This is a genomic window from Marivita sp., assembly GCF_020055635.1.
GTDB lineage: Bacteria > Pseudomonadota > Alphaproteobacteria > Rhodobacterales > Rhodobacteraceae > Marivita.
Window position 1 is genome coordinate 1 of the sequence record NZ_JAIPUT010000003.1, and the last position, 175,887, is coordinate 175,887.

Below are 175,887 nucleotides of genomic sequence, written 5' to 3' on the forward strand. Positions count from 1 at the left end.
ATTCAAACAAACCATGGGGTCCAAAGGCTTCTGGCGATCCCGGCAGGATTCGAACCTGCAACCTGCCCCTTAGGAGGGGGCTGCTCTATCCAGTTGAGCCACGGGACCGCGCAGATCAGGCATACTTTTTCCCCGGCGCTTTGTCATTACCCGGTTCGATTTTTTACAAAGAGCGCAATCGCTTGCCGGTCTGCAAGAGATTGGGATATCGTTCGTAACAGGACAGTTAGGATGATGCTCTTGGCCAGTGACGATACCCGCCCCCTGACGCTGCGCGATGTTTCCGAGGCATCCGGCGTTTCGGAAATGACGGTCAGCCGCGTTCTGCGCAATCGCGGAGACGTTTCGGCTGCGACGCGCGAACGCGTGCTTTCGGCCGCGAAATCATTGGGATACGTGCCCAACAAGATCGCCGGAGCGCTGGCGAGCCAGCGGGTGAACCTGGTGGCGGTGATCATCCCGAGTCTGCGCAACATGGTGTTTCCCGAAGTCATGTCGGGCATCAGCGCCGTTCTGGAAGAAACAGAACTGCAACCCGTGGTGGGCGTCACCGACTACCTGCCCGAGAAAGAAGAGCGCGTGCTTTACGAGATGCTGTCGTGGCGCCCCTCCGGCGTGATCATCGCCGGGCTGGAGCACACCGACGCCTCGCGCGCCATGCTGAGCGCAAGCGGAATCCCCGTGGTCGAGATCATGGATGTCGACGGCACCCCGATCGATTCCATGGTGGGCATTTCCCATCGCAGGGCAGGTCGCAAGATGGCGCAGGCCATCCTGAAGGCAGGGTACCAGCGCATCGGATTTCTGGGCACCAAGATGCCGCTGGATCACCGGGCGCGGAAAAGGTTCGAAGGCTTTACCGGGGCCTTGGCGAAAAGCGGGGTCGAGGTTGCGGATCAGGAATTCTATTCCGGTGGGTCGGCCCTTGCCAAAGGCCGGGAGATGACCGAAACGCTGTTGAACCGCGATCCGGAGCTGGATTTCCTCTATTATTCCAACGACATGATCGCAGCCGGCGGACTCTTGACGCTTCTGGACAAAGGGATCGACATCCCCGATCAAATCGGTCTGGCCGGGTTCAACGGGGTCGAGCTTTTGGATGGATTGCCCCGGAAACTGGCGACGATGGACGCGTGCCGCACCGAAATCGGACGCAAGGCCGCCGAGATCATTTCCGAGCGGGTCAACACACCGGACGGCGCGCCAAGCGTGATCGAACTGACCCCCAAGATCAGCTATGGGGACACCCTGCGCCGATAGAAAGAAGGGCCTGGACCGGCCCTTCCGATGTCATGTGAACCGCTTTCGGCTCAGTTCAGGGCGTCAGATACCGCGTGTGTCCAGGCGCCATCCCCCGGATCGGCGGTGATCACCGGATCGGATCCTCCGGCGAGAAGAGTCTGCACCGTCCGTTCGAAATCGGCCGGATCCAACGCGCCGTTCGACCCTGCTGTCAGCTTGGCCACTTCGCCCATCATGCGCTTCTGGTGTGTCTCGGTCTGCGCACCGGTCTCGTCGTAATCGAGCACGATCATCGCCGCCTCTTCGGGGTTTTGCTCGGCCCATTTCCAACCCTGCATCGACGCATCTACAAAACGCTGCATCTTTTCGACAAAGGCCGGGTCCTCCAGGTTTTCTTCCAGAACATAAAGCCCGTCCTCTAGCGTCGCGACACCCTGGTCCTCGTATTTGAAGGTGACAAGCTCGTCCGGGCTGACGCCGGCATCAATGACCTGCCAGTATTCGTTATACGTCATGGTCGAGATGCAGTCTGCCTGACGTTGCAACAGGGGATCGACATTGAAGCCCTGTTTGAGAACCTCGACACCGGTCTCGCTCTTGCCATCTGTCGAGATGCCCATCGAACTCATCCAGGACATGAAGGGAAATTCGTTGCCGAAAAACCAGACCCCCAAGGTGCGGTTCTTCAGGTCATCGGGGCTTTCGATCCCTGCATCCTTCCAGCACGTCAGCATCATCCCGGAGCTTTTGAAAGGCTGCGCGATATTGACCAAGGGAAGCCCCTTTTCACGCGCTGCCAGGGCGGCTGGCATCCATTCCACGATCACGTCGGCACCGCCCCCGGCGATCACCTGCGTCGGCGCGATGTCGGGACCGCCCGGCTTGATCGTGACATCCAGATCCGCCTCTTCGTAGTAGCCATTCTCAAGCGCCACGTAATAGCCCGCGAACTGGGCTTGCGTGACCCATTTCAACTGTAGCGTAACGTCATCCGCCGCCCATGCGGGCGCGGCCAGTCCGATGGCTGCCAGTGTTCCAAGTATCTTCGAGTTCATCGTTCACCTCCAGGTTGTCGTTTTTCGTTTTAGTTTCGACGATGTGACGGGTGCCAGAACGTCACGCGCCGTTCCATCCAGGCCACAAGCCCGTAGAACGCTGTACCAGCCATTGCTGCGACGGCGATTTCCGCCCACACGAGGTCAATCGACAGGCTTCCCACGCCTGTCGAAATCCGAAATCCCATGCCACGTGTGGGTGACCCGAAGTATTCAGCAACAATTGCCCCGATCAATGCAAGCGTCGTCGCGATCTTCAGCCCGTTGAAAATGAACGGAAGCGCCGCGGGAAGCCGCAGCTTTATCAATGTGTCGAGGTATCCGGCTGCATATGTGCGCATCAGATCGCGCTGCATGGCGTCGGTTTCGCGCAGGCCCTGCACCGTGTTCACCAGAATCGGAAAGAACACCATGACCACCACGACGGCAGCCTTGGACTGCCAGTCGAATCCGAACCAGTTGACCAGAATCGGTGCGATCCCGATGATCGGCAAGGCCGCCACAAAGTTCCCGATCGGAAGAAGACCCCGCGTCAGGAACGCCGAGCGGTCGATCAGGATGGCGGTCGCGAACGCCGCCAGCGCCCCGATCACGAAGCCCGACAACGCACCTTTCAGCACCGTCTGGCGAAAGTCCTCCCACAGGATGTCGGTCGAGGCGGCAAAGGTCCCTGCCACGGTCGACGGCGCGGGCAGGATCACAGGCGACACACCCAGCCCCCGAACGAAGCCTTCCCAGAGCACGATCAAGGTCACCCCGAACAGCACCGGGATGAGCACCCGAACACCGATGGTCCCGCGCCAGCGCGAATTGGCCAGAGAGGCATTGAGGGCCCAGGCGCCGATCCAGAAGACAAGGGCAAAGACAAGCCAGCTCATGCCTGCATCCCCATCCGCCGCAGGATGATCCGCTGCGTCAGGTCCAGCAGCGTCACCAGGATCCCCGCCAGGATCGCCGCTGCGAACAGTGCCGCCCAGATCGCCAGGGGCGTGCCGAACTGATCTCCGATCAGGATGCGCGCGCCCAGGCCGGAAATCGCGCCGGTCGGCAATTCGCCCACGATGGTTCCCACCAGCGCCGCCGCGATGCCGATCTTGAGCGACGTGAACAGATACGGCATCGACGCGGGCAATCGCAGCTTCAGAAAGGCTTGCACGCCCGAGGCGGAATAGGTCCGGAGCAGATCAAGCTGCGCCGCGCCCGGCGACCGCAACCCTTTGACCATGCCGACCAGAACCGGAAAGTAACACAGGTAAGCCGAGATGATCGCCTTGGGCACGCCCCGCCCTTCGATGCCGACCTGGCTGGACAGCACGATGATCATCGGCGCCAGCGCCACGATGGGCACCGTCTGGCTGATGATGGCCCACGGCATCAGGCTCATGTCCACCACCCGGCTGTAGACGATGGCGATTGCCCCGGCCATGCCCAGAACGGTGCCCAAGGCAAAGCCCCAGAGCGTCGATTGCAGCGTGATCCAACCGTGGTAGATCAGCGACCGTTTCGACATCGCCCTCCCGCGCAGCGCCATCTCGCCGGTGGTGTTCCAAAGCTCGTCGGCCACCTGCACCGGGGTCGGCAGGCGGGGCCGGTCAAGGCTGTAGCCCAAGGCGATATGATCGGGATTGGCCATCATCAGACGCCAGGCCGATTGCTCGAACCGGTCACGCGGTTCCGCGGGGATGACCTCGGCTCCCCCGCGATCTGCCACATCCAGCGCGCCACGAATGTTCATCGGGGCCACCGCCGCGTACCAGAGCACGGCAAGGGCCGCGAGCACGGCAAGAATGGGCAGGATGTTCCTCATGACGCCTCAATCGTCATAGGCATGTCCCGCCCGTAGCCCATCCCGCACCCGGTGCGCGATCTCGAGGAATTCCGGCGTATCGCGAATGTCGAGCGGACGTTCTTTCGGCAAAGGGCTGTCGATCACATCCGTGATCCGACCGGGGCGCGGGCTCATCACCACGATCTTGGTCGACAGGTAAACCGCCTCGGGAATCGAATGCGTCACGAACCCGATGGTCTTTTCCGTCCTGGCCCACAGCTCGAGCAGTTGTTCGTTCAGGTGGTCGCGCACGATCTCGTCAAGCGCGCCGAACGGCTCGTCCATCAGCAGGATGTCCGCGTCAAAGGCCAGCGCCCGCGCGATGGATGCCCGCTGCTGCATCCCGCCCGACAATTGCCAGGGGTATTTCTTGCCGAACCCCGACAATTCCACGAGGTCCAGAACCCGGTTGATGCGCTCGGCCTGTTCGGCCCTGGAATACCCCATGATCTCGAGCGGCAGGGCGATGTTCTTCTCGATGCTGCGCCACGGGTAAAGCCCCGCCGCCTGGAAGACATAGCCATAAGCCCGCGCGCGGCGCGCTTCATCCGGCGTCATCCCGTTCACGGTGAGCATGCCGCCCGTTGGGGCCTCAAGCGCCGCGATGCATCGCAGGAACGTGGTCTTGCCACAGCCCGAAGGGCCGATGAAGCTGACGAACTCGCCCTTCCCGATCTCCAGATCAATGCCGGACAGCGCATGCACCGGGCCGTCATTTGTCTGGAAGGTGAGGTCCAGTGACGTGGCCGAGATCACCGGTGACGTCACGCTCCGGTCCTGTACCGCTGGGTCTTGCATCAAACGCCCGTCGCGGGAATCCCTGACCGCTCCACCGGGCGCGGGGCCGTCAGGTCTTTCCATTTCGACAGCGCGCGGTTCACCGTGCCATTGCCCGGCCGCTTGACGAACGTGCCATGGCCTTCCTGCGTGCGCATCTCGCCATCATGCACCGCCACATGGCCGCGCGTCAGGGTAAAACGCGGCAGGCCCTTGACATGCTGGCCCTCGAATACGTTGTAGTCGATCGCCGATTGCTGCGTGCTGGCCTGAATTGTCTTTTCCTTCTCCGGATCCCAAACCACCAGATCGGCATCCGCACCGACCAGAACGGCCCCCTTCTTCGGGTAGCAGTTCAGGATCTTGGCGATATTGGTCGAGGTCACAGCGACGAATTCGTTCGGCGTCAACCGTCCGGTTGTCACCCCGTGGGTCCAGAGCATCGGCATCCGATCCTCAAGCCCCCCTGTACCATTGGGAATCTTCGAGAAATCACCCAGCCCGAACCGCTTCTGTTCCGTGGTGAAGGCGCAATGATCCGTGGCGACAACCGACAGCGACCCCGATTGCAGACCCGCCCACAGGCTGTCCTGATGCTGCTTGTTGCGGAAGGGCGGCGACATCACCCGACGCGCGGCGTGATCCCAGTCCTGGTTGAAATATTCGCTTTCATCCAGCGTCAGATGCTGGATCAACGGCTCTCCCCAGACGCGCTTGCCCTGCATCTTGGCGCGCCGGATCGCTTCGTGCGATTCCTCGCAGGAGGTATGCACCACGTAGAGCGGCACACCAGCCATGTCCGCGATCATGATGGCGCGATTGGTTGCCTCTCCTTCGACCTGCGTGGGCCGCGAATAGGCATGGCCTTCCGGCCCGGTATTGCCCTCGGCCAATAGTTTGGCGGTCAGTTCCGCCACCACGTCGCCATTCTCGGCATGAACCATGGCGATCCCGCCAAGCTCGGACAGGCGGCTGAACGACGCGTAAAGCTCATCGTCATTGACCATGAGCGCGCCCTTGTAGGCCATGAAATGCTTGAACGTGTTGATGCCGCGATCCTTGATCACGCTCTCCATCTCGTTGAACACCTGCTCCCCCCACCAGGTGACCGCCATGTGAAACGAGTAGTCGCAATTCGCCCGGGTCGACTTGTTGTCCCACATCTGCAACGCGTCGAACAAACCTTGCCCCGGACTGGGCAACGCGAAATCCACCACCATCGTGGTGCCGCCCGCCAATGCGGCGCGCGTGCCGCTCTCGAAATCGTCCGAGGAGTAGGTGCCCATGAACGGCATCTCGAGATGCGTGTGCGGGTCGATCCCGCCCGGCATCACGTAACACCCGGTCGCGTCCAGTTCCTCACCGCCCTTCAGGTTCGGACCGATCTCGGTGATGACCCCGTTTTCGATGGCGACATCCGCCTCGTAGGTCAGGTCCGCTGTGACTACCGTTCCGTTCTTGATGATCGTGGTCATGGTCTACTCCGTGGTCCTGATCTTCTCTGGTTCAAAAATATCCCGGGGGAGTCGCGCAAAGCGCGACGGGGGCAGAGCCCCCGGTCTAGCTGACGATTTCTGCGGTCTCTACAACCGCATGGAACAGCACGTCCGTCCCCGCCACCGCCCAGTCCTTGGAAATCTCCTCGGCCTCGTTATGCGACAGCCCGTCGACACAGGGGCACATCACCATCGCCGTGGGTGCCACGTCGTTGATCCAGCAGGCATCATGTCCGGCGCCCGACACGATATCCATGTGGGAATACCCCAGACGCTCCGCCGCATCGCGGATCGCTTTCACGCAGCTTTCGTCGAAAGCGGGCGGGTCGAACTGGCCGACGATGTGGCTGTCGAACGACACGCCGATGTCCTCGCAGAGCTTCGGCGCGCGCTCCATGAATTCGGCGACCATGTCGTTCAGCTTGTCGATCAGGTGCGTGCGCAGGTCCACCGTGAACACTGCCTTGCCCGGAATGATGTTACGGCTGTTGGGATGGATGTCGATATGGCCGATCGCCCCCACCGCGTTGGGCTGGTTCTTCATCGCGATCTCGTGCACCAGCTCGGTGATCAGCGCGAGGCCCCGGCCCGCGTTCCTGCGCATGTGCATCGGCGTCGATCCGGTATGGCTTTCCTTGCCGGTCACGGTGCATTCGATCCAGCGCAGGCCCTGCCCATGCGTGACCACGCCGATATCCTTGCCCTCGGCCTCGAGGATCGGCCCCTGTTCGATATGCAGTTCGAAGAACGCATGCATCTTGCGGTCCCCGACTTTCTCGGTGCCCTTCCATCCGATCCGGTCCAGTTCGTCGCCGAATGTCTTGCCCTTGGCATCGGTCCGGTCGAACGCCCATTGCAGGTCGTGCTTGCCTGCGAACACACCCGACGCCAGCATCGCCGGCGCAAAGCGCGTGCCTTCCTCGTTGGTCCAGTTGGTCACGACGATCGGGTGCCTGGTCCTGATGCCCATATCATTGAGCGAGCGCAGGATCTCCAGCCCCCCCAGCACGCCGAGAACACCGTCGTATTTGCCACCGGTAGGCTGCGTATCGAGATGGGACCCGACATAGACGGGCAGCGCGTCCGGGTCCGTGCCGTCGCGCCGCGCGAACATGTTGCCGATCTCGTCGAGCCCCATGGTACAGCCCGCATCCTCGCACCATTTCTGGAACAGAGCCCGGCCTTCCGCGTCTTCGTCGGTCAGCGTCTGGCGGTTGTTGCCCCCTGCCACTCCGGGTCCGATCTTCGCCATCTCCATGAGGCTATCCCACAGGCGGTCGCCATTGATCCGCAGGTTTTCTCCCGGTGCTGCCATTCCCGTTCCCTCGCCGCTGTCTTTTCCCGCGTGGCCAAAGCGCGTCGGCCCGCAAGTTTTTTACCATTTGGTAAAGTTACGATTGCAACGCACCCTCAGGCTGTCAAGGTGTGTTCTGGAATGAGTTTGCCCGCGTCCACCCGGGATGTCAGACTTGCCCTGTAATCCGGCAGGAAAGAGTTGCCTCGTGACCCGCACCCGCAAACCAAGCCGCATCCAGACGGAAAACCGCCGACGCATTCGCGACGCTGCCTTGGGATTGTTCGCCACGCATGGATTTCGCGGCACGACACTCGACCAGATCGCCGAAGCCTGCGGCATGCACAAACCGAACCTGATCTATTATTACAAAAGCAAGGAAGCGATCCATATCGACCTGCTGAACACGCTTCTGGAAGAATGGCTGAGCCCTTTGGATGCCATGGACCCGGAGGGGGAGCCGCTGGAGGAAATGATCGGTTACATCCGCCGCAAGATGGAAATGAGCCGCCTTTACCCCCGCGAATCCCGGCTGTTTGCAAATGAGATCGTGCAGGGCGCTCCACGGATGCTGCCGCATCTGGAAAGCATCCTGAAGCCGCTCTTCGACAGGCAATGCGCGATCATCACCCGGTGGATGGATGACGGCAAACTGGCGCAGATGCATCCGGCGCACCTGATCTTTTCGATCTGGGCCGTGACGCAGCATTATGCCGACTTCGAAGCCCAGATCGCGGTGCTATTGCCGGGAGACGACAATCGGGCGGGTGGCGCGGAGGTTTTTGTCGAAGACATGTTCCGGAAACTGCTGGCGCCCTGATGAATTTACTTGGCATTAACCGCAGTGCCGCAAATTCCGGGCATGAATGATTGCTCCGTATTCCCCGACTCACCCCGACTGAACGCCCCTTGGCGAGATCAGCTGTTCAATACCCGCGCCGCCAAACAGGGTGGCATTCTGCGACGAAACAAACACAGCATCCAAAGAGAAATCGGCGTCAGCCTTCTCATCGCCGAAGTCCGTGCAAGAGGGTTTCGTCTCTACGAGGTGGGAGACGACTACGTGATCGTGTGTCACCGCCGCCCGATCCGCCAGCTTTGTTGAGGTCACAGAAAATTCGTACGAATTTTCTGCTGCCCGAGATTATTCGTACGAATAATATTATTCCGCAGCCTGTGCCACCGCCGGGTTGTTCGGATGGCTTGTCCAATCCCCGTGCTCTGCCACCACGTTTCGACCGGTCCGTGCGTCGATCGCACCGGAGGAAAGTTCCTCCATCGTGATGCACGCTTCGACCGGACAGACATTCACACAAAGATTGCAGGCCACGCAGTCGTCATCCTTGACGGTGAACACCCGATCGTCGGACATGGCGATCGCCTGGTGCGAGGTGTCTTCGCAGGCCGCGAAACAACGCCCGCAGGAGATGCACAAATCCTGATCGATCCGCGCCTTGGTGACGTAGTTCAGGTTCAGGTTCTGCCAGTCGCTGACATTCGGAACCGCCCGCCCGACCAGATCCTGGGTGCCTTGCATGCCCTTCTCATCCAGATATTGCGACAGGCCCGAGATCATCTCCTGTACGATCTTGAAGCCATAGGTCATGGCTGCCGTGCAGACCTGCACGTTGCCCGCGCCCAGCGCCATGAACTCCGCCGCGTCTTTCCAGGTGGTGACACCCCCGATGCCTGAGATCGGCAACCCTCGCATCTCCGGCGATCGCGCAATCTCGGCCACCATGTTGAGCGCAATCGGCTTGACCGCAGGGCCGCAATAACCGCCATGCGCGCCCTTGCCGTCGATCGTCGGTTCCGGTGCGAAAAGGTCCAGATCGACCGAGGTGATCGAATTGATCGTGTTGATGAGGCTCACCGCATCCGCGCCACCCGCATGGGCGGCCATCGCAGGCTTGCGGATGTCGGTGATGTTCGGCGTCAGTTTCACGATACAGGGCATGCGGGTATTCTGCTTCACCCAGCGCGTGACCATTTCGATATAGTCGGGCACCTGCCCGACGGCACTTCCCATGCCGCGTTCGGACATCCCGTGCGGACAACCGAAATTGAGCTCGACCCCGTCCGCGCCAGTCTCTTCGACCAAGGGCAGGATTGCTTTCCACGCCTGCTCTTCGCAGGGCACCATCAGCGACACGACCATGGCACGGTCCGGGTAATCCCGCTTGACCGCCTTGATCTCGCGCAGGTTCACCTCCAGCGGGCGGTCGGTGATCAACTCGATATTGCTCAGGCCCAGAAGCCGGCGGTCCGCGCCCCAGATCGCGCCATAGCGCGGCCCGTTCACGTTGACGACGGGTGGTCCGGCCTCGCCCAGCGTCTTCCAGACGACACCGCCCCAGCCGGCCTCAAAGGCCCGGCGGACGTTGTATTCCTTGTCCGTTGGGGGCGCCGAGGCGAGCCAGAACGGGTTCGGGCTCTTGATGCCCACGAAATCGGTGGTCAGGTCAGCCATTCTCAATCCTCCCGGATCAGGCGCGCATCAGCGCGGCGTGGATATCTTCGGCAGCATCGCGCCCTTCGGCCACGGCGGTCACGGTGAGGTCATCCCCGCCAGCGGCACAATCGCCCCCGGCCCAGACCCCCGAGACCGAGGTCCGACCAGCCCCAATCACCGCGATCTTGCGGCCATCCAGATCGGGCAGGTCCTCACCGGTCAGCGTCTGGCCGATGGCCTTGAACACCTGGTCGGCCGCAAGCCGGAAGGTCTGGCCCGTCGGGTTGAGATCATCGTCGGTGAATTCGAATTCGATCTCGCGCACCGTCCCGTTGCCATGCACCGCAATAGGCGAGGCGTTGGTGATGATCCGCACACCCTTGGCGGCGGCCAGATCCTGTTCCCACACACTGGCGTTCATCCGATCCCGTCCGCGCCGATAGACGATGGTGACGTTCAAGGCGCCCAGCAGCTTGGATTGCACCGCCGCGTCGACTGCGGTCATGCCGCCCCCGATGACCACCACGTCGCGCCCGACAGGAAGCTGGCCGAGATCCGTCGCCTGGCGCAGATCGGCAATGAAGCCCACCGCATCCAGCACGCCGTCCTTGTCGGCCCCCGGCGCGGTCAGCGCGTTCACACCGCCGAGCCCCATGCCAAGGAACACCGCGTCATAGTCGTCTTGCAGGTCGGCCATGCGGATTTCGCGGCCAAGTGACATGCCATTGCGGATCTCGATCCCGCCGATCTGCAAAAGCCAGTCCACTTCGCGCGCCGCGAAATCCTCGGTGCTCTTGTAGGCGGCAATGCCGTATTCGTTCAGTCCCCCCGCCTTGGGCCGCGCGTCGAACACCACGACGTCATGTCCATGCATGGCGAGCCGATGCGCACAGGCCAACCCTGCCGGACCGGCCCCGACAACGGCGATACGCTTGCCGGTCGGGGCCGCCCGGGAGAAAGGATGAACGCCCTGCGCCATCAAGGTGTCGGTCGCGTAGCGTTGCAGACGACCGATCTGGACCGGCTCGCCTTCGGCAACCTCGCGGACGCAGACTTCCTCGCAGAGCGTTTCCGTTGGGCAGACACGCGCGCACATGCCCCCCATGATGTTCTGCGTCAGGATTGTCTTGGCCGCCGCTTCGGGTGTGCCGGTGGTAATCTGGCGGATGAAAAGCGGGATGTCGATATCCGTGGGGCAGGCGGTGATGCACGGCGCATCGTGGCAGAAATAACACCGATCCGCGGCCACCAAAGCCTCGTGATCGCTAAGCGGCGCGTGCAGATCGGCAAAGCCGGCGCTGAGGGCGTCGGGATCAAGCCGCCCCGAAACAATCCCTTCTTTCAAGGTCCTGGCGTCCATTTCCGTACTCCGAGATCCGTTAGACCGTTTCCCGAACGCTCTCACGGGTCAAAAATTTTATCAACTGGTAAAATTTTGAAAGAGGTGGATTCGACGGATGCTGCACTGCAGCGCCATGCAGTCACCGCGTGGCGGGTATTCCAAAGCGGAGGTACTCGCCGCGTTTTCAAGGGCTTAGGTACGGGTGCAGAAATAATGAGCAAATCATAGGTGACCCATGGCACTCGCACAAACATACCAAGCCGAACGATCCGGCTTTTTCTCAAGCCTGATCAATGGCTTGACACGCGGCTTCACACAAATCGCAGAATCCAACTGGCGTATTCGCGAAGTTGAGCGGCTGCAATCGATGACGGACGAGGCGCTGGCCGCCCGTGGACTGAAGCGCGAAGATATCGCGCGGCACGTCTTCCGGGATATCTACTGGGTCTGAGCCGCAGTTCTCTGAACCGATCTGAACAAGGCTGCGCGGTTCGCGCGGCCTTTTTTGTGTCCGCTTGATCCGAACATAAAAAAGCCGCCCCGATCCGGGACGGCTTTGAAGGGTACGCATCGTACGGTCGACCCGTACGGATCAGTTCTGCGCGTAATATTCGATGACGAGGTTCGGTTCCATCATCACCGGGTAGGGCACATCGCCCAAGCCCGGAGTGCGCACGAAGGTCGCGGTCATCTTGGAGTGATCGGCTTCGACGTAGTCCGGAACGTCACGCTCGGGCAACTGTACGGCTTCGAGAACCGCGGTCATCTGCTTGGACTTTTCGCGCACTTCGATCACGTCGCCTTCCTTGACACGGTAGGACGGGATGTTGACGCGCTGGCCGTTGACCGTCACGTGGCCGTGGTTGACGAACTGGCGGGCCGCAAAGATCGTCGCGACGAACTTGGCGCGGTAGACCACCGCGTCCAGACGGCGCTCGAGCAGGCCGATCAGCTGCTCGCCGGTATCACCGCGCTGACGTTCGGCTTCGGCAAAGATGCGGCGGAACTGCTTTTCGGTCAGGTCGCCGTAATAGCCCTTGAGCTTCTGCTTGGCGCGCAGCTGAAGGCCGAAGTCCGACATCTTGCCCTTGCGACGCTGGCCGTGCTGGCCGGGGCCATATTCGCGACGGTTGACCGGGGATTTCGGACGACCCCAGATGTTTTCACCCATCCGGCGGTCAATCTTGTACTTGGCAGACGTGCGTTTTGTCACGGCTGATCTCCTTCCTGGAACGACGCCCCGCAGGGCGACTATGAAGGGCGTTGTCCTCTTGGGCGCAAACCCATGACAGGCATCCCCTTGCAGGGGCCACCAACACCAATGAAGCCGCGCTTATACGTCTGCCTTGCACAGAGTCAACACGCGAATTTCCGGCGTGCATTAAACCTTGCTTAAGACCCGTCGCGCAGAGTGTCGATGCAATCGAAAAGGGTTCCCATGGCGCAGCGCTCAGTCAGGAAAACGTTCGGGCCGTCGCCGATCGAAATGGCGGTGCGGTCCCGTGACCAGGATATCCTCAGGATCGTCGAAGAGGCCGTGCATCACCGCGAGGTGCGGCTGGCCTTTCAGCCCGTCGTCCATGCGCACAGGCAGGATCGGACCGCTTTTTACGAAGGCTTGATCCGCGTCACCGATCCGACCGGCCGGATCATACCGGCAGGCCAGTTCATCGAGGCGATCGAGGAACGGGAGACCGGGCGCCTGCTTGACTGCCTGTCGCTCGAACACGGGTTGCGTATCCTTGCGCACACGCCCGATATCCGGCTGGCGATCAACCTGTCGGCGCGGTCCATCGGGTACAACAAATGGCGCAAGGTGCTCGAGAGGGGGCTGGCGCGCGACCCGTCGGTGGCAGAGCGGTTGATCCTGGAAATCACCGAAGCGTCGGCGATGCTGGTGCCCGAGCTTGTGATGCAGGCGATGCGCGATCTGCAAAGGCTTGGCATCAGTTTCGCGCTTGATGATTTCGGTGCGGGTTACACGGCGCTGCGGCACCTCAAGGAGTTCCAGTTCGACATTCTCAAGATCGATGGCCAGTTCATCCGCGGCATCGCGCAGGATCCCGACAACCAGGTCCTGACCCGCGCGATCATCGCGATCGCGCAGCAGTTCGACATGTTCACGGTGGCCGAGTTCGTCGAATCGCAGGCCGATGCCATGGCCCTCGGCGATCTCGGGGTCGATTTTCTTCAGGGCTATTATTTCGCCGCGCCAACGATGGAGCCGCCCTGGCGACCCACCGGCCAAGAGGCGCAGATGCATTGACGGGCTTGCGCGACCTGCCATGACGCAAGGTCAACCCGGCCATGCGCAAATGGGCTGAGACACCCTGTCCGGTATGCGAATGTCTACCATTGCGTTAGGAGGGCGCGAGAACGGGTCTGGGGCCGCGGACGCAAATACGCGATAATCCCTGTGGAATCACTTCTGGACCCTGACCTTGGTGGAGGAACACATGACCAACGTCGTTATCGCATCCGCCGCTCGAACAGCCGTTGGCTCGTTCGGTGGCTCTTTCGCAAATACACCCGCACATGATCTGGGATCGGCCGTTCTGAACGCGCTGGTCGAACGCGCCGGAATCGAAAAGGAAGCCGTCTCCGAGACCATTCTCGGTCAGGTTCTGACAGCCGCCCAGGGCCAGAACCCGGCGCGCCAGGCGCATATCAACGCCGGACTGCCGCAGGAAAGCGCGGCCTGGAGCATCAACCAGGTCTGCGGTTCGGGTCTGCGGGCCGTGGCTCTGGGTGCGCAGCACATCATGCTGGGTGATGCCGAAGTGATCTGTGCCGGTGGTCAGGAAAACATGACGCTGTCGCCCCACGCGGCGCATCTGCGCGCCGGTCACAAGATGGGCGATGTCAAATATATCGACACGATGATCCGCGATGGCCTTTGGGATGCATTCAACGGCTACCACATGGGCCAGACCGCCGAAAACGTCGCCGAGAAGTGGCAGATCAGCCGCGACCAGCAGGACGAATTCGCTGTCGCCAGCCAGAACAAGGCCGAAGCCGCCCAGAAGGCAGGCAAGTTCGACGACGAGGTGATCGCCTACACCGTGAAGACCCGCAAGGGCGACATCGTGGTCGACAAGGATGAATACATCCGTCACGGCGCAACGATTGAAAGCATGCAGAAGCTGCGCCCGGCCTTCACCAAGGACGGGTCGGTCACGGCGGCGAACGCCTCGGGCCTCAACGATGGCGCGGCCGGTGTCCTGCTTATGTCGGCGGAAAATGCCGAAAAGCGCGGTATCACACCGATGGCGCGCATCGCATCCTACGCAACCGCCGGACTGGACCCGTCGATCATGGGCGTCGGCCCGATCCACGCGTCCCGCAAGGCGTTGGAAAAGGCCGGCTGGTCGGTCGGTGATCTGGATCTTGTCGAGGCAAACGAAGCCTTCGCGGCGCAGGCCTGCGCGGTGAACAAGGACATGGGCTGGGATCCGGCCATCGTGAACGTCAACGGCGGTGCCATCGCCATCGGTCACCCGATCGGTGCCTCCGGCGCGCGTGTCCTGAACACGCTGCTGTTCGAAATGCAGCGACGCGACGCCAAGAAAGGCCTTGCCACGCTCTGTATCGGGGGCGGCATGGGCGTTGCGCTCTGTGTGGAGCGCGACTGATCCGAGGCGGATCGCACATATGTCAGGGGCGCCATGTGCGCCCCTTTTTTGTAGCTTCTTTTCAAATGCAAAATCCGCAGCGCAATAATGTTGCGCATCCGGATGCCAACGTATAACAACCTTACCTGAATAGACCACCCAAGAGGAGATCCCCATGGCACGTGTAGCACTCGTCACCGGCGGCAGCCGCGGCATCGGCGAAGCCATTTCCAAAGCACTCAAGGCCGACGGCTATGAGGTTGCCGCGACCTATGCAGGCAATGACGAGAAAGCCGCGAAATTCACCGAAGAGACCGGCATCAAGACCTACAAGTGGAACGTCGCCGATTACGACGCCTCCAAGGCGGGCATCGAGCAGGTCGAGGCGGATCTGGGCCCGATCGACGTGGTGGTCGCCAATGCGGGCATCACCCGCGACGCGCCGTTCCACAAGATGACTCCGGACCAGTGGAAAGAGGTGATCGACACCAACCTCACCGGCGTCTTCAACACCGTGCACCCGGTCTGGCCCGGCATGCGCGAGCGCAAGTTCGGTCGGATCATCGTGATCTCGTCGATCAACGGTCAGAAGGGACAGTTCGCGCAAGTGAACTATGCCGCGACCAAGGCGGGCGACCTGGGCATCGTCAAGTCGCTGGCGCAGGAAGGCGCGCGCGCCGGGATCACCGCAAACGCGATCTGTCCGGGCTATATCGCCACCGAGATGGTGATGGCGGTCCCGGAAAAGGTACGCGAATCGATCATCGGCCAGATCCCGGCAGGCCGTCTGGGCGAACCCGACGAGATTGCTCGCTGCGTGGCGTTCCTGGCCTCCGACGATGCGGGTTTCATCAACGGTTCGACCATCTCGGCCAATGGGGCACAGTTCTTCGTGTGATCCCGGTCACAGGTATTCGGAAAGGCCCGCCGTTTGTGCGGGCCTTTTCTTTTGTTGCGCAGCGCTTTAGCGGAACACGCATGTCCCACGTCACCGCCACAGCCATCGGATTCGTCGCCGTCCTTCTTTGGGCGCTGTTGGCGTTGTTCACGGCCGGGTCCGATCCGGTTCCGCCGTTTCTGCTCAATGCCCTGACCTTTGCCATCGGTGGCGCAGTGGGGGTGATCTGGGTGCTTGCGCGTGGACGGCTGTCTGTTTTGCGGGCGGTGCCGTGGACCGTGTATGCCTTTGGAACCGCTGGGCTGTTCGGATATCACGCGCTGTATTATTCCGCATTGCGGTTGGCGCCCCCCGCCGAAGCAGGGCTGATCGCCTATCTTTGGCCGCTGTTCATCGTGCTGTTTTCCGGCCTGCTGCCCGGAGAAAACCTGCGCGCGGGCCATATCATCGGGGCGCTCGTGTCCTTTGCCGGGGCGGCTTTGATCGTGCTGCACAATGGTTTCAACTTTGACGCGGCCGCGACCCCCGGCCTGATCCTGGCGGGGTTTTGCGCCCTGACCTGGAGCAGCTATTCGGTGCTGTCCCGGCGCCTTGGCACCACCCCCACCGAGGCGGTTGCCGTGTTCTGCGTGTTGACCGCAATCCTGTCGGTTCCACCCCACCTGATGTTCGAGACAACACTCTGGCCTCAAAGCGGATTTGGCTGGGTATCCGTCGCGGCATTGGGGCTCGGGCCTGTGGGTTTGGCGTTCTACGTCTGGGACATCGGGGTCAAACGCGGAGATATCCAGCTATTGGGCGTGGCGAGCTATGCCGCGCCGTTGTTGTCGACGCTGGTTCTGATCTTCGCGGGATTTGCGCAGCCGTCGTGGCAACTGGTGGCCGCAGCGGTGCTGATCACCACGGGCGCGGGAATTGCCGCTTTGGCCTCGCGCCGGGCTCACGTGCGAAATTGCACAAAATAGGCGCGCTTACGTGGATTTATGTGCGGAGAAATGCAGCTAGATACGGCACTGAACATCACAACGCTGACTTCAGGAGACTGGACATGATCAACCAGATCAACGGACTGCACCACGTGACCTCGCTGGCCAGCGGGGCGCAATCCAACAACGACTTCTTCACCAGGACGCTGGGCCTGCGCCGCATCAAGAAAACCGTCAATTTCGATGCGCCCGAGGTGTATCACCTGTATTACGGCGACGAGGCAGGCACGCCCGGCACCGTCATGACCTATTTCCCGTTCCCCAACGCGCGTCGGGGTCGGCCCGGCACGGGTGAGGTTGGGATCACCGGGTTTGCCGTGCCCAAGGGCAGCCTGCCCTACTGGCAGGACCGGCTGGCGACGTTCGAGGTGAGAAACATCCAGACCGAGACACGTTTTGGCGAAAACCGTCTGCGTTTTGACGGGCCGGATGGCGACGGCTTTGTGCTGGTGGAAACCGATGACGATGCCCGCGCTCCATGGACCAACAATGGCGTTCCGGCAGATGCTGCCATTCGCGGCTTTCACAGCGCCGACATGCGGCTGCGGGATGCCGGGGCCAGCGCGGAACTGCTGCGTTTCATGGGCTATGAAGAACTGGACCGACAGGACAACGTCACCCGCTTTCATGTCCCCGGCGGCAACGAGGCAAACGTGATCGACATCACCCAGGTCAGCGCCCCCGGCGCGGATCAGGGCGCGGGGTCGGTGCATCACGTCGCGTTTTCCGTCGACAACCGGGAAAAGCAGCTCGAGGTGCGCCGCGCGCTGATGGACACGGGGTATCAGGTCACGCCGGTGATTGACCGCGATTATTTTTATGCGATCTATTTCCGCACTCCGGGTGGCGTGCTGTTCGAAGTGGCAACCAACGAGCCCGGCTTTGACCGTGATGAAGATACGGCCCATCTGGGCGAGGCTCTCAAACTGCCGACGCAGCACGAACATCTGCGCAGCGTTCTGGAAGAAAAATATCTGGAGCCGATCCTTGACTGATTACATCCTGCGCGAAACCAAGGGCGTGCCCGGCGCGCCTTTGGTCTTCACCTTTCACGGCACCGGCGGCGACGAGACCCAGTTTCACGGATTGGCGGAACAGCTCTGGCCCGGCGCGCATGTGGTTTCGCCGCGCGGGGATGTGTCTGAACACGGGATGAACCGATATTTCCGGCGCACCGGCGAGGGTGTCTACGACATGGACGATCTGGCCAGGCGGCGCGACGCGATGGCAGCGTTCATTCGGTCAAAGATCGACGCGACCAAGCCAGAACGCGTGATCGCGCTTGGCTATTCCAACGGCGCAAACATCGCCGCCGCAGTGGCGTTCGAGGAGCCGGGATTGTTCACCGACGTGATTGCCATGCACCCGCTGATTCCGTGGACACCCGATCCGCAACCGGGCTTGGCGAACACCCGATGGCTGATCACTGCTGGCGAACGGGACCCGATCTGCCCGGCGCCTATGACAAGGACCTTGATTGCCTATCTGCGCGACCAGAATACGGATGTAACCGAGCAGTGGCACCCCGGCGGACACGAATTGGTGCAAACCGAGGTGCAGGCGATTCAGGATTTCCGGACATGAAAAAGCCCGGGGGGAGACCCGGGCCAATCATGGTTAAGAGAGACGCTCAATCTCTTCCTTGAGTCGGAGTTTCTGCTTTTTCAGGGACGCAATCGCCAGGTCATCTGTTCCCGGGGAGCGTTGGGCCTGTTCGACCTCTTCAGACAGGTGTTGGTGCTTCCGCTTCAATTCCTGAAGGTGTGAAGTCAAGCTCATGAAGTCCTCCTGTGACTGATTGGATCTTCAGTCCATCACAGTTTTACAAATCTGTCACGCCGCATGCGCATTCTGAGTAAATTCTTGCTAACCGTGCTTGGTTTGGCTGCGGCTTTGAACGGGGAACGGCAGAGACTGCGGCGTCCTCAGGACCCTTGAGATGGTTTCCGAGTACGAATCACCGTCTTTTTCATGCGTATCGCCGCGGTGCAGCACAAGCGGAGGGTGCGACATGAACGCCGCCCTGCGTCCCTTGCGGCCACGCAACAGGAACAGCCGTGCCGTGCGATGGGTTCGCGGGTGAATCGGCCACAGTTCGAGCGCGCCCAAATTGGCGTAAAAGGCGCTCATCAGTTCCGGCAGACGATCCGCGCGCTGGATGAAGGTGGCAACCCCGCCGGGCCGCAGGCGTCTTGAGGCGACTTCGACCCATTTCGCCAAGGGAAGCTCTCCGGACCGCGAAATGGCGCGCTCCTGCGATTGCGGCGCGACGGCGCGGAAATCCTCGAAATAGGGCGGGTTGGCAATGACATGATGATAGCGGCGATCCGTCACGTCTTTCGGAAGCGCGGCCACATCGGCGCAGTGGATACGCCCTTCGACACCATTGTCGTCAAGATTGCGTTGCGCCAGCGCGGCATAGGCGGATTGAATCTCGACGCCGGTGCAGGTCAGGCCGGGCACGCGAACGCCGAGACAGGCCAGTGCCGCACCGCCGCCGCAGCCCAGTTCGAGCACGGTTTCACCAGCCTTGGCTGGGATCGAGGCCGCAAGCAGAACCGGGTCCATCCCGGCGCGGTAGCCGTCCCGGGGTTGCCAGAGCCGCACCGCCCCTCCGAGGAAATTGTCGCGCGTCAGATCCTCGGGGGCAAAGGGATCAACCCTCAAACTTGACTCCGTAGTCGCGCAGAACACGTCGCGCCTCATCAAGTTCATGGCTGCGCACCATCAGGCGTCGTGGCAGGATACCGATGGAGCCTTCGAGGATGCTCATGTTTACGTCCAATTCAAAGCTGGCTATACCCTCGTCCTCAAGCACGGCTCGGGCGAGCGGTATCAGTGTGATGTCATTGGTGCGCAAAAGCTCTTCCATGACCATGATGTAGGAACACCCGGCCCGCTTTGTCGAGCCTTCCTGAAGGAATGGTGATGATGTTGGATAAACCAGGTCAGAAACCGCATGATCGGTTGGCAGAAATCCTGTCGGACGACATGGCAGAAGTGAACACGCTGATCCGGACACGGATGGCGTCGGAACATGCGCCGCGCATCCCCGAGGTGACCGCGCATCTGGTCGAGGCCGGCGGCAAGCGATTGCGGCCGATGCTGACGCTCGCTGCGGCACGCATGTGCGGCTATGAGGGCGACAACCACGTCAAGCTGGCCGCGACGGTGGAATTCATCCACACCGCGACGCTGCTGCATGACGACGTGGTGGACGAGAGCGACAAGCGGCGCGGGCGGCCCACGGCGAACCTTTTGTGGGACAACAAGTCAAGCGTGCTGGTGGGCGATTACCTGTTCGCCCGGTCGTTCCAGTTGATGACCGAGACCGACAATATCCGCGTCTTGCGCATTCTGTCCGATGCTGCGGCGACCATTGCCGAGGGCGAGGTCCTTCAGATGACCGCGGCGCAGGATCTGCGCACGAGTGAAGACATCTACCTGCAAGTGGTGCGCGGCAAGACAGCGGCGCTGTTTTCGGCGGCGACCGAGGTTGGTGGCGTGATTGCCGACATGGACGAGGCGCGGATCAAGGCACTTTTCGACTATGGCGATGCGCTGGGAATCGCGTTCCAGATGGTCGATGACCTGCTGGATTACTGGGGGTCGGATGCGACGGGCAAGAATGTCGGCGATGATTTCCGCGAACGCAAGCTGACCCTGCCGGTGATCAAGGCGGTGGCCCTAGGCGACGCCGAGGAACGGGAGTTCTGGAAACGCACCATCGAAAAGGGCCGCCAGGTGGATGGCGATCTGGATCACGCGATCGCGCTCTTGAACAAGCACGGGTCACTCGAGGCGACACGCGCCGAGGCCAATGACTGGATCGCCAGGGCCCGCGCGGCGCTGGCCACCCTTCCCGCGCATCCGATCCGCGACATGCTGGACGATCTGGCCGGTTACGTGGTGGCGCGGGTCAACTGACCTTGGGCAGGGCTGCGTTGAACTGGTCGGCCAGAACGCAGCCTGCAACCCACCAATCCGGATATGCGTCGTACAGCCCGCGTGCAGCCTCTTTTGCCGCCGCTTCGGTTTCGAACAATCCGAAACAGGTAGCACCCGAGCCTGACATCCGCGCCAGACCGCATCCTTCCTGGGCCGCAAGAACGCCGAGCACATCGGCAATGGCTGGCTGCACCGTCAGGGCGGGCGGCTCAAGATCGTTGCGCATGTCGCCAAGCCAATCGATGAGCGCAGCCGCGTCTGCAAATTCGGGGAGGTTGTCCGGCATCGGCGGATTGGTCTTGGACGTCAGTGCCTTGAAAACGGACGGTGTCGACACGGGAAGCCGTGGATTGACCAGCACCGCATAGAGCGTCGGAAGCGGCACGACATCAAGCTGATCGCCGATCCCTCTGGCGCGCACGGGTTTGCAGGCAACGCACATGGGCACATCGGCCCCGAGGCGCGACAGGACTTCCAAGTGCTGCCCAAGCACATCCCGAGGCGCAGATGCCAAGGCATCTGTGCGGGCGTCGTCAAGACAGACCATCCCACGCCATGCCGCCGCCGCATCTGCCGATCCGCCCCCGATCCCGGATGCAGACGGCAGGTGCTTTTCCAACCGCAGCGCCGCGCCGTCCTGCTGAACCAGTGCCGCGGCGCGCAGGGCGAGGTTGTCCATGTCCGCCGGAACGCCCGCAGCTTCGGGGCCCTCCACCGTCAGCGACAGGGCATTGCCCGGCTTGATCTCCAGCCGATCCCCGACTGACGCGAAGGTGACCAGCGAGTCCAGAAGGTGGTAGCCATCGGCGCGCTGGCCGGTCACATGCAAGGTCAGGTTGATCTTTGCCGGGGCAAAGACGTCAACCGTCGTCATTCGCCACCTGAAGCGGCTCCGATCCCTCTTCGGCCAGCACCTGATCCAGTCCCACGTCGAGCTTGCGGCGGATGCGGTCGGGATCGACATCTTCGGCGCTGGTGCCGTAGGTGGCAAAGGACAGCGCCCTGCGCCACTGGAACCGCGCCTCGGTCTTGCGCCCCACGGCCCAGTACACGTCGCCCAGATGATCGTTCACCACCGGATCGACCGGCATCAGTTCGGCTGCCCGCTCCATGTGTCCGACGGCTTCGTCATAGCGGCCCAGGCGGTACAGGACCCAGCCCAGCGAGTCGATGATGTAGCCGCTGTCAGGCCGTGCCACCGCCGCCCGTTCGATCATCTCGAGCGCCTCGTCGAGGTTGGTCTGCTTTTCAACCAGCGAATAACCAAGGTAATTGAGAACCTGCGGCTGATCGGGGTTCAGCTCGAGTGCATCGCGGAAATCGGCCTCGGCCTCGTCCCAGCGGTCGAGACGTTCATAGCTGATGGCACGCGCATAATGCAGGAACCACTGCGCGCGGGTTTCCTCTTCGAAAAGATCAAGCGCCCGCGTATAGGCGTCGATCGCCTCTTCATAGCGTTCAAGCTGGCGCATCGTATCGCCCAGGGTCGACAGGACGATCGGCTGATCGCCATGCGATTTGGCCAGTTGCTGCAACACCTCGACGGCCGCATCGGTCTTGTCGCTGTTGCGCAACGCGGCGGCCCGTCCAAGCTCGGCCGCGTGGTACGCCGGATGATCCGCGGGCACCTTGGCATAGGCCTTGACCGCCAGTTCGGGCTGGCCCATCTCGTCCAGCAGGCTGGCGGTCAGCAGGATCGCGTCGATATGATCGGGGCGCAGGTGTTCCGACACCCGTGTATAGAGCAGGGTGAATTCGTCATTCGCCTCGTTCGCCAAGGCGGCGGCCAGCGTGTAGAACACCTCGGACAGACCGTCGCGCGCGCCTTGGATATGGGTGAAGGGCAGCGCATCGCCCGCATCCAGCGCGTCGCGCATCTCGCGCAGGCCGGGGTCAAGCTCGGTGCCGAAGGACGCGTCGATCAGGTCAAGCCCGTCCTGGTTGCGGTCAAGCTGGCTCAGCACCTCGACCTGCGCCATGACCCCGCGCCGGGTCAGCTGCATCCCGCCGGCTCCGGCGTCGTCGAAGATCGCCGCGGCGCTTTCGAAATCGCCGACCGAGGCCAGTGCAAGCGCCTTGTGATAAAGCGCGAAGTTGCGCAGGCCCTGCTGTTCGGACAATTCGTCGAACTTGACCAGGGCCGCGGACATGTCGCCCAGCCCAAGCTGCGCCCAGGCGGTCAGCAGACCGTCAACCAGCGGCCCGACGCCCCTGTCATCCTCGATCATGCCGATCAGGGCACTGTATTCCTCGGCCTTGGCCCGCTGCGCCACGAGCGCCATATGCGCCACCTGGCTGCGGTGACCGTCGCTGACCAGCTTGGTCGCGAGCGATGCCGCCCGATCCAGATCACCGAGCGAGATTTCCGCGAGTGCGGCCCGTTCGAGGACCACCGGGTTTTCGGGATCGTGCATGACTGCGCGGCCATAATAGGTCGCCGCCGCCTGGATATTTCCGTCAAAGCTGGCCTGCCGCCCGGCGAGGTAATCGCCCGACAGGGAATTGGCGAACACCCCGCCCGGAGCGATCAGACAGAGCGCCACCGCCGCTGTGCCGAGAAGGCGTTTCATGCTCGAGTTACCCATGTATTTCTCCTTGGAAGGCGAATTTTGCAAAGCGTAACGCGCGGCAGGTACACACGCAACAAAAGCAAGGGGCCGGGCTATGGCCCGCCCCCTTTCGTGTCACATATTCGGATAGTTCGGCCCGTCTCCGCCCTGCGGCACGGTCCAGTCGATGTTCTGGCTCGGGTCCTTGATGTCGCAGGTCTTGCAGTGGACGCAGTTCTGGAAGTTGATGACGAACTTGTCCTCGCCCTTGTCGTCCTTCACGAACTCATAGACGCCAGCCGGGCAATACCGCGCGGACGGGCCACCGTATTTCGGCAGGTTCACCGACACCGGGATCGACGGATCCTTGAGCTTGAGATGCGAGGGCTGGCTTTCCTCGTGGTTGGTCGCCGAGAAGGACACGTTGGTCAGCCGGTCGAAAGACAGCTTGCCATCCGGTCTGGGATAGTCGATCGGCTTGTGATCCTTGGCTTCACCCGTCGCCTCGGCATCGGATTTGCCATGGCCGACCGTGCCGAAAAGTGAAAAGCCCAGGGTGTTGGTCCACATGTCGAACCCGCCCAGCGTGAGCGACGCGGTCAGCCCGTATTTCGACCAGATCGGCTTGACGTTGCGCACCTTCATCAGGTCCCGGCCGATCGAGCCGTTGCGCACCTCGGTTTCGTAATCGTTCAATTCGTCCGACGCGCGGCCGTCCTGAATCGCGGCATAGGCCGCCTCGGCGGCCAGCTTGCCCGAGATCATCGCGTTGTGGTTGCCCTTGATGCGGGGCACGTTGACCATGCCGACCGCACAGCCCAAAAGCGCCACACCCGGCGCGACCATCTTGGGCATCGACTGGTAACCGCCTTCGGATATCGCCCGCGCCCCGTAAGCCACGCGCTTGCCGCCCTCGAGCAGTTCCTTGAGATACGGATGATGCTTGAACCGCTGGAATTCCATGTAGGGATAGACATGCGGATTGGCATAGTTCAGGTGGACAACGAAGCCGACATAGACCTGGTTGTTATCCAGATGGTAGATGAACGATCCGCCGCCGGCGTTCTTTCCAAGCGGCCATCCCATCGTGTGCGTCACGCGGCCCGCCTTGTGCTTGGCCGGGTCGATCTCCCAGATCTCCTTCATGCCAAGGCCGTATTTCTGCGGCTCCTTGCCTTTGGCCAGGTCGAACTTGGCGATCACTTCCTTTGACAGGCTGCCGCGTACCCCTTCGCCAAGAAACACGTATTTGCCATGCAGCTCCATGCCCGGCTCATAGCCCGGCCCCGGCGTGCCATCCGCCTGCCTGCCGAATTCGCCGGCGACCACGCCCTTGACCTCACCATTGTCGCCATAGACGATTTCAGAGCAGGACATGCCGGCAAACACCTCGACACCCAACTCCTCGGCCTGCTCGGCCATCCAGCGGCAGACATTGCCCATCGACACGATGTAGTTGCCGTGATTGGTCATCAGAGGCGGCATCGGCCAGTTCGGAATGCGGACCTTGCCCGCCTCGCCCAGCAGGTAGAAATTGTCCTCGGTGACCGGAACGGTGAGCGGTGCGCCCTTGTCCTTCCAGTCGGGGATCAGCGCATCCAGACCGCAGGGGTCCAGCACCGCGCCCGAAAGGATATGCGCGCCCACCTCGGAGCCCTTTTCAAGGACAACCACGTCGAGGTCGGCATCCAGCTGTTTCAGACGGATCGCGGCGGACAGGCCGGCCGGGCCTGCGCCTACGATGACCACATCATATTCCATCGCTTCGCGCGTGTGTTCGCTCATGTCGGGCTCTTTCCTGCAAGTCACGTGTCGAAAACCTGACAGGTGACGTATCCTGCGCACCCCCCACGGTCAATTGCGACACCGCGTTACACCGCTTGTGACGCGGTCTCTGCCCCTTTTTCGTGCGCCGGGACCAGCCGAGTCTCGCCAAGCCCCCTTGCGTTTTCACAGCGTGTCAGGTCACTGTTGCGACAAGAGAAATGACATGATTAGACGGCGCCACCAAGTTTCGGCGCCACAGCCCAAACTCTGCCGACCAAGAGGGAACCGTCCCATGGAAAAGCTACCGATGACCCGCGCGGGCCATGCCGCGCTGGAAACCGAATTGAAAACGCTCAAGTCCGAAGAGCGTCCCGCCGTGATCAAGGCGATTGCCGAGGCGCGCGAACTGGGCGACCTGAAGGAAAACGCCGAATACCACTCGGCGCGCGAAAAGCAGGGCTTCATCGAAGGCCGCATCAAGGAACTCGAAAGCGTTCTCAGCCTTGTCGAAGTGATCGACCCCACCAAGCTTTCGGGCCCGATCAAGTTCGGCGCGACCGTGACGCTGGTGGACGAGGACACCGACGAGGAAAAGACCTGGCAGATCGTCGGCGAACACGAGGCCAACATCGAAAAGGGCCTTCTCAACATCAAATCCCCCATCGCCCGCGCCCTGATCGGCAAGGAAGAGGGTGACAGCGTCGAGGTGCGCACGCCGGGGGGCGACAAGTCCTACGAAGTGCTCAAGATCGAATATATCTGACGGGTCGGGTCTGGAGATGGCACAGCAAAAAGACGCACGTCCCGGACCGGTCTCGATCCCCAGCCGTGCGGTCGACGGCTCGGGTGGGCTCAGCGGAATCGAACTGACCGCTGCCGCGCTCAGCCTGCTCTGGCTGATCATCTCGGGCGCGTTCTTCCTGTTCGCAGGCAATGACGGCGCCGACGGCCTGCGGTTTCTGCTGGTGATGATGGTGATCTTCTTTCCGGTGGGCATGATCTGGGTCGCTGCCGTGGGCGCCCGGTCGGCGCGGATCATGCGCGAGGAAAGCGCCCGGCTGCAAACCGCCATCGACGCGATCCGCCATGCCTATATCACGCAGAACCAGGCCGGCGGCCGCGATCAGCAACCGCACCCGTCGATCGTCAAGAAACTGGAAGAGATCGCGGAGGCGCAGAAGAAGGCGGAAACCACGCTGGCGATGTTCACCTCGACCCGCGCCGCCCAGATCGCGGTGCGGGCCGGCACACCGGACCCGGAAACCGGCGACCAGCCCACGCTGGCCCTGGGCACCCCCGCCGATGCGCTGCAACCGCCGCTGTCGACCGCCGATTTCATCCGCGCGCTGCATTTCCCCGAAACCGCCGACGACCAGGAAGGCTTTGCGGCACTGCGTCGTGCCCTCAAGGACCGCCCCTCGGCACAGCTGGTGCAGGCGGCGCAGGACGTGCTGACCCTGCTGAGCCAGGACGGCATCTACATGGACGACCTGCGCCCCGACATGGCCCGCCCCGAGCTGTGGCGGCGCTTTGCCAAGGGCGAACGCGGGCGGACCATCGCCGCCCTTGGCGGTGTGCGCGACCGCTCATCGCTGGCTCTGACGGCAGGCCGGATGAAGCAGGACCCGATCTTCCGCGATGCGGCGCATCATTTCCTGCGGCTCTTCGACAAGGGGTTCGCCCGGTTCGAGGAAACCGCAACCGATTCCGAGATTTCCGAACTCGCCACCACCCGCACCGCGCGGGCGTTCATGCTGCTGGGCCGCGTCACCGGAACGTTCGACTGACACGAGACAGAAGCGGTCTCGGTCCGGGCATTTCCCGTCGGCGCGCACGTTTCCGTCAACGGAAACTCTGGATGCGTCGACGCATCCAATGCGCTCAGAAAAACGACCCGAACGGAAGATACCGCACCGGATCGCCCAGCTGCACATGCACGGCACCGTCCGGAAGTTCGACCAGCCCTTCGGCCCAGCTCAGCCCACTGATGCGCCCCGAGCCTTCGGATTTGAACACCTCCGCCTGTCCGTCGCGGATGCGGGCGCGCAAGTATTCGCGGCGCCCCGGCTTCTTGCGCTTCTCAAAGGCCGCAGGCACCGTAAACGCCTGAGGCTCGAACCACCCTGCCCCCGACAGCGCCGCCATCGCCGGGCGCGCAAAGATCAGAGTACAGACAAGCGCCGCCACCGGGTTGCCGGGCAGGCCGAACACCGGCACCCCGTGCCACAGGCCCAGCGCCAAGGGTCGTCCGGGTTTCAGCGCGATCCGCCATTCCTGCATCGCTCCGGTTTCCCGCAAGAGCGCCGAGATATGGTCTTCGTCGCCCGCCGACGCGCCGCCCGAGGTCAGGATCACATCCGCCTGTTCCGCCGCGGCATCCAGCGCCGCGCGCACCGCATCGCGATCATCCGCCGCGCGGCCCATGTCGGCCATGTCAAAGCCGAACCCGGCACAGAGACTCAGAAGCATGGGTCGGTTGGCATCGAAGATCTGGCCCTCCGTCGCGGGTGTGCCCGGTTCGACAATCTCGTCCCCTGTGGACAAAACCGCCACCCGCAACCGCGTGTGCACGTCAAGCGCGCCATGCCCGACCGCCGCCGCAAGTGCCAGGTCGGCCGGTGTCAGCACCCGTCCGGCACGCAGAGCCACATCCCCGGCCGTCACGTCCTCCCCTGCCTTGCGCGTGTTGGCGCCCCGTTTCAGCGGACCGTGAAAGGCCACTTGCCCCTCAGCGGTGCGCACATCTTCGTCCAGAACCACCGTGTCCACACCTGCGGGCAAATCCGCTCCGGTCAGCACCCGGATCGCGTGGCCCTCGGGCACCCTGCCCGCAAAAGGCGCACCCGCCGCTGCGCGCCCATCCACCAGCGGCAGGACTTGTGGCCCCGCGCCAATCAGTGCCCCGGCAAAGCCGTAGCCATCGACAGCGGTATTCGGATGCGGCGGGTTTGACCGCCTGGCCACCAGGTCAACCGCCAGCACCCGCCCAACCGATTGCATCAGCGGCACGGACTCGACCCCGACCACGGGCGTCATGCGGTCCCGCAACAGCGCCAGAGCATCGTCCACAGGCGTCCAGTCCACCCCCGCGGGCAGCGCGAAACAATCGTTGCGCAACGGTGGCGGCGTCAGGCGCTGCACCCCGCGCGCGGCTGCGTTCAGGTCGGCCTCGTGACCCGTTCCCAGAATCCACGCTTCTTCACTGGCTTCCGGGCCAGTATCGGCAAGCATCGCCTCCAACCGCTTTGGGGGCACCCCCGCCAAAGCCCGTGCCAGAAGGCGCACCTGCTGCGAATCGCGTATCTCGTCTTTGCCACCCTCCTTCACGGCCGGTTCGATCAGGCCCGGCCAAATCTCGGCCAGCACTGTCTGCTCACCGGAGCACTGCTGAAAAGGCCAGACCGCGACACCCGCACGCTGCCGCAAACGTGCCAGCATGGGCAGACCCATCAGGGCCTGACTTCCCACAGTCGGGTTAAAGAAAAGTTGAAAGCAGGACGACGCGGCCTTCGCCGCCACATCGCAGGCGCGCCGCTCGGCGCAGATGTCATAAGCGATCCCCGCCTTGCGATACGGCACATCCGGCCAACCGTCTTCAGCCGGCTTGCCCCAGAACGGCCCCGGCCCGTCGAACAGGCGGTTGATCTCGGAAGCCACGTCAAAACGGTTGTTCTCGCCCGCCTCGCTGTCGGTGATCCGCGCCTCGAGCCAATCCCAGAACACCAGCGGATCGTCCGAGCCTGTGACGTGCCGGACAAATCTGCGTGGATAGCCAAAGGGGAAATCGAACCCGATCAGGGCGCGACGACCCGCCTCCGCCTCGGCGTCGATGAACGCGGTCAGCCACGCTTCGGCCTCGATCCGCGACCGGATATAGACCGGCTCCTGTTCCTCGCCCTGTCGTACAACCCCGATCCAGATCGCATCTTTCGACGGCCGCGCGGGCGCTCGTTTGCCCGCAGACCAGTCAACAATCGCTATCGTGTCGAATCCGGTCAAATCCCCACCTCGGACAGGATGAAATCGGCAATCGCGGTGGTGTCATTCAGATCGAACACCGGACGGTCCAGCTCGAGTGCCGTGTCACTCGCCACGGCGCGGATCGTCAGGTCTCCGGGCGCAATCAGATCGTTGCCCGTTTCGGCCCGAAATGCCTCGACCTTGGGATGATGGTCGCGCTTGTAGCCTTCGACCAGAACCAGATCGACCGGCATCAGCTTGGACAGCAGCGCCTCCAATGTCGGTTCCTCCTCGTCGCGCAACTCGTGCATCAGCGCAAAGCGGTTGCGCGAGGCCAGAAGCACCTCGGTCGCACCGGCAACGCGGTGGCGGTGGCTGTCCTTGCCGGGATGATCGACGTCGAACGTATGATGCGCATGCTTGACGGTGGACACGGTGATCCCGCGGCCCGTGATCTCGGTCACCAGCCGCTCCATCAGCCCGGTCTTTCCGGCGTTCTTCCAGCCCGTGACGCCGTAAATTTTCATGCAAGTGCCTCTGCTGTTTTCAGGTCGTCGGGGGTGTTCACGTTGAAGAACGGATCGCCCTTTTCAATGTCGAACACCGCCTCGCGCCCGTGGTGTTTTTCCGTCCAGATCACCACTTTCTTGATCCCGTCCTGCACAGCGGCGCGCAGATCATCGCGCAGAGCCACGGGCCAGAGGCCGAACGTGGGATGACGGATCAGGCCAGAGCGGCTCATGGACTTGGTCTTTTCCTCACCACGCGGAGTTGCCGCCAACACCAGCGGGTGGGACATGCCTTGAGCCTTGTCTTGAAGCACCTCCACCAGATCGGCGGGAAAGAACGGCGTGTCGGCGGCGACGGTCACGATGCTCTCGGCCCCCTGCCCTGCCGCCCAGTCAAGACCCGCCAGAACCCCCGCCAAGGGCCCGGGAAATCCCGAAATGCTGTCTGGCAGCACCGGCAAATCGAACGCGCCGAATCGGGTCGCATCGCCATTGGCATTCAGCGCCATCTGCCCCACCTGCGGCTGCAAACGGTCGATCACCCGCTGCAAGAGCGTCTGCCCGCCAACCTGCAACAGCGCCTTGTCACCGCCGCCCATCCGCGTGGCCAGACCACCGGCAAGGATCACACCCAGAGGTTTCGTCATTCCGCGCTCTTCCTGCGGCTTTTCTTGCTTTCCTCGGGCACGTCGTCCGGGTTCATGTCGCGCACCAGCCGGTCCTCTCCAGCCAGACACACAAACCGCTTGCCCCGCATCCGCCCGATGCAGGTCAATCCCACCTGCCGCGCGATCTCGACCCCCCAGGCGGTGAAGCCGGATCGCGAGGCCAGCACGGGAATGCCCATCAGCGCGGTCTTGATCACCATTTCCGAGGTCAGCCGCCCGGTCGTGTAGAGGATCTTGTCCTGAGGCCCGACGCCTTCGCGGAACATCCAGCCCGCGATCTTGTCCACCGCGTTGTGGCGCCCCACGTCCTCCATGTAGACCAGCGGGCGATCCTCATGGCACAAAACCGTGCCGTGAATGGCCCCTGCCTCGAGATACAGCGACGGCGTCGTGTTGATCTTCTGCGCCAGCGCGTAAAGCCAGGAGGTGCGCAGCTCGGTCCGGGGAAGCACAACCTTGTCCAACCCCTCCATCATGTCGCCGAACACGGTCCCCACGGCGCAGCCGCTGGTGCGGGTCTTCTTCTTGACCTTCTCTTCATAGCTGGTCTGACGTTCGGTGCGCACCACGACAACCTCGAGATCGTCGTCATACTCCACCCGCGTCACCACGTCATCGGCCAACAACATGCCCTGATTGCGCAGAAAACCCACCGCCAGGTACTCGGGATAGTCGCCGATCGTCATCGCGGTGACGATTTCCTGCGCGTTCAGATAAATCGTCAACGGGCGTTCCTCGACCACGCTGATTTCGGTCTCCGCCCCGGTGTGATCGGTGCCGACCACCCGCCGCGTCAGCCGGGGCGCGCCGGGATCGGGCGCGATGAGGTAGTCCCGAAGCACGTCATCCGGCATAGATTGCATCTCCCCTCGTCCAAGGCTACGTCCGGCCACACCACAGCAGACGAGGCACAGTGATGGCGGCAGGCACCGCAATGTCAAGCTACTGGCGGGGCGTCCGCGACGGCCTGCCCTTTCTGGCCGTTGTCGGCCCCTTTGCCATGCTTTTCGGCGTTCTGGCAACCGAAGCCGGGCTGGCGGTCCATGAAACCATGGGGTTTTCCATCGTCGTCATCGCCGGGGCCGCGCAGTTCACCGCGCTGCAACTGCTCAACGAAAACGCGCCGACGCTGGTGGTGATCGCCTCGGCGCTGGCCGTCAACCTGCGGATGGCAATGTATTCGGCGTCGATCACCCCGTACCTGGGACCGCTGCCGCTTTGGAAACGCGGGATCGCGGCGTATTTCCTTGTCGACCAGACCTACGCGCAATCGGTCCTCGAGTATGAACGCAACCCGGATCAGACAACTTCCGAGAAATTCGCCTATTTCCTGGGGGTCATGACGCCGATCTGCCCGCCGTGGTACGTCTTCACATTGCTTGGTGCAGTTCTCGGCGAAAGCATCCCGGCCAACCTTGGCCTCGATTTCGCCCTGCCCATTGCCTTTCTGGCGATGATCGGACCCATGCTGCGCACCCCGGCGCACCGGATCGCGGCGCTGGTGTCGGTGGTGTTGGCGCTGGCCTTTGCATGGCTGCCGTTCAACGCGGGGCTGCTTGTCGCCGGGCTGGGCGGCATGATCGCGGGCGCACAGGCGGAAACCCGGCTGGGGATCACGCCATGACCGACACAACCGAACTTTGGACAATCATCCTCGCACTGGGGCTTGGCAGTTTCGGCCTGCGCTTTGCGTTTCTCGGTCTCGTCGGGGACCGGGCGATGCCCGCATGGGTGCTGCGCCATCTGCGCTATACTGCCGTGGCGGTGATCCCGGCGCTCGTGGCGCCGCTGGTGCTCTGGCCCACAGCCACCGGCGGAGAACCGGACGCGACGCGGCTTGCGGCGGCCGCAGCGACCTTCGCCGTGGGCTACCTGACCAAGAACGTCTTCGCCGCGATGGGCGTCGGCGCCACCGTTCTGGTGACGCTCAGCACGCTGTTCTAGGCGCTACTGACCGACCACGGCCTCTTCGAACTGCGCGATGGCGACCGCCTTGTCGTCGTCGTCGTTTTCGAAAATCCTGCTGGTCTGAACGCCGGGCAATGCCCCGAAATCGTTCATCAGGCGCTTCGGGAACCACGTGGATCCAACGCGCTCGAAGCCCGGAAGCTGCCGCAGGATCGCGGCCGTGCTGGCCGCACATTGCGCCGACGCCACCGGGCCGTTCGCCACAGCGAGGCGCAGGGCGCGTTCCGCCACTTCAGGAGACACCTCGACCGTCTGGATCACGACATGATAGGTTTCGCGGGCATGAGCGCGGGCATAGAAATCGGCCACGCCGGGCGTGATCCCGTAGAGGACATCGTCCCGTTCGGGCACCGCGCTCAGCCGCACCGTGCCGGCAGGATCAAAGATCACCCGCTGCGACCCGTTGATCATCAGGCTGGTATGCGCCCCCGCGCCCGAGCGGTTGTTGATCATCGTGTAAAGGGTCAGCGCGGGCGGACCGGGATGCCGGTAGGACGCGCTGCTGATCACTTCGGGTGACGCATCGGGGCGCATGTCCACCCCCGCCCCACATCCGGCAAGAGCCAATACGAGCACCCCGATCAGGGCGCGAAAAACGGAAGTCATATCGGCCTTGCCTCGCGGATCAGGAGTTGAAGATCGCGAGGAAGATCAGGACCCCGATCGAAAAGATCGCAACCCGGGTCGACCAGCGGACAAACCCGTCAAAGGTCTTTTCCTGTTCCTTGGTGTCCATCGTTCCGTGCTTGTGTTCAGCCATTTGAGACATCCCTTGCAAATGTTTTCTCGTCGCTACCCGATTTGCCCGACACTGTCACCCGTGCCAAGCGCGCAGTGTGTCGCGGTTCACTCGGACTGTTCCAGTTCCGCCGCAAGCTCGAACCCGATCCGGCGCGGCGGCACGTCTTCACGCGGAATCGGCAACGCCCGGAGCGCCACGTTGAGCTGCGACACGTGCTGGATCAACTGCATCCGGCCCCCCGACGCGTCCGTGCCGTAAAAGGTCACGATGTCAGGGTCGAAATATCCCAGCCCCTCGATTCGCAGCACGCCGGTCTCGTTGCCGGCAAAGCCCATCGCGACCTCGTGTTCATTGTCGAGCTGCTTCTCGAAGTTCTGAATATAGAGGATCAACCGCTCATAAGCCCATTCAGCCGCGCTTTTCTGCTTCATCGACTTGCGCGTCACGGCATCGGGCAAAGGTTTTGCACCGTTTTCGCCACATCCCTTGGCATGCGCTTCGACCTGACGCGGCAGCGCCTCGGCTTCGACAGCTTCGGCTGTGGTCTGGATATCCTGGCTCATCGCACATTCCTTCAGATCGGCCGGGCCATGTTGTCTTGATCCCTTCATACACAAACCGGTCGCCATATCCGAGGGCAGACCTGCCAGACGTGGCGAAATCGTGATGTCGCCCGGTGTTCCGCATATGGCTCGATTCCGGGGCGCGTCTCCGTTGACGGAGACGGACGATGCGTCGACGCATCGTCGCCCGTTCCGAATGTTAACAAAAGGTTAAAGGGTCCGACGCGGACCCAATGTTTCGCGCGCGAAACATTGGGGTGCGTTTGCTGACCTATTCGCCGGGCGGCTTGGCCAGCCGCACCACCGGGGTCGGATCGACCTTGGCCAGTTCCTCGAAATCGAAATTGTCCAGCCGCCGCGCCCGCCGCCCTGCCTTGTCGGCGCTGATCTTGATATCCGCGATGTCCTTGGCCGCCTGCCCGAAATGCCGGTCGAGGTTTTCCACCCGGCTGCCCAGACGGTCCACATCGGCGTAAAGCAGACTCAGTTCCTTGCGGATGGCGCCCGCCTGTTCCTGCATCCGCGCATCCTTGAGGATCGCGCGCATCGTGTTCAGCGTGGCCATGCAGGTCGTCGGCGACACGATCCAGACCCGCGCCGAGAACCCGTCGCGCACCACTTCGGGAAAGTTCGCGTGCAGTTCGGCATAGACCGCCTCGGAGGGCAGGAACATCAGCGCCCCATCGGCGGTCTCGCCTTCGAGGATGTATTTCTCGGAAATGTCCCGAATGTGTTTTCGCAGCGAAAGCCGCAGCTGCTGCGCGGCACGGTTCAGCTGGTCCTGCGTGTCGGCGCGGCGCAGTTGTTCGTAGGCCTCCAGCGGAAACTTGCTGTCGATGGCGATCGGTCCCGGCGGGTTCGGCAGGTGAATGAGGCAATCCGCGCGCTTGCCGTTCGACAGGGTCGCTTGCAGCGTATAGCTGTCCTTGGGCAGCGCCTTGCCGACGATATCCGTCAACTGGATTTCCCCGAACGCGCCCCGCGTCTGCTTGTTCGACAGGATGTCCTGAAGCGACAGCACGTCGCCCGACAGCTTGGTGATGTTCTCCTGCGCCTTGTCGATGCTCTGCAGGCGTTGCTGCAAGTCACCAAGCGATTGCGCCGTGCGCCGGGCAGACCCGTGCAGGTTCTCGGACATCTGGCTTTGCACCTGCGCCAGCCGCCGTTCCATCAGTTGCAGCATCGCGGTCTGACTTTGCGCCTGTGCTTCGGAGACATGGGTCAGGCCACCGGACAACCGTTCCTGCCCGTCGCTGAGGCTTTGAACACGCTGTCCCACCTGCGCCAGTTGGTAGACCAGCGGTTCGCTGAGTTTCGCAGCGCGACGGGCGGACAGGAGCGACAGGATCAGCAGGACGAACACCAGCCCGCCCAAGGCCAAAGCCAGGAGGATGACCGGATCGCCCAGGTCGAGAACAAGATCGCCGATCCGGATCATGTGCGGCCGAACAGTCTTTCGATGTCGCTGAGTTTCAGTTCGACATAGGTGGGTCGGCCGTGGTTGCACTGGCCGGAATAGGGCGTCGCTTCCATTTCTCTTAACAAAGCGTTCATCTCTTCGGCGCGCATCTGTCGACCGGAGCGGATGGACCCGTGACAGGCAACACGGGAGAGGATCGCCTCGATCCGGTCCTGCACGGCGCGGGCTTCGCCCTGGTCGTCCAATTCGTCGAGGATATCGCGCAGGAGGGCGTCGGAATTGACCTCGCCCAGAATGGCGGGGGTTTCACGCACGACGACCGCGCCATGGCCGAACGGCTCCACGGTCAGGCCCATGCGGGTCAGGTCGTCCGCGATGTCGAGCAGACGCGCACTGTCGCTCTCGCTCATCTCGACCACGTCGGGGATCAGCAGCGCCTGTGCGGGCACGCCATTCTGCGCCATCTGGGTCTTGAGTTTCTCGTAGACCAGCCGTTCATGCGCCGCGTGCTGGTCGACGATGACCAATCCGTCCTCGGTCTGCGCGATTATGTAATTCTCGTGCACCTGCCCACGCGCCGCGCCAAGCGGAAGATGGGGGCGGGGGATCTCATCGGTCTCTTGCGAGCCCTCTTCGACCTCGACCACGCGGCCGGAATAGGAGGTCTGCATATCCGCGAAACCGGGGGACTGCATCGCGTAGGCCGTCTGTTTCGCAGCGAAACTCGGGCGGTCCATCTGGTAGACGCGGGGCGGACCCTGTGGCGCTTCGGGACGCATCGCGCCCAGAGTCGCCCCCGCCACAGTGGTCGATGCCCGATGCCCTGCCTCGGCCAGCGCATGACGTAGGGCCGACACGATCAATCCGCGCACCAGACCGGGTTCGCGGAACCGCACTTCGGATTTTGCGGGGTGCACGTTCACATCCACCTTGTGCGGATCGCAGTCGATGAAGAGCGCCACCGCCGGGTGCCGGTCGCGGCTGAGGAAGTCGGCATAGGCCCCCCGCAGCGCGCCGATCAGCAGCTTGTCACGCACCGGGCGACCGTTGACGAAGAGGAACTGCGCCACTGCGGCCCCGCGCGAATAGGTTGGCAGACCGGCAAGCCCAGTGAGGTGAATGCCTTCGCGTTCGGCATCTATGGTAACCGCGTTGTCTATGAATTCCCGGCCCATCACCTGCCCCAACCGACCGCGCAGCGCGTCGAACAGATCGCCGGTCACCGCATCGGCGCGAAAGGTCACGCGGCCTTCGCCGCCACCCGACACATCGCGCAGGGTAAAGCTGACCGAGGGTTCGGCCATGGCCAGACGCTTGAGCACATCCGAGATCGCCTGCATCTCGGCCCGATCCGAGCGCAGGAACTTGAGCCGTGCGGGTGTGGCGTAGAACAGGTTACGCAGCGTGACGACAGTGCCGCGCGACAGGGCCGCCGGTTTCACCGGGTCGGATTTGCCGCCCGTGACCGAAAGTTCGGCGGCCTCATGCCCCTCGGCCCGGCTGGTCAGGGTCAGGCGACCGACGGCGCCCAGCGACGCCAGCGCTTCGCCGCGAAACCCGAAGCTGTGGATGTTGAGAAGGTCGGACCCGTCGATCTTGGACGTGGCGTGGCGGGCCAGCGCCAAGGGCAGTTCCTCGGGCGGGATGCCGCAGCCGTCGTCGGTGACGCGGATCAGCGTCTTGCCACCGTCCGCGATAGCCACGTCGATGCGGGTCGCCCCGGCGTCGATGGCGTTTTCCACCAGTTCCTTGACGGCGGAGGATGGACGTTCGACGACTTCGCCCGCAGCGATGCGGTTGATCGCGCTTTCCTCAAGTTGTTGAATTGAGGCACGTATGTTGGGGGCGAGGGAATTCATGCCACGAGATGTAGCATGGGAATTGCGATTCTTCTACGGCAAGATCATGGGTTTCGAAGGCTCAGTCTGCCTTGGTCAAGTTTTCACGCGATATCGCGACCTGATCAAAAAAACAATTTCACGAGCGTGGCAGTCCCAGCCATCAAACCAGCCGCAGCAAGGGCGGGCGCCAAAAACGTATTCACATTGATTTGCTTGGTTTCAGCCAAGAGCTTTGCGATTTCGGCGCGCATCTTGTCGTCTGAAAGGGACTGTTCCTGATGAGTCATGGGTTTCCCAGAGCGTCCATACCCTACTGCAGAATATAAGTCTGTGCCGATCTTCGATCAAGTTCGGTAAAGAACGGGTTAAGCATCTACGGAATTGACCCTGCCCGCCTGCATGGTAACACGGCGGACATGCTGGCTATCTTCCTTCAGACCCTGCCTTTTTTCGCCTTGATCGCCGTCGGGTTCGGCGCGGGCAAGACCGGGTTCTTTACCGAGGAAGCGACCGCCTACCTCACCAAGTTCGTGTTCTACTTTGCCCTGTCGGCCATGCTGTTCCGGTTCTCGGCCAATCTTTCGATTGCCGAAATTTTCGATTGGCGGATCGCAGCGGGATACCTGTGGGGCACCGCCTTTGTCTATGGCATCGGCATGGCGGTGGGGTTCCTGCGGGGCATGAATACCGAAACCGCCGCCTTCGAGGGACAGGTCGCGGCCATCGGCAATACCGGATTTCTGGGTGTGCCGATGCTGGCACTGCTAATGGGGCAGGACGCGGTTGGGCCGATCATCCTTATCCTGACCATTGATCTGGTCGTCTTTTCGTCGCTGATCGTCATCCTGGTCGTCGGATCGCGCGAAGGGCGCATGTCGCTGCGAATCTTCAAGACGGTGGGCATAGGGCTGCTCAAGAACCCGATGATCGTGGCCATCGTGGCGGGCTTCATGGTGTCGTCGACGGGGGTGCCGATCCCCGAACCGGTGAACCAGTTCCTGTCGATCCTCGGAGCCGCGGCAACACCGGGAGCCTTGTTCGCCATCGGCGCATCGCTTGCCAGCAAATCGGCAGAGCGGTTGAACATCGCGGGGTGGTTGAGCTTCTGCAAGCTGGTGATTCACCCGGCAGCGGTGGCGCTCGGGGTCTACATCCTGTTTCCGGCGGACCCGTACAAGGCCGGTGTTGTGGTCGCCGCTGCGTCCTTGCCCGTTGCGGGCAACGTGTTCATTCTGGCCCAGCATTACAACGTGGCCCCGCAACGGGTGTCAGCGGCCATCCTGATCTCGACGGCGCTGAGCATTCTGACGGTGTCGTTCGTGATCAGCCAAGTCTTGATCTAGGAAAGGGAGCGCCATGGAAACGGTATCGGAAAACACATGCTTTGGGGGTGTGCAGGGCGTGTATTCCCACGCATCAGAGGCCTGCGGATGTGACATGACCTTCGGTCTGTACCTGCCGCCGCAAGCCAAGGACGGGCCGGTGCCGGTGCTGTGGTACCTGTCGGGGCTGACCTGCACCCATGAGAACGCCATGACCAAGGCGGCCGCGCAGGGGTTTGCCGCCGAGGCAGGCATGGCGGTGGTGTTTCCGGACACGTCGCCGCGCGGCGACGCGGTGGCGGATGACGCGGCCTACGATCTGGGCAAGGGCGCGGGGTTCTACGTGAACGCGACGCAAGACCCCTGGGCCCCGCATTTCCAGATGTGGGATTACGTGGCGACCGAGCTGCCTGCGCTTCTGGGCAAGGAATTCGCCATCGATCTGGACCGGCAGGCGATCACCGGGCACTCGATGGGCGGGCACGGCGCGTTGACGCTTGCGATGGCGCATCCGGGGCGCTTCGCGTCGGTGTCGGCCTTTGCGCCGATTGCCAACCCGAGCCAGAGCGATTGGGGCCGCAAGCAGTTGTCGGCCTATCTGGGCGACGATGAAGGCGCGTGGGCCAGGCATGACGCGACGGTGCAGATGGAAGCGGTGGGCTTTGACGGGCCGGTTCTGGTGGATCAGGGCGGATCGGACCAGTTCCTTGACCTGCTCAAGCCCGAAGCGCTGAGCCACGCGATGGCGGTGCGGCGTCAGGACGGGGTGTTCCGGATGCAGAAGGGCTACGATCATTCGTATTTCTTTGTTGCAACCTTCATCCCCGATCACATCGCGTTCCATGCGGACGCGCTGGGGTTGTGACCCGGCTGTTCGTCGATGCCGACGCCTGCCCGGTGAAGGGAGAGGCCGAACGCGTCGCGACCCGGCACAAGGCGCAGATGTACCTTGTGTCGAATGGCGGGTTGCGGATGTCCGAAAATCCGTATGTCGAGGTGGTTGTCGTGCCCGACGGGCCGGACGTGGCCGATATGTGGATCGCGGACCGTGCCGGGCCTGGCGACGTGGTGATCACCGGGGATATTCCGCTGGCCGCGCGCTGCGTCGAGAACGGCGCGCGGGTGCTCAAGCACAGTGGCGAGGCGCTTGATGCGCGCAATATCGGGCAGGTTCTGGCGACGCGCGACCTGATGACCGACCTGCGGGCGGCCGACCCGTTCCGACAAGGCGGCGGCAAGGCGTTCTCCAAGGCGGACCGGTCGCGGTTTCTGGAGGCGCTGGAGCGCGAGATGCGGGCCGCGGCGCGGGACGTTCCGCGCTAGAACTTCATGGGAGAGACAGCGATGACCACACCCGACATCATTCCCTTTGCAGAAGGCGAGGCCCAGCTTGACTGGATCGGCCTGACCGATGCCATCGCGGCGGGGCATGACCTGCCCAAGGCCGAGATTGCGGACAGTTTCCTGTATCGGGGTGGCGATACGTTGTTGAACCGGGCGGCATGGATCGACGGTCTGGGGCTTGCCGTGAAATCGGCGACGATCTTTCCCGGCAATGCCGCGGCCGGCAAACCGGCGGTGAATGGCGGAGTGTCGCTTTATTCCGATGCGGATGGCACGCTGGCGGCTATTGTCGATTTTCACCTTGTCACCAAGTGGAAGACCGCCGGCGACAGCCTTTTGGCGGCCCGGCGCTTGGCGCGGGCGGACAGCGCGGTGATCCTGATCGTGGGGGCCGGCACGGTGGCGCGGTCATTGATCCACGCCTATGGGGCGGCCTTTCCGGCGGCGCGCGTTCTGGTCTGGAACCGGACCGGAGCCAGGGCCCGAGAGCTGGCCCGCGACTTTGCGCATGTCACGGCGGTGGACGATCTGGCCAGGGCGGTTGGCGAGGCTGACATTGTCAGCTGCGCGACCATGTCGACAGAGCCGGTATTGCGGGGGGACTGGCTGCGACCCGGCACTCATGTAGACCTGATCGGCGCCTACCGGCCTGACATGCGCGAGGCGGATGATGCGGCGCTGACGCGGGCCCGGGTGTTCGTGGACTCGGTCGACACGACGGTGGGGCATATCGGCGAGATCAAGGATCCGATTGCGCGCGGGGTGATCTCGGGGGCGGATATCGTTGCGGAATACTATGACTTGGGCGCGTTCGAGCGGCAGTCGGAAGACGAGATCACGCTGTTCAAGAATGGCGGCGGGGCGCATCTCGACCTGATGGTCAGTCGCTACATCCTGGACCGCTGGCGGCAACGCTGACCGTCCGGGCGGACGATGCGTTGACGCATCGCCTGTTTGCGTTGACGCAAACACGTGCCCGGATTGCCAGCCACGGATTCCAAGACGGTCCTTGGGTCCGCCCATGGCAGCCCGCACTGGGTTTTGGTGCACATCGGCCTCGCGCAGCCCGGCAGAGTCTTTCAGGGCGTCGTCACGCGCGCGTGGCGCAGGACCGGGTCGCCCTGTGCCGCGATCCTTTCGATCGCGTCTTGCAGCGGTTCGTACGTGACGGCCATCGCATGTGCGTTGGCGTGCAGAAGCGTGTCGGAACCCGACACCCATCCGACATGACCTTTCCAGAACATGAGGTCTCCGCGCTGCGGCGGGGTGCCGGGATCCAGCGTTTCGCCAAGCTGCGCCATCTGCTGATCGCTGTCACCGGGACAGGCAATGCCGCAGGCGCGGCAGGCGATCTGTACCAGACCGGAGCAGTCGATGCCGAAGGCGGAATTTCCGCCCCACAGGTAAGGCGTGCCGAGCAGCCGGGCGGCCACGGCCACTGCGTCAGGCTCTTTCCGGTCGATCGGGACCAGGTGAAGGGAGGGCACGAAGCGGCGCCTGGGCTGAAGACCGTCCGTCCATTCGATCCGGGACCAGCCGTCCTGTTCGTCCAGCACGACCAGTTCGGAGCCCATCGAAAGCGGCGTTATGTCGCCCGGGGTTTTCAGGCCGCTGGCGGCCTTGGCGTAGGTTCTTGCATTGGCGACACGGTGGGTCGGAACCGCGTCGAAATGGGGGACGAGCATCGATGCTTCGATCCAGCCGGAATAGCCATCCGCCACGGTTTCACCAAACGCCCATCCGGTTTCGGACAGGGCGTGTACGGTGAATGCCTGCCCCCGAAGCAATTGGCGATCCCGACCGCCACCCGGCGCCGAGCAAAGGTCGGTCACGGGTTGAGTGGTGCGTCTCACCTCTGGTTCCGCCTGGCGCAGACCTTGGTCGCGGCACATCCGCGCGATCTCTTCCTTGCGCGCCTTTGACCAGAATTCCCGCCGGTCGGTCATAGGTCCATCATGTCCGGCAACGCCGAGAAGAACGCCCGTGCGCCCTGAAGCGCGCCGCCTTTTGGACGACCGGGGGCGGCGGTTGGTTGCCAGCCATAGATGTCGAAATGGATGTAGCGGTCCTGATCGGCGACAAAGCGGCGCAGGAAAAGCGCTGCGGTGATCGACCCCGCGAAGCCTCCCTTGGGCGCGTTGTCGAGATCGGCGATACCGGGTTCGATCATCGCCTCGTAGGGGTCGTGGAAGGGCAACCGCCAGACCGGATCGGCCATGCGTCGCGCCGACAGGTCAAGCGACGTCGCCACGCCATCGTCATCCGTGAAATACGGCGCGATGTCGGGGCCAAGCGCAACACGCGCCGCGCCGGTGAGAGTGGCCATCGACACGATCAGGTCGGGATCATCTTCGGAGGCGAGGGTCAGCGCGTCAGCCAGCACAAGGCGGCCTTCGGCATCGGTGTTGTTGATCTCGACCGTGAGACCCTTGCGCGAGGTCAGGATGTCCTGCGGACGAAAGCTGTTGGCGCTGACCGAATTTTCAACGGCCGGGATCAGGACGCGCAGCTGGACCGGCAGCTCCGAGGCCATGATCATATGCGCCAGGCCCAGCACGTTTGCCGCGCCGCCCATGTCCTTTTTCATCAGGCCCATCGAGCTTCCGGGCTTGAGGTTGAGCCCACCGGTGTCGAAACAGACCCCTTTGCCGACCAGCGTGATTTTGGGCCCGCGACTGCCCCACGACATGTCGATCAGCCGCGGCGCGCGATCCGAGGCGCGGCCGACGGTGTGGATCATCGGGAAATTGTCCTTCAGCAGCGCCTCGCCGGTTGTGACGATGATCCTGGCATCGTGCTGTTCCGCGAGGGCGCGCGCCGCGGATTCGAGCTCGTCCGGCCCCATGTCCAAAGCCGGGGTGTTGATCAGGTCGCGGGTCAGGAATTCGGCCTCGGCCATGATCGAGACACGGTCGGCGTCTACGCCATCCGGGGCCACGAGCCTTGGCCGTTCGGTCGCGTTTTCGTGGTAACGGTCGAAACTGTAGCAGGCCAGAAGCCAGCCCAGCGTTTCCTGTTCGAGTTGCGCGTCGTCGATCCCGCTTTCGATCCTGTACGTGCCGGGCGCAAGCTTGGGCAGCGCGGCCGCCAGCGCGAATCGGTCGCGTTTGCGGGTCGCGGCGGTGCCGTAGCCGACAAGCGCAGCCTCGGGGCGGCCAGACCCGTCGGGAATCATCAGGACCGCGCCGATCCCGCCCTTGAACCCGCTGCTGTCGACCCAGGTGCGCACCCGTTCGCTTTGCTGCTCGGTCCAAAGACCGACATCGTCGGTTCCCAGAATGTGGAGCGGCAAGGCTTCGGAGCCCGCAGGCGCGAGTGCAACGGTCATGGTTTTTCCCTTCTTCGACATGGGCGGAAGGTACGCCGATGACCGCGCGCTGCAAGCGGAATCAGATCGACAGATCGACACCGATTTCACCGCAGGCGATCGCCATTTCCCCGCATCGCAGCAACCGGGCAAGCGTGGCGGCGATGGCCACGGGATCTCCTCGATCGATGCAGATCATGACGTCGCGCCCTGTTCGGGCAAGGCCGGGAAGGCCCACCTGGTCGGCAATCGGGATCAGCGCATGCACGGATTTGCGCAGCGCGCGCTGGTTGCCGTCGGCGTAATCGTGGCGGATCTGCGAAAACCGCATAGCCATGTCTTCGAGCGCGCGGCACAGGATGTTTTCCGCCACGCCAGGCCCCAGATCACGGCTGAGCCCGTTCAGGATGTCTTCGTCGAAATACGCGGTTTCGCGCAGATGCAGAACCGAGATTTGCTCCACCATGGTATGTCCTTTCTCACCCCAACCCTGGAGCTTCTATCGCAGCCATGTCTTTCCAACCGGTAATCCCCGCGACTGTTTTTTCTCTCGAATTCCTTTTGAATTCGACGTATCCCGCTGTGAACGACGACCCAGAGGCGGAGGATTGCATGGACGCCGCGAAGCCGCTGCCCGCATATCTCATTCAAAGATACCAAGGCTGGAAGGCCACGACCTATTCGGACAACCGCGCGTGGTACAAGCGCCTGGCCAGCGAGGGACAGCGCCCGCGCGCGATGGTGATCTCGTGTTGCGACAGCCGGGTGCATGTCACCTCGATCTTCGGGGCAGATCAGGGCGAGTTCTTCATCCACCGCAACATCGCGAACCTGGTGCCTCCCTACGAGCCCGACGGCAATCAACACGGCACCTCGGCGGCGGTGGAATACGCCGTGACGGCGCTCAACGTGGCGCACCTGATCGTGCTCGGACACTCAAATTGCGGAGGCGTTCAGGGCTGCCTCGACATGTGTTCCGGCAAGGCGCCGCATCTGGAGGAACAATCGAGCTTTGTCGGGCGGTGGATGGATATCCTGAGACCCGGCTATGACCGGGTGAAAACCGCCAACAAACCCGAAGACCAGGTCCGCGCCCTTGAACGCGAAGCGGTGATCGTGTCGCTCGAGAACCTGATGACGTTTCCCTTCGTGGCCGAGGCGGTCAAGGAAGACCAGTTGACGCTGCACGGTCTATGGACCGATATCGGTGAAGGCGGGCTCGAGTATTTCGAGCCGAAATCGCGGGCGTTTCAGCCGGTGTGAGACGTGTTTCATCGAGGACGGAACAGCAATCCCGCTTATGGGATAAGATACAGCGTCAAAATTGCCGACAAGTATAACGGGTTCGGCAATTGCGATTGGTCAAGCGTGCGCAAGCGGCAGACGCGGACATCAGCGACGCAATGAGTCCGAGCGGAGGAGAATTCGTGTTCCGGGTGATCGATGTGGACGACGATCCGTTTGCGATTGCCTGATCGGCGTTCGGCACAATCGCACGGCCGTTCTTGCCTATCTTTGCAGTTCCGCCTGCGCGCCGGAGCAATCGCTGCGCAGTTTGGGACGGCCGAGTCGGGCGGCCAGACGCGAGAGCGGTGAACCGATCATCGCGCCTGTGCAAACCGGTTTGTCCGTCTCGTCCACCAGCACCAGATGTCCCGCCCGGAACGTGATGCGGTAGCCCCTGGAGGCCAGGCGGTCGCAGAGGTCCCCCCAGCTTGTGGCGTGTTCGAAATGCGGAAGGAGGGCGGTGCGCAGCAGCATTGCGGTTTCGCTGTCCAGCGGGTGGGGCATGCTGGCTGTCGGCGGATCGAACGGGACAGAGTGTACTGCCATCGGAGGCACCTTTAACATTACTTGCACGTTTTCGACCGTGAGAGCGAATTGCGGCAGGAATGGGGCACCGCCAAGACCGGGCCTCGGGTGTGAAGATCACGCAACAGTCCGACGCGTTTCGTGACGCGGCGCAGGCGGTGGATGTCGAAGCGAAGTTGACCGGCACGGCCCGCGCCGTTGCCATGACCGGTTGCGACTTGCATCCCCTGATCCAAGGCGTCACATCTTCAAATCGAGTGACCATTGCCTGCAAGGACCCGACATGAACACGTTCGAGCGGTATCTGTCCGTCTGGGTTGCCCTGGCAATGATCGCGGGAATCGCCATCGGCAGCACGGCTCCGGCCCTCGTCAATGCCATAGCGGCGGCGGAAGTGGCCCGCGTCAACCTCGTGGTGGCGGTTCTTGTCTGGGCCATGGTCTATCCGATGATGGTCGGTGTCGATCCGGGCAGCCTCAAGAACGTCGTGAAACAGCCAAAGGGGCTGGCGATCACGCTCGTGGTGAATTGGCTCATCAAGCCTTTCACCATGGCTGCGCTGGGAGTCCTGTTCTTCGAGGTGGTCTTTGCCGACCTGATCGCTCCGGAGGATGCACAGCAATACATCGCCGGCCTGATCCTGCTCGGGGCCGCGCCCTGCACCGCGATGGTGTTCGTCTGGTCGCAACTGACGCGCGGGGATGAAAGCTATACGCTTTTGCAGGTGTCGGTGAATGACGTCGTGATGGTGTTCGCCTTCGCTCCCATCGTGGCGTTTCTGCTTGGGGTCACGGATATCGTGGTGCCGTGGGAAACGCTGGTCCTGTCGGTGGCCCTGTTCGTCGCCCTGCCGCTGGCAGCCGGCATCTGGACCCGCACTCGCCTGGGCAGCGCAGACCGGATCGAAGCGTTTCGCGACCGGATCAAACCCTGGTCGGTGGTCGGGCTTATCGTCACGGTCATGATCCTTTTCGGACTCCAGGGGCAGGTCATCCTTGACCGGCCGCAGGTGATCGTCCTGATCGCGGTGCCAATCCTGATCCAGTCCTACGGCATCTTCGCGCTGGCCTATGCTGCTGCCTTCGCGCTGCGTGTGCCCCACCGGATCGCCGCGCCTTGCGCGCTGATCGGGACGTCGAACTTCTTTGAACTCGCGGTTGCGGTTGCGATCAGCCTCTTCGGGCTGAATTCAGGGGCGGCCTTGGCCACGGTGGTCGGCGTTCTGGTCGAGGTGCCGGTGATGCTCTCGCTTGTCGCCTTTGCGAACCGCACCAGGGCGCGCTTTGCCTGATTGTCGGGGATCGGTGTGAAACCGGACACCGAAACACCGCCGATGCGCCTGACCTCTTGTCTGAAACGCCGGGATTGCCCCGAGATGACGGCGCGTATCAGCGGTCCAATATCGAAGGTGCCCGACGAAGGGTGCGATCGTTGGGCGACACTCTGAAAAGCGCTGGCCTTCCGCCTTGTTGCGCGCCTGCGCTTGTCCGGTGCATGTCGCTTGCGCCTGGGAGAAACAGAAAAGGCGCCGCATGTCTGCGACGCCTGTTGCCTGTTTCGGACGTGATATCAGCCCTTTTTGAGAACTTCCCGGCCCAGCACTTCGGCGATCTGCACCGCGTTGAGCGCCGCGCCCTTGCGCAGGTTGTCCGAGACGCACCAGAGGTTGATGCCGTTGTCGATGGTCGAATCCTGGCGGATGCGGCTGATGAAGGTGGCGAAATCGCCGACGCATTCCTTGGGTGTGACGTAGCCACCATCCTCGCGCTTGTCGATCACCATGATACCCGGCGATTCCCGCAGGATGTCGCGGGCTTCGTCTTCGTCGAGATGATCCTCGAATTCGATGTTGATCGCCTCGGAATGGCCCACGAACACCGGCACGCGCACACAGGTGGCGGTGACCTTGATGGACGGGTCAATGATCTTTTTCGTCTCGGCGACCATCTTCCACTCTTCCTTGGTCGACCCGTCCTCGAGGAACACGTCGATATGCGGGATGACGTTGAAGGCGATGTCCTTGGGATAGACCTTGCGTTCGTAGTTGTCGGTCGGGTTGTAGACCGCCTTGGTCTGGTCCCACAATTCGTCGATCGCCTCCTTGCCCGATCCGGACACCGACTGGTAGGTGCTGACCACAACCCGCTTGATGCGCGCGCGGTCATGCAGAGGCTTGAGCGCCACAACCATCTGCGCGGTCGAGCAGTTGGGGTTGGCGATGATGTTCTTCTTGGAATAGCCGTGGATCGCGTCGGCATTGCATTCCGGCACGATCAGCGGCACGTCGGGATCGTAGCGATAGAGCGACGAATTGTCGATCACCACGCAGCCCGCCTTGGCCGAGATCGGCGCGTATTTCTTGGTGGCGTCCGACCCGATGGCAAAGAGCGCGAAATCCCAGCCGGTGAAATCGAACGTGTCGAGATCCTGCGTCTTCAGCGTCTTGTCGCCAAAGCTGACCTCCGTGCCCAGTGACCGGCGCGATGCAAGCACCGCGATCTCGTCCACGGGGAACTGGCGCTCGGCCAGGATGTTCAGCATTTCGCGGCCCACGTTTCCGGTGGCGCCTGCAACGACGACTCTGTAGCCCATGTGGCTCTCCTTTCGCTTGTCTGCCCCGATGTCGTGTCAGGGGCAGGACTGGCGCGGCTCATACCGCATGCGCTGCGCGGGCGAAAGGGCTTCCCGCGCGTGACGGCGCTGTGGCCTTGGCGAAACCGGCCTCAGCGGCCCGGAATGTCGGTCCGGGGCGGGGCCGGATCCCAGTTGTCGATGATATGGGCCGCTTCCTGCGCGGTTTCGACAAAGCGGAATAGATCGAGGTCCTGCGGGCTGATCGTGCCGGCCTCTTCGAGGGCGTCCCAGTTGATGATGCTGTCCCAGAAGGATTTGCCGAACAGCAGGAACGGCACGCGGTCCATGCGCCCGGTCTGGATCAGGGTCAGCGATTCGAACATTTCGTCCAGCGTGCCGAAGCCGCCGGGAAAGACGCAGATGGCGCGGGCGCGCATCAGGAAATGCATCTTGCGGATGGCGAAATAGTGGAAGTTGAAACACAGCTCGGGCGTGACGAATTCGTTCGGCGCCTGTTCGTGCGGCAAGACGATGTTGAGGCCGATGGATTTGCCCCCCTCGTCCGACGCACCGCGGTTGCCCGCCTCCATGACACCCGGACCGCCGCCGGTGGCCACGACGAATTCGCGGGAGCCCGACTGGATCGACTTTCGCGTCATCAGGCGCGCAAATTCGCGGGCCTCGTCGTAGAAATGCGCCAGCTTGCGCAATGTCTCGGTCCGTGCCTTGTCGGCGTCGGCCGGGCGCGGAATGCGCGCGCCGCCGAACAGGACGATGGTGCTTTCGATCTGGTGCTCGTCCAGCATCAACTGCGGCTTGAGCAGTTCGAGCTGAAGGCGCACCGGCCGCAATTCCTCGCGGAACATGAACTCGTCGTCGGCAAAGGCCAGGCGGTAGGAGGACGACCGCGTCTGCGGCGTGTCCGGCACATGGCTGGCCGTGCTCCGGTCCAGACTGGCATCGCGGAACGGGCTGTTGCGGTGATCGTTCATGCGGATCGGTTCCTTTTTCACGTCACTCCAGACCTACAGCGTTGCGCCCTGAGTGACCAGAGAGACGGGTGGTCACCGGGCTGGAGAACCCTCCGCAATCGGCCGCCGAGCCTCGTGCGCCGGTTCAAGTCGCCGTTCCCCGGCCCAGTTCCCGGCCACGTTCCCCGGCCATGCCCACGCGTCACTTTTTGGCCGCAGCCGCCGCGCGCGCGGATTGCGCCCCTGCGCAGGGCAGCTTATAGCCATGTCGGATTTCCGGGATCACGACGCAAGGAGCGCCCCATGTCGAATGCACAGCTTGAAGCCGCCATCGAAGCCGCGTGGGATGCACGTGATACGATCACACCGTCGACGGGCGGTGAAACCCGCGAGGCAATCGAGGATACGCTGAACGCGCTCGACAGCGGCAAGCTGCGTGTGGCCGAGCGTCAGGAAAACGGTGACTGGCGTGTGAACCAGTGGGCCAAGAAGGCGGTGCTTCTGGGCTTTCGCATCAAGGACATGGAGCAGCACGACAACGGCCCACAGGGCGGCGGCTGGTGGGACAAGGTCGACAGCAAGTTCAAGGGCTGGGGCGACAACCAGTGGCGCGCGGCGGGCTTTCGCGCGGTGCCGAACTGCGTCGTGCGGAAATCGGCCTTCATCGCTCCGGGCGTGGTGCTGATGCCGTCTTTCGTGAACCTTGGCGCCTATGTCGATGAAGGTTCGATGGTCGATACCTGGGCGACCGTGGGGTCCTGCGCGCAGATTGGCAAGAACGTGCACCTGTCGGGCGGCGTCGGCATCGGCGGCGTGCTGGAACCGATGCAGGCAGGGCCGACCATCATCGAGGACAATTGCTTCATCGGGGCCCGCTCGGAAGTGGTCGAGGGCTGCATCGTGCGCGAAGGCTCGGTTCTGGGCATGGGCGTGTTCATCGGCCAGTCGACCAAGATCGTAGACCGCGAGACCGGCGAAGTGATGTACGGCGAAGTGCCGCCCTATTCGGTTGTGGTGGCCGGGTCGATGCCGTCGAAGAACGGTATCAACCTGTATTGCGCGGTGATCGTGAAGCGGGTCGACGAGCGGACCCGCTCCAAGACCGGCATCAACGAATTGCTGCGCGACTGATCCAGGCGGTGCGTGCGAGCACGCACCCTACGCCTTTTTCGCGGGCTTCTCACCAATTGGGCCGCCCGCGTTTTTCCAGCCTCCGAACCCGTCGGTGATGTGGCTGACATTCTCCAGCCCCATGTCTTGCGCCACCTGCGCCGACAGCGCCGACCGCCAGCCCGACGCGCAGTAGAACACGAAGCGGTTGCCGGACTGGAACTGGGGCTTGGCATAGGGGCTTTGCGGGTCGATCCAGAATTCCAGCATGCCGCGCGGGCAGTGGAACGCGCCCGGGATCATGCCCTCGCGCTCCAGTTCCCTCGGATCGCGCAGATCGACGAATGTCACCCCGTCCTGCCCGTGCAACGCCATCACCTCGGATGCCGGGGCGTGGTCGACCGCCGCGTTGGCCGCAGCCACCATGTCCTTGACGGATTTCATATCGTTCTTCCCGGTTCTGTGCTGTGCTGTGCGCAGTATGCGCAGCAGGGCGGAGGCAACAACCCTCGACGCGCGGCGGGTTTCGTGGCAGATGCAGCCCGCAACAGCACGGACAGGCAACCCCATGAGCGACAGCCCCAAAAAGCCCCGGAAACCACATTCGGTCTATACGCTTGTGGTCGAGGTGGGCCGGAAGACCGGCGATGGCCTGCCCAAGGGCGCCACCGGGGCCGGGCTCATGTGTTATGCGTCCGGCGTGGACGAGGCCGAAGCGGTGCGCGAAACCGTGGCGATCCTGAAACAGGCGGACATGGCGCCGTTGGACGTGACCGGCTATGGCACGCTGGAAGAGCGCAGGGACCAGGGCCACGAGATCGAACCCGACGAGATCGAACTGATGCAGAAGGCACTGGACGAAAACGCGGTGATCGTCGCGCAGGTCACGCCCTATTTCGGGGATGCCGACAAAGGCTAGGCCGCGCGGGCCTCGGCCAGCGTGATCGCCTCGAAGGACCGCAGCACCTGGTAGCCGGCACGGTGATGTTCGGGCAGCATCGCGCGCGGCATGTCGTTGAGCACCGATGCCGCGAGCAGCGTCCTGTCGCGCCGCATGCGGCCGATATAGAAACTTTCCAGCGCCGCGTCGGGGATACGCACCGCGTCGTGATGCGGCAACAACAGCTGATGGTAGGTGACAAAGCGCGGCGCCGGTTCGAAATGCCCGGCATAGCCATTGACCAGCGTGGAGGCCGGGATCAGAACGTCCTCGCGTCCGAACAGGTATTCGACCTCGGCACCGCTGACCAGAAGGCGCTGGTGGCGCGACACGATCACGTCCTGCGTCAGCCCGAAATAGGGCGCGCGCAGACGGACGGGACGGAATGACCCGAGACTGGGCACCTCGCGCTTTATGGCATGGAGGACCGGAACAAGCCGCCCGTTGGCAGAGCGCACGACGTCGCCCTGCTTCAGCGTCGTGGCAAGGCGCAGCCCCTGCGCGGTCTCGACCGGCACCGAGGGCGACAGCGTGGGCATCGGTCCCACCGGCTCGATTTCCGTCGATAGAGCGACGAAGATCACGTCGGGGTCGATCTCGGTCAGGCCCTGCGGCCGCGCCAGCGCCACCAGATCACCGAGAAGCGGCGTATGGGTCATGGTGAAATGGCGGATCAGCACGTGTTCTGTTTCCGGCCGCGCGACCACCAGACGGCCGATGCGTTTGCCGACATCCCAGCTGATCGTGACCTGAAGCGTGTCGGTGCGCGCCTCGCGGCCGCGCTCGATCACTTCGTGGACCACGTTGTCACCCTGCGCGAGGACCAGCACCACGCTGCCATGCGGTGTCGACATCAGCGAAAAGCTGGCCCCGGTTTCGCCGCTGCGCTTGTACGCGATCAGGGTCTGCGGCCGAGCATCCGGCGACAGCTGGGTCTCCAGGACGATCGACCCGCGCGGCACGCAGGCGCGGGGCCGGTGTTGCAGGATGTCCTCGACATCGTCGCGCAGCCAGGGTGTCCGCGTCTGACGATCCAGCAGCGCGAACCAGCTCATGCAGCCGCCCCGAGCAACATGCGGGCTTCGTGCTTTTTCAGGATCTGCCGCGCCGCGCTGCCATAGCCTTCGCCGGTCTGCAGGTCGAGATCGGGGAACAATCCGGCGATTTCCTCGACGATCTCGTCTTCGAAGGCGTCGACGGTCTGCGGGCCCGGCAGGAAGCTTTCGGTCGCCAGCCCGTTCGCCATGACGATTTCGTGCTGATCGAACAGCAGGTGCACATAGGTCACGCTGCCGCCTTCGACGGTCTGGACGCTGCGTCCGTTGACCAGATGCTTGGCGGCGATGAGAACCTCGGGCGTGCCGAACACCAGGTCGGCAAGCGGATCGCAGACTAGGATGCGGTGCTGCGGCGACAGCATCAGGTTGGCATGATCGCCAAAGGTTCCGGCCGCGACGCGCACCGGCGCGAAGGCTCCGATGGCGGCGACGGTCCGCTGGCCGATCCAGCGCAAGGGCTGAAGGCCGTGGTCCAGCGTCCAGACCAGATCGCCGGAGCGCAGGTCTTCGACGCGAGACTGCCCGGTGTCGGTCCGGATCATGGTGCCCGCGACAAAGCAGGGCACCGTGGCGACGGTGACGAACCCGGTGTCGATCTCGCCACTGGCGCTTTCGACGTCATAGGTGAAGTTGACCGTCTCGAAGTCCGAATCCGACGTGACGGACAAGGTGCCATCGGCGTTGAGCGTCACCACCTGTCCGGTATTCAGGGTCACGCTGTCGCCGACGCCGACGGCGATGCCGTTGATATGGGTGATGGTCAGCGCGGTGCCGGTGTTGTTGATGTCGTTGTCCAGAACATCGATCGTCTTGGTCCGGTCGGTATACATGCTGACCGTATCGGTCATGGCCACCAGATCGGTCTGGATCGAATCCCCGGCGATGAGCAGGTTGGAATCGTAGCTGTTGTCGACGACGTCCGCGATCCCGATGCGGATCGAATTCACCTCTCCGGGGACAACCTGCATGGTCAGGGTCAGGGTGACCGTCAGACCGTCCATCTCGGTGTTGTAATTGTCGCCCGCGTTGTCGAGAAACAGGTTCGAATTGTCCTCGTCGTTCAGGTTGGCGGGATCGACGTCGCCGTTGCCCGGGACGATATCGACCTGAACCCCGTTTACCCAGACGCCGACGAAATCCTGGTACACGGAGTTGGTGAACTCGGGGTACTCCTCGGATGAGAACACGAAGCGCATCGTCATCGTGTCGGCATCCGGGATGAAATCGACATCGAGAAAGGACGCGTCGAATGTGCTGGTTCCGGCTGCGGCGTTGAAATCCGAGACGTTGTTCGGACCGCTTGAATTGGTGCTGGTGGATTGGCTGGTGTTGGGGTCGTCGCCGCCCGACCACCACGGCCCCGGGGAACGCGTGAAATCGGTGGCGCGCCCGGTCGACAGGATGACGCCGGTATCCCCCGGTGTCGCGCCCGGCGCCAGCGCATCCCCGTTGCTGTAGATCGCCGAAGACCTGTTGTCGCCGGTATAGCTTGCGCTGACGACGGTCACGCCGTTGCCAAAGATCGCGTTGGCCATTGCCGTGGCATTGGCCCCTGTGTTGTATGTCAGCTCCGCTGCGCTCGCCATGTCCTGCCTCGATCGGCGCAAGGCACATACCGGAAGCGAGAAACGCGCGACCGATGTGTTCACCGTATCGCGCCGCCGACCGGTCGCTGCTCTGCCTCAAGCCATTTATTTTTGTTAATAAGAGGTTAACATGGCTGGAAGTCCACTGTCATCCTTGGCGTGGCAGCGGCTGCGCATGGCCCTCACCCAATTGCGTCCTTTTCGCCACATTTGCCTCTGGCTTCACTTGGCGGTAGCCAAGGCGAAACGCCGATAAAGAGACCCTGCCCATGCCAAAGACCGATCCTGTCGATCTCACCGCCGCGCTGGTGCGCTGCCCCTCTGTCACGCCCGAGGAAGGTGGCGCGCTGGCGCTGCTGCAAGACCTGCTGGAAACCGCGGGGTTTACCTGCACCCGCGTCGATCGGGGCGGCGTGTCGAACCTCTTTGCCCGCTGGGGCGACAAGGACCACGCGCGGACCTTCGGCTTCAACGGACACACCGACGTGGTCCCGCTGGGCAATCCGGACGATTGGTCGATGCCGCCCTTCGGCGCCGAGATCAGCGACGGCATGATGTACGGGCGCGGCTCGACCGACATGAAATCCGGCGTTGCCGCTTTTGCTGCCGCGGCGGTGGATTTCGTGCGCGACACGCCTCCCGAAGGCGCGGTGATCCTGACCATCACCGGCGACGAGGAAGGTGATGCGATCGACGGCACGATGGCGCTTCTGGACTGGATGGAAACCCACGGCGAAAAGATGGATGTCTGTCTGGTCGGCGAACCCACCTGCCCCGACCACATGGGCGAGATGATCAAGATCGGGCGGCGCGGGTCGATGAACGCCTGGTTCACCGTGACCGGCCAGCAGGGCCATTCCGCCTATCCGCACCGGGCGCTGAACCCGATGCCGGCGATGGCGCGGCTGATGGACCGGCTGGCCTCGCACGAGCTGGATCAGGGCACCGACCATTTCGACGCCTCGACGCTGGCGGTGGTGACCATCGACACCGGAAATGCGGCAACCAACGTGATCCCCGCCGAAACGCGCGCCTGCATCAACATCCGGTTCAACGACATCCACACCGGCGAAGGCCTGTCCTACTGGCTGCGCGACGAGGCGGCCAAGGTGGATGTCGAATTCGGCACCCGGACGGACGTGAAGATCAAGATCTCGGGCGAGGCGTTCCTGACCCCGCCGGGGCGGCTGTCGGATCTGGTCGCCAAGGCGGTGGAGGCGGAAACCGGCGTGACACCGGCCCTGTCGACCAGTGGCGGCACGTCGGACGCGCGCTTCGTCAAGAACCATTGCCCGGTGGTGGAATTCGGCCTTGTCGGCCAGACCATGCACGCGGTCGACGAACGGGTTTCGGTCGATCAGATCCACCAGCTCAAGGCGATCTACACCCGCATCCTCAAGGACTATTTCGCGCAATGACGGTCACGATTTCGCGGGTCGCGGACCCGACCGACTGCCTTGCCCTGCGCTATACCGTGTTTGTCGAGGAACAGAACGTGCCTGTTGAGCTCGAACGCGACGCCCTTGACGCCGATGCGATCCACCTGCTTGCCACGGTGGCGGGGACACCCGTCGGCGCGGCGCGGATCGTCCCGATGGGCGAGACCGGCAAGATCGGTCGGGTCTGCGTCTTGAAACAGGCGCGCGGCACCGGTCTCGGGGCGGCGCTGATCCGCGAGGCACTGACCATCCTGCGGGACATGCCGGGCATCACTCGCGCCGCCCTTGGCGCGCAGATCGACGCGTTGGGGTTCTATGAAAAGCTTGGCTTCACGGCCTATGGCGATGTGTTCGACGATGCCGGGATCGACCACCGGATGATGGAGCGGCACGTCCCCCGGTGATGCGACTTTCGCCATGACGCGCCGCCATGCGCGTGCTACCTGAGTCGCATGAGCAAATTGCCGACCAAGGTGGACATCCTCGACTGGATCGCCGCCAACCCGACCCTCACCGCGAAACGCGACATCGCCAAGGCGTTTGGCATCAAGGGTGCTGCGCGGATCGACCTGAAACGCCTGCTCAAGGAGCTGGAAGCCGAAGGTCATCTTGAAAAGCGCAAGAAGACCTATCGCGACCCGGATCGCCTGCCCCCTGTCAGCGTGTTGCAGGTCAAGGCACCGACGCCCGATGGCGACCTCTTTGCCCGCGCGCTGGAATGGCATGGCGAAGGGGTCGAGCCGATCATCCTCGTGATCCCCCGCGCCTCGGACCCGGCGCTGGGCGAAGGCGACCGGATCCTTGCGCGGCTTCAGGTGGTCCACGAAGAGGATCACAATTACGAGGCCCGCCTGATCCGTCGCATCGGATCGAACCCACGCAAGGTGGTGGGCATCTTTGCCAAGACCTCGGAAGGCGGGCGGATCAAGCCGATCGACAAGGGATCGGACAAGGAATGGACGGTGGCACCCGACGCAACAGGCGGCGCCAGGGATGGTGAACTGGTCGAGGCGGAACAGGCCGGACCGGCAGGCCGCATGGGCCTGCCGCGCGCGCGCATCGTGGAACGGCTGGGCGACCCGAGCGCGCCGCGTGCGGTGTCGCTGATCGCGATTCACCAGCACGGCATTCCCGACAGCTTTCCGGACGACGTGATCGCCGAGGCGGACGCGATGAAACCCGCGGGCCTCACGGGCCGGACCGACATGCGGGACATGCCGCTGATCACCATCGACCCGGTGGATGCGCGTGACCGCGACGATGCCTGCCTTGCATATCCCGACGATGACCCCAGGAACGCGGGCGGACACGTGATCTGGGTCGCCATCGCCGACGTGTCGCATTACGTGACGCCGGGTTCGGCACTTGACCAGGAGGCCCGCAAGCGCGGCAATTCCAGCTATTTTCCCGACCGCGTGGTGCCGATGCTGCCAGACCGGCTGTCGGGCGATCTGTGTTCGCTGCACGAAGGGGTGCCGCGCGCTTGCATGGCCGTGCGCATGGTGGTCGACGCGCATGGCGAAAAGATCAGCCACAGCTTTCAGCGGGGTCTGATGCGATCGGTGGCATCGCTCGATTACCGCACCGTGCAAGACGCGATGGACGGCACTCCGAACGACAAGGCGGCGCCCTTGATGGACGACGTGATACGCCCGCTTTACGCCGCCTACCGGGCCCTGGCCGAAGCGCGCAACCGGCGTCAGCCGCTCAACCTCGACCTGCCTGAGCGCAAGATCGTCCTGGCCGATGACGGCACCGTGCAATCGGTCAACTTTGCCGACCGGCTGGATGCGCACAAGCTGATCGAGGAATTCATGGTGCTGGCCAATGTCTGCGCCGCCGAAACCCTGATCGCCAAGCGCACGCCGCTTCTGTTCCGGGTGCACGAGGAACCGCCGCCCGAAAAGCTCGAATCCCTGCGCGAAACCGCCGAAGCCGCCGGGCTGACGCTGGCCAAGGGGCAGGTTCTCAAGACCGCACAGCTCAACCGCCTGCTGAACGATGCCGCCGGGTCGGACGAGGCGGAACTGATCAATCTCGCCACGCTGCGGTCGATGACCCAGGCGTATTACAACCCCGAGAACTTTGGCCATTTCGGCCTCGCGCTCAAGAATTACGCGCATTTCACCTCGCCGATCCGGCGCTATTCCGACCTGATCGTGCACCGCGCGCTGATCACCGCGCATGGCTGGGGCAAGGACGGATTGTCGCCCGAGGACATCGAGCGTCTGGAGGCGACCGCCCAGCATATCAGCGACACCGAACGCCGGTCGATGATGGCCGAACGCGACACGACCGACCGCTATCTGGCGGCCTTCCTGTCGGACCGCATCGGGGCCGAATTCGGCGGGCGCATCAGCGGCATTGCCCGCTTTGGAGTGTTCGTGAAGCTGGACGAGACCGGAGCGGATGGGCTGATCCCGATCCGGTCGCTGGGCAACGAGTATTTCCACTTCGACGCCGATGCCGCCACGCTGATGGGGTCGGACACCGGCACGCTGATCAGCCTTGGCCAACGGGTCACGGTCAAGCTGGTCGAGGCGGCACCGGTCACTGGCGGGATCGCTCTTGAACTGCTGACGCTGGAAAACGAGGAACTGCCCGGCGGGTCCGGCAAGGGACGCATGGGGCGTGGCAACCGACCCAAGGGCAAGGGTGGGCCGAGACGCAAGGTCGCCAAGGCGAAGAAGAAAGACGCCAAGACCAAGCGCAAGGTCACGCGGCAGCGGCGGAACGGTTGAAGAACCGAAGGCCGGCGGCAAGTCATCGCTTGGTGTCGTTTGACTGCTTCGCAAATGGCGGCATTCGGGGTAGCATTCCGCAAAGTCCGGCAAACGGACACGAGCAGCGGGAACATCGGTATGTATATTCGGATCATCGCTTCGGGATTGGCTCTTGCCGGGACACTGGCCAGCGCCGGTCCCGTGGAACACTCTCTCAGGCCCATGACACGGGGCCAGGATGCCCCGGCGGTCAGCCGCAGCGCGGTGTCTCTGGTCTCGGTCGTCGCGCCACGAAATTCGCTGCGCCCCGAAACCCGACCGGCGGCGGCGGCAGAACCCGTGACATTTGTCTCGGCGGCAACGCAGGCGGGGTTTGAAAGCTGGGTCACGGGGTTCCGCGACCGGGCCTTGCGCGCCGGGATCGCGCCAGAGGTGTTCGACCGGGCCTTTGCCGGGGCGCGATATGATGCCGATGTGATCCGTCGCGACCGCAACCAGTCGGAATTCACCAAGACGATCTGGGATTACCTTGACAGTGCGGCTTCGGATGCGCGGGTCAGCAACGGCAAGGCGGCGCTGCGCCAGCACGCGGCCCTGCTCGACCGGATCGAGGCGCGCTACGGCGTGGACAAGGACGTGGTTGTCGCGATCTGGGGCCTGGAATCGGCCTACGGCACCTTCCGCGGCACCAACCCGGTGATCGGGTCTTTGGCGACGCTGGCCTTTGACGGGCGGCGCGGCGCCTTTTTCGAGGCGCAGTTGGTCGACGCCCTGCGGATCCTGCAAAGCGGCGATGTCGCGCCTGCCGATTTCACCGGAAGCTGGGCCGGCGCGATGGGACACACCCAGTTCATCCCGTCCTCCTACCAATCGCTTGCGGTGGATTTCGACGGCGATGGCAAGCGCGATATCTGGTCGGACAACCCGGCCGATGCGCTGGCCTCGACCGCGAATTACCTGGCGAAGAATGGCTGGATCAAGGGCGCGCCCTGGGGGATCGAAGTGCAGCTGCCCGAGGGGTTCGACTACACGCAGGCAAACCGAAAGATCAGGAAGATGCCGTCGGACTGGGCAGGGATTGGTGTGCTGGGTCTCGATGGCGCGGCGGTGCGTGATCACGGGTCGGCCTCGGTCCTGCTTCCCGCCGGAGCACAGGGAGCCGCGTTCCTGATCTTCAAGAATTTCGACGTGATCGAAACCTACAACACCGCCGACGCCTACGTGATCGGGGTGGGTCATCTCAGCGACCGGATCAGCGGCGGCGCACCGATCCAGTCGGCCTGGCCCCGCGAAGACCGCGCGCTGAGCTTTGACGAACGCAAGGAGATGCAGCGCCTGCTGACGGCCAAGGGGTTCGACACCCAGAAGATCGACGGCAAGGTCGGGCCGCTGACCATCAACGCGGTGCGGTTGTTCCAGACCTCGATCGGGGACATTCCGGACGGGTATGCCTCTTTGAACATCCTGAAGAAACTGCGCTAAGCTGGCAGGGGGCGCGGACCAGAGCCGCCCCTGCAACTGGCGGAGTTCACCATGCCGACAACCCTCATCGTGCTGGCGCATCCCGAGCGGCGGTCCTTCAACGGCGCGTGGTCGGACGCGACCGAAGCCGCAGCCTTGGCGCAGGGCGATACCGTGCTGCGGTCGGACCTGTGCCAGATGGGGTTCGACGCGGCCGAACGCGCCGGGCATTACCCGGACTGGCCCGAAGACACGCCGTTCGACCCTCTCAAGGCACAGGAGCAGGCCGCAGAGGCCGGGACGACCCCGAACGAGGTACAACGCGAGATCGACAAGATACGCCAGGCGGACCGGATCGTGCTGCATTTCCCGATGTGGTGGTTCGCGCCGCCTGCGATCCTGAAAGGCTGGTTCGACCGGGCCTTTCAGCATGGCGCGCTGCATGACACGAGCCACCGGTTCGATTCAGGGTTGTTCCGGGGCAAGACCGTCCTGTGTTGCGTCACCACCGGGTCGGACGCCAACGAAAGCGCCCATGACGGCAAGGAAGGCGATATCAGACTGCTGCTGTGGCCCACCGCCTACACGCTGCGCTACCTCGGGTTCGACGTGCTCGAGCCGGTGATCGCGCATGGCGTGCACGGCTATCACAAGGGCGCCGCGAAAGAGCGCCTGACAGAACGGCTGCGCAAGGTGCTTGACGACCAAGCACGCGTGATGGCGGATTTCGACACCCGCCCCCGGTGGCCGTTCAACGCCGACAGCGATTTCGACGAAACCGGGCGGTTGCGGCCGGACCGGCCAAGTCACGGCCCGTTCATCCGGCACAATCCGGATTTCGACGGTTAGGCCGATTGCACCGGGCACCGGCGCAGCCTACATGCCACGGATCGGCATAGGAGGCCCATCGTGATCCTGAACATCGACGTGCACCTGCAATACCAGCTGTCCGCCCCGACCGATCTTCTCTTGCAGATCGAAGCGGCGGACCTTGCCGATCAGACCCTGCTGGAGGCGAATATCGACTTCTCGGAGGTTTCCCATGTCGCCCGCGTCGCCGCCGACGAAGGGCTGGGCGAACGCATATGGCTGCGGGCGGACGGGCTGTTCCGCTGTGACTATACCGCGCGGGTCGCGCTTGACCGTCCGGTGCCGGACCTGACCGCGCTGGACGCCGTGCCGCCGCATTTGCTGCCGGGCGATACGGTGCGCTATCTGATGCCATCGCGCTATTGCCCCTCGGACGAATTCCAGACCTTTGCGGCGGCCGAGTTCGGGCACCTGGAAGGCGGGGCAAAGGTCGTCGCGATGCGGGACTGGATCAGCAACGCCTTCAGCTATGTGCCGGGCGTGAGCAATGCGCAGACCACCGCGCTCGACAGTTTCGTGCAGCGGCAGGGCATCTGCCGGGATTATGCCCATGTCATGGTGACGCTGGCCCGTGCCGCGACCCTGCCCGCGCGGTTCGCAAGCGTTTACGCCCCCGGCGTGACCCCGCCGGATTTCCACGCCGTTGCAGAGGTGTTTCTTGACGGAACATGGCACCTGGTCGATCCGACAGGGATGGCCCCGACGGACACGATCGCGCGCATCGGTGTCGGCGCAGATGCGGCGGATGTCGCATTTCTGAACGTGTTCGGGCAGGCCGACTTCGTGGCGCAGAACGTGGCGATCCGGGTCGACTGACCCTCACGCGTCAGCTCAGTCTCTGGTGCAGGTCTCGCCACGGATGCAGGCGAGAACGGTTTCTTCAAGCTCCTGCGTCGGGTCGGCATAGGTCATGCCGGGGCACGGGGCGATCTGCATCACCCAGTGCTGATCCTCCTGTTTGAGAAACGCCAGGTGTTCGCCTTTGACGGTGCCCCCGCACCACGGTCCGACGCAGGACACGCGCAGGATCACGTCCCGCTCGAAGGGCTTGGCAAAGCCGTCGCGGGTCAGCGAATGTCCGGCAAGCCACCCGGCAATGTCACGGCTGTCGTGCCGGGAGGTCTGGCTTTGGCCCACCCGATCCGGCAACGCGGTTTCATCCAGAAAGAGGTCGCCCTTGACGATGATGTAGCGGTCATCGGACTGGGCAGCGCTTGCATAGTCACGGGCGATGTCGGGCGCCATGCAGCTGAGCGCCAGGGCCGGTTGCGCCAGCGCGACGGCCACGGCCAGGGCCACCGCAAGCCGCATCACAGATGGTCCCGGAAAGCCGCCAGAACGCGGTCGTAGACATGGCGTTTGAACGGCACGATGTTGTTGATGATCTGGTCCGGCTGCATCCATTTCCAGCGGCTGAATTCCTGATGCTCGGTCGCGATGTTCACCTGGTCGTCGGTGCCCTTGAACCGCATCAGGAACCATTTCTGTTCCTGTCCCCGGTAGCGGCCTTTCCAGAGCTTTCCGACAAGGTCGGGCGGCAGGTCGTAGGGAATCCAGTCCTTGGTTTCCGCCTCGATCCGCACGAGGTTCGACGTGACGCCGGTTTCCTCCCACAATTCGCGCAACGCGGCATCGCGGGGGTTTTCGCCTTTGTCGACGCCCCCCTGGGGCATCTGCCAGGCCGGGCCGGGGTTGTCGATGCGCTGCCCGACAAAGACGTTGTTCTCACGGTTCAGCAGCATGACCCCGACGCAGGGACGGTATGGCAGGCGGGCGATCTCTTCGGGAGTCATTCGGGGGCCTTTGCGAAATCGCGGCGCGGGACAAACCCCGCGCCACGTGGTGGTCCTAGTCTCTCGACGGCTGAAGCGCGGTCAGGCCCTTGAGGATGTCGATGGCATAGGCCAGCTGGTAATCCTCTTCGCGCAGCGCGGCAGCGGCTTCGGCCTTGGCGCGGTCGTCTTCGATCTGCTGGACCTCGTCCTCGCTCAGGCTGTCATTGTTGAGGCTACCGCGCAGGTCGGCTTCGGAGCGATTGAAGACGTTCGATTCCTCTTCCTCATCTTCCGTGGCCTCGGGGCGGCGGGGCTGCGCGACAACGATATCGGGAGACACGCCCAGCGCCTGGATCGACCGTCCCGACGGCGTGTAATACCGCGCGGTGGTCAGACGCATCGCGCCGTCGCCGCGCAGCGGCATGACCGTCTGGACCGACCCCTTGCCGAATGACTTGGTGCCGACGACGATGGCGCGGCGATGATCCTGCAACGCACCGGCGACGATCTCGGAGGCCGAGGCAGAACCGCCATTGATCAGAACGACGATCGGCTTGCCATCGGCAAGGTCGCCCGGCGTGGCATTGTAGCGGTCGCCATCCTCGGGCTGACGGCCACGGGTGCTGACGATCTCTCCCTCTTCGAGGAATGCGTCGCTGACGCGGATCGCCTGGTTGAGCAGACCGCCCGGGTTGTTGCGCAGGTCAAGCACGATGCCTTCGACATTTTCCATGCCGCCTGCCGCCTCGACCTGTTCTGCAAGACCTTCTTCGAGGTTGGCAAAGGTCTGGTCGTTGAACGTGGTCACCCGAAGGACAACCGTGTCGCCCTGAAGCCGGGTGCGCACGGCGGTCAGGGTGATCGTGTCCCGGATGATCGACACGTCGAACGGTTCGGCCTCGCCTTCGCGTACCACGGTGATGATGATCTCGGACCCGACCGGGCCGCGCATCAGGTCGACCGCATCGTCAAGGGTCAGACCCAGAACGGATTCGCCATCGACATGGGTGATGAAGTCGCCAGCCTCGATGCCTGCGGAATCGGCCGGCGTGCCGTCGATCGGCGAGACAACCTTGACGAACCCCTCTTCCTGCGTGACCTCGATCCCCAGGCCGCCGAACTCTCCGCGCGTCTGCACGCGCATGTCGGCGGCATCGTCGGGCGACAGATAGCTGGAATGCGGGTCGAGCGAGGTCAGCATGCCGTCGATGGCCGCCTCGATCAGGTCGCCTTCGTCAACCTCTTCGACATATTGCGCGCGGATGCGTTCGAAGATGTCGCCGAACAGATCGAGCTGTTCGTAGACATTCGTCGTGCGGGCGCTTTCCTGCGCGACCAGCGGGCCGACGAACTGGGTCGTGGCCACGATGCCGGCAAGTGTGCCACCGATGGCCGCCATGACGAGTTTTTTCATTCGGTTGTTCCCTTATCCTCTGTGAACCACCCAAGGGGGTTCTCTGGCATGTCGCCAAATCTGACTTCTATATAGAGCGTTTCGGACAGCGCTTCGCCAGCCCTTTCACCGGAAGGTGATTGAATATCGTCGGGTACACCTTTGGGTCCACCCATCAAACCGACAGGGCTGCCTTCGGGCAGGACCTGGCCGGTTTCTCCGAATACCGTGTCGAGACCCGCAAAGACAAAGAGAATATCCGGTTCGGGTTCAAGGATGCTGACCAGCCCGTAATCCAGAAGCGGCCCCCTGTAGCGGATCGTCGCGGCGGTGGGTGTCGTGACAAGCGCACGCGGGCGCGTGGCGATCAGGACACCGGGCCGGGTGATCCCCGCCGCGTCGGTCTCACCCGCGCGGCGCAGGATTTCACCCGCCACGGGCAGGGGCAGCGCGCCTTTGCGGTTCCGCGCCGAGGGCAGATCGAGATCGGCCTCGTCTTCGGAAATCTGGCTCAGACCGGCGGCAAACCCATCGAGCGTTTCCGTCGCACCGATCAGGATCGCGGTCCGGACCGGGTCTTCGGTGAACTTGAGCGGCAGATCGGTGCGGTCGGCCATCGCCTGGCTCAGGGCAGTACGGGCGGTCTGGATATCGGCCAGCCCGGCCTGCAGCGTGTTGGCGGCGTCCTGCTGCAACTGGCGCAGCGCCGTGGCCTCCTCGACATCGGCGCGCAGCCCTGCCGCCGCGTCGGACAGGGCAGGTGTCACCGAGGCCATCAAGAGACCGGCCCGCGCCGCGCCGATGGGGCCATCGGGATGCACGAAGCTTTGCGGCCCGGCCGTTCCACCCAGCGCCGACAGCGCCGCCAGCAGCCGCGTCACCTCGCCATCGCGGGCATCAAGGGTGCGGCGCAGTTCGGTTTCGCGAATGGACGCCGCCCGCAACCCGTCGCGCATCGCCGCCAGCCCGGTTTCGAACGCCTTGACCGCTTCGGTCAGGGCACGCACCCGGTCGCGCGCCGACTCCGCCGCGTCGAGCTTGACCGTGGCCTCTTCCAGCTGCGCCATCGCAGCGCGCGCCGCCTCGGCAGGCGTCTGGGCCGCCAGCGGAGCGCCGATCGACAAAAGAAGAAACGCCACAAGCCTCATGTGCGGATCAGGCTCTGCCCGGTCATCTCGTCCGGCTGGGGCAGCCCCATCAGAGCGAGCAGCGTCGGCGCGAGATCGGCCAGACGGCCATCGGCAAGCGTGGCGCCCTCGGGTCCACCGAACAGCACCACGGGAACGAGATTGGTCGTGTGCGCCGTGTGCGGCCCGCCGGTGTCGGGATCGACCATGGTTTCGCAATTGCCGTGATCGGCCGTCACGATCATCGCGCCTCCGGCCTTTCCGACGGCGGCCAGAACCTTGCCCAAGCCGGCATCCACCGCCTCGCAGGCCTTGATAGCCGCGTCCAGATCTCCGGTATGTCCGACCATGTCGGGATTGGCGTAATTGGTGACGATCAGGTCATAGCCCGCCTCGACCGCAGCGACGAATTTCCCTGTCACTTCATCCGCCGACATCTCGGGCTGCATGTCGTATGTCGCCACGTTCGGGCTCTTGGGCATGAAGCGGTCCTCGCCCTCTTCGGGGGTTTCCTGCCCGCCATTGAGAAAGAAGGTCACGTGCGGATACTTCTCGGTCTCGGCCAAACGGTACTGGGTGCGCCCATGTCTGGCGACCCATTCCCCGAGCGTGTTGCGGATTTCCTGCTTGGGATAGGCCGTGGTCATGTAGGCACTGTGCGACCTGGAATAGTCCACCATGCCCAGAAGTCCGGACAGCTCCGGCTTGTCCCGGACGAACCCATGAAAATCGGGATCGCCGATCGCCGCAAGGATTTCGCGCGCCCGGTCGGCGCGGAAATTGAGGCAAAAGACCCCGTCGCCCCTGTTCAGACCGCTGTAATCGCCGATGACGCAGGGTTCGATGAATTCGTCGTTCTGGTTTTTGGCATAAGCGTCTTCGACCGCGTGCAGCGCGCTATCGGCTGGGGTGCCCTGCGCGAGCGTCATCGCGTTGTAGGCGCGTTCCACCCGGTCCCAGCGGGTATCGCGGTCCATCGCGAAATAGCGCCCGATGACGGTGCCGATGGTTGCATTATCCGGCAGGCTGTCGCTCAGATCGGCGATGAACCCCTTGGCCGAGGTCGGCGCCACGTCGCGCCCGTCGGTGATCGCGTGCAGCACCACGTCCACGCCCTGGTCGGTGAGCATCTTCACCGCCGCCTTGATGTGGCTGATATGCCCGTGCACCCCACCATCGGAGACAAGGCCCATGAGATGCGCCCGACCTCCGGCGTCCTTGACCGTCCTGGCAAAGTCGTGGATCGCGGTGTTCTCGAAGAAGCTGCCATCCTCGATCGCGAGATCGATCTGGCCCAGGTCCATCGCAACCACGCGCCCCGCGCCGATATTGGTGTGTCCGACCTCGGAATTGCCCATTTGCCCGCGCGGCAGCCCCACATCGGGCCCGTGCGTGATCAGCGTCGCATGGGGACAACTCGCCATCAGGCGATCCATGGTTGGCGTCTGCGCCAGTTTGGGCGCATTCGCGGTCGGATCGTCGCGCAATCCCCAGCCGTCGAGGATGGTCAGAACGACAGGTTTCGGGGTGGTCATGGGGTGTCCTCTGCTCGGCCCGGTCTTGGGTGTCGTGTAGCAGAGGTGGTGCAAGATGTGGAGGGGGCGCGTTTGACCTTTGATCGACCCGCCTGCGCGGTCCGACCCGTTGGGGGGCCAGCCCCCCAAACCCCCCGGCATATTTGGAAAGAGAAGAAGACGGGAAAGCGTCAGCCCAGCATTCGCCAGCCTGCCAGCCACCGCGTCAGGGTCGTGATCCCGCAAAGCGCGGCGAAGGTGAACGCCAGCCATGGAAAGGCTGCGGGGAAAAGGCACATGGCGACGAAAAGCGCGATGGTCTCGGTGCCTTCGGTCAGACCGCCCAGGTAGTAGATGCCCTTGGTCGGGTAGGCGTCAGACAGGATCCCGCGCTTTTCGGCGATGATCGAGAAGGCGAGAAAGCTCGATCCGGTGCCGACGAAGCTGCAGATCAGCACAGCCGCCGGCAGCGCGTTCGTGGCGGGGTCGAGCAGTGCAAAGCCCAGTGGGAACAGGCCGTAGAACATGAAGTCGAGCGCGATATCGAGAAACGCTCCGCGATCCGTGGGCTGCGTCAGGCGGGCCACGGCGCCATCGAGACCATCCGCCAGCCGGTTCAGCGCCAGACAGACCAGCGCGGTCCAGAAAAGGCCCATCCACAGGGCCAGCACGCCCAGCACTCCGATCAAAAATCCCAAGACCGTGATCTGATCGGCGCCGACCCCGCACGCGACCAGACTGCGCGCGGGACGATCCAGGGCGCGTCGGACAAGCGGCAGGAGGGTGGCGTCGATCATCACTCGGCCTTGGTGAGCAGGGTCGGCCTTGGCCATAGCGGGCCAAACCGCGCGGGTACACTGAAATCTTGAACACCTGTTTGTCATTTGACCGGGAGCGGGTAACGCTGCTTTCAACGGAAAAAATCCGAGGCGTCCGGCCTCCAAAATTCGGGACATCGATTCATGCGCAGATTTCTTGCCGCCACGCTTGCCACCTTCACCGCTGTTGCAGCCGCTGCCGAGCCCGACCCCTCGAACTGGGAGGCGGTCACCGAAGAGGCCCGCGGCCAGACGGTTTACTGGAACGCCTGGGGTGGGTCTGACACGATCAACACGTTCATTGGCTGGATCGGAGACCGGGTCGGCGAAGAGTACGGCGTGACGCTTGAGCATGTGAAGCTGTCGGACACCGCCGAGGCGGTCAGCCGTGTTCTGGCGGAAAAGACCGCAGGCAAGGACGCAGGCGGCGCGGTCGACATGATCTGGATCAACGGCGAGAACTTCGCCGCGATGAAGCGGCAGGACCTGCTGTTCGGTCCCTGGGTCGAGGAAATGCCCAGTTGGGCCAATGTGGATGTTGAGGGCAAACCTGCCGTGATCTCTGATTTCACCGTGCCCACGGATGGGCTCGAGGCCCCGTGGGGCATGGCGCAGGTGGTGTTCTACTATGACACCGCGCGACTTGACACGCCGCCGACCACGATGGAGGCGCTGGCGGACTATGCCGCCGCCAACCCGGGGCGGTTCACCTATCCGCAGCCGCCGAATTTCCTTGGCTCGACCTTTCTCAAGCAGGCGCTGATCGAATTCGTGCCGGATGTGTCGGTGCTGCAAGCGCCGGTTGACGAGGCGGATTACGAGGCGGCGACTGCCGAATTCTGGGCCTTCCTTGACGGTCTTTCGCCGACCCTCTGGCGGTCGGGCCGCGCCTATCCGCAGAACGAATCCCGCCAGATCCAGTTGATGGCCGATGGCGAGATCGACCTTGCCATCAGCTTCAACCCGAACGAGGCCAGCAACGCGATCGCCAACGGGCAGTTGCAGAACAGCGTGCGCAGCTTCGTGATGGATGCCGGGTCCATCGGCAATGCCAGCTTTGTCGCCATCCCCTATAATGCCAACGCCAAGGCGGGGGCGATGGTGGTTGCGAACTTCATGATGTCGCCCGAGGCGCAGGCGATGATGCAGGACCCCGAGGTTTGGGGTCTGAGCACCGTTCTGGACCTTGCCAAGCTGTCAGAGGACGACCGCGCGCGGTTCGACGCGCTGGAACTGGGCATCGCCACCCTGCCGCCCGAAGAGCTTGGCGCGACCCTGTCCGAGCCGCATCCAAGCTGGATGGTCAGACTCGAGGAAGACTGGACCGATCGGTACGGCGTCGCGCAATAGGCGCGACAGGTGCCGTCACGCTGCGAGACAACGACGGCGCGGTCCCGGTTCCTGCCCTGGGCGCCGCTTCTCACGCTCGGGATCATGGTGGGTCCTGTGGTGGCCGGTGTCCTGGGCACATTGGTGCCGGCTTTCGGGTATCTGCCGGCCTTGGGCAGCGACTCGTTCGGGTTGAATGCCTTTGTCTTGCTGTTCGACTGGCCCGGGGTCACCCGCGCCAGCGTTCTGAGCGTTACCACGGGAGTCGCGGCCACCGCTCTGTCCCTGCTGCTGGTGACCCTCATCTGCGCGGCGTGGAGCGGATCGCGGGCCTTTCGCATCATCGAACGCATGCTCTCGCCGCTCCTGTCGGTGCCCCATGCTGCCGCGGCCTTTGGTCTGGCCTTCCTGATCGCACCGTCAGGATGGATCGCACGGGCCACATCGCCTTGGCTGACCGGATGGGACAGACCGCCTGACCTGCTGATCCTGCAAGACCCGCTGGGCCTGTCCCTGATCGCGGGACTGGTGGTCAAGGAAGTGCCGTTCCTGCTCTTGATGACGCTTGCGGCACTGACCCAGATCCGCACGACGCAAACCCGCGATACCGCACTGGCCTTGGGATACCCGCCCGTCACAGCGTGGTTCAAAACCGTCTTTCCGCGTGTCTATGCGCAGATCAGGCTGCCGGTCTACGCGGTGCTCGCCTTCTCCATGACGGTCGTGGACGTGTCCCTGATCCTTGGGCCGACAACGCCTTCGACACTATCGGTGCAGATCCTCAAATGGATGAACGACCCGGACCTGAGCCTGCGCTTCCTCGGCTCGGCTGCGGCTGTCTGGCAACTGGCGCTGGTCATCGGCACGTTGATCCTGTGGCGACTGGCCGAGGTCGCGATCGCCCGTCTGGGGCGCCTCTGGGTCACCTCGGGCACCCGCGGCGGCGCGACGCGCAGCATCAAGGCGCTGTCCCTGACCGCCGCGATCCTCAGCGCCAGCGCCATTGTCTTTGGCATCCTTGGCCTGTTGGTCTGGTCCTTTGCCGGGTTCTGGAGCTTTCCCGACCTGCTGCCCGGCGGTTTCACAACACGTACATGGATGCGCCACGCCATGAACCTTTGGCCCGTCATCACCGAAACCCTGATCATCGCGTCGGTCTCGACGCTGATCGCGCTCCTGCTGACACTCGCCTGCCTCGAGGCCGAGGAACGTCACGGCCTGAAGCCCAGTTCGCGGGCGCTCTGGCTGCTTTATGTGCCGCTGATCGTTCCGCAGATCGCCTTTCTGACCGGATTGCAGACGCTGGCCATCTTCACCGGGATCGATGGCAACCGGACGGCCGTGATCGCGGTGCATGTCATCTTCGTGCTGCCTTATGTTTTCCTGTCGCTGGCCGACCCGTTTCGCGCCTGGGATTCGCGCTACGGCCATGTCGCGAGGGCGCTGGGGGCGGGCTGCGACGGGGTTCTCTGGCGGGTGCGGCTGCCGATGCTGCTTCGCCCGATCCTGACCGCCGCCGCGGTGGGTTTTGCGGTTTCGATCGGGCAATTCCTGCCAACGCTCCTGGCCGGGGCGGGGCGGGTGCAGACGCTGACCACCGAAGCGGTTGCGCTGGCCTCGGGGGGTGACCGGCGGGTGATTGCGGTCTATGCGCTCAGCCAGACCGCCGCGGCCTTTCTTCCGTTTGCGGTGGCGGTGTTCGTACCCGACATCGTCTGGCGCAATCGCAGGGGGTTGCGACATGCCTGATCCCGGACTGACCCTTGACGGCGTGGTGATCCGCCGCGACGGGCGCACGCTTGTCGACATCTCGGACCATGTCGCACCGGGCGAAGTCCTGACCGTCATGGGGCCAAGCGGGTCCGGCAAGTCCACGCTGCTGTCCTACATCATCGGCACGCTCGATCCCGGCTTCGAGGTGACCGGTCGCGTCATTCTCAACAGCACGGACATCACCGACCTGGCCCCCGAGGCGCGGCAGGTCGGTATCCTGTTCCAGGATGAATTGCTGTTTCCACACCTGTCGGTGGGCGAAAACCTTGCCTTCGGGCTTCGGGCAAGGGTCAAGGGCCGCGCCGAACGGATGCGCCGGATCGAAGCGGCGCTGGACGAGATCGGGCTGGGCGGTTTTTTTCACCGCGATCCGGAAACCCTGTCGGGGGGTCAGAAGGCACGGGTGGCGCTGATGCGGATGCTCTTGTCCGGGCCGAAGATGCTTTTGCTCGACGAGCCGTTCTCCCGGCTCGATACCGAACGTCGCGACAAGATCCGCGCGCTAGTGTTCGAGCAGGCGCGCGCCAAGGGATTGCCGGTCCTGCTGGTGACACACGACCATGCCGATGCCGATGCCGCCGGAGGCCGTGTGCACCGGCTGGAATGACGATCAGTCGCGTTCCGGAGCGGGGCGTCCGGCCTTGAACCCGGACCTCAGTTGCCAGGCGTGGGCAATTTCTTCGGGCAGGATCCGAAAGCACCGGGCGTAGCGCGGGATCAGTCGCGCGGGTTGCGACAGGGCACGCCAGAGCCATTCCATCGCGATGGCCCGCACCCATTTAGGCGCGCGCGCTTGCGAGCCCGCGAAAAAGTCGAGCCCTGCGCCGATGGAGACAAAGCCAACGGACGGCAGCGTCCGCCGACCATAGGCCGCGAACAGTTCCTGTTTCGGCGCACCCAGCGCAAGAAACGCGATATCGGCCCCCGCCGCGTCAAGCGCGTTCAGCACCTCGTCGGCAGAGTGACCCGAGGGATCGAACCCCATGGGCGGCGCGACGGTGGCGACGATGCGGGTTCCCGGCACCTCGCCTTCCAGAAAAGACTTGGCGGCGGCAAGCGTATCGTCCGTGCTGCCCACCAGCGCGATGGTCTTGCCCTGCGCGGCGGCCATACGGGTGAGGGGCAGGATCGCGTCCGAACCGGGGATCAGTTCGACGTTGCGCCGCGCCAGCTTAGACATCCAGACGATCGGGTTCCCATCCGCCACGATCAGGTCCTGCACCGCGTAGGCGTCTCGGAAGCGGGCATCTTCGCGCAGCTTGACCAGGTGATCGAGATTGATCGTCGCCAGCGAAAACCCTTCGCCCGCGCGCAGCCTCGCCGAGATCTGCCGTTCCAACGCCACCCAGTCCGGCACGTTGACCGTCAGGTCATACGCCTCACCCCAAAAGCGCATCAGCACCTCCTGCTCTGCCTGGTGGGATCTGTCTAGTGGTGTCATTGGGCCAAAACGGGGCGGAAGCGCTGCAAAATCAAGACATCTTACAAAGAATACGCTGCGATGCCGCGAGAAAATCCAGATTTGTCGAATTATGACCACTATTGAATGATTTAACGCGCCAAAACCTGTGCAGGACCAAGAGCAGACCCGTGACGCAGCCACAGCCTCGTTTCTTCCGCGGCCCCTTCTGCGGGCCCTTCTGCGGGCTTGCCTCCTTGGGGGCAGCTTGCTGATGGGGGTCGTGTCGATCATCGGCTGCGGCTTCGTTGCCGACCTTTACATGCGGTCGCTTCAGGCGATGGACGGGATCACTGTCGCAGGGGTGCATGACCACAATCCCGCTCGGCTCAGGCAGTTCTGCGATTTCTGGGAAGTGCCCGCCGTCGACACGCTGGAGCAATTGCTCGACCGGCATCCGCGCGACGGTGTGGTACTGAACCTGACCAATCCGTCGGCACATTTCGAGGTGAATTCGGCCTGTCTCGATGCCGGGTGCCACACCTATTCGGAAAAACCCCTGGCGATGACGCTGCAGGACGCCAAGAGCCTGCACGACAAGGCGAACGCGGCAGGTCTGATGCTGGCCTCCGCCCCATGCAGCGTTCTGGGCGAAGCTGCTCAGACCCTCGGCCATGCCCTGCGCACCGGTATCGCGGGCACGCCGCGCGCGATCTATGCCGAACTCGATGACGGGTTCGTTCCGCAGGCCGCCTACAAGAAATGGATCTCGGAGTCCGGCGCACCCTGGCCATTCGAGGACGAGTTCCGCGTCGGGTGCACCTTGGAGCATGCGGGCTACTATCTTGGCTGGCTGATCTCGTGGTTCGGATCGGTGCGCACCGTGGTCGCGGCATCGGCACAGACCATTCCGGACAAGGAAGGCACGGGGCCATTTGCGCCCGACCTGTCTGTGGCGACGCTGTTTTTCGAGAACGGTCCGATGACCCGCCTGACCTGCTCCATCGTCGCGCCGCATGATCACCAGATCCGCATCATCGGCGATGATGGCGTGCTGGCCTGCAAGGCAGCCTGGGACAATTCGGCCAAGGTGACCTTTGCCAAGCGCTTGACGATCCGCCGCCGGTTGATGGAATCGCCGTTCCCGAAGGCGCTCAAGCTGTCCCAGCCGACCCATCCCAAGGTCAAACGCTGGGGCGCCGCCGCGATGAATTTCATGCTGGGACCGGCCGAGATGCTGGAGGCGATCCGCGCGGGCCGCCCGTCGCGCCTGTCGAACGATTTCGCCTTGCATATGACCGAGGTCACACTGGCGATGCAGAACGCCGGCGAGACATCCGGCGCCCAGACGATGACCACAGGCTGCGACCCGATGGAGCCGATGCCATGGGCGATGTGAGGCGGGTCCTGATCACCGGGGCGTCCGGGTTCATCGGGGACGCCACCGTCAAAGCGGCCCTGGACGCGGGGCTGGAGGTTGTGGCAGCCCAACGCGCGCCCGGCGCGGACCGTACGGGGGTGTCGTACGTTTCGGTCGATCTGACCGTACAGGAGGCGGTGCCGGCGCTGGTTGATGCGCTGGCGGGGTGCGATGCCGTCATCCATCTTGCCGCCGCCATGTCCGGCGATCCTGACGCGCACAAGCGGCTGACCCTCGCCGGTACCGAGCGGGTGATCGCGGCCATGCACCAAGCCGGTGTCGGTCACCTGACGCTGGCCAGTTCCATTGCCGTATACGACACGAGCCAGGTGCCGGTCGGCGGAGTTCTGACCGACGCCTGCCCATTGGAAAGTCCGGGCATGTCGCGCGACGCCTATTCCGACGCGAAGGTTCGGCAGGAACGGCTTGCCCGTCAGGCCCGTCTTGACAGCGTGGCAATCCTGCGACCGGGCATCGTGTACGATTCAAGCCGGCTGTGGAACGCGCATCTCGGGATCGGCCTTGGTCCGGTCCTGTTTCGGATCGGCGACGATGACCCGCTTCCGATGTGTCATGTCGACCGCTGTGCAGCCGCGCTGGTTCAGGCCACGCTGGGTCGGGTCGATGGCGGTTTTGCCGTGCTGGACAAGACCCTGCCAACCCGAGGCGCGGTCATTGCCGCCTTGCGCCGATCCGGCTGGCCGAAAGTCGTTGTGCCTTTCCCGGTGCAGGTCTTGAACGCCCTCGCGCGCATCTGTCGCCCGATATCCTCAAGGCTGCCCGGTCTCTTGCGGGAATCGGTGCTTCGCCAGCGGGCCATGCCGATGCTCTATGACCTTGATCCGGCTCCCGGCTCCGACGATTGGCCGGACCCTGCGCCGCCTTGGGGAGATGCCGCATGAGCCTGCCCAGGATCGCCTATCTGACCGGGGAATACCCGCGCGCGAGCGACACCTTCATTCAACGGGAGGTCGCCAACCTTCGCAGTCTTGGCCACGAGGTCCTGACCTGTTCCATCCGCACCACGGGGGCCGAGCACCTGGTCGGACCCGAGCAGCGCGAGGAACATGCGCGCACCTTCAAGGTGCTGGATGCGATGCGCAACCCGGCGACGGTGCTCAGAGCGCATTGGCGGTGGATGAAGACGCCGGGGCGTTACCTGTCGGCCTTGTCCCTGGCGTGGCAGAGCGCGCCGAAAGGCATCAAGGGCAGGCTCTACAACCTGATCTATTTCATCGAGGCGGGCGTGCTTGCCGCCAAGCTGACAGACGAAAGCGTGACCCATCTGCACAACCACATCGCCAAGGCCTCTTGCACTGTGGCGATGCTGGCGGGCGCGCTTTCTGGGCTTCGTTGGAGCTTTACGATCCACGGGCCGGACATCTTTTTCGAACCGCACCATTGGCGGATCGACGAAAAGGCGGCGCGGGCCGCGTTTGTCGCCTGCATCAGCCATTTCTGCCGCTCGCAGCTCATGTGTTTTGCGGATTCGGACCACTGGCACAAGCTGCACATCGTGCATTGCGGCGTGGACCCGTTACGATACGCGCCCGGACCGGAACATGCGGGCCTGCGGGCCTTGTTTGTCGGGCGCTTGGCCGCCGTGAAGGGTGTGCCGATCCTGATCGAGGCCATGGCGCAGCTGGCACGGACCTACCCTGACCTGACGCTTCGGCTGGTGGGCGACGGTCCCGACCGAAAGACGCTCGAGGCCGAGGTGTCGCGGCGCGGATTGCAGGACCGGGTGGTGTTCCTTGGATACAGGTCGCAGGCCGAAGTGGCCGCGGAACTGGCCCAGACGGATGTGTTTGTCCTGCCCAGCTTTGCCGAGGGTGTCCCTGTCGTCCTTATGGAAGCGATGGCGGCGCAGGTGCCCGTGTTGACCACGCGCATTGCCGGTGTGCCGGAACTTGTCGAGGATGGCGTGACCGGGCGGCTTGTCCCGCCGGGTGATATGGCGGCTTTTGCGCAGGCACTGGACGCGATGTTGTCTGATTCTGCCCTGCGCGCGCGCTATGGTGCAGCAGGGCGTGAAAAAGTCATGGCGGAATATGATGCCGCGCAGGAAGCGCGATGGCTGTCGCACCTGATCCTTGCCCATGCCGGCAACAAGGCGGATCCCGGGCTGCGCCCAGTTGAAGGACCTAAGTGATGAGTGTTGATGTTGTTCTGATCGGTCGTAACGAGGGAGAGCGGCTCGTGAAATCCCTCGGCTCGGTTCTGCCTCAGGCGCGGAGGGTGATCTATGTCGACAGCGGATCGACCGATGACAGCGTCGCCACGGCGCGCAGGATGGGCGCAGAGGTCGTGGATCTCGATATGTCTCTGCCGTTCACGGCGGCCCGGGCGCGCAATGCCGGGTTCGGCGCGGTGATGGCGCATGATGCGTCGCCGGAGGCCGTGCAGTTCCTGGATGGCGATTGCACCATGGCGGCGGACTGGTTGGAGCGAGGCTTTATCCGGTTGCGCGCCGAGGCGGATCTTGGCCTTGTGACCGGGCTGCAATCCGAGTTGCATCGTGACACGACGGTGTTCAACCAGCTTTCCGATTTCGAATGGAAGCGCCCCGAGGGCGAGATCCACGCGTGCGGCGGCAACATGATGGTGCGCGTTTCGGCGTTTCAAGAGGTCGGAGGGTTCGATCCCACCGTCATTGCTGCCGAAGATGACGAGTTCTGCACACGTCTGCGCAAGGCAGGATGGCGCCTGTTCCGGATCGGCGAGCCCATGTCGCAACATGATGGCGGCAGGCTTCGATTCTCGCAATGGTGGCGGCGGGCCGAGCGCACGGGCCACGGGTTTGCGCAGGTCGGACACATCCACCCGGATTATTTCGTGACCGAACGTCAGCGCGTCCTGTTCTACGGATTGCTGCTGCCGCTGCTTGCCGTTTTCGGTGCGCTTGCATCGCCGATCGTGCCGGTACTGATTCTCGGACTCTATGTGCTGTCCTATCTGAAAACGATGCGTGGCCTGCAATCCTCGGGGCTCCCCGGGCACGAAGCGCGCAGTCACGCGGTGTTCCTGACATTGTCGAAGTTTCCCAATGTCATTGGCATGATCCGCTATCACTGGCGGCGCCTGAGACACGCGCAGATGCGCATCATCGAATACAAGTAAGGGGTTGAGACGTATGGCGTCTTCGAAAATTCGCGTTGGCCTGATCGGGGCCGGGTATATCGCCAGCTGGCATGCAGACGCGCTGCGGGCCACCGACGGGGTCGAGATCACCGCCGTATGCGACCCGTCTGGGGCCGCTGCCAAGGCTTTGGCCGACGGGTTGGGCGCGCGGGTCTTTGCGGATGTCGCCGATCTGATCGAGGCGCGCGTCTGCGATGCGGTGCATATCCTGACGCCACCGCATTTGCATCACGGCTTGGCGATCGAGTGTCTGAAGGGCGGCTTGCACGTGCTTGTCGAGAAACCGGTTGCGACCACGGCTGCGGAAACCGCCGAGATCGAAGCGGTGGCGCAAGACCACGGCGTGCGGTTTCACGCGGGCCACAACTTCATGGGCCTGCCCTCGTATGATCGGCTGAAAGCCATGCTGGCCAAGGGCGAACTGGGCCGCGTGTCGGTGGCCGAAGTGCATTGGTGTCTGCCGCTGGCGCCGCTGCGGTCGGGGCCGTTCGGCATCTGGCTGCTGCGCGAACCGAAGAACCTGTTGCTCGAACTCGGGCCGCATCTGATGGGGTTCATCGTCGATCTGTTCGGGCTGCCGGATATCCAGTCGGTGCAACTGTCCAAACCCGTTGACCTTCCGGGCGACGACACCCGCCATCAAGCCTGGCGCATCATGGCGCAGGCTGGCGATGTGGATGTGATGCTGACCATCTCGATGGTCGAGACCATTGACGACCGGTCCCTGACGCTGCGCGGATCGTCCGGGCGGGCGCGGCTGGATTTCGCCGCCGACACGCTGGTGGTCGAACGGGAAAATGCCTCCGATCTGGTGCTGAACCCGCTGCGGCGGCAGTTGGACCTGAGTTGGCAGCACCTTCGCGAAGGGGTCGGCAACACGATCACGCAGGTCGCCTCGCTGAACCGCAAGTCGCCCTATGCGCTCAGCTTTCGAGGCATGGATGCGGCGATTTATGGCGCGCTTCGCAAGGACAGGGACCCGGATGCCCGGTTCTCGGGCGCAAGCGCGGTCAAGGTGATGACGGCGCTGGATCAGGCCTTGGCCATGATTCCCGAAGCGGATCTCAAGCCGGCGGAACCGAAAGCCAGGACACGTGATCCCAAGCCCACGGCGATGGTGATCGGTGGAACCGGTTTCATCGGCCGGTCGCTGACGCGCGCCCTGGTCGCCAAGGGGCAGGATGTCCGCGTCCTGAGCCGGGGCAGACACGGCCCCTTCCCTGACCTGCCCGACGAGGTGGAAACGGTTGGCGCATCACTTTACAACAAGGCCGCACTGGTCGAGGCGATGCAGGGAATCGACGTGGTCTACAACTTGGCCCGGTCACTGGAAGGCACCTGGGACGAGGCGCTGAAGCATGATGTCGGCGTGGCCGTGCGGATTGCCGAAGCCTGTCAGGAAGCCGGGGTCAAACGGCTGGTCTATACCGGGACAATCGCCAGCTATGACATGTCTTCGCCGCTCCAGAGGATCACCGAAGACGTGCCGTTCCCGGATGACATGAGCGACCGCAACATGTACGCGCGGTCCAAGGCGGAATGCGAAAAGCGGCTGATGGAGATGTATCGCCGCGACGGGTTGCCGTTGGTCATTGCACGCCCGGGGATCGTGGTGGGCCATGGCGGGCCTTTGCAGCATTGGGGCATCGGGCGCTGGCACGGCGCGGGCGCGGTGCGGATCTGGGGCAACGGGTTGAACATCCTGCCCTTTGTGCTGATAGACGATGTGGCGGACGGGCTGATCCTGATGGGCGAGCATCCGGACGCGGTGGGTCAAAGCTATAACCTGATCGGCGAACCGATGATGTCGGGCAAGGGCTATTTCGATGCAATCCACAAGGCGCTGGGTGCCAGAGTTCGGGTCAGCACCGGCAACCTGACCCTGTTCTGGGCGGCCGATGCCGTGAAGCATGTGCTCAAGGTCCATGCGCTGCGGCGACGCGGTTTGACGCGTCCGTCGCTGGCTGACTGGAAAAGCCGGGCACACCTGTCGCCCTTCGTGAATACGAAGCCGAAGCGGGAACTGGGCTGGGCCCCGGAGGCGGACAAGGCGAAATTCATCGACGCGGCAATCGGAAAAGCCAATCTGTTCGGGTTCTGATCGCCACGAATTGATCAACAATCCCCGCAAATCGGACGTATTCCTGACAGATTGCCCAGCGATACCGTCAAGGCGCGGTGAAGACCGCGCAAGACAAACACGGAAGGTGACAATGCCGCGCAACGAGGCTGAGACATGACCGAGCAGCCCAAATTCCAGCGTCGCAAGCGACGCGGGGCCCAAGCGTCTTTGGATGCCCAGAAAGCGCAAATCGACGCGGCACCAGACCAGTCCGAAGCAGAGATCGAGGCACTTCTTTCCAAGAAAGAGGCGCTGCTGAAACGCAAGGCACAGCTTGAAGCTGAGCGGGCGCGCGCAGCCGAACTCGAAGCGGAACAGGTGCGCCAGGTAGATCTCGAAGCGGAACGGGCGCGCGATGCGGCAACGGAAGCGCAGCGCTTGCGCCAGACCGAACCACAAACCGCGCCATCAGCAGGCAGTGTCAGAGCCATTCGGGCACCGCTTTCCGAGCGTCCCAAACCGAAATCGCCGCTGGTTCTGGCCAGCGCTCCCAAGGCGCGGCCGGTGCACGACTCCGAAGCGGTTTGGTCAGCGTTGGACCGTTTCCCCATCGACGTCAAAAGGCTGGCAAAACAGAACGTGATCACCGCGCTGCGTCAGGATCCGTCACATACTCGGTTCGACATTTTGCGGACCCGCATGCTGCAGGCGCTGGCTGAAAACGGCTGGAAACGTGTCGCAATCACATCGCCCACCAAGGATTGCGGCAAGACGTTTACATCGGCCAACCTCGCGATCAGCTTGTCGCGCCAGGAAAACTGCCGCACGGTCTTGCTTGATCTGGATATGCGCAACCCGAGTCTGCACAAGATCTTCGGGGTGACGGACACCGGTTCCATCGGAGACATGCTGCGCGGCGGGATTTCCCCTGCGCGGCACCTGCAAGGCTTCGCGGAGAATTCGATTTCCGCCGGGTCGCATGTGGCCATCGGGTTCAACGGGATCGTCGAGCCTTATGCGGCAGAGTTGCTGCAGGACCCGTCGACCGAGCAGGTTTTTCAGGAGATCGAGCGCAAGTTCGATCCGGATGTGATGCTGTTCGATCTGCCCCCCGCCCTGCTGAACGACGACGTGATCGCCATCCGTCCGCATATCGACGCCCTGCTGATTGTCGCTGGCGGCGGTATGACCAAGGCGAGCGACATCAAGGAAACCGAGCATCGGCTGGGCAAGAACATTCCGTTGCTCGGAGTCGTTCTGAACAAGGCCGAAATCCAGGAAAACGGCGATTACGCCTATTGAGCGTTCCGCGGTGTCAGGCTGTAGCCCAGCATCTCGGCGACCGGTTTGGCAATCAGTCCGATCAGCCCGAGAAGCAGCGCAATGACGACCCCCAGCCCGAATTTGGTCCCGTTGCCCTTTTTCTTCAGCTTGACCGGTGACGCCCCCGTTTCGATGACAGGCACCGAGATCACCGGACGCACCCCCAGGATACGTTCCATCTGGGCCGCATTCCGGATCACGGGGTTCCTGATCTCGAGAAGGAAGGCCACGCCGACAGCCAGCATCACGCTTGCAATGCCCCCCATCATGGCGACAGAGCGCTTGCTGCGGGAAATCGGGTAGACCGGCACGATGGCGGGCTCGAGGACCTCGAACCGTGCAAGCTGACGCTGTTCCTCGAGGCTCTGGCTCATCTCCGCATCGGCCTTGCGGCGCGAAATGACCGTGAACTGTTCATTGAGCTGCGTCAGTTCGCGTTCGAGCGACGCCAACTCGCGCTCGACTGTCGGGGCGCGTGTGAGCAATGCGTTGATCTCGGAAATGCGTCCTTCGATGAGGCCGATCTGGTCTTCGAGAACGGACGTCTGGCGCTCGAGCGATTCTGGCCGCACGCGACTTCCGCTGGATTCAAGGCTCAGGATTTGCTGTCTCAGGGTCAGCAGCGACCCGTTCAACGTTGTCAGTTCTCCCTGAAGGACCGAAATGTTCGAAGGCAGCACGTCGGCATTTGCCGACTTGAAATCCGCAACAACGGCTTCGGCTGCAATGATTTCTTCACGGATGCGCGCTTCCTCGACATTGAAGAATTCCAGCTCCACTTGCGCGCGGTCCACGCTGCGCGCGCGGGCTTCTTCCATGACGCGGGCCAGGATATCATTGGCCACGTCAGCCGCCTTCTGCGCCTCGTTCAGATTGACTTCAATCACCATCCCCGAGACCGACTGGCTTGGTTGCCAGGCCTCTCCCGACAGGATCGCGTTGATCATCACCGATCGGCGCATCGCGTCGAGCCGTTCCGTCAGTGTCATGCTGGGGTCTTCGTTGAACAGGTCGTACATGTCCATGATCTCGACCAGAGACCCGCGCGACATCACGCGCTGTTCGATCAGGCGGACGGTCCGGCGGGCATCGAGACTGGAGCGCGGGTCTTCAGCGGCACCGGGGGTCGAGTTCGTGCTGGCGACCTGAGCATCTTCGATCTGAACAACGGCGATCGCGTTGTAGAGCGGCGGGCGGGTGAGTGCGAAAATGACGGATGCGACACATCCGACCAATGTGATCAGGATAATCAGACCCATACGCCTCTTGAGCGCCGAGAAGACCTCTTCGAACGACTGAAAGTACAGCACGCTTCAGCTCCAGTACCAAGGCCCCCGCCTTGTCCAATCGTGGGTGGAAACTGTGACGCACCGCCTTGGACAAGACATAATTTAGTCAAATGAAGGCGAAATTGCGACATCAAAAGAGCGCGAAATGCGGAAACAACCCGTTTCCTTTCGGGTATTTACACGGTCACGCCCGTCTAATCCCGCGGAATTCCCGTGATTGTCAATCCAGAGGAAACATCCCAGACCGTGGCCTGCATCAGCTTTGCCAGTTCCGGCCCCGGAGCGTTCGCCGGTGTCCCGTCCGCGCGGTCAAACTGTCTGGGCAAACCTTCCGGGGACCTTTGGTAAAGGACCGCGTAGTGGGTCAAAGCCACAAGATAGGCCCCCAGATCGTTCAGGTGGATCGTATCAAGCGATCCGTCTTCCAGCCGCACGAAAAAGTCGTCGCGCGATGTCACCCCATCGACACCGGGGCCGTTTTCGATCCTGCGCACCAGTTCGGCCATGACGCGCCCGGCGGGGATCACGTAGACCGGCCCGCCCTCTGGCAGGTTGGCCATCCCTTGCGCGAGAAGTACGCCTTCCCAGTATCGGGCAGGATCAAGATCGAGTCGATTCAACCAGCCTTGAGGATCGTTCAGGTCATGCCAGGATTCATACAGAAAGGTCCGGATGTCCGGGTTGCCTTCGCGCGCCGCCCTCACCCATTTCCCCAGGTAGATTGGAGATTCGAAATGGTCGATGGCAGCTTCGATTTCGACCATCTCGGTAAGTACGAAGGTGTCGAACTCTCCGCTTTCCAGCGCTTCCTTGGCATCACGGTAATGGGCATGCGCGTTCTCGGTCTCAAAGCCCTGAATCGGTTCATCCGGGTCCCAGTGCGCCCTGAGCGGCGTGCCCCAGCCAAGTTGGGACGCGTGGTCGTGGCCTGCCATCTGCGCCAGCATCGCAGGCATGTCACGACCCACCAGCGAATGACCGAGGTGGAACACAGTTAGCGGACCGTCCGGCGCGGGCAGCGGCGACTGGTACATCGCGGCAAGGTCGTCGGCTGACAGAGACCTGGGTTTTTGCAGGTACACCCAGCCTGCTGCGGCGCAAAGAAGCGCGGCCAGACCTGCGACCATCACCCGCGAGACCATGGGGCGGTCAGGCCTGTCGCCGCGCACGCATCGCGCGACGGCGCGCCATGGCATCCGCGCGAGTCTGGGCGCGGTCGCTGGCAATCGGGTGCTGGGGCATCGGTGTGACCGTGGCGGGGTCTTTGGATTGCTGGTTTGCGGCGCCGCCAAGTTTCGCCAGGCGATCCGACAGCCCACCCAAAGTGGGAAACTGGAAGATGTCGGTAATCGACAGCTTCGGGACCGCCAACCGGTCGCGCAGCGCCCGATGTGTCTGAACGGCAAGCAGAGAGTGCCCTCCCAGATCGAAGAAATTGTCGTCAGGCCGGATTGACTGAACACCCAGCACTTCGGTCCAGATCGCGGCGACGCGGTCGCGCAGGACGTCATCGGCTTGTCCCACCCCATGCTGCGGCGAGGTGACTTTCGCCTTGTTTCGCGCCGGTGCCGCAACCGGTGCGGGCAGCGCGCTGCGGTCGATCTTCTGGTTGGGGGTCACCGGCAACGCATCGAGCGTCACGACATGAGCCGGGATCATGTAATCCGGCAGGCGGCGTGCCAGTTTTGCGCGCAGATCCTTGCTGTCGATCTCGGACTTGGCAGTGACATATGCCACCAGACGCAGGTCGCCGGGGGTGTCTTCGCGGGCGACGACCACAACGTTTGTCACCTCTGCGCTCTCCTGAATGGCGCTTTCGATCTCGCCCAGTTCGATCCGGAAACCGCGCAGCTTGACCTGCTGGTCAGAGCGACCGAGATAATTCAGGCGTCCGTCCGGTCGGCGCTGCACCAGATCACCGGTGCGGTAGAGCCGCCCCGGACCAAACGGATTGGTACGGAAGCGGTCTGCGGTCAATTCATCGCGCTGCCAATAGCCCCGCGTGACGCCATCGCCTCCGATCCAGAGTTCTCCCTCTTCGCCGATGCCGACAGGGTTCAGCGCGTCATCCAGCACATAAAGCTGCGTGTTGGCGATGGGGCGACCGATATTGACCGTGGCCTCTTCAACCGTGGCGGGTTCGGTCGACGACCAGATCGTGGTTTCGGTCGGGCCATACATGTTCGTGATGGTGGCGTCGGTTGCTGTCTTCAGATCGGCGACCAACGCGCCCGGCAACGCTTCACCACCAAGGAACAGGTGCTTGAGGCCGCGTAGTTGCGCGCGCGCGTCGTCGTCCATGGCGATCATCCGGGCCATAGACGGGGTGCATTGCATGTGGGTGACATTGTGCCGGGCCAGCATCGCGGCGATCGAGAAATCGGTGTCTTCGTGATCGGCGGACGGTGCCGACTGGCGCAGGACTTCAGCCAACGGCCTCAGGCCATCCAGAACGCGGTCGGTTTCGATGCCATAGTCGATGAGACAGGCAATTTCGCCGACGCCGATGGCTTTGAGTTGATCGACCCGCGCCAAAGCATCGTCGATGGTACCGAAGAGTCCGCTGTCGTTGAAATACCGCTCGAACGCGAAATCGAGGATGCCTTCGAGGTCATCCTCGCTCAGATCACCGAGATCCAGTTCGAACGGGTTCTTCACCCCTTCGGGTTTCTTGAAGGCGGGGAAAGCCCATGCATATTGCTTGATGAGACCAGCGGCAGACCGCAGGTAATCCTTCATCGGCTCACGGGCGATCTCGCGGGCCTGTTCGCGGGTGTCGGCTAGACAGGTGTGCAGCATCAACGTGACGGTGAAATCGTCGGGGTTGTGTCCCGCTTCGCGCAGCGCGTGGCGATACAGCGTGATTTTTTCCGCAACCTCGTCGATCGACTGGCCCAACAGGTGCGTCAGGACGTTGGCCCCGTTGCGCCCGGCTTCGCGCCACGTGTCCGGGTTTCCTGCGGTCGTGACCCAGATCGGCAATTCCTTGGACACGGGACGCGGTTGCGTGACGACCTCGTGCATCTGCCCGTCCTTGCGCGGGAAGGCGACAGGTTCACCACGCCAGAGCTTGCGAACCTGCTCGATGGCCTCGAACATGGCGGGCTTGTTGTCGGGTGGCGTGTTCTCCGGGCGCAGGACAAAATCATCGGGCTGCCAGCCGCTGGCGATGGCCAATCCCGCGCGCCCGCTGGTGAGGTTGTCGATCACCGCCCATTCCTCGGCGATGCGGGCAGGGTGATGGAGCGGCGCGACGCAGCTTCCGGCGCGGACACCGATGTTTTTCGTGATCCCGGCCACCGCCGCGCCTGTCACGGATGGGTTCGGATATGGGCCGCCAAATGCGTGGAAATGCCGTTCCGGGGTCCAGACAGCGCAAAAGCCGTTTTCATCTGCGAATTTCGCACCCTCGAGAAGCAGGCGGTACTTGTCGCGGCCAACGCCGTCATCATTGCCCCAGTAGTAGATCGAGAAATCCATGCCGTCGCTGCCCCGGCGCGCCGCACCACCCGAGATCACGCCACGTTGGCCGGCGCTGGGAAGCACAACCTTGATGCCGCGGGACATGCTGTAGAACAGCTCCAGCACCGAGATGTCGAAACTCAGGCTGGTGACCGCAAGCCAAGCTGCATCGTCGCGGTCGGGAATGACCGCATCCATGCCCGCGTAGAAATTCATCACATTGCGATGCTCGACCATCACGCCCTTGGGCAGGCCCGTGGACCCCGATGTGTAGATCACGTAGGCCAGACTGTCTTGCGTCGCCGTCGGCTCCGGGTTGTCGGTCAGGGCAGAAGCCAGACGTGGATCGCGGTCAATGACCAGCAGATCGGCCTTTGTCGGAGGCAGGTCGGATTGCAGCGTGCTTTGGGTGATCACCACCTGTGCTTCGCTATCCGCGAGGTAATGGGCGAGCCGGTCCTGCGGATAGTCCGGGTCGAGCGGAAGATAGGCCGCACCCGCCTTGAGAATGCCCAGCGCTCCGACGATGAGATCGGGACTGCGGTTGCAATGCACACCGACCATCGTGTCGGGCGTGACGCCGATCCGCCGAAGGGTATGAGCAATCCGGTTGGCTTGTTCGTTGAGCGTGGCGAAGGTGAATTCGGAGTTTTCGAACACCAGCGCGGTGGCGTCCGGGGTGCGCGCGGCCTGTGCCTCGAATGCGGCATGCATCGTGGCGGGGCCGCTGATCGGCAATTGAGTCGCGTTGACCTGGTCCAACACGCTAAGGCGCTCTCCGGGCGGAAGCGTGTCGACCGCCGCGGCAGATTTTCCGTCGGCCAGTTGGTCCGCAATCCAGCGGACCCGGCGGATCAGGATTTGCGCGAAATCCGGGAGGATCCGACCTTCATCGACATGAGCGGAAACCGCCTCTGCGGACAGATCGAACGTGATGGCCGCGCCGGGGATCGGGCCTGCGTCCAGCGAAAGCCCGATGGCAGGTGTCTCGAGCGGCGACAAGGCCGGATCACGAAGCGGAAGGTCGAAGGCGAAACCGGTCTCTATCGCGGGGATGCCCTCGCGCAGCGCGACGGTCGTCAGTGGTACCCATGGACAGACGAACCCGGTCTCTGCGGCCTGCCTCAGGGCCGGGTTGGTCAGGGCCACAACCGGCCTTGGGTGTTGCGACAGCCGCGCCACCAAAATGGCCAGCGCGTCCGGCAGACGATCCGCGTTGATCCCGGTCGCGACCGTGGCGAGCATCGGAGCAGCCGTTTCCGTGAAGGGCAGCGCCAGAGGTGCCGCGCCAGCCAATGCGCGACGCCAGTGGCCATCGCGCCGAGCGACTTTGCGCATCCTTTCGGTAAGGGCGGCACGCGCGTCCTCCGTCAGCTGCGCCAAGGTTTCGCCCAGCGCCACATGGCATGAGGGATCGATCGGTTGTCCGTCGATCCCGCTCAGATCCGAAAGCTTCAAGGCGGCATCCACGAAGGCGATCGTGAGCGACGTGTCATCGACCTCGATCACGGTGCCGGGTGCGGCGCTGCTTTCGACCTTTGCAGCCTTTCCGATCATGACCGCCGAGTCACCCAGCCACAGCTTGGGCAGGCACATCGGGTTCCAGTAGGTGCCGTGATCCAGCGCCCGGATCAGGCGTAGCGCCATTTCCGCCGACTGGTCGAACCGCACAAGGCCGTTGGCTTCTGGCCGGTCGGAAAGCGCATGGTAGCTGCGTTCGCTTCGGTCTTGCATGCGGCGGTTCGGCAGGCCGTTCGCCAATTCGGCAAGCAGGTCTGCAAAGCTGGTCAGACCGGCTTCGTAGCATTTCGTGTTGAGGGTGAGCGCGGTGTCATCAGGTGAGATGTCGAAGACACTCTGGACGAGGATATCGCCGGTATCGACTCCATCGTCGATCAGATGCCAGGTGATGCCATGGGTCGTCTCGCCGTCGATCATCGCCCAGACCGGGGCGTTCAACCCGGCGCGTTTCGGCAAGGGACCATCGTGAAAGTTGACCGCCCCCTTGCGGCCAAGCGAGAGGATTTCGGGCGGCAGGAGTTTCAAATTGGCAATACTGAGCACCCAGTCCACCGACACTCCGTCAAGCCGCGCGGCAAGATCAGCGCCATGCGCTTCTACGCGGATATTCCGGATTTCTGCCCAGTTCCTGAGATCATCACTGTCCGTGACCAGGGCCGCCAGCCGATGCCCCTCTTGCAAAAGGGTTTCCGCGCAATGCCGCGTCAGGCTTTCGTCACCGATGATGATGCTGTCGAATGAGGTCATGGATCAATCCACGCTGGTCTGAAGTTCGGGTTTGGGCAACCGGCCAATCGCGCGGATCGATGCGTCAGGTGTCGGTCGAAAAAGCGCGCGCAGGTCATGGGCGACAAGATCACGGAGGAAGCGCGGTGCATCCGTATTCGGCTTGCCTTCGATCCTCCGCCGAAGCCGCCAGAGCGATGTTCCGAACGCGTTGAGAGCCGTGGCGGCCACGCCATAGGCGCGCCCGAAGTTCTTGCTGTAGTAATACCACCGGCTTTCAAACCAGTAGGCGGGCGTGCGGACCCAGGTGCCCATTCCGGTCGAAACCGATCCGATATGGCAAATCCGGCTCTCGCGGACGAAGTGTACCTCGTATCCGGCGCGATGGACGCGCAGGCACAGGTCGGTCTCTTCGAAATACAGGAAAAAGGTTTCGTCAAAGAGGCCGATGTCGTTCAGGACACTCACGCGCGCCAGCATGGACGCGCCGACGATCCAGCCCACCGGCCCTGAGGCCTCGGGCACATGCAGCGGCAGGACATGGTTCTTCAGAAGCCGCGTCACGGGCCCCATGCGGATCGCGGATTCGAATTCCGAGGCAAGGCTGGGAAAGCGGAAAGCGCTGCAATGGTCAGCACCGTCTTCGCCGGTGATCCAGCTTCCGGCAATCGCCGCGTTCGGGTGGGCCGCAAGGTGGTCGACGAGGGCCGCGATCGCCCCGGGTTCAACCGATGCGTCGGGATTGAGGATATATACGAATTCCGCCGTGGGGCAGATCTCGAGCCCCGCGCGGATGCCGAAATTGTTTCCCGCGCCAAAGCCGCCGTTGCGGCCCGATTGCAGCACCTGAACCTCGAGATGATCCGGCCAGGTCACCGCCTGAACACCGTCCTGCATGCGTTGAAAAGAATCGTCCGGCGAGTCGTTGTCGACGAGCACGATCGCACCGCCAAAGCCTGCCATCGCGGCCGCCGCCGATTGTGCCGCGACGACCGAAAGGTCGGGCGTTTTATAGTTAAGAACAATTACAACGATATCGGTCACACCAGTCACTCCGCAGCCTGCGTCGGCTCAAAACTCAATACTCTGCCTTTACCTTCCGTCGCCGCCTCGGTCGTGGCAATGACATTGCGCAAATAGCTTGCCATGACGCGGACATTGGGTTCCAGAACCATGCTGTCATGGTCTCCCGGCACTTCGAACACCTCGATCTGCGGCGTGTACTGGCCCCAGTCGTTGTCATTGAAAAGATAGGCGCGTTCGTGGTTCACCCAGCGGCCCCCGGACACTTTCCAGGTGCCGACAAGCGGCGGACGGAACAGCGCGATCCGCCCGTCCCACGGTTGCATCCTGTAGGTCGCGACGGCATTCAGAAACGCCTGTTCGATCTCGGCATTGTGGAAGCTGTGGGCCGTTCGGGTCTCGTCGGTCGTCTTGCGCTTTTCGATCTCCCAACGGATGCGATTGCGCAGCCAGACAAAGGGATAGGCTGCGCCCTTACGCCGGGTTTCCTGCCACTGGATCAACAGCCGGTCCTTGCGGGCAAGCGGACGACGCTGCGGCAGCGGCGTGTCGAGCAGCACGACCAACGCAACCTCGTCGCCCATCGCGCAAAGTTGGTGCGCGATGTCATAGGCGGTGATGCCGCCACCCGAGAAACCGCCGATGAAATACGGCCCGTGGGGTTGGACCTGCTTCATCTCGGCGATGTAATCCCGTGCCGCGTCCTTGATGGTGCTGTGCGGGGTTTCGTCGCCGTAGAGGCCCTTGGCCTGAAGACCGTAGAACGGCCTGTCCGACCCCAGAAGCTGGGCCAGGTGACGCAGGTTCAGGACATTGCCGAACATGCCCGCCACGAGGAAGAACGGGGCTTTCCGACCGCCTTCACCGTCATGCATCGGAACGATATGCTTGAACCGTCGGCTTGCTTTTTTGGGCTGCCTGTCGGTTTTCTGGTGCGTGTCCGAAATGCCTGTACGGTCCTGGATCAGGCTGGCGCAGGCGCGGATGGTCGGGGCTTCGAACAGGACCGAGATCGGGAAATCGACATCATACGTCTTGCGGACCTTGGCAAACAGGCGAACGGCGATCAGGGAATGTCCTCCAAGATCGAAAAAACTATCTTCCACTCCCACGTTCTGGACACCCAGCAGGTCTTCCCAGATGCCGACAAGCGTACGTTCGATCTCTGTCTCTGGCGCAACGTAATCTCCGTCCAGCTGAGGACGGTCGAATTTCCGCATTTCTGAACCGGTGTCCGCGCTTGCACCGGCTTGCTCGATCAGCGCATCCATGTCGAGCGAGGACACATAGATCTGCGACGCGTTCTTGCCCAGCGCACGTCGGAAGGCATCGGCACCGTCTTCGGGCCGGATACCCTGTGACAGATTGTGCTGAAGCCGCTCTTCCGCCGCTGACAAGGGCTGGGTCGAACGGCTGAAGTCGGCGGGTTCGAATTCGGACTTGCCGACCTTGAAAGGCGCGGTCAGGGCAGAGATGTCGGCGAGGCGCCTGATGGAGAACCCCTCGATCTCCATGCAGACGGTGCCGTCGGGCGCCGCAAGGGTGATGTCAAAAGCGGCGGTTTCATCTTCGTTGCGGTTGCTCGCAGCCGACCGTACCCAGCTGACGATCCGATCGGGAAACCGATGATAGACCCGGACCGTGTCGTAGGAAACCGGCACCCAGAGCGTATCGGCTCGGTAGCCTTGGATCAGATCCATTGCCCAGCCTGTGGCGATGTCCAGAAGGGCTGGATGGTAATGCCAGCCTGCGTCATCGCGCGCCGCCGGGCTGAGCGACAGGTCGGCGATGCCTTCGCCCTGGCCAAAGGCCATGCTGTCCAGCACTTTCCAGCGCGGGCCGAAGGCAAGCTGCGTTTCCTGCGGTGCCTGGAGTTTGCCGCCGTTGCTTGACCTGCGCGCGGCGCCGCACCGGGCACGGATCGCCTTGATATCAAGCGGTTTGGGCTGCGCCTTTGGGATCAGGGACAAATCGGCCGAGACCGTCGGAGCGAACCCCGCGCGCCCGTTGAGGGCGCAGCTGCCGAGAACCTGCATGTGATAACCTTCGTCCCCCCGGGACAGCCGCACTCGAATGTCGCGCTCGGCGGTTTCGGCCACGTGAAGCGGGCGCAGGAACGTCATGTTGCGGATGGCAAAGCTATCGGTTTCGCCCTGTCCGCGCAGCGCCTGGGCTGCAAGGGTCAGATAACCCGATCCCGGAAAAACCGCGTCTCCCTGTTTGGTCCGGTGTTCGTCGATGAACCAGTCTTGCGGTGTATATCGCGCCTCGAAGAGGCGGTGACCGGACGGATCGAACCCGGTCTTGTGCAGCAATGGCAGATCGATCGTCGTCAGCGCTGTCGGCTCTGCCTCGCCCACCCGCTCGGCCAGTGCGTCGGCTGCCATCCCGACCTCGGACCAGATGCCCCAGTTGATTGCCAGGACCTTGGTCCGGTCCGCCTTTCGCGCCTGCGCATAGGCATTGAGGAATTCATTCGCCGCGACATAGTCGATCTGGCCGGCAGGCGCGGTCTGGGTCGAGGATGACGCGAAGAGCACGATGAAATCGGTCGCGCCATCTGGCAAAAGCTGATCCAGAACCTTCGTCCCATGGATCTTGGCCGAGAAAACCTGTTCGACCGAGGCGGTTGTCTTGGACAGAAGCGGCGCGTCATCCATCACGCCCGCGGCGTGGATCACGCCGTCGATCCTCGTGCTGCCTGCAAGCGTCTCTTCGACCACCTGTGTCATGTCGGTCAGGTTGCAGACATCTGCGGCATGGGTGCGGACGGTCGCACCCAAGGCTTCAAGTTCCTGTACGGCGCGGATACGGCGCGCGTCCTTGTCCTGTGGCGCATGACGCTGGAGGTAGCGATCCCACAGCGCCCGGTCCGGCAGGGCATTGCGGGCGGTCAGAACCAATGTGCAGCCTTGTTCGGCCAGAGATTTCCCGATGCTGAGCCCGATTCCACCGAAACCACCGGTGATCAGGTATGTGCCGCCGGGCCGGATCATCGCATCGGTCGCGGCCTCAAGGGGGGATTTCCGCAGCGTCTGTTCATAGCGTCGCCCGGACCGGAGCGCGGCCACACCCGAGCCGGGTTCGGCGATCATCTCTTCGATGACCTGCTCGGTCAGTGTCTCTTGCGCCGCTCCGTAAGCCGACTGGCGCGCCGCCCGACCCAGAAGCGCCTTCGTCGGTTTGGTCGGCAGACAAAGATCGACCGAACATACGGACAGACCGGGAATCTCTCTCGGGATGACCCGGACGGGACCGGACAGGATGGCCTTTTCCGGGATCGTCAGCCTTTCATCACCCAAGGCAGCAGCCCCTTTGGTAAAGACCGTGATCTGCGTGGGCTTGGGCAGTGTATCGTCGGCAATCGCTTGGGCGATGAACATCAGCGAATAGAATCCGTGTTCCTGCATCCGGTGGAAAAAGCTGGATCCGGGACGATGGCTCTGGTCCTTGGTGACGCCCCAGAAATGCGCGATGCGGCTGGGAACCAGCCCTTGCGAGAGCATGTCGCGGAACAAGAGGTCGTAGCCTTCGCGCCCGCGTTCGGGGGCCAGCACATAGGTGCTTTCGTCAACGCGGGCAAAGCTGTCGCCCGGCCAGACCTCGACAATGGAATGGCCCGCCGCGCGCAGTTTCTTGGCGGCGGCCGATGCCACGCCGGCATCATCCATGAACATCAGCCAGCTTTGCGGTTCGGCCTTGTCGAGTTCATGGCGCACGTCCACAGGCGTGGCTGCGTATTTCGGACGCCATGCCGGCACCCATCCCCAGTTCTCGAGACCGTCGATCCGCGACAGGTATCGCGAAACCGATTGCGTCTGAGGCTTGCCGGGTTCGATGAAGTATCGCGCACGCTGAAAGGCATAGGTCGGCAAGGGCACACGATTTCGGCGCGCCTCGCCCCAGATCTGATCCCAGTCGATCTCTCCGCCCAGCGCCCAGATTCGCCCCAGCACTTCGAGCATGTAGCGGTCGTCCTCGATGTCCTCGTCGGGGTGCCGCAGGCTTGACAGCACCTGGTTTGCGCTGATCCCCTCGCTCTGGCGCGCAAGCGCGGACAACGCCTTGCCGGGCCCGACCTCAAGATAGATACGGTTGGATTTGTCCGACAACGTGTCGAGACATTGCGCAAAATGGACTGTCCCGCGCAGGTGAGACACCCAGTAATCCGGGCTTGTCGCCTGATCGTCCGTCATGAACGCGCCGGTTCGGTTGGACGTGATCGGGATCTGCGGTGGGTTGAGGGGGATCGTGTTCAGATAGGCACGGAAGCGCTCGAGGATCGGATCCAACATCCGCGAATGGGCCGCAATGTCGATCGGAATGCGCTGGCAGTCGATATCGCGACGCTTCAGTTCCTGTTCGAGCGTTGCCAGCGCTGTAATCGGACCGGAAGCCACGCTGAGGCCCGGGCTGTTGATCGCACCCAGGTCAAGCGCATCTCCCAGCAGGGGTTCGAGTTCGTCGGCAGACAACGCTACCGAGATCATGCCGCCTTTTTCGATCGTGTCGAAAAGGGTGCCACGCAGATGCACAAGCCCGATGCAGTCTTCGAAAGACATCACGCCTGCCACACATGCCGCAGTGTTCTCGCCCATCGAATGGCCCGCCAGCGCCGAGGGATGGATGCCCCAGCTCATCCAGAGCCGGGACAGCGCGTATTCCACGATCATGATCAGCGGCAGTTGCAGGGATGGTCTGCGCAGGGCTTCGTTCGCCTGACGCTCTTGACCCTGTTCCGGCAGCCACAACGCACGGATGTCACGGGATTCCAAAGCCTGAAGGTGGTCCAGGCCTCGGTCCATCCACTCGGCAAAGACCGGTTCGGTCTCGTAGAGATCACGGGCCATGCCCGCATATTGCGCGCCACCTCCGGGAAAAAGGAAGACCGTTTCGGGATTGGACAACGCTTCGTGGGTGTGCACGCGTCGGGCATCGGTCTGCTCGAGTTTCCGCGCTGCGTCCTGGTGATCGGATGCGACCACGATGCGCCGCTTCTCAAAGGCGCGACGGCCCGTCCGAAGGGTCCACGCGATATCTGCCAAAGGCTGATCGGGATGCGCGCGCAGATGTGCGGCAAGCTGTGCCGCATTTGCGTCAAGTGCGGCCTTGTTGCGACCCGACACCGCGAGGATCTGGAAGGGCCAGTCGCTGGCCTCTGACGGGCGCGGCGCAGGGGCTTCTTCCAAGACGACGTGGGCATTTGTGCCGCCGACCCCAAGCGAGTTCACACCAGCCCGGCGGGGGTGATCGGTTCGTGGCCAATCGGTCAGGCGGTCATTCACCCGGAATGGCGAGGTTTCAAAATCGATGGTCGGATTTGGTTGCTCGTAGCCAAGACTGGGCGGCATCTGGTGGTGGTGCAGCGCCATCGACGCCTTGATGAGGCTTGCGACCCCGGCAGCCGTGTCGAGATGACCGATATTCGTCTTCACCGAGCCGATCCGGCAATGTCCTACCTTGTCGCTTGTCGCCTGGAAAGCCTGCGTCAGGGCCGCAACCTCGATCGGGTCGCCCAGGTAGGTGCCGGTGCCATGGCATTCGACATAGTCGATGCTGTCTGCGGTGACGCCGGCGATGGCCTGCGCTTCGGCAATGGCGTCGGCCTGTCCGTCGACGGAGGGCGCGAGATATCCCGCCTTGGCCGCGCCATCGTTGTTCACGGCGCTGCCCTTGATGACCGCCCAGATGTGGTCGCCATCGGCCAGCGCGTCGGACAGACGCCGCAAGACGACGACACCCGCGCCGGAGCCGAAAACGGTTCCCTGCGCCCGATGGTCGAACGCGTGGCACTGACCGTCCGGTGACAGGATCTCGTTCTCCTTGTAGAGATAGCCCTGCCCCTGTGGCAGTTCGATCGTCACTCCGCCTGCCAGCGCCATGTCGCATTCACCATTGAGCAATGACTGGCAGGCGTAATGCGTCGCCACCAGAGAGGTGGAACAGGCGGTCTGAACGTTCACCGAGGGACCATCGAGGTCGAAGATGTGGCTGACACGTGTGGTCAGGAAATCCTTGTCGTTGCCGGTGTGGCGCAGCAGGAACATCCCTGTGCCTTCGACAAGATCGGGATTTGAGCACAGGTTGAAATAAAAATAGCTTCCCATCCCACAACCGCCGAAGACACCGATACGGCCCTCGTGCCGCTCGGGCATATGACCCGCGTTTTCCAAGGCTTCCCATGCGCATTCAAGAAACGTGCGATGCTGAGGATCCATGATGGCCGCATCCTTGGGCGACAGGCCAAAGAACTCCGCATCGAAGTGATCGAACCCGTCCAGCGTGGCAGCATATGGAACGTAATCGCGATGCCGAAAAAGGTCCGGCGGCACTCCGGCGACTGTCAGTTCGTCTTCGCTCAATCGCCGTATCGACGTGACACCGTCGCGCAGGTTGCGCCAGTATTCCGCCAGCGTTGCCGCACCCGGCAGATGCGCGGACATGCCGACAATCGCGATATCGCCTTCCGCCGCCGTTTCGGGCGCGGGTGATCGGTTCGTCATATTCGTATCCTGATCGTCTGGATAGGCGGATTACCGCACAAATATGATAAAACTAGGGCATCGGTGGTGATACAGGGACTCGTTTTTCCAGGCCCCCGGCAGGTTCAAAGCGCCGCGAGGTCCGCCAAGGCCCCGGCATTGACCCAGACCGCAAACGCGATGATCCCGACCCCGACAAGCCCGTAGACGATGTCATGTGCGGGATCCCAGGCACCGACATGGCGTGCCATCCAAACGACGAATGGATAGGCCGCAATCCCGGCAACCCCTACTCCGACAAGAGCCCCGAACAGGCCCCCCCAGCCCAGCCCCGCCAACAAGCACGCGACCGTCAGGACAGCGCGCGCCGCGGACAGCACGAAAAAGCGCCGCGAATCTCCGGCGGCCAGTGCAGCTTGTTCGTAGGTCAGCACGACCACCTGCGGGATCTGCATCGCCGCCACGAGAACCACCACGGCACCGGCCATGAAGTAGCGTGGATCGTAAAGCAGGTCGATGAGGAGCACACCCGAAACCGACACCGCACCGGTCAGGCCCAGCATGGCCGCGGTTAGTAGAAAACGCATTTTTTGAAGCTTGCGAAAGTTCTCGGCACTGTCGGCCGGGGGACGCTCTCGGTAGACCGGGATCAAGACCTTGCGGGTCATGAAACCGCCCATGAGGATCGGAAAACTGGCCAGGAAAAAGCCGATATTGTAAATTCCGAACTGGTCCAGCGGCAGGTATTTCCCCAGCAAAAGCTTGTCGCTTTGCATGAACAGGAACCCGCAGATCGTGCTGAGGAAAATCCATTTGCCGAAGCCGATCAGCTCTTGCGCGGCTTCGGGTTCCCATTGAAAGCGGTTGCTCGGTCCTGGCAGGAACAGACTGTAGAGCACCAGCAAGACAACGGCCGAGGCGACCCCGCTGATGACAAGCGCCCAAACCGAATGCAGCACCCAGGCCAGGAACACCGCGACCAGCAAGCCGACGATCTGGGCAAGCAAATCCAGCCCGGTCAGGCGCCCAAGAAGCAGGTGACGGTTGGCGGTATCCATACGGGTCGGGTTGAACCCGGCAATAAATAGGCTGATCCCCGCACAGGGCAGGATCCAGGCCAGAAGCGGTTCGTCGTAGATCTTCGAAACCGGGACCGCGATGGCGCAGGCAAAGGCCCACAGCAAGGCACCGCGGATGACCTGAATGGTCCACGCAGTGTCGAGGAATTTCTGATCGTCCCCACGTTTCGATTGCATGATGGCCGGGCTCACACCGACATCCGAGAACATCGCAAGGCCTTGCATGATGACGGCGACAAGCGCCATCAAACCGAAGGCTTCGGGGAACAACAGGCGCGTCAGGATCAGATTCGAGGCAAGGCGCAAAGCCTGGCTCGTGCCGTAGCCGCCAAGCGTCAGGATCGACGATCGCATGAAGCGCGCGCTTAGCGAACCTCCGCGCAATCTGGCCAACAGGACATCCATCACCGACCTCGGCTCCAGCCCGTGTCAATCGGGCGGGTCAACTTGACCGCCAGGGCAACACCCGCATAGACGGCAAAACCCAGCGGGTCCTTGAAGGCGAGCTGGACTTTCTTCCGCATCGGGAACATTGGCTTGTCGTCATTGGACATGAGTTCAGGATAGAGATGTCTGATCTCATCCACACCCGCATTCTGGCGCCGCCGCACGCGGACCAGATTGGACCAGCCCTCGACCAGGGGCCACGTATAGGCCGCTTTCACACTGACACGCTCCTCGGGTCGGAAACTCAGCCTGACGAACGTGTCGTCGGAAATGATGTCCGGAAACCTGCCCCAGCGCATCCGGCCGGCCGCGTTGACGGCAAAAAGGCCCGCTCCCGGAACCCCGTGTTTCATGAACGGAACCTTGGCATAGATCCGGGCATAGGCGCGCGTCGCCCAGGTTTTCGGCTCGACCAGGTACAGTGTGCCGCTCGCGTAGCGCGGTTCTGCGGTGTTCAATGCGGTGTAAAGATCGGACAACAGATGCTTCGAAATCTCGACATCGGCGTCAAGATAAATCCGGATTGCCCCGCGCGCGGCCTTGTCACCTGCATTCAGAGCCCCGAGCTTGCCACCTTCCTTGCGGTCAAGAACCCCCAGCTCGAGACCTTTCGCAGCAAAGGACCCTACCGCGTCAAGCGCGACAGCCGTTGTCCGGTCGCGACTGCCATTGGATATGACGATGACCTCGAAAGGGGCGGGATATGGCCATTCGCTTTGCAACACCTTTTGCAGGCACGTCCCGATCAGCGCCTCCTCGTTCGAGGCGGGGATCAAGATGCTGAGCGCCGGCAGGGTTTCGGTTGAGGAACCGCTGGTGTTCGGCGGCATAAAGGTCATTCCCATGGCATGACGAGAGGGGCTGAGAGGGTGCCCGGATTGCATAGGATCATGTCAAATTTAAGGATAGCGGGAAAATGCCATGTTATTCCCCCGGCTGACCCGAGTGGTGTTTCTTCAGCGCGCGCCAGCGCGGATTGTCATCGTTCAAATGGCGCAACGCCCCCCAACTGCCCCACTGGCTGGGTGGCGCGACATCGACAAACGCATTGAACGGGCTGTCCGTGAAGCGCGCCCAGGCCGCAAGCGCCTCGTCGTATAGGGTGCCCATCTGCTCCGAGTAGTTGAAAGCGATCAGGAAGGCGACCAGGCGTTCATCCTGATGTAACTCGCCAGTTGCCGCGGCATGGGTGCCGCCTTCATACATGATCAGTTCCAGCCCCGCATCTCGAGCCGCAGCGGCATGGTAGGGCCAAAGCGTTTCCGTCAACTCTCGCAGGGAACCGTCGCGAACCTGCGTTTCGGCAAACTCCAGCACATCGTCGAACCTGTGCTGCTGCACATACTCACGCAAGGCTACACGCGACAGCCCCTCGGCTTCGCCAGCCAATTCCGCGGCGGTTTCTGCCTCGTCGAGCACATCTTGAAGGGTAGCGGGCTCTCCAAGTTCATACCCGAAATACCCGGTGACCGCGTATGCGTCGAACATTTCTGCCGGCGGCCTTCCAAGTGCGGCGGTAGCATTTTCACCGAACAAGGCGGCTTTCTCCAGCTCCGGCCAACCGGTGTGCACAGACACAACACGTTTAAGTCGTGCATTTGCCTCTTCACCAAAGACCTCTGTCCAGATGGACATGATTTCAGCCGAACGCATGCCGTAGAATTGCATCCAGCCGTCGCCGATTTCGCCCCAAAGCTTTTCGGCCTGCTGCGACGCCCATTGCGCCTGGTGAAAAATGAAATTCCAGACCTCGTTGGAGTACTCGACATAGACTGTCTGTTCGGGCGCAAGCGTGTCATGCACTGTTTGCGCAAACCTTCGCACCAGGTCGTCATTTGACAGATGTGGAAGAGCGAACCACGCGTCCGCGCCGATCCGATTTGCCAGTTCGATCATGACCGGCAATGGAACCCCGCGCCATGCGTATGAAAAATCGCTGGTTTTGGGCAAGTCTTCCCATGTCTGAACAGTAGAATTGTTCGTGTCCATCCAATCCATGAAACGAACGGTCTCGGTCCTTTGCAGGTGGGTCAGCCAAAGCGGATTGAACACCTGTTCTTCACCGAGCTGCTGAAGATGGCGCTCATGTACGATACGGATATTCCGGATCGGGTCATCGACGTCGGTCGCGCTGATCGCGATGCCAACAGCACCGGCGCCCGGTGTGTAGGAGAACACCCGCAGCCCCGGCCCTCTCTTGATGACGCGACCGGAACCGGTGACGCCCAGGCTGCCCTGGCCATCAAAGGTCACGTGATAGCGCCCCGCAAGGTGAGAGGCGTCGTCGGGCTGATCCGTCAGAACCAGTGTTTCCAGCTTTGTGATCTCGGTCGGAACACGTCGTGGCCATCCATTCGCGTCGAAGACCCCGTTGCGCAGCATGGTCTCGAACTCCAGCCCGCCCCACCGACCGGGAAGGTGTCCGATCCAGGGGCGCGCGGATTTCATCAGATCGATGAACGGATGCTGCGTCGACCAATCGGAAATGCCGTTCAGCCCGAAAGCCATGCCACGTTCGGCGGTGCCCGCGGCAAAGGCTGGCGAGGAAAGGACCGCCATCCAGATTGAAACCACGGCACAAGCCAAGGTTTTGAACGCATCCTGGTGCACGTCAAAAATCCCGACGAGGAGTGGTTATGGCGAGGTCTCTATTCGGCATATCGTTCCAAAAGCGACTTACGGACAATTTCAGCCTCTTTTAGCTGGCTTTGCGCAACGGCGACAGAGACTTGATCTTTGCGCCCGCGTTCTTCTCCTGACCCGGAGACCGGATCTTGCCCGGGATCCTCCGGCATTCCAAGCGCTTGGATCTCTGCGATCGCATCCGGATCTCCCAAGACGGGCGCGGTTGTGGGTTTGGTGTTTACCAACTGACTTGCCTCGTCAAAAAATCCCTCCTGATCAAGCCGCTCGGCCATCAGGGAAAGGTCCCTATCCGACAGAACCATGTTCAACTCTGCTGTTTTCAGAGCGATCTCGACAAACGGCACGCTGTCGGCATGTGCCACAAGATGCTCTACAAACCGCGAAACGGCATCCGCTTTTTCTTCAAGCGTCAATGGCGCACCCGATTTCAGTTCGGACGCGGCATCGAAATATCGCCTGTGCTCTAGATAAGATGCAAATGCCGCGTGCCAGCTTGCCTTTTCGAAATCCGTGTCGCGCAGTTCCAGCGACACCGCAGCAAGCGCATCCGGATCGGCCTGCATTTCAGTTGTTGCGGCGTCGCGAACCGGCTTTCGATCCTGCAAGGCAAGCTCAGCCTCGCGATGGGCCATCAGGTCGGCAAACATCGCCTGCCCTGCCTCGTCGAGAAGCCATTTCAGCCTCGGGAAAAGCGCGATCTGGAGGCCAGGCGGCAACCTGCCAAAACTTTGCAACATTATTATCTTCAAATCGTTCGGCGTGGCCGTTCCCGACTGCACCGACGCGAACAAGAGATCATGCAGAGGATTGCAATGAGTCAACTGCTGCCTTGCGCCAGTTTCGGAACCGTCGATCAGAGCCACGACATCCAGAAACAGCAAGCTCTGTTGAGGGTTTGGCTCGAGCGCGGCAAAGGCATGCTTCGCCTCCTCGATCATCCCGTTTGCGAGGTACTTGACAACTGATTGACGTATCGACGTTTCCAAGGTTTCGAAACCGATCAGGTCAGGGCCGCGCTCCTTTTCCGGAGCCGTCACATGCTCCCAGATTTCCTGTGTCCATTCACAAGCTGACACATCTGGTGTGTTGTCTTCAGTCGCCATTTCAGGTGCGGGTTCTCGATCCTGTTCACTGGGCCCGATAACCGGCAGATCGACGAAGCCCTTGATATGGGCGCTCTGGCCAATCTGCTCTGCAATCTTTTTCGTCAGAGCATCAACAAACTTGTAGTCGAGGTCGAAAGACCTGTCCGGCTTGCCGGAAACAGTCGCGTCACGCCCCAAGTCGAACCTCCTTTCCGACCAGACCGGGAAAACCGGTAGTGTCACAGTCGGCAGGTTGGTCGGCGCAGGCACATCCATAACGATAAGTTGCGCATTTTCGGTCCGGGCGGTGGGCATGCAGTCACAGTTCAAAGCAAATTCGAGACTGTCGGGAGTGCCCGTTATTCTACCAATGCGCTCTGCGCTTATCCGGTCGAACAACCGGCTCGCATCAAGCGCGGTGATCGTCGGTCGCGTTGTCATCCGAAAAAGTCTTGGGCGCACTTGTTCGAGTTCAACGCTGGATATCGGAAGCTCTGTCGATATCGTTACCCGTGTGAAGTCTTCATGTTCTCCAGCACGGACGGTGCCGAGATTCGCATCCGCAGAATCCGGCTGCAGGGTCAGGCAGACGAAAATGAACAGGAAGACTCGCTCAAGCATAGCTTTTCAACGATCGCAACGCCTCATCCAAGGCGGAGAAGCCGGGCCGAAACTGATGCGGTATGCTCTGCCGTGCGACCTCTAGACACATCTTCGGAGGATGTTGGTGAAGATGCGACACGAATACCTCCTTGATAGCTCGGTAGAAGTTGATGTCGTCATCGGCAGCGGCTTTGACCTTGAGCGCAAAAGGAGAAACCAGGCAATAGGCCAGAAACACGCCGAGGAATGTCCCGACAAGCGCGCCGCCGATCAACTTGCCCAGCACTTCCGGAGGCTGATCGATCGAGCCCATGGTCTTGATGACGCCGAGAACGGCCGCGACGATCCCGAGGGCGGGCAGGCCGTCGGCAATGGATTGCAGCCCGTGTACCGAATGCTCCAGATGATGTTTCGTCTCGTCGATCTTCTTGTCCAAAAGCTCTTCGACCTGCATCGGATCATCATAGTTCATGGACGCGGAGCGCAACGTGTCGCAGATGATGTCAAGCGCGGCGTGGTCTTTCAGCAGTTTCGGAAACAGCAGAAAGATCTCGGAATCCTGCGGGTTGTCGATATGACCTTCAAGCGCCACCGGATTTTTCCGAGCCACCGAAATCAGCTGATAGAGAACCTGAAGCAGGAGGTTGTAATCCTCCGATTTCCATTGGCTGCCCTTGAAGACCTTCAGCGTATCTTTGGCGGTCTGCTTGAACGAGGCAAAGGTATTGCCCACGGCAAAAGCACCAACCGCGGCGCCTCCGATCATCATCATTTCGAACGGAAGCGACTTCAGGATGATGCCAAGCTTTCCACCTGCCAGCAGATAGCCGCCGAAAACCATGACGAAGGTAAAAGCGATGCCTGCCAATGCGATCATGTGGATGCGTCCTTTCAAGTGGCTTTGGTGCCGTCACATCACGACAAATTCTGCATGAAGCGCCCCGGCGGCCTTGATCGTCTTGAGGATGTCGATGAGATCATTCGGAGTGATGCCAAGCGCGTTCAGACCTGTGATCACGTCAGAAAGCGTGGTGCCCCCGGGCACTTCAGCCAACGAAACGGCAGGCGCGTTCTCGATCTGGGCTGCGGTTCTGGGCACCACAACGGTTTCACCTTCCGCGAACGGGTTCGGCTGGACCACGACAGGCTGTTCCTGGACAGTCAAGGTCAGGTTGCCCTTGGACACAGCCACACGCGACACTCGCACGTTTTCACTGATCACGATTGTTCCCGACCGCTGATCCACCACGACCCGGGCAAGCGTGTCCGGCTCGACCCTCAGGTTTTCGATCTGCGCAAGGAAATGCGCCGGAGACCGGAGGGTTGAGGCGTTCAGATTGACCAGCACCGTCCCGGAATCCGACATCTGGGCAACGGCATTTCCGGCGGCCACATTGATCGCGCGCTCGACCCGATACGCGGTCGAGAAATCCGGGCTTTTAAGGGCAATCGTCAGGTTTTCCATATCACTGAAATCAAACGCGACTTCGCGTTCGACTATGGCTCCGGACGGGATGCTTCCGGCTGTCGGCACGCCCTGGACCGTCTTTGCCGCATCGCCCTCTGCCACAATGCCGCCAGCAATGATCGACCCTTGGGCCACGGCATAAATCTGGCCGTCCGCCGCGTTGAGCGGTGTCATGACAAGTGTTCCGCCACGGAGGCTCGACGCATCACCGATCGCGGACACGGTGACGTCCATCCGCCCCCCCGCACGGGCAAACGGTTGAAGCTGACCGGTCACGATCACGGCCGCCACGTTTTTGGCCCGGAACTGTTCACCGGTCACGTTTACGCCCAGTCGTTCAAGGATGTTGGACATCATGTCTTCGGTGAAAGGCGAATTGCGAAGCCCATCCCCGGTTCCATCAAGACCCACAACGAGGCCGTATCCGACGAGGTCATTGCCACGCACACCCTCGAAATTGGCAAGGTCTTTCAATCGGACACCCTGAGCCAGGCTCAGGACCGGCAACAGGCAGAAAAGGGCGGCGAAAAAAAGCGGTTTCATCTCAAATACTCCGCCAAGGACGTGCGACCCTGCCGGGCCGCGACCCGATAAAAGACGTCGAGTTGCTGCTGGGCGGCCTCGAACTCCGACGCTGCTTCGAACTGATCGATACCCACAAGCGCCAAACGGTCGGATGCAAGTCTGGACAATTCCGCCTCGGATGACTGACGGGCTTTTTCTATGGCAGCTTCGGTCAGTCCAAGGCTGCTTCGTTCCTCGATCAATCGACCATTTGCCATGTTCAACTCTGTCCGAGCGTCTTCGAGAAGCAGTTTCTGTTCGGTCACCGAAAGGCCCGACCCCGGATCGGCGGCAAGAGCGGATTTCGCCAAGCCCTTGAGAGCGTCTCGGATGGCGTCATCGTCGGCGCGCAGCCCGAACGTGGCCGATTGGCCGGTACTGAGCGGAAGGGACATGAAACCCGTTTCAGACCCGCCATAGGCGGTTTCAAAGGGTCCGCCAGGATCGTCGAACCACGCGTCGACAACCAGTGCGACATCTTGTGCCGAAGCGGCGCCCGAGGCATCCAACCGCAACATGGCAAGCAGTTCGGATCCCGGTGGGAGGGGTTGCGAATTTGTGGCAGAGCCGGAAAAAAGATACCGACCGGCAACCTGCGCGTTCAGCGCATTGACAGTATCGACAAACACTTCGGCGCCGCTATCCGACAACATCTTGGCTTCGGAACGGGTTTCCAGTTGGGACACCAGCGACAGGCTGCCAACCAGCTGTTCTGATTGCTCCTGAATACGGGCAAGGACAGATTGCGTCGTGCCTCCGAAAATCGCAGCCTCGGCTATGCCACGCTGATGCTGCTCCACCAGAACAGCCTTCCGGTCCAGCAAGGAAACCGCCATCGTGGCACCACCAAGATGTCGGGCCTTGTTTTTTGCCAACCCGGTCGTTGCTTCCTGGGCGGCCGTGTTCGCACCATCGCCAAGCGCGGTTTGAAACCGGCTCGACAGCATGAATGACGCAAGATCTCCGATCGATCGCATATTGTATTCCTTCAAATTCCGAGAAGCTCTGACAGCATGTCATCGACCACTTGCACGACACGTGCATTGGCCGCGTAGGCTTTCTCCAGCGCGATCAGGTGCTGCAACTCCCGGTCGGTATTGACCCCGTCCACAGCAGTCGCCTGACGCGCGTCATCCAACCGAGCCCATGCGGAGCTTTTTGCTTCGTCCGACCGGACACGGTTGGATGCCACCTCGCTTGAGAGTTGCTGCAAATGTCCCACCAGCGTTTGGGCGCCGGTGTCCAATGCTGACGATCCAGGCAGCTGTTGTGCGGACATTTGCGCCTGGAGACCCATGAGGAGATCGGAATTGCCTGCATCTCCCTGCACCGCGGCGTTGATCCCGTCGCGCCATCGCCACAGTTCCGGACTTGTGCTGATCAAAGCCGCATTCAACGACACCCTGCCCGCAAGACCCGCTTCGTCTGCCACCGCGAAAGCGAGACCGGCGTCGGTGAAAATACCTGGATCGCCAGGGGACAGGGACGTATCCGGACCACCGGGACCAAACCGTTCGATGACATCTCGAGCGATGCCATCCAGACGGGCCTGGGACTTGGGCACAATGACGTCGCGAAGTTCGAAATGCGCGGCGAGCCCGCCACCGTTCAACATGCCCGCCCCGGGCACATCGACATCCTGCCCATCGATCTGAAGCCGCGAGACAAGACCATTGCCCACGTTCATGTGAGCAAGCACGATTGGCGTGCGGACGAAAGACAGCTTCACCGCGCTTTCGTCCAGAAGTGTGCGACCCTGAGCGGTGAAGACGGCGATTTTCCCGCTGTCCCGCTCGACCACATGGAGCGGAACGAATTCCGACACCTGATCGAGAACCGCATCCCGTTGGTCCATCAGGCCATTCGTATCCTGACCAAGGTGCTTGGCCGACATGATCCGGGCATTGAGATCTTCCAGCTGTGAGAGGCCCAGATTGATCTGGTCCACGCCAGAAGCAATCTGCTGGTCAGCTCGGCTTCTCAGATCGTCAAGCCCGTCACTGGCCGCGCGCAGCGAGGACACGAAGGTTTCGGCTTCGACAGAAAGGGATTTCAGCCTGGTATAGGAGGAGGGGTCGGATGCAGCGGAGAGCAACGCTGCCTCGAACCTCGTGAGGTTGCCTGCGATGGAGCCGAGTGTGTCGATGCTGCCGATCAGGCGCTCTGCGTCGATGTCAAACGCGGCGCGGGCGGAATGACCCGCATACTCGGCCGAAGCCATTCGTGTCTGGTATGCCAGGATCGGATCGGAATGACGGGTTACCTGTGCGACGCGAACACCCCCTGACGTCTGTTGGATATCGGTGGTCAGGATCAATTCACGTCGGCCGTATTCGGGGTTCAGTGCATTGGCGATATTTGCCGAGATGACCGTTGTGCCGCGCGCATTGGCTGTCAGACCACTTATTGCGTTGGAAAGGGCGCCGGAGAGACTCATGTCGAACTCCTCTCTAATTCCGAAAGGTTAGCGTTTGATATTGGTGGCTTCCTGCAACATCTCGTCGACGGTCTGGATGACTTTTGCATTCGACGAATAGGCCCGCTGGGTCCGGATCAATTCGGTCAGTTCATTGGCGATGTCAGTTGCGGATTCCTCGAGAGCGAATGACAGGATGTCTCCGACGGATCCGTTACCCGCGTCCCACAGGAAGAAACTGCCGCTTTCCGGGGTCGGCATGTAAAGCTGGCTGCCGACCGCGGCCATGCCATTGGGGTTGGGTATGTCCACCAACGGAACCTGATAGAGCGTCCGGGTCGTACCGGTGTCGTAGAAGGCATTGACCCGCCCGGTCTCATCAACCTCGACCGAGGTGACCTTGCCGACTGGTGCGCCATCACGGCTGATGTTGAACGGGGCAAAGATGTCGGAAAGCTGCGACAAGCCCTCGTTCAGACCCGGACGTCCGATATTGATGTTGATCGGGCCGCTTGGCGCTGTCACGGTCAGGACACCTGTTGCCGGGTCATATGGCCCGCCAGAAACGTCCGTAACGCCCAGAAGAGTGCCGCCCAGCGTACGGGCATCGTCGAATTCAAGGTCATACTGCCCGAGGATGGTGGCCGGATCAGCGCTGTCCACGATCTCGAGTGTCCACTGGTTGGACATGCCGGTTGCCGGAACGTTCGGCGTGAATGTCAGTTCAAGGCTCTCGGCCCGACCGAGGTTGTCGTAATATTCGATGGATTGCGTGAGCGGGTCGCCAACCGCTCCGGCCTCGGTTTGCGTGGCGGGCAGGTTGATCCCCAGATCGATCCGTGTTGTCGGTTCGCCGCTGAACTGGTTGACATTGATCCGTACGGGTTCCAGCGCTTCACTGGTGGCGCGCGGGTGGTTGGGAATTGATCCGTCGAGATTGGCTGGCCATCCGAGCAACATCTGTCCAGATGCCGTCCGCAAATACCCGTTGGCGTCGGTGCGGAACGAACCCGTGCTTGTCAGAAACATCTGTGGCGAGGCCGACCCCGCCAACACCTCGGTTGCCTGCGCAACCGGCAGGAAGCCACGCCCACTGACCGCAAGATCGGTCGGGTTCGAGGTTGTCATGATCGCGCTTTCCTGGTCGATATAGCGCTGCGTCGTGGTCCGCACGCCGCCAGCGGTGTAGGTACCGCCACCAGAGGTCACGACCATGGAATGGAAATTCGCATCGACCCGCTTGTAACCCGGTGTCTGGGAGTTCGCGATATTGTCGGAAATCGTTGCCAGGCGCGTCGCATTTGACGCGAGGCCGACAACACCCGCGCTGAGAGAAGAAGAGATCGACATGAATTGCGTTCCTGCTGTGGTGACTCGATATCCCCACAGCAATAGGGAGGCGACTTTAACAGCGGACTAACGGATAAAAGTCGATCTATTTCCGCGCAGCCAGGTCAATACCGAAGATAGATGACCTCGATCCGATTGTTGCGCGCAGCCATCAGGTTTTCAACCACCGGTTTCCGATCACCATAGGCTGTCACCCGACGCAGGCGATCCTTTTCAAGCCCGTATTCCCCAAGGAGTTCGGCAAACAGAAACGCGCGGTCGGAGGACCAATCCCAGACCGGATCCTCGATCCGCACCACCGGCACCTTGGCCACGTGGCCTTCAATCGACATGTCGTTGCCAAGAAGCCTGCTGGCTTCGCGGACGGCATAGGCAATCTCGTGCAGCAATTTGGTCGGCTCTGCGCCTTCGGTAAAAAGCGCCGTGTCTTCCGTGTCGAAGAATTCAAGCACAAGGCCTTCGTCGGTTACCCGCGTCACGACATGGCGCAGCCATCGGTCTTCGAGCAGGCTTTCGCCTCCAAGGCCGAGAAAGACATCTTCGACTTCCTTGAAAGCCTGCGCCTGGGCGGCTTCCTCGGCGCTGTCCTCGCCTCCGTTCGATGCATCGCCAGCGGTGTCGTGAAGCGAGCTTGCCCCGACTCCCATGCGAGGAAGAACATCCGCCGCGAACACGCTTTCTCCCATGAACATGCCGTCAGAACCGCTCGACAAGCGGCTGATCGGCGCTGTCGGGCTGAAATAATCCGCGATGCCTTTTCGCTGTTTCTCGGTTGTCGCGTTCAACAGCCACATCAGCATGAAGAATGCCATCATGGCGGTGACGAAATCGGCATACGCCACCTTCCAGGCACCGCCATGGTGCCCGGCTTCCATGATGATTTTCTTACGCTTGATGATAACCGGCGCGACATTTCTGTCGGTCGCCATACCCTACTCTCCTTACGCCCCGAAGCAGGCTTAGCAAGAGGGTGTGAACCACGCGTTAACACTTAAAAATCTAGGGGCTTCACCGATGCTTCGGTCACCTGCCGAAGCGCTGCGGGTCAAATGGACTCAGGTCCTGGTTTGCTGGCTGGTCCGCAATCAGACCCGCAACAAGCCGGCCGGTTTTCGGCCCGCAAGTCAGACCGACATGCTGGTGCCCGAAGGCGGTATAGACTCCGGACCGGCGCACCTGGCCGATCAACGGCATGCTGTCCGTGGTTGCCGGCCTATGGCCCATCCAGGTTTCCTCGCCCTGGAATTCCAGCGCAGGGAAAGTGTCCCTGATCTGGCGACGCAAGAGCTTAAGCGGCGCGTCGGACGCACCCGCCTCCAGGCCGCCCAGCTCGACTATGCCCGCACAGCGCAATCCGGCTTTCATCGGAGTTGCCACGAATTTGCCCGATGCGATCATCGAGGGCGCTTTGGGTCCTCCCGACGGGTTCTTCAGAACGATGTGATATCCCCGTTCGGTTTCCAGCGGGATGGTCAGTCCAAGCTTGGCCATCAGCGGTTTCGACCACGCCCCCGACGCCAGAACGGCGCGGTCACAGTCAATCGGACCAGAATCGGTGATCACCCGCGGTGCCGTTGCCTCGCCGGTCTCGATATCCGTGACATTCGCCCGCAGCACACGACCTCCCATGTCTTCGAACTCCGTGGCCAAGGCCGCGACATAGCCACCGGGATCGGTGACGAAACCATGATCCTTGACCACCGCAAGGCAGGTGATCTTGTTGCCGAAACTTGGATCGAACTCGTGGACCTGCGGGCCCTCGATCAGGGTTGGCGCAAACCCGTGTTGCCTGCGGATGCCCCAGGAATAGCTGTCCGCGTCGAATTCGGCGCGCGAGCCGTACGCGTAGACGTAGTCACTTTTGTGCAGGAATTCCCGCGCCTTGAGGCCTTCGGTCAGGGCAAGATGCTGCGCAACCGTGTCGGCGGTGAGGGTGTTCATATGGGCCGAGATGCGGCGCGTATCCGTGTCGTTGGCTTTGCCCAGGAACCGCAGCAGCCAAGGAGCGATCCGGGGCAGGTACGGCCAGCGCAGGAAGAGCGGATAGTCCGGATCCAGCAACATCTTCGGCGCATGCCACAAAAGCCCGGGCGTCGTGACCGGCACCATGGCGCAGGCCGCAAGCAACCCGGCATTTCCGAAAGAGGCCCCCTGCCCCGGCGCGTCCCGGTCTACCAGGATCACGTCTTGTCCAAACCGACGCAGCCAGATGGCGGTCGAGACGCCAACAATGCCTGCGCCGATGACAATGACCTTCTTTTTCACCCGGACGCCTCCTTCGCTGCGCTTCTTTTCGCGGGGATTCCCGGCCAAGACAAGGCGCGTCGAGACAAGAGGGATGGCCATGCGCCGGATCAAGGAGACGCACGCCTTAAATCCCGGCCTGTCAGAGCGCTTGAATTCTGATCGCGGCGGGACAGATCAAGTGTGTCCCGGAGGGAAATGTGATGCGAAATGCCTTCGTCAGCGTCGTCGTCTCGAGCTTGGCTGGAACGGTTCCTGCGTTTGCTGACATTTTCCACCGCGAGACCATCCCGAACTTGCGCGCGGTGAGCATTGCCTATGATGCCGAGGTCTGTGGCATCTGGATCGCCAATGAAAGCCGCAAAATCCTCTTGCTCTCGACCTTCGGCAAGGAACTGCGCCGCTTCGACACCGGCATGTCCTCGGTACGAAGCCTGACAGTTGATGAAGGTAGTCTTCTGATCGCCAACGGGTGGGGAGACTTTCGGCGTCTTGATCGGGACGGAAGACCCATCGACGCACCTTTCAGGCTGAGCGCCACGCTTTACGACACCGAAGGCCTGCACCGCGATGCGGATGGCAGTTACCTTGTCGTCGAGGATGATCCGTCCCGTCTGCTTAGGGTCGCGCCGGATGGCACGGTGTTGATGGAGCTCTTCGGCGACAGCTTCGACCCCGCGATGACCGAACCGCAGGGTGTCACGCGGGATCCCTATTCCGGCAACATCCTTGTGGTGGACGACAACGAGGGGCTCAACAGCCTGTTCGAACTGGCACCGGACGGGCGCGTCCTGTCGGTCACCCCTCTCTCCGAGTACGGGTTCGACGCCGAAGGCGTGGCGCTCCAACCAGAAACCGGGACGCTTTACGTGGGTTTCGACGGCGGGCAGGCCCTTGCCATCTTCGATTGGCTGCCGACAGAGATCACAATCGACAATCCTTTGGAGCGCGGCCCGGACTGTGCCTATTCCTGAAGGTCAGGATTGCACTTCGACCATTTCCGATCGGACGAACCGGACGTTCCAGAAAAGCAATCCAACCACCGCGGTTCGGCCACCCGCAGGTCGCTGCCCAGCAGCACACGGTCCAGTCCGGACAGCGAGACCAGCTGTTCACGCATGCGCTTGATCATGTCGGCCAGGCGGTGCTGTTCGGCCGCGTGCCTGAGGACCGTCAACAGTCGGCGTGGCTCGAAGGGTTTTTCCAGAAACGAATAGGCCCCGTTCTGGATCGCGTCCACGGCCATCGGGATGTCCCAATGCGCCGAGATCAGAACAAGCGGCGGCGACGGTCGTTTTGCCTAAATCGGCTGACCAAGCTCATGGGTGATCGACGCGGAAAGCTGACCCAAGGCCGCCAACTGCTCTTTCCGCGCCAATTCGCTCCAGCGTGCTTTCGTCGATCGACAGGACATAGGGCAGATGTTCGAGCCGCGTCAGCGCGTCGTCGATCGATGCGGCGAAAAATTGCGCGCGCTCGGGCGTCTGCGCCGCTTCGGTCCGCAGGAAATACGACGCCAACGCCAGATAGCTGCCCAGGGTCACGAGGCACAGCCCGGTCACGGCCGCCAGCAGCAACTGCCCGCGCCTGTGTGGCGAATCGCTTGAAAAGCGAGAGGAGGGCGACACCGCTTGATTGATCTTCCGACCTATAGCGAAAGATGTCCTACGACGTCACCGACAAACAGCACGGTCGCTTCGCGCCGACCGGGTCAAGACCCAAAGACCCCAAGATCCAGAGTTCAGGTATTGTCGCCCCGAATGGCGTCACAGACCGCGTCCGTGACTTCCTGCGTGGTCGCAGTGCCTCCAACATCCGGCGTGACGATGCCGTCGGCGCACACTTTCTCGACCGCCCGCATAAGGCGGGCAGAGGCATCCGCCTCGCCCAGATGATCCAGCATCTGGCTTGCGGTCCAGAACGTGGCCACGGGATTTGCAATGCCCTTGCCGGTGATGTCGAAGGCCGATCCGTGGATCGGCTCGAACATCGACGGAAAGCGGCGTTCGGGGTCGATATTGGCGGTTGGCGCAACGCCCAGCGATCCGGCCAGCGCACCCGCCAGATCGGACAGGATGTCGGCATGCAGATTGGTCGCCACGATCGTATCGAGCGACTTCGGGTTCTTGACCATGCGAACGGTCATCGCATCGACCAGCATCTTGTCCCATGTCACGTCGGGAAACTCCTGCGCGACCTCTGCCGCGATCTCGTCCCACATGACCATGCCGAAGCGCTGCGCGTTCGACTTCGTGACGACGGTCAGAAACTTGCGCGGCCGCGACTGCGCCAGTTTGAAGGCATAGCGCATGATCCGGGTCACGCCGACACGGGTGAAGATGGACACTTCGGTGCCGACTTCCTCTGGCATGCCCTTGTGGGCGCGGCCACCGTGACCGGAATATTCGCCTTCCGAGTTCTCGCGCACGATCACCCAGTCGAGGTCGCCCACTTCGACACCCCGCAAAGGCGACGTGACGCCGGGAATGATCTTGGTCGGGCGGACATTGGCATATTGGTCAAAACCCTGGCAGATCGGCAGACGAAGCCCCCAGAGCGTGATGTGATCCGGAACATCCGGTGCGCCGACCGCACCGAAGTAAATTGCATCGAACAGTTTCAACTGCTCGAGCCCGTCCTCGGGCATCATGATGCCGTGCTTCTTGTAATAGTCCGACCCCCAGTCAAACGAGGTGACGTCGAAACGCACATCCCCAGCGCGCTGTGCGAGCACGGACAGGACTTCACTGCCCGCGTCGATCACTTCTGGCCCGATACCGTCGGCGGGAATGGCAGCAATCTTGTAGGTCCGCATCATGTTCTCCTGATAAGAGTGTCGGGGATCGGGCCGGGCCAGCCTGACCTGTCGCCGCGACAATCGCAACTTGACCCCACCAAAGCAACGCGCCAGAGATCATATAAAAAAATGAAATAATGGACAAAGCATGGAATTACGGCAGCTCAGATGCCTGATTGCGGTCGCTGACACGCTTCATTTCGGCCGAGCGGCACAAAATCTGAACATTTTACCCGCCTCGCTTGGTCGGCAGATCAAGATGCTTGAAGAAAACCTGGGCACACGACTGCTGGTCCGTACGACGCGGAGCGTGTCGCTGACAGACTCGGGCCGCAGCTTTGTCGAATCGGCCCGTGACATCGTCGAACAGGCGGATCGGCTCGAAGCGACGTTTCGTGAAAACAGGCAGGACCAGACATCCATCCTGCGGATCGGTGCCATCGACAGCGCCGCGGCGGGCCTGATGCCGCAACTGCTGCCGCATTTCCGCGAAACCCATCCCGACATCGATGTCGAGCTTCTGGAACAGAAAACCATCCGACTTCTCCCGAGGCTTCTGTCGGGTCGACTCGATATCGCGATTGTTCGCCCGCCCGAAGTCAGGGATGCGCGACTGATCTATCAACACCTGTTCTACGAGACCGCGGTTGTCGCAGTCCCCGAAAGCCATCCACTTGCGTCACGATCGTCGGTCTCGGTTCATGATATGGCCGATGAACCGCTGATTGTACCCGAGCGGAATTCCCGGCCACACAGCCACGATCTGACGATGAAGCTTTTCCTGGAGGCCGGTCTGACGGCGCGCGTGGCGCAGATCGCAGAGGAAAAGCAGACCATCGTCAGCCTTGTCAGCACCGGGATCGGCGTGGCCATCGTGCCACGCTGGGCCTCGCGGCTGGCAGTGGGCGGGGTTACGTTCGTGCCGCTCGACCTGCCTGAAGGCGCCGCCCGGAACAGGCTTGCCCTGTCGGCGGTCTGGGTCAGCGATGCGCGCCACCCTGCGCGGGATGCGTTTCTGAACGTCTTGAGCAGCCACATCGATACGCTGGCCCGGACGGGCTGAACCCGGCTCCGATTGGATTGTTCAAATTTATTGAATAATCATCACGCCCATGCCTGGAGCGTTTTGCCTTGAATTGGTGAATTCCTTGGCTGTAGCGTTATATCCATGCGTTGCGGGACAGCCCGCTAAGGGAAGCATGTGAAACATTGCTCCTGAACGAACGCGCACAGTGGAGGAAAACAATGAAATTTACTGCTTTGACAGGGGCCGTCGTGGTCGCTGCCGTATCGGCAACCATGTCCGTCGCTCAGGACCGTGAAGGTTGGCCGGACAGCTTTACAGTCGGCACCGGGTCCCAGGGCGGCACCTATTTCGGCTATGGCTCCGGCTGGGCCGGCATCGTCTCGGAAGAGCTGGGCGTGTCCGGTGGTGCCGAAGTGACCGGCGGGCCGATGCAGAACATGGCGCTGGTGCATACCGGTGACCTGCCCTTCGGCATGACGACAATGGGCCCCGCGGCGGAATCCATCGCCGGTTCGAACCCGATCGCCCCCGGTCTTCCGATGACCAACGCCTGTGCAATGTTCCCGATGTACCAGACACCGTTCTCGGTCACGGCCCTGTCGTCGTCCGGCATCACGTCGATTGACGATATCCCCGACGGTGCGCGGATCGGCTTTGGTCCGGCGGGATCGACCTCGGACACCTACTTCCCGCGCATGATGGAAGAACTGGGTGTGAACTTCGAACGGCGCAACGGCGGCTGGTCCGATCTTGGCGGTCAGCTTCAGGACGGTCTGCTTGACGTGATCGCCTTCGCGGCAGGTGTCCCGGTTCCGGCCGTGTCGCAGCTCGAAGTGCAGACCGACATCAACATCATCGAGTTCACCGAAGAAGAGCAGGCGACAATCACCGCGGCCTTCCCGGTCGCGGATTTCGAAATCTCGGCGGATGCCTATTCGACGCTCGAAGAACCGGCCCGCTCGGTGTCCATGTGGAACTTCGCGATCGCGAACTGCGAGCTGCCGGAAAGCTTTGTCTACGAGGTCGTCAATGCTGTCATGTCCGACAACGAGCGGATGGTGAACACCCACCGCGCCGCAACCTCCACCCTGCCCGAGTTCTGGGATCGCAACAGCGTGATGAAGTGGCATCCCGGCGCGGCGCGCTGGTTCACCGAGAATGCAGGCGCGGATATCGCCGCTGACATGATTCACGGCGGTTGAAGACAATCGTTTTTGTGAACGATTATGACCTATCGTTCGCAAATACATAACAATCAGGACCGCGCCCGACTTGCGGGCGCGGTCTTTTTTGAACCAAGGTAGGTCCGGCCTTTCTTTCGGAAAACGCGGCCATCACCTTTGGGGGAGGACATGATGACGGACTCGAACAGCACGAATTCGATCGAAGAGCTGGTGATCGCCGACGGCGTCGACGACGAAGCCGTCGAAAGCAACAGGCGCCTTTTCACCGGTCGCGCCTACCTGCTCATGGCAGGTCTTTCGACGTTCTACGCGGCGTTCCACATGATCGCGCTCAACGGCGTGTCGATCTCGGACTGGACCGGCATCGAGATCCCGTTTCTGCCTCAGTTCCCCCTGGAAACCTGGAATTTCCGCATCGTCCATATCGCGGGTGCGCTGGCTCTCGGCTTCTTGCTGTTTTCGGCCCACACCTTTTCCGATGACGGACCACCGCACAGGGAAACACGGTTCCTGTCGCTTCTTTCGGTGCTGCTGATCGTGCCGTCCCTGGTCGCCGGGGCCACCGCGATCGGGTTCCTCAACCTCATCCAATCCGGCACCCTGCCAGAAATGGGCGGGCTGACCACATGGGCCGCTTTCCCCGGAACAGAGATCTACTCCAGCGAAGTCTGGTGGTTCGGGGTTCCACTTCTGATCGCCACCTTCGGGGCCATCGTGGTCGGATGGTTCGAGCGCCGGGGCCGCGAGACGTTTGCCGCGTCCGACATCGTGCTGGCAGTCTGCGGCATTGTCGTTGCGATCTACCTGATCGGCATCTACGGCACCGCCGCGCGGAACTCCGTCGGGACACCTTTTGTCCCGATCGGCGTCGCCTTTGCGGCCACGGCAGGATCGGCGATGATCCTTGAACTGACCCGCCGTGTTGCGGGCCTCGCCCTTGTCATCATCACGGGCGTCTTCCTGCTATACACCTTCACCGCGCATCTCCTGCCCGGCATTCTCGCGGTCCAGAACGCCTATTCCTGGCAGCGCTTCTTCGGTCACGTCTACTCGGACGCGGGCATTCTCGGGCCGACGACGGCAGTCTCCTCGACCTATATCATCCTGTTCATCATCTTCGCGGCCTTCCTTCAGGCGTCGAAGGTGGGCGATTATTTCGTCAACTTCGCCTTCGCGACAGCGGGCCGTGCCCGTGGCGGACCAGCCAAGGTGGCGATCTTCGCTTCGGGTCTGATGGGCATGATCAACGGCACCTCGGCAGGCAACGTGGTTGCGACCGGCAGCCTCACCATCCCGTTGATGAAGCGGGTCGGCTATCACAAGAAAACCGCGGGCGCGGTCGAAGCCGCCGCGTCGACGGGTGGTCAGATCATGCCGCCGATCATGGGCGCCGGGGCCTTCATCATGGCCGAGATCACCGGCATTCCCTATACCGAGATCGCCATCGCCGCGATCATCCCGGCGATCCTCTATTTCGTCTCGGTCTACTTCATGGTCGATTTCGAAGCGGCCAAGCTGGGCATGCGCGGCATGCGCGAGGACGAGCTTCCCAAGTTCAACAAGCTTGTCCGGCAGGTCTATCTGTTCATCCCCATCGTCATCCTGATCGTGGCACTGTTCATGGGATATTCGGTGATCCGGGCCGGTACGCTCGCCACGATGGCGGCGGCTGTCGTGTCGTGGTTCACACCGCATCGCATGGGCCTTCGGTCCATCCTCAAGGCGTTCGAGCTGGCGGGGGTCATGTCGATCCAGATCATCGCGGTCTGCGCCTGCGCAGGCATCATCGTCGGTGTGATTTCACTCACCGGCGTCGGAGCGCGCTTTTCGTCCGTCCTTCTTGACCTGGCCGGTGTCAGCCAGCTTCTGGCGCTGTTTTTCGCGATGTGTATCGCGATCCTGCTGGGGATGGGCATGCCCACCACCGCCGCCTACGCCGTGGCGGCCTCGGTCGTCGCACCGGGCCTCGTGCAGCTTGGCATCCCGACATTGACCGCGCATTTCTTCGTATTCTACTTCGCCGTGCTTTCGGCCATCACGCCGCCCGTGGCCCTGGCCAGCTACGCGGCCGCCGGCATCTCGGGGGCCAATCCGATGGAGACGTCGGTCGCGTCCTTCAAGATCGGGATCGCGGCCTTCATCGTGCCCTACATGTTCTTCTACAACAGCGCGATCCTCATGGACGGAACCTGGTTACAGATATCCCGGGCCGGCATCACGGCGACATTCGGGGTATTCCTGCTCAGCGCCGGCGTTCAAGGGTGGTTCCTGGGTGGGCGGTCGGCGTGGTTCCTGCGCATCGCCCTGATCTTCGCGGCGATCTTCATGATCGAAGGCGGATGGATCACCGATCTGGTCGGTGTCGGTCTGGCTGCGGCGACTTTCTTTGTTCAGAAGGTTCTCCGCCCGAATCCGGATGTCACCATTCCGGTTCGCGGCGCGGACTGACAACAAGGATCTCCGGTTCGCGCAACGATGCGCGAACCGGAATGACACTCATGCCGCAACCGCGTCTGTCCTGCTGCTGACCAGACCGCGAGATTTGAGAACCTCCGCGCAGTCGGGATCGTCCATCGCGAGCTCCAGTGTGGCGTGCAGCATGCCGGCCTTGGAGCCGCAATCAAAGCGAACGCCGGAGAACTGAAATCCGCCAAGCCCAAGCGAGTCGGCGCCACGTGCAATGGCATCCGTCAGCTGGATTTCATCACCTGCGCCGGGTTCCTGAGTTTCCAGGGCATCAAAGATCGCCGGGTCCAGAATGTAGCGGCCGACCACGGCATGACGCGATGGCGCGTCTTCCGGCTTGGGCTTTTCGACCATGCCCGTCGCCTTCAGGATCACACCGTCCGGTTCTACCCCCGAAAGGACACCGTAGCGGTGTACCCGGTCTTCCGGCACTTCCATCGTCGCGACGAGGTGCCCCACCTTTCCGGTCTCGTAGGCGTCGATCATTTCGGCCAGGCAACCGACCGGACCCAGGATGAGGTCATCGGGCAGGATAACCGCCACAGGACCCGGCAAAACCTCGTCACGGGCACACAGAACAGCATGGCCCAAACCCTTGGGCTCTGTCTGCATGACGAAGCGGACGTCATCGTCCCGCGGGCAGAAGGCCGCGTTCGTCAAGGCGTCCGCAACATCGGCTTTGCCGCGCTCGCGCAATTCCCGGGTGAGCCGCGCGTCTTCCATGACGTGCCGCTCGATCGCGCCCTTCGAGGGGTGGCTGACAAAGACCATCCGCTCGATACCGGCATTGCGAGCTTCATCCACCGCGTACTGTATCAGGGGTGTGTCCAGAACCGGCAGAAGTTCCTTCGGGGTTGCCTTGGTTGCGGGCAGGAAACGAGTCCCAAGCCCGGCAACGGGAAAGATTGCGGTGCGCACATGACGGGTCATCGGCAAAATCCTTTTTTTGAAGAGGCCACGATTCAAAACCTCGAATGCCCAAAAAAGTTTCGCACTCGCAGAAGTTATTCTGCATCTGCACGAAACTTTTTGCGTCAGGCTCGGTTGTCGTTACATACTAATGTTTGCAAAGGGGCAGTTTCATGAGAGCCGACCGGGTTTCCGGCGCATCTTTCCCACGTGCCGCGCATCCGTTTGAACGGATCGCAGTGATCGGCGCAGGTGCATATGGCACAGCGCTCGCGTCCGTCGCGGCACAAGGGACCACAGCCGTTTCACTCTGGGCCCGACGTCCGGACTTGGCGGAGTGGATCAACGAAACGTCCCGCAACGACCGTTACCTTCCTGATATTCCGCTGTCGCCAGAGATCACCGCGACCAGTGATCTGGGCGCAGCGCTTGGCCTTGCGGAAGCGGTGCTGCTGGTTGTTCCCTCTGCTGCGGTCCGCGACATGGCACATGCGATGCGGCCCCTGATCCGGCCGGGCATTCCGGTGACCGTCTGCGCAAAAGGGATCGAGGCCGAAACAGGGCTTCTGATGTCGCAGATCGTCGAGGACGAGTTGCCCGGACATGCCGTGGGCGCCTTGTCGGGTCCGACTTTCGCTCGGGAACTCGCCGCCGGTCATCCGTCGGCCGCGACCCTGGCCTTCACCTTCGATCAGGCAGACAGGATCGACCCCGAACACAGCGCAGCCGCGCGCATGGCCATGACCCTCGCCACCCCCGCGTTCCGAACCTACCTGTCCGACGATCTTGTCGGCGTGGAGGTCGGCGGCGCGGTCAAGAACGTCATCGCCATCGCCTGCGGCATGATGAACGGCGCCGGATTCGCGGAAAATACCCGTGCTGCCCTCATCACGCGAGGGCTCGACGAGATGAAGGCATTGGCCGAAGCCCTGGGCGGTCGGCGCGAGACCGTGACGGGCCTTTCGGGCATCGGCGATTTGACCTTGACCTGTTCGAGCACCACATCCCGTAACATGTCTCTTGGTGTTCAACTCGGCAGAGGTCTTGCGCGCGATGCCTGTTTCGATGGCAAGCCGACCGTGGTCGAAGGGGAAGTGAACGCGAAATCGGTCACGGACCTTGCCAGAAAGCTGGGTGTTCCGATGCCGATCTGCGAAACCGTCCGCAGCATCCTGCATGACGGCCACCCCATTGCCGAAACCTTCGCGCGGTTCTGGTCGAAACCGATCGAATCCGAACCACGCGCGATGTCACTGACTTTTGAGCATCCGACTCCGTCCGAGTTGCCCTTGGCGTTCAAGGAGATTGCCTCATGACCCTTCAGGTTCCGATTCACACGGAAATCGCGGACAAGCAGTTTGTGCTGGCCACGGATCTGGATGGCACCTTCCTGGGTGGTACGGCCGACGCGCGAGAAATCCTCTACAACTGGATCGAGGACAACCGGGACAGCATCGGATTGATCTTTGTCAGTGGCCGTCACCCGGAGTTCATTCACGACCTGTGCGACAGCTTCGGCGTACCGATGCCGGACTTCGTGATCGCCGATGTGGGCACAACCATTGCCCAGGTCCATTCTCCGGGACTGATCCTTCCGGTGCCGCATCTTGAAGCGCCGATTGCCGATGCCTGGGCAGGCAAGTCCGAAAAAGTGTCTGCGCTCATGCAGGACATTCCCGGTCTCACGCTTCAGGACACGCCGTTTCGGCATCGCCTGAGCTATGACATCGCGCCGGAAGGGTTCAGGCAATCGGATCTCGAACCGGTCCGCGCCCTCGAGGTCGACGTGCTTGTCTCGGACAACCGCTTTGTCGATGTCTTGCCACAGGGCATTTCGAAGGGTCCGACCCTGCACCGCGTCCTCAAGACCCTGGGCATTGCTCCCGAGCGCGTTCTGACCGCCGGGGACACGTTGAACGATATTTCCATGCTGACAGCCGGACTCAAGGCCGTGGCTGTCGGCGGCTCGGAACAGGCGCTGTATGACAACCTTCCCGAGTCTTCGACAATCTATCGCGCCCGGGGCGAAGGTGCCGCGGGCATACTCGAGGCCATTTCCGTCTTTGGTCTTCATTCCACCCCAAGGAGTTTCTGATGCCATCTGATCTTGTGATCGTTTACCACCGTCAACCGTACGAAGAGGTAGAAGAGAATGGCAAAACCGTCTTGCGGGACAACAAGAGCCCGAACGGAATCGTTCCCACGCTGAAAAGCTTTTTCGGCAAGGTCGATCACGGCGCATGGGTCGCCTGGAAACTGGCCGAGGATTCGAATGATCCCGGCTGGAGCAGGCAGATCGAGGTCGAGGATGGCTTCGGGAGCTATTCGGTCTCGCGCCTGCCCCTCACGCAGAAGCAGGTGCATGAATTCTACCACGTCACCTCGAAAGAGGCGTTCTGGCCGATCCTGCACAGCTTCAAGGACCGTTACAATTACGACCCGGTCGACTGGCCCAATTTCCGCGAAGTGAACTGGCGCTTTGCCGAAGCTGCCGCCGCCGAGGCAGGACAGGGCGCGCTTGTCTGGGTGCACGACTACAACCTCTGGCTCGTGCCGGGCTACCTGCGCCAGATGCGCCCCGATGTGAAGATCGCGTTCTTCCATCACACGCCGTTCCCCGCACCGGACATGTTCAACGTGCTGCCATGGCGGCGCGAGATCGTTGACAGCCTGATGGCCTGCGACAGCGTCGGATTCCATATCCCGCGCTATGCGACGAACTTCGCTGCCGTGGTCCAGAGCCTGATGGATGTCGAGATCACCGAGCGCGCCAAAGTGCCGGATGACCTGATCGCGGAAGGCACGGCGCTGACCGAACGGCGCGTTCCAACCGTTCTGAGCGGTCCCGAGCGTGATGTGCATCTCAGTGTGGCGCCTGTCGGCGTTGACGTGGACTACATCCAGAAACGCGCCGCCGAAGAGGCAACCCAGACCAGGGCCCAAGAGCTGTTGGCCGATCTGGGGGATCGCAAGCTCATCCTGTCCGTCGGTCGCACGGATTACACCAAGGGCGGGATCGAACAGCTCGAATCCTTCGAGCGCGTTCTCGAGGCCCGTCCGGAATTGCGCGGCGAAGTGCAGCTCATGCACGTGTCGGTCAGTGCCAATCGGGGCATGGCCGCCTATGGCGAAATCCAATCCGCCATCGAAGAAATCGCAGGCCGGATCAACGGCCGGTTCGGCTCCCTGGAATGGCAACCGATCACGCTGGTCTCCCGCGCGATCCCGTTCAAGGATCTGGTGGCCTATTACCGCGCTGCTTCGATCGCCTGGATCACGCCGCTCGCGGATGGCATGAACCTCGTCGCCAAGGAATTCATCGCCGCGCGCGTCGATGGCGATGGCGCGCTCGTGCTGTCGGAATTCGCCGGCGCCGCAGTGGAACTGGGCGCGGCCGTGGCCACCAACCCGTTCTCGAACCGGTCGATGGACGTTGCCATCGGTCAAGCGCTGGACATGTCGGAAACCGAACGCCGCGATCGCATGAAAGCGATGCAGACCGCCGTGCGCAGTTATGATCTGTCAAGCTGGGGGAAATCCATAGAAGCGCTCTTGCCGACACCCCGGAAGTCCGCAGCTTGAGTCCTGGTACCGAAGGCTCGCGAAGGTTCTTCTACCTCGGACCCGCGCTAAAATTCTGGATATTGAGGTATTCGTAAATCGGTGCTCGGGAGAGGGTTGCTCCCGGACGTGCTCGGCCAGATCCCAGTGCTGCGCGACAGCCCCGTTCGCCGCGCGATCTTTAGGATCGACAGCTTCAACAACCGTCGGTCTTGCGCCCGTCAATTCTCTGGAAAGAAGCACGCCGCCGGGTGCGGGATGTCGAAAAGTTCCGGGCGCTCCGCACGGCATTTGTCCTGCGCCTTCCAGCAGCGGGGCGCAAAGGGGCAGCCGGGTGGGATTGCAAGCGGCGACGGCAGTTCGCCCGCGAGCTTGATACGCTGCTTGGCGCGCTTGGGGTCGGCACTCGGCGTCGCGGAAAGCAGCGCCTTCGTGTAAGGATGGCGCGGCGCGGCGAAGACCTCGTCCTTCGGCCCGGTCTCGACCGGACGGCCAAGGTACATCACGATGATATCGTCCGCCACGTGCTTTACCACGGACAGGTCATGGCTGATGAACAGATAAGCCAGGCTCATCCGCTCCTGCAGGTCGAGAAGCAGGTTCAGGATCTGGCTCTGGATCGACAGATCGAGCGCCGACACCGGCTCGTCGAGGACCAGAAGCTTTGGCTCCAGCATCAGGGCCCGCGCCACGGCGATCCGCTGGCGCTGGCCGCCCGAGAACATGTGGGGATAGCGGTCGTAATGCTCCTCGCGCAGACCGACGAGGCGCATCATTTCGCGGCCCTTCTCGGCGCGCTCCGCAGCGGACATGTCCGGACGGTTGATCTTCAACGGCTCTTCCAGGATCGCGCCGATCCGCTGACGCAGGTTCAGCGAGCCGTAGGGGTCCTGAAAGACGATCTGCACATCGGTACGCAAATCGCGCCACTTGTCCGGTGTCGCGGTCTTGCCGCCGATGGTCAGCGTGCCCGATGTAGGTTCCTCGATCAGCGTGACCATGCGGGCCAGCGTGGACTTGCCGCAGCCGCTTTCGCCGACGACGGCGAGGGTCTTGCCCGGCTCGATGCTGAAGGATGTGCCGGCCACGGCACGGACGATGCCCGGTTTCGAGAACATCCCTCCGCCCACCTGGTATTCGCGGGCGAGATTGTCGGCGGTGACGACGGCGGTCATGCGTGTTCCTCCTCGACCCCGGCCGGAACGTTCAGCGGATAATGGCAGCGCGCAAGCCCGATCGGGCGGGGCTGGACCGGCGGCGGGATGTCGCGGCAGCGCTCGTCGGCGAACTTGCAGCGCGGAGAAAAGAGGCAGCCCCGCGGCCGGTCGTGCTGGCCCGGCACGACGCCCGGAATGGTCGGCAGCCGGCGCTCGGTCGCGCGCTCCGGCAGGGCGGCGAGCAACGCGGCGGTGTAGGGGTGATGCGGGCGTTCGAACAGGTCGGCCACTGGCTGATCCTCGACCTTCTGGCCGGCATATTGCACCGCCACGCGCTCGGCCGTTTCGGCGACCACGCCCATGTCGTGGGTGATGAGGATCAGGCCCATCCCGGTCTCTTTCTGGAGATCGGTCAGCAGATCGAGGATCTGCGCCTGGATCGTCACGTCAAGCGCCGTCGTTGGTTCATCCGCGATCAGAAGGCGGGGCCGGCAGGCGATGGCCATGGCGATCATCACGCGTTGGTTCATGCCGCCCGAAAGCTGGTGCGGAAAGGCCTTCAGCCGCCGTTCGGGGTCGGGAATGCCGACCATCTCGAACAACTCGATGGCGCGGGCCTGCCGGGCCTTCTTGTCCAGGTCGAGATGCTCCTGAAGCGCCTCGCGGATCTGGAAACCCACGGTAAAGCACGGATTGAGCGAAGACATCGGCTCCTGAAAGATCATCGCGAGATCCTTGCCGATGAGATTCCGGCGTTCCTTCCGCGGCATCTTGCGCAGGTCGCGTCCGTCAAAGCTCATCTCGTCGGCGGTGATCGTCGCGGTCCATGGCAGCAGGCCCATCGTTGCGAGCATAGACACCGATTTGCCCGAGCCGCTTTCGCCGACGATGGCGAGAATCTCACCCTTCTCGACATCGACATCGACGGAGTCGACGGCGCGGAACGGGCCCGAGGCTGTGGTAAACTCCACCGAGAGATTGCGTATCTTCAGAAGTGACATGTCAACTCCGCCTGAGCTTCGGATCGAGCGCGTCGCGCAGGCCGTCGCCCATCAGGTTGATCGACAGGACCGTGACAAGGATGGCAAGGCCAGGGAGGGTGATGACCCACCAGGCGCGCAGCACGAATTCGCGGGCATCAGCCAGCATCGTGCCCCATTCCGGCGTCGGTGGCTGGGCGCCCATCCCGAGGAAGCCAAGCGCGGCGGCGTCGAGAATCGCGGTCGAGAAGGACAGCGCCGCCTGGACGATGATTGGCGCAAGGCAGTTGGGCAGCACCGTCACGAACATCAGCCGAGGAAGCCGCGCCCCCGCAACGCGGGCAGAGGTCACATAGTCCTTCGTGCGCTCGTTGAGGACGCTGGCACGGGTCAGGCGGACATAGTGCGGCTGAAGGACGAGCGCGATGGCGATCATCGCGTTCAGCAGCGAGGGGCCCAGGACCGCCACCAGCACGAGGGCGAGCAGCAGCGACGGGAACGCCAGGATGATGTCCATCAGTCGCATGATGATCGTGTCGAGCCACTTGGGCGCGAAGCCCGCGAGCAGACCGATCAGAATTCCGCCGGTCGCGGCGACGACGACCACGACCACGCCCACGAAGAACGAAAAGCGGGCTCCGTGGATGAGGCGCGAGAGCATGTCCCGGCCGAGCGCGTCGGTCCCCAAGGGGAACTCCCACGTGCCGCCGTTCTGCCAGAAGGGTGGCTGAAGCGCATGTTGCCGGAACTGGGCGGCCGGGTCGTAGGGCGCGAGCAGGTCGGCGAAAACGGCGACCAGAAACACCGCGAGAAAGACCCAGAAGCCGATCACGGCGCCGCGGTTCTCGCTGAAGTAGCTCCAGAATTCGGACAGGCGGCCAGGGCGGCCTGTCGGAACGGTGCGGGCGGTCTGGGAGGATGCGTCGGCCATCAGCGTTTCCGGATCTTGGGGTTGATGAAGCCGTAGAGGATGTCGACGGTCAAATTCACGAGCATCACGATAAGGGCGATCAGCAGCAGGCCCCCCTGCACGACCGGATAGTCGCGCCGGAAGATCGAATCGACCATCCACTTGCCGATGCCCGGCCAGGAAAAGATTGTCTCCGTCAGGATCGCGCCCGCCATCAGGGTGCCGACGCTCAGGCCGATCACGGTGATCACGGGAATCATCGCGTTGCGCAGGGCGTGCAGGCCGTTGACGCGCGACGCGCTCAGCCCCTTGGCGCGCGCGGTACGGATGTAGTCCTCGGACAGGACTTCGAGCATGGCCGAGCGGGTCTGCCGTGCGATGACGGCAAGCGGGATCGTACCGAGCACGATCGAGGGCAGGATCAGATGATGCACCGCCGAGGCGAACGCGCCCTCCTGTCCCGAGAGCAGGGAATCGATCAGCATGAAGCCGGTAACGTCATCGAAGAAGTAGAGCAGGCCCATTCGGCCTGACACGGGTGTCCAGCCCAGCCAGCCCGAAACGACGATGATGAGAAGCAGCGCCCACCAAAAAATCGGCATCGAGTAGCCGACGAGCGCCGTCGACATCAGCGCCCGATCGAAGAACTTGCCCCGGTAGACCGCCGCGATCACGCCAGCCGGAATGCCCAGCACGACCGCGAAGATCATCGCGCAGATGGACAGCTCGAGCGTGGCGGGAAAGAGTGTGAAGAACTCGCCCCAGACGGGTCGGTTCGTCACGAAGCTGGTACCCAGATCGCCCTGCAGCACACCGGTAAAGTAGTCCCAGAATTGTCGCCAGAGTGGCTGATCGTAACCGAAGCGCTGGAGCAGTTCCTGATAGCGTTCCTCCGTCATGCCGCGTTCGCCGGCCATCACGATGATCGGATCACCCGGCAGAACGCGGATGAAGGCGAAAGAGATCAGCGTGACCCCCAGAAAGGTGGGCACGAAGGTGATCAGGCGGGAGAGGATATACTTCAGCATCGGGTCGCGCCTATTATCTCCTGTGGAGCGGAGGTCAATGGCATGGGGCGGTTTCCCTCGCGAAAGCACATCTGATTTCGTCGAGTGGTGGGCCGCAAATGACCATCCGCCCCTCGAAATGAACGCGGGGTCCCGCAGGACCCCGCAGGGACCGTCTGCCTTATTCGGCCAGGCTCACATCGTCGAAGATGTGACCGCCCAGCGGATGGACGATGTAGTCCTCCACTTCGGCCCGTACCGGCATGAACACCGTCGAGTGCGCGATCGTCACCCAAGGCGCCTGTTCCTTGAAGACGACCTGAGCCTCCTCATAGAGTTGCGCCCGGTCGGCCTGGTCGGTCAGCGTCTTGGCCTCGAGGATCAGCTCGTCGAACGGCTCGTGGCACCACTGCGCGCGGTTGGCGCCGCCGACCCCGTCGCAGCTGAGAAGCACGCCAAGGAAGTTGTCCGGATCGCCGTTGTCGCCGGTCCAGCCCAGCAGCACCGCACCGTCGCGGTCCAGTTCACTGGAACGCTCTAGGTATTCGCCCCACTCATAGGAGACGACTTCGACGTCGACGCCGACCTCGGACAGGTCTTCCTGGATCAGCTCGGCCATGCGGCGGGCGTTCGGATTGTACGGACGCTGCACCGGCATCGCCCAGACATTCATCGAAAGGTCGGTCACGCCGGCCTCTTCGAGCATCTGCCGGGCCTGTTCGGGATCATATGGATAGTCCTCGACCGCGTCATTGTAGGACCACATGGTCGGCGGGATCGGGTTCTTCGCAACGCGACCGGTTCCCTGAAAGACGACGTCGATGATCGCGTCTCGGTCGATGGCCATGTTGATCGCGCGTCGCACGACGGGGTTGTCGAACGGCTCCTGGGTGGTGTTGAACGCCAGATAGCCGACGTTCAGCCCCTCCTGCTCCTTCAACTCGAGCTCGGTGTTGGAGCGGATCGAGTCGATGTCGGCCGGATTAGGATACGGCATGACGTGGCATTCGCCTGCCTGCAGGCGCTGCAGCCGGACGGAGGCGTCCGGCGTGATTGCAAAGACCAGGTTGTCGACCTTGGGGATGTCGTCCTCCCAGTAATTCTCGTTCGCAGCGTAGCGGATCACCGCGTCCGTCTGATAGTCTTGGAAGTTGAACGGACCGGTGCCGATCGGACGCTGGTTCAGCATCTCCGGCGTGCCGGCCTCGGCCATGGCATCGGCATATTCCTTCGACACGATCGAGGCGAAATCCATCGCGAGATTGGCGATGAAGGGGGCCTCGGGCCGCGTCAGGTTGAAGCGCACGGTCATGTCGTCGACCTTCTCGATCGAATCGATGAGATCGCCCATGCCCATTGAATTGAAGTATTCGCCGTTCCAGCCCTCCACCATTTGGCGCTCGAACGTATAGATCACATCATCGGCGTTCAGCGGCCGCGATGGCGTGAAGAGATCGTTCGAGTGGAATTGCACGTCCGGGCGCAGCGTGAACGTGTAACTCAGGCCATCCTCGGAGGCCTCGTAGCTTTCGGCCAGGCCGGGGACAACGTTCGTCGTGCCCGTCTGGAATTCCACCAGTTGATTGTAGACCGTGTGCGAGGAGGCGTCGAAGGTCGTGCCGGAGGTATAGAGCGCCGGATCAAAACCCTCGGGCGAGCCCTCGGAGCAATATACCAGCGTCTGAGCCGCCGTTGACGTGGCGGCGAAGGCAGCGACGATGCCGGTCGTCGCGAGTAGATGACGGAACTTCATTTCAGTCTCCTGTTGGTTTCAGTTTCTCGAAGACTCGTCTGCTGGCGGGATAAGACGACTAAGATTGAAGCTGCCATCGGCTAAACTGTAATGACCTGCCCAAGCTCCCGAATATCGGCTGTGGCCCTCCATGCCGCGCCCCGGATGTCCTCTGCATTTCTTGCAACAGGAAACCGCGTTCGATCGCAAGAGTTCCCCCTGAAAAAAAATTTTGCGCCTGCGCATGAGACGGCGCTGAAAGCGGGGTCGCCGGATTCCGGTTCTGACCGCTGAATGTCAAATGGTCGCGCTCGCGTCGTAAGCGTTCGATTTTCCACACTTTCTCGGAGGCGCCACGATCACCTAAGACGACTGCTTCCGCGATCAGAAAATCAACGGGCTGACCGAAATGCTGCCATGGGACTGGACGCAAGCAGCACAGCCACACAGCGAGGCAAGAGATCAATTGGGAAGCGGTCCGCGTGCCTTTCACCCACTGACCGAACCCTTGGTCAGAAGGAAGAAGTACGGAGGCGCGCCGCGCATCTCCATGAGGCCGAGGATGCGCCTCTCGTCTATGCGGCGAAAATGGTCGACGATGGGTTGCCGGTCGTAGATCATCGCGGCGCTCGGGCTTCCGCGGAACTCGACACTGGCAAGCCGCGCGGCAGGCCGGGAAGTGCGCAAGATCCGCCCAAGAACCCGGAATACTGCGCGGGAAGGGGCGCTCTTTGCAAGGCGCGGCCAGCGCAGTGCGATGCCGACGGGCATCATTCGCGGGTCGAGCGCGATGCCGGGCTCGAAGACCAGCGGATCGATGTGATCGACACCGGCGAAGCGCTTGCCGCGCCAGCCAAGATGCTCAAGCAGGCCGTCGAGCGGATGTCCCGTCGGCAATCCGAGCCCGCGCCACTCGCCGAACATCTCCTCCGGCATCACGGGCGGAAGGCTGTCGAACCGCGCCAGAGCCGCCTCGGTCGAGACGCCCGTGCGGCGCCAACGGCGTACCCAGTTCGGCCCGGTCTCGAGGCGAGGCGCTGTCCGCTGGGGAACCTCGTCGTGACCGAGCGCGTGCGCCAGTTCGGCCTCGAGTGCGCCGGGCCTGTCGGCATAGCGGGCCGAGTGGTGAAAGCCGGCGACCCGGCGCGCGCCCGATGCGCACGCGATCTCTCCGGCAGCGCGCGCGGTGAGATGTGCCGTCGCCTTGGCCAAGTCGCGATCATCATCGAGAAAGGGCGTCTCGATGAACAGGTGGTCGGCGTCACAGGCAAGCCGGATGATCCGGGCGCGGTTCGCCTCCGTGTCAGCAGCGTCTGTGACATAGACGATCCGTTGGCCGGGACCGATTTTGAAAACCTGACTGCGCAGATCGCCGAGCAATAGGGGGCCGTGGCCGGGAACGTCCACCGGATGATCATCCGGTGCGCCGCCGCGGATCGCGGTCTTGGCTTGCTCAAGCCAGGGGCCGACCGGCAGGTCCATCTCGCCGAGAGCGGTTTTCCAGACGTTGACGCGAAGACTTTCCCGGAGGGCGAAGGCAAGGGACGGGATGCCGTGGTCGAGGGCTACGCTCTCGACGGTGAGGTCGTCTTCGGCGAGCGCGACCCCTTCGGCCAGGTCCGGCAGAGCAAGCTCGCGGCGGCGGAAGGCGTCACGGGCTCGGAACTCGGCCGCGCGCACGATCCGACTTCCATTGAACTCCTGCACCGTGAGACGGAAGTCGGTGGAGGTTTCGTCGAGGAGATTCCAGGTGAATGCGTCGAGGCGGGCCTCGACCTGACGAACAAAGCCCTCGGGACCGGTCATGCAGAGCGGGCGCGGCCGGTGGAGGCGCAGGCGTAGGAGCCTGTCAGTACCCGCAACGTGGTCCATGTGGGCGTGCGAGACGAACACGTGGCTGACCCGCAGAAGCTCGCGCGGGGTCAGCGGCGACAGATCGCCCATGTCGAAAAGCATGGCGCGTCGGCTGAAGCGGAAGTCGAGATAGACGCCGGGATCGCCGTCGGTCGAGTTCACGAGGCGGGGCTGCACGAGCTGGGTCATGAGTTCACCGGAACAGGGAGGGTTCCAATTCGCTTGGCACGGGTGCCCATCGGGCGGCGACAGGCTGCGCCAACCACACAAACCCTTGCATCACGCCTCATCCCTGCACCGTCTTCAGGATGACCTCTGCTGCCTCATTCGGACGATCCCATTGCGGAAAGTGACCGCACCGGTCGAACCAGTGCAGATGTGCGGTCGGAAAGGCTGCCTGCGCGCGCTGTGCCTGCCGGGGCAGCAGGAGCCGGTCCTTGCGACCCCAGCCGATCGTCACCCGTCCGGGCGGTGCCATTGTCCCCTCCTGCAACGGACCGCGCGCCAGTTCACGCAGCATCCCATCGAAGACGTCCGTCTCGGCGATCGACGTCAATTCGTTCCGGACCAGCGTGGGATCAAGGGCGCCGGGATGTGCCGACAGCTGCGCAAGCAGCGCCGTTCGCGCGGCCCGGCTTTGCGACAGTGCCGGGATGCGCCGCCGCAAGAGCCGCACCAGCCGGACCGACGCAGCCAAGGTCGAGCGGAACCAGGCAATCTCCCAGCCATGCCAGAAACCGCCCGGATCATAGGCGACCGTGTGGCCGCCCGTTCCGCGACGTGCCAGTTCCAACACCAACCGGGCACCGACGGAGCTGCCGACGGTATCGATGCCCGCCAGCCCGTTGCTGTCGATGAAGCGTTCCAGCGCATCCGCATGGGCCGCGATCGTCTGACGCCCCGGCAGCGGCGGAGACTGCCCGTGGCCCGGCAGATCGACCAGCACCAGCTCGCGCGCGCGACCGAGCGCTGGCACGATGCTGTCCCAAGACCGCACACTTCCGCCCAGCCCGTGCACCAACAGCAAAGGCTGACCGGCACCGTGACGTTCGAAATTCAAGTCCATGCTCGTCAACGATCCGCGAAGGGCATGGTTTCATGGCGGACTGCGCGGCTACCGCCGATGCCGTATCCTGTCCAAGTCCTACTCTCCCGACGCGCGCTCAAGCCCGGCAAGACTGCGCCGCCTGTTGGGCGATGTGTCAAGAGCCGCCCGATAGGCAACCTTGGCCCTTGGCCCGTCAGCAAGTTCGAGCAGCAAGTCCCCCAGAAGTTCCCTCGCAGGCAGGACATGACCCGGCGTTACCGGGGCCTTGCCGGCCCTGTCTTCGACCTCCGCAGCCTCGTACATCAGGTCGACCGCGGTGTTGGTATCTTCTCGTGCCAGCGCGACCCACGCTTCTATGGTCTTGCTCTGGGCCTCCAGAAGCGCCAGCCAATAGCCGAGTTCCCGGGCTTTCATGACCTTCCCAAGCTCTGCCAGTTGGTCAAGCGCGCCCTCGGCTGCCGCCAGGTCTCCGGAGCGGGCTGCACCAATACCCTTGGCGTACCAGCGGATCGCGACGGCCTGCGGGAATCGCTCCCAACTGATCGCCGGGTTCATGTCGGTCGGAAGGCCAGCGGCACCAGCCCAATCGTCCCGTTCCAGCGCCAGCCGTGTTGCCGTGGCTGCTTCTGCATACGCGGACCCGAACGTGTTCTCCACGTTCGGATGCAAGCCCATCTCAGCAAGAAGCGACTCGGCGGCAGCAGAATCTCCCGCTTGCAGATGGGCATAAATGGCATAGTCGATGGCATGAGGGTAGTGATCCGCAATGACGTCTCCCTCTGTCTGGGCCAGCACGGCAGCGGCGCTGCGTGCGTTCCAGGCCGCCGATTCCTCCCACAAGCCGAGACGGGTGAAGATATGCGACGGCATATGCAGCGCATGGGGAACCTCGGGTGCGATCGTGTCGTAGCCCCGCGCGGTTTCCAGAGCGTGGTCGGCAAGGGCGGGATGGTCGTAGGCGTGAATGGCATAGTGATAGCCCGCCGGATGCAGAGGCGCCTTTTCGCGCAACGCGTCCATTCGGGCACCGGCATCTCTCAGTTCCGGCACCGCGTCGGGTCCGCGGGGGGCCATGGTCAACTGGGCCAGCGCGTCGAAGGCGGCGGCGTCGAGATCCTCGGGATAGGCCTCGTCGACCTGGCGCTGCTTGTCGGCCCAGGCGGCAAGCCGTTCGCGAAAGGTCTTGTCTTCGCCTTCATAGAACGCCGTCACCGCCTCGACATAGGCGGCCTCGCGCGGCGTGCCGGGGTCCAATTCGGCAAGACGCGCGACCGCGGCGCGTCCGGCCTCGGTCTCTTCGGGCGACGGCCCGCCGGGCCAGAGCGGATGGAACTTGGTCATTGCGATGCCCCATTGTGCCATCGCGCAGTCGGAATCCGCTTCTGCCGCAGTTTCGAACGCGTGGGCCGACTGCCGGTACATCATGTGATGCAATAGCAGCAAGCCGGTCTCGAAGGTCGGCTGCGCGTCGTCGTTGCAGGATGTCGCAAACTCGACCTGCCCCAAATCGGCGGTGGTCAGCCCTTTGGGCATGGTATCGGGCGAATGCGACATGGACGGCGCTGACAGCATCATCAAGGCCGCTGTCGAGACCGAGAGATTGATGTTCCGGGCGAATGGCATCGGGTGTTCCTCCTTGCGGGTTGAGGCGGCCGCATCGCAACCCGTCCGGTTTAGGGTTTTGGCATCAGGATGCGGCATGATATCTTTTCATCGGAGGCCGCCGATGTGCTGAATGGCAAACGAAATGAATTGAAATCTGTTGAAATCGATCTTGGCCCGGCCAGGTTCGACAGCGTCTCCGGTTATCTTTTCGACAAGGACGGGAAGGAACTGGACCTGCGTCACCAGTCTCGCGAAGTGCTCAAGGTCCTTGCGCGTCATCCCGGGCAGACGGTGTCGCAAGACAGGCTCATCGACCAGGTCTGGTCTGGGCGCAGCGTATCGACTGACAGCGTCGCACAATGTATCACGGAAATCCGCCGCGTGCTGGACGACAGGGAAAAGCGCGTGATCGAAACCGTTCCGCGCAAGGGCTACAGGCTGGTGCTGCCAGTGACCGCGCGCAAGCAAAGCCGCAGGGGCATCGTGATCGCGGTGAGCTTCGTGCTGATTGTCTGTCTTGCGCTGGTCTGGACTCTGTCATCCTCACCGCCAGCGGCGCGGGCCGCACCGGTCATCGCAGTCCTGCCGTTCGACGACTTCAGCGCAGCACCGCATCAGGGCTACCTGAGCGATGCGATCGGAGAAAGCATCATCACCATGCTGGCGCGCTATCCGCAACTGGCGGTGATTTCACGCAACTCAAGCTTTCAGTTTCGCGAATCCGATCTGGGCATCTCGGAAATTGCCAAGAGGCTCGGGGCCGACTTCGTGCTCGAGGGCAGTCAGCAATATGATGGATCGCGATTGCGCATTACGGCGCAGTTGATTGACGGCGCATCGGAGACCCATCTTTGGGCGGACGAGGTGGACGTCCCGTTGGACGCCTTGCTGGAAGCGAACAGCCAGATCAGCGGAAAGATCGCCAATGCGGTGGGTTTCACTGTCATTGATACGGCCGAGGCGCGCATGACGGCGGACGATGTCAGCGCGCTGATGATCGGAAACGCTGCGCAAAGCCGGATCATGCGAAGTTTCACCCGCGAAAACCTGATGAAGAACCTTGAAGAACAGGAACAATCCATTCGGGACTACCCTGAGTCCGCCTGGGGTCATCTCGGCCAGGCATTGTCGCTGCGCATCGGATTGCGCTACGGCTGGATCGATGGCGACGAAGCCGCGATCCGCAAGCGCATGAACGACCTTGCGCGCCGGGGTGTCGAGCTCGACCCGAACAATTACATGGCCTATCACGCTCTCGGTCGCGTCCTGATCCACAACCGCGACGTTGAGGCAGCGATCGGCGCATTCCGGCGCGGTGTGGACCTGAACCCGTCGTCGTCGCTTGTGACCATGGGCCTGGCCGACGCGCTGGTCTATGTCGGCAAGACGGACGAGGCACTTGAGGTGATCGCCAGGCTGGAGCGTATCGACCCGCTGTACGGCTTTGGTCTGACATGGGCCAAATCCTCGGCCCTTTGGCAAGCCGGAGAGTGCAAACAGGCCCTCGATGCCTTTCAGGCGACCCCCTCGATGCCGGTCGCGGCCTACAAGGAGCTCGCCGCGATTCATCACTGCCTTGGCAACCAGGAAAAGGCGACCACGGCAATGCAGGACTACCTTGCGGAAAATCCAACCTGGACCTTGTCCCGGGAGCGGGAAATCAACACAGGAATGTGGACAGCTCCGGGTGCCCTGGAACGTTGGCTCAATGCGCTCGAACTTGCGGGCATGCCGAATTGAGGCGCCACAGGCAGAGCAGCTTTGAGTGTTGGAAGCTGTTTTGCCGGCTATCGACACTGAAACATGCAAAGCAGACTTAAAAAACGTGCACTGAGTTCACGCTTTTCTGCTTAGCCGGGCCCGCTTCAAGCCCCTCGGCAACGTGTGCCGATGCGCATCGGTGCCGTACCAAGGGCAGGCGTGGAGAGGGTAACGGCGCACGGCCCGGACCCTTTTCGCCGCGAGGCAATTCCGGAACTTGTTGTGGCGAGCCAGCGTTGTTGCAGGCGAACGGATAGGACGCTTTCATGCTACGCTCGATCCTGATGGGCCTTGTCGCTGGCCAGCGCTCGATGGCCCCACTTGCTGCATTGGCTGGTGCCGCACGTCTGGGCACGCTCCTGCACGACAATCCCGAGACGCGACTGATGGGTCGCCCTCTGGTCGCGGCAGGCGGAGTGGCGATGGCGGCGGCGGAAATGGCGGGCGACAAGATGAAGACCGCTCCCGACCGCACGGTTTTCCTTGGTCTGGTTGCAAGAACCGTGACTGGCGGCTTCGCAGGCGCGGCCCTCGCTCCGCCACGGCGCCAGTTCGAAGGGGCGGCGCTCGGAGTCGGGGCTGCGATAGCTTCGTCATACTGCGGACTTGCAACTCGAAAACGGGCAATGCAGCACGCGAACCAGACAACCTCCGGCTTCATCGAGGATGCCCTCGTCCTCTCGGCAGCATTCGCGATCGCAAACGCGAGGTAAAGATCGGCCCAAGCGGTTGCCTCCTATTAGCCCGGATCGAGATCTGTCCGTGCTGGGTGACTGACTCAGACCACGTCCACCAGCGTTCCACCGGCGTCTGCCCGGCCCCGCACACTTTGTCTTTGGTCAAGTGCGGACGTCGGCAGTGAGACTCAACGGCAAGAGTCGCAGCTGGAACGTTTTTCGCCCAGCGCGAGTGCCGCCACGTTTCGAAGACGCCATCATGCGGTCGCCAGAGCGGCGCTTCCAGCACTGGCAGGGTCCACCTCGTCCGGGACTTGGCGATGACAGCTTGCGATGATCTTGCAGGCATTGGCAATTCTGATCGGAAGCCTGACCGCGTCGTGGAGCGAAAACGCTTCGAATTCGTTTACGGAGCGTATCTTACGCCGCTTTCTTTTGTCGGCTGAGTGCCAATCCGCTTCAACCTTCATAAAAAGGACCTTCGACCATGTCAGACTTCACCCTCTACTACTGGCCAATTCCGTTTCGTGGCGAGTTCGTCCGGGCGCTCCTCGCCCATGCTGGTGCAACGGTCGACGAGCCCGACAGCGACGCGGTCGTCGCGATGATGGAGAGGGACCCGCGCGATCAGCCGGTCCCCCACATGGCACCGCCGATGCTGGTGGACAACGCGTCCGGCCAGGCGATCGCCGAGATGCCGGCGATCTGCCTGTGGCTGGGCGAGCGGTTTGGCCTGATGCCGATCGACCCGCATCCGAGGGCGCTCGCGCTGAAGATCATAAACGACGCCAACGATGTCCTGGACGAAATGACGCTCGATGGCGGAAAGGCGATGTGGACGCCCAAATCCTGGGCCGACTACCTTCCGCGCCTGCGCCGCTGGATGACGATCTGGGAGGCGACGGTGGAGCAAGATCTCCTTTCCGCAAACCAGGGTGACTTGGGAACAATCGCGACCGCAACTCTGTGGGGGGCGATGACAGAGCGACTGCCCCAACTTCTCCCACTTCTTCGCGAAGAGGCTCCGAGTGTCGTCAGGCTTGCGGAACAGGCCCGGTCGCAAGGCGCGCTTGCCGCCCAGGCCGAGGAGAGCCGGAAGCGCTTCGGCAACGCCTGGTGCGGTGGTGAGATCGAAAAGTCATTGCGCCAGGTGGTGCAAGATTGACCGACGCGCGAAAGGGCTGCGGTGTGCCACCCCTGCGCTTCGTGGCGCAGAGAGCGATCCAGAAGTTCAGTGCCCGTTGCCGGCCATCGACCTACCGGTATCGTGACGCGACGAACCACTAAGCTTTTCTGCAGCGTCTGCTCAAGTCGACTTTCGCGGGACCGGCAGACCTCGGGTCATCAAGCTGGAAGGCCGTGACTGACCGGCAGCAGAATCCTGCACATCTTGATCCGCTCCGATGCGGATTTTTAAGGTGCCGCGAATGGCAGGTTCGACGGGGCGCACCGCAGCGTGGCGAGGTCCCGACGAGTGACTGCAACGGGCCGATTCTTGTTGAAAAGCGCGCGGCACCTTGTTTCGATTAGAAGTCCAGGAGGGCACTATCACTGCAATACATCCCGCCAGGAGTGCTTCGGCTGAAACGCAACCATCTTTTTCGCCTTCTTGTTGGAAAAGAATGTCTCGTCCGTGCCCATCTCACCGCGGACTTCGACACCCTGGTAGAACCGTTCGATCACCTCTTCCGAGGCAATACCGACTGACATGTCGTCGTTTGACACGTTGAATACCTGGTAGCCCAGCCCATCAGTTATCAGACAGCAATCCACCATGTGTCCCAAGTCGCGGGCGTCGATATACGCAAAGATGTTGCGGCGGCGGAGCGCGGGATTTTCCATGAATGCCGGAAAATTCTCAGCATATTCTTCCGGCTCGATAACGTTGTTGATCCGCAATCCGTAAATGTCAGCGCCGGTCCGAGCCTGAAAGGACCGGGCGGTCATCTCGTTGCAGACCTTCGACATGGCGTAGCTGTCATGGGGCACAGTCGGATGGGTTTCATCAATCGGCACGAAATCCGGTTTCAACTCTCCTTCGGCAAAGCACACGCCATAGGTCGTCTCCGAGCTTGCAAAGATGATTTTTGGAACACCCAGCTTCACGGCCGCCTCGATCACGTTGTAGGTGGTCAACGTGTTTTGCCGAAAGCACTCCCCATCAGTGCCGATCATGACGCGGGGGATCGCAGCGAAATGCACGACCGCGTCATAGGTTGGAACACCGGTGCCCGCGTCCAGCTCGGAGCCTTCGACGAACTGGGACATGGCCCCGATGACTTGGCCCGCGTCGCAAAGGTCAACCAGCAGCTCGGGACAATCCAGACCTGAAGGGGTTTGGTCCACATTCACCACGTGGTGGCCTTGCGCCTGCAAATGCCGGATCGCCCACTTGCCCGCCTTGCCGCTACCGCCTGTAAAGAAAACCCGCATCTCGCCCTCCAATTTTCAGCACCTTTGTGCCATTCAGATTTGAGGTTAATGATGGCCCACCAAAAGCTCGAAGAGCAAGGCATTGCAGAGCAATGACCGGCCATCGGATCAATTTCTTGTCCGAGATAGGCGGTGTCTGGGTCCGAGCATAACTGGTGACCCTCAGAAAACTCGACCCGCGTATCAACGAGAAAAAGCAGCCAAGAATGCGATGCTTTGATGAGACAGCGTGGCCGCCTGATCGGTCGCACCAAGGGCGGCATGACCACCAAGCTGCACGCCATCTGCGACAGTCAAGGGAGGCCGTTCAGCTTTTTCGTCACCGCTGGACAGGAAAGCGACTACATCGGTGCGCGGGCGCTGCCGAGCAGCTTGCCAGACGTCAAATGGGGGCTCCGAGACAGGGGGTACGACGCCGCCTGGTTCCGAGAAGCGTTGATACAAACGGCGCAACCGCATCGAGATCATGTTTGGCAGGCTCAAGGATTGGAGGCGCGTGGCGACACGCCATGACGGCTGTCCAAAGGCCTTCCTTTCAGCCATCGCCCCCGCTGCAGGCGTCATTTACTGATGATGATGAATCCTGACCCAAAGTCACCCGACACTCTTCTGATGAAGTAGAAAATCCCGTCCTTGCTAAAGGTATACCGTGCTGATTTGTTCTCCGACATGTTCGACGCCTCGGCTAGCTCCGTGAAAAAGCCGATGCAAATCAGTATATTGTACGGATTTTTGGTGCCCAGGAGAGGACTCGAACCTCCACGGCCTTGCGGCCACTGGCACCTGAAGCCAGCGCGTCTACCATTCCGCCACCTGGGCAGGTGTCGTGAGGCTGGCGTTTAATCCTGTCCCGGATGGGTGTCAACGGAGTTTTTTGGGCGCGTGCACATCCCTTTGCGGCAATCCAACACCTTGCTCGCGGGGGGCGACGGAGATAGAGGTCTAGCAGGCACTGACCGGGAGCATTCACATGTCCAAACTCGTCACCATTTACGGCGGCTCGGGGTTTGTCGGGCGCTATATCGCGCGACGGATGGCCAAGGAAGGTTGGCGCGTTCGTGTCGCTGTGCGACGCCCGAACGAGGCGATTTTTGTCAAACCCTACGGGGTGGTCGGGCAGGTCGAACCGATCCTCTGCAACATCCGCGATGATGCCAGCGTGCGCGCAGCGATGCAAGGAGCCGATGCGGTGGTCAACTGCGTCGGAGTTCTGGCAGAGTCCGGCAAGAACACGTTCGAGGCAGTTCAGGCCGAAGGCGCGGGGCGTGTTGCACGGCTGGCGGCCGAAGCCGGAATCGCCACGATGGTGCAGATATCGGCCATCGGGGCGGACACGACCGGCGACAGCGCTTACCAGCGCACCAAGGCCAAGGGCGAATCGGCGGTACTGGAACATATGCCCAATGCTGTGATCTTGCGCCCGTCCATCGTGTTCGGACCGGAAGACGCGTTCTTCAACCGCTTCGCGGACATGACGCGTTTCGGCCCGGTCCTGCCTGTCGTCGGCGCGGACACCAGATTTCAGCCCGTCTACGCGGATGACATCGCCAAGGCCGCTTGCCTGGCGATCATCGGCAAGGCCACGCCCGGGATCTACGAGTTGGGCGGGCCCGACGTGAACACGTTCCGCGAACTGATGCAGCACATGCTCAAGGTCATCCGTCGTCGTCGCCTAATCGTGAACATTCCATTCCCGGTCGCAACCCTCATGGGCGCGCTGTTCGACCTTGCGAACACCATAAGCTTCGGCCTGATCCCTGCGGCGATCACCCGCGATCAGGTCAAGAACCTGCGCACCGACAACGTGGTTTCTGACGGGGTAAAGACTTTCGCGGACCTCGGAATCAAACCTGTCGCGTTGGAAGCCGTGCTGCCGGATTACCTGTGGCGCTTTCGTCCTTCGGGGCAATATTCCGAAGTCAAGGAAAGCGCAAAGAACCTGCGCGCCTGAGCGTCATGGTGCGCCTCATTGTGGGCGCGCCAGCCTTTCCAGCACCTTCGCGTTCGCGCAGCCCGGCGGCGCCGTGGGTGTGATTGTCGCCTGCTCGGCAAGCCAACATGTGCAAGCCTCGACGAACGCGCATCCACGGCAGGATGTCACCAGCGCGGAATACTCCTGCGCCGAGAGGTGGCCGCTGGCCATCGCTTCGGACAGGTTCACCCCCATGACGCGGGCCACGCTTCGCGTCAGCCAGAAGTGCAGTTCAGGGTCACCCAGGATGTCTTTTGGCATCATCTTTGCCTTTCGGACAATTTCTTGAAAATCTTGGCATTGATACAGTCCATCGGCGGCTGTGCCGAGGACTCGCTCTCGTGCCGGCTCAGCCAGCGTTTGCAACCTTGCGTCCACTGGCACGCCCGGCATCGCTGGATCATGTCCACCCAAGCTTCGGGCTCCAGGTCTCCGTCGCCGGCGGCCTGAGCCGTGTCGACACCGCAGGTCTTGGCCATCCGCTGCACCAGCCAGAAATGCACGCCGGTGTCGCCCAGCGGCTTCCAGGGAACGGGTTTTGACGCGCCGGTCATTCGGATCTCAGGTCTTGGAACAAACTCACGTTGCGGCAGTAGTCGGGCAGTCTGATTTCAGGTGCAGTGCTGTCGAGCAGGCATTTGCACGCGTCCGGTTGCGTGCATCCCAGACAGCGGTCGACAGCATGTTCAAATCGATCTTCGCTCAGTTCGCCGCGCAGGATCAATTCCTCGAGATCCACGCCTTGGCGGTCGGCCATCCCAAGGACCATCTGCGTGTGTGTTTCGCGCTTGGAGTCGTAGGACATTACAATGCTCCTCATTGTGCTGTCCCTAGGGTAAGCCGGGATATCCTGTCAGGCTTTGATGCAGGTCAAGGCCCGGGTCATAGCCCTTCTGCCGTGCGTCGCACGATTTCCATCCGGGCGGCGTTGGGCGGATGAGTGCCTAGGAATCGGTTACCCGGATCCGGGATCCTGTTGAAGAACTGCGCTCCGCGCACGGGATTGTATCCGGAGCGGGCCGTTATCACCGTCCCCAGCCGATCGGCCTCCAGTTCGAATTCCTTTGAATAGGTCCGCGCGCCCAATGAGGCCCCGATCTGTTCCGCTGACTGCACCACGGTCGCGTCGGCCCCGCCCAGCGCAACGAGACCCGAAAGGATGGTGGCCCCCACATAGGCATTCTGTTGGGTCCGGGCCAGATGCCCAAGCACGTGATGGGCCGCCTCGTGCCCCATGACAAAGGCCAGTTCATCTGCATTGTCCACCGAGGCGATCAAGGCCAGATTGAACGCCAGGATCGGACGCCCGGTGCGATCTACGGTCTGAAATGCGTTGGGTGGCTGACCCATCCGGTCATCGACCACGATCTGGAAATCGCAATTCGCGCCTGGCGCAAGGCGGCGGCATTCGCGTTCGGCGACCGGTTCGACCGTCTGAGCCACGTCCACAAACTGGCGCGCGGCGATCCCGGCCCGGCTGCGCGCTTCCTGTTCGGACAGACGGGGCTGGTCCGCGCCCGGTCGAGACGGCACCGGCGCCTGCGTCACAGGCGAAACCTCGCAAGCCGTCAGGGCGGCAAAGGCCAGAACAAAAAGCCAGCGCATGTCAGTCACTCCTGCTCATGAAGCCTTGAAAGTAAAACGAACAGGCTGGTTCTGCCAGCCCGGAATTCAGCTCGGTGATTTTCCGCAGATGCGTCTTTGCATGAACCGGAGGACCGCGCTACGGTTCCCCCATGTTTAGTATCGAACACGAATTCGACTCGACGGTCGTGACCCTTGTGGACGAGGGCGAAAGTCCGTTGCAGGAAGACGTCATCGTCAATGGCTTCGAGGAATGCATCACGGTCGAGCAATACGATCCGCGCACCGACAGGGTGAACAGGATCACCTTTTCAATGTCACAGATGCGCGACCTTGCTGCGGCGATATCGCTGCCCGAAGGCGTCTATTCGCGCGAAGAGACGCCGGGCTAGTCCAACCGGATCACCTTGTCCCGTCCCTTTTGTCCCCGCACCAGGGACAGCCGCGTCTTGGCGACACCCAGCGCCGTCGCGAAAAGCTTGATCACGGCCGCGTTCGCCTGCCCGTCTGATGCCGGCGCCGTGACGCTGATCTTGATTGTCTCGCCGTCCGTCTCCAGTTTGTCGGCGCGCGCGTTGGGTGTCACTCGAATGGTAAAGACCGTTCCGGTAGTGGCGAGATGCGCATGACTGTTCTTTGACATGGTTTCGTCCTATCACGCCTGAAACTGCACCCGAAGCCCGGCACTGGGCTCGCCCGCGAGACACAACAAGGAAGCGATATGCCCGACGCCAACACAGCGGTTCTGGAGTTCCTGCTTACCAGACGGTCGCGACCTGCCAAGATCCTGCAAGCTCCGGCCCCCGATCGCGCGGCGCTTCTGCCGATCCTGACAGCAGCGGCCCGCACGCCCGATCATGGAAAGCTTGAACCGTGGCGCTTCATCGTGCTGGAACGAGCCGCGCTCCAGCGATTGGCAGAGGCGGTCGAAACATGCGGTGCGGAGACCGAGCGCGACAGCGAAGACATCGCCAAGGCCCGCAAACAGTTCGAGGACAGTCCCCTTTGCGTCGCCGTTGTCGAGGTCCGCAAACCGTCCGAGAAAATTCCGGCCATCGAACAGACCTACTCTGCCGGGGCTGTCTGCCTTGCGCTTCTCAATGCCGCGCTGGCCTCTGGATGGGGGGCGAACTGGCTGAGCGGATGGCCGTCGCATGATAGCGGATTCTGCCGCTCTGCGCTTGGGCTGAAAGATGACGAACGTGTCGCGGGGTTCATCCATATCGGGACCGCCTCCTCGGTACCGCCGGACCGCCCGCGCCCGGATATCGACGCCATCACGACATGGGTCGACGCATGATCCTGCGCAGTTTTCTTCTGACCCTGGGTCAGCTTGCCGATCCGCGTTTCCGAAAGGTTCTGTTTCTCGGCGTCGGACTTGGCTTTGCCCTGCTGGTCGCGTTCTTCGCGGGCCTCATGTGGGTTCTGAATGCCAGTTTCGGCCCCGAGGCCACATTGCCTTTCATTGGCGAAGTCACCTGGCTTGACGATCTGCTCAGCTGGACCGCCTTCATCTCGATGATCATTCTGTCGGTGTTCCTGATGGTGCCGGTCGCTTCGGCCATCACGTCACTGTTCCTCGATGATGTCGCCGACGCGGTCGAGGATCGCCACTATACACATCTGCCCAAGGCCGACCGCGTCCCTTGGGGAGATGCGCTGCGCGATACGGTGAATTTCCTTGGGGTCCTCGTCGCTGCGAATATCTTTGCGGTGATCCTGTATTTCATGTTTCCGCCATTTGCGATTTTCATCTTCTGGGGGCTGAACGGATTCCTGCTGGGCCGCGAATACTTCACCCTTGCCGCCATGCGCCGCGAAGGTCGCGCCGGTGCCAGGATTCTGCGCAAGCGCCATGCCGGGAAAATCTGGATCGCCGGAACCCTGATGGCGATGCCGTTATCGCTACCGCTGGTGAACCTCGTGATACCGATCCTGGGCGCCGCGACCTTTACCCACCTGTACCATCAGATTCAGTCAAGGGCGCCATCCGACCAAAAAAGTCCAGATCGCGGATCGTGATCCAGCCGGAAAGAATGACACCGGCGATGATGATCCACAGCACGACGCTGACACCGGTCGTGATCCATGCCTTTTTCTTGAGGTTGTGGACTTCGGGGGAACCCGCGTGGGTGCCCGGCACGACCTGCCCGACATCACCCTGGGTCTGCAACCGGATCGGAATCACGATCAGAAAGACCATGAACCAGATCACGGCGAACAGGACGATGGCAGAGGTGATGGACATTGGGGCTGCTCCTTCAAGGCGTCAAATGGGGCTGTTTCAGACTTGTTCCAGTTCCACGAGGCACCCATTGAAATCTTTCGGGTGCAAAAAAAGCACTGGCTTGCCATGCGCGCCGATTTTCGGCGTTCCGTCGCCCAGCACCCGCGCGCCTGTTGCCTTCAGATGGTCCCGCGCTGCCAGAATGTCATCGACTTCATAGCAAACGTGATGAATGCCGCCGGACGGGTTTTTTTCAAGGAATCCGATGATCGGGCTGTTTTCCCCAAGGGGATAGAGAAGTTCGATCTTGGTGTTGGGCAGTTCAATGAACACCACCGTCACTCCATGATCCGGTTCGTCCTGCGGTTCCCCCACTGCAGCGCCCAGCGCGGTACGGTACTGGTCGGCAGCCGCTTCGAGGTCGGGCACGGCGATGGCTACGTGATTCAAACGTCCGATCATCTGGTTTCTCCGTCATGGCTTTGGCGCGGTTATCCCCCGACGCAGGAAACCAGACAAGAGGGTTGGACGCATTAACCGTCTGTTAGCCAACCCCGCGCCAAAGTGAAGCGACTCATGGAGGGCGATATGATTGACGATGAGGCCTTGGACCAATTTCGCAGACCCACGGGAACCCGGCCCCTGCTCGGGCTGACCATCCTCGCGGTCGAAGACAGCCGCTATGCCTGCGATGCTCTCAGGCTCTTGTGCCTGCACAGCGGCGCTCGGCTCAGGCGCGCCGATTGCCTGCGGTCGGGGCGCCGGCACCTCCAGGTCTATCGCCCGTCAGTGGTCATCGTGGACATGGGCTTGCCCGACGGCAGCGGCGCGGACCTGATCGCGGAACTGTCCAACGCCATTCCGCGCGTCTCGGTGATCCTCGGCACCAGCGGAGACAGCTTTGCCGAGGACGTGGCCTATGCCGCCGGGGCCGACGGCTTCCTCTCCAAGCCGATCGCCAATCTCGCAGTTTTCCAGAACGCCGTCCTGCAACATTTGCCCCGGGACAGGCAGCCCGGCGGCGTGCGTGCCGTGCGCGCCGATCCGATCTGTCCCGACCCAATCGCGTTTCGTGAAGACATGGCGCATATGGCCGAAATTCTGGGCGGACCGGTGAATGACCACATGATCGATTATGTCACGCTTTTTCTGCGTGGCGTCGCCCGCACCGCCGAAGACGAGGCCTTGGAAAATGCCGCTTTCGACCTGGCACAAGCACAGTCAGACGGAGCGCCTCTGACCGGTCGCGTCGCGCATCTGGCGGGGCTGGTGCAGGCCCGATTGTCGGACGCGGTTGCAATCTGAAAAGCGCAAAAATGGCACACGCGTCTCAAAACAAAAACGGCGCCACACCGGGCGCCGCTCTGTGTCTGGACTGCGTCCGGATCAGGTCTCTTGCGGGATTACCCGCAGATGAAGCTCCATCAACTGATCGCTGGTCGGCTCTGACGGCGCGTTCATCATCAGGTCTTCAGCCCGCTGGTTCATCGGGAACATGATGACCTCGCGAATGTTGGCCGTGTCTGCCAGAAGCATGACCATCCGGTCGATGCCCGCCGCACAGCCCCCGTGGGGCGGGGCGCCGAACCGGAAGGCGTTGACCATGCCACCGAACCGCTTGCGCACTTCTTCCTCGCCATAACCCGCAAGTTCGAACGCCTTGAACATGATCTCGGGCTTGTGGTTCCGGATCGCGCCCGACACCAGCTCATAACCGTTGCACGCAAGGTCATACTGGTAGCCCAGCACATCAAGCGGATCACCTTTCAGAGCATCCATGCCACCCTGTGGCATCGAGAACGGATTGTGGCTGAAATCGACCTTGCCGCTTTCCTCATCCGCCTCGTACATCGGGAAATCGACGATCCACGCAAAGGCGAACCGGTCTTTCTCGGTCAGGCCAAGTTCATCGCCGATGACGACCCGGGCCTTGCCCGCGACCGTCTCAAAGCTTGAGGGCTTGCCGCCAAGGAAAAACGCCGCATCGCCGACGCCAAGGCCAAGCTGCTGTCGAATGGCCTCGGTCCGCTCGGGCCCGATGTTCTTGGCGAGCGGGCCGGCCGCCTCCATGCCCTCGCCCTGGTCGCGCCAGAAGATATAGCCCATCCCGGGCAGACCCTCTTTCTGCGCGAAGGCGTTCATACGATCGCAGAACTTGCGGCTGCCGCCCGTAGGGGCCGGAATCGCACGGACCTCGGTGCCCTCCTGCTCCAGAAGCTTGGCGAAGATCGCGAAGCCAGAACCGCGGAAATGTTCGGAACAGTCCTGCATCTTGATCGGGTTGCGCAGATCGGGTTTGTCGGTGCCGTACCACAATGCCGCATCGCGGTATGAAATCTGCGGCCACTCGGTATCCACCTTGCGACCGCCACCGAACTCTTCGAACACGCCCTGCATCACGGGCTGGATCGTGTCGAAGACATCCTGCTGGCTGACGAAGGACATTTCCATGTCAAGCTGGTAGAAATCCGTCGGCGACCGGTCTGCGCGCGGGTCTTCGTCGCGGAAGCAGGGCGCGATCTGGAAATACTTGTCGAAACCGCTGACCATGATCAGCTGCTTGAACTGCTGCGGCGCCTGCGGCAGCGCGTAGAACTTGCCCGGATGCAGCCGCGACGGCACCAGAAAATCGCGCGCGCCTTCGGGGCTGGAGGCGGTGATGATCGGCGTCTGGAATTCGCGGAAGCCCTGATCCCACATCCGCTTGCGGATCGACGACACCACGTCGGACCGCATCGTCATGTTGCGCTGCATCGCCTCGCGGCGCAGGTCGAGGTAGCGATAGCGAAGGCGGGTTTCTTCCGGGTATTCCTGATCGCCGAAGACGATCAACGGCAATTCATCCGCCGCGCCAAGGACTTCCATATCCCGGATGAACACTTCGATCTCGCCTGTCGGCAGTTTCGGGTTCACAAGGCTTTCGTCGCGCGCCTTCACCTCGCCATCGATGCGGATACACCATTCCGAACGCACCTTTTCGACCGCGTCGAACACGGGGCTGTCAGGATCGCAAAGCACCTGCGTTATGCCGTAGTGATCGCGCAGATCGATGAACAGGATACCGCCATGGTCCCGGATGCGGTGCACCCAGCCGGACAGGCGAACGGTTTCGCCGACGTTCTCGGCCGTCAGGTCGACGCAGGTGTGGGTGCGGTAGGCGTGCATGGTCATGCCCCTTGGAGAATGTGCAAAAACTAGGCGCCGATACACCCGTGATCGGCAAGGAAGTCAAGGGAACCGCGGCGGAATTGGCAGGAAACCATTTCTGCAGTAAATTGTTGACCGGTCAAAGCGGTGTCAGATCGTTGTCACAAACAGGGAGGTGGCGATGTGGGATAAAGTTCTCGACGCGATGCTGGACCGCATGATCACACGCGGCAGGCTGACCGTCACGTTTCCGGATGGAAGCCTCCGGCGGTACGGTGCCGAAACGGCGGATACAGATCCAGCCGAACCATCTCTCGCCGTGAAGCTCACCAGCGAAACCCTGGTCCGCAATCTGTGTCTGCAGCCGATCGTGGCCTTGGGCGAGGGCTATATGGATGGAGAGCTGATCGTCGATGACGATGACCTGCTCGATCTGCTGACGCTCTTGGCACAAAGCCAGAATGACGGCAACATGCCCGGCTGGCACCGGGCGCTTGTTCGCCTGCGCGTCAAGTTGCGTCGCTGGGTTCAGCGCAACGACCCGCGTCGTGCGCACCAGAATGTCGCGCATCACTACGACATCTCGGATGATCTATATGCCCTCTTTCTTGATGAGGACATGCAATACAGCTGCGCCTATTTCGCAGATCCGTCGATGTCGCTGGCAGATGCACAGGCCGCCAAGAAAGCCCATATTTCCGCCAAGCTGCACCTGTCCCGAGGGCAGCGCGTTCTGGACATCGGCTGCGGCTGGGGCGGGTTGGCGCTCAGCCTCGCGCGCGATCACGGCGTGCATGTCACCGGGCTTACCTTGTCTCGCAATCAGCATGCCACCGCCCAGCGCCGCGCGAAAGAGGCCGGGCTCGACCATCTGACCGACTTCCGCTTGCAGGACTACCGGCACGTCACCGACCGCTTCGACCGGATCGTCAGCGTCGGCATGCTCGAACATGTGGGGTTGCCGCAATACCCGACTTATTTCGAAAAGGTCTCCGACCTGCTTGATCCGAACGGCATCGCCCTGATCCATACCATCGGGCGTAGCGCCCCGCCGTTGCCGACTTCCCCCTGGCTGGCCAAGTACATCTTTCCCGGCGGTTACGTGCCATCTCTGTCAGACTTGGCCGCACCGGTCGAGAATGCCAGGCTGTGGCTTGCGGATCTCGAGGTTCTGCGAGGCCATTACGGCCCCACGCTGAACCACTGGCGGCAACGTTTCGAGGCGAATCTCGGCACCGTGCGCGAGATGTACGACGACAGGTTCATCCGCATGTGGCGCTTCTACCTTGTCGCCTGCGAAATGGCGTTCGAACAGCAGCACCAGGCGGTTTTCCAACTGCAACTCAGCCACCATCAGCACGCGGTGCCCGCGACGCGCAATTACCTTTATCCTGCGGCCGGTGCCAGTACGCTGCACGCCGCTCAGTAAAGCCGCGGCTTTCATCCACAAACGGCGGCCCGACCCGTATGGGTTGGCGGAATCGCCATTCGCCTCTTGCACGCAAGTCCGGCATGCCTATAACCCGCAACAATTTGCGGAGCGCCGCCGTCACACGCTTGAAACAAGAGGTCTGCCATGCCCAAACGCGATGATATCAAGTCCATCATGATCATCGGAGCGGGGCCCATCGTCATCGGGCAAGCCTGCGAGTTCGACTATTCCGGTGCCCAGGCCTGCAAGGCCCTGCGCGAGGAAGGTTACCGCGTCATCCTGGTGAATTCCAACCCCGCCACCATCATGACCGATCCCGGGTTGGCCGACGCCACCTATATCGAACCGATCACCCCCGAGATCGTCGCCAAGATCATCGAAAAGGAACGCCCCGACGCGCTTTTGCCGACGATGGGTGGCCAGACCGGCCTGAACACCTCGCTCGCACTCGAGGAAATGGGGGTTCTCGCGAAATACGGTGTCGAGATGATCGGTGCCAAGCGCGAAGCCATCGAAATGGCCGAGGACCGCAAGCTTTTCCGTGAAGCGATGGATCGGATCGGGCTGGAAAACCCCAAGGCCACCATCATCACGGCGCCGAAGAAGGCCAATGGCGGTGCCGATCTGGATGCCGGCGTGGCGATGGCCCTCGCCGAACTTGAACATATTGGCCTGCCGGCCATCATCCGTCCCGCCTATACGCTCGGCGGCACAGGGGGCGGCGTGGCGTATAACCGCGAAGACTTCGTGCATTATTGCCGCTCGGGCATGGACGCGTCGCCGGTCAACCAGATCCTCGTCGATGAATCCCTGCTTGGCTGGAAAGAGTTCGAGATGGAGGTGGTGCGCGACCGGGCAGACAACGCGATTATCGTCTGCGCCATCGAAAACGTCGATCCGATGGGGGTGCATACCGGCGATTCCATCACCGTCGCCCCCGCGCTTACGCTGACCGACAAGGAATACCAGATCATGCGCAACGGCTCGATCGCCGTGCTGCGCGAAATCGGCGTTGAAACCGGTGGATCGAACGTTCAATGGGCGATCAATCCCGAGGACGGCCGCATGGTCGTCATCGAAATGAACCCGCGTGTCAGCCGGTCTTCGGCGCTGGCGTCCAAGGCGACGGGCTTTCCGATCGCCAAGATTGCCGCAAAACTGGCCGTCGGCTACACGCTCGACGAGCTGGACAACGACATCACCAAGGTCACGCCCGCATCTTTCGAACCGACCATTGACTACGTCGTCACCAAGATCCCGAAATTCGCATTCGAAAAGTTTCCCGGGTCCGAACCACATCTTACAACAGCGATGAAATCCGTTGGCGAGGCGATGGCCATAGGCCGCACCATCCACGAATCGCTGCAAAAGGCGCTGGCTTCGATGGAATCCGGGCTGACCGGGTTCGACGAAGTCCATATCGAAGGCGCCCCCGAGAAATCTGCTGTCATCAAGGCGATCAGCCAGCAGACCCCGGACCGGATGCGCACCATCGCCCAAGCCATGCGCCATGGGTTGTCGGACGACGACATTCACGCAACGACCATGTTCGATCCATGGTTTCTCGCACGGATCCGCGAGATCGTCGAAACCGAGGACGAGGTCCGCGCCAATGGCCTGCCCAGTGACGAAGCCGGCATGCGCACGCTCAAGATGATGGGCTTTACCGATGCGCGGCTCGCGAACCTGACCGGTTTCGCCGAAAAGGACGTCCGCAATCGGCGCCTTGGCCTGAACGTCAAGGCCAGCTTCAAGCGCATCGACACCTGCGCCGCCGAATTCGAGGCGCAGACCCCCTACATGTACTCCACCTACGAGGCCCCGATGATGGGCGAGGTGGAATGCGAAGCGCGACCATCCGACCGCAAGAAAGTCGTCATTCTGGGCGGCGGTCCAAACCGGATCGGTCAGGGGATCGAATTCGACTATTGCTGCTGTCATGCCTGTTTCGCACTGACGGATGCGGGCTACGAAACCATCATGGTCAATTGCAATCCGGAAACCGTGTCGACCGATTACGACACCTCGGATCGTCTCTACTTCGAGCCGCTGACCTTTGAGCACGTCCTCGAGATCCTGCGCGTGGAACAGGACAACGGCACCTTGCACGGCGTCATCGTTCAGTTCGGCGGCCAGACGCCGCTGAAGCTCGCCAATGCTCTCGAGGCCGAAGGGATCCCGATCCTCGGGACCACTCCCGACGCGATCGACCTGGCCGAAGACCGCGAACGGTTCCAGGCCCTAGTGAATGAACTTGGCCTGAAGCAACCGCGCAACGGGATCGCCTCGACAGGTGCTCAGGCGCTTGCCATTGCCGAAAACATCGGTTTCCCGCTGGTCATCCGTCCGTCTTATGTTCTCGGTGGTCGGGCGATGGAGATCGTTCGCGACATGGCGCATCTGGAACGCTATATCAACGAGGCAGTGGTCGTGTCGGGCGATAGCCCGGTCCTGCTCGACAGCTACCTTTCCGGTGCCGTCGAGCTTGACGTGGACGCGCTCTGCGATGGCAGCCGCGTGCACGTCGCAGGCATCATGCAGCATATCGAAGAGGCTGGTGTGCATTCCGGCGACAGTGCCTGCTCCCTGCCGCCCTATTCGCTGTCCGACGCCGTCTTGTCCGAGATAAAGCGACAGACCGAAGCGCTTGCGCTTGCGCTCAACGTCGTCGGCCTGATGAACGTGCAATTTGCGATCAAGGGCAAGGACATCTACCTGATAGAGGTCAACCCGCGCGCGTCGCGGACGGTGCCGTTTGTCGCCAAAGCCACCGACTCCGCCATCGCATCTATCGCGGCACGGGTCATGGCGGGCGAACCGCTCACCAATTTCCCGATGCGCGATCCCTACCCGGAAAACGCCGACTACGACACGGTCCTGCCACTTGCCGATCCGCTGACCTTGGCCGATCCGATGATGCCGTGGTTCTCGGTAAAGGAAGCCGTATTGCCCTTCGCGCGCTTCCCCGGTGTCGACACGATCCTCGGGCCGGAGATGCGCTCGACCGGCGAAGTGATGGGCTGGGATCGGTCGTTTCCCCGCGCCTTCCTCAAGGCCCAGATGGGTGCCGGCACACATCTGCCGATTTCAGGCACCGTTTTCTTTTCGATCAAGGACACCGACAAGACTGATCAATTGATAGAGACAGCGCAGATTCTCAGGGAACTGGGATTCACCATCGTCGCCACCGCCGGCACTGCCGCCTTTCTTTCCGATCACGGCATTGCCTGCGACACGACCAAAAAGGTCTACGAAGGCCGTCCGAACATTGTCGACCTCATGAAGGATGGCGGAATCGATCTGGTGATGAACACGACCGAAAGCGCCGCTGCCGTCGAAGACAGCCGCGAAATCCGCTCGGTCGCGCTTTATGACAAGATACCCTATTTCACCACAGCCGCCGGAGCGCATGCCGCGGCGCAGGCGATGAAGGCCCGGGAAGAAGGCGATCTTGTCGTAAAACCGCTTCAAGCCTGACGACTTGAATGGATATGATCCGCTTGAGCATTTTCAAGCGGGTCGTTCCGGATGTGTCAGATGGGTGTGCCTTGCATGAAACGAGGCGTTCATCTCAATCTGGAGACCGCCCATTCCGGGATCACTGTTCCATCTGCCAAGCGCAACGCCACCTCGGCTCCGAAAAGCACCTCCTCCACCGCAGAGGCCGTAGCCACTTGAGTGTCAAGGCGCTCTTGATCCGATTCCGCCCTCAACTCGGCTTGATATGAGCCGGGCGTCACGGCCAGCCCATCACTTCCGACGCCTTCCCAATGCACCCGGCTCTGCCCTGCTGGCACAGTTTGCTCGGCCACGATTGTGCCCCGCTCATCAAGGATTACAAGGATCGCCTCCTCGGGCGCGCCCGACACTCCGCCAATCTCCAGCTCAACCGGAAGGCCAGAGAATTCAAAAGGGCCTGCATGCACCGCTGTTTGCCCGACCAAACCGGAATAAGCCGCCAAACTGTTTTGGGACAATTTTTCGATCAGCGATTCCAGACGTTGATTGGTCAAAGTCTGCTGCTCAACCATCGTGAACGAGGCCAATTGTTCTGCAAATTGGTCTGCCTGCATCGGGCTCAACGGATCCTGATTTTGGATCTGAGTGGTCAGCATGCGCAGGAAGGTCTCAAAATCACTCGTCTCTTGTGCCGACGATGCGGCAGAAGGAGCTGTTGGACCGCTCCTTACAGATGTTACTTCCATCGACTTCTCCTAAACTCTGAGATCCAATCCTTCAGATCGCACCAAACCTGGCTCAACCATCATGGGTGCTTCCGGTTCGAAAATGTCTAAGGCCCCGTGCCCAGTGCTTTGATGACCCTGCCTCGCCCGGGCTTCATGATCGTCTTGGGTGTCGAACCCGAGATCGCATTCTTCAATGCCGGCCCGTTTCAGATCATTCCGCAACTCCAGTTGATGGCGGCTCAAAAGTTCAATGGTTTCCGTATTCTTGGAACCAAATCTGATCTCAACCACGTCCGTGCCATTGCTGACGGATATGTCGACCGGTTCTGCAACTGAAGGGATGTCCGCAGTCACCTGCGGCAAGCCATTCGGTTGTCGGGCGCTGCGCGAAATGCCATTGACCTTCCAGGACGGTGTCCCCGGGTTTGAGGGTGAAACTACTCCCGAAGCGATAATCTCTTCTGATGGCGCGCGCAGCATGCTCTTGTGAACGAGCATGTTTTCTTTGCTGCCTTGAACCTGTCGATCTTCCGACAATCCAGAAAAAATTTTCTTTTCAGTGGGTTCTTTCCAATTCTTGTCTTCCGATCCGTGAATAGCTTGAACTTCGACTTCGGGCTTAATCGATCTCTTGATTTCCTTTTTACCACCCGCATTCGGGACAGCAAGTTCCTCTCGCTGTGGATTGCCTGACTCTGGTTTATCCTGACGACCGGACCATGAAGTAATTGTCCGCCCTGCCACCAAAGCAAAAACCTCATCCTTTGTGGAGCCAAGAGGAATCAGCGATTTTCTATCTATTGGCTCAACTGCAGCTTCCATCAAATTCCCAGAAGTTTTTATATCAGGTTTTTGCTCTATTTGAACAATATTGTTCTCAACAGAATTTACACTCAGTGCAGCACTATTGGGATGATTTTTTTCGGAAGATGCCGCTTGTGCAGAATTTCTATCCCCAAATACGCTTTCTGGCGAGTCTCTTTTTTGAAACTCTTGAGTTTTTGAAGTTATTGGTTTGGAAACCAATTTGAAGTTGTGCAAGACGTCCAAAATTTTTGGCGGTTCAGAATAATTATCGTCTGGTTGAATCTCCTCACGTTCAAGCTGATGTTCGTTTGATTGCTGAATGCGGGCGTCGATATCGAATGTCATGAACTTGGAAATTTCTACCCGTTTAGTTTCGGTGCCTTCGCCCTGAGAAAAACCAGGATTCACAAGCTTTATTTCATCATCATCGTAACTTGGTTGTCTTGAAGTCTCCGTAGCGAAAATTCCCATCAGTTCCTCAAAACCACCTTCAGCTGGATCGCCAAGAGGCGTCGGTCCGGATGCCGTCTGCCCGGAGGGGACAAGAAGTGAAGCTATATATAGTTGCATAGTGATCACGGACTCCCAGTCAATGCAGACTTCCTAACGGCGAAGGGTAAACAACTTTGGAAACCCAATGAATAAAAGCAATCAATTTTAGAGAACACAGGATTCCAGATCGCCGTTGAGACTTCCTTCACTTTTTGCCCAGATAGTTCATTTCGCACGATACCAGTGGCGCGAGATTTGATATCTCGGCATGTGTCAGAATGACCGTAGTGTCCTTGTCCATCATACTTATGGACACGGATTTTAAATGTGCAAAGCACAATCTGAAAGGAACACGATGTCCAGTATTCTGACAAACAATGGTGCCATGGTGGCACTGCAAACGCTTAAATCAATCAATTCGCGCCTGACCGAAACGCAAAATGCGATCTCGACGGGTAAAACCGTCGGCACGGCGCGTGACAATGCTGCCGTATGGGCGATTTCGAAAGTGATGGAATCCGACGTTAAAGGATTTCAGGGAATTTCGGACAGCCTGAACCTTGGGGAGTCGACGGTGGCCGTCGCTCGCAATGGTGCAGAAACCGTGACCGACCTTCTGACCGATATGAAGGGAAAGATCGTCGCGTCCCAGGAACAGAACGTCGATCGCGCTAAAATCCAGACCGATATCGTGGCCCTACGCGATCAGATCAACGCGGTCGTGGGCGCGGCGCAGTTCAATGGGCTGAATCTCCTTTCCAATCGCGACACGGATGCGGGGACGGGGACGGTGAACATTCTCGCCTCTCTTGACCGGTCCTCTTCCGGGGTCGCCGCGAGTGATATTGCCGTTGGCAAGAAAGATCTTGGAACAACCGCAAGCAGTGTGACGGGAGGGACGGTCGCCAACCTGACAGCCGCAGCATCTCTGGACGCAACGCAAACCGGAACTCTGGCGGTAACGACACCGACGGGGGCAGGGCAGATCTTCAGCCTTGGCATTACGGGCACGGATGCAAACGGCGACACCTTTACGCCCGCAGATTACACAACCGGCACAACCGCGGCAGATGCGCAAAAAATCATGTACATCGCCCGCGATGGTGACACGGCTGGTGACGTGGCAAAGGGACTTGCACAGGCCTACGCGATCTACGCAGCTGAAGAGGGTCTTGACGCAGATGTGTTCAACGTAACGGCGTCTGGCAGCAACCTGAGCATCAGTTCAACGGTGACGGATGCGACAGATACGATCGCAGCTCGGATCGATACGCTGACAACGCCGACCGAAGTGACGATCGGGGGCGGCCTGGAAAAGCTGAACGATATTGACGTGACCACTGACAGCGGTGCGGACGCCGCCTTGGTGGCGGTCGAGTTCATGATCCAGAACGCGATTGATTCGGCAGCATCGTTCGGTTCCGCCCAAGGACGGATCGAAACTCAGGCCAATTTCATCTCGAGCCTGACGGACTCGCTCAAATCCGGGATCGGGACGCTTGTAGACGCGGATATGGAAGAGGCCTCCGCACGCCTGCAGGCGCTGCAGGTCCAGCAGCAGTTGGGCGTGCAAGCCCTGTCGATTGCGAATCAGGCACCGCAGTCATTGCTGTCTCTTTTCCGATAAACCTGGTCCGGGCCGCTTCGGCGGCCCACTCCGGATTCCTTTACCGATCAAGCAGAGGTCATGATCTTGAACGCCCATATTCACGCCCACCAGAGCTATGCATCTCCGTCGTCGATCAAATCGGCCAAGGATACCGAAATCGAAATCATTCTCGAAGCCACGCGAAGACTGAAGTCGGCGCACCAAAGCCGCGGTTCGGATTACGCCACATTCGCCGAAGCGGTTCGGTTCAATCGCAAACTCTGGACAATCCTGTCAACGGATGTCGCCCATTCCGAGAACGCCTTGCCTGCCGATCTTAGGGCCCGGATCTTCTATCTTGGCGAGTTCGTTCAGCAATATTCACGAACTGTTCTCACGGACGACGCATCTGTTGGCCCGCTGCTGGATGTAAACCTCGCCATACTCAGGGGCCTTGGCACCAGACCGAGTGCCCCATGAGCGGTCTTGTTCTCAAACTGGGGCCGAAGGAGCGAGTCCTGATCAACGGTGCCGTCATAGAAAATGGCGAACGCCGGTCACGCATCACCGTTTTGTCCGGGCGCGCCAACATCCTTCGTCTGAAGGACGCGATCCATCCCGATGAGGCGAACACGCCAGTCCGACGGGCCTGCTATCTCGCCCAGCTTCTGTTGAGCGGTGAGGTCGACGCAGCCACGATTCAGGTGCGTCTCGAAGGACAAATCAGGTCGCTGGCCGAAATTCTGAAAGACGAAACGAGTTCGGGGCTCCTTGAAAACGCGTTAAGCGCATTGGCCGAGTGCAACGCCTATTGCTGCCTGAAGCTCTTGCGGCAATTGTTGCCTCTGGAGGCGCGTCTTCTCGCGGTTCGGCACCAATGACGTTTCAACCGATCATTGTCGGGACCGGGTTGGCAGCTTGGTCCCTCTTGAAAACAACCTTGGCCACGCAGAAAGCGGCATTCGGCGCGAATTATCAAACACAATCCGACACGCAGTATTTCAGGAATACGTATCCCCGCCTCGACACACCGGAAGACATCGTTTCCGACCGGCGAATACTGCGGGTGGTCCTTGGGGCTTATGGCTTGTCCGAAGACATCGACAATCGGCACTTTATCAAGACCGTTTTGACCGAAGGCGTGACCGACCGATCCGCCTTGGCGAACAAGCTTTCGGATAGACGCTATCGATCCTTGGCGCGCGATTTCGACTTTTCGATCTTCCCTCCTCCGCACAAATCTTCTGCAGGCCTTCTGGACAAGACCATCACGGCTTTCCTTGCACAATCCTTCGAAACGGCAATCGGCGAAACCAGCAGCGATATGCGCCTCGCGCTTGGTTTCAAACGCGCCCTTTCGAATGTCGCGCAAACCGCAGGATCGAACAGCACGGCATGGTTTCAGGTTCTGGCGACGCCGCCTTTGCGCGAAGTCATCCAGACTGCATTGGGTCTTCCATCGGCCTTCGCAAAGCTTGACATCGACGCGCAACATGACCGGATCATGGACAAAGCCAAACGGGTCTTCGGCACAGACCTGGTGTCTGATCTGGCAGACGAGGATCGCTCTGACGATATCATACGGCGGTTTCTCGTGACCCAGCAGGCGGCATCGACGGTCCAGTACAGTTCGATGCAGACCGCGTTGCTGCTGCTCAGCGCGATCCCCTCCCGCAACCCGCGCTGATACGACGGTGCATCACTCATTGGACGCACCGCACCGACGGAGACATAATTGCAGGCGTTCGAAACTTGCTCCGATATCGTCAACTGTTCGGCCTGTGGCAAAATCTTCAAAGCTCTTGCGGAAGGCGATGGCGTGATCAAGCTCTGCATCCGCTCCTGCGGAATAAAGCCCCGACTGAACCAGGGCCGCTGCGTCTTCATATGTCGCGACAAGCCGCCGTGCCTTGCTGATCACACCGTTTTCAGCTGGGCTGGCTGCAGACGGAAGACACCTTGAGACCGATCTCAGGACGTCAATGGCCGGGAACTGTCCTCGGTCGGCCAGCTTGCGCTCCAATACGATATGGCCGTCCAGGACGCCCCTCAGCATATCGGCGACGGGCTCATTCATGTCCGAGGCTGCGACAAGGACACTAAAGATGGCGGTGATATCACCGCAACCATCCGGGCCGGGGCCTGCCCGTTCCGCGATCTTCGTGATTTCGGGCGGTGTCGACGGCGGAAACCCTCTCAGGCTGGGAAATTCCCCGGCCGAAACCGCAATCTCTCGGTGGGCTTCCGCAAAGCGCGTGATTGAGTCCACGAACAACAAGACCTGTCGTCCCTGATCCCGAAAGAATTCGGCAACTCGCATCGCTGTCAAAGGACAGCGATATCGCGCATTAGGTCCCGCCTCGGCGCTGGCCGCCACGACAACGCTTCGTGTCATCCCGGTTTCGCCCAGAACATTCTGCGTAAAATTGTTTATTTCCCGACTCCGTTCCCCGACCAGCGCAATGACAACGACATCCGCATCCATGGCCTGAACGAGGTCTGCAAGCAGGCGGGACTTACCGACGCCCGATCCCGCAAATATGCCAATTCTCTGCCCCCTCGCGACGGGGAGCATCGTGTTGAGGAGATGAAATCCCGTCTTCAGACGTGACCCGAGCTGCTTTCGGCTGATCGCAGCAGGGGGGTCGGCGCGAATGTCGAAACGCGCGGTCCCCTGCCGCAAGGGCTTGCCATCAAGCGCGGCGCCATATGGGTCGACGACGCGCCCGATCCACCCGTTGTCGGGCGCAATTCGCACCGGTCCGGACGACAGGACGCGATCCGCCAAGGCCACCCGCAACGGGGGTTCATCGGGCAGCATCGTGACACCCTCCTGTCCCAGGCACAGCACATCGCCCGAAAGCGTTGAGCCATCGCGGCGGATCAGGCGAAGACGATCACCAAGTTGCACCTCGTCCTCGAGCCCTGCAATCCGGAGGATATGGCCATCCGCAAAAACGACGCGGCCAAAAGGACGCGTCTGTGCGATATCGGCGAGTTTGCTTGTCAGGTCGATCAGCGGTGCGTTCTGCATCGCGCGCTCCTTTCAGGTTCTGCAAACCCTTTCTAAAGGAATCAGGGTTAAGCCTTCGTTGAACCACACGAGGGAGAAGCCCCGCCATGTTCCAGAAACTGGATCTGTTCAAAACCGCAATGTCGATGGCGACACATGCGGGCGTGAAGCAAGCACTGACATCGCAAAATGTCGCGAATGCCGATACGCCGGGTTATCGGGCCAAAACGGTCAGGCCGTTTGCGGATCTCGTCCCCTCGGGCGCGGATGCATTTGCATTGCGCGCCACCCGACCCCAACACATTCCGATTTCGACCGCCCGGGTCAACAGTTTCATCGAGTCGCCTCCAAACAGTGAGCCAAACGGCAACAGCGTTGTTCTGGAAACAGAAATCCTCAACTCGGTTGATGCAAAGCGGCAGCATGACCGTGCCCTGGCCGTCTATCGTGCCTCCCTGGGCATGCTGCGCGGCGCATTGAGCAAGCAATAGGAGAGACAGGATGTCAGCATTTTCAAACGCGCTCGGTGTATCGGCCAGCGGCCTCAAGGCGCAGGCGCAGCGTCTTCGCATCGTTGCCGAAAACGTGGCCAATACCGATACACCGGGCTACCGCCGCAAGACCATTTCCTTCGCGTCCGAAGTCGAAAGATCGGGTGTCGCGAAGGTTGCCTTGAATGAAATCTCACTCGACAGGAATCCGGGAGAGCAGATTTACGATCCAGGGCACCCCTTGGCCGATGCCGGCGGCCATTATGTTGGATCGAATGTCGATCTGATCGTGGAAATCGCAGACGCACGCGAAGCGCAACGCAGCTACGAAGCCAACCTCAAGATGTTCGATCAGGCCCGGCAAATGTCGTCAGGCTTGATGGACCTGCTACGCAAATAAACCTTTCCAGAATGGAGAACCCACATGGACGTCAAATCCCTTTTTGCCTCGCAACGATACGCAGCTTTGAAACCGGCCACCGAGCCTGACTCAAGAGACGCGATTGCGCAAAGTTTTGCAAAGATCACCGAGGATTTTGCTCAGACGCTCAACACTGCCGAGACCACGGCCATGAGCGCCATGTACGGCGATGCCGATCCCCACGCCCTGGTCGAAGCATTGTCCCAGTCTCAACTTGCCGTCGAAACGGCGGTGACGGTCAGAAATCGCGTCGTCGAGGCATATCAGGAAATCCTGCGCATGCCGGTCTGATCCCATGCTGACCGAAGGCTATGTCTATGATGTTCTGCGCGAGGCGCTGCGGATAGCTGTCTTGATATCGGCGCCGGTCCTGGTGGCCGCGCTGGTGACCGGGGTTTCAATCGGTCTCTTCCAAGCGCTGACCTCGATCCAGGAAATGACCCTGACTTTCGTGCCCAAGCTGGTGGCGATGCTTGGGGTGTTCTGGGCCTCGATGAACTTCATGACCCAAAGCCTGATCGATTTTTTTCAGACGGTAATCATTCCGTCCATCTCAGGAGGCTGACATGGAAAACGCCGGATACGTCACGCTTACCCGTCAGTCCGGGTTGATGCGCGAGATGGAGATCATCGCACACAATATCGCCAATGCGGCAACGTCGGGGTTTCGACAACAAGGGTTGGTCTTCTCGGAATTCGTCCAAGGGATTGAAGGCGGAGACAGCCTGTCGATGGCCGCGGCGCGGGTGAAAAAAACCTCGGTGGCTCAGGGTATTCTGACCCAGACCGGTAATGCGCTTGATCTTGCAATCGAAGGTCGCGGCTATTTTCAGCTCGAGACACCGAACGGCATCCGCCTGACTCGTGCCGGGGCGTTCAATGTGAATTCCGTCGGCGACGTCGTCTCGTCGGATGGGCACCGCGTTCTCGACCTCGGCGGTGCGCCCATCAACGTCCCCCAAGGCGAAGCGGACGTCAAAGTGGCCGCCGATGGCACGGTCAGCCTCGGTGACAGACTTCTCGGCCAGATTGGCGTGATGGTGCCCGAACCCGGGGCGGACCTCAAACGCGAATCCGGTGTGCTGTTCCAGACGGATGCGGCGTTGGCTCCCTCCGAAGACGGTCTGGTCCTGCAGGGCCACCTGGAGGGTTCGAATGTCGATGCAATCTCCCAGCTGACGCGCATGATCGAAGTCCAGCGCGCCTACGAGCTGGGTCAGAAGCTGCTCGATATGGACCATGAACGCTCCAAGTCCGCTCTTCAAACATTGATCAAGTAAAGGAAAACAGATGCGCGCTCTCAAGATTGCGGCAACCGGAATGTCGGCCCAGCAGATGCGGGTCGAGATCATCTCGAACAACCTGTCGAATATGAACACGACAGGCTACAATGCGCGACGTGCGGAATTCTCGGACCTGCATTACCAGCAGATCGCGCGCGCCGGTACGGTCAACGCGGCGGACGGAACTGTTCTGCCGACGGGTGTTCAGGTGGGGCTTGGTGTCCGCCCCGCTGCAGTGTCCGTTCACATGGCGCAGGGTTCACTCAGCCAGACGAATTCCGATCTGGACGTGGCCATCGACGGCAACGGTTATCTCGAAGTGGCAATGCCTTCGGGCCAGACGGCCTATACCCGCGACGGGTCCCTGAAGCGAAACGCCGAAGGTCTGATCGTCACGTCAGAAGGCTTTCCGGTCGCTCCGGAAATCGTCATTCCCCAAGACGCCCGCAGCATTTCGATCAATCCCGAGGGCGAGATTTACGCCTATTTCGCCGACGCTGCGGAACCGCAATTGCTGGGCCAGATGAACCTTGTCGGTTTCGCCAATGCCAAGGGACTCGAGGCGTTGGGCGGGAACCTGTTCAGCGAAACCGAAGCCTCGGGTGGCCCTCTTGTGGCAACTCCGGGCGAGGATGGGCTCGGAACGTTGCGACAGGGATATCTCGAGGACAGCTCAGTCGATCCGGTGCGCGAACTCACCGAATTGATCGAAGCCCAGCGCGGATACGAGCTCAACGCCAAGGTCATCTCTGCTGTCGATCAGATGCTTGGCGCGACGACGCAGGTGCGGTGATGCGTACCGCGATGATCTTCTGCCTTTGCACATTTGCCCCGCCTGCCTCGGCAGACGCGGTTCTGGCGCTCATGACACTCCGGCCCAAGGAGGTCGTCCGTGCCGAGGCCGTGATCCTTGACGGCACAATGGTGCCGGGTGCTGCAACCGCGCTTGAGGACGTGATCGGAAAAGAGGTGAAGCGCGCCGTTTACGCTGGCCAGCCGGTTCTGGCGTCCAACATCACCGAAGCCGCCCTGGTCGAACGCAATCAGGTCGTGGCCGCGACCTTCACACTCAGGGGTCTGACAATCGGCACCGAGGCGCGCGTGCTCGAACGCGGGTCGGCCGGGGACATCATCCGCGCGATGAATCTGACCTCGCGCACCACGATCCGGGCGGAAGTGCTCGAAGACGGACGATTGAAGGTACTTCCCTGACATGAAAACGGCTCTCTTGCTCTTTTCGATCCCGCTCTTGCTGGTGAACTGCGGGCGTCTCGATCACATCGGTCAACCGCCCACACTGTCTTCTCAGGACAAAAGCGTCGAGCGTCAGGCCATGATCTATTCGGGACTGCCGGTCACGACACCCGATACCTCGGCCTATAGGCAGGCCTCGCTTTGGAGCGGCGATCAGTCCTCGCTCTTCGGAGACCGGCGGGCCTTCACGACAGGTGACATTCTGACGGTCCTCGTTGAAATCGACGACCAGGCCGAAATCTCGAACGCGACCTCGCGAGGCCGCTCATCTCAGGAAAGCCTGGCCATCCCTCAATTGCTCGGGTTCCCACAACGCCGGAACCGGGAATTGCCGGAAGGCGCCACCCTGGACAACGCGGTCGAGGTCGATTCGACCAGCCAGAGCGAAGGCAACGGTTCGGTGCGCCGCAATGAAAAGCTGACCCTGCGCATAGCCGCGACGGTGGTCAATGTCCTGCCGAATGGTGTGCTGGGCATAGAAGGCACCCAGGAGGTTCGGGTCAATTTCGAGCTGCGTGAATTATTCGTCTCCGGTTTCGTCCGGCGCGCCGACATCACGCGCCAGAACGAAATCACCTACGACAAGATGGCATCGGCCCGGATCTCCTATGGCGGGCGCGGCCAGATCAGTGATGTTCAACAGCCCCGCATCGGCCAGCAAGTGCTTGATGCCGTCCTTCCGTTCTAACCTGTCTCAGGATGCCTCATGATCAAGAAACTCTTGCCGTTGTTCGGACTCGTTCTTGGCCTTGCGGCCGGCGGCGGCGCGGCTCTCGTTCTCGCGCCACCACCCGAAAAAGATCCAACGGAAACCGTGAGTGTCGAGGCCGCTGAAATTGCGGCGCAGGTCGATACAGAAGACACGGCAGCGACAAACACCGAAATCGTAAAGCTGCCAAATCAGTTCATCGTGCCCGTCATCGTCCACAACCGGGTGCGCGCAATGGTCATCCTGAGCGTTGCGCTCGAGGTCGAATCCGGCATGGCCGACCGCGTCCGAACCCTGGAACCCAAGCTGCGCGATACCTTCCTGTCCGAGTTGTTCGGCCTTGCCGCACTTGATGGGTTCAAGGACGAACTGATTACACGAAGCACGCTCGAGCTTGTCAAAGCTGCCTTGACGGAACGATCAAAGGCTGTACTGGGACTTGATCAGGTGACCATCCTGATCACCGACATGACACGACAGGATGCGCTCTAGAGACGCTTCGACATCTCGAACAATACCTGCGCCTGCTCTTCTTCGGACTGAAAGACAGGCTGCTGGACGGCCTGTTTTTCGGCCAGCAAAGCGACACCCATCCGCTGTTGCAGCACGGTTTTCAGGGCGTCCTTTGTGGCTTCGCGCTGGATCGCCGCCTTTGCCAAGGTCGGCTGCAACCGCCGCTGATCGTCGATCAGCTTGCGCAGCCTCAGTTCGCGAAACCTGAATGATGTCGGGTCCGCGGCTGCCACCTCCTGCAATGATGTTGCGAGGTCTTGCTCCTGCCGCGTGATCTCGAGTTGACGTGATCTCAGATGCTCTTTTTGCTGTTGCTCATTCGACAGCATCATCTCAAGCATCCGGGCCCGCGCGTCCAGAACCTCCAGAACTCTGTCGAACCCGGTCCTGTTGTTCATTTTTGCAGCCCCTGAATGCGCCGCGCATAACCGATTGCAATTGCCACGGCCTTGTAGTGATCCCGATCGATTGTCATGCCGGTCTTGACCGTAGCGTATAGTTCGCGCGCCGTCGGCGGATCGCGGTATAGCGGAACGCCCGACTGAATCGCAATCTCGCGAATTTTGCGGGCCGTTTCATCCGTGCCCCGGGCAACGCATTTGGGAACGGCGTCCTGACCACCGGACCATTGCAGCGCGACGGCGTAATGCGTCGGATTCGTGATCACGACTGTTGCCTTGGGCACATCGAGGAGCATCCGGTTTGTCGCGATCTCTTCCGCCTTGGCGCGGCGCTGTTGCCGGATGTTTTCGTCGCCCTCTTCGTTCTTGTGCTCTTCCTTCAACTCATGATGTGACATGCGGTTCTTTTTTGCGTGCTCCTTGATCTGCCAGATCGTGTCAAGCGCGGCGAACACGACATAGACCACCAGCGCAATCCACAAGAATTTCAGCGCGCCCTCGTAGATCTTCGCCAGCGCCATATGCTCTCCACGCAGAATGGCCGTCTGGAACAAGCGATAGTTGTCGGACAAGAGCATCGCGAGGACACCGGCGAACACCACGAATTTACCGGCGTTCTTCGCGAACTCGAACAAACCGGACCAGCCGTATTTCTTCTTCGCATTGGAAATCAGCGAAATCCGGTTCAGCTTGAGCTTCAACTTGTCGGGCGTGAACAGCATCTGCCTGGTTCCGACAAGCCCCGCGGCGACGAGGGCAAACGGCGCGATGAAGAGGACGCCGAGGAGCGGCAGAACCCACCCGGCCACGACCCCGAGGATGCGGCTGCCGTCGAGCGCGCGGTTCCGGGAGACCCCGTCAGAAAGAAACTGGGCGATATCCAGGGTGAGTGCCGTGGCGATTCCGCCGAAAACGACGTAGATGCCGACCAACAGCAAAGCCAGAACCGCGAGGTTGATGACGTCTTGGGATCGGACGATTTCACCCTTCTTGCGCGCCTCTTCAAGCTTTCGCCGCGACGCCTCATACGGCTTGTCATCCTGGTCTTCGCCGGCGTCGCTCATTTCGCTGCCTCGAAGGGCATCATCAGGATAATCAGGGCTTTCTCTTGCCAGACGGTCAGAAGCAGTTCGGAGTGCTGGTACAGGAAATACATCGAGAACAGAGCGACAAACGGAATGCCGATGAAGGAAACCATGAATTGCGGCATGGCCTTGTTGATGAAACCGATGGTCAGATAGTAGACGAACATCAGGCTCACCACGCCAGACGCAAGCACGACTCCGTGGTTGAAAATAAAATTCATCAGCTCGGTCATCTTGCCGGCAAAATAGCCCGTGGCATTTTCAAGCGACGGTATATCGACAAGGTAACTTGCCATGAACGCATATAGAATCTGGTTCGCAAGCGTTGTGGAAAAGATGATCGCAAGGGCTGCGGTTGTCAGGATGTGACTGATCACCGGCATCGGCGCCGTGGCGTTTCCCAGCATCTGGGCGAGTGACACCGATTGGCTGATCACCGCACCAGCCTTTTCGATCAGAAAAATGACTCCGCGAGAGATCACTCCGATCAGGTAACCGATGGTCACCTCAAACAGAGCGAACCAGACGAGTTCGCTTCCGACCGGTCGCTCGGCAGGAATGTAGGGCTGCAAGACCGGGGCCGCGGCGATGGAATAGAACAGGGCTATGATCAATTTGACCCGTGCCGAAACAAAGGATTCGCCGTATCCGGGCGCGAGCGAGAAGGCGGGGCCAATCCTCAGAAAAACGGCGGCGACGAGCCACAATTGACCAAGAATTTCGTCCAGAAACCCCTCGATCACGGCTCGGCCATGATGGTGCCGACAAGCGCCGGCTTGGCATCAAGGCCGATTTCCTCGAAGGCCATGACGGGATTGGATATGCCTTTGGCCGTAAGCAGGCTGTGCAGGAAACGGCGTCGACGACCCGACGTGATGAGTGCCGGAAAGATTCCTTTCTGACCGACCCGCGCCAGTTCTTCCGCGATGCGTTTCGACAGGGTTTCAAAGTCCTTTGGTGGCAGCGCGATGTCGGGCGTGCCACGGTCGGACGAGACCTCGCATTCCTCGAACCGTTTTTCCCAGCCGGACGCAAGATGGACCAACGGGATTGTGCCGTCTTCTCGGCGCATGGCCGCCACAAGCTGAAACCCCAGTCTTTGCCGAACATGTTCGCAAATCGCCTCGGCCGAGTGTCCCTGCCCTCGGGTTTCCGCAATGGCTTCAAGGATCAGTTGGAAATTGCGGATCGATACCTGTTCGTTCAGCAGGAGTTTCAGGACCTGAAGCAGGGTCTCGAGTGGCACCTTGTCCGGCACGGTTTGTTCGATAAGGGCCCTGTTGGCTTCGGCCCGAGCCGGATCGGACAACGCGCCCAATTCGTCAAGCAGACGCTTGAGCGACTTCATCGTCAGCAGCCGCCCCAGGTTGCGCTTGATCACCTCGAGCAGATGCGTCGCAAGCACCTCGCTCGGAGACACGACGGTGAGACCGCTCATTTGTGCGTCTTCGCGTTCGCTTTCCTGTATCCATCTTGCAGGCGCGCCGTAAACCGGCTCTTCGACGTCCCGCCCGCTTGGCAAGGCGCTGGCACCTTCGGGGATCAGAGCCAGCATGAGATCCGGGTGAAGCACGCCCCGTGCGGTCTCCACGCCATGAACACGGACAACATAGGTTCCATCCCGCAGGGTCGCATCGTCGGTCAGGCGGACCTCGGGCATGATCGCACCAAAGCTTTTGGCGATATGGGTGCGCATGTTGAGAATGCGCGAATCCAGCCCGCTGGCGGGATCGAGGACCATGTCCACCAGGTCGGGCGCGAATTCGACGTGGATATCGTCAAGGTCAAGCACATCGCCGATCGGCCGCTGTTTCGCGGGCAATGGCGCTTTTTCCGTTTCCGCGTCATCCTCGACGCGCTTTGCATGCCGGTTGACCCAGTAGGCAAGCCCACCAAGGATCACTCCGCCCGTCAGAAACGGGACGAATGGCAATCCCGGAACCAGCGCGAACATGACCATCAGGACCGCAACGGTCGCCAGGGCGGCTGGATGGCGGCCAAGTTGAGAGGTGATCGCAAGATCGGTTGCGCCTGTCGCGCCGCCACGGGCCAGAAGAAGAGCCGCGGCGATGGAGATGATCACGGCGGGAATCTGTGTAACCAGGCCATCCCCGACAGTGAGAATCGCATAGGTCTCGAAGGCCGCGCCAAGAGGCATGCCATGCACGACCGTGCCCATGATCAGGCCGACAACAAGGTTGAGTAGCGTGATCAGGAGTCCGGCCACGGCGTCTCCCTTCACGAATTTCGACGCGCCATCGAGCGATCCGAAAAAGGTGGTTTCCTGGAGTTCCCGTTCACGGCGCTCCCGCGCATCGGCGTGGGTGATCGCACCCGCAGCCATATCGCTGTCGATGGCCAGCTGCTTGCCCGGCATCCCGTCAAGCGCAAAGCGTGCGCCGACCTCTGCCATGCGGGCCGCGCCCTTGGTGATCACCATGAAATTGACGATCAGCAGAACGCAGAACACGACAAGCCCCAGAAAGACACTTCCGCCCATGACAAAATCGGCAAAGCCCTGAATCACGTTCCCGGCCGCGTCGGTTCCGGTGTGGCCCTCTCCGATGATGAGCTTGGTCGAACTGATGTTCAGCGACAATCGCAGCATGAGAGACGCCAGAAGGATCGTCGGGAAGGCCGAGAAGTCCAGCGGGCGTTCGACAAACAGCGTGACGGTGAAGATCAGGATTGCCAGGGCAAAGGACGTGGCAAGCCCGATATCCAGAATGAAGGCCGGAACCGGGAGGATCATCATGACGATGACCGCCATCAAAGCGACGGCAAGAATGACCGTCGGCTTCGCAAAAATCTGGCGTGCCGTTTCGCTCATCAGTTGGTCCTGCTGAAGTCGATGAACGGGGTGGTTTCCGTCGCCTCTGTCAGGAAGACCGATCCGGGACGCGCCCTGCCGCCGGTTCGGAAAAGCGGCTGCGGTTTGACCGGGCCTTCGGCACGGATGTCAGCCGCCGCCACACGATCCCGCAAACCGCGAAACCTGGAAATGTACCGGTTGGCAAACTCTGGCGTTCTGCTGTGATACGCTCCGGCCGCATCCGTCCAGTTTCCGAATTCGACATGGAGTTGCGACAGGAATTCGGCTGCGTAGAGCGCGTTCAGATCGGGATCGAACATGTCATCGAGGGAACGGAACCCGTCTGCGTGCCATCGGTAGTTGATCTGGAAACACCCGATGTCGATATTGGACACCCCGCGTTTCACCTTTGAAAAAACGTAGGATCGCGCCTCGTCCTCGGACTGAAACCATGATCCGTCGCCGGCGTGGTTCACGGCCCAGGGCCACGGCGCGTTGTCCTTGCCGCGACCTGTCTCAAGCCGTGTGATCGCAAGCAGCACATCCAGCGGGACATCGGTTTCGGCCGCGGCGCGTTGGGCGGCAGCGTCGCAAATATTGGCCGCCGACACGGTGGCCCAAGCGCACACCAGAGCCATGCCCCACATCACGGACTTCTTCCAGATCCTGAACGTCACGCGTCCCTCGCATTCTGCGGTTTCGCTGAACGTAAAGGTCAGAGCGTTAGGATTCGGTTACTTGTGATGGCCGTTTCAGACAAGCATCTCGACAAGCGCCACGACGGCCCCCCCAAGTACCGCACCGATAGCCGCCCAGATCACGGCGGTCCTGACGGTGTTGGGCTTCGGCTCGGGCGTGCCTTGCGCCTGCGAAATCAGAACCTGTTCCATCAATCCCGGCAAACGGGGGCCGAACCGCGCGAGAACGAGGGCGGTCTTTCCAAGATCCTTGGCAAACGCCCGTGGTCCGATGCTTGTCTTGATGTAATCCTCGACAATCGGTTTCGCGACGTCCCAGATGTTCATCTTGGGATCAAGGGACCGTGCCACGCCTTCGACGACAACCATGGTCCGTTGCAGCAGGATCAGTTCGGTCCGGGTTTCCATCCCGAAGCGTTCGGTCACTTCGAACAGGTAACTGAGCAAGCGGCCCATCGAAATGCGCGTGGCATCCATCCCGAAAATCGGCTCTCCGACGGCACGCAGGGCTCGTGCGAATTCATCGACATCGCGGTCATTGGGGACATAGCCCGCTTCGAAATGCACCTCGGCCACGCGTTTGTAATCGCGACGGATAAAGCCGTAGAGGATCTCTGCATAGACCCGGCGGGTGTATTCGTCGATATGGCCCATGATGCCAAAATCGAGCGCGATGATATCGCCGTTCGGCGCGACCTTGAGATTGCCCTGGTGCATGTCGGCGTGAAAAAAACCGTCGCGCAGCGCATGCTGGAGAAAGAGCTGCAGGACACGTTCGCTCAGTTCAACGCGGTCATGGCCTGCCGCGTCCAGCGCGTCATTGTCCCCAAGCGGCACACCCTCGGCCCAGGCCATGGTCATGACCCGTCGGCTGGACATGTCCCACTTGATCTCGGGCAACTGAAACCCGTCATCCTGCGCGGTGTTGGCGGCAAATTCGGACGCCGCCGCGGATTCCAGCCGCAGATCCAGTTCGCCCATGACCACGCCTTCGAAATGGGCAATCACGTCTTTCGGCCGCAGCCGGCGCGACGATGGCGACAGCACCTCGACCATTCCGGCGGCGAAGTAGAATGCGTCGATATCCTTGCGGAAGTCCTTTTCGATATTCGGACGCAGCACCTTGACGGCAACCGTCTCGCCGGTCTGAACCAGTTTGGCCTTGTGCACCTGCGCGATCGACGCGGCAGCGACGGGTTCGCTGAATTCCGAGAACACCTGATCCACCGGCACGCCCAGTTCCGACTCGACCATCGCCTTGGCCTCGGCGACCGAGAAGGGCGGCAGCTTGTCCTGAAGGACCCGGAGCTCCCGCGCCATCGTGTCGCCGACGACATCGGGGCGCGTGCTCAGAACCTGGCCGAACTTGATATAGGCCGGGCCCAGCGCCGTCAGGGCGCGCGGCGCTGCGGGCACTTTGGGATCGCCGTAATATCCGAGCCATTTGAACGGCCATCCCAGAAGCCGCGCCGCGACCCGCAATGGCTTTGGCGCATCGAACGCGTCCAGTACGACACCCATCGCACCCGTACGTTCGAGCGTCGCACCCGTACGGATCAGGCGCAAGATATTGTGCGGGCCTCTCACGTCAGATCTTCCATCCCGAATGCAGGCAGGCGATGCCCATGCTCAGATTGCGGTACTTGGCGTTCTCGAACCCGGCTTGCCGCACCATGCCCAGGAACGTGTCCTGATCGGGGAACTTGCGGATCGATTCCACCAGGTATTGATAGCTGTCCCGGTCATTCGCGATCGCCTGACCGAGGCGGGGGATGATGTTGAAGGAATAGAGATCATAAACCTTTTGCATCAATTCGTTCGGGATCTGGCTGAATTCCAGCACCATGAGCCGCCCGCCGGGGCGCAGCACGCGGAATGCCTCGTTCAGGGCTTCCTGCGGGCGCGTCACGTTCCGGATACCAAAGGAAATCGTGTAGACGTCGAAGGTGTTGTCCTCGAAGGGCAGATGCATCGCATCGCCAACGACCCAGTCAAGGCTGTCGCTCATGGCGTTGGCCTCGGCGCGCTTGCGGCCTTCGATCAGCATCGGTTCGGTCAGGTCGAGAACGGTCGCAGTCCCGGACCCGGCGCGCTTGAGAAACCGGAAGGAAATGTCCCCGGTGCCGCCTGCTACATCCAGGAGCTTCTGCCCCGGTCGTGGCGCGAGCCAATCCATCATCGCGTCTTTCCAGACACGGTGGATTCCGAATGACATCGCGTCATTCATGACATCGTATTTTGACGCGACCGAACTGAACACGCCCTGAACGCGACCCGCCTTTTCGTTTTCAGGAACGTCCTGAAAGCCGAAATGCGTGGTGGATTGATTTTCGTCTGCCATAAGCCTTGTCGTTTCCCGTGCCAGACTTTCTTATAGAGCGCCCAGACGGCGTTACAATGCGACGACACGAGACAGGACACCCCGAATGCCCGAATTGCCCGAGGTTGAGACGGTACGACGCGGGCTGATCCCTGCGATGGAGGATCAGATCATTGCCCGCGCGCAGGTCAACCGCCCGGACCTTCGATGGCCGTTCCCGGAAAACATGGCGGAACGGCTGACCGGGAAGCGGGTTCTGCGACTGCGGCGCCGATCAAAATACATCCTGGCGGATCTGGACAGCGGCGAAACGGCCCTGATCCATCTTGGCATGTCAGGCCGCATGCTGGTGTCCGGCGACCCCCTGGGGCAGTTCGTCCACGATCATCCGGCAACCGAGAAACACGACCATGTGGTGCTCGACATGGATAACGGCGCGCGCATCACCTTCAACGATCCGCGCAGGTTCGGCGCGATGGATCTGTTTGCCACCGACGGGGCCGATACGCATCCGCTTCTGGCCTCGATCGGGCCGGAGCCTTTGGGCAACAGCTTTGACGAGCCCTACCTCGTGGCGGCACTGGCGCACCGCAACACGCCGATGAAAGCGGCGCTTCTGGATCAGAAGACAGTTGCGGGCCTGGGCAACATCTATGTGTGCGAAGCTTTGTTTCGTTCAAAAATTCACCCCACACGTCCAGCGCGCAAGGTGTCGAAAGACCGTCTTTCGCGGCTCGTTCCGGTGATCCGCGAAGTGCTGAGAGATGCCATCGAAGCGGGCGGTTCCTCGCTGCGCGATTTCCGGCAAGCCGATGGCGAACTTGGATATTTTCAGCACAGCTTTGACGTCTACGGGCGCGAAGGCGCGCCCTGCCGCACCCCCGGATGCAACTCGACAATCCGCCGCATCGTACAATCGGGACGCTCGACTTTCTACTGTCCGACCTGCCAAAGATAGCTTGAACGGTGCCAGACACATGCGTAAGGCTGCACCTCTGAGATCACCGAACGGAGCCCTGACTCATGGCTTATGAGACGATCATCGTCGAAATCGAAGATCATGTTGCCACCATCAAACTCAATCGGCCCGACGCCCTGAATGCGCTCAATAGCCAGTTGCTGTCGGAATTGGCTACCGCGCTGAAAGAGGCCGATGCCAACGAGAAGGTGCGCTGCATCGTCCTGACCGGGTCGCCCAAGGCTTTTGCAGCCGGCGCAGATATCAAGGAAATGTCCGAAAAGAGCTTCGTCGAGATGTTCATGTCCGACTTCTTCGGCGCGGAATCACTGGCCGTCTGCAAGACGCGCAAGCCGGTGATCGCTGCCGTGGCGGGTTATGCGCTGGGCGGCGGGTGCGAACTGGCCATGATGTGCGATTTCATCATCGCGGCCGACACGGCCAAGTTCGGCCAGCCCGAGATCAATCTGGGCGTTGTGGCGGGCATCGGCGGAACCCAGCGCCTGACCCGCTTTGTCGGCAAGTCCAAATCCATGGACATGCACCTGACAGGCCGCTTCATGGATGCCGAAGAGGCCGAACGCGCCGGGCTTGTCAGCCGGGTCGTTCCCTCGAAATCGCTGATGGAAGAAGCCCAGTCCGCTGCGGCAAAGATCGGCGAGAAATCGATGCTGGCGACTTTCGCGGTCAAGGAAGCCGTGAACCGTGCCTACGAGACGACGCTGAGCGAAGGACTGCTGGCCGAACGGCGGCTGTTCCACGCGCTTTTTGCCACGGAAGATCAGCAAGAGGGCATGGCCGCCTTCCTCGAAAAACGCACACCCCAGTTCCGCGACAGATAATCGCGAAAAACAGGCCTTTTCACGACGTGGATCAGGGGCTATACGCCCCGATACATGCGTGTGATGCCCGCTCTGGCAAGATTCGATCCGGTCGATGGTTCCGGGCGTGCTGACATATGCAACCCAATTTGAACCAAACGAACCAGGATAGAACTCATGGCAAATTCGCCCCAGGCCAAGAAGCGCGCAAAACATAACGAAAAGCGCTTCGCGATCAACAAGGCGCGTCGCTCGCGCATCCGTACATTCCTCCGCAAGGTCGAAGAAGCCATCGCTTCCGGCGACAAGGAAGCCGCGACTGCCGCTCTGCGCGCAGCCCAGCCTGAAATCATGCGCGGCGTGACCAAAGGCGTGTTCCACAAGAATACCGCATCGCGCAAGGTGTCCCGCTTGTCGTCCCGCGTCAAAGCGCTTGGCTGAGAATCGTCGGCTGTCCCGATCGCTTCCAAAAATCAAGACGCCGCTTCATCCGGAGCGGCGTTTTTTATTGGCTCCTGCGCAGCCGTGCACCGCTCCGAGATTCTTTTCGACCATTGCCTGAGTCAACAACGAAGATCAGTTGATGGCATGCCGACCACCCTTATAAATCAAAGCTGCGAGTCACATCGCTGGGGGGACAGGCCTCGGCAGTTCAAAATCGAAACAAAAATCTGCCTTCGATTTTGGCCGGCCGACATAATTGATAGAAGATCAACCGCCTTGTCCGTATTGATGTAAGAGCTGCTGTGAACACCCTTTGCCAGGCGTTCCGCATCTCGGTTTTTGGGTCAGCTGGTATCGTCCGGGCTGTCCATGAATCGTCTATTCCCGGATGTACCGCATGGGGACATGAACGTGTCACCCGAGTTGGGGAAACGCATGTGGCGACACGTGCCGACAGTGGAACAGGGACAGATGACGCAAGATCAGTGGGGCACGATTCGGGATGAACTGCATCAAACCATGGGAGCCAACAGCTTCCAGAGCTGGATAGAACCCCTGAAATTCGTCGACGCGGAAGCGGGGATCGCCCGCTTCCGGGTCCCGACCAATTTCTTCGGAAACTACGTCTCGCAAACTTATGGCGACATGATCCTCGCCAAGATCACGCGGTTCAACCCAAGTATCAGAAGGGTCACCTTTGACGCCGACACGACCAGTCAGTCGGCAGCTGCCACACCGGTCTCCAAAGCCCCCCAAGCCGAAATTTCCGAGATCGCCGCGCCGGCGGTCGCCGTGAAACCGGCGTCCTTGTCCGACAGCCTTCCGGGCTCTCCTCTCGACAAGCGGTTCACCTTCGACACGTTTGTCGTGGGCAAACCCAACGAACTCGCCCATGCCGCAGCACGCCGCGTGGCCGAAGGCGGTCCGGTCACCTTCAATCCGTTGTTTCTTTACGGCGGTGTTGGCCTGGGCAAGACCCACCTGATGCACGCCATCGCCTGGGAACTGCGCACGCATCAGCCGCATCTCAATGTCCTGAACTTGTCGGCCGAACAGTTCATGTACCGCTTCGTTCAGGCGCTGCGTGACCGCAAGATGATGGATTTCAAGGAATTGTTCCGCTCGGTCGACGTGCTGATGGTGGATGATGTGCAGTTTATCGCTGGCAAGGACAGCACGCAGGAAGAGTTCTTTCACACGTTCAATGCACTGGTGGATCAGCACAAGCAGATCATCATTTCGGCCGATCGCGCCCCGGACGAGATCAAGGATCTTGAAAACCGCATTCGGTCGCGCCTGCAAAGCGGGCTGGTCGTCGATCTGCACCCGACGGATTACGAACTGCGTCTTGGCATCCTGCAAGCGAAATCCGAAATGTATGCGCGGATGTATCCCGGTCTCGAGGTAGAGCGCGGGATTCTCGAATTCCTTGCCGCGCGGATCGTCAGCAATGTCCGTATCCTGGAGGGCGCGCTGACCCGCCTGTTTGCCTTCGCCTCGCTTGTCGGCAAACCGATCTCGATGGACCTCACGCAGGAATGCCTGACCGACATCCTGCGCGTGTCGGAACGCAAGGTCTCGATCGAAGAGATTCAGCGAAAGGTCGCGGACCACTACCTGATCCGCCACTCCGATCTTGTCGGGCCCAAGCGTGTGCGCACCTTTGCCCGTCCGCGCCAGATCGCGATGTATCTGTGCAAGCAATTGACGACACGGTCGCTTCCGGAAATTGGCCGCCATTTCGGCGGGCGCGACCACACCACGGTCATGCACGGTGTGCGCCGCATCGAAGAGCTCAGAAAACAGGACGCACAGATTGCCGAAGACGTGGAACTGCTGCGCCGCTCCCTCGAAGCCTGAGTCTCTGGGACAACAAATGAGGCAGTTGCGTGTCTTGCTGCACGCCTGCCCTTGACCCTGCGCTCAATCCAGCCAAGAAATTGCAAAACAAGGACTTGGAGAGCAACCCTGATGCGGGTTACTGTCGACGTCCGGTCAGTCGGGGGATGAACGCATGAAATTCAGCATGGAACGCGGCACACTGCTCAAGGCAGTGTCCCAGGCGCAGTCCGTTGTCGAGCGGCGCAACACAATTCCAATCCTGGCCAATGTCCTGATCGAAGCCGAGGGCGACACTGTCCAGTTCCGGGCAACCGATCTCGATATCGAAGTTGTTGACCGCGCCGTGGCCCAGGTCGAGCGCGCCGGAGCGACGACGGTATCCGCGGTCACCCTGCACGAGATCGTTCGGAAACTCCCGGACGGCGCGCTGGTGTCGGTTTCGGAAGATGGCACCTCCGGTCGTCTGACCGTCGAGGCGGGTCGCTCGAACTTTTCGCTGGCGACCCTGCCGAAGGAAGATTTCCCGGTCATGGCCTCGTCCGAATACAGCGCCAACTTCTCGGCACCGGCCCCGGTGCTGCGTCGGCTCTTCGACAAATCGAAATTCGCGATCTCGACCGAGGAAACCCGCTATTATCTCAACGGGGTCTACATGCACGTCGCGGATAACGAGGACGGAAAGGCGCTGCGCTGTGTCGCCACCGACGGTCACCGGCTTGCGCGCATCGATGCTCCGCTCCCGGAAGGGGCCGCGGACATGCCGGGCGTGATCGTCCCGCGCAAGACCGTCGGCGAAATGCGCAAGTTGCTCGAAGATGACGACATGCAGATCGCTGTTTCGGTTTCGGAAACCAAGGTTCGCTTTGCAACACCCGACATCACCCTGACCTCCAAGGTCATCGACGGTACGTTCCCGGACTACACACGCGTGATCCCGCAAGGGAATACACGTCGGCTTGAAGTCGACGCCGCCGAATTCGCCAAGGCGGTGGACCGTGTCGCGACCGTCTCCTCGGAACGCTCCCGTGCGGTGAAGCTGTCGCTTGACGAGGACAGGCTTATCCTGTCCGTCAACGCCCCCGACAGCGGTGCGGCGGAAGAAGAGCTTGCCGTGGCCTATGGTGACGATCGACTCGAGATCGGGTTCAACGCGAAATACCTGCTGGAGATCGCCAGCCAGGTGGATCGGGAAAACGCCGTCTTCATGTTCAATTCGGCAGGCGATCCGACCCTCATGCGCGAGGGCAACGACACCAGCGCTGTCTATGTCGTCATGCCGATGCGCGTTTGACGCCTCAGCGCCTTTGAACGGGGGCGCTGTTGCCACTTCATCTCAACCGCCTCACGCTATCGCATTTCCGATCTCATCTGAGCGTCTCGCTTGCGCCAGATGCGCGGCCCGTCGTGCTTTACGGTCCGAACGGCGCGGGCAAGACCAATCTGATCGAAGCCGTCTCTCTGTTCTCACCGGGCCGGGGCATGCGGCGCGCGTCCGCACAGGACATGACCCGGCGTCCCGAAGGACTGGGATGGAAGGTCAGCGGGCTTGTCGAAACTCCGGAGGGCGTACAGGAGATCGCGTTTCAGTCCGAACAGGGCAGCCCGCGTCAGGTGCGGATCAACGATAAACCGGCACCCCAGACGCGTCTTGGCGAACTGGTGCGGCTGCTGTGGCTGCTGCCATCGATGGACCGGCTCTGGATCGAAGGTGCCGAAGGCAGACGACGGTTTCTGGACCGGATGACCCTGAGTTTCTTCCCCGATCATGGCGACGCATCGCTGATCTATGAAAAGGCGATGCGGGAGCGCAATCGCCTGCTCAAGGATCAGGTGCGCGATCCGATGTGGTACAAGGCGCTGGAAGCCCGGATGGCGCAGTCGGGGGCGCATATACACGCAAACCGACAACGGGCATTGAAACGCATCGCAGAGGCGCAGGATCAGGCCAGCACGCAATTTCCGACCGCGCAACTGGACCTGATCCAGACCGAAGGCGACATGCCCGACACCGAAGCCGACCTGCGCAGCGCGTTCGAGGAAAGCCGGTTTCGCGACCTTGCCGCCGGTCGCACGCTTGTCGGGCCGCACCGAGCGGACCTTCATGGCGTCTTCGCTGCCAAGGGTGTGCCCGCAGCCGACAGTTCGACCGGCGAGCAGAAGGCGCTTCTGATCTCGCTGGTCCTGTCCAATGCGCGCGCCTTGGTCGAGGATTTCGGCGCGCCTCCGATCGTCCTGCTGGACGAGGTCGCGGCCCATCTGGATGCAAGCCGCCGCGCTGCCCTTTACGACGAGATCTGCGCGCTCGGGGCGCAGGCCTGGATGACCGGAACAGGCGCGGAACTGTTCACCGAACTCGGCACACGCGCCCAGTATTTCGAAGTCACGGAGACGGAGACCGGAACGGTCGTCACCTCGCGCGACAGCGTCTGACAAAACATGCGGCGGGCAAATCGTTTGACCGCTAAATCTTGTGTCAGTCGCGTGACATCCCTGCGGCTTTCGCGTATAAATCCGGCAGAAAATCAAAGGGTATATCCATGGCAGACCCCGCACAGGCCCGCGAAGAATACGGCGCGGATTCCATCAAGGTTCTCAAGGGCTTGGAGGCTGTCCGCAAACGTCCGGGCATGTATATCGGCGACACCGACGACGGGTCGGGCCTGCACCACATGGTGTATGAAGTCGTGGATAACGGGATTGACGAGGCCCTGGCCGGTCATGCCGACTTCGTGAAGGTGAAAATCCATGCCGACAACAGCGTGTCGGTGCGCGACAACGGCCGCGGCATTCCCGTCGATATTCACGAGGAAGAGGGCGTTTCGGCAGCCGAAGTCATCATGACCCAGCTTCATGCGGGCGGCAAGTTCGACCAGAATTCCTACAAGGTGTCCGGCGGTCTGCACGGGGTGGGCGTATCGGTCGTCAACGCGCTTTCCGACTGGCTCGAATTGCGCGTCTGGCGCAACGGCAAGGAACACATTGCGCGGTTCGAACGGGGCGACACCGTCAAGCACCTCGAGGTCGTGGGCGATGCGGATGGCAACAAGGGCACGGAGGTCCGTTTCCTGGCCTCCACCACCACTTTTTCGAATCTTGAATACGATTTCCACACGCTGGAAAAGCGTCTGCGCGAACTGGCGTTCCTGAACTCGGGTGTTCGCATCATCCTCGAAGATGAACGCCCCGCAGAACCGGTCAAATCCGAGCTGTTCTACGAAGGTGGCGTCCGCGAATTCGTGAAATACCTCGACCGCTCCAAATCGCCGGTGATGCCGGAGCCCGTGTTCATGGTTGGCGAACGGGACGGGATCGGTGTCGAAGTGGCGATGTGGTGGAACGATAGCTACCATGAGACCGTCCTGCCCTTCACCAACAACATTCCGCAGCGCGATGGCGGCACGCACATGGCCGGCTTCCGCGGCGCGCTGACCCGGACCATCAACAATTACGCGCAGTCCTCGGGCATCGCGAAGAAGGAAAAGGTCAATTTCACCGGCGACGATGCCCGCGAAGGCCTGACCTGCGTTCTGTCGGTCAAGGTGCCGGACCCGAAGTTCTCCAGCCAGACGAAAGACAAGCTGGTATCCTCCGAGGTGCGTCCCGCCGTCGAAAGCCTCGTGAGCGAGAAGCTGTCGGAATGGTTCGAGGAAAACCCGAACGAAGCCAAGATCATCGTCGGCAAGATCGTGGAAGCGGCCCTGGCTCGCGAGGCGGCGCGAAAGGCGCGCGAGTTGACCCGCCGCAAGACAGCCATGGATGTGAACTTCCTTGCCGGCAAGCTGAAGGACTGCTCCGAGAAAGACCCTTCCAAGACCGAATTGTTCATCGTCGAGGGCGACAGCGCCGGTGGCTCGGCCCAGACCGGGCGCGACCGGGGCACACAGGCGATCCTGCCCCTCAAGGGCAAGATCCTGAACGTCGAGCGCGCGCGCTTTGACCGGATGCTGGGCAGCCAGGAGATCGGCAATCTCGTGATGGCCCTTGGCACCGGGATCGGCCGGGACGAATTCAACATCGCCAAGCTGCGGTATCACAAGATCATCCTGATGACCGACGCCGACGTCGACGGCGCGCATATCCGGACATTGCTGCTGACTTTCTTCTATCGCCAGATGCCGGAACTGATCGAAGGCGGATATCTCTATATCGCGCAACCGCCGCTCTACAAGGTCGCGCGCGGCAAATCCGAGGTCTATCTCAAGCATCAGGCAGCACTGGATGACTACCTGATCCAGCAGGGCGTCGATGGTGCCGAGCTCTTGCAGGGGAACGGCGAAGTGATCATCGGGCAGGACCTGACACGCGTCGTCGACGAGGCGCGTCAGTTGAAGCGCGTGCTTGAAGCCTTCCCGACACATTACCCGCGCCATATCCTCGAACAGGCCGCGATCGCCGGTGCTTTCGTGCAGGGTGCCGTGGATGCGGATCTGCAAGGCGTGGCCGACAAGGTGGCAGAACGGCTCGACCTGATCGCGCTCGAATACGAACGGGGTTGGCAAGGCCGCATCACGCAGGACCGCGGTGTCCGCCTCGCCCGTATCCTGCGCGGCGTCGAAGAGGTGCGCACGCTGGATGGCCCGATGCTGCGGTCCGGCGAGGCCCGCAAGACCGGCAGCTTCACGCAAAGCCTGCAAGCGGTCTACGATCAGCCGGCCACCCTGATCCGCAAGGACCGTCGTCAGTTCATCTATGGCCCCCTCGACCTGCTTGATGCAATTCTCGAGGAAGGTGAGAAGGGTCTGACCCTGCAACGCTACAAGGGCCTGGGCGAAATGAACCCGGACCAGCTTTGGGAAACCACTCTGGACCCGGACGCCCGCACGCTGCTGCAGGTCAAGGTCGACGATATCGCCGAGGCCGATGATCTCTTCACCAAGCTGATGGGCGATGTGGTGGAACCGCGCCGAGAGTTCATCCAGCAGAACGCACTGAGCGTCGAGAACCTTGATTTCTGAGGTTTTGTAGGGAAGCGCATAGTTTTTCGCGTGTCTACGCTTCGGAGAATGCTCCTTTATTAAGTTTATCAGGTGGTTGGGGGGAGGGCGTGAAGCTGCCTTTTCGGCGGCGCCTTCGGCGAGCCGTGGCGTCATTGCTTGAGATCTGTCGCTGCACTTTTCGTCAATCCGTTGGGTGATGAGCCATTGCCCATGAATGCATAAACAGGCGCTTATCCTCTGCCAAGCCAGACAGACAAGTTAACGAAGGGGAATATTTTGTTGAAAAACTCGTGCTTGATCGAAGCGTAAGTTGCTGATTCAATTCTTCTGACCAGCGGGAGAATTGAGCAATGTTGGGACCGAGACAGGAAGCGCAGGCAGCACTTTTCTACGAGTTCTCGCTGGAGGATCATGTTCCCCAAGATCATC

162 protein-coding genes, 2 tRNA genes and 2 pseudogenes are annotated in these 175,887 nt (G+C 61.8%); 76 read left to right on the plus strand and 90 right to left on the minus strand.

Going from position 1 to position 175,887, the window contains the following annotated elements; all coding sequences use genetic code 11:
* Window positions 1–31: 31 nt before the first annotated feature.
* A tRNA-Arg gene (locus tag LCF60_RS02260) sits at window positions 32–108 on the minus strand.
* Window positions 109–240: 132 nt separating this feature from the next.
* Between LCF60_RS02260 and LCF60_RS02265 the strand changes: the two genes are divergently transcribed.
* Window positions 241–1,260, plus strand: a complete 1,020-nt coding sequence (locus tag LCF60_RS02265; protein ID WP_292289559.1) for a LacI family DNA-binding transcriptional regulator — start codon at window positions 241–243, stop codon at window positions 1,258–1,260.
* 50 nt (window positions 1,261–1,310) lie between these two features.
* On the opposite strand, the gene LCF60_RS02270 is transcribed toward LCF60_RS02265, so the two are convergent.
* The 6 genes from LCF60_RS02270 to LCF60_RS02295 all read right to left on the minus strand — a co-directional run bounded on the left by LCF60_RS02270 (window position 1,311) and on the right by LCF60_RS02295 (window position 7,713).
* Window positions 1,311–2,297 (minus strand): ABC transporter substrate-binding protein, encoded by a 987-nt coding sequence (locus LCF60_RS02270; RefSeq protein ID WP_292289394.1) that lies wholly within the window; start codon window positions 2,295–2,297, stop codon window positions 1,311–1,313.
* A 29-nt stretch (window positions 2,298–2,326) separates the two neighbouring features.
* The gene (locus LCF60_RS02275; RefSeq protein WP_292289395.1) at window positions 2,327–3,175 is read right to left on the minus strand and encodes an ABC transporter permease; all 849 of its coding nucleotides are present in this window, start codon (window positions 3,173–3,175) and stop codon (window positions 2,327–2,329) included.
* Complete coding sequence (locus tag LCF60_RS02280; RefSeq protein ID WP_292289396.1) at window positions 3,172–4,104, minus strand: ABC transporter permease subunit; 933 nt, start codon at window positions 4,102–4,104, stop codon at window positions 3,172–3,174. The genes LCF60_RS02275 and LCF60_RS02280 overlap by 4 nt, the downstream gene beginning before the upstream one ends.
* A gap of 6 nt (window positions 4,105–4,110) precedes the next feature.
* A complete protein-coding gene (locus LCF60_RS02285) occupies window positions 4,111–4,923 on the minus strand; it encodes an ABC transporter ATP-binding protein (RefSeq protein WP_292289397.1) in 813 nt (270 codons plus the stop codon).
* Window positions 4,923–6,377, minus strand: coding sequence for a dihydropyrimidinase (gene hydA, locus LCF60_RS02290; RefSeq protein WP_292289398.1), 1,455 nt, complete (start codon window positions 6,375–6,377; stop codon window positions 4,923–4,925). Before hydA ends, LCF60_RS02285 begins: the two co-directional genes overlap by 1 nt.
* An 85-nt stretch (window positions 6,378–6,462) precedes the next feature.
* Window positions 6,463–7,713 carry a Zn-dependent hydrolase gene (locus LCF60_RS02295; RefSeq protein ID WP_292289399.1) on the minus strand — a complete coding sequence of 417 codons (1,251 nt, stop codon included), beginning with the start codon at window positions 7,711–7,713 and terminating at the stop codon, window positions 6,463–6,465.
* A 187-nt stretch (window positions 7,714–7,900) separates the two neighbouring features.
* Between LCF60_RS02295 and LCF60_RS02300 the strand changes: the two genes are divergently transcribed.
* Entirely contained in the window at window positions 7,901–8,512 is a 612-nt protein-coding gene (locus LCF60_RS02300) for a TetR family transcriptional regulator C-terminal domain-containing protein (protein ID WP_292289400.1), read from the plus strand.
* A 9-nt stretch (window positions 8,513–8,521) separates the two neighbouring features.
* Window positions 8,522–8,797, plus strand: coding sequence for a hypothetical protein (locus tag LCF60_RS02305; RefSeq protein ID WP_292289401.1), 276 nt, complete (start codon window positions 8,522–8,524; stop codon window positions 8,795–8,797).
* Between the two features lie 57 nt (window positions 8,798–8,854).
* On the opposite strand, the gene preA is transcribed toward LCF60_RS02305, so the two are convergent.
* Window positions 8,855–10,162, minus strand: coding sequence for an NAD-dependent dihydropyrimidine dehydrogenase subunit PreA (gene preA, locus LCF60_RS02310; RefSeq protein WP_292289402.1), 1,308 nt, complete (start codon window positions 10,160–10,162; stop codon window positions 8,855–8,857).
* A 16-nt stretch (window positions 10,163–10,178) separates the two neighbouring features.
* The gene (locus LCF60_RS02315) at window positions 10,179–11,504 is read right to left on the minus strand and encodes an NAD(P)-dependent oxidoreductase (protein ID WP_292289403.1); all 1,326 of its coding nucleotides are present in this window, start codon (window positions 11,502–11,504) and stop codon (window positions 10,179–10,181) included.
* A gap of 217 nt (window positions 11,505–11,721) precedes the next feature.
* On the opposite strand from LCF60_RS02315, the gene LCF60_RS02320 reads away from it, so the two are divergent.
* Window positions 11,722–11,937 (plus strand): DUF1127 domain-containing protein, encoded by a 216-nt coding sequence (locus LCF60_RS02320; RefSeq protein ID WP_292289404.1) that lies wholly within the window; start codon window positions 11,722–11,724, stop codon window positions 11,935–11,937.
* A 141-nt stretch (window positions 11,938–12,078) separates the two neighbouring features.
* On the opposite strand, the gene rpsD is transcribed toward LCF60_RS02320, so the two are convergent.
* Window positions 12,079–12,699, minus strand: coding sequence for a 30S ribosomal protein S4 (rpsD, locus tag LCF60_RS02325; RefSeq protein WP_292289405.1), 621 nt, complete (start codon window positions 12,697–12,699; stop codon window positions 12,079–12,081).
* 225 nt (window positions 12,700–12,924) lie between these two features.
* On the opposite strand from rpsD, the gene LCF60_RS02330 reads away from it, so the two are divergent.
* The 6 genes from LCF60_RS02330 to LCF60_RS02355 all read left to right on the plus strand — a co-directional run bounded on the left by LCF60_RS02330 (window position 12,925) and on the right by LCF60_RS02355 (window position 18,565).
* A complete protein-coding gene (locus tag LCF60_RS02330; RefSeq protein WP_292289406.1) occupies window positions 12,925–13,752 on the plus strand; it encodes an EAL domain-containing protein in 828 nt (275 codons plus the stop codon).
* A 190-nt stretch (window positions 13,753–13,942) separates the two neighbouring features.
* On the plus strand, window positions 13,943–15,118 hold the full coding sequence (locus LCF60_RS02335; RefSeq protein WP_292289407.1) for an acetyl-CoA C-acetyltransferase: 1,176 nt from the start codon (window positions 13,943–13,945) through the stop codon (window positions 15,116–15,118).
* 154 nt (window positions 15,119–15,272) lie between these two features.
* The gene (gene phbB, locus LCF60_RS02340) at window positions 15,273–15,995 is read left to right on the plus strand and encodes an acetoacetyl-CoA reductase (protein WP_292289408.1); all 723 of its coding nucleotides are present in this window, start codon (window positions 15,273–15,275) and stop codon (window positions 15,993–15,995) included.
* Between the two features lie 80 nt (window positions 15,996–16,075).
* Window positions 16,076–16,960 carry an EamA family transporter gene (locus LCF60_RS02345; protein ID WP_292289409.1) on the plus strand — a complete coding sequence of 295 codons (885 nt, stop codon included), beginning with the start codon at window positions 16,076–16,078 and terminating at the stop codon, window positions 16,958–16,960.
* Between the two features lie 83 nt (window positions 16,961–17,043).
* A complete protein-coding gene (locus tag LCF60_RS02350; RefSeq protein WP_292289410.1) occupies window positions 17,044–17,976 on the plus strand; it encodes a VOC family protein in 933 nt (310 codons plus the stop codon).
* The gene (locus LCF60_RS02355) at window positions 17,969–18,565 is read left to right on the plus strand and encodes an alpha/beta hydrolase (RefSeq protein WP_292289411.1); all 597 of its coding nucleotides are present in this window, start codon (window positions 17,969–17,971) and stop codon (window positions 18,563–18,565) included. The genes LCF60_RS02350 and LCF60_RS02355 overlap by 8 nt, the downstream gene beginning before the upstream one ends.
* A 33-nt stretch (window positions 18,566–18,598) precedes the next feature.
* Here the strand turns inward: LCF60_RS02355 and LCF60_RS02360 are convergent, their stop codons facing one another.
* From LCF60_RS02360 to LCF60_RS02370, 3 genes are all read right to left on the minus strand, one after another.
* Entirely contained in the window at window positions 18,599–18,760 is a 162-nt protein-coding gene (locus LCF60_RS02360) for a DUF465 domain-containing protein (protein ID WP_292289412.1), read from the minus strand.
* 87 nt (window positions 18,761–18,847) lie between these two features.
* Window positions 18,848–19,648 carry a methyltransferase gene (locus LCF60_RS02365; RefSeq protein ID WP_292289413.1) on the minus strand — a complete coding sequence of 267 codons (801 nt, stop codon included), beginning with the start codon at window positions 19,646–19,648 and terminating at the stop codon, window positions 18,848–18,850.
* Window positions 19,638–19,853: a DUF2007 domain-containing protein gene (locus tag LCF60_RS02370; RefSeq protein ID WP_292289414.1), complete on the minus strand. Its 216-nt coding sequence runs from the start codon at window positions 19,851–19,853 to the stop codon at window positions 19,638–19,640. The genes LCF60_RS02365 and LCF60_RS02370 overlap by 11 nt, the downstream gene beginning before the upstream one ends.
* 56 nt (window positions 19,854–19,909) lie before the next feature.
* Between LCF60_RS02370 and LCF60_RS02375 the strand changes: the two genes are divergently transcribed.
* Window positions 19,910–20,908, plus strand: a complete 999-nt coding sequence (locus LCF60_RS02375) for a polyprenyl synthetase family protein (RefSeq protein ID WP_292289415.1) — start codon at window positions 19,910–19,912, stop codon at window positions 20,906–20,908.
* Here LCF60_RS02375 and LCF60_RS02380 read toward each other — a convergent pair.
* From LCF60_RS02380 to LCF60_RS02390, 3 genes are all read right to left on the minus strand, one after another.
* Window positions 20,901–21,803: a 4-(cytidine 5'-diphospho)-2-C-methyl-D-erythritol kinase gene (locus tag LCF60_RS02380; RefSeq protein WP_292289416.1), complete on the minus strand. Its 903-nt coding sequence runs from the start codon at window positions 21,801–21,803 to the stop codon at window positions 20,901–20,903. The two genes, LCF60_RS02375 and LCF60_RS02380, sit on opposite strands and share 8 nt — an antisense overlap.
* Complete coding sequence (locus LCF60_RS02385) at window positions 21,790–23,514, minus strand: tetratricopeptide repeat protein (RefSeq protein WP_292289417.1); 1,725 nt, start codon at window positions 23,512–23,514, stop codon at window positions 21,790–21,792. The genes LCF60_RS02380 and LCF60_RS02385 overlap by 14 nt, the downstream gene beginning before the upstream one ends.
* Before the next feature lie 99 nt (window positions 23,515–23,613).
* Window positions 23,614–25,263, minus strand: coding sequence for an electron transfer flavoprotein-ubiquinone oxidoreductase (locus LCF60_RS02390; RefSeq protein ID WP_292289418.1), 1,650 nt, complete (start codon window positions 25,261–25,263; stop codon window positions 23,614–23,616).
* 274 nt (window positions 25,264–25,537) lie between these two features.
* Between LCF60_RS02390 and greA the strand changes: the two genes are divergently transcribed.
* Window positions 25,538–26,008, plus strand: a complete 471-nt coding sequence (gene greA, locus LCF60_RS02395) for a transcription elongation factor GreA (protein WP_292289419.1) — start codon at window positions 25,538–25,540, stop codon at window positions 26,006–26,008.
* A gap of 16 nt (window positions 26,009–26,024) precedes the next feature.
* Entirely contained in the window at window positions 26,025–27,032 is a 1,008-nt protein-coding gene (locus LCF60_RS02400) for a hypothetical protein (protein ID WP_292289420.1), read from the plus strand.
* Between the two features lie 94 nt (window positions 27,033–27,126).
* Here LCF60_RS02400 and glp read toward each other — a convergent pair whose 3' ends face one another.
* From glp to LCF60_RS02420, 4 genes are read right to left on the minus strand one after another with little or no spacing between them, the layout of a single operon-like run.
* Entirely contained in the window at window positions 27,127–29,244 is a 2,118-nt protein-coding gene (glp, locus tag LCF60_RS02405; RefSeq protein WP_292289421.1) for a gephyrin-like molybdotransferase Glp, read from the minus strand.
* Window positions 29,241–29,732, minus strand: coding sequence for a molybdopterin-guanine dinucleotide biosynthesis protein B (gene mobB / locus LCF60_RS02410; RefSeq protein WP_292289422.1), 492 nt, complete (start codon window positions 29,730–29,732; stop codon window positions 29,241–29,243). The genes glp and mobB overlap by 4 nt, the downstream gene beginning before the upstream one ends.
* Window positions 29,729–30,361, minus strand: coding sequence for a molybdenum cofactor guanylyltransferase MobA (gene mobA, locus LCF60_RS02415; protein WP_292289423.1), 633 nt, complete (start codon window positions 30,359–30,361; stop codon window positions 29,729–29,731). The genes mobB and mobA overlap by 4 nt, the downstream gene beginning before the upstream one ends.
* Complete coding sequence (locus tag LCF60_RS02420) at window positions 30,358–31,245, minus strand: formate dehydrogenase accessory sulfurtransferase FdhD (protein WP_292289424.1); 888 nt, start codon at window positions 31,243–31,245, stop codon at window positions 30,358–30,360. The genes mobA and LCF60_RS02420 overlap by 4 nt, the downstream gene beginning before the upstream one ends.
* Before the next feature lie 53 nt (window positions 31,246–31,298).
* Between LCF60_RS02420 and LCF60_RS02425 the strand changes: the two genes are divergently transcribed.
* Together LCF60_RS02425 and LCF60_RS02430 are read left to right on the plus strand one after the other, a co-directional pair.
* Window positions 31,299–32,006: an AzlC family ABC transporter permease gene (locus LCF60_RS02425; protein ID WP_292289425.1), complete on the plus strand. Its 708-nt coding sequence runs from the start codon at window positions 31,299–31,301 to the stop codon at window positions 32,004–32,006.
* Window positions 32,003–32,326: an AzlD domain-containing protein gene (locus LCF60_RS02430; RefSeq protein WP_292289426.1), complete on the plus strand. Its 324-nt coding sequence runs from the start codon at window positions 32,003–32,005 to the stop codon at window positions 32,324–32,326. The genes LCF60_RS02425 and LCF60_RS02430 overlap by 4 nt, the downstream gene beginning before the upstream one ends.
* A gap of 3 nt (window positions 32,327–32,329) precedes the next feature.
* Here LCF60_RS02430 and LCF60_RS02435 read toward each other — a convergent pair whose 3' ends face one another.
* From LCF60_RS02435 to LCF60_RS02460, 6 genes are all read right to left on the minus strand, one after another.
* Complete coding sequence (locus LCF60_RS02435) at window positions 32,330–32,956, minus strand: hypothetical protein (RefSeq protein ID WP_292289427.1); 627 nt, start codon at window positions 32,954–32,956, stop codon at window positions 32,330–32,332.
* A gap of 19 nt (window positions 32,957–32,975) precedes the next feature.
* A complete protein-coding gene (locus LCF60_RS02440) occupies window positions 32,976–33,110 on the minus strand; it encodes an aa3-type cytochrome c oxidase subunit IV (RefSeq protein ID WP_292289428.1) in 135 nt (44 codons plus the stop codon).
* Between the two features lie 86 nt (window positions 33,111–33,196).
* Window positions 33,197–33,655: a DUF6173 family protein gene (locus LCF60_RS02445; protein WP_292289429.1), complete on the minus strand. Its 459-nt coding sequence runs from the start codon at window positions 33,653–33,655 to the stop codon at window positions 33,197–33,199.
* Window positions 33,656–33,926: 271 nt separating this feature from the next.
* Window positions 33,927–35,093, minus strand: coding sequence for a DNA recombination protein RmuC (rmuC, locus tag LCF60_RS02450; RefSeq protein WP_292289430.1), 1,167 nt, complete (start codon window positions 35,091–35,093; stop codon window positions 33,927–33,929).
* Window positions 35,090–36,934 carry a DNA mismatch repair endonuclease MutL gene (mutL, locus tag LCF60_RS02455; RefSeq protein WP_292289431.1) on the minus strand — a complete coding sequence of 615 codons (1,845 nt, stop codon included), beginning with the start codon at window positions 36,932–36,934 and terminating at the stop codon, window positions 35,090–35,092. Before mutL ends, rmuC begins: the two co-directional genes overlap by 4 nt.
* 104 nt (window positions 36,935–37,038) lie before the next feature.
* A complete protein-coding gene (locus LCF60_RS02460; protein WP_292289432.1) occupies window positions 37,039–37,203 on the minus strand; it encodes a hypothetical protein in 165 nt (54 codons plus the stop codon).
* 129 nt (window positions 37,204–37,332) lie between these two features.
* On the opposite strand from LCF60_RS02460, the gene LCF60_RS02465 reads away from it, so the two are divergent.
* The 4 genes from LCF60_RS02465 to LCF60_RS02480 are packed head-to-tail and all read left to right on the plus strand — an operon-like array spanning window position 37,333 to window position 40,500.
* A complete protein-coding gene (locus LCF60_RS02465; RefSeq protein WP_292289433.1) occupies window positions 37,333–38,259 on the plus strand; it encodes an AEC family transporter in 927 nt (308 codons plus the stop codon).
* Between the two features lie 13 nt (window positions 38,260–38,272).
* A complete protein-coding gene (gene fghA, locus LCF60_RS02470; protein ID WP_292289434.1) occupies window positions 38,273–39,103 on the plus strand; it encodes an S-formylglutathione hydrolase in 831 nt (276 codons plus the stop codon).
* Window positions 39,100–39,561, plus strand: coding sequence for a YaiI/YqxD family protein (locus tag LCF60_RS02475; protein WP_292289435.1), 462 nt, complete (start codon window positions 39,100–39,102; stop codon window positions 39,559–39,561). Before fghA ends, LCF60_RS02475 begins: the two co-directional genes overlap by 4 nt.
* A gap of 21 nt (window positions 39,562–39,582) precedes the next feature.
* Window positions 39,583–40,500, plus strand: a complete 918-nt coding sequence (locus LCF60_RS02480) for an ornithine cyclodeaminase (RefSeq protein WP_292289436.1) — start codon at window positions 39,583–39,585, stop codon at window positions 40,498–40,500.
* 161 nt (window positions 40,501–40,661) lie between these two features.
* Here LCF60_RS02480 and LCF60_RS02485 read toward each other — a convergent pair whose 3' ends face one another.
* The 3 genes from LCF60_RS02485 to LCF60_RS02495 all read right to left on the minus strand — a co-directional run bounded on the left by LCF60_RS02485 (window position 40,662) and on the right by LCF60_RS02495 (window position 43,355).
* Complete coding sequence (locus LCF60_RS02485) at window positions 40,662–41,528, minus strand: NlpC/P60 family protein (protein ID WP_292289437.1); 867 nt, start codon at window positions 41,526–41,528, stop codon at window positions 40,662–40,664.
* On the minus strand, window positions 41,525–42,910 hold the full coding sequence (locus tag LCF60_RS02490) for a leucyl aminopeptidase family protein (protein ID WP_292289438.1): 1,386 nt from the start codon (window positions 42,908–42,910) through the stop codon (window positions 41,525–41,527). Before LCF60_RS02490 ends, LCF60_RS02485 begins: the two co-directional genes overlap by 4 nt.
* Window positions 42,911–42,971: 61 nt before the next feature.
* A complete protein-coding gene (locus tag LCF60_RS02495; protein ID WP_292289439.1) occupies window positions 42,972–43,355 on the minus strand; it encodes a hypothetical protein in 384 nt (127 codons plus the stop codon).
* A 146-nt stretch (window positions 43,356–43,501) separates the two neighbouring features.
* Between LCF60_RS02495 and LCF60_RS02500 the strand changes: the two genes are divergently transcribed.
* Window positions 43,502–44,152: a carbonic anhydrase gene (locus LCF60_RS02500; protein ID WP_292289440.1), complete on the plus strand. Its 651-nt coding sequence runs from the start codon at window positions 43,502–43,504 to the stop codon at window positions 44,150–44,152.
* Between the two features lie 246 nt (window positions 44,153–44,398).
* Here the strand turns inward: LCF60_RS02500 and LCF60_RS02505 are convergent, their stop codons facing one another.
* A complete protein-coding gene (locus LCF60_RS02505; protein ID WP_292289441.1) occupies window positions 44,399–44,722 on the minus strand; it encodes a hypothetical protein in 324 nt (107 codons plus the stop codon).
* A gap of 262 nt (window positions 44,723–44,984) precedes the next feature.
* Here LCF60_RS02505 and arsB point away from each other — a divergent pair, with 262 nt between their 5' ends.
* The gene (gene arsB, locus LCF60_RS02510; RefSeq protein ID WP_292289442.1) at window positions 44,985–45,992 is read left to right on the plus strand and encodes an ACR3 family arsenite efflux transporter; all 1,008 of its coding nucleotides are present in this window, start codon (window positions 44,985–44,987) and stop codon (window positions 45,990–45,992) included.
* Window positions 45,993–46,270: 278 nt separating this feature from the next.
* On the opposite strand, the gene LCF60_RS02515 is transcribed toward arsB, so the two are convergent.
* The gene (locus LCF60_RS02515) at window positions 46,271–47,293 is read right to left on the minus strand and encodes an aspartate-semialdehyde dehydrogenase (RefSeq protein ID WP_292289443.1); all 1,023 of its coding nucleotides are present in this window, start codon (window positions 47,291–47,293) and stop codon (window positions 46,271–46,273) included.
* 131 nt (window positions 47,294–47,424) lie between these two features.
* A complete protein-coding gene (locus LCF60_RS02520) occupies window positions 47,425–48,267 on the minus strand; it encodes an LOG family protein (protein ID WP_292289444.1) in 843 nt (280 codons plus the stop codon).
* Between the two features lie 282 nt (window positions 48,268–48,549).
* On the opposite strand from LCF60_RS02520, the gene dapD reads away from it, so the two are divergent.
* The gene (gene dapD, locus LCF60_RS02525; protein WP_292289445.1) at window positions 48,550–49,377 is read left to right on the plus strand and encodes a 2,3,4,5-tetrahydropyridine-2,6-dicarboxylate N-succinyltransferase; all 828 of its coding nucleotides are present in this window, start codon (window positions 48,550–48,552) and stop codon (window positions 49,375–49,377) included.
* A gap of 27 nt (window positions 49,378–49,404) precedes the next feature.
* Here the strand turns inward: dapD and LCF60_RS02530 are convergent, their stop codons facing one another.
* On the minus strand, window positions 49,405–49,800 hold the full coding sequence (locus tag LCF60_RS02530) for a rhodanese-like domain-containing protein (protein ID WP_292289446.1): 396 nt from the start codon (window positions 49,798–49,800) through the stop codon (window positions 49,405–49,407).
* Between the two features lie 124 nt (window positions 49,801–49,924).
* On the opposite strand from LCF60_RS02530, the gene LCF60_RS02535 reads away from it, so the two are divergent.
* Window positions 49,925–50,275, plus strand: coding sequence for a hypothetical protein (locus LCF60_RS02535; protein WP_292289447.1), 351 nt, complete (start codon window positions 49,925–49,927; stop codon window positions 50,273–50,275).
* On the opposite strand, the gene LCF60_RS02540 is transcribed toward LCF60_RS02535, so the two are convergent.
* Both LCF60_RS02540 and LCF60_RS02545 read right to left on the minus strand, forming a co-directional pair.
* Window positions 50,272–51,351 (minus strand): Hint domain-containing protein, encoded by a 1,080-nt coding sequence (locus tag LCF60_RS02540; RefSeq protein ID WP_292289448.1) that lies wholly within the window; start codon window positions 51,349–51,351, stop codon window positions 50,272–50,274. The genes LCF60_RS02535 and LCF60_RS02540 overlap by 4 nt on opposite strands.
* The gene (locus tag LCF60_RS02545; RefSeq protein ID WP_292289449.1) at window positions 51,348–52,940 is read right to left on the minus strand and encodes a Hint domain-containing protein; all 1,593 of its coding nucleotides are present in this window, start codon (window positions 52,938–52,940) and stop codon (window positions 51,348–51,350) included. The genes LCF60_RS02540 and LCF60_RS02545 overlap by 4 nt, the downstream gene beginning before the upstream one ends.
* A gap of 269 nt (window positions 52,941–53,209) precedes the next feature.
* On the opposite strand from LCF60_RS02545, the gene dapE reads away from it, so the two are divergent.
* From dapE to LCF60_RS02575, 6 genes are all read left to right on the plus strand, one after another.
* On the plus strand, window positions 53,210–54,358 hold the full coding sequence (gene dapE, locus LCF60_RS02550; RefSeq protein WP_292289450.1) for a succinyl-diaminopimelate desuccinylase: 1,149 nt from the start codon (window positions 53,210–53,212) through the stop codon (window positions 54,356–54,358).
* The gene (locus LCF60_RS02555) at window positions 54,355–54,783 is read left to right on the plus strand and encodes a GNAT family N-acetyltransferase (RefSeq protein WP_292289451.1); all 429 of its coding nucleotides are present in this window, start codon (window positions 54,355–54,357) and stop codon (window positions 54,781–54,783) included. The genes dapE and LCF60_RS02555 overlap by 4 nt, the downstream gene beginning before the upstream one ends.
* Before the next feature lie 48 nt (window positions 54,784–54,831).
* Entirely contained in the window at window positions 54,832–57,120 is a 2,289-nt protein-coding gene (gene rnr, locus LCF60_RS02560) for a ribonuclease R (RefSeq protein ID WP_292289452.1), read from the plus strand.
* Window positions 57,121–57,240: 120 nt separating this feature from the next.
* Window positions 57,241–58,584 carry a lytic murein transglycosylase gene (locus tag LCF60_RS02565; RefSeq protein WP_292289453.1) on the plus strand — a complete coding sequence of 448 codons (1,344 nt, stop codon included), beginning with the start codon at window positions 57,241–57,243 and terminating at the stop codon, window positions 58,582–58,584.
* Window positions 58,585–58,635: 51 nt separating this feature from the next.
* Window positions 58,636–59,412 (plus strand): NAD(P)H-dependent oxidoreductase, encoded by a 777-nt coding sequence (locus LCF60_RS02570; RefSeq protein ID WP_292289454.1) that lies wholly within the window; start codon window positions 58,636–58,638, stop codon window positions 59,410–59,412.
* A 60-nt stretch (window positions 59,413–59,472) separates the two neighbouring features.
* Complete coding sequence (locus LCF60_RS02575; RefSeq protein ID WP_292289455.1) at window positions 59,473–60,249, plus strand: transglutaminase family protein; 777 nt, start codon at window positions 59,473–59,475, stop codon at window positions 60,247–60,249.
* Window positions 60,250–60,264: 15 nt separating this feature from the next.
* Here the strand turns inward: LCF60_RS02575 and LCF60_RS02580 are convergent, their stop codons facing one another.
* From LCF60_RS02580 to LCF60_RS02605, 6 genes are all read right to left on the minus strand, one after another.
* A complete protein-coding gene (locus LCF60_RS02580) occupies window positions 60,265–60,744 on the minus strand; it encodes a hypothetical protein (protein ID WP_292289456.1) in 480 nt (159 codons plus the stop codon).
* Window positions 60,744–61,226 (minus strand): RNA pyrophosphohydrolase, encoded by a 483-nt coding sequence (locus LCF60_RS02585; RefSeq protein ID WP_292289457.1) that lies wholly within the window; start codon window positions 61,224–61,226, stop codon window positions 60,744–60,746. The genes LCF60_RS02580 and LCF60_RS02585 overlap by 1 nt, the downstream gene beginning before the upstream one ends.
* A gap of 55 nt (window positions 61,227–61,281) precedes the next feature.
* On the minus strand, window positions 61,282–62,622 hold the full coding sequence (locus LCF60_RS02590; RefSeq protein ID WP_292289458.1) for a S41 family peptidase: 1,341 nt from the start codon (window positions 62,620–62,622) through the stop codon (window positions 61,282–61,284).
* Complete coding sequence (locus tag LCF60_RS02595; protein ID WP_292289459.1) at window positions 62,619–63,749, minus strand: peptidase M23; 1,131 nt, start codon at window positions 63,747–63,749, stop codon at window positions 62,619–62,621. The genes LCF60_RS02590 and LCF60_RS02595 overlap by 4 nt, the downstream gene beginning before the upstream one ends.
* The gene (gpmI, locus tag LCF60_RS02600) at window positions 63,746–65,263 is read right to left on the minus strand and encodes a 2,3-bisphosphoglycerate-independent phosphoglycerate mutase (RefSeq protein ID WP_292289460.1); all 1,518 of its coding nucleotides are present in this window, start codon (window positions 65,261–65,263) and stop codon (window positions 63,746–63,748) included. Before gpmI ends, LCF60_RS02595 begins: the two co-directional genes overlap by 4 nt.
* 170 nt (window positions 65,264–65,433) lie before the next feature.
* Window positions 65,434–66,039 carry a CDP-alcohol phosphatidyltransferase family protein gene (locus LCF60_RS02605; protein WP_292289461.1) on the minus strand — a complete coding sequence of 202 codons (606 nt, stop codon included), beginning with the start codon at window positions 66,037–66,039 and terminating at the stop codon, window positions 65,434–65,436.
* Between the two features lie 165 nt (window positions 66,040–66,204).
* On the opposite strand from LCF60_RS02605, the gene LCF60_RS02610 reads away from it, so the two are divergent.
* The 3 genes from LCF60_RS02610 to LCF60_RS02620 all read left to right on the plus strand — a co-directional run bounded on the left by LCF60_RS02610 (window position 66,205) and on the right by LCF60_RS02620 (window position 69,769).
* Complete coding sequence (locus tag LCF60_RS02610) at window positions 66,205–67,410, plus strand: ABC transporter substrate-binding protein (RefSeq protein WP_292289462.1); 1,206 nt, start codon at window positions 66,205–66,207, stop codon at window positions 67,408–67,410.
* 84 nt (window positions 67,411–67,494) lie between these two features.
* The gene (locus LCF60_RS02615; RefSeq protein WP_292289561.1) at window positions 67,495–69,138 is read left to right on the plus strand and encodes an ABC transporter permease subunit; all 1,644 of its coding nucleotides are present in this window, start codon (window positions 67,495–67,497) and stop codon (window positions 69,136–69,138) included.
* Window positions 69,131–69,769, plus strand: a complete 639-nt coding sequence (locus LCF60_RS02620) for an ATP-binding cassette domain-containing protein (RefSeq protein WP_292289463.1) — start codon at window positions 69,131–69,133, stop codon at window positions 69,767–69,769. Before LCF60_RS02615 ends, LCF60_RS02620 begins: the two co-directional genes overlap by 8 nt.
* Before the next feature lie 3 nt (window positions 69,770–69,772).
* On the opposite strand, the gene LCF60_RS02625 is transcribed toward LCF60_RS02620, so the two are convergent.
* Window positions 69,773–70,558: a WecB/TagA/CpsF family glycosyltransferase gene (locus LCF60_RS02625; protein WP_292289464.1), complete on the minus strand. Its 786-nt coding sequence runs from the start codon at window positions 70,556–70,558 to the stop codon at window positions 69,773–69,775.
* Between the two features lie 277 nt (window positions 70,559–70,835).
* On the opposite strand from LCF60_RS02625, the gene LCF60_RS02630 reads away from it, so the two are divergent.
* The 6 genes from LCF60_RS02630 to LCF60_RS02655 all read left to right on the plus strand — a co-directional run bounded on the left by LCF60_RS02630 (window position 70,836) and on the right by LCF60_RS02655 (window position 78,486).
* Window positions 70,836–71,960, plus strand: coding sequence for a Gfo/Idh/MocA family oxidoreductase (locus LCF60_RS02630; protein WP_292289465.1), 1,125 nt, complete (start codon window positions 70,836–70,838; stop codon window positions 71,958–71,960).
* A complete protein-coding gene (locus tag LCF60_RS02635; RefSeq protein ID WP_292289466.1) occupies window positions 71,948–72,883 on the plus strand; it encodes an NAD(P)-dependent oxidoreductase in 936 nt (311 codons plus the stop codon). Before LCF60_RS02630 ends, LCF60_RS02635 begins: the two co-directional genes overlap by 13 nt.
* Window positions 72,880–74,133, plus strand: a complete 1,254-nt coding sequence (locus LCF60_RS02640) for a glycosyltransferase family 4 protein (RefSeq protein WP_292289467.1) — start codon at window positions 72,880–72,882, stop codon at window positions 74,131–74,133. Before LCF60_RS02635 ends, LCF60_RS02640 begins: the two co-directional genes overlap by 4 nt.
* Complete coding sequence (locus tag LCF60_RS02645) at window positions 74,133–75,101, plus strand: glycosyltransferase family A protein (RefSeq protein WP_292289468.1); 969 nt, start codon at window positions 74,133–74,135, stop codon at window positions 75,099–75,101. The genes LCF60_RS02640 and LCF60_RS02645 overlap by 1 nt, the downstream gene beginning before the upstream one ends.
* Window positions 75,102–75,114: 13 nt before the next feature.
* Window positions 75,115–77,223, plus strand: coding sequence for an NAD-dependent epimerase/dehydratase family protein (locus tag LCF60_RS02650; protein ID WP_292289469.1), 2,109 nt, complete (start codon window positions 75,115–75,117; stop codon window positions 77,221–77,223).
* A gap of 135 nt (window positions 77,224–77,358) precedes the next feature.
* The gene (locus tag LCF60_RS02655; protein ID WP_292289470.1) at window positions 77,359–78,486 is read left to right on the plus strand and encodes a P-loop NTPase; all 1,128 of its coding nucleotides are present in this window, start codon (window positions 77,359–77,361) and stop codon (window positions 78,484–78,486) included.
* Here LCF60_RS02655 and LCF60_RS02660 read toward each other — a convergent pair.
* The 16 genes from LCF60_RS02660 to LCF60_RS02735 form a co-directional block, all read right to left on the minus strand.
* Window positions 78,480–79,817: a Wzz/FepE/Etk N-terminal domain-containing protein gene (locus tag LCF60_RS02660; protein ID WP_292289471.1), complete on the minus strand. Its 1,338-nt coding sequence runs from the start codon at window positions 79,815–79,817 to the stop codon at window positions 78,480–78,482. The two genes, LCF60_RS02655 and LCF60_RS02660, sit on opposite strands and share 7 nt — an antisense overlap.
* Window positions 79,818–79,990: 173 nt before the next feature.
* Entirely contained in the window at window positions 79,991–80,938 is a 948-nt protein-coding gene (locus tag LCF60_RS02665; RefSeq protein WP_292289472.1) for a hypothetical protein, read from the minus strand.
* Window positions 80,939–80,945: 7 nt separating this feature from the next.
* A complete protein-coding gene (locus LCF60_RS02670; RefSeq protein ID WP_292289473.1) occupies window positions 80,946–85,526 on the minus strand; it encodes a MupA/Atu3671 family FMN-dependent luciferase-like monooxygenase in 4,581 nt (1,526 codons plus the stop codon).
* Between the two features lie 3 nt (window positions 85,527–85,529).
* A complete protein-coding gene (locus LCF60_RS02675) occupies window positions 85,530–86,549 on the minus strand; it encodes a glycosyltransferase family 2 protein (RefSeq protein ID WP_292289474.1) in 1,020 nt (339 codons plus the stop codon).
* Between the two features lie 5 nt (window positions 86,550–86,554).
* Window positions 86,555–93,031, minus strand: coding sequence for a type I polyketide synthase (locus tag LCF60_RS02680; protein ID WP_292289475.1), 6,477 nt, complete (start codon window positions 93,029–93,031; stop codon window positions 86,555–86,557).
* 104 nt (window positions 93,032–93,135) lie between these two features.
* Window positions 93,136–94,443, minus strand: coding sequence for an oligosaccharide flippase family protein (locus LCF60_RS02685; RefSeq protein ID WP_292289476.1), 1,308 nt, complete (start codon window positions 94,441–94,443; stop codon window positions 93,136–93,138).
* A 50-nt stretch (window positions 94,444–94,493) separates the two neighbouring features.
* Window positions 94,494–95,375 carry a glycosyltransferase family 2 protein gene (locus LCF60_RS02690; RefSeq protein ID WP_292289477.1) on the minus strand — a complete coding sequence of 294 codons (882 nt, stop codon included), beginning with the start codon at window positions 95,373–95,375 and terminating at the stop codon, window positions 94,494–94,496.
* A gap of 85 nt (window positions 95,376–95,460) precedes the next feature.
* Window positions 95,461–96,789 carry a hypothetical protein gene (locus LCF60_RS02695; protein WP_292289478.1) on the minus strand — a complete coding sequence of 443 codons (1,329 nt, stop codon included), beginning with the start codon at window positions 96,787–96,789 and terminating at the stop codon, window positions 95,461–95,463.
* Window positions 96,790–97,184: 395 nt separating this feature from the next.
* Window positions 97,185–98,888 (minus strand): hypothetical protein, encoded by a 1,704-nt coding sequence (locus LCF60_RS02700; protein WP_292289479.1) that lies wholly within the window; start codon window positions 98,886–98,888, stop codon window positions 97,185–97,187.
* On the minus strand, window positions 98,881–99,747 hold the full coding sequence (gene motA, locus LCF60_RS02705; RefSeq protein WP_292289480.1) for a flagellar motor stator protein MotA: 867 nt from the start codon (window positions 99,745–99,747) through the stop codon (window positions 98,881–98,883). Before motA ends, LCF60_RS02700 begins: the two co-directional genes overlap by 8 nt.
* A gap of 33 nt (window positions 99,748–99,780) precedes the next feature.
* Window positions 99,781–100,881 carry a flagellar basal body P-ring protein FlgI gene (locus LCF60_RS02710; protein ID WP_292289481.1) on the minus strand — a complete coding sequence of 367 codons (1,101 nt, stop codon included), beginning with the start codon at window positions 100,879–100,881 and terminating at the stop codon, window positions 99,781–99,783.
* Window positions 100,878–101,879 carry a flagellar biosynthesis protein FlgL gene (locus LCF60_RS02715; RefSeq protein ID WP_292289482.1) on the minus strand — a complete coding sequence of 334 codons (1,002 nt, stop codon included), beginning with the start codon at window positions 101,877–101,879 and terminating at the stop codon, window positions 100,878–100,880. Before LCF60_RS02715 ends, LCF60_RS02710 begins: the two co-directional genes overlap by 4 nt.
* A gap of 11 nt (window positions 101,880–101,890) precedes the next feature.
* Complete coding sequence (gene flgK / locus LCF60_RS02720) at window positions 101,891–103,339, minus strand: flagellar hook-associated protein FlgK (protein ID WP_292289483.1); 1,449 nt, start codon at window positions 103,337–103,339, stop codon at window positions 101,891–101,893.
* Between the two features lie 27 nt (window positions 103,340–103,366).
* Window positions 103,367–104,668, minus strand: coding sequence for a flagellar hook protein FlgE (locus LCF60_RS02725; protein WP_292289484.1), 1,302 nt, complete (start codon window positions 104,666–104,668; stop codon window positions 103,367–103,369).
* Window positions 104,669–104,772: 104 nt separating this feature from the next.
* Window positions 104,773–105,597: a flagellar motor protein MotB gene (locus LCF60_RS02730; protein ID WP_292289485.1), complete on the minus strand. Its 825-nt coding sequence runs from the start codon at window positions 105,595–105,597 to the stop codon at window positions 104,773–104,775.
* 94 nt (window positions 105,598–105,691) lie between these two features.
* A complete protein-coding gene (locus LCF60_RS02735; protein ID WP_292289486.1) occupies window positions 105,692–106,933 on the minus strand; it encodes an FAD-binding oxidoreductase in 1,242 nt (413 codons plus the stop codon).
* 182 nt (window positions 106,934–107,115) lie between these two features.
* Between LCF60_RS02735 and LCF60_RS02740 the strand changes: the two genes are divergently transcribed.
* A complete protein-coding gene (locus tag LCF60_RS02740) occupies window positions 107,116–107,886 on the plus strand; it encodes a hypothetical protein (RefSeq protein ID WP_292289487.1) in 771 nt (256 codons plus the stop codon).
* On the opposite strand, the pseudogene LCF60_RS02745 reads toward LCF60_RS02740, so the two are convergent.
* The 3 genes and pseudogenes from LCF60_RS02745 to LCF60_RS02755 form a co-directional block, all read right to left on the minus strand.
* Window positions 107,877–108,194, minus strand: a pseudogene (locus tag LCF60_RS02745) (hypothetical protein); the annotation flags it as partial. The gene LCF60_RS02740 and the pseudogene LCF60_RS02745 overlap by 10 nt on opposite strands.
* Before the next feature lie 37 nt (window positions 108,195–108,231).
* The gene (locus LCF60_RS02750; protein ID WP_292289488.1) at window positions 108,232–108,489 is read right to left on the minus strand and encodes a hypothetical protein; all 258 of its coding nucleotides are present in this window, start codon (window positions 108,487–108,489) and stop codon (window positions 108,232–108,234) included.
* Window positions 108,490–108,653: 164 nt separating this feature from the next.
* The gene (locus LCF60_RS02755) at window positions 108,654–109,730 is read right to left on the minus strand and encodes a tartrate dehydrogenase (protein ID WP_292289489.1); all 1,077 of its coding nucleotides are present in this window, start codon (window positions 109,728–109,730) and stop codon (window positions 108,654–108,656) included.
* 127 nt (window positions 109,731–109,857) lie between these two features.
* Here LCF60_RS02755 and LCF60_RS02760 point away from each other — a divergent pair, with 127 nt between their 5' ends.
* From LCF60_RS02760 to LCF60_RS02770, 3 genes are all read left to right on the plus strand, one after another.
* On the plus strand, window positions 109,858–110,772 hold the full coding sequence (locus tag LCF60_RS02760) for a LysR family transcriptional regulator (protein ID WP_292289490.1): 915 nt from the start codon (window positions 109,858–109,860) through the stop codon (window positions 110,770–110,772).
* Between the two features lie 182 nt (window positions 110,773–110,954).
* A complete protein-coding gene (locus LCF60_RS02765) occupies window positions 110,955–111,938 on the plus strand; it encodes a TAXI family TRAP transporter solute-binding subunit (RefSeq protein ID WP_292289491.1) in 984 nt (327 codons plus the stop codon).
* A gap of 153 nt (window positions 111,939–112,091) precedes the next feature.
* Complete coding sequence (locus LCF60_RS02770) at window positions 112,092–114,368, plus strand: TRAP transporter permease (protein ID WP_292289562.1); 2,277 nt, start codon at window positions 112,092–112,094, stop codon at window positions 114,366–114,368.
* A 48-nt stretch (window positions 114,369–114,416) separates the two neighbouring features.
* Here the strand turns inward: LCF60_RS02770 and LCF60_RS02775 are convergent, their stop codons facing one another.
* A complete protein-coding gene (locus tag LCF60_RS02775; protein WP_292289492.1) occupies window positions 114,417–115,316 on the minus strand; it encodes a UTP--glucose-1-phosphate uridylyltransferase in 900 nt (299 codons plus the stop codon).
* Window positions 115,317–115,468: 152 nt separating this feature from the next.
* On the opposite strand from LCF60_RS02775, the gene LCF60_RS02780 reads away from it, so the two are divergent.
* The 3 genes from LCF60_RS02780 to ggpS are packed head-to-tail and all read left to right on the plus strand — an operon-like array spanning window position 115,469 to window position 118,877.
* The gene (locus tag LCF60_RS02780) at window positions 115,469–116,611 is read left to right on the plus strand and encodes an NAD(P)H-dependent glycerol-3-phosphate dehydrogenase (protein WP_292289493.1); all 1,143 of its coding nucleotides are present in this window, start codon (window positions 115,469–115,471) and stop codon (window positions 116,609–116,611) included.
* Window positions 116,608–117,390: an HAD-IIB family hydrolase gene (locus tag LCF60_RS02785; RefSeq protein ID WP_292289494.1), complete on the plus strand. Its 783-nt coding sequence runs from the start codon at window positions 116,608–116,610 to the stop codon at window positions 117,388–117,390. The genes LCF60_RS02780 and LCF60_RS02785 overlap by 4 nt, the downstream gene beginning before the upstream one ends.
* Window positions 117,390–118,877: a glucosylglycerol-phosphate synthase gene (gene ggpS / locus LCF60_RS02790; protein ID WP_292289495.1), complete on the plus strand. Its 1,488-nt coding sequence runs from the start codon at window positions 117,390–117,392 to the stop codon at window positions 118,875–118,877. The genes LCF60_RS02785 and ggpS overlap by 1 nt, the downstream gene beginning before the upstream one ends.
* A 200-nt stretch (window positions 118,878–119,077) precedes the next feature.
* Here ggpS and LCF60_RS02795 read toward each other — a convergent pair whose 3' ends face one another.
* From LCF60_RS02795 to LCF60_RS02830, 8 genes are all read right to left on the minus strand, one after another.
* A complete protein-coding gene (locus tag LCF60_RS02795; protein ID WP_292289496.1) occupies window positions 119,078–120,031 on the minus strand; it encodes a dipeptide ABC transporter ATP-binding protein in 954 nt (317 codons plus the stop codon).
* Entirely contained in the window at window positions 120,028–121,014 is a 987-nt protein-coding gene (locus LCF60_RS02800) for an ABC transporter ATP-binding protein (protein WP_292289497.1), read from the minus strand. Before LCF60_RS02800 ends, LCF60_RS02795 begins: the two co-directional genes overlap by 4 nt.
* Window position 121,015: 1 nt before the next feature.
* On the minus strand, window positions 121,016–121,924 hold the full coding sequence (locus LCF60_RS02805) for an ABC transporter permease subunit (RefSeq protein ID WP_292289498.1): 909 nt from the start codon (window positions 121,922–121,924) through the stop codon (window positions 121,016–121,018).
* Window positions 121,924–122,931: an ABC transporter permease subunit gene (locus LCF60_RS02810; protein ID WP_292289499.1), complete on the minus strand. Its 1,008-nt coding sequence runs from the start codon at window positions 122,929–122,931 to the stop codon at window positions 121,924–121,926. The genes LCF60_RS02805 and LCF60_RS02810 overlap by 1 nt, the downstream gene beginning before the upstream one ends.
* 160 nt (window positions 122,932–123,091) lie before the next feature.
* Window positions 123,092–124,663, minus strand: coding sequence for an ABC transporter substrate-binding protein (locus LCF60_RS02815; RefSeq protein ID WP_292289500.1), 1,572 nt, complete (start codon window positions 124,661–124,663; stop codon window positions 123,092–123,094).
* Between the two features lie 468 nt (window positions 124,664–125,131).
* Window positions 125,132–126,685, minus strand: coding sequence for a DUF4334 domain-containing protein (locus LCF60_RS02820; RefSeq protein ID WP_292289501.1), 1,554 nt, complete (start codon window positions 126,683–126,685; stop codon window positions 125,132–125,134).
* 97 nt (window positions 126,686–126,782) lie between these two features.
* Window positions 126,783–127,562: an alpha/beta fold hydrolase gene (locus LCF60_RS02825; RefSeq protein ID WP_292289502.1), complete on the minus strand. Its 780-nt coding sequence runs from the start codon at window positions 127,560–127,562 to the stop codon at window positions 126,783–126,785.
* 78 nt (window positions 127,563–127,640) lie between these two features.
* On the minus strand, window positions 127,641–129,167 hold the full coding sequence (locus LCF60_RS02830; protein WP_292289503.1) for a hypothetical protein: 1,527 nt from the start codon (window positions 129,165–129,167) through the stop codon (window positions 127,641–127,643).
* 129 nt (window positions 129,168–129,296) lie between these two features.
* Between LCF60_RS02830 and LCF60_RS02835 the strand changes: the two genes are divergently transcribed.
* The 3 genes from LCF60_RS02835 to LCF60_RS02845 all read left to right on the plus strand — a co-directional run bounded on the left by LCF60_RS02835 (window position 129,297) and on the right by LCF60_RS02845 (window position 132,752).
* Entirely contained in the window at window positions 129,297–130,889 is a 1,593-nt protein-coding gene (locus LCF60_RS02835) for a winged helix-turn-helix domain-containing protein (RefSeq protein ID WP_292289504.1), read from the plus strand.
* A gap of 287 nt (window positions 130,890–131,176) precedes the next feature.
* Window positions 131,177–131,623: a DUF4126 family protein gene (locus tag LCF60_RS02840; RefSeq protein ID WP_292289505.1), complete on the plus strand. Its 447-nt coding sequence runs from the start codon at window positions 131,177–131,179 to the stop codon at window positions 131,621–131,623.
* 451 nt (window positions 131,624–132,074) lie between these two features.
* Entirely contained in the window at window positions 132,075–132,752 is a 678-nt protein-coding gene (locus tag LCF60_RS02845; protein WP_292289506.1) for a glutathione S-transferase N-terminal domain-containing protein, read from the plus strand.
* 383 nt (window positions 132,753–133,135) lie between these two features.
* Here LCF60_RS02845 and LCF60_RS02850 read toward each other — a convergent pair whose 3' ends face one another.
* On the minus strand, window positions 133,136–134,020 hold the full coding sequence (locus LCF60_RS02850) for an NAD(P)-dependent oxidoreductase (protein WP_292289507.1): 885 nt from the start codon (window positions 134,018–134,020) through the stop codon (window positions 133,136–133,138).
* A 228-nt stretch (window positions 134,021–134,248) separates the two neighbouring features.
* Between LCF60_RS02850 and LCF60_RS02855 the strand changes: the two are divergent.
* Window positions 134,249–134,591: pseudogene (locus LCF60_RS02855) on the plus strand (IS5/IS1182 family transposase); the annotation flags it as partial.
* Window positions 134,592–134,753: 162 nt separating this feature from the next.
* On the opposite strand, the gene LCF60_RS02860 reads toward LCF60_RS02855, so the two are convergent.
* Window positions 134,754–134,839: transfer RNA gene (locus tag LCF60_RS02860), tRNA-Leu, on the minus strand.
* Between the two features lie 151 nt (window positions 134,840–134,990).
* Between LCF60_RS02860 and LCF60_RS02865 the strand changes: the two genes are divergently transcribed.
* Window positions 134,991–135,971 carry a complex I NDUFA9 subunit family protein gene (locus tag LCF60_RS02865; protein WP_292289508.1) on the plus strand — a complete coding sequence of 327 codons (981 nt, stop codon included), beginning with the start codon at window positions 134,991–134,993 and terminating at the stop codon, window positions 135,969–135,971.
* A gap of 15 nt (window positions 135,972–135,986) precedes the next feature.
* Here the strand turns inward: LCF60_RS02865 and LCF60_RS02870 are convergent, their stop codons facing one another.
* From LCF60_RS02870 to LCF60_RS02885, 4 genes are all read right to left on the minus strand, one after another.
* Window positions 135,987–136,253, minus strand: coding sequence for a DUF6455 family protein (locus LCF60_RS02870; RefSeq protein WP_292289509.1), 267 nt, complete (start codon window positions 136,251–136,253; stop codon window positions 135,987–135,989).
* On the minus strand, window positions 136,253–136,546 hold the full coding sequence (locus LCF60_RS02875) for a DUF6455 family protein (protein ID WP_292289510.1): 294 nt from the start codon (window positions 136,544–136,546) through the stop codon (window positions 136,253–136,255). Before LCF60_RS02875 ends, LCF60_RS02870 begins: the two co-directional genes overlap by 1 nt.
* Window positions 136,543–136,797, minus strand: a complete 255-nt coding sequence (locus tag LCF60_RS02880) for a DUF6455 family protein (protein WP_292289511.1) — start codon at window positions 136,795–136,797, stop codon at window positions 136,543–136,545. The genes LCF60_RS02875 and LCF60_RS02880 overlap by 4 nt, the downstream gene beginning before the upstream one ends.
* A gap of 77 nt (window positions 136,798–136,874) precedes the next feature.
* Complete coding sequence (locus LCF60_RS02885; protein ID WP_292289512.1) at window positions 136,875–137,597, minus strand: M48 family metallopeptidase; 723 nt, start codon at window positions 137,595–137,597, stop codon at window positions 136,875–136,877.
* 131 nt (window positions 137,598–137,728) lie between these two features.
* On the opposite strand from LCF60_RS02885, the gene LCF60_RS02890 reads away from it, so the two are divergent.
* The gene (locus tag LCF60_RS02890) at window positions 137,729–137,968 is read left to right on the plus strand and encodes a hypothetical protein (protein WP_292289513.1); all 240 of its coding nucleotides are present in this window, start codon (window positions 137,729–137,731) and stop codon (window positions 137,966–137,968) included.
* Here LCF60_RS02890 and LCF60_RS02895 read toward each other — a convergent pair.
* Complete coding sequence (locus LCF60_RS02895) at window positions 137,965–138,219, minus strand: DUF167 domain-containing protein (protein WP_292289514.1); 255 nt, start codon at window positions 138,217–138,219, stop codon at window positions 137,965–137,967. The two genes, LCF60_RS02890 and LCF60_RS02895, sit on opposite strands and share 4 nt — an antisense overlap.
* Window positions 138,220–138,297: 78 nt before the next feature.
* Between LCF60_RS02895 and LCF60_RS02900 the strand changes: the two genes are divergently transcribed.
* Both LCF60_RS02900 and LCF60_RS02905 read left to right on the plus strand, forming a co-directional pair.
* Complete coding sequence (locus LCF60_RS02900) at window positions 138,298–138,876, plus strand: nitroreductase (RefSeq protein WP_292289515.1); 579 nt, start codon at window positions 138,298–138,300, stop codon at window positions 138,874–138,876.
* Window positions 138,873–139,598 (plus strand): EI24 domain-containing protein, encoded by a 726-nt coding sequence (locus tag LCF60_RS02905; protein ID WP_292289563.1) that lies wholly within the window; start codon window positions 138,873–138,875, stop codon window positions 139,596–139,598. The genes LCF60_RS02900 and LCF60_RS02905 overlap by 4 nt, the downstream gene beginning before the upstream one ends.
* Here the strand turns inward: LCF60_RS02905 and LCF60_RS02910 are convergent.
* Both LCF60_RS02910 and mce read right to left on the minus strand, forming a co-directional pair.
* Window positions 139,528–139,824 (minus strand): DUF1467 family protein, encoded by a 297-nt coding sequence (locus LCF60_RS02910; RefSeq protein WP_292289516.1) that lies wholly within the window; start codon window positions 139,822–139,824, stop codon window positions 139,528–139,530. The genes LCF60_RS02905 and LCF60_RS02910 overlap by 71 nt on opposite strands.
* Before the next feature lie 36 nt (window positions 139,825–139,860).
* Window positions 139,861–140,265, minus strand: a complete 405-nt coding sequence (mce, locus tag LCF60_RS02915) for a methylmalonyl-CoA epimerase (RefSeq protein WP_292289518.1) — start codon at window positions 140,263–140,265, stop codon at window positions 139,861–139,863.
* A 126-nt stretch (window positions 140,266–140,391) separates the two neighbouring features.
* Between mce and LCF60_RS02920 the strand changes: the two genes are divergently transcribed.
* Window positions 140,392–141,108: a response regulator gene (locus tag LCF60_RS02920; RefSeq protein ID WP_292289520.1), complete on the plus strand. Its 717-nt coding sequence runs from the start codon at window positions 140,392–140,394 to the stop codon at window positions 141,106–141,108.
* 81 nt (window positions 141,109–141,189) lie between these two features.
* On the opposite strand, the gene aspS is transcribed toward LCF60_RS02920, so the two are convergent.
* On the minus strand, window positions 141,190–142,968 hold the full coding sequence (aspS, locus tag LCF60_RS02925; RefSeq protein WP_292289521.1) for an aspartate--tRNA ligase: 1,779 nt from the start codon (window positions 142,966–142,968) through the stop codon (window positions 141,190–141,192).
* A gap of 163 nt (window positions 142,969–143,131) precedes the next feature.
* Between aspS and LCF60_RS02930 the strand changes: the two genes are divergently transcribed.
* Both LCF60_RS02930 and carB read left to right on the plus strand, forming a co-directional pair.
* Window positions 143,132–144,379 (plus strand): cyclopropane-fatty-acyl-phospholipid synthase family protein, encoded by a 1,248-nt coding sequence (locus tag LCF60_RS02930; RefSeq protein WP_292289522.1) that lies wholly within the window; start codon window positions 143,132–143,134, stop codon window positions 144,377–144,379.
* A gap of 147 nt (window positions 144,380–144,526) precedes the next feature.
* Window positions 144,527–147,859 carry a carbamoyl-phosphate synthase large subunit gene (gene carB / locus LCF60_RS02935; protein WP_292289523.1) on the plus strand — a complete coding sequence of 1,111 codons (3,333 nt, stop codon included), beginning with the start codon at window positions 144,527–144,529 and terminating at the stop codon, window positions 147,857–147,859.
* An 89-nt stretch (window positions 147,860–147,948) separates the two neighbouring features.
* Here carB and LCF60_RS02940 read toward each other — a convergent pair whose 3' ends face one another.
* Together LCF60_RS02940 and LCF60_RS02945 are read right to left on the minus strand one after the other, a co-directional pair.
* Window positions 147,949–148,587 carry a flagellar hook capping FlgD N-terminal domain-containing protein gene (locus LCF60_RS02940; RefSeq protein ID WP_292289524.1) on the minus strand — a complete coding sequence of 213 codons (639 nt, stop codon included), beginning with the start codon at window positions 148,585–148,587 and terminating at the stop codon, window positions 147,949–147,951.
* 9 nt (window positions 148,588–148,596) lie between these two features.
* Window positions 148,597–149,946 carry a flagellar hook-length control protein FliK gene (locus LCF60_RS02945; protein WP_292289525.1) on the minus strand — a complete coding sequence of 450 codons (1,350 nt, stop codon included), beginning with the start codon at window positions 149,944–149,946 and terminating at the stop codon, window positions 148,597–148,599.
* Between the two features lie 277 nt (window positions 149,947–150,223).
* On the opposite strand from LCF60_RS02945, the gene LCF60_RS02950 reads away from it, so the two are divergent.
* From LCF60_RS02950 to LCF60_RS02965, 4 genes are read left to right on the plus strand one after another with little or no spacing between them, the layout of a single operon-like run.
* Window positions 150,224–151,495, plus strand: a complete 1,272-nt coding sequence (locus tag LCF60_RS02950) for a flagellin (RefSeq protein ID WP_292289527.1) — start codon at window positions 150,224–150,226, stop codon at window positions 151,493–151,495.
* A gap of 60 nt (window positions 151,496–151,555) precedes the next feature.
* Window positions 151,556–151,936 carry a flagellar biosynthesis regulator FlaF gene (gene flaF / locus LCF60_RS02955; RefSeq protein ID WP_292289528.1) on the plus strand — a complete coding sequence of 127 codons (381 nt, stop codon included), beginning with the start codon at window positions 151,556–151,558 and terminating at the stop codon, window positions 151,934–151,936.
* Window positions 151,933–152,337, plus strand: a complete 405-nt coding sequence (locus LCF60_RS02960) for a flagellar biosynthesis repressor FlbT (protein ID WP_292289529.1) — start codon at window positions 151,933–151,935, stop codon at window positions 152,335–152,337. Before flaF ends, LCF60_RS02960 begins: the two co-directional genes overlap by 4 nt.
* Window positions 152,338–152,396: 59 nt before the next feature.
* Window positions 152,397–153,143: a DUF1217 domain-containing protein gene (locus LCF60_RS02965; RefSeq protein ID WP_292289531.1), complete on the plus strand. Its 747-nt coding sequence runs from the start codon at window positions 152,397–152,399 to the stop codon at window positions 153,141–153,143.
* A gap of 12 nt (window positions 153,144–153,155) precedes the next feature.
* On the opposite strand, the gene LCF60_RS02970 is transcribed toward LCF60_RS02965, so the two are convergent.
* Window positions 153,156–154,490 carry a FliI/YscN family ATPase gene (locus LCF60_RS02970; RefSeq protein ID WP_292289532.1) on the minus strand — a complete coding sequence of 445 codons (1,335 nt, stop codon included), beginning with the start codon at window positions 154,488–154,490 and terminating at the stop codon, window positions 153,156–153,158.
* An 86-nt stretch (window positions 154,491–154,576) separates the two neighbouring features.
* Here LCF60_RS02970 and LCF60_RS02975 point away from each other — a divergent pair, with 86 nt between their 5' ends.
* From LCF60_RS02975 to LCF60_RS03015, 9 genes are read left to right on the plus strand one after another with little or no spacing between them, the layout of a single operon-like run.
* Window positions 154,577–154,960, plus strand: coding sequence for a FlgB family protein (locus LCF60_RS02975; RefSeq protein ID WP_292289534.1), 384 nt, complete (start codon window positions 154,577–154,579; stop codon window positions 154,958–154,960).
* 10 nt (window positions 154,961–154,970) lie between these two features.
* Window positions 154,971–155,360 (plus strand): flagellar basal body rod protein FlgC, encoded by a 390-nt coding sequence (gene flgC / locus LCF60_RS02980; RefSeq protein ID WP_292289536.1) that lies wholly within the window; start codon window positions 154,971–154,973, stop codon window positions 155,358–155,360.
* 24 nt (window positions 155,361–155,384) lie between these two features.
* Window positions 155,385–155,672 (plus strand): flagellar hook-basal body complex protein FliE, encoded by a 288-nt coding sequence (gene fliE, locus LCF60_RS02985; protein ID WP_292289537.1) that lies wholly within the window; start codon window positions 155,385–155,387, stop codon window positions 155,670–155,672.
* A 4-nt stretch (window positions 155,673–155,676) separates the two neighbouring features.
* On the plus strand, window positions 155,677–155,946 hold the full coding sequence (locus tag LCF60_RS02990) for a flagellar biosynthetic protein FliQ (RefSeq protein WP_292289538.1): 270 nt from the start codon (window positions 155,677–155,679) through the stop codon (window positions 155,944–155,946).
* A gap of 1 nt (window position 155,947) precedes the next feature.
* Window positions 155,948–156,661 (plus strand): flagellar hook-basal body complex protein, encoded by a 714-nt coding sequence (locus LCF60_RS02995; RefSeq protein WP_292289539.1) that lies wholly within the window; start codon window positions 155,948–155,950, stop codon window positions 156,659–156,661.
* A gap of 10 nt (window positions 156,662–156,671) precedes the next feature.
* The gene (flgG, locus tag LCF60_RS03000; RefSeq protein ID WP_292289540.1) at window positions 156,672–157,457 is read left to right on the plus strand and encodes a flagellar basal-body rod protein FlgG; all 786 of its coding nucleotides are present in this window, start codon (window positions 156,672–156,674) and stop codon (window positions 157,455–157,457) included.
* Window positions 157,457–157,876: a flagellar basal body P-ring formation chaperone FlgA gene (flgA, locus tag LCF60_RS03005; protein WP_292289541.1), complete on the plus strand. Its 420-nt coding sequence runs from the start codon at window positions 157,457–157,459 to the stop codon at window positions 157,874–157,876. The genes flgG and flgA overlap by 1 nt, the downstream gene beginning before the upstream one ends.
* A 1-nt stretch (window position 157,877) precedes the next feature.
* Window positions 157,878–158,606 carry a flagellar basal body L-ring protein FlgH gene (gene flgH / locus LCF60_RS03010; RefSeq protein ID WP_292289542.1) on the plus strand — a complete coding sequence of 243 codons (729 nt, stop codon included), beginning with the start codon at window positions 157,878–157,880 and terminating at the stop codon, window positions 158,604–158,606.
* A gap of 18 nt (window positions 158,607–158,624) precedes the next feature.
* The gene (locus LCF60_RS03015) at window positions 158,625–159,119 is read left to right on the plus strand and encodes a flagellar basal body-associated FliL family protein (RefSeq protein WP_292289543.1); all 495 of its coding nucleotides are present in this window, start codon (window positions 158,625–158,627) and stop codon (window positions 159,117–159,119) included.
* On the opposite strand, the gene LCF60_RS03020 is transcribed toward LCF60_RS03015, so the two are convergent.
* From LCF60_RS03020 to ubiE, 7 genes are all read right to left on the minus strand, one after another.
* Complete coding sequence (locus LCF60_RS03020) at window positions 159,116–159,538, minus strand: hypothetical protein (RefSeq protein WP_292289544.1); 423 nt, start codon at window positions 159,536–159,538, stop codon at window positions 159,116–159,118. The two genes, LCF60_RS03015 and LCF60_RS03020, sit on opposite strands and share 4 nt — an antisense overlap.
* A complete protein-coding gene (locus LCF60_RS03025) occupies window positions 159,535–160,605 on the minus strand; it encodes a flagellar type III secretion system protein FlhB (protein ID WP_292289545.1) in 1,071 nt (356 codons plus the stop codon). The genes LCF60_RS03020 and LCF60_RS03025 overlap by 4 nt, the downstream gene beginning before the upstream one ends.
* Window positions 160,602–161,369, minus strand: coding sequence for a flagellar biosynthetic protein FliR (locus LCF60_RS03030; RefSeq protein ID WP_292289546.1), 768 nt, complete (start codon window positions 161,367–161,369; stop codon window positions 160,602–160,604). Before LCF60_RS03030 ends, LCF60_RS03025 begins: the two co-directional genes overlap by 4 nt.
* Window positions 161,366–163,456: a flagellar biosynthesis protein FlhA gene (gene flhA / locus LCF60_RS03035; protein ID WP_292289547.1), complete on the minus strand. Its 2,091-nt coding sequence runs from the start codon at window positions 163,454–163,456 to the stop codon at window positions 161,366–161,368. The genes LCF60_RS03030 and flhA overlap by 4 nt, the downstream gene beginning before the upstream one ends.
* Window positions 163,456–164,115, minus strand: coding sequence for a lytic transglycosylase domain-containing protein (locus tag LCF60_RS03040; protein ID WP_292289548.1), 660 nt, complete (start codon window positions 164,113–164,115; stop codon window positions 163,456–163,458). The genes flhA and LCF60_RS03040 overlap by 1 nt, the downstream gene beginning before the upstream one ends.
* 75 nt (window positions 164,116–164,190) lie before the next feature.
* Window positions 164,191–165,723: a 2-polyprenylphenol 6-hydroxylase gene (ubiB, locus tag LCF60_RS03045; protein ID WP_292289549.1), complete on the minus strand. Its 1,533-nt coding sequence runs from the start codon at window positions 165,721–165,723 to the stop codon at window positions 164,191–164,193.
* 1 nt (window position 165,724) lies between these two features.
* Entirely contained in the window at window positions 165,725–166,477 is a 753-nt protein-coding gene (gene ubiE / locus LCF60_RS03050) for a bifunctional demethylmenaquinone methyltransferase/2-methoxy-6-polyprenyl-1,4-benzoquinol methylase UbiE (protein WP_292289550.1), read from the minus strand.
* 85 nt (window positions 166,478–166,562) lie between these two features.
* Between ubiE and mutM the strand changes: the two genes are divergently transcribed.
* From mutM to gyrB, 7 genes are all read left to right on the plus strand, one after another.
* On the plus strand, window positions 166,563–167,414 hold the full coding sequence (gene mutM / locus LCF60_RS03055; RefSeq protein WP_292289551.1) for a bifunctional DNA-formamidopyrimidine glycosylase/DNA-(apurinic or apyrimidinic site) lyase: 852 nt from the start codon (window positions 166,563–166,565) through the stop codon (window positions 167,412–167,414).
* 65 nt (window positions 167,415–167,479) lie between these two features.
* The gene (locus LCF60_RS03060) at window positions 167,480–168,256 is read left to right on the plus strand and encodes an enoyl-CoA hydratase (RefSeq protein WP_292289552.1); all 777 of its coding nucleotides are present in this window, start codon (window positions 167,480–167,482) and stop codon (window positions 168,254–168,256) included.
* 156 nt (window positions 168,257–168,412) lie between these two features.
* A complete protein-coding gene (gene rpsT / locus LCF60_RS03065; protein WP_292289554.1) occupies window positions 168,413–168,676 on the plus strand; it encodes a 30S ribosomal protein S20 in 264 nt (87 codons plus the stop codon).
* A gap of 474 nt (window positions 168,677–169,150) precedes the next feature.
* The gene (gene dnaA / locus LCF60_RS03070; protein ID WP_292289555.1) at window positions 169,151–170,539 is read left to right on the plus strand and encodes a chromosomal replication initiator protein DnaA; all 1,389 of its coding nucleotides are present in this window, start codon (window positions 169,151–169,153) and stop codon (window positions 170,537–170,539) included.
* Between the two features lie 154 nt (window positions 170,540–170,693).
* The gene (gene dnaN / locus LCF60_RS03075; protein ID WP_292289556.1) at window positions 170,694–171,812 is read left to right on the plus strand and encodes a DNA polymerase III subunit beta; all 1,119 of its coding nucleotides are present in this window, start codon (window positions 170,694–170,696) and stop codon (window positions 171,810–171,812) included.
* Window positions 171,813–171,841: 29 nt separating this feature from the next.
* Window positions 171,842–172,951, plus strand: a complete 1,110-nt coding sequence (gene recF / locus LCF60_RS03080) for a DNA replication/repair protein RecF (RefSeq protein ID WP_292289557.1) — start codon at window positions 171,842–171,844, stop codon at window positions 172,949–172,951.
* Between the two features lie 107 nt (window positions 172,952–173,058).
* On the plus strand, window positions 173,059–175,476 hold the full coding sequence (gyrB, locus tag LCF60_RS03085; protein WP_292289558.1) for a DNA topoisomerase (ATP-hydrolyzing) subunit B: 2,418 nt from the start codon (window positions 173,059–173,061) through the stop codon (window positions 175,474–175,476).
* Window positions 175,477–175,887: the final 411 nt, after the last annotated feature.

Bases quoted from the DNA above. Each gene is read 5' to 3' on its own strand.
- LCF60_RS02275 (WP_292289395.1), bottom strand. From the start codon at position 3,175: ATGAGCTGGCTTGTCTTTGCCCTTGTCTTCTGGATCGGCGCCTGGGCC.
- LCF60_RS02635 (WP_292289466.1), top strand. From the start codon at position 71,948: ATGGGCGATGTGAGGCGGGTCCTGATCACCGGGGCGTCCGGGTTCATC.
- aspS (WP_292289521.1), bottom strand. From the start codon at position 142,968: ATGCACGCCTACCGCACCCACACCTGCGTCGACCTGACGGCCGAGAAC.
- LCF60_RS02315 (WP_292289403.1), bottom strand. From the start codon at position 11,504: ATGGACGCCAGGACCTTGAAAGAAGGGATTGTTTCGGGGCGGCTTGAT.
- LCF60_RS02945 (WP_292289525.1), bottom strand. From the start codon at position 149,946: ATGCAACTATATATAGCTTCACTTCTTGTCCCCTCCGGGCAGACGGCA.
- mobA (WP_292289423.1), bottom strand. From the start codon at position 30,361: ATGACGAAACCTCTGGGTGTGATCCTTGCCGGTGGTCTGGCCACGCGG.
- LCF60_RS02295 (WP_292289399.1), bottom strand. From the start codon at position 7,713: ATGGCAGCACCGGGAGAAAACCTGCGGATCAATGGCGACCGCCTGTGG.
- LCF60_RS02505 (WP_292289441.1), bottom strand. From the start codon at position 44,722: ATGGCAGTACACTCTGTCCCGTTCGATCCGCCGACAGCCAGCATGCCC.
- fghA (WP_292289434.1), top strand. From the start codon at position 38,273: ATGGAAACGGTATCGGAAAACACATGCTTTGGGGGTGTGCAGGGCGTG.
- motA (WP_292289480.1), bottom strand. From the start codon at position 99,747: ATGATCGCATTGGCAGGCATCGCTTTTACCTTCGTCATGGTTTTCGGC.
- mce (WP_292289518.1), bottom strand. From the start codon at position 140,265: ATGATCGGACGTTTGAATCACGTAGCCATCGCCGTGCCCGACCTCGAA.
- flgC (WP_292289536.1), top strand. From the start codon at position 154,971: ATGTCAGCATTTTCAAACGCGCTCGGTGTATCGGCCAGCGGCCTCAAG.
- LCF60_RS02755 (WP_292289489.1), bottom strand. From the start codon at position 109,730: ATGATGCGGACCTACAAGATTGCTGCCATTCCCGCCGACGGTATCGGG.
- LCF60_RS02815 (WP_292289500.1), bottom strand. From the start codon at position 124,663: ATGAAGTTCCGTCATCTACTCGCGACGACCGGCATCGTCGCTGCCTTC.
- LCF60_RS02620 (WP_292289463.1), top strand. From the start codon at position 69,131: ATGCCTGATCCCGGACTGACCCTTGACGGCGTGGTGATCCGCCGCGAC.
- LCF60_RS02685 (WP_292289476.1), bottom strand. From the start codon at position 94,443: ATGCGATCGTCGATCCTGACGCTTGGCGGCTACGGCACGAGCCAGGCT.
- LCF60_RS02930 (WP_292289522.1), top strand. From the start codon at position 143,132: ATGTGGGATAAAGTTCTCGACGCGATGCTGGACCGCATGATCACACGC.
- LCF60_RS02725 (WP_292289484.1), bottom strand. From the start codon at position 104,668: ATGTCGATCTCTTCTTCTCTCAGCGCGGGTGTTGTCGGCCTCGCGTCA.
- LCF60_RS02345 (WP_292289409.1), top strand. From the start codon at position 16,076: ATGTCCCACGTCACCGCCACAGCCATCGGATTCGTCGCCGTCCTTCTT.
- LCF60_RS02370 (WP_292289414.1), bottom strand. From the start codon at position 19,853: ATGGAAGAGCTTTTGCGCACCAATGACATCACACTGATACCGCTCGCC.
- flgK (WP_292289483.1), bottom strand. From the start codon at position 103,339: ATGAGTCTCTCCGGCGCCCTTTCCAACGCAATAAGTGGTCTGACAGCC.
- LCF60_RS02785 (WP_292289494.1), top strand. From the start codon at position 116,608: ATGACCCTTCAGGTTCCGATTCACACGGAAATCGCGGACAAGCAGTTT.
- LCF60_RS02845 (WP_292289506.1), top strand. From the start codon at position 132,075: ATGTCAGACTTCACCCTCTACTACTGGCCAATTCCGTTTCGTGGCGAG.
- LCF60_RS02610 (WP_292289462.1), top strand. From the start codon at position 66,205: ATGCGCAGATTTCTTGCCGCCACGCTTGCCACCTTCACCGCTGTTGCA.
- LCF60_RS02995 (WP_292289539.1), top strand. From the start codon at position 155,948: ATGGAAAACGCCGGATACGTCACGCTTACCCGTCAGTCCGGGTTGATG.
- LCF60_RS02285 (WP_292289397.1), bottom strand. From the start codon at position 4,923: ATGCAAGACCCAGCGGTACAGGACCGGAGCGTGACGTCACCGGTGATC.
- fliE (WP_292289537.1), top strand. From the start codon at position 155,385: ATGGACGTCAAATCCCTTTTTGCCTCGCAACGATACGCAGCTTTGAAA.
- LCF60_RS02460 (WP_292289432.1), bottom strand. From the start codon at position 37,203: ATGACTCATCAGGAACAGTCCCTTTCAGACGACAAGATGCGCGCCGAA.
- LCF60_RS02580 (WP_292289456.1), bottom strand. From the start codon at position 60,744: ATGCGGCTTGCGGTGGCCCTGGCCGTGGCCGTCGCGCTGGCGCAACCG.
- LCF60_RS02375 (WP_292289415.1), top strand. From the start codon at position 19,910: ATGATGTTGGATAAACCAGGTCAGAAACCGCATGATCGGTTGGCAGAA.
- mutM (WP_292289551.1), top strand. From the start codon at position 166,563: ATGCCCGAATTGCCCGAGGTTGAGACGGTACGACGCGGGCTGATCCCT.
- LCF60_RS02645 (WP_292289468.1), top strand. From the start codon at position 74,133: ATGAGTGTTGATGTTGTTCTGATCGGTCGTAACGAGGGAGAGCGGCTC.
- LCF60_RS02990 (WP_292289538.1), top strand. From the start codon at position 155,677: ATGCTGACCGAAGGCTATGTCTATGATGTTCTGCGCGAGGCGCTGCGG.
- LCF60_RS02825 (WP_292289502.1), bottom strand. From the start codon at position 127,562: ATGGACTTGAATTTCGAACGTCACGGTGCCGGTCAGCCTTTGCTGTTG.
- LCF60_RS02920 (WP_292289520.1), top strand. From the start codon at position 140,392: ATGATTGACGATGAGGCCTTGGACCAATTTCGCAGACCCACGGGAACC.
- LCF60_RS02330 (WP_292289406.1), top strand. From the start codon at position 12,925: ATGGCGCAGCGCTCAGTCAGGAAAACGTTCGGGCCGTCGCCGATCGAA.
- LCF60_RS02320 (WP_292289404.1), top strand. From the start codon at position 11,722: ATGGCACTCGCACAAACATACCAAGCCGAACGATCCGGCTTTTTCTCA.
- LCF60_RS02950 (WP_292289527.1), top strand. From the start codon at position 150,224: ATGTCCAGTATTCTGACAAACAATGGTGCCATGGTGGCACTGCAAACG.
- dnaA (WP_292289555.1), top strand. From the start codon at position 169,151: ATGACGCAAGATCAGTGGGGCACGATTCGGGATGAACTGCATCAAACC.
- LCF60_RS02655 (WP_292289470.1), top strand. From the start codon at position 77,359: ATGACCGAGCAGCCCAAATTCCAGCGTCGCAAGCGACGCGGGGCCCAA.
- LCF60_RS02880 (WP_292289511.1), bottom strand. From the start codon at position 136,797: ATGTCCTACGACTCCAAGCGCGAAACACACACGCAGATGGTCCTTGGG.
- flgA (WP_292289541.1), top strand. From the start codon at position 157,457: ATGCGTACCGCGATGATCTTCTGCCTTTGCACATTTGCCCCGCCTGCC.
- mutL (WP_292289431.1), bottom strand. From the start codon at position 36,934: ATGAATTCCCTCGCCCCCAACATACGTGCCTCAATTCAACAACTTGAG.
- flhA (WP_292289547.1), bottom strand. From the start codon at position 163,456: ATGAGCGAAACGGCACGCCAGATTTTTGCGAAGCCGACGGTCATTCTT.
- LCF60_RS02830 (WP_292289503.1), bottom strand. From the start codon at position 129,167: ATGCCATTCGCCCGGAACATCAATCTCTCGGTCTCGACAGCGGCCTTG.
- LCF60_RS02650 (WP_292289469.1), top strand. From the start codon at position 75,115: ATGGCGTCTTCGAAAATTCGCGTTGGCCTGATCGGGGCCGGGTATATC.
- LCF60_RS02335 (WP_292289407.1), top strand. From the start codon at position 13,943: ATGACCAACGTCGTTATCGCATCCGCCGCTCGAACAGCCGTTGGCTCG.
- LCF60_RS03025 (WP_292289545.1), bottom strand. From the start codon at position 160,605: ATGAGCGACGCCGGCGAAGACCAGGATGACAAGCCGTATGAGGCGTCG.
- LCF60_RS02765 (WP_292289491.1), top strand. From the start codon at position 110,955: ATGAAATTTACTGCTTTGACAGGGGCCGTCGTGGTCGCTGCCGTATCG.
- rpsT (WP_292289554.1), top strand. From the start codon at position 168,413: ATGGCAAATTCGCCCCAGGCCAAGAAGCGCGCAAAACATAACGAAAAG.
- dapD (WP_292289445.1), top strand. From the start codon at position 48,550: ATGTCGAATGCACAGCTTGAAGCCGCCATCGAAGCCGCGTGGGATGCA.
- LCF60_RS02465 (WP_292289433.1), top strand. From the start codon at position 37,333: ATGCTGGCTATCTTCCTTCAGACCCTGCCTTTTTTCGCCTTGATCGCC.
- phbB (WP_292289408.1), top strand. From the start codon at position 15,273: ATGGCACGTGTAGCACTCGTCACCGGCGGCAGCCGCGGCATCGGCGAA.
- LCF60_RS02530 (WP_292289446.1), bottom strand. From the start codon at position 49,800: ATGAAATCCGTCAAGGACATGGTGGCTGCGGCCAACGCGGCGGTCGAC.
- LCF60_RS02810 (WP_292289499.1), bottom strand. From the start codon at position 122,931: ATGCTGAAGTATATCCTCTCCCGCCTGATCACCTTCGTGCCCACCTTT.
- LCF60_RS02870 (WP_292289509.1), bottom strand. From the start codon at position 136,253: ATGCCAAAAGACATCCTGGGTGACCCTGAACTGCACTTCTGGCTGACG.
- LCF60_RS02700 (WP_292289479.1), bottom strand. From the start codon at position 98,888: ATGCTTGAGCGAGTCTTCCTGTTCATTTTCGTCTGCCTGACCCTGCAG.
- LCF60_RS03015 (WP_292289543.1), top strand. From the start codon at position 158,625: ATGATCAAGAAACTCTTGCCGTTGTTCGGACTCGTTCTTGGCCTTGCG.
- ggpS (WP_292289495.1), top strand. From the start codon at position 117,390: ATGCCATCTGATCTTGTGATCGTTTACCACCGTCAACCGTACGAAGAG.
- LCF60_RS02665 (WP_292289472.1), bottom strand. From the start codon at position 80,938: ATGGTCTCGCGGGTGATGGTCGCAGGTCTGGCCGCGCTTCTTTGCGCC.
- LCF60_RS02940 (WP_292289524.1), bottom strand. From the start codon at position 148,587: ATGGAAGTAACATCTGTAAGGAGCGGTCCAACAGCTCCTTCTGCCGCA.
- greA (WP_292289419.1), top strand. From the start codon at position 25,538: ATGGAAAAGCTACCGATGACCCGCGCGGGCCATGCCGCGCTGGAAACC.
- LCF60_RS02630 (WP_292289465.1), top strand. From the start codon at position 70,836: ATGGGGGTCGTGTCGATCATCGGCTGCGGCTTCGTTGCCGACCTTTAC.
- LCF60_RS02760 (WP_292289490.1), top strand. From the start codon at position 109,858: ATGGAATTACGGCAGCTCAGATGCCTGATTGCGGTCGCTGACACGCTT.
- LCF60_RS02960 (WP_292289529.1), top strand. From the start codon at position 151,933: ATGAGCGGTCTTGTTCTCAAACTGGGGCCGAAGGAGCGAGTCCTGATC.
- LCF60_RS02605 (WP_292289461.1), bottom strand. From the start codon at position 66,039: ATGATCGACGCCACCCTCCTGCCGCTTGTCCGACGCGCCCTGGATCGT.
- LCF60_RS02625 (WP_292289464.1), bottom strand. From the start codon at position 70,558: ATGCGCTTTTGGGGTGAGGCGTATGACCTGACGGTCAACGTGCCGGAC.
- preA (WP_292289402.1), bottom strand. From the start codon at position 10,162: ATGGCTGACCTGACCACCGATTTCGTGGGCATCAAGAGCCCGAACCCG.
- LCF60_RS02730 (WP_292289485.1), bottom strand. From the start codon at position 105,597: ATGGCGACCGACAGAAATGTCGCGCCGGTTATCATCAAGCGTAAGAAA.
- LCF60_RS02875 (WP_292289510.1), bottom strand. From the start codon at position 136,546: ATGACCGGCGCGTCAAAACCCGTTCCCTGGAAGCCGCTGGGCGACACC.
- LCF60_RS02435 (WP_292289427.1), bottom strand. From the start codon at position 32,956: ATGACTTCCGTTTTTCGCGCCCTGATCGGGGTGCTCGTATTGGCTCTT.
- LCF60_RS02595 (WP_292289459.1), bottom strand. From the start codon at position 63,749: ATGAGGCTTGTGGCGTTTCTTCTTTTGTCGATCGGCGCTCCGCTGGCG.
- LCF60_RS02900 (WP_292289515.1), top strand. From the start codon at position 138,298: ATGCCCGACGCCAACACAGCGGTTCTGGAGTTCCTGCTTACCAGACGG.
- LCF60_RS02885 (WP_292289512.1), bottom strand. From the start codon at position 137,597: ATGCGCTGGCTTTTTGTTCTGGCCTTTGCCGCCCTGACGGCTTGCGAG.
- LCF60_RS02380 (WP_292289416.1), bottom strand. From the start codon at position 21,803: ATGACGACGGTTGACGTCTTTGCCCCGGCAAAGATCAACCTGACCTTG.
- LCF60_RS02520 (WP_292289444.1), bottom strand. From the start codon at position 48,267: ATGAACGATCACCGCAACAGCCCGTTCCGCGATGCCAGTCTGGACCGG.
- LCF60_RS02480 (WP_292289436.1), top strand. From the start codon at position 39,583: ATGACCACACCCGACATCATTCCCTTTGCAGAAGGCGAGGCCCAGCTT.
- rnr (WP_292289452.1), top strand. From the start codon at position 54,832: ATGAGCAAATTGCCGACCAAGGTGGACATCCTCGACTGGATCGCCGCC.
- arsB (WP_292289442.1), top strand. From the start codon at position 44,985: ATGAACACGTTCGAGCGGTATCTGTCCGTCTGGGTTGCCCTGGCAATG.
- dnaN (WP_292289556.1), top strand. From the start codon at position 170,694: ATGAAATTCAGCATGGAACGCGGCACACTGCTCAAGGCAGTGTCCCAG.
- LCF60_RS03020 (WP_292289544.1), bottom strand. From the start codon at position 159,538: ATGAACAACAGGACCGGGTTCGACAGAGTTCTGGAGGTTCTGGACGCG.
- LCF60_RS02270 (WP_292289394.1), bottom strand. From the start codon at position 2,297: ATGAACTCGAAGATACTTGGAACACTGGCAGCCATCGGACTGGCCGCG.
- LCF60_RS02585 (WP_292289457.1), bottom strand. From the start codon at position 61,226: ATGACTCCCGAAGAGATCGCCCGCCTGCCATACCGTCCCTGCGTCGGG.
- LCF60_RS02385 (WP_292289417.1), bottom strand. From the start codon at position 23,514: ATGGGTAACTCGAGCATGAAACGCCTTCTCGGCACAGCGGCGGTGGCG.
- LCF60_RS02910 (WP_292289516.1), bottom strand. From the start codon at position 139,824: ATGTCCATCACCTCTGCCATCGTCCTGTTCGCCGTGATCTGGTTCATG.
- LCF60_RS02490 (WP_292289438.1), bottom strand. From the start codon at position 42,910: ATGACCGTTGCACTCGCGCCTGCGGGCTCCGAAGCCTTGCCGCTCCAC.
- LCF60_RS02710 (WP_292289481.1), bottom strand. From the start codon at position 100,881: ATGAAACCGCTTTTTTTCGCCGCCCTTTTCTGCCTGTTGCCGGTCCTG.
- dapE (WP_292289450.1), top strand. From the start codon at position 53,210: ATGCCAAAGACCGATCCTGTCGATCTCACCGCCGCGCTGGTGCGCTGC.
- LCF60_RS02670 (WP_292289473.1), bottom strand. From the start codon at position 85,526: ATGACCTCATTCGACAGCATCATCATCGGTGACGAAAGCCTGACGCGG.
- LCF60_RS02780 (WP_292289493.1), top strand. From the start codon at position 115,469: ATGAGAGCCGACCGGGTTTCCGGCGCATCTTTCCCACGTGCCGCGCAT.
- LCF60_RS02400 (WP_292289420.1), top strand. From the start codon at position 26,025: ATGGCACAGCAAAAAGACGCACGTCCCGGACCGGTCTCGATCCCCAGC.
- LCF60_RS02770 (WP_292289562.1), top strand. From the start codon at position 112,092: ATGACGGACTCGAACAGCACGAATTCGATCGAAGAGCTGGTGATCGCC.
- LCF60_RS02590 (WP_292289458.1), bottom strand. From the start codon at position 62,622: ATGAAAAAACTCGTCATGGCGGCCATCGGTGGCACACTTGCCGGCATC.
- LCF60_RS02500 (WP_292289440.1), top strand. From the start codon at position 43,502: ATGGACGCCGCGAAGCCGCTGCCCGCATATCTCATTCAAAGATACCAA.
- LCF60_RS02360 (WP_292289412.1), bottom strand. From the start codon at position 18,760: ATGAGCTTGACTTCACACCTTCAGGAATTGAAGCGGAAGCACCAACAC.
- LCF60_RS02680 (WP_292289475.1), bottom strand. From the start codon at position 93,031: ATGACGAACCGATCACCCGCGCCCGAAACGGCGGCGGAAGGCGATATC.
- LCF60_RS02535 (WP_292289447.1), top strand. From the start codon at position 49,925: ATGAGCGACAGCCCCAAAAAGCCCCGGAAACCACATTCGGTCTATACG.
- gpmI (WP_292289460.1), bottom strand. From the start codon at position 65,263: ATGACCACCCCGAAACCTGTCGTTCTGACCATCCTCGACGGCTGGGGA.
- LCF60_RS02515 (WP_292289443.1), bottom strand. From the start codon at position 47,293: ATGGGCTACAGAGTCGTCGTTGCAGGCGCCACCGGAAACGTGGGCCGC.
- LCF60_RS02430 (WP_292289426.1), top strand. From the start codon at position 32,003: ATGACCGACACAACCGAACTTTGGACAATCATCCTCGCACTGGGGCTT.
- LCF60_RS02420 (WP_292289424.1), bottom strand. From the start codon at position 31,245: ATGCAATCTATGCCGGATGACGTGCTTCGGGACTACCTCATCGCGCCC.
- LCF60_RS02905 (WP_292289563.1), top strand. From the start codon at position 138,873: ATGATCCTGCGCAGTTTTCTTCTGACCCTGGGTCAGCTTGCCGATCCG.
- LCF60_RS02640 (WP_292289467.1), top strand. From the start codon at position 72,880: ATGAGCCTGCCCAGGATCGCCTATCTGACCGGGGAATACCCGCGCGCG.
- LCF60_RS02440 (WP_292289428.1), bottom strand. From the start codon at position 33,110: ATGGCTGAACACAAGCACGGAACGATGGACACCAAGGAACAGGAAAAG.
- LCF60_RS02840 (WP_292289505.1), top strand. From the start codon at position 131,177: ATGCTACGCTCGATCCTGATGGGCCTTGTCGCTGGCCAGCGCTCGATG.
- flaF (WP_292289528.1), top strand. From the start codon at position 151,556: ATGATCTTGAACGCCCATATTCACGCCCACCAGAGCTATGCATCTCCG.
- LCF60_RS02445 (WP_292289429.1), bottom strand. From the start codon at position 33,655: ATGAGCCAGGATATCCAGACCACAGCCGAAGCTGTCGAAGCCGAGGCG.
- LCF60_RS02690 (WP_292289477.1), bottom strand. From the start codon at position 95,375: ATGACCTTTATGCCGCCGAACACCAGCGGTTCCTCAACCGAAACCCTG.
- LCF60_RS02425 (WP_292289425.1), top strand. From the start codon at position 31,299: ATGGCGGCAGGCACCGCAATGTCAAGCTACTGGCGGGGCGTCCGCGAC.
- LCF60_RS02545 (WP_292289449.1), bottom strand. From the start codon at position 52,940: ATGGCGAGCGCAGCGGAGCTGACATACAACACAGGGGCCAATGCCACG.
- LCF60_RS02865 (WP_292289508.1), top strand. From the start codon at position 134,991: ATGTCCAAACTCGTCACCATTTACGGCGGCTCGGGGTTTGTCGGGCGC.
- LCF60_RS02820 (WP_292289501.1), bottom strand. From the start codon at position 126,685: ATGACCCAGCTCGTGCAGCCCCGCCTCGTGAACTCGACCGACGGCGAT.
- hydA (WP_292289398.1), bottom strand. From the start codon at position 6,377: ATGACCACGATCATCAAGAACGGAACGGTAGTCACAGCGGACCTGACC.
- LCF60_RS02970 (WP_292289532.1), bottom strand. From the start codon at position 154,490: ATGCAGAACGCACCGCTGATCGACCTGACAAGCAAACTCGCCGATATC.
- carB (WP_292289523.1), top strand. From the start codon at position 144,527: ATGCCCAAACGCGATGATATCAAGTCCATCATGATCATCGGAGCGGGG.
- LCF60_RS02895 (WP_292289514.1), bottom strand. From the start codon at position 138,219: ATGTCAAAGAACAGTCATGCGCATCTCGCCACTACCGGAACGGTCTTT.
- LCF60_RS02975 (WP_292289534.1), top strand. From the start codon at position 154,577: ATGTTCCAGAAACTGGATCTGTTCAAAACCGCAATGTCGATGGCGACA.
- LCF60_RS02280 (WP_292289396.1), bottom strand. From the start codon at position 4,104: ATGAGGAACATCCTGCCCATTCTTGCCGTGCTCGCGGCCCTTGCCGTG.
- LCF60_RS02555 (WP_292289451.1), top strand. From the start codon at position 54,355: ATGACGGTCACGATTTCGCGGGTCGCGGACCCGACCGACTGCCTTGCC.
- LCF60_RS02775 (WP_292289492.1), bottom strand. From the start codon at position 115,316: ATGACCCGTCATGTGCGCACCGCAATCTTTCCCGTTGCCGGGCTTGGG.
- LCF60_RS02850 (WP_292289507.1), bottom strand. From the start codon at position 134,020: ATGCGGGTTTTCTTTACAGGCGGTAGCGGCAAGGCGGGCAAGTGGGCG.
- LCF60_RS02495 (WP_292289439.1), bottom strand. From the start codon at position 43,355: ATGGTGGAGCAAATCTCGGTTCTGCATCTGCGCGAAACCGCGTATTTC.
- gyrB (WP_292289558.1), top strand. From the start codon at position 173,059: ATGGCAGACCCCGCACAGGCCCGCGAAGAATACGGCGCGGATTCCATC.
- LCF60_RS02570 (WP_292289454.1), top strand. From the start codon at position 58,636: ATGCCGACAACCCTCATCGTGCTGGCGCATCCCGAGCGGCGGTCCTTC.
- ubiE (WP_292289550.1), bottom strand. From the start codon at position 166,477: ATGGCAGACGAAAATCAATCCACCACGCATTTCGGCTTTCAGGACGTT.
- LCF60_RS02740 (WP_292289487.1), top strand. From the start codon at position 107,116: ATGCGAAATGCCTTCGTCAGCGTCGTCGTCTCGAGCTTGGCTGGAACG.
- flgH (WP_292289542.1), top strand. From the start codon at position 157,878: ATGAAAACGGCTCTCTTGCTCTTTTCGATCCCGCTCTTGCTGGTGAAC.
- flgG (WP_292289540.1), top strand. From the start codon at position 156,672: ATGCGCGCTCTCAAGATTGCGGCAACCGGAATGTCGGCCCAGCAGATG.
- LCF60_RS02615 (WP_292289561.1), top strand. From the start codon at position 67,495: ATGGTGGGTCCTGTGGTGGCCGGTGTCCTGGGCACATTGGTGCCGGCT.
- LCF60_RS02890 (WP_292289513.1), top strand. From the start codon at position 137,729: ATGTTTAGTATCGAACACGAATTCGACTCGACGGTCGTGACCCTTGTG.
- LCF60_RS02390 (WP_292289418.1), bottom strand. From the start codon at position 25,263: ATGAGCGAACACACGCGCGAAGCGATGGAATATGATGTGGTCATCGTA.
- LCF60_RS02715 (WP_292289482.1), bottom strand. From the start codon at position 101,879: ATGCGATCGATCGGAGATCTTGCGTCATTCATGCTGTCGAGCCGGTTT.
- LCF60_RS02800 (WP_292289497.1), bottom strand. From the start codon at position 121,014: ATGTCACTTCTGAAGATACGCAATCTCTCGGTGGAGTTTACCACAGCC.
- mobB (WP_292289422.1), bottom strand. From the start codon at position 29,732: ATGAAAATTTACGGCGTCACGGGCTGGAAGAACGCCGGAAAGACCGGG.
- LCF60_RS02350 (WP_292289410.1), top strand. From the start codon at position 17,044: ATGATCAACCAGATCAACGGACTGCACCACGTGACCTCGCTGGCCAGC.
- LCF60_RS02565 (WP_292289453.1), top strand. From the start codon at position 57,241: ATGTATATTCGGATCATCGCTTCGGGATTGGCTCTTGCCGGGACACTG.
- rmuC (WP_292289430.1), bottom strand. From the start codon at position 35,093: ATGATCCGGATCGGCGATCTTGTTCTCGACCTGGGCGATCCGGTCATC.
- LCF60_RS02795 (WP_292289496.1), bottom strand. From the start codon at position 120,031: ATGACCGCCGTCGTCACCGCCGACAATCTCGCCCGCGAATACCAGGTG.
- LCF60_RS02540 (WP_292289448.1), bottom strand. From the start codon at position 51,351: ATGAGCTGGTTCGCGCTGCTGGATCGTCAGACGCGGACACCCTGGCTG.
- LCF60_RS02805 (WP_292289498.1), bottom strand. From the start codon at position 121,924: ATGGCCGACGCATCCTCCCAGACCGCCCGCACCGTTCCGACAGGCCGC.
- LCF60_RS02485 (WP_292289437.1), bottom strand. From the start codon at position 41,528: ATGACCGACCGGCGGGAATTCTGGTCAAAGGCGCGCAAGGAAGAGATC.
- LCF60_RS03060 (WP_292289552.1), top strand. From the start codon at position 167,480: ATGGCTTATGAGACGATCATCGTCGAAATCGAAGATCATGTTGCCACC.